Origin of the sequence: Pseudomonas sp. TH49 (genome assembly GCF_016650625.1) — a bacterium.
Taxonomy (GTDB): Bacteria; Pseudomonadota; Gammaproteobacteria; order Pseudomonadales; family Pseudomonadaceae; genus Aquipseudomonas; species Aquipseudomonas fluorescens_H.
The window spans coordinates 453,354-684,039 of the sequence record NZ_JAEKFL010000001.1; the positions used below are offsets into that span (position 1 = coordinate 453,354).

General features: G+C 60.1%; 203 protein-coding genes, 3 tRNA genes and 4 pseudogenes (2 of these 210 only partly in view). 95 read left to right on the top strand and 115 right to left on the bottom strand.

Annotated elements, in window-relative coordinates:
- A protein-coding gene (locus JFU48_RS02235; RefSeq protein WP_047292688.1) for an amino acid ABC transporter substrate-binding protein crosses the window boundary here: on the bottom strand, positions 1 to 355 show its start. It extends 677 nt beyond the left edge of the window; only the first 355 of its 1,032 coding nucleotides appear in the window; it begins with the start codon at positions 353 to 355; its stop codon lies beyond the left edge, outside the window.
- Between the two features lie 468 nt (positions 356 to 823).
- Here JFU48_RS02235 and JFU48_RS02240 point away from each other — a divergent pair, with 468 nt between their 5' ends.
- The 5 genes from JFU48_RS02240 to JFU48_RS02260 all read left to right on the top strand — a co-directional run bounded on the left by JFU48_RS02240 (position 824) and on the right by JFU48_RS02260 (position 6,127).
- Positions 824 to 1,480, top strand: a complete 657-nt coding sequence (locus JFU48_RS02240) for an alpha/beta hydrolase (protein ID WP_003221890.1) — start codon at positions 824 to 826, stop codon at positions 1,478 to 1,480.
- 96 nt (positions 1,481 to 1,576) lie between these two features.
- A complete protein-coding gene (gene rhlB, locus JFU48_RS02245) occupies positions 1,577 to 3,049 on the top strand; it encodes an ATP-dependent RNA helicase RhlB (RefSeq protein WP_003221889.1) in 1,473 nt (490 codons plus the stop codon).
- 137 nt (positions 3,050 to 3,186) lie between these two features.
- Entirely contained in the window at positions 3,187 to 4,131 is a 945-nt protein-coding gene (locus JFU48_RS02250) for an ornithine cyclodeaminase family protein (RefSeq protein WP_201135740.1), read from the top strand.
- 149 nt (positions 4,132 to 4,280) lie between these two features.
- Positions 4,281 to 5,408 carry an NAD(P)/FAD-dependent oxidoreductase gene (locus JFU48_RS02255; RefSeq protein WP_201135741.1) on the top strand — a complete coding sequence of 376 codons (1,128 nt, stop codon included), beginning with the start codon at positions 4,281 to 4,283 and terminating at the stop codon, positions 5,406 to 5,408.
- Between the two features lie 92 nt (positions 5,409 to 5,500).
- On the top strand, positions 5,501 to 6,127 hold the full coding sequence (locus JFU48_RS02260) for a helix-turn-helix transcriptional regulator (RefSeq protein ID WP_003221883.1): 627 nt from the start codon (positions 5,501 to 5,503) through the stop codon (positions 6,125 to 6,127).
- A 99-nt stretch (positions 6,128 to 6,226) separates the two neighbouring features.
- Here the strand turns inward: JFU48_RS02260 and JFU48_RS02265 are convergent, their stop codons facing one another.
- From JFU48_RS02265 to JFU48_RS02290, 6 genes are all read right to left on the bottom strand, one after another.
- Positions 6,227 to 7,003 carry an ABC transporter substrate-binding protein gene (locus JFU48_RS02265; protein ID WP_201135742.1) on the bottom strand — a complete coding sequence of 259 codons (777 nt, stop codon included), beginning with the start codon at positions 7,001 to 7,003 and terminating at the stop codon, positions 6,227 to 6,229.
- Between the two features lie 272 nt (positions 7,004 to 7,275).
- A complete protein-coding gene (gene moaE / locus JFU48_RS02270) occupies positions 7,276 to 7,728 on the bottom strand; it encodes a molybdopterin synthase catalytic subunit MoaE (RefSeq protein ID WP_103484926.1) in 453 nt (150 codons plus the stop codon).
- 3 nt (positions 7,729 to 7,731) lie between these two features.
- The gene (gene moaD / locus JFU48_RS02275; protein WP_003221876.1) at positions 7,732 to 7,974 is read right to left on the bottom strand and encodes a molybdopterin converting factor subunit 1; all 243 of its coding nucleotides are present in this window, start codon (positions 7,972 to 7,974) and stop codon (positions 7,732 to 7,734) included.
- Positions 7,971 to 8,444, bottom strand: a complete 474-nt coding sequence (gene moaC / locus JFU48_RS02280; RefSeq protein ID WP_095138249.1) for a cyclic pyranopterin monophosphate synthase MoaC — start codon at positions 8,442 to 8,444, stop codon at positions 7,971 to 7,973. Before moaC ends, moaD begins: the two co-directional genes overlap by 4 nt.
- A gap of 237 nt (positions 8,445 to 8,681) precedes the next feature.
- Positions 8,682 to 10,076 carry a PhoH family protein gene (locus JFU48_RS02285; protein WP_201135743.1) on the bottom strand — a complete coding sequence of 465 codons (1,395 nt, stop codon included), beginning with the start codon at positions 10,074 to 10,076 and terminating at the stop codon, positions 8,682 to 8,684.
- Positions 10,077 to 10,413: 337 nt separating this feature from the next.
- A complete protein-coding gene (locus JFU48_RS02290; protein WP_446739770.1) occupies positions 10,414 to 11,490 on the bottom strand; it encodes a polysaccharide deacetylase family protein in 1,077 nt (358 codons plus the stop codon).
- A 313-nt stretch (positions 11,491 to 11,803) separates the two neighbouring features.
- Here JFU48_RS02290 and yaaA point away from each other — a divergent pair, with 313 nt between their 5' ends.
- From yaaA to JFU48_RS02355, 13 genes are all read left to right on the top strand, one after another.
- Positions 11,804 to 12,583 (top strand): peroxide stress protein YaaA, encoded by a 780-nt coding sequence (yaaA, locus tag JFU48_RS02295; RefSeq protein ID WP_201135745.1) that lies wholly within the window; start codon positions 11,804 to 11,806, stop codon positions 12,581 to 12,583.
- An 810-nt stretch (positions 12,584 to 13,393) separates the two neighbouring features.
- The gene (locus JFU48_RS02300) at positions 13,394 to 14,710 is read left to right on the top strand and encodes a nucleotide sugar dehydrogenase (protein ID WP_003221866.1); all 1,317 of its coding nucleotides are present in this window, start codon (positions 13,394 to 13,396) and stop codon (positions 14,708 to 14,710) included.
- Positions 14,711 to 14,815: 105 nt separating this feature from the next.
- Entirely contained in the window at positions 14,816 to 16,297 is a 1,482-nt protein-coding gene (gene alg8, locus JFU48_RS02305; RefSeq protein ID WP_207198942.1) for a mannuronan synthase, read from the top strand.
- Positions 16,298 to 16,333: 36 nt separating this feature from the next.
- Entirely contained in the window at positions 16,334 to 17,503 is a 1,170-nt protein-coding gene (locus tag JFU48_RS02310; protein WP_003221862.1) for an alginate biosynthesis protein Alg44, read from the top strand.
- 15 nt (positions 17,504 to 17,518) lie between these two features.
- On the top strand, positions 17,519 to 19,024 hold the full coding sequence (algK, locus tag JFU48_RS02315; RefSeq protein ID WP_201135746.1) for an alginate biosynthesis TPR repeat lipoprotein AlgK: 1,506 nt from the start codon (positions 17,519 to 17,521) through the stop codon (positions 19,022 to 19,024).
- The gene (locus JFU48_RS02320) at positions 19,021 to 20,502 is read left to right on the top strand and encodes an alginate export family protein (protein WP_003221858.1); all 1,482 of its coding nucleotides are present in this window, start codon (positions 19,021 to 19,023) and stop codon (positions 20,500 to 20,502) included. Before algK ends, JFU48_RS02320 begins: the two co-directional genes overlap by 4 nt.
- Before the next feature lie 26 nt (positions 20,503 to 20,528).
- Positions 20,529 to 22,100 (top strand): mannuronan 5-epimerase AlgG, encoded by a 1,572-nt coding sequence (algG, locus tag JFU48_RS02325; protein ID WP_201135747.1) that lies wholly within the window; start codon positions 20,529 to 20,531, stop codon positions 22,098 to 22,100.
- Positions 22,101 to 22,110: 10 nt separating this feature from the next.
- Entirely contained in the window at positions 22,111 to 23,562 is a 1,452-nt protein-coding gene (locus JFU48_RS02330; RefSeq protein ID WP_003221844.1) for an alginate O-acetyltransferase, read from the top strand.
- A gap of 8 nt (positions 23,563 to 23,570) precedes the next feature.
- Positions 23,571 to 24,695: a mannuronate-specific alginate lyase gene (locus JFU48_RS02335; RefSeq protein ID WP_201135748.1), complete on the top strand. Its 1,125-nt coding sequence runs from the start codon at positions 23,571 to 23,573 to the stop codon at positions 24,693 to 24,695.
- Positions 24,696 to 24,889: 194 nt separating this feature from the next.
- Complete coding sequence (locus tag JFU48_RS02340; RefSeq protein ID WP_201135749.1) at positions 24,890 to 26,455, top strand: MBOAT family O-acyltransferase; 1,566 nt, start codon at positions 24,890 to 24,892, stop codon at positions 26,453 to 26,455.
- Between the two features lie 10 nt (positions 26,456 to 26,465).
- Positions 26,466 to 27,638: an alginate O-acetyltransferase gene (locus JFU48_RS02345; protein WP_201135750.1), complete on the top strand. Its 1,173-nt coding sequence runs from the start codon at positions 26,466 to 26,468 to the stop codon at positions 27,636 to 27,638.
- Between the two features lie 15 nt (positions 27,639 to 27,653).
- Positions 27,654 to 28,310, top strand: a complete 657-nt coding sequence (locus JFU48_RS02350) for an alginate O-acetyltransferase AlgF (protein ID WP_003221835.1) — start codon at positions 27,654 to 27,656, stop codon at positions 28,308 to 28,310.
- Between the two features lie 215 nt (positions 28,311 to 28,525).
- Positions 28,526 to 29,977, top strand: a complete 1,452-nt coding sequence (locus JFU48_RS02355; protein ID WP_103486486.1) for a mannose-1-phosphate guanylyltransferase/mannose-6-phosphate isomerase — start codon at positions 28,526 to 28,528, stop codon at positions 29,975 to 29,977.
- A gap of 109 nt (positions 29,978 to 30,086) precedes the next feature.
- Here the strand turns inward: JFU48_RS02355 and JFU48_RS02360 are convergent, their stop codons facing one another.
- A complete protein-coding gene (locus JFU48_RS02360) occupies positions 30,087 to 32,810 on the bottom strand; it encodes an RHS repeat domain-containing protein (RefSeq protein ID WP_201135751.1) in 2,724 nt (907 codons plus the stop codon).
- A 183-nt stretch (positions 32,811 to 32,993) separates the two neighbouring features.
- Here JFU48_RS02360 and JFU48_RS02365 point away from each other — a divergent pair, with 183 nt between their 5' ends.
- From JFU48_RS02365 to JFU48_RS02375, 3 genes are all read left to right on the top strand, one after another.
- A complete protein-coding gene (locus tag JFU48_RS02365) occupies positions 32,994 to 33,458 on the top strand; it encodes a multidrug transporter (protein WP_201135752.1) in 465 nt (154 codons plus the stop codon).
- Positions 33,459 to 33,495: 37 nt separating this feature from the next.
- Positions 33,496 to 34,320 (top strand): SDR family oxidoreductase, encoded by an 825-nt coding sequence (locus tag JFU48_RS02370; RefSeq protein WP_201135753.1) that lies wholly within the window; start codon positions 33,496 to 33,498, stop codon positions 34,318 to 34,320.
- 236 nt (positions 34,321 to 34,556) lie between these two features.
- Positions 34,557 to 35,846, top strand: coding sequence for a hypothetical protein (locus tag JFU48_RS02375; RefSeq protein WP_201135754.1), 1,290 nt, complete (start codon positions 34,557 to 34,559; stop codon positions 35,844 to 35,846).
- A gap of 24 nt (positions 35,847 to 35,870) precedes the next feature.
- Here the strand turns inward: JFU48_RS02375 and JFU48_RS02380 are convergent, their stop codons facing one another.
- Complete coding sequence (locus JFU48_RS02380) at positions 35,871 to 36,779, bottom strand: LysR family transcriptional regulator (protein WP_201135755.1); 909 nt, start codon at positions 36,777 to 36,779, stop codon at positions 35,871 to 35,873.
- A gap of 109 nt (positions 36,780 to 36,888) precedes the next feature.
- On the opposite strand from JFU48_RS02380, the gene JFU48_RS02385 reads away from it, so the two are divergent.
- On the top strand, positions 36,889 to 38,259 hold the full coding sequence (locus JFU48_RS02385; RefSeq protein WP_201135756.1) for an MFS transporter: 1,371 nt from the start codon (positions 36,889 to 36,891) through the stop codon (positions 38,257 to 38,259).
- Positions 38,256 to 38,654 carry a DUF4440 domain-containing protein gene (locus JFU48_RS02390; protein WP_201135757.1) on the top strand — a complete coding sequence of 133 codons (399 nt, stop codon included), beginning with the start codon at positions 38,256 to 38,258 and terminating at the stop codon, positions 38,652 to 38,654. Before JFU48_RS02385 ends, JFU48_RS02390 begins: the two co-directional genes overlap by 4 nt.
- Positions 38,655 to 38,800: 146 nt before the next feature.
- Here the strand turns inward: JFU48_RS02390 and JFU48_RS02395 are convergent, their stop codons facing one another.
- The 4 genes from JFU48_RS02395 to JFU48_RS02410 form a co-directional block, all read right to left on the bottom strand.
- Entirely contained in the window at positions 38,801 to 39,664 is an 864-nt protein-coding gene (locus JFU48_RS02395; RefSeq protein WP_201135758.1) for an efflux RND transporter periplasmic adaptor subunit, read from the bottom strand.
- 10 nt (positions 39,665 to 39,674) lie between these two features.
- A complete protein-coding gene (locus JFU48_RS02400; protein WP_003221811.1) occupies positions 39,675 to 39,875 on the bottom strand; it encodes a DUF1656 domain-containing protein in 201 nt (66 codons plus the stop codon).
- Positions 39,865 to 42,057 (bottom strand): FUSC family protein, encoded by a 2,193-nt coding sequence (locus JFU48_RS02405; protein ID WP_201135759.1) that lies wholly within the window; start codon positions 42,055 to 42,057, stop codon positions 39,865 to 39,867. Before JFU48_RS02405 ends, JFU48_RS02400 begins: the two co-directional genes overlap by 11 nt.
- A 171-nt stretch (positions 42,058 to 42,228) precedes the next feature.
- Complete coding sequence (locus tag JFU48_RS02410) at positions 42,229 to 43,728, bottom strand: efflux transporter outer membrane subunit (protein WP_201135760.1); 1,500 nt, start codon at positions 43,726 to 43,728, stop codon at positions 42,229 to 42,231.
- A 274-nt stretch (positions 43,729 to 44,002) separates the two neighbouring features.
- Here JFU48_RS02410 and JFU48_RS02415 point away from each other — a divergent pair, with 274 nt between their 5' ends.
- On the top strand, positions 44,003 to 44,971 hold the full coding sequence (locus tag JFU48_RS02415; RefSeq protein WP_045122300.1) for a LysR family transcriptional regulator: 969 nt from the start codon (positions 44,003 to 44,005) through the stop codon (positions 44,969 to 44,971).
- 113 nt (positions 44,972 to 45,084) lie between these two features.
- Here JFU48_RS02415 and JFU48_RS02420 read toward each other — a convergent pair whose 3' ends face one another.
- Positions 45,085 to 45,546, bottom strand: a complete 462-nt coding sequence (locus tag JFU48_RS02420; RefSeq protein ID WP_201135761.1) for a hypothetical protein — start codon at positions 45,544 to 45,546, stop codon at positions 45,085 to 45,087.
- 240 nt (positions 45,547 to 45,786) lie between these two features.
- Between JFU48_RS02420 and JFU48_RS30435 the strand changes: the two are divergent.
- The 3 genes and pseudogenes from JFU48_RS30435 to JFU48_RS02430 form a co-directional block, all read left to right on the top strand.
- Positions 45,787 to 45,879, top strand: a pseudogene (locus tag JFU48_RS30435) (DUF6124 family protein); the annotation flags it as partial.
- A 1,072-nt stretch (positions 45,880 to 46,951) separates the two neighbouring features.
- Positions 46,952 to 47,926, top strand: coding sequence for a 2-hydroxyacid dehydrogenase (locus JFU48_RS02425; protein ID WP_103485834.1), 975 nt, complete (start codon positions 46,952 to 46,954; stop codon positions 47,924 to 47,926).
- Positions 47,927 to 48,075: 149 nt separating this feature from the next.
- Positions 48,076 to 48,585: a DUF2165 family protein gene (locus tag JFU48_RS02430; RefSeq protein ID WP_003221807.1), complete on the top strand. Its 510-nt coding sequence runs from the start codon at positions 48,076 to 48,078 to the stop codon at positions 48,583 to 48,585.
- A 24-nt stretch (positions 48,586 to 48,609) separates the two neighbouring features.
- Here the strand turns inward: JFU48_RS02430 and JFU48_RS02435 are convergent, their stop codons facing one another.
- Entirely contained in the window at positions 48,610 to 49,512 is a 903-nt protein-coding gene (locus tag JFU48_RS02435) for a DMT family transporter (protein ID WP_103485833.1), read from the bottom strand.
- Positions 49,513 to 49,754: 242 nt separating this feature from the next.
- Here JFU48_RS02435 and JFU48_RS02440 point away from each other — a divergent pair, with 242 nt between their 5' ends.
- Positions 49,755 to 50,630, top strand: a complete 876-nt coding sequence (locus tag JFU48_RS02440) for a helix-turn-helix domain-containing protein (protein ID WP_201135762.1) — start codon at positions 49,755 to 49,757, stop codon at positions 50,628 to 50,630.
- Between the two features lie 143 nt (positions 50,631 to 50,773).
- On the opposite strand, the gene JFU48_RS02445 is transcribed toward JFU48_RS02440, so the two are convergent.
- The 6 genes from JFU48_RS02445 to JFU48_RS02470 form a co-directional block, all read right to left on the bottom strand.
- Positions 50,774 to 53,203, bottom strand: coding sequence for a TonB-dependent siderophore receptor (locus tag JFU48_RS02445; RefSeq protein WP_201135763.1), 2,430 nt, complete (start codon positions 53,201 to 53,203; stop codon positions 50,774 to 50,776).
- 205 nt (positions 53,204 to 53,408) lie between these two features.
- Entirely contained in the window at positions 53,409 to 54,398 is a 990-nt protein-coding gene (locus tag JFU48_RS02450) for a FecR domain-containing protein (protein WP_201135764.1), read from the bottom strand.
- Positions 54,395 to 54,961, bottom strand: coding sequence for an RNA polymerase sigma factor (locus JFU48_RS02455; RefSeq protein WP_003221797.1), 567 nt, complete (start codon positions 54,959 to 54,961; stop codon positions 54,395 to 54,397). The genes JFU48_RS02450 and JFU48_RS02455 overlap by 4 nt, the downstream gene beginning before the upstream one ends.
- A 1-nt stretch (position 54,962) precedes the next feature.
- Positions 54,963 to 55,289, bottom strand: coding sequence for a DUF3325 domain-containing protein (locus JFU48_RS02460; protein WP_201135765.1), 327 nt, complete (start codon positions 55,287 to 55,289; stop codon positions 54,963 to 54,965).
- A complete protein-coding gene (locus tag JFU48_RS02465; protein WP_201135766.1) occupies positions 55,289 to 56,878 on the bottom strand; it encodes a PepSY-associated TM helix domain-containing protein in 1,590 nt (529 codons plus the stop codon). The genes JFU48_RS02460 and JFU48_RS02465 overlap by 1 nt, the downstream gene beginning before the upstream one ends.
- Positions 56,875 to 57,180 carry a DUF3649 domain-containing protein gene (locus JFU48_RS02470; protein ID WP_007967542.1) on the bottom strand — a complete coding sequence of 102 codons (306 nt, stop codon included), beginning with the start codon at positions 57,178 to 57,180 and terminating at the stop codon, positions 56,875 to 56,877. Before JFU48_RS02470 ends, JFU48_RS02465 begins: the two co-directional genes overlap by 4 nt.
- A gap of 179 nt (positions 57,181 to 57,359) precedes the next feature.
- Between JFU48_RS02470 and JFU48_RS02475 the strand changes: the two genes are divergently transcribed.
- The 3 genes from JFU48_RS02475 (at position 57,360) to fecA (ending at position 61,232) form a co-directional block, all read left to right on the top strand.
- Entirely contained in the window at positions 57,360 to 57,848 is a 489-nt protein-coding gene (locus tag JFU48_RS02475; protein WP_201135767.1) for a sigma-70 family RNA polymerase sigma factor, read from the top strand.
- A complete protein-coding gene (locus tag JFU48_RS02480) occupies positions 57,845 to 58,777 on the top strand; it encodes a DUF4880 domain-containing protein (RefSeq protein WP_201135768.1) in 933 nt (310 codons plus the stop codon). The genes JFU48_RS02475 and JFU48_RS02480 overlap by 4 nt, the downstream gene beginning before the upstream one ends.
- 124 nt (positions 58,778 to 58,901) lie before the next feature.
- Positions 58,902 to 61,232 carry a TonB-dependent Fe(3+) dicitrate receptor FecA gene (gene fecA / locus JFU48_RS02485; RefSeq protein WP_201135769.1) on the top strand — a complete coding sequence of 777 codons (2,331 nt, stop codon included), beginning with the start codon at positions 58,902 to 58,904 and terminating at the stop codon, positions 61,230 to 61,232.
- A 214-nt stretch (positions 61,233 to 61,446) separates the two neighbouring features.
- Here fecA and JFU48_RS02490 read toward each other — a convergent pair whose 3' ends face one another.
- Both JFU48_RS02490 and JFU48_RS02495 read right to left on the bottom strand, forming a co-directional pair.
- Positions 61,447 to 61,851 carry an HPF/RaiA family ribosome-associated protein gene (locus tag JFU48_RS02490; protein ID WP_003221782.1) on the bottom strand — a complete coding sequence of 135 codons (405 nt, stop codon included), beginning with the start codon at positions 61,849 to 61,851 and terminating at the stop codon, positions 61,447 to 61,449.
- Between the two features lie 200 nt (positions 61,852 to 62,051).
- Complete coding sequence (locus tag JFU48_RS02495) at positions 62,052 to 62,999, bottom strand: LysR substrate-binding domain-containing protein (RefSeq protein ID WP_103369604.1); 948 nt, start codon at positions 62,997 to 62,999, stop codon at positions 62,052 to 62,054.
- A 135-nt stretch (positions 63,000 to 63,134) separates the two neighbouring features.
- On the opposite strand from JFU48_RS02495, the gene JFU48_RS02500 reads away from it, so the two are divergent.
- The 3 genes from JFU48_RS02500 (at position 63,135) to JFU48_RS02510 (ending at position 66,536) form a co-directional block, all read left to right on the top strand.
- Complete coding sequence (locus JFU48_RS02500) at positions 63,135 to 64,511, top strand: L-serine ammonia-lyase (RefSeq protein WP_201135770.1); 1,377 nt, start codon at positions 63,135 to 63,137, stop codon at positions 64,509 to 64,511.
- Between the two features lie 86 nt (positions 64,512 to 64,597).
- Entirely contained in the window at positions 64,598 to 65,899 is a 1,302-nt protein-coding gene (locus tag JFU48_RS02505) for an HAAAP family serine/threonine permease (protein WP_003221779.1), read from the top strand.
- A gap of 319 nt (positions 65,900 to 66,218) precedes the next feature.
- Positions 66,219 to 66,536, top strand: a complete 318-nt coding sequence (locus JFU48_RS02510; protein WP_003221777.1) for a DUF3509 domain-containing protein — start codon at positions 66,219 to 66,221, stop codon at positions 66,534 to 66,536.
- On the opposite strand, the gene JFU48_RS02515 is transcribed toward JFU48_RS02510, so the two are convergent.
- Entirely contained in the window at positions 66,533 to 67,033 is a 501-nt protein-coding gene (locus JFU48_RS02515) for a phosphate-starvation-inducible protein PsiE (protein ID WP_003221775.1), read from the bottom strand. The genes JFU48_RS02510 and JFU48_RS02515 overlap by 4 nt on opposite strands.
- Before the next feature lie 326 nt (positions 67,034 to 67,359).
- On the opposite strand from JFU48_RS02515, the pseudogene JFU48_RS02520 reads away from it, so the two are divergent.
- A pseudogene (locus JFU48_RS02520) lies at positions 67,360 to 67,614 on the top strand (YebG family protein); the annotation flags it as partial.
- A 175-nt stretch (positions 67,615 to 67,789) separates the two neighbouring features.
- On the opposite strand, the gene JFU48_RS02525 reads toward JFU48_RS02520, so the two are convergent.
- A complete protein-coding gene (locus JFU48_RS02525; RefSeq protein WP_201135771.1) occupies positions 67,790 to 68,809 on the bottom strand; it encodes a Glu/Leu/Phe/Val dehydrogenase family protein in 1,020 nt (339 codons plus the stop codon).
- A gap of 172 nt (positions 68,810 to 68,981) precedes the next feature.
- On the opposite strand from JFU48_RS02525, the gene JFU48_RS02530 reads away from it, so the two are divergent.
- Positions 68,982 to 69,785: a SirB1 family protein gene (locus JFU48_RS02530; protein WP_103485822.1), complete on the top strand. Its 804-nt coding sequence runs from the start codon at positions 68,982 to 68,984 to the stop codon at positions 69,783 to 69,785.
- Between the two features lie 186 nt (positions 69,786 to 69,971).
- On the opposite strand, the gene JFU48_RS02535 is transcribed toward JFU48_RS02530, so the two are convergent.
- The 4 genes from JFU48_RS02535 to hmgA all read right to left on the bottom strand — a co-directional run bounded on the left by JFU48_RS02535 (position 69,972) and on the right by hmgA (position 74,749).
- Positions 69,972 to 71,342 carry an MFS transporter gene (locus JFU48_RS02535; protein WP_201135772.1) on the bottom strand — a complete coding sequence of 457 codons (1,371 nt, stop codon included), beginning with the start codon at positions 71,340 to 71,342 and terminating at the stop codon, positions 69,972 to 69,974.
- 146 nt (positions 71,343 to 71,488) lie between these two features.
- Entirely contained in the window at positions 71,489 to 72,124 is a 636-nt protein-coding gene (gene maiA / locus JFU48_RS02540; protein WP_201135773.1) for a maleylacetoacetate isomerase, read from the bottom strand.
- Positions 72,125 to 72,136: 12 nt separating this feature from the next.
- Positions 72,137 to 73,441, bottom strand: coding sequence for a fumarylacetoacetase (gene fahA / locus JFU48_RS02545; protein WP_201135774.1), 1,305 nt, complete (start codon positions 73,439 to 73,441; stop codon positions 72,137 to 72,139).
- A 3-nt stretch (positions 73,442 to 73,444) separates the two neighbouring features.
- The gene (hmgA, locus tag JFU48_RS02550; protein ID WP_201135775.1) at positions 73,445 to 74,749 is read right to left on the bottom strand and encodes a homogentisate 1,2-dioxygenase; all 1,305 of its coding nucleotides are present in this window, start codon (positions 74,747 to 74,749) and stop codon (positions 73,445 to 73,447) included.
- A 164-nt stretch (positions 74,750 to 74,913) separates the two neighbouring features.
- Here hmgA and JFU48_RS02555 point away from each other — a divergent pair, with 164 nt between their 5' ends.
- Positions 74,914 to 75,708 (top strand): IclR family transcriptional regulator, encoded by a 795-nt coding sequence (locus JFU48_RS02555; protein ID WP_103521452.1) that lies wholly within the window; start codon positions 74,914 to 74,916, stop codon positions 75,706 to 75,708.
- A gap of 24 nt (positions 75,709 to 75,732) precedes the next feature.
- Here the strand turns inward: JFU48_RS02555 and JFU48_RS02560 are convergent, their stop codons facing one another.
- The 6 genes from JFU48_RS02560 to JFU48_RS02585 form a co-directional block, all read right to left on the bottom strand.
- On the bottom strand, positions 75,733 to 78,138 hold the full coding sequence (locus tag JFU48_RS02560; protein WP_201135776.1) for a dermonecrotic toxin domain-containing protein: 2,406 nt from the start codon (positions 78,136 to 78,138) through the stop codon (positions 75,733 to 75,735).
- Between the two features lie 963 nt (positions 78,139 to 79,101).
- Positions 79,102 to 80,013, bottom strand: a complete 912-nt coding sequence (locus tag JFU48_RS02565; protein ID WP_201135777.1) for an SDR family oxidoreductase — start codon at positions 80,011 to 80,013, stop codon at positions 79,102 to 79,104.
- Positions 80,014 to 80,215: 202 nt separating this feature from the next.
- Positions 80,216 to 81,118 carry an alpha/beta fold hydrolase gene (locus JFU48_RS02570; protein WP_201135778.1) on the bottom strand — a complete coding sequence of 301 codons (903 nt, stop codon included), beginning with the start codon at positions 81,116 to 81,118 and terminating at the stop codon, positions 80,216 to 80,218.
- On the bottom strand, positions 81,118 to 81,900 hold the full coding sequence (locus tag JFU48_RS02575; protein ID WP_201135779.1) for a class II aldolase/adducin family protein: 783 nt from the start codon (positions 81,898 to 81,900) through the stop codon (positions 81,118 to 81,120). The genes JFU48_RS02570 and JFU48_RS02575 overlap by 1 nt, the downstream gene beginning before the upstream one ends.
- Positions 81,901 to 82,031: 131 nt before the next feature.
- Complete coding sequence (locus JFU48_RS02580) at positions 82,032 to 82,718, bottom strand: LrgB family protein (protein WP_201135780.1); 687 nt, start codon at positions 82,716 to 82,718, stop codon at positions 82,032 to 82,034.
- Entirely contained in the window at positions 82,708 to 83,094 is a 387-nt protein-coding gene (locus JFU48_RS02585) for a CidA/LrgA family protein (protein WP_007968058.1), read from the bottom strand. The genes JFU48_RS02580 and JFU48_RS02585 overlap by 11 nt, the downstream gene beginning before the upstream one ends.
- A gap of 94 nt (positions 83,095 to 83,188) precedes the next feature.
- Here JFU48_RS02585 and JFU48_RS02590 point away from each other — a divergent pair, with 94 nt between their 5' ends.
- The gene (locus JFU48_RS02590) at positions 83,189 to 84,076 is read left to right on the top strand and encodes a LysR family transcriptional regulator (protein ID WP_103485810.1); all 888 of its coding nucleotides are present in this window, start codon (positions 83,189 to 83,191) and stop codon (positions 84,074 to 84,076) included.
- Here JFU48_RS02590 and JFU48_RS02595 read toward each other — a convergent pair.
- Entirely contained in the window at positions 84,066 to 84,521 is a 456-nt protein-coding gene (locus JFU48_RS02595) for a flavodoxin (protein ID WP_103521859.1), read from the bottom strand. The genes JFU48_RS02590 and JFU48_RS02595 overlap by 11 nt on opposite strands.
- Before the next feature lie 153 nt (positions 84,522 to 84,674).
- On the opposite strand from JFU48_RS02595, the gene JFU48_RS02600 reads away from it, so the two are divergent.
- A complete protein-coding gene (locus tag JFU48_RS02600; RefSeq protein ID WP_201135781.1) occupies positions 84,675 to 85,151 on the top strand; it encodes a PAS domain-containing protein in 477 nt (158 codons plus the stop codon).
- Between the two features lie 55 nt (positions 85,152 to 85,206).
- On the top strand, positions 85,207 to 85,812 hold the full coding sequence (locus JFU48_RS02605) for a hypothetical protein (protein ID WP_003221742.1): 606 nt from the start codon (positions 85,207 to 85,209) through the stop codon (positions 85,810 to 85,812).
- Positions 85,813 to 85,815: 3 nt separating this feature from the next.
- On the opposite strand, the gene JFU48_RS02610 is transcribed toward JFU48_RS02605, so the two are convergent.
- The gene (locus JFU48_RS02610) at positions 85,816 to 86,775 is read right to left on the bottom strand and encodes a MerR family transcriptional regulator (protein WP_201135782.1); all 960 of its coding nucleotides are present in this window, start codon (positions 86,773 to 86,775) and stop codon (positions 85,816 to 85,818) included.
- 210 nt (positions 86,776 to 86,985) lie between these two features.
- On the opposite strand from JFU48_RS02610, the gene JFU48_RS02615 reads away from it, so the two are divergent.
- From JFU48_RS02615 to JFU48_RS02640, 6 genes are all read left to right on the top strand, one after another.
- Entirely contained in the window at positions 86,986 to 87,555 is a 570-nt protein-coding gene (locus JFU48_RS02615) for an antibiotic biosynthesis monooxygenase (RefSeq protein WP_201135783.1), read from the top strand.
- Positions 87,556 to 87,734: 179 nt separating this feature from the next.
- Positions 87,735 to 88,445, top strand: coding sequence for a dihydromonapterin reductase (gene folM / locus JFU48_RS02620; RefSeq protein ID WP_201135784.1), 711 nt, complete (start codon positions 87,735 to 87,737; stop codon positions 88,443 to 88,445).
- Between the two features lie 21 nt (positions 88,446 to 88,466).
- Positions 88,467 to 89,027, top strand: coding sequence for a GTP cyclohydrolase I FolE (folE, locus tag JFU48_RS02625; RefSeq protein WP_103485805.1), 561 nt, complete (start codon positions 88,467 to 88,469; stop codon positions 89,025 to 89,027).
- Positions 89,028 to 89,399 carry a dihydroneopterin triphosphate 2'-epimerase gene (gene folX, locus JFU48_RS02630; RefSeq protein WP_003221732.1) on the top strand — a complete coding sequence of 124 codons (372 nt, stop codon included), beginning with the start codon at positions 89,028 to 89,030 and terminating at the stop codon, positions 89,397 to 89,399. It abuts the gene before it with no gap.
- A gap of 68 nt (positions 89,400 to 89,467) precedes the next feature.
- Positions 89,468 to 89,764: a DUF1244 domain-containing protein gene (locus JFU48_RS02635; RefSeq protein ID WP_003221730.1), complete on the top strand. Its 297-nt coding sequence runs from the start codon at positions 89,468 to 89,470 to the stop codon at positions 89,762 to 89,764.
- Entirely contained in the window at positions 89,757 to 90,095 is a 339-nt protein-coding gene (locus JFU48_RS02640; protein WP_102900671.1) for a HopJ type III effector protein, read from the top strand. Before JFU48_RS02635 ends, JFU48_RS02640 begins: the two co-directional genes overlap by 8 nt.
- 183 nt (positions 90,096 to 90,278) lie before the next feature.
- Here JFU48_RS02640 and trxB read toward each other — a convergent pair whose 3' ends face one another.
- Positions 90,279 to 91,241, bottom strand: a complete 963-nt coding sequence (gene trxB, locus JFU48_RS02645) for a thioredoxin-disulfide reductase (protein ID WP_003221727.1) — start codon at positions 91,239 to 91,241, stop codon at positions 90,279 to 90,281.
- A gap of 311 nt (positions 91,242 to 91,552) precedes the next feature.
- Here trxB and cysZ point away from each other — a divergent pair, with 311 nt between their 5' ends.
- Positions 91,553 to 92,305: a sulfate transporter CysZ gene (cysZ, locus tag JFU48_RS02650; protein ID WP_007968036.1), complete on the top strand. Its 753-nt coding sequence runs from the start codon at positions 91,553 to 91,555 to the stop codon at positions 92,303 to 92,305.
- Positions 92,306 to 92,359: 54 nt separating this feature from the next.
- A complete protein-coding gene (locus JFU48_RS02655) occupies positions 92,360 to 93,559 on the top strand; it encodes a glycosyltransferase family 4 protein (protein WP_201135785.1) in 1,200 nt (399 codons plus the stop codon).
- Between the two features lie 218 nt (positions 93,560 to 93,777).
- Here JFU48_RS02655 and JFU48_RS02660 read toward each other — a convergent pair whose 3' ends face one another.
- The 3 genes from JFU48_RS02660 to JFU48_RS02670 all read right to left on the bottom strand — a co-directional run bounded on the left by JFU48_RS02660 (position 93,778) and on the right by JFU48_RS02670 (position 96,115).
- The gene (locus JFU48_RS02660; RefSeq protein ID WP_003221722.1) at positions 93,778 to 94,881 is read right to left on the bottom strand and encodes an NADH:flavin oxidoreductase; all 1,104 of its coding nucleotides are present in this window, start codon (positions 94,879 to 94,881) and stop codon (positions 93,778 to 93,780) included.
- Between the two features lie 141 nt (positions 94,882 to 95,022).
- Entirely contained in the window at positions 95,023 to 95,505 is a 483-nt protein-coding gene (locus JFU48_RS02665; RefSeq protein WP_103486179.1) for a glutathione peroxidase, read from the bottom strand.
- Between the two features lie 124 nt (positions 95,506 to 95,629).
- A complete protein-coding gene (locus JFU48_RS02670) occupies positions 95,630 to 96,115 on the bottom strand; it encodes an FKBP-type peptidyl-prolyl cis-trans isomerase (protein ID WP_003221719.1) in 486 nt (161 codons plus the stop codon).
- On the opposite strand from JFU48_RS02670, the gene JFU48_RS02675 reads away from it, so the two are divergent.
- The 3 genes from JFU48_RS02675 to JFU48_RS02685 are packed head-to-tail and all read left to right on the top strand — an operon-like array spanning position 96,084 to position 99,476.
- Complete coding sequence (locus JFU48_RS02675; protein ID WP_080593221.1) at positions 96,084 to 96,410, top strand: DUF3565 domain-containing protein; 327 nt, start codon at positions 96,084 to 96,086, stop codon at positions 96,408 to 96,410. The genes JFU48_RS02670 and JFU48_RS02675 overlap by 32 nt on opposite strands.
- Before the next feature lie 60 nt (positions 96,411 to 96,470).
- Positions 96,471 to 98,570 carry a phosphate acetyltransferase gene (gene pta, locus JFU48_RS02680; RefSeq protein WP_003221718.1) on the top strand — a complete coding sequence of 700 codons (2,100 nt, stop codon included), beginning with the start codon at positions 96,471 to 96,473 and terminating at the stop codon, positions 98,568 to 98,570.
- Complete coding sequence (locus JFU48_RS02685) at positions 98,571 to 99,476, top strand: acyltransferase (RefSeq protein WP_201135786.1); 906 nt, start codon at positions 98,571 to 98,573, stop codon at positions 99,474 to 99,476. It begins immediately after the preceding gene.
- Positions 99,477 to 100,390: 914 nt separating this feature from the next.
- On the opposite strand, the gene cysN is transcribed toward JFU48_RS02685, so the two are convergent.
- From cysN to JFU48_RS02700, 3 genes are all read right to left on the bottom strand, one after another.
- Entirely contained in the window at positions 100,391 to 102,289 is a 1,899-nt protein-coding gene (cysN, locus tag JFU48_RS02690) for a sulfate adenylyltransferase subunit CysN (protein ID WP_003221716.1), read from the bottom strand.
- Positions 102,290 to 102,298: 9 nt separating this feature from the next.
- Positions 102,299 to 103,216 carry a sulfate adenylyltransferase subunit CysD gene (cysD, locus tag JFU48_RS02695; RefSeq protein WP_003221715.1) on the bottom strand — a complete coding sequence of 306 codons (918 nt, stop codon included), beginning with the start codon at positions 103,214 to 103,216 and terminating at the stop codon, positions 102,299 to 102,301.
- A 256-nt stretch (positions 103,217 to 103,472) separates the two neighbouring features.
- The gene (locus JFU48_RS02700) at positions 103,473 to 104,231 is read right to left on the bottom strand and encodes a Nif3-like dinuclear metal center hexameric protein (RefSeq protein ID WP_003221714.1); all 759 of its coding nucleotides are present in this window, start codon (positions 104,229 to 104,231) and stop codon (positions 103,473 to 103,475) included.
- Between the two features lie 103 nt (positions 104,232 to 104,334).
- Between JFU48_RS02700 and algW the strand changes: the two genes are divergently transcribed.
- On the top strand, positions 104,335 to 105,489 hold the full coding sequence (algW, locus tag JFU48_RS02705) for a Do family serine endopeptidase AlgW (RefSeq protein WP_045122296.1): 1,155 nt from the start codon (positions 104,335 to 104,337) through the stop codon (positions 105,487 to 105,489).
- Between the two features lie 123 nt (positions 105,490 to 105,612).
- Here the strand turns inward: algW and hisC are convergent, their stop codons facing one another.
- From hisC to JFU48_RS02755, 10 genes are all read right to left on the bottom strand, one after another.
- Entirely contained in the window at positions 105,613 to 106,665 is a 1,053-nt protein-coding gene (gene hisC, locus JFU48_RS02710) for a histidinol-phosphate transaminase (protein ID WP_201135787.1), read from the bottom strand.
- A gap of 2 nt (positions 106,666 to 106,667) precedes the next feature.
- Positions 106,668 to 108,005, bottom strand: a complete 1,338-nt coding sequence (gene hisD, locus JFU48_RS02715) for a histidinol dehydrogenase (protein ID WP_003221712.1) — start codon at positions 108,003 to 108,005, stop codon at positions 106,668 to 106,670.
- Positions 108,006 to 108,130: 125 nt separating this feature from the next.
- Positions 108,131 to 108,766 (bottom strand): ATP phosphoribosyltransferase, encoded by a 636-nt coding sequence (hisG, locus tag JFU48_RS02720; protein WP_003221711.1) that lies wholly within the window; start codon positions 108,764 to 108,766, stop codon positions 108,131 to 108,133.
- Positions 108,767 to 108,892: 126 nt separating this feature from the next.
- Positions 108,893 to 110,158 (bottom strand): UDP-N-acetylglucosamine 1-carboxyvinyltransferase, encoded by a 1,266-nt coding sequence (murA, locus tag JFU48_RS02725; RefSeq protein ID WP_045122295.1) that lies wholly within the window; start codon positions 110,156 to 110,158, stop codon positions 108,893 to 108,895.
- A 22-nt stretch (positions 110,159 to 110,180) separates the two neighbouring features.
- Positions 110,181 to 110,420 carry a BolA family protein gene (locus JFU48_RS02730; protein ID WP_003221710.1) on the bottom strand — a complete coding sequence of 80 codons (240 nt, stop codon included), beginning with the start codon at positions 110,418 to 110,420 and terminating at the stop codon, positions 110,181 to 110,183.
- 116 nt (positions 110,421 to 110,536) lie between these two features.
- Positions 110,537 to 110,842: an STAS domain-containing protein gene (locus tag JFU48_RS02735; RefSeq protein ID WP_201135788.1), complete on the bottom strand. Its 306-nt coding sequence runs from the start codon at positions 110,840 to 110,842 to the stop codon at positions 110,537 to 110,539.
- Positions 110,839 to 111,492 (bottom strand): MlaC/ttg2D family ABC transporter substrate-binding protein, encoded by a 654-nt coding sequence (locus JFU48_RS02740; protein ID WP_003221707.1) that lies wholly within the window; start codon positions 111,490 to 111,492, stop codon positions 110,839 to 110,841. The genes JFU48_RS02735 and JFU48_RS02740 overlap by 4 nt, the downstream gene beginning before the upstream one ends.
- Positions 111,493 to 111,503: 11 nt before the next feature.
- A complete protein-coding gene (gene mlaD / locus JFU48_RS02745; protein ID WP_007967220.1) occupies positions 111,504 to 111,971 on the bottom strand; it encodes an outer membrane lipid asymmetry maintenance protein MlaD in 468 nt (155 codons plus the stop codon).
- Complete coding sequence (mlaE, locus tag JFU48_RS02750) at positions 111,971 to 112,768, bottom strand: lipid asymmetry maintenance ABC transporter permease subunit MlaE (RefSeq protein ID WP_003221704.1); 798 nt, start codon at positions 112,766 to 112,768, stop codon at positions 111,971 to 111,973. The genes mlaD and mlaE overlap by 1 nt, the downstream gene beginning before the upstream one ends.
- Positions 112,768 to 113,577, bottom strand: a complete 810-nt coding sequence (locus JFU48_RS02755; RefSeq protein WP_003221703.1) for an ATP-binding cassette domain-containing protein — start codon at positions 113,575 to 113,577, stop codon at positions 112,768 to 112,770. The genes mlaE and JFU48_RS02755 overlap by 1 nt, the downstream gene beginning before the upstream one ends.
- A gap of 275 nt (positions 113,578 to 113,852) precedes the next feature.
- Here JFU48_RS02755 and JFU48_RS02760 point away from each other — a divergent pair, with 275 nt between their 5' ends.
- The 10 genes from JFU48_RS02760 to JFU48_RS02805 all read left to right on the top strand — a co-directional run bounded on the left by JFU48_RS02760 (position 113,853) and on the right by JFU48_RS02805 (position 120,882).
- Positions 113,853 to 114,827, top strand: a complete 975-nt coding sequence (locus JFU48_RS02760) for a KpsF/GutQ family sugar-phosphate isomerase (RefSeq protein WP_003221702.1) — start codon at positions 113,853 to 113,855, stop codon at positions 114,825 to 114,827.
- Positions 114,827 to 115,351: a KdsC family phosphatase gene (locus tag JFU48_RS02765; RefSeq protein ID WP_003221699.1), complete on the top strand. Its 525-nt coding sequence runs from the start codon at positions 114,827 to 114,829 to the stop codon at positions 115,349 to 115,351. The genes JFU48_RS02760 and JFU48_RS02765 overlap by 1 nt, the downstream gene beginning before the upstream one ends.
- Before the next feature lie 8 nt (positions 115,352 to 115,359).
- Positions 115,360 to 115,932, top strand: a complete 573-nt coding sequence (lptC, locus tag JFU48_RS02770; protein WP_103485944.1) for an LPS export ABC transporter periplasmic protein LptC — start codon at positions 115,360 to 115,362, stop codon at positions 115,930 to 115,932.
- The gene (gene lptA, locus JFU48_RS02775) at positions 115,919 to 116,467 is read left to right on the top strand and encodes a lipopolysaccharide transport periplasmic protein LptA (protein ID WP_201135789.1); all 549 of its coding nucleotides are present in this window, start codon (positions 115,919 to 115,921) and stop codon (positions 116,465 to 116,467) included. Before lptC ends, lptA begins: the two co-directional genes overlap by 14 nt.
- A complete protein-coding gene (lptB, locus tag JFU48_RS02780; protein ID WP_003221693.1) occupies positions 116,467 to 117,192 on the top strand; it encodes an LPS export ABC transporter ATP-binding protein in 726 nt (241 codons plus the stop codon). Before lptA ends, lptB begins: the two co-directional genes overlap by 1 nt.
- A gap of 186 nt (positions 117,193 to 117,378) precedes the next feature.
- On the top strand, positions 117,379 to 118,872 hold the full coding sequence (locus JFU48_RS02785; protein WP_201135790.1) for an RNA polymerase factor sigma-54: 1,494 nt from the start codon (positions 117,379 to 117,381) through the stop codon (positions 118,870 to 118,872).
- Between the two features lie 73 nt (positions 118,873 to 118,945).
- The gene (gene hpf, locus JFU48_RS02790; protein WP_003221690.1) at positions 118,946 to 119,254 is read left to right on the top strand and encodes a ribosome hibernation-promoting factor, HPF/YfiA family; all 309 of its coding nucleotides are present in this window, start codon (positions 118,946 to 118,948) and stop codon (positions 119,252 to 119,254) included.
- A 12-nt stretch (positions 119,255 to 119,266) separates the two neighbouring features.
- On the top strand, positions 119,267 to 119,731 hold the full coding sequence (gene ptsN, locus JFU48_RS02795; protein WP_201135791.1) for a PTS IIA-like nitrogen regulatory protein PtsN: 465 nt from the start codon (positions 119,267 to 119,269) through the stop codon (positions 119,729 to 119,731).
- 2 nt (positions 119,732 to 119,733) lie between these two features.
- A complete protein-coding gene (rapZ, locus tag JFU48_RS02800) occupies positions 119,734 to 120,591 on the top strand; it encodes an RNase adapter RapZ (protein WP_201135792.1) in 858 nt (285 codons plus the stop codon).
- Between the two features lie 15 nt (positions 120,592 to 120,606).
- Positions 120,607 to 120,882, top strand: a complete 276-nt coding sequence (locus tag JFU48_RS02805; RefSeq protein ID WP_003221684.1) for an HPr family phosphocarrier protein — start codon at positions 120,607 to 120,609, stop codon at positions 120,880 to 120,882.
- A gap of 37 nt (positions 120,883 to 120,919) precedes the next feature.
- Here the strand turns inward: JFU48_RS02805 and JFU48_RS02810 are convergent, their stop codons facing one another.
- The 6 genes from JFU48_RS02810 to pmbA form a co-directional block, all read right to left on the bottom strand.
- A complete protein-coding gene (locus JFU48_RS02810) occupies positions 120,920 to 121,813 on the bottom strand; it encodes a ZIP family metal transporter (protein ID WP_201135793.1) in 894 nt (297 codons plus the stop codon).
- Positions 121,814 to 121,843: 30 nt separating this feature from the next.
- Positions 121,844 to 122,455, bottom strand: coding sequence for a superoxide dismutase (locus JFU48_RS02815; RefSeq protein WP_201135794.1), 612 nt, complete (start codon positions 122,453 to 122,455; stop codon positions 121,844 to 121,846).
- A gap of 1 nt (position 122,456) precedes the next feature.
- A complete protein-coding gene (locus JFU48_RS02820; RefSeq protein ID WP_003221677.1) occupies positions 122,457 to 122,897 on the bottom strand; it encodes a hypothetical protein in 441 nt (146 codons plus the stop codon).
- Between the two features lie 27 nt (positions 122,898 to 122,924).
- On the bottom strand, positions 122,925 to 124,301 hold the full coding sequence (locus JFU48_RS02825) for a class II fumarate hydratase (protein ID WP_201135795.1): 1,377 nt from the start codon (positions 124,299 to 124,301) through the stop codon (positions 122,925 to 122,927).
- Positions 124,282 to 124,689, bottom strand: a complete 408-nt coding sequence (locus JFU48_RS02830) for a FagA protein (RefSeq protein ID WP_103521624.1) — start codon at positions 124,687 to 124,689, stop codon at positions 124,282 to 124,284. The genes JFU48_RS02825 and JFU48_RS02830 overlap by 20 nt, the downstream gene beginning before the upstream one ends.
- 247 nt (positions 124,690 to 124,936) lie before the next feature.
- Positions 124,937 to 126,283, bottom strand: a complete 1,347-nt coding sequence (pmbA, locus tag JFU48_RS02835) for a metalloprotease PmbA (protein ID WP_045122292.1) — start codon at positions 126,281 to 126,283, stop codon at positions 124,937 to 124,939.
- A 108-nt stretch (positions 126,284 to 126,391) separates the two neighbouring features.
- On the opposite strand from pmbA, the gene yjgA reads away from it, so the two are divergent.
- Complete coding sequence (gene yjgA, locus JFU48_RS02840) at positions 126,392 to 126,916, top strand: ribosome biogenesis factor YjgA (protein WP_003221672.1); 525 nt, start codon at positions 126,392 to 126,394, stop codon at positions 126,914 to 126,916.
- A 51-nt stretch (positions 126,917 to 126,967) separates the two neighbouring features.
- Here the strand turns inward: yjgA and tldD are convergent, their stop codons facing one another.
- The 8 genes from tldD to mreB form a co-directional block, all read right to left on the bottom strand.
- Complete coding sequence (tldD, locus tag JFU48_RS02845; protein WP_007961588.1) at positions 126,968 to 128,410, bottom strand: metalloprotease TldD; 1,443 nt, start codon at positions 128,408 to 128,410, stop codon at positions 126,968 to 126,970.
- 4 nt (positions 128,411 to 128,414) lie between these two features.
- Positions 128,415 to 129,275 (bottom strand): carbon-nitrogen hydrolase family protein, encoded by an 861-nt coding sequence (locus tag JFU48_RS02850; RefSeq protein WP_003221670.1) that lies wholly within the window; start codon positions 129,273 to 129,275, stop codon positions 128,415 to 128,417.
- 58 nt (positions 129,276 to 129,333) lie between these two features.
- Entirely contained in the window at positions 129,334 to 133,137 is a 3,804-nt protein-coding gene (locus JFU48_RS02855) for a YhdP family protein (protein ID WP_201135796.1), read from the bottom strand.
- A gap of 75 nt (positions 133,138 to 133,212) precedes the next feature.
- On the bottom strand, positions 133,213 to 134,670 hold the full coding sequence (rng, locus tag JFU48_RS02860) for a ribonuclease G (protein WP_003221665.1): 1,458 nt from the start codon (positions 134,668 to 134,670) through the stop codon (positions 133,213 to 133,215).
- Positions 134,671 to 134,728: 58 nt separating this feature from the next.
- The gene (locus tag JFU48_RS02865; protein WP_201135797.1) at positions 134,729 to 135,325 is read right to left on the bottom strand and encodes a Maf family protein; all 597 of its coding nucleotides are present in this window, start codon (positions 135,323 to 135,325) and stop codon (positions 134,729 to 134,731) included.
- 44 nt (positions 135,326 to 135,369) lie between these two features.
- Positions 135,370 to 135,861 carry a rod shape-determining protein MreD gene (gene mreD, locus JFU48_RS02870; protein ID WP_003221660.1) on the bottom strand — a complete coding sequence of 164 codons (492 nt, stop codon included), beginning with the start codon at positions 135,859 to 135,861 and terminating at the stop codon, positions 135,370 to 135,372.
- Positions 135,861 to 136,985 carry a rod shape-determining protein MreC gene (gene mreC / locus JFU48_RS02875; RefSeq protein ID WP_080593219.1) on the bottom strand — a complete coding sequence of 375 codons (1,125 nt, stop codon included), beginning with the start codon at positions 136,983 to 136,985 and terminating at the stop codon, positions 135,861 to 135,863. The genes mreD and mreC overlap by 1 nt, the downstream gene beginning before the upstream one ends.
- 141 nt (positions 136,986 to 137,126) lie before the next feature.
- Positions 137,127 to 138,164: a rod shape-determining protein MreB gene (gene mreB / locus JFU48_RS02880; RefSeq protein WP_002555108.1), complete on the bottom strand. Its 1,038-nt coding sequence runs from the start codon at positions 138,162 to 138,164 to the stop codon at positions 137,127 to 137,129.
- 211 nt (positions 138,165 to 138,375) lie between these two features.
- Here mreB and gatC point away from each other — a divergent pair, with 211 nt between their 5' ends.
- From gatC to JFU48_RS02910, 6 genes are all read left to right on the top strand, one after another.
- A complete protein-coding gene (gene gatC, locus JFU48_RS02885; protein ID WP_003221657.1) occupies positions 138,376 to 138,663 on the top strand; it encodes an Asp-tRNA(Asn)/Glu-tRNA(Gln) amidotransferase subunit GatC in 288 nt (95 codons plus the stop codon).
- Between the two features lie 16 nt (positions 138,664 to 138,679).
- Positions 138,680 to 140,131, top strand: a complete 1,452-nt coding sequence (gene gatA / locus JFU48_RS02890) for an Asp-tRNA(Asn)/Glu-tRNA(Gln) amidotransferase subunit GatA (protein WP_201135798.1) — start codon at positions 138,680 to 138,682, stop codon at positions 140,129 to 140,131.
- A 10-nt stretch (positions 140,132 to 140,141) separates the two neighbouring features.
- A complete protein-coding gene (gene gatB / locus JFU48_RS02895) occupies positions 140,142 to 141,587 on the top strand; it encodes an Asp-tRNA(Asn)/Glu-tRNA(Gln) amidotransferase subunit GatB (RefSeq protein ID WP_007961565.1) in 1,446 nt (481 codons plus the stop codon).
- Positions 141,588 to 141,816: 229 nt separating this feature from the next.
- The gene (locus JFU48_RS02900; RefSeq protein ID WP_003221651.1) at positions 141,817 to 142,191 is read left to right on the top strand and encodes a septal ring lytic transglycosylase RlpA family protein; all 375 of its coding nucleotides are present in this window, start codon (positions 141,817 to 141,819) and stop codon (positions 142,189 to 142,191) included.
- Positions 142,192 to 142,237: 46 nt separating this feature from the next.
- On the top strand, positions 142,238 to 143,299 hold the full coding sequence (locus JFU48_RS02905; protein WP_201135799.1) for a calcium/sodium antiporter: 1,062 nt from the start codon (positions 142,238 to 142,240) through the stop codon (positions 143,297 to 143,299).
- A complete protein-coding gene (locus tag JFU48_RS02910; protein WP_003221648.1) occupies positions 143,296 to 143,676 on the top strand; it encodes a carboxymuconolactone decarboxylase family protein in 381 nt (126 codons plus the stop codon). The genes JFU48_RS02905 and JFU48_RS02910 overlap by 4 nt, the downstream gene beginning before the upstream one ends.
- A gap of 135 nt (positions 143,677 to 143,811) precedes the next feature.
- Here the strand turns inward: JFU48_RS02910 and JFU48_RS02915 are convergent, their stop codons facing one another.
- From JFU48_RS02915 to kdgD, 5 genes are all read right to left on the bottom strand, one after another.
- Complete coding sequence (locus JFU48_RS02915) at positions 143,812 to 144,753, bottom strand: AEC family transporter (RefSeq protein WP_003221646.1); 942 nt, start codon at positions 144,751 to 144,753, stop codon at positions 143,812 to 143,814.
- Positions 144,754 to 145,012: 259 nt separating this feature from the next.
- Positions 145,013 to 146,566, bottom strand: coding sequence for a galactarate dehydratase (gene garD / locus JFU48_RS02920; protein ID WP_201135800.1), 1,554 nt, complete (start codon positions 146,564 to 146,566; stop codon positions 145,013 to 145,015).
- Positions 146,567 to 146,577: 11 nt separating this feature from the next.
- Complete coding sequence (locus tag JFU48_RS02925; protein ID WP_003221643.1) at positions 146,578 to 147,942, bottom strand: MFS transporter; 1,365 nt, start codon at positions 147,940 to 147,942, stop codon at positions 146,578 to 146,580.
- Between the two features lie 182 nt (positions 147,943 to 148,124).
- Entirely contained in the window at positions 148,125 to 149,570 is a 1,446-nt protein-coding gene (locus tag JFU48_RS02930) for an aldehyde dehydrogenase family protein (RefSeq protein ID WP_201135801.1), read from the bottom strand.
- A gap of 60 nt (positions 149,571 to 149,630) precedes the next feature.
- The gene (kdgD, locus tag JFU48_RS02935) at positions 149,631 to 150,542 is read right to left on the bottom strand and encodes a 5-dehydro-4-deoxyglucarate dehydratase (RefSeq protein ID WP_201135802.1); all 912 of its coding nucleotides are present in this window, start codon (positions 150,540 to 150,542) and stop codon (positions 149,631 to 149,633) included.
- A 237-nt stretch (positions 150,543 to 150,779) separates the two neighbouring features.
- On the opposite strand from kdgD, the gene JFU48_RS02940 reads away from it, so the two are divergent.
- Complete coding sequence (locus JFU48_RS02940; RefSeq protein WP_201135803.1) at positions 150,780 to 152,084, top strand: phospholipase; 1,305 nt, start codon at positions 150,780 to 150,782, stop codon at positions 152,082 to 152,084.
- 11 nt (positions 152,085 to 152,095) lie between these two features.
- A complete protein-coding gene (locus tag JFU48_RS02945) occupies positions 152,096 to 152,284 on the top strand; it encodes a hypothetical protein (RefSeq protein WP_103485928.1) in 189 nt (62 codons plus the stop codon).
- 145 nt (positions 152,285 to 152,429) lie between these two features.
- Here JFU48_RS02945 and JFU48_RS02950 read toward each other — a convergent pair whose 3' ends face one another.
- The 4 genes from JFU48_RS02950 to JFU48_RS02965 all read right to left on the bottom strand — a co-directional run bounded on the left by JFU48_RS02950 (position 152,430) and on the right by JFU48_RS02965 (position 157,007).
- Positions 152,430 to 153,179 (bottom strand): FadR/GntR family transcriptional regulator, encoded by a 750-nt coding sequence (locus JFU48_RS02950; protein WP_041072876.1) that lies wholly within the window; start codon positions 153,177 to 153,179, stop codon positions 152,430 to 152,432.
- 188 nt (positions 153,180 to 153,367) lie between these two features.
- Positions 153,368 to 155,095, bottom strand: coding sequence for an ABC transporter ATP-binding protein/permease (locus tag JFU48_RS02955; RefSeq protein WP_201135804.1), 1,728 nt, complete (start codon positions 155,093 to 155,095; stop codon positions 153,368 to 153,370).
- 96 nt (positions 155,096 to 155,191) lie between these two features.
- The gene (locus tag JFU48_RS02960; protein ID WP_003221630.1) at positions 155,192 to 155,752 is read right to left on the bottom strand and encodes a response regulator transcription factor; all 561 of its coding nucleotides are present in this window, start codon (positions 155,750 to 155,752) and stop codon (positions 155,192 to 155,194) included.
- Positions 155,745 to 157,007 (bottom strand): ATP-binding protein, encoded by a 1,263-nt coding sequence (locus tag JFU48_RS02965; RefSeq protein ID WP_201135805.1) that lies wholly within the window; start codon positions 157,005 to 157,007, stop codon positions 155,745 to 155,747. The genes JFU48_RS02960 and JFU48_RS02965 overlap by 8 nt, the downstream gene beginning before the upstream one ends.
- Positions 157,008 to 157,322: 315 nt before the next feature.
- Between JFU48_RS02965 and JFU48_RS02970 the strand changes: the two genes are divergently transcribed.
- Positions 157,323 to 158,042, top strand: coding sequence for an SIMPL domain-containing protein (locus tag JFU48_RS02970; RefSeq protein ID WP_003221624.1), 720 nt, complete (start codon positions 157,323 to 157,325; stop codon positions 158,040 to 158,042).
- Between the two features lie 171 nt (positions 158,043 to 158,213).
- Here JFU48_RS02970 and JFU48_RS02975 read toward each other — a convergent pair whose 3' ends face one another.
- Positions 158,214 to 158,573 carry a DUF6124 family protein gene (locus JFU48_RS02975; protein ID WP_201135806.1) on the bottom strand — a complete coding sequence of 120 codons (360 nt, stop codon included), beginning with the start codon at positions 158,571 to 158,573 and terminating at the stop codon, positions 158,214 to 158,216.
- A 925-nt stretch (positions 158,574 to 159,498) separates the two neighbouring features.
- Here JFU48_RS02975 and JFU48_RS02980 point away from each other — a divergent pair.
- From JFU48_RS02980 to JFU48_RS03020, 9 genes are all read left to right on the top strand, one after another.
- Positions 159,499 to 161,100 (top strand): ABC transporter substrate-binding protein, encoded by a 1,602-nt coding sequence (locus JFU48_RS02980; protein WP_201135807.1) that lies wholly within the window; start codon positions 159,499 to 159,501, stop codon positions 161,098 to 161,100.
- A gap of 260 nt (positions 161,101 to 161,360) precedes the next feature.
- Positions 161,361 to 162,986 (top strand): ABC transporter substrate-binding protein, encoded by a 1,626-nt coding sequence (locus tag JFU48_RS02985; RefSeq protein ID WP_003221617.1) that lies wholly within the window; start codon positions 161,361 to 161,363, stop codon positions 162,984 to 162,986.
- 301 nt (positions 162,987 to 163,287) lie between these two features.
- On the top strand, positions 163,288 to 164,886 hold the full coding sequence (locus tag JFU48_RS02990; protein WP_201135808.1) for an ABC transporter substrate-binding protein: 1,599 nt from the start codon (positions 163,288 to 163,290) through the stop codon (positions 164,884 to 164,886).
- 175 nt (positions 164,887 to 165,061) lie between these two features.
- Positions 165,062 to 166,483, top strand: coding sequence for an OprD family porin (locus JFU48_RS02995; RefSeq protein ID WP_103485768.1), 1,422 nt, complete (start codon positions 165,062 to 165,064; stop codon positions 166,481 to 166,483).
- Positions 166,484 to 166,561: 78 nt separating this feature from the next.
- Positions 166,562 to 168,157 (top strand): ABC transporter substrate-binding protein, encoded by a 1,596-nt coding sequence (locus JFU48_RS03000; RefSeq protein WP_201135809.1) that lies wholly within the window; start codon positions 166,562 to 166,564, stop codon positions 168,155 to 168,157.
- Positions 168,158 to 168,230: 73 nt separating this feature from the next.
- Positions 168,231 to 169,241, top strand: a complete 1,011-nt coding sequence (locus JFU48_RS03005; RefSeq protein WP_003221609.1) for an ABC transporter permease subunit — start codon at positions 168,231 to 168,233, stop codon at positions 169,239 to 169,241.
- A gap of 10 nt (positions 169,242 to 169,251) precedes the next feature.
- The gene (locus tag JFU48_RS03010) at positions 169,252 to 170,178 is read left to right on the top strand and encodes an ABC transporter permease subunit (protein ID WP_064585947.1); all 927 of its coding nucleotides are present in this window, start codon (positions 169,252 to 169,254) and stop codon (positions 170,176 to 170,178) included.
- A 10-nt stretch (positions 170,179 to 170,188) separates the two neighbouring features.
- The gene (locus JFU48_RS03015) at positions 170,189 to 171,157 is read left to right on the top strand and encodes an ABC transporter ATP-binding protein (protein ID WP_003221606.1); all 969 of its coding nucleotides are present in this window, start codon (positions 170,189 to 170,191) and stop codon (positions 171,155 to 171,157) included.
- Positions 171,157 to 172,137, top strand: a complete 981-nt coding sequence (locus JFU48_RS03020; RefSeq protein ID WP_103485765.1) for a peptide ABC transporter ATP-binding protein — start codon at positions 171,157 to 171,159, stop codon at positions 172,135 to 172,137. The genes JFU48_RS03015 and JFU48_RS03020 overlap by 1 nt, the downstream gene beginning before the upstream one ends.
- A gap of 199 nt (positions 172,138 to 172,336) precedes the next feature.
- On the opposite strand, the gene JFU48_RS03025 is transcribed toward JFU48_RS03020, so the two are convergent.
- The 3 genes and pseudogenes from JFU48_RS03025 to JFU48_RS03035 all read right to left on the bottom strand — a co-directional run bounded on the left by JFU48_RS03025 (position 172,337) and on the right by JFU48_RS03035 (position 176,038).
- Positions 172,337 to 172,591 carry a hypothetical protein gene (locus JFU48_RS03025; RefSeq protein WP_201135810.1) on the bottom strand — a complete coding sequence of 85 codons (255 nt, stop codon included), beginning with the start codon at positions 172,589 to 172,591 and terminating at the stop codon, positions 172,337 to 172,339.
- A gap of 157 nt (positions 172,592 to 172,748) precedes the next feature.
- Positions 172,749 to 173,057 (bottom strand): annotated as a pseudogene (locus JFU48_RS03030) (MFS transporter); the annotation flags it as partial.
- A 1,397-nt stretch (positions 173,058 to 174,454) separates the two neighbouring features.
- The gene (locus JFU48_RS03035; RefSeq protein WP_027610807.1) at positions 174,455 to 176,038 is read right to left on the bottom strand and encodes a peptide chain release factor 3; all 1,584 of its coding nucleotides are present in this window, start codon (positions 176,036 to 176,038) and stop codon (positions 174,455 to 174,457) included.
- Between the two features lie 358 nt (positions 176,039 to 176,396).
- On the opposite strand from JFU48_RS03035, the gene JFU48_RS03040 reads away from it, so the two are divergent.
- The 6 genes from JFU48_RS03040 (at position 176,397) to JFU48_RS03065 (ending at position 182,968) form a co-directional block, all read left to right on the top strand.
- Positions 176,397 to 177,086 carry an ABC transporter permease gene (locus tag JFU48_RS03040; protein ID WP_177327464.1) on the top strand — a complete coding sequence of 230 codons (690 nt, stop codon included), beginning with the start codon at positions 176,397 to 176,399 and terminating at the stop codon, positions 177,084 to 177,086.
- Between the two features lie 21 nt (positions 177,087 to 177,107).
- Positions 177,108 to 178,001 carry a glycine betaine ABC transporter substrate-binding protein gene (locus JFU48_RS03045; protein ID WP_103486524.1) on the top strand — a complete coding sequence of 298 codons (894 nt, stop codon included), beginning with the start codon at positions 177,108 to 177,110 and terminating at the stop codon, positions 177,999 to 178,001.
- A 12-nt stretch (positions 178,002 to 178,013) separates the two neighbouring features.
- Complete coding sequence (locus tag JFU48_RS03050) at positions 178,014 to 178,667, top strand: ABC transporter permease (RefSeq protein ID WP_003221593.1); 654 nt, start codon at positions 178,014 to 178,016, stop codon at positions 178,665 to 178,667.
- Positions 178,664 to 179,821, top strand: coding sequence for an osmoprotectant ABC transporter ATP-binding protein OsmV (locus tag JFU48_RS03055; protein WP_201135812.1), 1,158 nt, complete (start codon positions 178,664 to 178,666; stop codon positions 179,819 to 179,821). Before JFU48_RS03050 ends, JFU48_RS03055 begins: the two co-directional genes overlap by 4 nt.
- 660 nt (positions 179,822 to 180,481) lie before the next feature.
- A complete protein-coding gene (locus JFU48_RS03060) occupies positions 180,482 to 181,645 on the top strand; it encodes a type III PLP-dependent enzyme (RefSeq protein WP_003221589.1) in 1,164 nt (387 codons plus the stop codon).
- Between the two features lie 117 nt (positions 181,646 to 181,762).
- Positions 181,763 to 182,968: an ISL3 family transposase gene (locus JFU48_RS03065; RefSeq protein WP_201135813.1), complete on the top strand. Its 1,206-nt coding sequence runs from the start codon at positions 181,763 to 181,765 to the stop codon at positions 182,966 to 182,968.
- A gap of 35 nt (positions 182,969 to 183,003) precedes the next feature.
- Here JFU48_RS03065 and JFU48_RS03070 read toward each other — a convergent pair whose 3' ends face one another.
- Complete coding sequence (locus tag JFU48_RS03070; RefSeq protein WP_201135814.1) at positions 183,004 to 183,918, bottom strand: hypothetical protein; 915 nt, start codon at positions 183,916 to 183,918, stop codon at positions 183,004 to 183,006.
- Positions 183,919 to 183,933: 15 nt separating this feature from the next.
- Complete coding sequence (locus JFU48_RS03075; RefSeq protein WP_201135815.1) at positions 183,934 to 186,150, bottom strand: alpha-xenorhabdolysin family binary toxin subunit A; 2,217 nt, start codon at positions 186,148 to 186,150, stop codon at positions 183,934 to 183,936.
- A 307-nt stretch (positions 186,151 to 186,457) separates the two neighbouring features.
- Here JFU48_RS03075 and JFU48_RS03080 point away from each other — a divergent pair, with 307 nt between their 5' ends.
- Both JFU48_RS03080 and JFU48_RS03085 read left to right on the top strand, forming a co-directional pair.
- Positions 186,458 to 187,522, top strand: coding sequence for an alpha-xenorhabdolysin family binary toxin subunit A (locus JFU48_RS03080; RefSeq protein WP_201135816.1), 1,065 nt, complete (start codon positions 186,458 to 186,460; stop codon positions 187,520 to 187,522).
- 30 nt (positions 187,523 to 187,552) lie between these two features.
- On the top strand, positions 187,553 to 188,554 hold the full coding sequence (locus JFU48_RS03085) for an alpha-xenorhabdolysin family binary toxin subunit B (RefSeq protein WP_003221584.1): 1,002 nt from the start codon (positions 187,553 to 187,555) through the stop codon (positions 188,552 to 188,554).
- Positions 188,555 to 188,571: 17 nt separating this feature from the next.
- Here the strand turns inward: JFU48_RS03085 and JFU48_RS03090 are convergent, their stop codons facing one another.
- Both JFU48_RS03090 and JFU48_RS03095 read right to left on the bottom strand, forming a co-directional pair.
- Positions 188,572 to 189,348 carry a tetratricopeptide repeat protein gene (locus tag JFU48_RS03090; RefSeq protein WP_201135817.1) on the bottom strand — a complete coding sequence of 259 codons (777 nt, stop codon included), beginning with the start codon at positions 189,346 to 189,348 and terminating at the stop codon, positions 188,572 to 188,574.
- Positions 189,345 to 190,025: a Fe2+-dependent dioxygenase gene (locus JFU48_RS03095; protein WP_103486518.1), complete on the bottom strand. Its 681-nt coding sequence runs from the start codon at positions 190,023 to 190,025 to the stop codon at positions 189,345 to 189,347. The genes JFU48_RS03090 and JFU48_RS03095 overlap by 4 nt, the downstream gene beginning before the upstream one ends.
- Positions 190,026 to 190,232: 207 nt before the next feature.
- Here JFU48_RS03095 and JFU48_RS03100 point away from each other — a divergent pair, with 207 nt between their 5' ends.
- The gene (locus tag JFU48_RS03100; protein WP_201135818.1) at positions 190,233 to 192,491 is read left to right on the top strand and encodes a TonB-dependent receptor; all 2,259 of its coding nucleotides are present in this window, start codon (positions 190,233 to 190,235) and stop codon (positions 192,489 to 192,491) included.
- 252 nt (positions 192,492 to 192,743) lie between these two features.
- Complete coding sequence (locus JFU48_RS03105; protein ID WP_201137047.1) at positions 192,744 to 195,272, top strand: PepSY domain-containing protein; 2,529 nt, start codon at positions 192,744 to 192,746, stop codon at positions 195,270 to 195,272.
- Positions 195,273 to 195,389: 117 nt separating this feature from the next.
- On the opposite strand, the gene JFU48_RS03110 is transcribed toward JFU48_RS03105, so the two are convergent.
- From JFU48_RS03110 to ptsP, 4 genes are all read right to left on the bottom strand, one after another.
- On the bottom strand, positions 195,390 to 196,931 hold the full coding sequence (locus JFU48_RS03110) for an alkaline phosphatase D family protein (RefSeq protein WP_201135819.1): 1,542 nt from the start codon (positions 196,929 to 196,931) through the stop codon (positions 195,390 to 195,392).
- Positions 196,932 to 197,103: 172 nt separating this feature from the next.
- Complete coding sequence (locus JFU48_RS03115) at positions 197,104 to 198,837, bottom strand: PTS fructose-like transporter subunit IIB (RefSeq protein WP_201135820.1); 1,734 nt, start codon at positions 198,835 to 198,837, stop codon at positions 197,104 to 197,106.
- A gap of 11 nt (positions 198,838 to 198,848) precedes the next feature.
- Entirely contained in the window at positions 198,849 to 199,790 is a 942-nt protein-coding gene (gene pfkB / locus JFU48_RS03120; RefSeq protein ID WP_201135821.1) for a 1-phosphofructokinase, read from the bottom strand.
- Entirely contained in the window at positions 199,790 to 202,651 is a 2,862-nt protein-coding gene (ptsP, locus tag JFU48_RS03125) for a phosphoenolpyruvate--protein phosphotransferase (RefSeq protein WP_201135822.1), read from the bottom strand. The genes pfkB and ptsP overlap by 1 nt, the downstream gene beginning before the upstream one ends.
- A gap of 306 nt (positions 202,652 to 202,957) precedes the next feature.
- Here ptsP and cra point away from each other — a divergent pair, with 306 nt between their 5' ends.
- Together cra and JFU48_RS03135 are read left to right on the top strand one after the other, a co-directional pair.
- Positions 202,958 to 203,953, top strand: a complete 996-nt coding sequence (cra, locus tag JFU48_RS03130) for a catabolite repressor/activator (RefSeq protein ID WP_003221573.1) — start codon at positions 202,958 to 202,960, stop codon at positions 203,951 to 203,953.
- A 3-nt stretch (positions 203,954 to 203,956) separates the two neighbouring features.
- Positions 203,957 to 204,733 (top strand): TatD family hydrolase, encoded by a 777-nt coding sequence (locus JFU48_RS03135; protein WP_201135823.1) that lies wholly within the window; start codon positions 203,957 to 203,959, stop codon positions 204,731 to 204,733.
- On the opposite strand, the gene JFU48_RS03140 is transcribed toward JFU48_RS03135, so the two are convergent.
- From JFU48_RS03140 to JFU48_RS03160, 6 genes and pseudogenes are all read right to left on the bottom strand, one after another.
- Positions 204,734 to 205,123 carry a hypothetical protein gene (locus tag JFU48_RS03140; protein WP_201135824.1) on the bottom strand — a complete coding sequence of 130 codons (390 nt, stop codon included), beginning with the start codon at positions 205,121 to 205,123 and terminating at the stop codon, positions 204,734 to 204,736.
- Positions 205,124 to 205,281: 158 nt separating this feature from the next.
- Positions 205,282 to 206,211, bottom strand: a complete 930-nt coding sequence (locus JFU48_RS30440) for a methyl-accepting chemotaxis protein (RefSeq protein ID WP_446739771.1) — start codon at positions 206,209 to 206,211, stop codon at positions 205,282 to 205,284.
- Positions 206,188 to 207,279: pseudogene (locus JFU48_RS30445) on the bottom strand (methyl-accepting chemotaxis protein); the annotation flags it as partial. The gene JFU48_RS30440 and the pseudogene JFU48_RS30445, both read right to left, overlap by 24 nt.
- Positions 207,280 to 207,600: 321 nt before the next feature.
- On the bottom strand, positions 207,601 to 208,440 hold the full coding sequence (ampE, locus tag JFU48_RS03150) for a regulatory signaling modulator protein AmpE (protein WP_103486509.1): 840 nt from the start codon (positions 208,438 to 208,440) through the stop codon (positions 207,601 to 207,603).
- Positions 208,437 to 208,997, bottom strand: coding sequence for a 1,6-anhydro-N-acetylmuramyl-L-alanine amidase AmpD (ampD, locus tag JFU48_RS03155; protein ID WP_201135826.1), 561 nt, complete (start codon positions 208,995 to 208,997; stop codon positions 208,437 to 208,439). The genes ampE and ampD overlap by 4 nt, the downstream gene beginning before the upstream one ends.
- Positions 208,998 to 209,061: 64 nt before the next feature.
- Positions 209,062 to 211,248 carry a DUF1631 domain-containing protein gene (locus JFU48_RS03160; protein WP_201135827.1) on the bottom strand — a complete coding sequence of 729 codons (2,187 nt, stop codon included), beginning with the start codon at positions 211,246 to 211,248 and terminating at the stop codon, positions 209,062 to 209,064.
- A gap of 371 nt (positions 211,249 to 211,619) precedes the next feature.
- Here JFU48_RS03160 and nadC point away from each other — a divergent pair, with 371 nt between their 5' ends.
- On the top strand, positions 211,620 to 212,468 hold the full coding sequence (nadC, locus tag JFU48_RS03165; protein WP_201135828.1) for a carboxylating nicotinate-nucleotide diphosphorylase: 849 nt from the start codon (positions 211,620 to 211,622) through the stop codon (positions 212,466 to 212,468).
- A gap of 51 nt (positions 212,469 to 212,519) precedes the next feature.
- Here the strand turns inward: nadC and JFU48_RS03170 are convergent, their stop codons facing one another.
- The 17 genes from JFU48_RS03170 to rlmE form a co-directional block, all read right to left on the bottom strand.
- Positions 212,520 to 212,819 (bottom strand): DUF6388 family protein, encoded by a 300-nt coding sequence (locus tag JFU48_RS03170; protein ID WP_003221556.1) that lies wholly within the window; start codon positions 212,817 to 212,819, stop codon positions 212,520 to 212,522.
- A 225-nt stretch (positions 212,820 to 213,044) separates the two neighbouring features.
- Positions 213,045 to 213,120, bottom strand: a tRNA-Thr gene (locus tag JFU48_RS03175).
- Between the two features lie 137 nt (positions 213,121 to 213,257).
- Positions 213,258 to 215,363 carry a polyribonucleotide nucleotidyltransferase gene (gene pnp, locus JFU48_RS03180; protein WP_003221554.1) on the bottom strand — a complete coding sequence of 702 codons (2,106 nt, stop codon included), beginning with the start codon at positions 215,361 to 215,363 and terminating at the stop codon, positions 213,258 to 213,260.
- Positions 215,364 to 215,556: 193 nt separating this feature from the next.
- Positions 215,557 to 215,826 carry a 30S ribosomal protein S15 gene (gene rpsO / locus JFU48_RS03185; protein WP_003221553.1) on the bottom strand — a complete coding sequence of 90 codons (270 nt, stop codon included), beginning with the start codon at positions 215,824 to 215,826 and terminating at the stop codon, positions 215,557 to 215,559.
- A 115-nt stretch (positions 215,827 to 215,941) separates the two neighbouring features.
- The gene (truB, locus tag JFU48_RS03190) at positions 215,942 to 216,859 is read right to left on the bottom strand and encodes a tRNA pseudouridine(55) synthase TruB (protein ID WP_024011571.1); all 918 of its coding nucleotides are present in this window, start codon (positions 216,857 to 216,859) and stop codon (positions 215,942 to 215,944) included.
- Between the two features lie 4 nt (positions 216,860 to 216,863).
- Complete coding sequence (gene rbfA / locus JFU48_RS03195) at positions 216,864 to 217,262, bottom strand: 30S ribosome-binding factor RbfA (protein ID WP_003221549.1); 399 nt, start codon at positions 217,260 to 217,262, stop codon at positions 216,864 to 216,866.
- Between the two features lie 160 nt (positions 217,263 to 217,422).
- Entirely contained in the window at positions 217,423 to 219,942 is a 2,520-nt protein-coding gene (infB, locus tag JFU48_RS03200) for a translation initiation factor IF-2 (RefSeq protein WP_003221547.1), read from the bottom strand.
- Between the two features lie 27 nt (positions 219,943 to 219,969).
- Positions 219,970 to 221,451 carry a transcription termination factor NusA gene (nusA, locus tag JFU48_RS03205; protein ID WP_003221546.1) on the bottom strand — a complete coding sequence of 494 codons (1,482 nt, stop codon included), beginning with the start codon at positions 221,449 to 221,451 and terminating at the stop codon, positions 219,970 to 219,972.
- A 47-nt stretch (positions 221,452 to 221,498) separates the two neighbouring features.
- Entirely contained in the window at positions 221,499 to 221,957 is a 459-nt protein-coding gene (gene rimP, locus JFU48_RS03210) for a ribosome maturation factor RimP (RefSeq protein WP_007973115.1), read from the bottom strand.
- Positions 221,958 to 222,095: 138 nt separating this feature from the next.
- A tRNA-Met gene (locus JFU48_RS03215) sits at positions 222,096 to 222,172 on the bottom strand.
- A 97-nt stretch (positions 222,173 to 222,269) separates the two neighbouring features.
- Positions 222,270 to 222,355 (bottom strand) — tRNA-Leu (locus JFU48_RS03220).
- A 22-nt stretch (positions 222,356 to 222,377) separates the two neighbouring features.
- Complete coding sequence (gene secG / locus JFU48_RS03225; RefSeq protein ID WP_045122288.1) at positions 222,378 to 222,764, bottom strand: preprotein translocase subunit SecG; 387 nt, start codon at positions 222,762 to 222,764, stop codon at positions 222,378 to 222,380.
- 4 nt (positions 222,765 to 222,768) lie between these two features.
- The gene (tpiA, locus tag JFU48_RS03230; protein WP_003221542.1) at positions 222,769 to 223,524 is read right to left on the bottom strand and encodes a triose-phosphate isomerase; all 756 of its coding nucleotides are present in this window, start codon (positions 223,522 to 223,524) and stop codon (positions 222,769 to 222,771) included.
- Between the two features lie 65 nt (positions 223,525 to 223,589).
- Positions 223,590 to 224,927 (bottom strand): phosphoglucosamine mutase, encoded by a 1,338-nt coding sequence (gene glmM / locus JFU48_RS03235; protein ID WP_201135829.1) that lies wholly within the window; start codon positions 224,925 to 224,927, stop codon positions 223,590 to 223,592.
- 16 nt (positions 224,928 to 224,943) lie between these two features.
- On the bottom strand, positions 224,944 to 225,795 hold the full coding sequence (folP, locus tag JFU48_RS03240) for a dihydropteroate synthase (protein ID WP_201135830.1): 852 nt from the start codon (positions 225,793 to 225,795) through the stop codon (positions 224,944 to 224,946).
- Between the two features lie 8 nt (positions 225,796 to 225,803).
- Complete coding sequence (gene ftsH / locus JFU48_RS03245) at positions 225,804 to 227,711, bottom strand: ATP-dependent zinc metalloprotease FtsH (protein WP_027610779.1); 1,908 nt, start codon at positions 227,709 to 227,711, stop codon at positions 225,804 to 225,806.
- 202 nt (positions 227,712 to 227,913) lie between these two features.
- Positions 227,914 to 228,543 carry a 23S rRNA (uridine(2552)-2'-O)-methyltransferase RlmE gene (rlmE, locus tag JFU48_RS03250; protein ID WP_003221536.1) on the bottom strand — a complete coding sequence of 210 codons (630 nt, stop codon included), beginning with the start codon at positions 228,541 to 228,543 and terminating at the stop codon, positions 227,914 to 227,916.
- Between the two features lie 101 nt (positions 228,544 to 228,644).
- Between rlmE and JFU48_RS03255 the strand changes: the two genes are divergently transcribed.
- Positions 228,645 to 228,953 carry a YhbY family RNA-binding protein gene (locus JFU48_RS03255; RefSeq protein WP_003221534.1) on the top strand — a complete coding sequence of 103 codons (309 nt, stop codon included), beginning with the start codon at positions 228,645 to 228,647 and terminating at the stop codon, positions 228,951 to 228,953.
- A gap of 9 nt (positions 228,954 to 228,962) precedes the next feature.
- Here JFU48_RS03255 and JFU48_RS03260 read toward each other — a convergent pair whose 3' ends face one another.
- The 3 genes in view from JFU48_RS03260 to carB are tightly spaced (at most 28 nt apart) and all read right to left on the bottom strand, a layout consistent with a single transcriptional unit that may run on beyond the window.
- Complete coding sequence (locus JFU48_RS03260) at positions 228,963 to 229,367, bottom strand: hypothetical protein (RefSeq protein ID WP_003221532.1); 405 nt, start codon at positions 229,365 to 229,367, stop codon at positions 228,963 to 228,965.
- 28 nt (positions 229,368 to 229,395) lie between these two features.
- The gene (gene greA, locus JFU48_RS03265; protein WP_003221530.1) at positions 229,396 to 229,872 is read right to left on the bottom strand and encodes a transcription elongation factor GreA; all 477 of its coding nucleotides are present in this window, start codon (positions 229,870 to 229,872) and stop codon (positions 229,396 to 229,398) included.
- Positions 229,869 to 230,686, bottom strand: partial view of a carbamoyl-phosphate synthase large subunit gene (gene carB / locus JFU48_RS03270; RefSeq protein ID WP_003221526.1) — the 3' end only. Its footprint extends 2,404 nt past the window's final position; only the last 818 of its 3,222 coding nucleotides appear in the window; the start codon falls outside the window, past its right edge; its stop codon occupies positions 229,869 to 229,871. The genes greA and carB overlap by 4 nt, the downstream gene beginning before the upstream one ends.

The window sequence follows — 230,686 nt, forward strand, 5'->3', positions numbered from 1 at the left end:
TCAGGCCCATGCCGGCGTCACGCGAGCTGGTCATGGTGGTGTTGCGCGAGAGCAGGTCGATTTCGCCCGACTGCAGCGCGGTGAAGCGCTCCTTGGCGTTCAACTGGCTGAACTTGACCTTGTTGGCGTCGCCGAATACCGCAGCGGCCACAGCGCGGCAAACGTCAGCGTCGATCCCGAGGATCTTGCCCGAAGCGTCCGGCACCGAGAAACCCGGCAGACCGTCGCTCACGCCACATTGCACGAAACCTTTCTTCTGCACGGCATCCAGGGTTGCACCCGCCTGAGCGAACCCGCTGACGCCGAGTACTGCTGCAGCAGTCACGACCGCCAGAGTGGATTTCAACATCTTCATTCAAACCTCCAGTTTTGCTCTTGTTGTGTCGGAGCTTGAGTCCAGTCGCACCCTTTTGAGGCGTTGTTGACCCGTGTTGGCTTTTTTTGGGGTCAACCGACGTAAGACCTTCGCTATGAGTCTAGTAGGAGAAAATCCACATCATGGACAACTCACTTCTCACCAGTCGGCCGAACGGGCTGTAGCCCTTTCACGTTCGCTTTGCCCGTAGCGGCCATTGGCGAACATCCATCACCGGATTCTTTGCAATCCCGTCGCAAGTCGTACACTGATAGTGTTACCGCAAGGCGTAGGACGCGTCGTACAGATTCCTCCATAGCAAAGCCCGTACCACACCGCTTGCTGAAGCGATTGCGCGACAGGTCAATAGCAAAACTTGTAGCCTTGCGACATCTTCTTAACGGATCGACCGGACGCGCACCTCAATCACGCACTTATTGAGAGCGCCCGCACATTTTTGGAGCAGCCATGACCGAGCCCCTGATTCTTGAACCCGTAAAGCCCGCAGACGCCTGCGTTATCTGGCTGCACGGCCTCGGCGCTGACCGCTATGACTTCCTGCCGGTCGCCGAAGCGCTGCAGGAAAGCCTGCTGACGACCCGCTTCGTCTTGCCGCAAGCGCCGACCCTGCCCGTCACCATCAATGGCGGTTACGCGATGCCGAGCTGGTACGACATAAAGGCCATGAGCCCGGCGCGGGCGATTGATCGTGAGCAACTGGAAGAATCGTCAGATCGCATCGTCAAATTGATCGAAGCGCAGCGCACCCTCGGAATAGACGCTTCGCGGATTTTTCTCGCCGGGTTTTCCCAGGGCGGCGCCGTCGTTCTGCACACCGCTTATATAAAGTGGCAAGGTCCTTTGGGTGGCGTACTTGCCCTCTCCACCTATGCCCCGACCTTTACCGACGAGATGGAGCTGTCAGCCAGTCAGCAGCGCATTCCCGCCCTTTGCTTGCACGGCCAACGCGATGGCGTGGTACTCAACGCCATGGGCCGCAGTGCTTACGAGCATTTAAACAAGCATGGTGTCACCGTGACATGGCAGGAATACCCAATGGAGCACGAAGTGTTACCCGAAGAAATTCGCGACATCGGCGTCTGGCTGAGTGAGCGCCTGCGCTGATTCGGCCGCTTGCCGGACCGCTTTGATCATCCCACTACGCCGCGCCCGTTTCTTGCATTACACTGGCCGGCGTACATTCCTTAACCAATTGATGAGATGACCGTGCTCGAAGCACTCAAGAAAATGTTCGGTAAAAGCGAGGCTGAGCAGCTCGCGCCAGTTCCCAGTGCGCCGTCGCACGCCCCCGGCCCTCGCAGCGATGCGCCCAAGGTTGAACGTCCGGCACCGGTAGCGACACCCGAGCCCGAGCCGCAACCCGCTATCGCCGCCGAACCTGTCCGCGCCGAAGCAGCGAAACCGGCCAGACCGCGCCGCGAACCGAAGCCCAAGGCACCGGTCATTCCCTGGAAACTCGAAGACTTCGTCGTCGAACCCCAGGAAGGCAAAACCCGCTTCCACGATTTCAAACTCGCGCCGGAACTGATGCACGCCATCCAGGATCTGGGCTTTCCATACTGCACGCCGATCCAGGCGCAGGTGCTGGGTTTCACCCTCGCCGGCAAAGACGCCATCGGCCGCGCGCAGACCGGCACCGGCAAGACCGCCGCGTTCCTGATCTCGATCATCACTCAGCTGTTGCAGACGCCACCGCCGAAAGAACGCTACATGGGCGAACCCCGTGCGCTGATCATCGCGCCGACCCGTGAGCTGGTGGTGCAGATCGCCAAGGACGCTGCCGACCTGACCAAGTACACCGGCCTCAACGTGATGACGTTCGTTGGCGGCATGGACTTCGACAAACAGCTCAAGCACCTCGAAGCGCGCCACTGCGACATTCTCGTCGCCACCCCGGGCCGACTGCTCGACTTCAACCAGCGCGGCGACGTGCACCTGGACATGGTCGAAGTGATGGTGCTGGACGAAGCCGACCGCATGCTCGACATGGGTTTCATCCCGCAAGTGCGGCAGATCATTCGCCAGACCCCGCCGAAAAGCGAACGCCAGACCCTGCTGTTCTCCGCGACCTTCACCGAAGACGTGATGAACCTGGCCAAGCAATGGACCACCGATCCGGCGATCGTCGAAATCGAAATCACCAACGTGGCCAACGAAAACGTCGAGCAGCACATCTATGCGGTGGCCGCGGCTGACAAGTACAAACTGCTCTACAACCTGGTCAACGATAACGGCTGGGAGCGCGTGATCGTCTTCGCCAACCGCAAAGATGAAGTGCGCCGCATCGAAGAGCGTCTGGTGCGCGACGGCATCAACGCCGCGCAGCTGTCCGGCGACGTGCCGCAGCACAAGCGCATCAAGACCCTGGAAGGCTTCCGCGAAGGCAAGATCCGCGTGCTGGTGGCCACCGATGTCGCCGGTCGCGGCATCCACATCGACGGCATCAGCCACGTGATCAACTTCACCCTGCCGGAAGTTCCGGACGACTACGTGCACCGCATCGGCCGCACCGGTCGCGCGGGCGCTGACGGCGTGTCGATCAGCTTCGCCGGCGAAGACGACTCCTACCAGTTGCCGTCGATCGAAGAAAAACTCGGTCGCAAGATCAGTTGCGAAACACCGCCGACGCACCTGTTGCGCGCAGTGGAACGCAAGCGTCCGCAGCCGCAGTAAGCGACCTGTAACGCCAAAAGCGCAGCCGGCAACGGACTGCGCTTTTTTTTGTTCGGGGTTTTCAACAGGCGCTTGCGATAGACAACTAAAAGTCCATAATGGACAAATTAGTTTATATCCAGACCGCGGAGCCTGACATGTCCAGTACACCCTACGTGATCGACCACACCCAGGCCCGCGAGCTGCTGGCGCGCATCGACGTGCCGCAGATCCTGTGCAAGCTGTTCCGCGACCTCGCCGCCGGCCACGCCGTGCAACCGGCGCAGCAACTGGTGGAGTTTCCACAGGGCGCCGGCGACTTCATCAATTATCTGGGGGTGCTGGCCGAGGACGGCGTGTACGGGGTCAAGACCTCGCCCTACATCGTCCGCGAGCAAGGGCCACTGGTGACGGCGTGGACGCTGCTGATGTCGATGCACACCGGCCAGCCGTTGCTGTTGTGCGATGCCGGCGAGCTGACCACCGCGCGTACCGCCGCGACCACGGCGGTGGCGGTCGATGCCCTCGCCCCGCTGAATGCCACACGACTGGCGATCATCGGCAGCGGCAAGGTTGCTCAGGCGCATCTGCATTACGTGAAAGGCCTGCGCGACTGGCAGAACATCAGCGTGTATTCGCCGAGCCTGTCTGAGGATGCGCACACCCAGGCACTGCTGAAAGAAATTTTCCCGGGGCTGAAGATTGCCGACAGCCGCGAAACCGCCCTCGACGATGCGGACGTGATCATGCTCTGCACCTCGTCCGCCGGCCCGGTGATCGACCCCGCAGCGTTGGCCAAACCGGCGCTGATCACCTCGATCAGCACCAACGCGCCACGCGCCCATGAGGTGCCGCCGCAGAGCCTGGGCGACATGCAGGTGTACTGCGACTATCGTCTGACCACGCCGGGGTCGGCCGGTGAAATGTTGATCGCCAGTGAACAACATGGCTGGAGCAAGGACTTGATCGTCGGCGACCTCGCCGACCTGCTCAGCGAGAAAGTGCCGCGCCCCGGTTACGACCGTCACGTATTTTTCCGTTCAATCGGCCTGGGCCTGGAAGACATTGCGTTGGCCAATGCGGTTTATCACTTGACCAACTAACACCACAAATCCCCTGTGGGAGCGGGCTTGCTCGCGAAGAGGCCGTGTCAGGCAACGTATTGGCCGAATGACACACCGCCTTCGCGAGCAAGCCCGCTCCCACAGGGAATCAGCCTATTTCCCAATATTGCGAGCCACTGGAGATTTACATGAGCCAGGCAGATTTCATCATCATCGGCGGCGGGATTGCCGGCGCTTCCACCGGGTTCTGGCTGTCGCCCCACGCCAAAGTGATCGTGCTCGAACGTGAATCGCATCCGGCCTACCACTCCACCGGGCGCTCTGCCGCGTTGTACTCCGCGGCCTACGGCACGCCGCAGGTGCGAGCATTGACGCTGGCCAGCCGTGAGTTTTTCGACCATCCGCCGAGCGGCTTCTGCGAGCATCCATTGCTCACGCCGCGCGGTGAAATGACCGTGGATTTCAGCGGTGATGCCGCCGAGCTGCACAACCAGTACCTCAGCGCCAAGGCCACGGTGCCGGAGATGCAACTGCTCAGCGCCGACGAAGCCTGCGCCCGTCTGCCGATTTTGCGTCGGGAAAAAGTCCACGGCGCGATCTACGATCCGACCGCCACCGACATCGACACCGACGCGGTACATCAGGGTTACCTGCGCGGTATCCGCCGCAACAACGGCGAAGTGCACACCGATTGCGAGGTGCTGGGCCTGACACGTGACGCCGCTGGCCTCTGGCAGGTGCAAACCAACGGCCAGACCTTCAGCGCGCCGATCATCATCAACGCCGCCGGCGCCTGGGCCGACAAGATCGGCGCACTGGCTGGCGCGCAAGCGCTGGGCCTGCAACCTAAACGCCGCGCGGCGTTCATTTTCGCCGGCCCCGAGGGCGTGGACATTCATCACTGGCCGATGCTGGTCAGCCTCGACGAATCGTTCTACATGAAGCCCGACGCCGGGATGTTCCTCGGCTCGCCGGCCAACGCCGACCCGGTCGAACCGCATGACGTGCAGCCGGAAGAACTGGACATCGCCATGGGCATCTACCAGATCGAAGAAGCCACGACCCTGACCATCCGCCGTCCGACCCGCACCTGGGCCGGACTGCGCAGCTTCGTCGCCGACGGCGATCTGCTCAGCGGTTTCGATCCACAGGTACCGGGGTTGTTCTGGGTCGCGGCTCAGGGCGGTTACGGCATCCAGACTTCACCGGCCATGGGCCAGGCCAGTGCGGCATTGGTGCGTGGGCAGGCGTTGCCGGAGCATCTGCGTCAGTTCGGCCTGAGCAGCGCCATGCTCTCCCCCTCACGGCTGCGCTGAAGGCCCCTGCGGATGACGCGCCCAACGGATTGCGGCACACTCGCAGCGCCCCCGTACACGGGGGCGCTGACGCCGCCTGGAGCTCCACAATCATGACCGCCCCCGAATTCGATCCGGCCCTGGATAACTTCCGTGCCATCGCCGACGCCATCGCCACGCTGTTCTTTCCCCACGCCGAAGTGGTGCTGCACGACCTGCGCACGCAGAAGGTCGATTACATCGCCAACAACCTGTCCAAGCGCGAGATCGGTGACGATTCGTCGCTTGAAGACATGCTCAGCGAGGAGGTCAGTGAGCGCAACATCGGCCCGTACGAAAAGCTCAATTGGGACGGCCAGAAGATTCGCAGCCTGAGCACCGTGCTGCGCGACCGCGACGAGCGGCCGCTGGCGGTGCTGTGCATCAACCTGAATATTTCGCTGTTCGAGAATGCCAAGGCTGCGCTGGACCTGTTCCTGTCGCCAAGCAAACTGATCCCGCAGCCGGATTCACTGTTCCGCGATGACTGGCAGGAACGCATCAACACCTTCCTCCACGCCTGGCTGCGCGAGCGGCAGCTGAGCCTGAATCTGCTGACCCGCGATCACAAGCGCGAACTGGTACTGGCCCTGCACGCCGAGGGCGCGTTCAAGGGCAAGAGTGCCTCGAATTATGTGGCCAATGTGCTGAACATGGGGCGGGCGACGGTGTACAAGCATTTGAAGGAATTGAAGGGCTGAAGATCTGCATGGCAGTTCCGGCCCCATCGCGAGCAGGCTCACTCCTACAGTTGGAATGCGTTCCCCTGTAGGAGTGAGCCTGCTCGCGATAGCGGACTATCAGTCGCCGTAGATGTCGGACTTGAAGTACTTCTGGGAAATCTTCTGATACTCACCACTCGCACGAATCCCGTCGATGGCCGTGTTCAACTCGCTGACCAACTCGGTATTGCCCTTGCGCACCGCGATCCCCGCGCCCTCGCCCACGTACTTCGGATCCTTCAGCTCCGGTCCGACAAACGCATAACCCTTGCCGCGCGGCATCGACAGGAAATCATTCAACGGAATGGTGTCGGCGAAAATCGCATCGAGCCGCCCGGCCGCCAGGTCCATGTAGATTTCTTCGTTATTGCCGTAGCGTTTGACGTTGATGCCCTTGGGTTCGAACACCTCGGTGGCATAACGGTCGGTGGTGGTGGCGCGCTGCACACCGACGGTCTTGCCCTTGAGGCTGGCGTACTGATCATCGACCGTGGCGCCGTCCTTCATCACCAGTCGCGAGGAAGTGAAGTAGTACTTGTGGGTGAAATCCACCGACTTCTTGCGGTCTTCGTTGATGGTCATCGACGACAAGGCCATGTCGATTTTCTTCACTTTCAGCGAAGGAATCAGACCATCGAACTCACCCTCGACCCACACACACTTGACCTTCATCTGCGCGCACAGGGCGTTGCCGATGTCGTAGTCGAAACCGACGATCTCGCCTTTGTCGGTCTTCGAGGCGAACGGTGGATAAGCGGCTTCGATGCCGATGCGCAGGGTTTTCTCGGCAGCGAATGAGCTGGTGCACGCCAACAGGCTCAGGGCCAGACCGGTGATCAGGGGGAGTTTCTTCATGTTCGTTTTCTCGCGGGTTGTTGTTGGTTTGGCAAGACAGAAGAAAAGAGCTGGAACGGTTTTTTTGTACTTGTAAATCCATACTGGACTTTAACGTACACATCGTCAATCAGGCAGCAGAGATTGATCCGCCTCGCTATCCGATGCGGTGTCATTCAGTCTGGGGCGATGCTGATGGCCTCTTCGCGAGCAAGCCCGCTCCCACATTGGAAATGCGTTCTCCTGTGGGAGCGGGCTTGCTCGCGAAGACGGACTTGAAGGCGCTATAAAAACTACTTCTTCCAGCGATCTGCTGCGGCATGATCACTGTCACGCCCTTCCACCCAGCGCGGGCCATCGCTGGTGGTTTCTTTCTTCCAGAACGGCGCGCGGGTTTTCAGGTAGTCCATGACAAAGGCACAGGCGTCGAACGCCGCCTGGCGATGGGCGCTGGCGGCGCCGACAAACACGATCGGCTCGCCCGGTTCCAGCGCGCCGATGCGGTGCAGCACTTCGAGCTTCAGCAGCGGCCAGCGCTGTTCGGCCTCGACGGCGATTTTGCCAAGGGCTTTTTCGGTCATGCCCGGATAATGTTCAAGGAACATCCCGGCCACATCCAGCCCGTCATTGAAGTCGCGCACGTAGCCGACAAAACTCACCACCGCGCCGACACCGACATTCGCCGCGTGCATCGCGTTGACTTCAGCGCCGGGATCGAACGCCGTGGACTGCACCCGAATCGCCATGCCTCAGCCTCCGGTCACAGTGGGGAAAAACGCCACTTCGTCGCCGTCGCTCACCGGCTCGTCGAGCTGACACAGATCTTCGTTGCGTGCGCACATCAGGTTCTGTTCGCTCAACACCTCGGCGCCCTCGCGTTGCGCGAGCAGCGCACGCACATCGTCGACAGTGGCGAAATCGCCTTCGACCGCGACCGAGTCCACACCCAGCGCTTCACGGTAACGGGCGAAAAATTTCACGGTCAGGTTCATGGCTGCTCCGCCTGGAAATGCCCGCTCTTGCCGCCGACCTTCTCCAGCAGACGCACGCTTTCGATGACCATGCCGCGGTCCACCGCTTTGCACATGTCGTAAATGGTCAGCGCGGCGACGCTGGCAGCGGTCAGCGCTTCCATCTCGACGCCGGTCTGCCCGGACAGTTTGCAGCGGGCGACGATGCGCACGCTGTCGTCACCTTCAGCGCTGAGTTCGACCTTGACCCCGGTCAGCATCAGCGGATGGCACAACGGGATCAGATCGCTGGTTTTCTTCGCTGCCTGAATGCCGGCAATGCGCGCCACGGCAAACACGTCGCCCTTGGGATGGCCGCCGCTGACGATCATCTGCAGGGTTTCAGGGAGCATGCGCACCAGCGCCTGGGCGGTCGCCTCACGGAACGTCACGGCTTTTTCGGTGACGTCGACCATGTTGGCGCGACCTTGGGAATCGAGATGAGTCAGCACGGGATTACTCCTGATCAGGAGCGTGGATTGTAAACCTGCGGGTCAAATTTCCGCATCACTGATTATGAATCCACCACTGTCCCCTGTGGGAGCGGGCTTGCTCGCGAAAGCGGTGTATCAGGCACACATTTGGTGGCTGACACACCGCTTTCGCGAGCAAGCCCGCTCCCACATTGGGTGATGTGTTCATCCATAAAAAACGGGCGGCTTTTAGGCCGCCCGGTTTTGTGTGGAGGGTTACAAATGCGATTCGGCGTATTCGGCCAGAATCGAGCGTGGCACCCCTTGCAGGGTGATGTGCACACCGTTGGGGAAATCCTTGAAGCGTTCGGTCAAGTACGTCAGCCCGGAGCTGGTCGCGGACAGGTAAGGGGTGTCGATCTGTGCCAGGTTGCCCAGGCACACCACTTTGGAACCGGCGCCGGCCCGGGTGATGATGGTTTTCATCTGGTGCGGCGTGAGGTTCTGGCATTCGTCGATCAGGATCAGGCTCTGCTGGAAGCTGCGACCGCGAATGTAGTTGAGCGATTTGAACTGCAACGGCACTTTGCTGAGGATGTAGTCGACGCTGCCATGGGTGTTTTCGTCATCCATGTGCAAGGCTTCGAGGTTGTCGGTGATGGCGCCCAGCCAAGGCTCCATTTTTTCCGCTTCGGTGCCCGGCAGGAAGCCGATTTCCTGGTCCAGGCCCTGCACGCTGCGGGTTGCGATGATCCGGCGATAGCGCTTGCTGACCATGGTCTGCTCGATGGCCGCGGCCAGCGCCAGGATGGTTTTACCGGAACCGGCGGCGCCCGACAGGTTGACCAGGTGAATGTCCGGATCCAGCAACGCATACAGCGCCAGGCTCTGGTAGATGTCACGTGGCTTGAGGCCCCAGGCTTCCTGATGCAGCAGCGGTTCCTGGTGCAGGTCAAGGATCAGCAGTCTGTCTTGCTGGATTTCCTTGATCCAGCCGACAAAGCCTTGTTCGTCAATGATGAACTCGTTGATGTGCACCGCCGGCAGGTTGTCGATCAGTTGTACCTGATGCCAGGTGCGGCCATGATCCTGACGGGTTTCGACCTTGCTCACGCGGTCCCAGAAGGAGCCGGTCATGTTGTGGTAGCCGTTGGGCAGCAGGGACACGTCATCGACCAGTTGGTCGGTGCTGTAGTCCTCGGCCGCGATCCCGCAGGCGCGCGCCTTGAGGCGCATGTTGATATCTTTGGTGACCAGCACCACGGCCTTCTTCGGATCACGGGTGTGCAGGTCGATCAGTTGGTTGATGATTTTGTTGTCGTTCAGATGCTCGGGCAGAATCAGGTTCGACTCGGCCTGTTTGCTCATCAGAATTGACAGCAAGCCCTTCGGCCCGCCCTTGCCGCGCTGAATCGGCACACCCAGCTCAACGTCCTCGGGGGAGGCATCGCCCAGGGTCTTGTCGATCAGCCGGATCGCCTGGCGGCATTCGGCAGCAACGCTGTGATGGCCGCTCTTGAGCTTGTCCAGCTCTTCGAGCACGGTCATCGGGATCGCGACGTGGTGTTCTTCGAAATTCAGCAGGGCATTTGGATCGTGAATCAATACGTTGGTATCGAGTACATAAAGGATTGGCTGGTTGGAAGAAGGGCTACGTCCGTGATCATCCATACTCGGTCACCTTTGTGGGAGCCATTCGACGCAATACCTGGGCGGTGCTGCGCCTCGAAGTGACTGCCGAACTCATCCACGAGGGCCTGGATGAACTGCACACAAAAGGAGTCTTGGAAGACGCCACCTGTGTTGCAGGTTTCGGCGGTCTGTCTTCGTAATACTCCAAAACCCATGACATAAAAAAGCACTTTGACGGTTTTTTTAAGTTTATTTTGCAGAGTGACGAAAAGCCCTTGGCGGACTGTCCAGACCCCGCTAAAGTCGGAAGTCCGCCTGCATCGAATTCTCTAGAAAAATCGCCCCAAGCCCAATGTTTCCGGGCTTTTTCCGTTTGTCAGCGAAACCCGTCCTGACAGTCCTCAAAGCCGATGCCGCTTTGCGCAGTTTGCGTGATCAGCCACGGCAACGCGGTCTTCACCGCATCCTGTTTCATGTTGAAATTGATCACCCCGTGGCGCCACAACAGCATCAGGGTCAGCACCCGCTGCGCGCTCGGCGCGCCCTTGAGCTTGCCTGCACCGTCCTGGGCATCGATATCCCACAGCGCCACTTGCAGGCCCTGATTGCGGAAGAAGCTGCCGGCATCACTGCGGCGCTGACCTTCCGGTGGACGGAACAGCGGTACGTAATTCTCCGGCAACTTGTTCTTTACCAGATCGGCGCTGCGGCGCACCGAGTCCTGCCAGTCCTGCCAGTGGCTGTGGGAGCGGAACTCCCAGCCCTGAACACCGACGCATTGCTTCGAGAACTCCGATTGCAGGTTGCTCACCGAGCGATCGGCCAGCCGCGCCTGCACATCCTTGCCCAACAGAAAGAATGTGCCGCTGAGGTTGGATTTGCGCAGGTAGTCGGCGATCCAGTCGGTGTTATCCGGCTGCAGATTGGCGGCGCTGTCGAAACTCAGCAGAAACAGCCGATCGTGCATCTCGTCGCCGTTGCGCTCGTAGTCGCCGAAGTGATCAACTTCGCTGCTGGTCTGCGGCGACAGCGCAGCCTTGCGCATCAGCTCGTCCAGGTACTGCAGATGGAACAAGCGGCTCGGCTCGGCCCACTTGGTGTAATAGCTGTCATCGCTGACCACAAACTTGGCGGCCTGCTCGCGCAGGGTCGGCAGGTCTTCGACGAGGAAGCAGAACGAGGCGTCCTGATCGCAGCTCTGCTGGGCGAAGTTGTAGTTGGCCAACAGTCGTTCCCAGAGCCGCTGACGCAGGCGGCTGATCGCGTCGACGTTGACCGTACGCAATCCCAGACGCTGGGCCAGCGCGGCCTCGTCCAGCGCTTCGGTGCCGAGCAGGCCACGGGCGAACATGAGGATTTCCGCGCGCGAAGCAACGTCGAACAGCGTCGGGCTGCTCAGTTGTTCGGGCCAGGTGCTGCGATCCAGCGTCGCCACATCACCCGGTGCCGCCATGGCCCCGAAGCTCAACAGCCACGCGGTGAATAAAAGAACAATGCGCAAAGGGGTGTCTCCATAACCAAACCCGCGCGGCACTATAGCTGATCCCGCGCGATTCCCCTCAGCCACTCCGATTCCCTGTGGGAGGGGGCTTGCTCCCGAATGCGGTGTGTCATTCAGCAAATATGGCGACTGACACGGCCTCTTCGGGAGCAAGCCCCCTCCCACAGGGAAATGTGGCGAGCCGTCGATCACCTATGGGCTTGATAGCTGGAGTCAACTCGGCCAACCCCCTAGAATCGCCCCCACGATTAAAGGAGACGACTTCATGCTGATGGTGATTTCCCCCGCCAAGACCCTCGATTACGAAACACCGCCGGCGACCCAGCGCTTCACCCAGCCGCAATACCTCGACCACTCCCAGGAGCTGATCCAGCAACTGCGCGAACTGAGTCCGGCACAGATCAGCGAGCTGATGCACGTGTCCGACAAGATCGGCGGCCTGAATGCCGCGCGTTTCGGCAGCTGGACGCCCGCCTTCACCGCGGAAAACGCCAAGCAGGCCCTGCTCGCGTTCAAGGGTGACGTGTACACCGGCCTCGATGCGCAATCGTTCAGCGAAGCCCAGTTCGACTATGCGCAGAAGCATCTGCGCATGCTCTCCGGCCTCTATGGCCTGTTGCGTCCGCTGGATTTGATGCAACCGTATCGTCTGGAAATGGGCACCAAACTGGCCAATGCCCGTGGCAAGGATCTGTACGCGTTCTGGGGCACGCGCATCAGCGAATGGCTCAACGAAGCGCTGGCCGAACAAGGCGACGACGTGCTGCTGAACCTGGCGTCCAACGAGTACTTCTCGGCAGTCAAGCGCAGCGCCCTGAACGCGCGGATCATCAATACCGAGTTCAAGGATCTGAAGAACGGCCAGTACAAGATCATCAGCTTCTACGCGAAAAAGGCCCGTGGCCTGATGAGCCGTTTCGTGATTCAGGAGCAGATCAACGATCCGGCCGCCCTGAAACAGTTCGATGTGCAGGGTTATCGCTACAGCGCCGAGCAGTCGAAACCGGACAATCTGGTGTTTCTGCGCGACCACGCTCCGGAATAAAGCATGCCCATTGCACGACTCTTTCTATAAAGAGTCGTGCAGCTCGCACGACGTCAAAAATCCCTCGCCACATTTCGCCGTTTTATTGGCGCCATAAAATCGTTTTCCCCAATTCTAATTTTAGTTTCACTCGACAGCCGCACTTTTTTTCAGTAGTGGCACGTAAATTTTTTACGGTAGTGGCACAAAACTATCTAGCTCGATTACGCACCGATTAATAAAGGCCCAAATCGAAAGTGCTATCAAATTGAGACCAGTGCCATCTTTGGCAATATTTCAAAAAATTTCAGATTTCGCGATGAGTGGGTAGGAACTATGTCCAAATGCATAGCTCATACCACCGGTAACGATTCTCACCGAGTTTGTACGAGATAACTTACGCAGAGCGGAGAACCATGTAACCAAGTTGTCACAGCAACTTGCCTAGATGGTTCACTCATCTGATCAACTAACGATGGATAGGTGAAACGCACCATAAACATCCTCTACACGGCCAAGGCTGCGCCCCTGTAAACGTGCTCGCCTGAGCACCCAACCGCTTGATCTACGGGCCTTACGCCCGACATCAGGTGGACTAGACACATGCACAAGCATCTTCCGAAAAGAAGATCAGCTGCATAACAGGGCAAGTCATAACAACTAAGGCCTAGTTGCGCACATCTTGAGTGCACTTATTTAGACACTCGGAACTTAGTATGCCTGCACACGGCATTGTGGCGCCTGTATGCCGCACTTTCGAGTGCACTATGACCGCTGAACACCATTAACTCCGGCCATCTAATGGCTTGATAAAACACAGAGGTAATTGCGATGCGCATCAGCATATTTGGTTTGGGTTACGTTGGCGCAGTGTGTGCCGGTTGCCTGTCTGCACGGGGCCACGACGTGGTTGGCGTCGATGTTGCCAAAGACAAGATCGACATGATCAACGCCGGCAAATCGCCGATTGTTGAACCGGGTCTGGGCGAACTGCTGGCGCAAGGTATCGAGACCGGTCGTCTGCGCGGTACGACCAACTTCGCCGAGGCGATTCGTGACACCGACCTGTCGATGATCTGCGTCGGTACGCCGAGCAAGAAGAACGGCGACCTGGAACTGAACTACATCGAAGCGGTATGCCGCGAGATCGGTTTCGTGCTGCGGGAAAAAACCACCCGCCACACCATCGTGGTGCGCAGCACCGTGCTGCCGGGCACCGTCGCCAACGTGGTGATCCCGATCCTCGAAGACTGCTCGGGCAAAAAGGCCGGCGTCGACTTCGGTGTGGCGGTCAACCCGGAGTTCCTGCGTGAATCCACCGCGATCAAGGACTACGACCTGCCACCGATGACCGTCATCGGCGAGTTCGACAAAGCCTCGGGCGACGTTCTGCAATCGCTGTACGAAGAACTCGACGCGCCGATCATCCGCAAGGACATCGCTGTCGCCGAAATGATCAAGTACACCTGCAACGTCTGGCACGCGACCAAAGTGACCTTCGCCAACGAGATCGGCAACATCGCCAAAGCGGTTGGCGTCGATGGTCGTGAAGTGATGGACGTGGTCTGCCAGGACAAGACCCTCAACCTGTCCCAGTACTACATGCGCCCGGGCTTCGCCTTCGGCGGTTCGTGCCTGCCGAAAGACGTGCGCGCCTTGACCTACCGTGCCGGTTCGCTGGACGTCGAAGCACCGCTGCTCAACTCGCTGATGCGCAGCAACGAATCGCAAGTGCAGAACGCCTTCGACATCGTTGAAAGCCACGACAAACGCAAAGTCGCCCTGCTCGGCCTGAGTTTCAAGGCCGGTACCGATGACCTGCGCGAAAGTCCGCTGGTGGAACTGGCCGAGATGCTGATCGGCAAGGGCTACGACCTGAGCATCTACGACAGCAACGTCGAGTACGCCCGTGTTCACGGCGCGAACAAGGACTACATCGAGTCGAAGATCCCGCACGTGTCCTCCCTGCTCAATTCGGACTTCGATTCGGTGATCGACAACTCCGACGTGATCATCCTCGGCAACCGCGACGAGAAATTCCGCGCGCTGGCTCAGGAAGCACCGCAAGGCAAACAGGTCATCGACCTGGTCGGCTTCATGGCCAAAGCCACCAACGCCGGTACGCGCACCGAAGGTATCTGCTGGTAAGTCAGCCTTCCGGCCGGGGGATTTGACCCCCGGCCGGTTCTTCGCCTGCCTTAACCCCATCGGGCCACCCGACAGGCTCGCCCGAGATAGAGACGGATGCAGATTATGCACAGGCTAAAGCACGGCCTACTTCAGGCCGCCGGTTGGCTGTTTTACCTCAGTTTGTTGTTGGGCCTGGCCTTGATGCTGCCCACGTCCACATTCGACTCCGAGTCGAAGGACTTCATTTTCCTGATTGGCGCCGTGGGTATCTGGCGCTACTCGATGGGTGCAACGCACTTTGTGCGCGGCATGATTTTTCTCTACATCGTCTACCCGCATCTGCGCCGCAAAGTGCGCAAGCTGGGTAAAGCGGCGGACCCGTCGCATGTGTTTCTGATGGTCACCAGCTTCCGTATCGACGCGCTGACCACCGCGCAGGTCTACAGCTCGGTGATCCGCGAAGCGATCGACTGCGAACTGCCGACCACCGTGGTCTGCTCGATCGTCGAAATGTCCGATGAGCTGCTGGTGAAAGCGCTGTGGGCGCGGATGAATCCGCCAGAGCGCGTGAAGCTCGACTTCGTGCGCATTCCCGGCACCGGCAAACGTGATGGCCTGGCCTACGGTTTCCGCGCGATCTCCCGTCACCTGCCAGACGACCGCGCCGTCGTGGCGGTGATCGACGGCGACACCGTGCTCGGCGAAGGCACCGTGCGCAAGACCGTGCCGTGGTTCCAGCTGTTCGGCAACGTCGGCGGCCTGACCACCAACGAGTTCTGCGAAGTGCGCGGCGGCTACATCATGAGCGAATGGCACAAGCTGCGTTTCGCCCAGCGCCACATCAACATGTGCTCGATGGCCCTGTCCAAGCGCGTGCTGACCATGACCGGGCGCATGTCGGTATTCCGCGCCACCGTGGTCACCGATCCGGAGTTCATCGCCGACGTCGAAAGCGACTCGCTGCAACACTGGCGTCTGGGCCGTTTCAAGTTTCTCACCGGCGACGACAAGTCGAGCTGGTTCAGCCTGATGCGCCTGGGTTACGACACCTTTTACGTGCCGGACGCCGCGATCAACACCGTTGAGCACCCGCCGGAAAAGAGCTTCATCAAGGCCAGCCGCAAACTGATGTTCCGATGGTACGGCAACAACCTGCGCCAGAACTCGCGAGCACTGGGCCTGGGTGTGAAACGCCTCGGCGCCTTCACCTCGGTGGTCCTGTTCGACCAGCGCGTATCGATGTGGACGTCCTTGCTCGGCCTGACCGTGGCGATCATTGCCAGCTTCAAGTACGGCGGCGCATTCATCCTCGCCTACCTGCTGTGGATCGGCATCACCCGCCTGATTCTGACCCTGTTGCTGTCGTGCTCCGGTCACCGGATCGGCCCGGCTTACCCGGCGATTCTCTATTACAACCAGATCGTCGGTGCGCTGGTGAAGATCTACGTGTTCTTCCGCCTCGACCAGCAATCCTGGACGCGCCAACCCACTTCCCTGACCCGTGATCTCGCCAGCTTTCAACGTTGGTTCAACACCTGGTCGTCTCGGACCATGACCTTCTCCGCCGGCAGCATTTTCGTCGCCGTGCTGCTGATGATGGTCTGACCGCCCCCTTATTGAATTAACAAGGAAATCGCCCCTATGAATACCGCCGTCAACGCCAACGTAGTGCATGAATCCGAAGCCCAGCGTCAGCACGCCCGCGTAAAAATCCCGGCCAAACTGCGCTTTTTCGGCCACGACCGGACGCCGCTCGAAGCGCGGGTCCTCGACCTGTCCGCCGGTGGTCTGGCGTTCAACGCCGGGCAGATGCCGCTGACCGTGGGTGAGGTGCACAAGGCACGCCTGCAATTCGTCATCGACAACCTCGGCCTGGCCATGGACGTCGAGCTGCAGATCCGCTCCTACGACCGCCAGACAGGCCGCGCCGGTTGCCAGTTCCAGAACCTTGAGCCGCAGGACATTTCCACTCTGCGCCACCTGATCACTTCGCACCTGGCCGGCGACATCGTCAGCATGGGTGAAGTGCTGGCGACCCTGCAGCGCGACAACTTCACCAAGGCGCGCAAGGTCAAGGACGGCGGCAGCGGCATGACCCCGTTCGGGCGTCTGAAAGCCGTGACCTTCAGCGCTGGCATCTTCGCCATTGGCCTGGTGGCGTTCGGTTTCGTCTTCAAGTCGGTGTACGGCATGTACTTCGTCAGCCATGCGCAAGCAGGTCTGGTCAGCGTACCGGGGATGAACATCACCATGCCGCGTGACGGCACCGTGCAGAGCCTGGTCAAGTCCGACGGCGTCGCCGCCAAAGGCGCCCCGCTGGCGACCTTCAGCACCAGCATGCTCGACGTGCTCAAGGGCCATCTGGACGAAGACCAGTTGCAACCGGCCAAAGTTGAAGAACTGTTCGGCAAGCAAATGACCGGCACCCTGACCTCGCCGTGCGATTGCACTGTGGCCCAGCAACTGGTGGCGGACGGTCAGTACGCGAGCAAGGGCGACGTGATCTTCACCCTGGTGCCGCGCAACACCCAGGCCACCGTCGATGCACGCTTCTCCTATCGCCAGTTCGGCGACGTGCGTCCGGGTACGCCTGTGAGCTTCCAGATCGCCGGCGAAGACCAGACCCGCACCGGCAAGATCGTCAGCAGCACCAGCCTGAAAAGCGCCGACCTGTCCTCCGACATCCGCGTGCAGATCCAGCCGGACGAGCCGCTGGACAGCAGCTTCGCCGGCCGCCCGGTGGAAGTGAACAGCGACCGTGGCCCGAACCTGAACTGGCTGATCGACAAAGCCATGGCTGCCGGTCTTTAAGTCGAGGACATGCCTGTGACGATTCCTACTCTTTTGAACACGCCGCAGCCCTTGTGGGAGCGGGCTTGCTCGCGAATGCGGTTCAACATTCAAAATCAGTGTGGGCTGACACACCGCCTTCGCGAGCAAGCCCGCTCCCACATGGGGCCACTATGCGCAGTTGCATTGGCCGTCAGTCTGGCCGGTTGCGCCGGCCTGCCCGACCAGCGTCTGGCCAACGAAGCGCTCAAGCGTGGCGACACCGCCACCGCCGCGCAGAACTACCGTGCACTGGCAGACCTGGGTTACAGCGAAGCGCAAGTCGGCCTCGCCGATATCCAGGTCGACAGCCGCGACCCCGAGCAGATCAAGCAGGCCGAGGCGACCTATCGTGCCGCCGCCGACGTGTCGCCACGGGCCCAGGCCCGCCTCGGTCGCCTGCTGGTGGCCAAACCGGGCTCCACCGAAGCCGAGCACCACGAAGCCGAAAGCCTGCTGAAAAAAGCAGGCGCCAATGGCGAAGGCAATACGTTGATCCCGCTGGCGATGCTCTACCTGCAATACCCGCACAGCTTCCCCAACATCAACGCCCAGCAGCAGATCGATCAGTGGCGCAAATCCGGCTACCCGGAAGCCGGTCTGGCGCAGGTGCTGCTGTATCGCACCCAGGGCACTTACGACCAGCACCTGGATGACGTGGAAAAGATCTGCAAAGCCGCGCTCAACACCACCGACATCTGCTACGTCGAACTGGCCACGGTTTATCAGAAACGTGCCCAACCGGAGCAACAGGCCGAGCTGATCAAGCAGATGCAGGCCGGTTACCGCCGTGGCAGCGTCAGCGCGCAACGCGTCGATTCGGTGGCCCGTGTGCTGGCCGATGCGACCCTCGGCAAGACCGACGAGAAGACCGCGCAGTCGCTGCTCGAACCGATCGCCCCGGGCTACCCGGCATCGTGGGTGACCCTCGCGCAATTGCTGTACGACTTCCCGGAACTGGGCGATGTCGATCAGATGATGCAGTACCTCGACAACGGCCGCGCCGCCGATCAGCCGCGCGCCGAACTGTTGCTGGGCAAGCTCTACTACGAAGGCAAACTGGTGCCGGCCGACGCGAAAGTCGCCGAAGAACACTTCCAGAAAGCCGTCGGCCGCGAAGTCGCCGCCGACTACTACCTCGGCCAGATCTATCGCCGTGGTTACCTGGGCAAGGTCTATCCGCAGAAGGCCCTCGACCACCTGCTGACCGCGGCGCGCAACGGCCAGAACAGCGCCGATTTCGCCATCGCCCAACTGTTTTCCCAAGGCAAGGGCACCAAACCCGACCCGCTCAACGCCTATGTCTTCAGCCAACTGGCCAAGGCGCAGAACACTCCGCAAGCCGATGAACTGGCGACCACCCTCGCAGCGCAATTGCCGCCCGAGCGTCTGGCCGAAGCCCAGCGCCTGCTGCAACAGGAACAGGCCAGCCGTGGCGCACTGAACCAGAACACGCTGCAACTGCACGCCCTGCAAGAAGAAGACGGCGAGGAAGCCCTATGAAGTTGAATCCCTTTGTGAAGGCCGGCATTGGCCTCACGTTCGCGCTGATCTGGTCTTGCCCGACACTGGCCGCGATCACTGAAACCAAGAACTTCGGCCTGGAAGTGAAAATCACCGGCCAGTCCGAAGACGACCGCGACCTCGGCACCGCACCCGGTGGCGACGTCAACGGTGTGGGCCTGGACCTGCGTCCATGGATCTACGGCGAAAGCGGCGCGTGGAGCGCCTACGCCATGGGTCAGGCCGTGACCTCGACCGACATCATCGAAACCGACACCCTGCAGCAAGCCGACGGTGCCGAAACCACCGACAACAGCGACCGCAAAACCAAGAAAAACTACCTGGCGATGCGCGAATTCTGGGTCGGCTACAGCGGCCTGACGCCGTACCCCGGCGAGATGCTCAAGCTCGGTCGCCAGCGCCTGCGCAATGACGACGGCCAATGGCGCGACACCAACATCGAAGCGCTGAACTGGACCTTCGACACCACCCTGTTGCGCGCCAACGTCGGTGTTGCCGAACGCTTCAGCGAATACCGCACCGACCTCAAAGAGCTGGCGCCAAAAGACAAGGATCGCCTGCACGCCTACGCCGATGCCGCTTACCAGTGGACCCCGGGCAACTGGGTCGGCATTCGCGGGCACCACACCCACGATGACGGCAAGCTCGATTACGCCGAACCGGGCGTACCCCGCGACACCCTCGACAAAACCCAGAACGGCGACATCAGCTGGCTCGGCCTGACCGCCGACAGCGACGCCTACAACTGGCGCAACACCAATACCGTCAACTACTGGGGCAGCATCACTGGCATGAGCGGCGACCTCGATTCGGTCAACCCGCTGAACGCCGATGGCAGCCGTCCGGCGCAAGCCAAGCGCAGTGATGACATCAACGGCTGGGCCACCGACCTTGGCGTGCGTCTGCGCCTCGACCCGCAGTGGCAGGTCGGTGCGGCCTACGCCCGCGCCAGCGCCGATTACCAACAGAACGGCCTGGAAAGCAACCGCTCCAACTACACCGGTACCCGCTCGCGCGTGCACCGTTTCGGCGAAGCGTTCCGTGGCGAAATGAACAACATGCAGACCGCCACCCTGTTCGGTTCGTGGATGCTCAACGACCAGTACGACGCCAGCCTGATCTACCACAAGTTCTGGCGCGTGGACGGCAACAAGCCGGTGGGCAGCAACGGCATCAACGCCGTGGAAAACAACACCGACGACGTCACCGGCGCGATCCTCTCCAGCACCTCGCTGCCGCTGCAGGATGGCAACAAGGATCTGGGTCAGGAAATGGATCTGGTGGTGACCAAGTACTTCAAGCAGGGCCTGTTGCCGGCGGCGTTGAGCCAGTCGATCGACGAACCTTCGGCGCTGGTGCGTTTCCGTGGCGGCGTGTTCAAGCCCGGTGATGCCTATGGCAGCCAGGTCGATTCGTACATGCACCGCGCGTTCATCGACGTGATCTGGCGCTTCTGATGCAAACCGCCAAGGGAGTGCCCGACATGCACCATGCAAGGAAAGGCTCGCTCAGCCTGTTGGCCGGCGCCATGCTGCTGGCCTCCGCTGGCGCCTTCGCCACGGTGGAACCGGCCAAGCCTGTGACCACCACCAAAGAGCTGCAACAAGCCAAGACCTACACCGTCAGCAGCGCGCCGACCGAGGCGCTGGAACTGGCCAAGCCGACACTGCCCGACCTGTCCGGCTTCACCGCCGAAGCGGCTGCCGCGAAGATCAATCGCAGCAAACCGGGCAAGATCAGCGTGCGCCGGATGATGCAGGAAGAGGCCCTGAAGGACTTCATCGGCGGCGACAACAAGATGGCCGAGTGGGTGGTGCGTCAGCACGGTATCCCGCAGGCAATCTTCGTCGACGACGGTTACCTGAACCTCAAGGATCTGGCGCAGAAGCTGCCCAAGCAATACTTCAGCGAAACCGCGCCGGGCGTGTACCTGGCGAAGCTGCCGATCGTGGTCGGCCGCAAAGGCATCCTCGAAATCGACGGCCAGACCCAGGAATTGCGTCTGTCGCAAGAGGCCGGTTCGTTCCTGGTCAACGACGGTCAGCTGTTCGTGCGTGACACCAAAGTCACCGGCTGGCGCGAGAAGGACAACGGCCCGGCGACCTTCCGTTCGCCGAAGGAATTCCGTCCGTTCCTGCTGGCCTGGGGCGGCACCGAGACCTATATCGTCAACAGCAAGATGGCCAGTTTCGGCTACGCCAACAGTAAGTCGTACGGGGTGAGTATTTCCCAGTACACGCCGAACATGGCCAAGGTACTCAAGCGTCCCGAGCCGACCGGCTGGATCGTCGGCTCCGAGTTCTCCGACATGTGGTACGGCTTCTACTGCTACGAGACCCGCGACTTCGTGGTCAAGGGCAACACCTACAAGGACAACATCGTCTACGGCATCGACCCACACGACCGTTCCCACGGCCTGATCATTGCCGAGAACACCGTCCACGGCACGAAGAAGAAGCACGGGATCATCATTTCCCGTGAAGTGAACGACAGCTTCATCTTCAACAACAAGAGCTACGACAACCACCTCTCGGGCCTGGTGATCGACCGTAACAGCGTCAACAACATCATCGCCTACAACGAGATCTACAAGAACCACACGGACGGCATCACTCTCTACGAGTCCGCCGACAACCTGCTGTGGGGCAACAAGGTCATCAGCAACAAGCGTCACGGCATCCGCATTCGTAACAGCGTGAACATCCGCCTCTACGAAAACGTCGCCATGGCCAACGGCCTGACCGGCGTCTACGGCCACATCAAGGACCTGACCGACACCGACCGTGACATCAAGCTCGACCCGTTCGACGCGCAAGTCTCGCTGATCGTGGTCGGCGGTGAACTGGCGGCCAACGGCAGCGGCCCGATGGCCATCGACTCGCCATTGAGCGTCGAGCTGTATCGCGTATCGATGCTGGCGCCGACCAAATCCAGCGGCATCAGCTTCAACGGCATCCTCGGCGAGCGCCAGGATGAAATTCTCGACCTGCTGGTGCGCCAGCAGAAAGCCGTGCTGATCGACCCTGTCGAACGCCAGACCGAAATGCGGGACTGAGGATAATTTTATGCACCCACACTTGATCAAATTACTCAGCCTGTCGGCCCTGACCGTGGGCATTCTGGCGGCCAGCAATGCGGCTCGTGCAGACGAGACCGCAGCACCGAAGTTCACCGCCGAACCGTGCTGCAACCTGTGCCCGGCCGCGCATGACGCGAAGAACTACACCACGCGTTATCAGCAGAACTTCACCACGCTGGTGCAGGCGCAGGGCGACTGGTTGTTCCGTACCCAGGAAGATTTGCGCACCGAGTTCAACACCACACCGGCCGGCTACAAACGCCTGCAACAGCTGCACGATGCGTTCAAGGCCAAAGGCGTCGAACTGGTGATCGTCTATCAGCCGACCCGTGGTCTGGTGAACCGCAACAAGCTCAACCCGCAGGAAAAAGCCGCGTTCGATTACGAGAAAGCGCTGGGCAACTACAAGACCATGCTCGGCCGTTTCGCGCAGATGGGTTACGTGGTGCCGGACCTGTCGCCGCTGACCAACGAATCGCTGCCGGACACCCTGCCCGCTCACGATTTCTACTTCCGCGGCGACCAGCACTGGACGCCATACGGCGCTCAGCGCACGGCGAAAATCGTCGCCGAGAAGGTCAAGCAGATCCCGGCCTTCGCCGACATTCCCAAGCGTGAATTCGAGACCAAGCGCACCGGGCGCATGGGCAAGACCGGCACCCTGCACAACATGGCCGGGCAACTGTGCGGCACCAGTTACGCGATCCAGTACATGGACCAGTTCACCACCGAGCCGAAAGGCGAGGCCGGTGACGGCGACCTGTTCGGTGATTCCGGCAACCCGCAAATCACCCTCGTGGGCACCTCGCACAGCGGCAAGAACTACAACTTCGCCGGCTTCCTCGAAGAGGCCATTGGCGCCGATATTCTCAACGTCGCCTTCCCCGGCGGCGGTCTCGAAGGTTCGATGCTGCAGTACCTCGGTAGCGACGAATTCCAGAAGACCCCGCCGAAGATTCTGATCTGGGAATTCTCGCCGCTGTACCGCCTCGACCAGGAGACCATCTACCGCCAGATGATGTCGCTGCTCGATAACGGCTGCGAAGGCAAAGACACGCAAATGTCCGCCAGCACTACGCTCAAGCCCGGCGGCAAACAGGAACTGCTGGTCAACAGCAAAAACCTGAACCTGCAGAACAGCAGTCATCAGGTCGACATCCGCTTCGCCGACACCTCGGTGAAAACCCTGCAAGCCACCCTCTGGTACATGAACGGTCGCCACGAGGACATCAAGATCGAGAAACCGGAAACCTCCGACACCGACGGTCGTTTCGCCTTTGAGCTGCGCACGGACGAAGACTGGGCCTCGCAAAATCTGCTGGCAGTCGAAGTCCAGGGCCCGGAAGCGGGTACCGCGCCGCAAAAAGTCGAAGCGAAAATCTGCAAACGCAACGTATTCCCGGGCGCTGGGCCACAAACCGCTCAGGTCGGGCAATGAGGTCTGCTATGCGAAATCGAACGATCAAACACTTGCTTGCACCATCCCTCCTGACCTTGGCGATGTTCGCCGGGGCCACTCAGGCCGCCGCGCCACTGCGTCCGCCGCAGGGCTACTTCGCCCCTGTGGATAAATTCAAGACCGGCGACAAGAGCGAAGGCTGCGACGCGATGCCCGCGCCGTACACCGGGCCGCTGCAATTTCGCAGCAAATACGAAGGCTCGGACAAGGCCCGCGCAACGCTGAACGTGCAGTCGGAAAAAGCCTTCCGCGACACCACCAAGGACATCACCACGCTGGAGCGCGGCACCGCCAAACGGGTGATGCAGTTCATGCGCGACGGGCGCCCGGAACAGCTCGACTGCACCCTCAACTGGTTGACTGCGTGGGCCAAGGCCGATGCGTTGATGTCGAAAGACTTCAATCACACCGGCAAGTCGATGCGCAAATGGGCGCTGGGCAGCATGGCCTCTTCGTACATTCGCCTGAAGTTCTCCGACTCGCATCCACTGGCCGAACATCAGCAAGAAGCGCAGTTGATCGAGGCGTGGTTCAGCAAGATGGCCGATCAGGTGGTCAGCGATTGGGACAACCTGCCGCTGGAAAAAACCAACAACCACTCGTACTGGGCCGCCTGGTCGGTGATGGCGACCTCGATCGCCACCAACCGTCGCGACCTGTTTGACTGGGCAGTGAAGGAATACAAGGTCGGGGTCAATCAAGTCGACGCCGACGGCTTCCTGCCCAACGAACTCAAGCGCCAGCAACGCGCCCTCGCCTATCACAACTACGCCCTGCCGCCACTGGCGATGATCGCCAGCTTCGCTCAGGTCAACGGGGTCGATCTGCGCCAGGAAAACAACAGCGCGCTGAAGCGTTTGGGTGACCGGGTGCTGGCCGGGGTGAAAGACCCTGACCAATTCGAGAAAAAGAACGGCAAAGAGCAGGACATGACCGACTTGAAAGAGGACATGAAATTCGCCTGGCTCGAACCGTTCTGCACCCTCTACACCTGCCCGCCGGATGTGATCGAGAAGAAGCACGGCATGCAACCGTTCAAGACCTTCCGCCTCGGCGGCGACCTGACCAAGGTCTACGACCCGTCGCATGAGAAGGGCAACAAGGGTTCGTAAGAGTGAATGCAATCCCCTGTGGGAGCGGGCTTGCTCGCGAATGCGGTCTGACATTCAAAAATAATGTCGACTGACACACCGCCTTCGCGAGCAAGCCCGCTCCCACAGTGAAGTGATGTCGCCCCCTGAATTTTCATGGGGGGTTTGGGGGGGCTTTGGCCCTTGACTGTTGGTTCAAACATGGAGAGATCGGGATGGTATTTTCATCCAACGTGTTCCTGTTTCTGTTCTTGCCGATCTTTCTCGGCTTGTACTACTTGAGCGGGCAACGCTATCGCAACCTGTTGCTGCTGATCGCCAGCTACGTGTTCTACGCGTGGTGGCGGGTGGACTTCCTGGCGCTGTTCGCCGGCGTCACCCTGTGGAATTACTGGATCGGCCTGAAAGTCGGTGCTGCCGGCGTGCGTACCAAACCGGCACAGCGCTGGCTGCTGCTCGGCGTGGCAGTCGACCTGTGCATCCTCGGCTACTTCAAATACGCCAACTTCGGCGTGGACAGCATCAACGCGATCATGACCTCGTTCGGTCTGGAGCCGTTCATCCTGACCCACGTGCTGCTGCCGATCGGTATCTCGTTCTACATCTTCGAGTCGATCAGCTACATCATCGACGTGTATCGCGGCGACACCCCGGCCACGCGCAACCTGATCGACTTCGCGGCGTTCGTGGCGATCTTCCCGCACCTGATTGCCGGCCCGGTTCTGCGTTTCCGCGACCTCGCCGACCAGTTCAACAACCGCACGCACACCCTCGACAAGTTCTCCGAGGGCTGCACACGGTTCATGCAGGGTTTCATCAAGAAGGTCTTCATCGCTGACACCCTCGCGGTGGTCGCCGACCACTGCTTCGCCCTGCAAAACCCGACCACCGGTGATGCCTGGCTCGGCGCGCTGGCGTACACCGCGCAGCTGTATTTCGACTTCTCCGGTTACAGCGACATGGCCATCGGTCTGGGCCTGATGATGGGTTTCCGCTTCATGGAAAACTTCAAGCAGCCGTACATCAGCCAGTCGATCACCGAGTTCTGGCGTCGCTGGCACATCAGCCTGTCCACCTGGCTGCGTGACTACCTGTACATCACCCTCGGCGGTAACCGTAAAGGCACGCTGATGACCTACCGCAACCTGTTCCTGACCATGCTCCTCGGTGGTCTGTGGCACGGCGCGAACATCACTTACATCGTCTGGGGCGCCTGGCACGGCATGTGGCTGGCGATCGAAAAAGCGCTCGGCATCAACACCGCGCCGCGCAGCCTCAACCCGATCCGCTGGGCGCTGACCTTCCTGCTGGTGGTGATGGGCTGGGTGATCTTCCGCGCCGAAAACCTGCACGTCGCCGGGCGCATGTACGGCGCGATGTTCAGCTTCAGCGACTGGTCGCTGTCGGAACTCAACCGTGCCAGCCTCACCGGTCTGCAAGTGGCAACCCTGGTGGTGGCGTACGCAACGCTGGCGTTCTTTGGCCTGCGTGATCTGTACACCCACAAGCCTCCGGTCAAAACCAAGCCAGTGGTCAACGTCGAAACCGACGGCCCTGCCACCGCGACCCCGGGCATGATCAAGGCCGCCCCCGGCGAAAACCCGGCGAGCATCCACGAGCCTGGCTACACCGTCGGCGTCGAAGCCCAGGTGCAACCGGCCTACTGGAGCGCGGACTGGTCACGCTACGTGATGCGCGGGCTGATCCTGCTGCTGTTCATCGCCTCGATTCTCAAACTCTCGGCGCAAAGCTTCTCGCCGTTCCTTTACTTCCAGTTCTGAGGGATCTGACATGACCCGCTCATTACGCATCGTCTACATCGCGCTGTTTCTGCTGACCCTGCTGGTGCTCGGTCTGTGGTCGGTCCGCAGCTTCTTCGGCTTCAGCACCAACGCCGATGCGACCGTGCTCAACGGTCGCTGGAGCAAGGCAGTGGAAACCCACTACGACGATCAGTTTCCGATCAAGCGTCTGGGCACCAACCTCTGGGCGGCGCTGGATTTCAAACTGTTCAATGAAGGGCGTCCGGGCGTGGTGCTCGGTCGCGATCAGTGGCTGTACAGCGACGAGGAATTCAACCCGATCGTCAACGAAGAACTCAACCTGCAAGGCAACTACGCGCTGGTCGAAGGCGTGCGCCAGACCCTCAAAGCCAAAGGCGTGAAACTGGTGATGGCGATCGTCCCGGCCAAGGTTCGCCTGTACCCGGAACACCTGGGTGAAGTGAAACCGGCGAGCATCCACGCCAACCTCTATCAGGATTTCCACGCCCGTGTCGCGGCGGACAAGATCCTCGCCCCGGACCTGCTCGGCCCGCTGCAACAGGCCAAGCGGAACGGTCAGCAAGTGTTCCTGCGCACCGACACCCACTGGACCCCGGAAGGCGCCGAGATCGCCGCCAACACCCTGGCGAAAACCATCGCCGCCAAGTTCCCGCTCAGCGGCGAGCCGCAGCGCTTTGTCACCACGCCAGCGGAGAAGGTCACGCACAAGGGCGACCTGCGTCTGTTCCTGCCACTGGATCCGCTGTTTGAAAACCTGATGCCGGCGCAAGAGCCGCTGCAAAAGCGCAACACCGTGGCCGCCGAGCAACCTGCCGGTGACGACGCGCTGTTCGCCAGCAGCGAAGTACCGGTCGCGCTGATCGGCACCAGCTACAGCGCCAACCCTAACTGGAACTTCGTCGGTGCACTGAAACAAGCGCTGCACAGCGACGTCGTCAACTACGCCGAAGACGGCCACGGCCCGATCCTGCCGATGCTCAGCTACCTGAAAAGCGATGACTTCAAGAACAGCCCGCCACAGGTGCTGATCTGGGAGTTTCCTGAACGATATCTGCCTGTGAACAACGAAATCGGCGACGCCGACCCACAGTGGGTCGCAGAGCTCAAACAAGCCGGTGCTCGCCAACAAAACGTAGCTGTAAACACTAAATCCGAGACGCCCGACCGGGCGCAAAACTGAAAGAGAGGTAACACCATGACTTTCACGACTACTCCTCGTCGTCTCGCAAAACGCATTGCACTGGTTGCCGGTCTCAGCGTGCTGTCGGTCCAGGCTTTCGCCGGTGGCGACGCCGCGCTGTACGGCCCGACTGCACCGAAAGGCTCGACCTTCGTGCGGGTCTACAACGCCAGCAACGCCGAAGTCAGCGCCACTGTCGGCAGCACCAATCTGAGCGACGTTGCGCCACTGGCCAGCAGCGACTTCAGCTTCATGCCGGGCGGCGATTACAGCGCCAAGGTCGGCAGCCAGACCTTGCCGGTGAAACTTGCCGGTGACCACTACTACACCCTGGTCAACAACGCTTCCGGCGCGCCGCAACTGATCGAAGAGCCGCCGTTCAAGAACAAGCAGAAATCCCTGGTGCGCGTGCAGAACCTCAGCGACAAGCCGCTGACCCTGAAGACCGCCGACGGCAAGACCGACGTGGTGCCGAACGTGGCGGCCAAGGGCCGTGGCGAACGTGAAATCAACCCGGTGAAAGTCAGCCTGGCGCTGTACGAAGGCGACAAGAAAGTCGGCGACGTGAAACCGGTCGCTCTGGAGCGTGGTGAGGCAGCGGTGCTGTACGTCACCGGTTCCGGCAGCAGCCTGTCGCCAGTCTGGGTGAAACGCCCGGTGTCGACCCGCTAATTATTTTCCAGACTGACCCCGCGCCCACTGTGGGAGCGGGCTTGCTCGCGAAAGCGGTCTGACATTCAACAGCTATGTCGACTGATACACCGCCTTCGGGAGCAAGCCCCCTCCCACCCTGCGACCGGGTTGTCAGTTCGGATACGAGACAAAAACAAGAGTGAAACGACACAGCGTTCGTGCCTCTAACCAATCGATTTTATGGAGTAAACAATATGATTCCGGTGATCTTGTCAGGTGGTAGCGGTTCACGTCTTTGGCCGCTTTCGCGCAAGCAATTCCCTAAACAATTCCTCGCCCTGACCGGTGAACACACACTGTTCCAGCAAACCCTGGAGCGTCTGGTGTTCGAAGGCATGGACACACCCATCGTGGTCTGCAACAAGGATCACCGCTTCATCGTCAACGAACAGTTGGCCAACCGGAACCTCGAATGCCAGCGCATCCTGATGGAGCCGTTCGGCCGCAACACCGCGCCAGCCGTGGCGCTGACCGCGATGATGCTGGTCAACGAAGGGCGTGACGAACTGATGCTGGTGCTGCCGGCCGACCACGTGCTGGAAGACCAGAAAGCCCTGCAACGCGCATTGGCCCTGGCCACCGTCGCCGCCGAAAACGGCGAAATGGTGCTGTTCGGCGTGCCGGCGACCAAACCGGAAACCGGTTACGGCTACATCAAATCCACCGGCGATTCGCTGCTGCCGGAAGGCGTCAGCCGTGTCTCGCACTTCGTCGAAAAACCTGACGTCAAACGCGCCACCGAATACGTCGAATCCGGCGGCTACTACTGGAACAGCGGCATGTTCCTGTTCCGCGCCAGCCGCTTCCTCGAAGAGCTGAAAAAGCACGATCCGGACATCTACGACACCTGCCTGCTGACCCTCGAGCGCAGCCTGCAGGACGCCGACACCGTCACCCTGGACGAAGCCACCTTCGCTTGCTGCCCGGACAATTCCATCGACTACTCCGTCATGGAAAAAACCCAGCGCGCCTGCGTGGTGCCGCTGAGCGCCGGCTGGAGCGATGTCGGTTGCTGGTCGTCGCTGTGGGAAGTCAACGAGAAGGATGCCAACGGCAACGTCAGCAAAGGCGACGTGGTGATCCAGGACAGCAAAAACTGCATGATCCACGGCAACGGCAAACTGGTGTCGGTGATCGGTCTGGAAAACATCGTCGTGGTCGAGACCAAGGACGCGATGATGATCGCGCACAAGGACAAGGTTCAGGGCGTCAAGCAGATGGTCAACACCCTCAACGAGCAGGGCCGTAGCGAAACCCAGAACCATTGCGAGGTCTATCGTCCGTGGGGTTCCTACGACTCGGTGGACATGGGCGGGCGTTTCCAGGTCAAGCACATCTCGGTCAAACCGGGCGCGTGCCTGTCGCTGCAGATGCACCACCACCGCGCCGAGCACTGGATCGTGGTCAGCGGCACCGCCGAAGTGACCTGCGATGACAACGTGTTCCTGCTCTGCGAAAACCAGTCGACCTACATCCCGATCGCCTCGGTGCACCGCCTGCGCAACCCGGGCAAGATCCCGCTGGAAATCATCGAAGTGCAATCGGGCAGCTACCTCGGCGAAGACGATATCGAGCGTTTCGAGGACATCTACGGTCGTTCCACCCCGATCGAACGCGGCGTGTCGGTGAAAACCATCGCGCAGTGATCACCCCGCAATGAGAAGCCCCCGTCCAGCCCGCTGCGTCCCCATCCGCAGTGGGTTGGGCGGGGGCTTTTTTGGCCTGTTCACATTCCTCCAACGCTTGTTCTGATAATTAACGGGGTAACATTCTTGCTTTTATCACGTATCTATGTGCCGTCCCGAATCGTGCGGTGTTATCCATGTAGGACCTTCCTTTTGGAATGTATTGCACGGAAACTACTTTAACTTTGTTATACATTGGAAACGTTACTTCTCCCTCGGATGCATACAACCCCTCAGAAACACCTGCATGTCCAGGTTCCACCTCAAAGTGCCACATTATGGATTTACCGGACACGTAGCCCATGCCTGGGTCTTTGGATGTTGACATTATCAGCTGAGAGCGGATGTTTACATTCAGTATGCTTTCTGTAGCATCGTCTCCGACGCTCTCTACAAACTCGGCAAGCCATGGGTAGCTATTCAATATGGCTGTTGTGTCTCCTCGGAAAAGCTCCTTTACATCCGCACGATGATAACTTGGCCATTCTTCATCTATTTTCCCTAAAACACCCTGAACTTCCAAAGCTTTGTCATTATCGATATTCCTGGCGGGAGGAGTCATATTTCGTCCAACTTCCCGCCATACATCTACAAACTGCTTTATATCGTCAATAGAACTGTAGTGCTCAATATTGAGCTTCTGAAGAGCAATTGTGAATGAAGAATAATAAGGATATTCACCCCCTTGTTGTTTATACAATGCCGGATCTTCTTTAATGACCCATTTTTTAGTGGTCAATGGTCGAGAGGCTGCTCCCGGTAAAGGGGGAGGTATGCCTGAGACAGGTGGCGGCGGGGGGGGCAATGCTGGCGGTCCTGGAGGAACGGATTGCTCTGGAAGCTGCGGCCTGCGTCCATCTGCATCGATCAACGTACCGGGGTTATTTCTGACCATCCGGTACAGGTTCAAACCATCCACTTCCCCCGCCGGGTCCGGACTGCTCCATTTTTGCAACCAGGAGATGTAGTAGCGGTGTCCGTAGTAATCAAGTCCGGTCGCATCACGCTCCTTGCCTGAATAACGGACGAATTTGTAGCTGAGTTCGCCGTTCTGCCAAGCGCTGGTACCGAACGGGTGATACTTCTCCCGACCAATCAACGTACCGTCACCGGCAGTTTCCAGACTAACCGAACCCAAGTGATCGATATGTTGGTATCGCCATCGATTGTTGACTCCCGAAGGCGGCGGGCTCTCCCAATGCTGTACTCGAGCGTTGTCGGTAACGATGATCTGCAACCGTTCGCCGGTACCGTTATCGGTGCGCAACTCCAGCCCGGGCAAATAGCGTACGTCGGCAATCAGGCTTCGGACGCCAGTTCGCAACGAGCGGACCTTGCGTACCCGCTGGCTGCCACCATCGTACAGATAGACCTCATGATCATTGATACCTGAGGCACGCTCCACCGGACAGACCGTTTGCAGTTGATTGCGCAGGTTCCAGTTCAGTACCCGCCCTGACTCCAGCGTCAGCAGGTTGCCTCTGCGGTCGTAGGCAGCTTCGATTTCTGCCTCACCGGGAATGACGTCCACGTAAGGCAAAGAGCGGTTGCTATAACGCGCCGGCTGCAGTTTGCGCCCGTGGCTTTGTGCACCGACATGAATCAGGTTGCACAGGTTGCCGCCGGGATCATATTCGTAAGTCTGTTGATAGTTGCTGACCGCCCCCGGATCGATGCGGCCCATCGATTGCGGGCCACGATTGGCTGCGCCGGACTCCCAACCGGACGCCTTGGTCAACTGGTAAAGACTGTCGTAGACAAAGCGACTGACCGGGTCGATGCGCTGGTTGGCGAAGTAACGGATCGGCAATGACTTGTCTTCGATACTCAGGACATTGCCTACCCGGTCGTATCCATAACTCAAATGTTGCAGCACAAGACCATCAGCGTCTTCAGTCCGCTGAACCAACAGGCGATTGTCTTCGGGGCTATACGTCCGGGTGGTTTGTACACCGTTGCCGGCGGTTTCCTGCGTGACATTGCCTTGCGCGTTGTAGTGGATGTCCCTGACCAGGGTCTGCTCGGGTTCCCCCTTCAACTGCAAGCGGCGCTCGCGCAAGTGGCCATCGACGGTCAGCGCGAATGTATGCCGGTTTTCTCGGGCATCCGTCTGTTCCAGCACATCCCCCAGCGCACCATGGCGCCAGCGCGATGTCGCACCGGCGCCTGGCTCCAGCAGCCGCTGACGATCCGCCTCCGATTTAGGCCAGTCAGGTGCCAACGGATCCTGAGTGAAGTGGCGGGTGTCCTCGGTACATTCGCCGCTAATTGCAAATCGGTTGAACAGTACGCTGCCGGCCGGGTGATCATGACGGATCAGTTGACCGTAATGATTTTGCGCCAGATCGCCGCTGCCGGGATGACCGTAGGTCAATCGCTCGCCGCAACGCCGCGCCTCGCTTGCCCCTTGTTCGAATATCGCAACGGGTCGAAGCAAGGCATCGTACTCAATGTCGCGTCGCGTCTGACGGCTGTCCCAACTGAATACCGTTTGCGTGGCTAGCCCCTTCAACTCGATTTGCGTGCCGGTATCGACACTGTCCGAACGAATCACCGAAGCGCCCAAGGTAAACACTCGTGTCAGATTGGCCGGTGTCAGCGGGTCGCCGACCTGCGACAGCCAAAGCCGCGGATCCCACTGTTTAACCGCATGCCCCGCCGGGTCATGAAGGATGCGGTTGATCCGGGGGTCGACAGGGCCGTCCTCGATAGCTCGACAATAGTCGACCGTGCGAACCAACAAACCGCGCGGGTCGAACACAGACACCCTCGGCGTATTGATGTGCAAGCTCATGAAAAGTCCCTCCCCGTGCGAGCGGCGTTGTTCGAACCTCCGGAATTTGAGCAGGCACAACGCATGTTCAACAACTGTCAGAAATTACAGTCCCGACCAATGGCGTCACGCTTTGCTCGGCGAATATCCATTCCCGCGCCCCTTCGGTAGGATGGTGCTCACGAGTTCAAGGAGCGTTCAAACATGTTCATCGGCGTTTTGCTGGTCATCACCTGGCTGATCCTGTTGTTGCGCTATCCGGCCAAGGCCGTGCCGGTGTCCGTCGCGGCTGCCGTTGGTCTGGGATTGGTCGCGGTCTGGGTGGTGTGGCTGGACAACCGCGAACTCAAGCAACTGGCGCGTCTGGAGATGCGCATTGTCTATGCGCCTGAACAGTGCCCGGCGGATCGACCGCTGCAACTGAAAATGAAAAACGGCAACGATGTGCCGCTGACCGAACTGCGCTGGCGCATTGCAGCCTACGCGCCCGGTGACACGGTCAATCTGGCCGAAAACCAATACACCGCCCCGCGCTATCGCGGTCCCGGCGAACTGCAGGCCGGCGGCGACTGGGAAGACTGCCTGCCCATGCCACCGCTGCGTCCCGGTTATCGCCCGCAAACCCTGGAGTTTCGCGCCGAGCGCTTGCAAGGCAGTTTCTCCGACTGATACCCCCTCCCCCACTTTTTTGCACAAGGAATGCGCCATGCCCGTTGCGTTGATTACCGGTTGCTCCAGCGGCATTGGCCGCGCCCTCGCCGACGCCTTCAAAGCCGCCGGTTACGAAGTCTGGGCTACTGCGCGCAAGAGTGAAGACGTCGCGGCGCTGACCGCCGCCGGGTTCACCGCGATCCCGCTGGACGTCAATGACAGCGTGGCGCTGGCACAACTCGCGGAACGCATCAACCAGCAACACGGCGGCCTCGACGTGCTGATCAACAACGCCGGTTATGGCGCCATGGGGCCGCTGCTCGATGGCGGCGTGCCGGCCATGCAGCGCCAGTTCGAGACCAACGTGTTCTCGATTGTCGGCGTCACTCGCGCACTGTTCCCGATGCTGCGCCGGGCCAAGGGGCTGGTGGTGAACATCGGCAGTGTTTCGGGCGTGCTGGTCACGCCATTCGCCGGCGCCTACTGTGCGTCGAAAGCGGCGGTGCATGCGCTGAGCGATGCCTTGCGCATGGAACTGGCGCCGTTCGGCATTCGCGTGATGGAGGTCCAGCCGGGGGCGATTCAGTCGAGCTTCGCCAAGAATGCCGGGCACGAAGCCGAGCAGTTGATCAACGAGCAGTCGCCGTGGTTTCCGCTGCGAGAGGGGATTCGCGCGCGGGCCAAGGCCTCGCAGGACAAGCCGACCCCGGCTACCGAGTTTGCGGCTGAACTGCTCAAGGCTGTGCAGCGGGACACACCGCCACGCTTGATCCGCATTGGTAACGGCAGTCGGGCGTTGCCGTTGTTGGCGACGTTGTTGCCGAAGGGGTTGCTGGAATCGACGTTGAAGAAGCGGTTCGGGTTGCGCGGGAAGCTTTGATACCGAGCTGGCGGGTGCTCGAACAAATTGACGCATATTTTTTTCGATACCGCACCTGTCAACATTGACAGTGTACAGTTCTCACCCAAAGTCACAGTATTCAGACCAGAAGGAGAATGGTTGTCCGAGCACAATGGCGTCGCTGATCGACCGTGGTCGCTAGAGATCGAGAACTCTTTCAATTGTTCAACGCCATTACAGGGTTGAATCCATGAACGTTTATCGATGGGTGACCTATGAACACTTCGCACAAACAAAAAACTCGGCGGCCCGGTGAAGCAGATCCGGATTTCGGAAAGCATGGCTCCGTATCAATGTACGAGCTCGACTTTCCCGAAAAACTTCAGGGCACACGTCTGATCCATGGACTGGCTCATTCAGATGGCAAAGTAATTATTGGTGCCGACCTTTATGACGCCAAAATCCAGCTTAACGTCTATGCCTTGATACGTTTGAACGACGATGGCCGCCTCGACAAAAAATTTGCCGAACTGGGTTTTCACGTTGGCAGTTTCCTCGATGGCCACTCTTGTGGCGCTGGAAAAGTGACCGTACTAGACGATGGGAAAATACTCTTATTGGGATGGACTCTCTCACCAGACAATGGCTGGGGGGAGTTGGTCGTTGCGCGTTTTCATGAAAATGGCGGTATCGATGAAAGCTTTGGCGAAAAGGGTCGTCGGATCATACCAAACGCTGAGAACAGCAAGTTCGTAGTTACATCGGAGAGCATTCAAGTCAACTCCCAAGGCACCTTGTTCATTACAGCGAACTACGCCAACCCCGATGCTTCGGATCATTACAGCGCAAGTATTTACAGCATCAAAGCCGATGGCTCATGGAACAACGAGTTCAATGGCACGGGTCACCTCAAGTTCACAGTCGATGCTGCGAGCCCGTTTACGGCGGTAAATAGCTGCCTGCTGCAAGGTGACAAACTGCTGATCGCCGGTAACGCGTTGTTGCAAGGGCTGGAAACTGCGTACGTCGCGCGGCTGAATCCGGACGGCAGCCCCGATCGCGGGTTCGGCGACATTCGAACCCCGGGCCTGTTTACCCTACGCGTCAATAATCTGAGCAACCGTTTCAACGACCTGAGTCAAGGACCTGATGGCAGCCTGGCCTGTTTCGGACAGAGTGGCGCCGATTGGGAAACATCGGCCGAGGGACTGTTAAGCATGTTGACGCCCAATGGCACACCGCATCGACTTTTCAATAACGGTGAGCCACTGCTCACACAACTCGATAGCTCGCCCACTGGCATTCGCTGGCGTTGTGGCTACACCCAAGAGGACGGCAAATTAGTAGCGTTGTCAGGTGATCAGAACCCGTACCTGGCCCGTCTCCTGCCTGATGGGAAACCGGATGAGGGCTTCGGAGAGTCTGGTTATGTAGAACTGAAAGATTCAGATGTGGATAAGAAACCTCTCTTCCAGTTAATCAAGGGCTCTGACAATCGCATCCTTCTGTCATTAAACTATGCGCATCTGAGTGGTTTTGGTCGTATCGATGCCTACTTAGGCTGATATTCGGCAGGCAGACAGCGCTATTCAACGCGCTGTCTGCACCAAAGCCGTTACCCCCCAGCCCTTCATGAAATCTATAAACGCCCGCACCTTCAGCGGCAAATGCCGGGTATCCGGATACAGCGCGTAAACACCCTGCTGAGCAAAACGGTAATCGGCCAGCAACCGTACCAGTCGCCCGGCTGCCAGATCCTCCTGAATCAGCCATTGCGGCAAAATCGCCACGCCTTGCCCGGTCAGCGCAAACGCCCTGAGCGTCGCCGAATTGTCGGCGACGATGGCGGTGGTCCCTGGTTTTGGCTGGTAGAAATGCTCGGTCCCGGTCGGGTCGGTCACGGTCATCTCAGGGACTCGGCCGTGGCCCAGCGTCGGCATCGACTCCAGCGTCGCCAGCGTGGCAACCGGCGCGAAGCGCTCGACCAGCTGCGGCGCCGCCACCGCAAACACCTCGAACGTCGACAACTGCACCGCGCGCAGATTGGAGTCGTGCATGCGCCCCAGACGAATCGCCATGTCAAAGCGTTCAGAGATCAGATCGGCATGGGTCGAGGACGTCGACAGATGAATGTTCAGTTGCGGCTGTTGCTGACGGAACACCTCCAGCGCCGGCACCACCTGGGCCAGGGCGAATTCCACGGTGGTGGTGATGCGCAACGTGCCCTTGAGTTGCGAATGCTCGGAGCGCGCTTCCTCAATCGCCAGTCGTGCTTCGTCGAGGGTGCGCAGGCAGCGCCGATAGAAGCGCTCGCCGGCATCGGTCAGGGCCAGTTGCCGGGTGTTGCGGGTGAGCAAGGTGACACCCAGTTCTTCTTCCAGACGCTTGAGATTGAAGCTCACCACCGCCCGGGTCTGGCCCAGAGTATCGGCGGCCGCGGTCAATGAGCCGGCCTCGACCACGGCTTTGAAAGTGTCAAAACGGTCCAGGCTGACCATGTCCCACGCACTCCTTGTCAAAAATATTTTGACAAACTAGCAGGCAAACCAGCGTTTTCCTAACGCCTGAAGCCCCCTAACCTGCACGTCTCATCACAGGGAAGCTGCCATGGCCTATCGCTCGAAAGTCGCGCTGGTGTATCTGTTCGGGTTTGCCCTCGACCTGCTGAACATGTTCGCAGCGAGCATTGCCTACCCGGACATCGCCCGGGAATTACAGGCATCCGTGACGCAACTGGCGTGGATCACCAACGCCTACATGCTCGGGCTGACACTGATCATTCCGCTGAGCGTGTGGCTGGCGGCGCGGCTGGGCGAGCGGCGGCTGATCCTCGGCTCGTTGCTGGTGTTCGGCATCGCCTCCGGTCTGGTGGCCCAGGCCGGGTCGATTGAAAGCCTGATCGGCTGGCGCCTGCTGCAAGGACTCGGTGGCGGCTTGCTGTTGCCAATCGGTCAGGCCTTGGCGTATCGGCAGTATCCAGCGACACAACGCGCGCAACTCACCGGCGTGGTGCTGATGGTCGCGCTGCTGGTGCCGGCCCTGTCGCCGGCGGCGGGCGGCCTGATCGTCGAGGCGTTGTCATGGCGCTGGATTTTCTACCTGAACATGCCCATGGCGCTGCTGGCCTTCGGATTGGGTCTGCTCTGGTTGAAAGCGGATCAGGCCACCCTTGAACGCCCCACGCTGGATCTACTCGGTCTGCTGCTGGCCGTATCAACCCTGAGTCTGTTGTTGATTGCCGTGAGCCTGGCGAGCGCCGCCGCTACCCGTCACCTCGCCGCCGGGGTGCTGCTGCTCGGCGTCCTGACCTTATGGCTGTACCTGCGTGATGGCTGGCACAAACCCGACGCGGTGCTCGACCTGCAACTGATCAACAGTCCGTCGCTGCGCCTGGCGATGCTGATCTACCTGTTCGTGCCCGGGGTGTTTACCGGTACCAACATGATTGCCGTGTTGTACCTGCACGACCTCGGTTTCGGCGCGGCGCAAACCGGTGCGCTGATGCTGTCCTGGGCGGCCGCCTCGGGTGTGGCGATCATGCTCGGCAAACGCAGTTTCAACCGCATCGGCCCCAAGCCGTTGCTGATCGCCGGGATGCTTTTGCAGTGCCTGGGGATTGTCCTGCTGATGCGCGTCGAACAACCCGCCGCTGCGCCGCTGATCATTGCCTATGCCTTGATGGGTCTGGGCGGCAGCCTGTGCAGCGTGACCGCGCAGAGCCTGGCGTTTGTCGGCATCGCGCCGGAAAAAATGGGCCACTCCAGTGCGTTGTGGAACATCAATCGCCAGCTCGGTTTCTGCCTCGGCGCGGCGCTGCTCAGTTCGCTCTTGGGCGCTTTGGGCGGCAACGGTTTCCGCTACTGCTTTCTCGCCGCCGCGCTGCTCACGCTGTTGCCGATGGCTGCCGTGCTGCGTTTCGATGCAAGCAAAGTGCTCGCCCTGCTGAGCTCACCTCCCCTTCAGGAAAAATCCACATGATTGACTACAACGAATATTTTGATGAAGTGATCCAGGCCCACCTGGTCATCGAACGCTGGTTTGCCGTAGAGCAGGATTCGGCGGAACTTGCGCGTTTGCTGAGCCGGTTCTCGGCGGATTTTTCCATGGTCACGCCGCTGGGCCGGGCGCTGGATATCGAAGCCTTGCGCGCATTGTTTCAGTCGGCGGGCGGGAAGAAGACCGGCTTCAGAATCGAGCTCAGTGAGCTGCGCGGGATTGCGCTGCATGCGCATGGCGCGACGCTGAGTTATCGCGAGCAGCAGAGTGATGCGAGCGGGTTGCGCACCGATCGCCGATCGACGGTGGTGTTTGAAAAGACCGAGGCCGGGCGGGTGCTGTGGCGGCATTTGCAGGAGACGTTTTGCCAAGGCTGATGCGATCCCTTTGTGGCGAGGGAGCTCGCTCCCGCTGGGCTGCGCAGCAGCCCCGATACCTGCCCCCAACCCTGTCAGGCACACCGCGCAGTCAGCTTTTACGACTGCTGCGCAGCCGAGCGGGAGCAAGCTCCCTCGCCACAGGTTTACTCTCCTGTGTCCTGCTTCACCACCACCGTGCAGGTAATCCCCGCCGCCAACAACACACCCTCCGGCACTTCATCGATGTGAATGCGCACCGGCACCCGCTGCGCCAGTCGTACCCAGTTGAACGTCGGGTTCACGTCGGCGATCAGCTCGCGGCTTTCCGGGTTGTCGCGGTCGTAGATACCGCGGGAAATACTCTCCACGTGGCCCTTCAAGACTTCGCCGCTCATCAGTTGCATGTCGGCTTTGTCACCCACACGCACGTGCGGCAGCTTGGTCTCTTCGAAGAAGCCGTAGACCCAGAACGAGTTCATGTCGACCACGGCCATTTTCGCTTCGCCGATGCGCGCGTAGTCGCCGCGATGCACGTTGAGGTTGGTCACGTAGCCGTCCACCGCCGCGCGCACTTCGGTGCGTTTCAGGTTGAGTTCGGCGGCTTCCAGTTGGGCTTGCGCGTGTTGATAGTCGGCCTGCGCGGCGTCGGCGATGTTGCTCGCGTCGTCGCGGTTTTCCTTGGAGATCACCAGATTGTCGAGGTCGGCGCGGCGATGCGCGTTGACCTTGCGCATCTCCCACGTCGCCTTGCGCGAAGCCACCAGCGACTGCGCCTGCTTCACCGCGAGACGGTAATGCTCGGGGTCGATCTGCATCAGCAGGTCACCCTTCTTCACCAACTGGTTGTCGCGCACCGGTACGTCGACCACTTCCCCGGTGACGTCGGCGGCGACGTTGATGATGTCCGCCCGTACCCGGCCGTCACGGGTCCACGGGGTATTCATGTAGTGCTCCCACAGGGTCCGGCCGATCCACAGCGCCAGGGCCAGCACCAGCAGGGTCGCGAGCAGGCTGAAAAACTTTTTCATCAGAACGTTCTCAACGGTAGACAGTCAGCGCCATCGCGCCGAACAGACAGGTAAACAGGCTCAGGCGCAGCAGCGCCGGGTGCCAGAAAAAACGGTACAGGTCGAACCCCGAGAGGAACCGGTCGAGCGCCCAGGCCAGCGCCGCAGCGACAAAGAACATCAGGGTCATGGTCGGCATGTACACGCCGTGGAAGGCGATTTCACGAGGCATGGGCAAGTCCTTCGGGCTTGGCGACGGCATAGGCAGCGAGTGGTGATTGCGGGTCGAGCAACGAGGTGCGGATGAAGTGCAGATAGCTCTTCACCCGGCGTAACGCGGACGTGTCGAAGTGCGGCGCGAACGGCTCGTCGGTCGCGGCGACCCGACTGATTGCGTGATCGACCGCCACCAGTGCGCGTTCCAGATTGCTCGGGTTCGGTTGTAGAAACAGTCGCACCAGCGCCCGGCCCATCACGCGAATTGCCTGACGCCACGGCTGCGATTCGGCATAGGCCGGATGCACCGGGAGGATCGCCTGTTCCTTGCGCAACTCGATGATCGCGTGGCCGACTTCGAGCACCACGAACATCCAGCGCAGCAGGTTCTTCTGCACGGTCGGCTGCCCGGCGGCGAGACCATAAGCCTGATGCAGCAAATCGCGGGTACGACTCTCGAAACTCGACGCCAGGCCCTTGAGTTTGCCGCTGATCGCGTAGACAACCTGGCCGCGCAGATCCTGCTCCAGGCGCTTCCACAACCAGCGGCTGTTGGGCGGCAGAATGATTGCGCCAGCAGCGGCGCAGACCAGCATGCCCATGACCATGGCGATGTAGTCGTTGATGAAGGTGTAGGGGTTGTAAATGGTCAGGTTGTCCGGCACCGAACCGGTGCTGAAGAAGATCAACAACCCCAAGCCCACACCTGCATATTGCGGTCGCGAAGCGAGGAACGAGCCGAGCACGATCACTGGCGCGAGCATCACGCACAGCAGCGGAAAACCATCGATCCACGGGAAGATGAAAAACATCTCGACGAAGCCGATCAGCGCTCCGAGAAACGTACCGCAGGCCATTTGAAAAGCCATGCGTTTCGGATTCGGCGTGGCGGCGGACAGGCCCACGGTCGCGGCAGCAATCAGGGTCATGGTCGCACCGCTCGGCCACGCGGTGGCGACCCAATAGCTGCCCAGCACCATCAGGATGAACGAGGCGCGAATCCCCGAGGCCGCCGCGGCCCACCAGTTGGTTTGCGGGGTGAACGGCTCGTCCCAGCGCTCACGCTCGTGGCGGTGATCGGCCAGCGAGGCGTGGGTCTGTGCATAACTGTGCAAGTCATCGACGAAGCGATAGAGCAGTTCGTACGCGGTGTGAAAATCCAGTTGCTCGGCGTCGCTAGGATCAGTCTCCTGAAAGGCTGCACGCAGGCTGCGCACCCGCGCCGGCAGGCCCTCCTTGTACGTCGCAAGTGCCGTCGCCAGGCGTGCGGCGTCCGGACTGGTCAGGGCTCGGCCACTGAAGCCGTCGAGCACTTCGGCCAGATCCTGCAGGCCCGGTCTGATCGCCGCCACCACGTGTTCTTCGTCGTTCACGCGCAAGCGTTCCAGCAACTGATGCAGGGCGTTGAAGCGGGTGGTGATGCCCATGAACTCGCTGTTCAAACGACTGAGGCGCCCGTTGCGCCGACGCATGTGCGGGTCTTCGAAAACGGTCACGCTGCGCAGCCCTTCGAGGCCCACGGCTTCGGCAATGAAACGCACATTGCTCGCTTCGAACGACTCGGCTTTGCTGCGTCCGCGCAGGCCATCGGTGACGAACAACGCGAACACGCCGAAGCGCTGATACAGGGCGTTGCGCATCGCCGCGCTGGCGGTTTGCGGCAGGATCGCGGCGCTGACTACCGTCGAGCAGAGAATCCCCAGCGAGATCTCCAGCACCCGCCAGACGGCGGCCATGAACGCACCGTCCGGATGCGCCAGCGCGGGCAACCCGACCATCGCCGCGGTGTAGCCGGCGAGGACAAAACCGTAGGCGCGAAAGTTACGGCAACGCGCCGCACCCGCCGAGCAGATACCGACCCAGATCGCCAGCGAACCGAGGAACAGTTCGGTGTTCTGCGCGAACAGCGAGATCAGCATAACCATCATCGCCGACCCGGCCAGGGTGCCGAGGAAACGATAGAAACTCTTGGCGAACACATGGCCGCTCTGTGGCTGCATGACGATGAACACGGTGATCATCGCCGTACGCGGCTGCGGCAACTCCAGGCGCATCGCCAGCCACAGTGTGAGGAACGCGGCGAGCAATACCTTGAAGATGTAGACCCAGGTCACGCCATCACTGCGCGCCCAGTCAAACAAACCCCGACGCCATTCCAGGGAGTAGAGCCAGCGTAGAGGTGCGGGCAAGGGAGTCATTTGGTCTTGCTCAATGAATGAAGAAAAAGTCTGTGGATCACGCAATTCCTGTGGCGAGGGAGCTTGCTCCCGCTTGAGTGCGCAGCGCTCACAAGATCTTTGGGGCTGCTGCGCAGCCCAGCGGGAGCAAGCTCCCTCGCCACAGGTTTGCGCATGCCGTCGGGATTGTGTTCACCGCAGGAGGGCCGGGGTTTTCGGGGCTGCTGTTTGCTCGGCAGTGGGCACGTCATTGCCAGCCCCTAGGCCGCCACCCAACGCCGTCACCAACTCCGCATGCGCACTCAACCGCGCCGCCTGCACCTGCTGCTGCACTTGCTGTTGCTTGAACAGCAAGGTCTGCGCATTGAGCACGTTGAGGTAGTCGGTAAGGCCACGCTGATAAGCGATCATCGCGATGTCGTAAGTCTTCTGCGCAGTGGCCACCGACTCGGCGGCGAAGGCTTGCTGCTTGTCCATCGACTCGCGGCGGATCAACTGGTCGGAGATGTTCTTCAGCGCATTGACCAGGGTCTGGTTGTAATGCGCCACGGCGATGTCATAACCGGCGGACGCTTCACCCAACTCGCTGCGCAAACGCCCACCGTCGAAGATCGGCAGCGAGATCGCCGGGCCGACGTTGTAGTTGAGCTTCTTGCCAGTCAAAAACTCCAGCGCCCCGCCACCGGTCGCCATGTAGCCGAGGCTGCCGACCAGATCGACGTTGGGATAGAAACCGGCGTGCGCCACATCGATCCCGCGTGCCTGCGCCGCCACTTGCCAGCGACTGGCAACCACGTCCGGGCGCTGACCGAGCAACTCGGCGGGCAATGCCGACGGCAGTTTCAATGCAGCTCCCAGCGCCAGCGTCGGCCGCTGCAACTGCGCACCCGCGCCTGGGCCTTTGCCCGCCAGCGCGGCGATCTGGTTGCGGCTGAGGGCGATTGCTTCGTCCAACGCATCGAGTTGCCGATGGGTTTCCGGCAGCGGCGTTTCGGCCTGACTGACTTCGAAGTGCGTGCCGATTCCGCCGCTCAGGCGCTTCTGCGCCAGCTCGAGAATCTGCTGTTGCTGCTTGAGCGTCGCGGCGACGATGTCGCGCTGGGCGTAATGCAGCGACAGTTCGATGTAGGCGCGCACGATGTTGTTCTGCAATTCCAGCTGCGCCAGCCGCGCTTCGGCGGCGCTCATGTGCGCCAGATCCACCGCGCGTTCGCTGGCATTGCTTTCGCGGCCCCAGAGGTCGAGGGCATAGCTGAAACCGAGCGCGGCGTTGTTGTCCCAGGTGGTGGTGTTGGACAGCTCGCCCGGGCCGTAGAACGGGTCAGTCGGCCAGTTGTGGCGTTTGAGTGTCGACTCGCCATTGATCTGCAACGACTCGGCGGCCTCGGCGACACCGGCCATGGCCTTGGCCTGCCGCACCCGAGCAGCGGCCATGGCCATGGTCGGACTGCCCTGTAGGGCGAGGTCGATCCAGTGATTGAGTTGCGGGTCGCCGTAGGCTTGCCACCATTGTGCGGTGGGCCAGTTGGCGTCTTTGGCGGCGTGGGCGATGGCGTCGTCAGTGGCCAGTGCATCGGCTTCCAATGCCTTGCTATGCGGGGCAATTCCTTGCGTTGAGATGCAGCCGCTGAGACCCAGGGTAAAAGCCAGAACACTGAGCGGCAAAAGCGCTCTGTTGATGCGACGCGGCACAGCTGCGAATTCCTGAAAAAGGGGAAGAACCGAGGCCCTGTGGAAGCGGGCTTGCTCGCGAAAGCGCTCTGTCAGAAGACGCCGCGTTGAAGATGAAATCGCTTTCGCGAGCAAGCCCGCTCCCACAACGGCGCAATTCTAGGTGGGCACCTTGGTGGCGATAAGCTGGGATTCCTGTGAATCTTTGTTACCGTTAACGAGATAATCCCTTGGTCGGGGGTCTCAGCCCCTGAAACTTCGTGTCACAATTTGCCATCTCCCTTGAGAGCACCCCATGGACACATTGCAAAACATGCGCGCCTTCAGTTGTGTGGCCGAAGCCGGCAGCTTCACCGCCGCCGCCGTGCAACTCGACACCACCACGGCCAACGTCTCGCGCGCGGTCTCCAACCTGGAAGCCCACCTGCAAACCCGCCTGCTCAATCGCACGACCCGGCGCATCGCCCTGACCGAGGCCGGCAAGCGCTACCTGCTGCGCTGCGAGCAGATCCTGGCCTATGTCGAAGAAGCCGAAGCCGAGGCCAGCGAAGCCCACGCCCGCCCCGCCGGCCAGTTGAAAGTGCACACCATGACCGGCATCGGCCAGCACTTCGTGATCGACGCCATCGCCCGCTACCGCAAGACCCACCCCGACGTGACCTTCGACCTGACCATGGCCAACCGTGTGCCGGACCTGCTCGACGAAGGCTACGACGTGTCCATCGTGTTGGCCCGCGAACTACCGGATTCGGGCTTCGTCTCGCAGCGCCTGGGCATCACCTACAGCATCGTCTGCGCCTCCCCGGCCTACGTGAAAGCCAACGGCTGCGCGCAAAAACCCAGCGACCTGCTGAACCACGCCTGCCTGCGTCTGGTGAGCCCGGTGATCCCCCTGGAAAAATGGGCCTTCGACGGCCCCGAAGGCCAGGAAATGGTCACCATCAACAGCTCGCCATTCCTGGTGAACTCCGCCGACGCGATGAAAACCGCAATCATCAGCGGCATGGGCGTCGGCGTCCTGCCGGTCTACGCCGCCATCGAAGGCCTGCGCAACGGCACGCTGGTGCGCGTCATGCCCAACTACCGCTCGCAGGAACTCAACCTGTATGCGATCTACCCGTCGCGGCAATACCTGGATGCGAAGATCAAGACGTGGGTCGAGTATTTGCGCGGGTCGCTGCCAGAGATATTGGCGGCACATCAGGCGGAACTGGCGGCTTATGAATTGAGTGGGAGCCTGGCGGGTGCTCGGGTGGCGACCTGAAACTGGCGCTAGTGCCTCTGTCCAGAACGGAACCTCCACGTCTATTGATCAACGCGGAAGTCCCTCTGGACAATGGCAGTCAGCAAAGCCTGTACTGGGTAAAAACAAATCTGTTACATCTTGACATGCTTAAGACCTGAGACTTTTTTGAATGAACCATTCGCATCCAACCGTGGCTCTGATGGATCGTTTTGAACTTTCAGTTTAAATCCAAGCGCTAACGTACCTTTAACAAGGTCGAAATTCACATCTACAGTTCCACTGTTATAAACAGCCGGATACAGTCTAGATCTTGTCCCCCCCGGGACCTTCTCGCTCAGTATGTAAATAATGCTCATCTCCAATTTCTCATTGTACGGATGCTCCCCATTACGGATATCAGCCTTAAACCGGCACTGCAGGCCCGCGGATCGTTTTGTATCAAAATCCTGCTTTGCAATAACAACCACGACCTCATCATTCGTGATGAAGGCTTCAACCTTTCCATTGAATGGAAAAAGACTATAAACGAGTACATCTGCTGTACCCTCCACGCCCTCTTGTTCTTCTGAAGGTAGAAAAAATTCATTTATCATAAAAAGTTCCTTTATCAACAACTGACCATCGCAAGATTACGAAACAGAAGACTGCCGTAATCAGTCCTTCGTGACACCTGTCAGAATTAACAGGTTTGTATACCTATTAGAAATAAACCGCGAGATGGACAAAGTCTTATTGTTATAAGAACAACTCTCAAGAACTCTGCGCCCGCATCAGGTGGAACTGGCGGCTTATGAATGAGTGGGAGTCTGGTTGGAGTGCGAGTCGCCACCTGACCTCAGCGCCAGACGATACTGGCGATTCAGCAGATCATCATGCTGGCTGAACTGGCAGTGAATCGGGTGCTGGATCATGTGGAAATCACCTAATCTGCGGCACACAACTGAGCCATTGTGGGAGCGGGCTTGCTCGCGAAAGCGTCAGCACATCCAACACTTGCGGTGACTGACACACCGCTTTCGCGAGCAAGCCCGCTCCCACAGTTGGAATGGGTGTGGTCAGGTGGAGAGTGGTCGGCTGTCAGGCCGCCATCGCTGGCAGGCCAGTTCCCACAGTTGGAATGGGTGTGGTCATTTGGAGAGTGGTCGGCTGTCAGGCCGCCATCGCGAGCAGGCTCACTCCTACAGTTGGAATGGGTGTGGTCAATTGGAGAGTGGTCGGCTGATAGGCCGCCATCGCGAGCAGGCTCACTCCTACAGTTGGAATGGGTGTGGTCAATTGGAGAGTGGTCGGCTGATAGGCCGCCATCGCGAGCAGGCTCACCCCTACAGTTGGAATGGGTGTGGTCAGATGGAGAGTGGTCGGCTGTCAGGCCGCCATCGCGAGCAGGCTCACTCCTACAGTTGGAATGGGTGTGGTCAGTTGGAGAGTGGTCGGCTGTCAGGCCGCCATCGCGAGCAAGCCCGCTCCCACAGTTGGAATGGGTGTGGTCAGTTGGAGAGTGGTCGGCTGTCAGGCCGCCATCGCTGGCAAGCCAGCTCCCACAGAAAAGCAAAGCAGTCCAGACAGACCGCATGCTTTTCACCACTCAAATGGCCGAGTGTCAGCTCGCCGAAAGCTCTTGATCTTGCCGTGCCGGCCCCATCGGCAGGCTGAGTGGAGGGATTTATCCGGGGGTGGGAGCGCAGCGACCGTTTGGCGCAGCCAAACACATCGAGAGGAGGTGCAGCGAAGCAAACCGGAGGCGATGCCCCCGGATGAATCCCGCAACGAAGGAACCCGAGCCTAAGCGAGGGCCGAACGCCGGGGCCCAGACTTTTGGTTACTTTGGGGCGTTTGCCAAAGTGACTCGCCGTAAGGGCGAAACCGCCAGCCGCAACCCCCGAAGCAACGGATAAACACCCAAAACCCCAAGAGCATGGTCGGCCCAAAGGCCGCCAAGACAACCCAAAACAGAAATGTTAGCGTGCTTGGCAATCAAGACAGCCGAGCCCAAGCCCGATGAAAAAAACAGTCCTGGCCTTCAGCCGCATCACCCCACCCATGATCGAACGCCTGCAACAAGAATTCGACGTCATCGTCCCCAACCCCAAGAACGGCGACATCAACGCCCAATTCAACGAAGCCCTCCCCCACGCCCACGGCCTGATAGGCGTCGGCCGCAAACTCGGCAAGGCCCAACTCGAAACCGCGACAAAACTGGAAGTGGTCTCAAGCGTGTCGGTCGGCTACGACAACTACGACCTCGCCTACTTCAATGAACGCGGAATCATGCTCACCAACACCCCGGACGTGCTCACCGAAAGCACCGCCGACCTCGCCTTCGCCCTGATCATGAGCAGCGCCCGCCGCGTCGCCGAACTCGACGCCTGGACCAAGGCTGGCCAGTGGCAGGCCAGTGTCGGCGCCCCGCTGTTCGGTTGCGACGTGCACGGCAAGACCCTGGGCATCGTCGGCATGGGCAACATCGGCGCCGCCGTCGCCCGCCGCGGACGCCTGGGCTTCAACATGCCGATCCTCTACAGCGGCAACAGTCGCAAGACTGAGCTGGAACAGCAACTCGGCGCACAGTTTCGCAGCCTCGACCAACTGCTGGCCGAAGCCGACTTCGTCTGCCTGGTAGTACCGCTCAGCGACAAGACCCGCCACCTGATCAGCCACCGCGAACTGGCGCTGATGAAACCGGACGCGATCCTGGTCAACATCTCCCGTGGCCCGGTGGTCGACGAGCCGGCATTGATCGAAGCCCTGCAAAACAACCGCATCCGCGGCGCCGGTCTGGACGTCTACGAGAAAGAACCGCTGGCCGAATCGCCGCTGTTTCAGTTGAAAAACGCAGTGACATTGCCGCACATCGGCTCCGCTACGAATGAAACCCGCGAAGCCATGGCCAATCGCGCAATGGCCAACTTGCGCAGCGCTTTGCTCGGCGAGCGTCCACAGGATCTGGTGAACCCACAGGTCTGGCGCGGTTAAAAAACATCGGGCAAGTATCAAAAGATACTTGCCCGACAAGTTTCTCCCCGCACATGTTTTGAAATTCAACCCTGCACCGAAATAAAAACACCCGCTATAAACTCTCCTGACTTGTCGACTTCTCGATAAATATCATGGAGAACACTCACTTGAACACTCTGACCACGGATAAAATCATCCGCTTCAGCAAAGTCATACTGATGGGCTATATCAGTTTTTTTGGCTTGCTGGTGATGTACAGCAACTTCACTGACTATGCTTCAAACTATGAGTATGTCGGGCATGTTCTGAGCATGGACACTACCCAACACAACCTCAGCATCCGCTATCGCGCGATCACTTCCCCCATGCTTCACCACCGGATCTACTGGCTCATTATCACGCTGGAAGTGACCTACACCGCGTTTTGCCTGTTAGGCACTTATCATCTGTTGAAAAACATAAATGCTTCGAAAGAAAAATTTCACGAAGCAAAGCGGTTTTCAATCATCGGTTTATTGATCGCGCTGTTTATCTACTACTTGTGCCTGCAAGTAATCGGTGTTGAATGGTTTGACATGGATACTTCACAAACCTGGAACGCCAAGGACTGGGCCCGACACATTGTCGACGTCATATTTCCACTGCTGATTTATATCGTCATAAGAGTCGAGCGCTGAAACAGCGCCCGACTCAATTCACCATCAGGCCAACTTTCCCTGAGCCGGCACCTGTATTGCACGAGGTCTGCGGAACACCAGAATGTTCCCGAGCATGACCAACACCAGTCCGACCAGCGCCGGCGCAGTCCATTGATACCCTTCGGCAAACGCCGAGACGTTCAACGCCACCACCGGGAACAGCACCGTGCAATAGGCTGCGCGCTCCGGGCCCATGCGCCCGACCAGCGTCAGGTAGGCGGTGAAGCCAATCACCGAACCCGGGATCACCAGATACAGTAACGCCCCGACGTAACGCGGCGACCAGTCCATGTCGAACGGAATCCCTTTGACCAGGCACCACACCGACAACATCGCCGCCCCGTAAGCCATGCCCCAGGCATTGGTGGTCAACGGTTTCAGACCGGCCTTCTGCTGCAGGCTCGAGAGCATGTTGCCCGCCGAAAAACACAGGGTGCCGCACAGCGCCAGACCAAGCCCGAGCAGCGTTTCAGGGCTGGCGTGATGGCCAGCCAGTTCCGGCCAGAACAGCATCCCCAGACCGAACAGGCCGAGCGCGCCGCCCATCAGCACGTTACGGGCGATGCGCTGACCGAAGAATACCCGTGCATTGAGTGCGTTCCACAAAGTGGCCGTGGAAAACACCACCGCGACCAGTCCGCTGGGAATCCACTGGCTGGCCGTCAGGAAGCACATGAAGTTGACGCAAAACAGGCACAGCCCCTGCGCCACGCAGATCAGATGCCCGCGCCGATTCATCGGTTGCAGTCGCCGACTGAGCAGCAGCAATACGAACAGCACCAACGCAGCGAGGCCGAAGCGATAGACGATGGACACCGGAATCGCCACCACGCCCAGTTGCCATTTCAGGGCAATCCAGGTGGTGCCCCAGATCAGCACGGTCAGCAGATACAGCGAAAGGTTCATGGTGGAACTCCTGAAGATACCGAGCACTGTGTGGCGAGCGTTGAGTGCACAGCACTCATTGATGGGGCCGCTGCGCAGCCCGGCGGGAGCAAGCTCCCTCGCCACAGGGTTGTGTTGAATGGAGATTTCAGGGTGCGGCAGCAAGGGTCGGGGCGCTTGCAGATTCTTGCGCTTTTGTCGCCCGACAGGCTGGCAGCGCGACGTCTACGGAGTAGGATGCAAGGCGTTGGAGAGAACCGAACATGGCCGCTATCGATACCCTGCAAGTCTTTCAAGCCCTCAACCGCTCGCCGAACGCGCGCCTTGTGCACAGCGCCGAGCTCGGTGACGGCTTGTCTGCGGCCCTGTGGACCAACCACCACGACGCCCAGGAATACGAAGCGCCGAGCCATCACACCCTGTCCTGCTACATCGCCGGCGGCACCGGCACTTTTCGTCGCGGGCAACCGGGGCACAAGGGTGGGCCGGACAAGCTGTGCATCCTGCCGGCGGATCACGAATCCGGCTGGGTGATCAATGGTGATATCCGCCTCGCTCACCTGTATTTCAGCGCCGAACAATTTGCCCTCGGTTGCGTGACGCTGCTTGATCGCGAGCCGCGGGAGATGCAACTGCGCGAGCAGACCTTTCTGGAAGATCCGCAGCAGGCGCGACGTTTTCGCCAGTTACTGACGCTGAATTGGGAAGAGCCTGCCGAGCGCGTGCTGACCAGCAGCATTGCCCATGAATTGATCAGCCATACCTTGCTCAGCCAGGTCGGCGCCCGTCAGGGGTTGCGCCTCAAGGGTGGACTGGCGCCGCATCAGCGTCGGCAGTTGGTCGAGTTCATCGACAGTCAGTTGGCCGAGCCGATCAGCCTCGGACAACTGGCCGGATTGTGTGCGCTGTCGGAATACCACTTTGCCCGAATGTTTCGCGTGAGCTTTGGCTTGCCGCCGCATCAGTACGTGCTGGCGCGACGCTTGAGCCGGGCGCGGGAGTTGTTGCGCGGGACGTCGTTGCCGTTGGGGGAGATTGCGTTGGCGTGCGGGTTTGCCAGTGCCAGTCATTTCACCAACCGGTTTCGGCAGGTATTGGGTGGGACGCCGGGGGAATATCGGCAGGCGTTTTTGCGTTAGAGGCGGGATTTTTATTGCCTGTTCGGGCCTCTTCGCGAGCAAGCCCGCTCCCACAAGGTCTGCGGCCGTTCAAGACGTATGTGTCCGACCGGAGAACCTGTGGGAGCGGGCTTGCTCGCGAAGAACGATGACGCGGTTGCGGATCAGAATTCCAACGTGCTCGACAACGAAATCTGCCGCGAATCGCCCATCGACACAAAGAACCGGCTCGCCGCCGAGGTGTAGTAGGTGCGGTCGAACAGGTTCTTCACGTTGAGCTGAAACTTGACCTTCTGCCCTTCAAGCTTGGTGTCGTAAGTGGCGAATGCATCGGCCACGGTGTAGCTCGGCAGGTCGAAATCATTCACCGCGTTGCCCGCGCGTTCGCCGACATACCGCGCCCCGGCGCCAACCCGCAGTTGATCGCCACCGATCACGCTGCCGAAGTCATACACCGCCGACAACGAGCCGCTGTTCTTCGCCACGTTTTGCAGACGATTGCCTTTGTAGTCCGGGTCCTCGGTGACCTCGGCATCGGTGTAGGCATAGGCGCCGATCACGCTCCAACGGTCGGTCAGCTGGCCGGTCAGGTCCAGTTCCAGACCACGGGAACGCACCTCGCCCGCCGCGCTGTAAATAGTGGTCGGGCCTTCAGAATTGGAGACCAGCACGTTGCGCTTCTTGATGTCGAACAGTGCGATATTACCGGTCAAACGTCCCGGCATATCCAGACGCGCACCCAGCTCCCATGACTTGGCTTCCTCCGGCGCGATGCTGCCGTCGAGCACGGTGCTGCTGCCGCTGAGCGGGGCAATGGTCGAGTTGGGTTTGAACGATTCGGTGTAGCTGCCGTAGAACGACAACTCGTCGGTGTAGCGATACACCAGACCGGCGCGCGGTACGAATTTCTGCCCGTTGCTGTCGGTGTTGGCCTTGAACGGCACGCCTTTGCCGGCGTACTGGTCGTATTCCTGGAAGCGCCCGCCGGCGACCAGAATCCACTGGTCATTGAGGTGGATCGAGTCCTGCAGGAACACCGAATCGCTGCGCAGCAGATCGGTCTGCGCACTGTCCGCCGGGCTGACGGTGGTGCCTTCGACTTCGCGACCGTAGACCGGGTTGACGTAGCTGAAGGTGCTCAGGCTTTTCTGGCGGATCAGGTCGGCGCGGTAGATCTTGCGGTACTCGTCGTCGACGCCGAACACCAGGTCATGTTGCATGCCCAACAGGTTGACCTTGCCTTCGAGGCTGGCGGTGGTGAAGCGGTCGGTGCTGATCGCGCCTTGGGTGCCGTCCATGCTGCGGGTCAGCGTGCCTTTTTTGGTGTCGATGGCGGTCACGCGCACCTGGCTGGCGTCGTAGGTTTCGCGGTTCCAGCTGTAGCCGAAGTGGGCTTTCCAGTCGTCGTTGAGTTCGTGGTCGGCCTCGAAGTGGTACAGGTCGGAACGACCTTCCATGTCGTTGAACGGCTCGTCCAGCCGCTCGTTGCGCGAGATGCCCAGCGGATGGTTGGTGCGCGGATCGATCAACGTGCCACGGTCGAACGGCGTGAGAAACTCGCGGTGTTCGTAGGAGAACAGCAGCTTGGTACGCTCGCCATACCAGGCCAGCGATGGCGCGATCAACGTTTCGCGATGGGTGCCGAAGTTGCGCCAGTAATCTTCGTCTTCGTGATCCAGCACCAGGCGATAAGCGAGGCCGGAATCGCCCAGCGCACCGGTACTGTCGAAGCTGCCGCCGCTGCCATTCTTGCCGTCGCCGTAGGTCGAACCGCGCAGGGTCAGCGCATTGTATTGAGTCAGTTCCGGCTTCTTGCTGACCAGATTGACCACACCGCCCGGGTCCTGAATCCCGTACAGCAGTGAGGCCGGGCCCTTGAGCACTTCGACACGATCAACGGTCTCGTTCATCCCGCGACCCTGCACGATCGGCATGCCGTCGCGCATGATCGAGCCGTTGCGGTTGTCGCCAAAGCCGCGAATCATCACCGAATCCTGAGTGCTGCCCAAGGTATTGGCCTGGGTAATGCCGCTGATATTGGCCAGCGCATCGTCGAGATTGCGCGGGGTCTGATCGCGAATGACCTGAGCCGGGATCACGTTGACGGTCTGCGGGATTTCCTGCAGCGAAGCCGAGGAGCGCATCACCGAACTGGTTTGCGGCGGCTGGTAGCTCATCGACTCGTCGCGCATCGAGGTGATGGTGGTGGCGCCGAGATTGAGGGTGCCCGCGATGGGTTGCGGCTCAAGCGCGAAGGTGTGGCTGTCGGTGCGGCGGAAGGTCATGCCGGAGCCACTGAGCAAGCGTTGCAGCGCCTGTTCGGCACTCATCTGGCCGCTGATCGCCGGGGCGTTGAGGCCGTACGGCGCTTCATCGGTGTAGACCACGCTTTGCCCGGTGATACGGCTGAAGTCGCTCAGGGCCTGGGGCAGCGGTTTGGCGCTCAGGGAAAAACTGAACTGCTTTTGCGCCGGGCTGCTGACGGTTTCAGCGGCGAGCGCCACGCTCATCGGCAACAGCGCCAATGCGCAAAAACTCAATGCCGAAACACCCAACCACTGTTTGACCGAACCCGATTTTGCCCTGGACTTCATTGCTCAATGACCTGTGTAGAACCGCAACGGATGCGAATGACTCGCAGTTTCAGTCACTACACGAATGGGCCTGTGGTTTACCTCACCACAATTTCGAAAATATTTTTTGGTGTCTGAAAGAACGCTATCGCGAGCAGGCTCACTCCTACAGGGGGAACGCATTCCAAATGTAGGGGTGAGCCTGCTCGCGATGGCGCCGGCAGCCTCAGCGCAAAATAATCAGATGCCCCAACACCTGATGCTGCTCAAACCCCATCACCCCTTGCAGCGAACTCAACACAGCCTGCGGGTCCTTGCTCGGAAAACTGCCGCTGACCTTGCGCGCCGCCAGCTCATCGTTGAGTACAACGATCCGCCCCGGGTAATAACGCCGCAGATCCTGCACCACATCGGCCAGTGACGCCTTGTAGTAATTCAGCCAGCCCTGGCGCCAGGCCAGTTGCGCTTCGCTGTCCACCGCGTGCAGTTTTTCCGCAGTGCCCAGCCCATAGGCCACTTGCTGGCCGGCCGTCAGAATCTGCTGCGGCGCGTCGCGATCCGCCGTCACGCCAACGCGCCCGGACAGCACCGTGACCTGCGCACCGCGAGGTTGCAGACGCACTTCGAACTGCGTGCCGAGCACTCGCGCCTGGCCTTTTTCGGCCTCGACCACGAACGGCTCGCCGGTATGCGTGACACTGAAAAACCCGGCACCGCGAAGCAACTGCACATGCCGCTCGCCCTGACTGAAATCCACCGCGATGGCGCTGTCGGCATCCAGTGTGACTTGCGATTGATCGGCCAGCGTCACGGTGCGGATCTCGCCCGGCGCCGAAACGTAATCGGCGCCCAGATCATCGACCCAGCGCTGCGGTTGCCAGCCCGTGCCGAGACTGATCATCAGCATCAGACACGCGGCCATCGCCAGCGCGCCCGACCAGCGCACAAGCGCTGAGCGACGCGGGCGATCCATCGCATTGAGGTAACCCTGCAACGCAAACGCATCTTCATCGGCCAGAGTGCGTGCCGGACTTTCGCTTAGCTCCCACAGCACTTGCGCCTGCGCGTAAGCCTCGGCGTGGGCTGGGTCGGCGCGCAGCCACTGGCTGAAGGTCAGTTGATCGCCGCTGCTCGGGCGGTCATGCAGAAGACTCACCCAGGCGAGTGCGGCCTGTTCCTGAGCCGGCGTCGGGACGATGCGGTCGGTGTGATTCACGGTGCTTTCCCTGGCAGACGTGGCGCGGGTTCGCGCAGGCTGGCCTTGCAGGCCTCGAGGGCGCGCATCATATGTTTTTCCACGGCGCTTTGGGACAGGCCCATGGCCTTGGCGATGTCCGCGTACTTGCGACCGTGGATGCGATTGAGCAAAAAGATCTGCCGAGTGCGTTCGGGCAAGGCGCGCAACGCCGCTTCGACATGGCGCAGATCATTGCCTGCTTCGAGCGCAGCTTGCGGTTCGCTGCCGTGGCTGTCCGGCGCGTCCGGTTGCCAGCCCTCATTGACCCGCACCCGCGTACCTTCGCTGCGCAAATGATCGATGGCGATGTTGCCGGCGCAACGCAAAAGATAGGTACTGAGCTCTTCGACCTGCACCAGTGGCCGCCGCCAGAAACGCAGGAACAGATCCTGCACCAGATCTGCCGCCGTGGCCCGGCAGCCGACGCGCCGGTTCACCAGCGCTTCCATCTGCGAGCGCTGCGACAGGAACACCTGGAGAAAATGCGCACGCGCGCCGTGTGGCTCGTCGTCGCGGGATTCCGGAGGATGACCGATCAGCATGTCAGCACTGCGCCCAGGCAGCGACCGGGCTTGCCAGCAGACTCAAAGCGGCCAGCACCAAGGCCAGTTTCGGTCGATATGGCATCAGCAGTACCAACGCCAGCGCACTGCACATCAGTACCGCGAACCAGTCGACCAGACCCAAGCCCCAACCGTTGGCAGCCACGGTGGCCCAGAGTGACAGGCCCAGCATGAGCCAACCGAAGAGTTTCAGCCCCCAACCACGCCGGACTGAAGGTTTGCGCCCCAGCAGTTCGTCGTGATGCCGTGGCATCGACAGGCACAACGCGGTGAATCCGGCATAGCACAGCAGCAACGCCAGCAACATCAGTTCGTCCCCTGCTCGAGCGTGATTGGCCGAGCCCTTTCGCGGGGCGTTTTTTTCACTCGCACACTATGCCCGGCGCGCTGCATCTTCCAGGCGGCCCACATCAGAAACAGACCGGCGCCGAGACAGGTCAGGTCGAAACCGGCCAGCGCCCAGTCACCTTGTGCCAGCGTGACGCCGAGGTGATGCGAAGTGGTCAACGCGTTGAGCAACGGCACCGCGCCGAACAGCAGCGCTGCCAGTGCCAGTTGTTCGACCCAAGCCTTGCGTCCAGGCCTGAGCAGTGCGTGCACCACGCTCAAGCCCCAGGCGATGAAGAAGGCGTTCACCTCCCAATCGGCCCGCTCGCCGAGACTCGGCGGCAACAGACGATTGCTCCAGAAGAACACCGCCACCGCGTTGACCAGTCCCGCCATGCTGGCAATGTTCAGCACTTCGACCAGCCGTAACTCGAACGGCATCACGCCACTTTTTGCGTGTTTGAGCTGACGTTTGCCGAGCCAGATCACCAGCCCGGTGCCGATCATCGCCGTACCGGCCAGGCCGCAGAGGAAGTACAGCCAGCGCAGTACCGGGCCGGCGAACCGGCCGATGTGCAAACCGTAAAAACTCCCGGCAATCGCCATCGGCAGCGGCTTGTCCGCTGTGGCGCCGAGCAACTGCCCGGTCACGCCATTGAAGGTCACATCGCTACCGTACTCGTAGGTGATCTTGTCGGAACTGGCACGGGAAAACTGCACAGAGGCATTGGCATCGCCGGGGTTAGTGACCGTCACCCGTGTCGCGTGGCCGCCGCCCCAGTGCTCACTGGCGCGCGTCATTAGCGCAGCCAGCGGCGGCAAAGTCGCTGGCTGGCCGGCGCGCTCCGGCAACGGCGTTTCTGGAAACACCTCATCATAGAACGCACCGAGGTTGTTGCCGTAAGTCGCCAGAATGCTCGCCGGCATAACCATCGCCATGAAAATCACCAGGCTGCTGTAGGTGATCATCAGGTGGAACGGCAAAACCAGCACACCCACGGCGTTGTGGCCGTCGAGCCAGGTGCGCTGGCCCTTGCGCGGGCGGAAGGTGAAGAAATCCTTGAAGATTTTCTTGTGGGTGATGATGCCGGTGATCAACGCGATGAACATCACCATCGCCGCGCTGGTCGCCAGCCAGCGGCCCCATGGATAGGGCATTTGCAACTGGAAATGGAAACGGTAGAAAAATTCGCCACCCATGCTTTCGCGGGGTTCTACTTCGGCTCCGGTTTGCGCGTCGAGCGTCTTTTCAGTGAACTTGCCGCGCTTGCCAGGGCTGGCCGGAGTGTCTTGCCAACTGACGGAAAGGCCGGGCTCGCGGGCGCTGGGCAGGCCGATCCGCCAGCGTGAAGCATTCGGCGCCCGTTGTTGCAGATAGTTTTGCGCCAGCGTCAGGCTCGCTTCGGCGTTGAGCGGGCGCAACGGGATTTCCGGCTGCATCCAGTGCGTGGTTTCGTCCTTGAAATAGGCCAGTGTCCCGGTCAGGAAAATCGCGAACAGCAGCCAGCCGAACACCAGTCCGGCCCAGGTGTGCAGCCAGGCCATCGACTGGCGAAAGCCCTCTTTCATGCGTAGCCCAAACCACGTGCGGCCCCGGACACCGTCGCCAGAATCACGCTCGGCACCAGCAATCCGACCCACGCCGACCATGCCGTGCGGCAAGCGAAACACCACAGCACCGCAACCAGATAGACCAGAAAGGAAATGGTCATGCCAGTCACTACAGCTTCGGCGCGGCTCAACGGTAACCACATCGTCAGGGCCACGCTGGCCAGCGCCGCGACCAGATAGCCGCCGAACACCGCCGCCAGCACCCGCGAGGTGACGGCCAGACGATAAGACATGGGAAGTGAGGCGAGTTTGCCTTTCATGTTTCGACCCTGAAACGAAAAAACGTCCGACCGACGAGGCCGGACCAACAGGCGAGCAATATTAATGATAAATATTCTCATACGCAAAAGCATCTGATTGCCGGACACCCTCGCCCGCCCCTACAATGCGAACAGTTCTTGTTCTCTAAAGCATCCAACGTGCGCCCGGAGTAATACCCTTGTCGTCCGCCCATCCCGTCGAATCGCTCTACCAAGACCACCACAGCTGGCTCACCGGCTGGTTGCGGCGCAAACTCGGCTGCCCGGACAGCGCGGCGGATCTGGCGCAAGACACGTTCATTCGCGTGCTCAGCGCCCGCGAACCCGCGGTGATCATCGAACCGCGCGCCTTTCTCACCACCCTCGCCAAACGCGTGCTGTTCAATCATTACCGTCGTCAGGATCTGGAACGCGCCTACCTCGACACCCTGGCGCAGATGCCGGAAATGCTCGCGCCATCGGAAGAAGACAAAGCGATCATCCTGCAAACCCTGATCGAACTGGACCAATTGCTCGATGGTTTGCCACGACCGGTCAAACGCACGTTTTTGCTGGCGCAGGTCGATGGCCTGACCTATCCGCAGATTGCCGCCGAGCTGGGCATTTCGGTGGCCACCGTCAAACGTCACCTGCAAAAAGCCGCCCTGCGCTGCTACTTCGCCCTGTGAACCGCGTTCCGGATTTCTCTGCGCAAGTGGCCGAACAGGCCGTGTACTGGCTGATGGAAATGCAGCAAGGCACGCTCTCCCCGCGTCAGCAACAGGCCTGGCAACACTGGCTGGACGCCCACAGCGAACATCGTCGGGCGTGGGAGCACATGCAGCGGGTCAACCAGCGCTTGCGCGGTGTGGCCTCGCCATTGGCGCATGCCGCGTTGAACGGGCCGAAGTCTTCCAGTCGACGCCAGACCCTCAAGTTGCTGCTGCTTCTGGGTGCCGGTTCCGCCGTCACCTGGGGCATGCGCGAGCACAATCCGCTGCCGACGCTGCTCGCCGATTACCGCAGCCCGGTGGGCCAACGCCGCCAGGTTGCACTGGGCCCGGGTAGCCAGTTGCAGCTCAACACAGCCAGTGCGGCGGACGTGGATGGCGCGCAACGACTGATCCGTTTGCTCGAAGGCGAGATCCTGCTCAGCACCGCGCAAGCGTTCGCAGTACGCACGGCGCAAGGTGTGTTGAAAACTAGTGCTGCCCGTATCAACGTTCGACAATTTGCTGATCGCACACAGGTCGCGCTGTTCGAAGGCACGGTCGAACTGACCGCCAACGGACGCGCGCCGATGCAACTGCCGATCGCCCGACAACTGAGTTTCAGTGCCACCTCGATCAGCGAAGCCAAACCACTGGACGCCAACAGCGGCGCCTGGGCCGACGGCATGCTGATCGCCGCTCACATGCGCCTGGGCGACTTCCTTGAAGAGCTCGGCCGCTACCGTCGCGGGCAGTTGCATTGCGCTGCGAAAGTGGCCGACCTGCTGATATCGGGGACTTATCCACTGGACGACAGCGAACGGATTCTTGATCTGCTGCAAATCAGTCTGCCGGTGAAAGTGCGGCGCTTTACCCGCTATTGGGTCAGCGTCGAGGCGCGGGCTTAGAAGCAAAATCAAAAGATCGCAGGCTGCGATCTTTTACTCTCGAAAAATAAATGAGCCGTTTTTCAGATCTGGCGTGACAGAGAAGGAAAGCCCCCTTGATTCAACCTTCTCAGGATCAACCTTCATGCACCCCACTCGCCTCACGCCGCTGGCCCGCAGTCTGCGCAACCTCGTACTGGGCGCCAGCCTGAGCTACAGCGCCCTGCCGGTCATGGCCGCCGAAACCAAGGTTTACCACATCGCCCCGGCGTCGCTGGAAAACGCCCTCAACCAGTTTGGTCGTGAGGCCGGCGTGCTGATTTCCTTCGGCTCACAAATCACCAGCGGCGTGCAAAGCCGTGGCCTCGAAGGCAGCTACAGCGCCGAACAAGGTCTCGATGCGCTGCTCGAAGGCACCGGCCTGCAAGCCCGCGCCGAGGGCAACAATGCCTTCAGCCTGCAACCGGTCGGCGACACTGCGCTGGAGCTGGACACCTCGAAAGTCGTCGGTGACTGGCTCGGTGATGCCGCGCAGGTCAACGTGTTCGAACACCCGGGGGCCCGCGATGTGATCCGCCGCGAAGATTTTGAACGGCAGGGCGCGACTCAGGCGCGCGATGTGCTCAACCGCATCCCCGGGGTCAACGCTCCGGAAAACAACGGTACCGGCAGCCACGACATGGCGCTGAACTTCGGTATTCGCGGCCTCAATCCGCGCCTGGCCGCGCGCTCGACCGTACTGATGGACGGCATTCCCGTACCGTTCGCACCCTACGGCCAACCGCAGTTGTCGTTCGCGCCGATCAGCATGGGCAACATGGATGCCGTGGACGTGGTGCGTGGCGGCGGCGCCGTGCGTTACGGCCCGCAGAACGTCGGCGGCGTGGTCAACTTCGTGACCCGCGCCATTCCCGACGCGCCGACGGTCAAGGGTGGTTTCCAGACGGAAACCAGTCCGTCGTCGAGTCACGATGGCTTCAAGACCAGCGCCAACCTGCTGGCCGGCGGCACCAACGAAAATGGTCTGGGCGGCGCGCTGCTGTACTCCGGCACCCGTGGCGGCGACTGGCGTGAACACAGCGACAGCGAAATCGACGACCTGATCCTCAAGGGCAAATACCAGCTCGACGAGGCCAACAGCTTCAACGCCATGGCCCAGTATTACGAAGGCAAGGCCGATATGCCCGGCGGCCTCAGCGTTGCCGATTACGACGCCGATCCGTATCAGTCGACACGCCTGAAAGATCAGTTCTGGGGCCGTCGCACGATGTTCAACTTTGGCTATCGCTATCAGGAAGATCGCCGCGAATTCACCGCCAACACCTTCTTCACCAAGACGCTTCGCAGCGGCTATCTGGATCAGGGCACATTCCTCTCGCTGTCGCCGCGCGAGTATTGGGTGCGCGGTTTCGAAACCCGTTTCGCCCAAGGCTTCGACCTCGGCCCGACCAGCCACGAAGTCGGCGTCGGCTACCGCTACATCAACGAGGCCGGCCACGAATTGCGCTATCGCACGCCGATCAGCAGCAACCAATACCCGACCACCGACAGCCGCAACGACCGCGACACCCGCGGTGGCACCGAAGCCAATGCATTGTTCGTCGACGATCGCATCGACATCGGTAAGTGGACCATCACTCCGGGCGTGCGCTACGAGATGATCGAATCGCAGCAGACCAACAACCTGACCGACGTCAAATACAAGGGCGACTACAACACCGCGCTGCCGGCATTGAACGTGCTGTACCACCTGACTGACAGCTGGAACCTGTACGCCAACACCGAAGGCTCGTTCGGCAGCGTGCAGTACAGTCAGATGCCCAACCGCGTGAGCAGCGGCGAGGTGAAACCGGAGAAGGCGCGCACCTGGGAACTCGGCACCCGTTATGACAACGGCGCACTGCGCGCGGAGATCGGCGCGTTCCTGATCAACTTCGACAACCAGTACGAAAGCAACCAGACCAACGACTCGGTGATCGCCCGTGGCGAGACCCGTCATCAAGGCATCGAGACCAGCGTCAACTACGCACTGGATGACTTGAGCCCGGCACTGGCGGGTTTCGATGTGTACGCCACTTATGCCTATGTCGACGCGACCATCCGCGAAGACGGACCGAACAAGGGCAATCGCGTGCCGTTCTCCTCGAAACACAAAGGCACGATTGGCGTCGGTTACACCGAGGGGCCGTGGAAACTCAACGTCGACAGCAGCTTCCAGAGCAACCAGTTCGCCGACAACGCCAACACCTCGAAAGAAAGCGCCGACGGCAGCACCGGCAAGATCCCCGGCTACATGCTGTTCAGCAGCCGCGCCGGTTACGACTTCGGCCCGCAGTTGTCGGATCTGAACGTGGCGGTGGGGGTGAAGAACATCTTCAACACCCAGTACTTCACCCGCTCGTTCGATGACAACAACAAGGGCAAGTACGTGGGTGAACCGCGTACGGTGTATGTACAAACGTCTGTGGCTTTCTAAAAAAACTGTGGCGAGGGAGCTTGCTCCCGCTCGGCTGCGAAGCAGACGTAAATCCTGCTAATGCGGTCTGGCTGTTGAACGCCTTTGCAGGTTTTGGGGCCGCTTCGCAGCCCAGCGGGAGCAAGCTCCCTCACCACACTGTTCAGCAGCACAAACAAAAACGGGCCTGCTTGCGCAGGCCCGTTCTCATGGGGTGGCTTGAAAAATCAGCGCATCAACTGTTGATCGCTGCCTGTTCGTTCTCCAGAAACTCTTCTTCCAGCAGTGCGTCATTCGCCTTGCTGAATGGCACGATGGCGGCGCGGGGCTTGCCCCGCAGTTTGCCAAACAGGTGCTCCAGCGCGTGTTCCAGTTTTTCGGCTGCACCATCGATCGCCTGTTCCAGCGAATCGGCTTTATGGGTGACGGAAATCGGTTGATGGCCTTTTGGCCGCGCTTCCAGTTGGCAACGCATGTCATGAGGACCTGGTTTGTCGCCGTTCTCGTCGCTCAGGTGGACTTCGACACGGGTCAGGTCTTCTTCATAACGGTCGAGCGTGCTCTCAATAGTTGTACGTACCCACTCCTCCAGTCGTTTACTGCTTTGAATATGGTTATCGCTGTTGACTTGGATTTGCATAGTTCATCCCTTATTTCAGCTAGCTCGCGAGAGGCCTCGAATTGAATTTCCTGACCTCTTGGTTACAACAATCGGCCCGACCGGCGAACATTTCAACCCCTGAAAAAAGATAAATATTCATTCGCAAAAAAAGCCGGACAACCGGGCAAGTCACTGGTAAGGTCGGGAGTTGGGTTGCCTCGCTACCCCGCAAGATTTGGTCACAATTGCCCGTCATTCAACGGGTGCAAGCTGCGAAAAATCCCCGCCTCCTCCACCAGCCAGTCATGCACCGCGCGCACGCCCGGATGGCTCAACGCCCCCGGTGCATACAGCAACACGTAGCGTTTGTGGTTGGGCACCGACAGGCCGAACGGCACAATCAGCGTCCCGCGCTCCAGCTCATCGTTGAGCAGCGTGCGCCGGGCAATCGCCACACCCATACCCGCGATCGCCGCTTCGATGGTCAGGTGATTGCGATTGAACGTGTGCCCACGCCGTACGTCGGCACCCTCGAACCCAATCGCATTCAGATAGAACTCCCATTCCGCATATTCATAACTGCCGCGCCACGCGGTGATGTCGTGCAACAACGGAAAATGCACCAGATCCACCGGCCCATGCAGCGGCGGACGTCCACGCAACAGGCTCGGCGCGCACACCGGGAAAATCTGTTCGTCGAGCAAGGCTGTGGATAACAGCCCCGGATAGCTGCCGTCATTCAGGTCAATCGCCAGATCAAAGTCGCCCTCATGCAACGGCACGCTGCTGTCCTCGGCCACCAGGCGCAATTGGATGTCCGGATAGCGCTGTTGCAGACGCGGCAAACGCGGGGTCAGCCATTTGCTGAGGAACGATGGAATCGAGCGCACCCGCAGAATCCCGCTGATCATCCCGGCATCCAGACGACGCAATTCAGCATCGATGCTGCCGTAGGCCTCGTTGACCGTGATGGCCAGTCGCTGGCCTTCCGCACTCAACTCGACACCCCGCGCTCGTCGGTGGAACAGGCGAAAACCCAGTCGCTCTTCCAATTGGCGAATCTGCTGGCTGACCGCTCCCGGAGTGATGTGCAGCTCTTCCGCGCAACGGGTGAAGGACAGGTGCCGCGCGGCACAGGAAAACACCTGCAGCCAGACGTAGGTCTGGGCATGCAATTGACGACTCATCGTTTAGTCCTGCTAAAGGCTTTCTTAGGAAGTTTCGTTGGTCACGTAGGACCGAGGTAGGCAGTATCGCCGACATTGCGCTTGTCCTACAAAAAATGGCAGCGATTCCTACTCCATTGCTTGTAAGGGTTTAGCATGGCTATCAGTGTTTTCGATCTATTCAAAGTCGGCATCGGCCCGTCCAGCTCCCACACGGTCGGCCCGATGCGCGCCGCCGCAACCTTCGCCCAGGCGTTGATCGACCAACGGTTGCTCAACGATGTGCGTCGCGTGGAAATCCGCTTGTACGGTTCGCTGTCGGCCACCGGTGTCGGCCACGCCACCGACCGCGCCACGGTCATGGGCCTGATGGGCGAATGGCCGGACAGCATTGATCCGGCGACCATAGACCCACGCATCCAGCAACTGCGCGAAACTGGTCTGCTGTCTCTGGCCGGTCACAGAGAAATTTCCTTCAACTGGCAGCGCGATCTCCTGCTGCTGGACGAAAGCCTGCCCTACCACCCCAACGCCATGTCGCTGACAGCCTTCGGCGAAAGCGCCGAGCTGTTCACGCAGACGTACTACTCGATTGGCGGCGGTTTCATCATCGAAGCCGCGGAAGCCGAGTCCGGTGTGGCACCGGCCGGCGACGTGGTGCTGCCGTACGATTTTTCCAGCGCTGCCGAACTGCTGAGCCTGTGCAAGCAGCACAACTTGCGCGTGTCGGAACTGATGATGGCCAACGAACGCGCCTGGCGCAGCGACGCTGAAATCCGTAACGGCCTGCTGCACATCTGGTCGGTGATGCGCGAGTGCGTTGAACAGGGCCTGCGCCACGAAGGCATCCTGCCCGGTGGGCTGAACGTGCCGCGCCGCGCCGCGAAATTGCACCGCAGCCTGCTGGAAATCGGCAAGCCGAATGTCATCAGTTCGACGCTGTCGGCGATGGAGTGGGTCAACCTGTTCGCCCTTGCCGTCAACGAAGAGAACGCCGCCGGCGGACGCATGGTCACCGCGCCGACCAATGGCGCGGCCGGGATCATTCCGGCGGTGCTGCACTACTACATGAAATTCAATCCGGACGCGTCTGACGATGACGTCGTCGCGTTCTTCATGGGCGCCGCCGCCGTCGGCATTCTGTGTAAGAAAAATGCCTCGATCTCCGGCGCCGAAGTCGGCTGTCAGGGCGAGGTCGGTTCGGCCTGCGCCATGGCCGCGGCAGGCCTCGCTGAAGTGCTCGGCGCGACCCCGGAGCAACTGGAAAACGCCGCTGAAATCGGCCTGGAACACAACCTCGGCCTGACCTGCGACCCGGTCGGCGGCCTGGTGCAGGTGCCGTGCATCGAGCGCAACGCCATCGCCGCCGTGAAGGCGATCAACGCCACGCAAATGGCCCTGCGCGGCGACGGCAAACACTTCATTTCTCTCGACCGGGTGATCCGCACCATGCGCGATACCGGCGCCGACATGCACGACAAATACAAAGAGACTTCACGGGGCGGCCTGGCCGTGAGCTGGGTGGAATGCTGACGCGCATTCACTGAGCGCCCCGGCAGGCCGACACCCGCGGCCTGCCAACCGTGAGCCCGAGCAAAAATAATAACGAGGCAAAAACGATGACCGATGTACGTACACCTGCTGCCGAAAATCCCGCTGTAGATCGCACACGCAACACCGAAATTGCCCACAAGGGCTGGAGCAAATCCGACACCACCTGGATGCTCGGTCTGTACGGCACCGCCATCGGTGCCGGCACCTTGTTCCTGCCGATCAATGCCGGTGTCGGCGGTTTCTGGCCGTTGCTGATTCTGGCGCTGCTGGCGTTCCCGATGACCTTCTTCGCCCACCGCGGCCTGACCCGCTTCGTGCTGTCCGGGCGTTCGGGCGACATCACCGAAGTCGTCGAAGAACACTTCGGCATCGGTGCCGGCAAGCTGATCACCCTGCTGTACTTCTTCGCGATCTTCCCGATTCTGCTGGTGTACAGCGTCGCGCTGACCAACACCCTGAGCAGTTTTCTCGAACACCAATTGCACATCGCCCCGCCACCCCGGGCGATCCTGTCGCTGGCGCTAATCCTCGGCCTGATGGCGATCGTCCGTTGCGGGCAGAACGTGATCGTCAAAGCCATGAGCGTGCTGGTCTATCCGTTCGTCGCCGCGCTGCTGTTGCTCGGCCTCAGCCTGATCCCGAACTGGAACGGTGCGTTCTTCGCCAGTGCCAAGGAGGCGATGCCGCTGTCGACGTTCCTCAAGACGATGTGGCTGGCGATCCCGGTGATGGTGTTCTCGTTCAACCACTCGCCAATCATCTCTGCGTTCGCGGTTGACCAGAAGCAACGCTACGGCGCCGAGGCCGAACGCAAAAGCAGCGGCATCCTCGCCATGGCCCACGGGATGATGGTGGTGACGGTGATGTTCTTCTGCTTCAGCTGCGTGCTGGCGCTGTCGCCGGCGGATCTGGCGGCCGCGAAGGCGCAGAACATTTCGATCCTGTCGTACCTGGCCAACCACTTCCAGACCCCGGTCATTGCCTACGCCGCGCCGCTGATCGCGCTGGTGGCGATCACCAAATCCTTCCTCGGCCACTACATCGGCGCCAGCGAAGGCTTTCAGGGCATGATCGTCAAGAGCCTGCGCGGCCGTGGCAAGGTGATGTCGGCGAGCTGGCTGAACCGTGCGACCGCGCTGTTCATGATCCTCAGTTGCTGGGCCGTTGCGACCTTCAACCCGAGCATTCTGGGCATGATCGAAACCCTCGGCGGACCGGTGATTGCCTGCCTGTTGTTCCTGATGCCGATGTACGCCATCCGCCGCGTGCCAGCCTTGCGCCAGTATTCGGGTCAGGCGTCCAACGTGTTCGTGGTGCTGATCGGCCTGATTGCACTGTCGGCGATCATCTATTCGGTTCTGCCCTGAAACGGGCCACAAATGACAAAGGCGAGCCGTGTGCTCGCCTTTTTTGTGCCGTATCCATTGTCCAACAATTTTCCCGGCACAGCCCTTGCTATGACCTGTGCAGGAGCTGTGTAGGAGCTGTCGAGTGCAACGAGGCTGCGATCTTTTGATCTTCATGACCGAAGTCAAAACAGCGCAGATCAAAAGATCGCAGCCTTCGGCAGCTCCTACACAGAAGCAATTGGCGAAATGGCCACGGAATGGCCGATGGTCCGGTATGGCGAACCAACCCGATCACGGCCGGTCAACAACTGCACGTTCAATCAGGCGGTGACGCATCATGGACAACCCTTTTCAGATCATTACCGATGCCTTCGCGCCGGACTATCAGATCAACCTGAGCATTCAGGGACTGGACGGCAGCATCATGCTGACCCTGTCCAACAACGGCCGGATCGTCGCCAAACGGATGATCAGCGCCGAACAGCGCAACGATCCTGTAAGGCTCAAACGGCTGGTGCAAAGCATTCAGTTCGGCATCGCCATCGAACAGGGCCACAGCGCCATGGCGATCCTTGAAGCGATGACCAGCGGCGACGGGCTGCCCCCGCCACCGCAACAGAGCACCGGCCAGCCTCGGCCGTCGCTGGGACTTTAAAGCTCGCCCTTCTCGATCTCGGGGTGCTCACCGGAACCGGCGCCGAGCTTGCGTTGCGGTTTCTCGATCTTCACCGACGGAAATTGCGACGAAGCGTAACGCACCACCAGGATCGAGAACGCCAGCAGCAGAATGCCGCCGCACAGGTAGATGATGCCCATGTCCGGCGGGTTGTGGTGCGAGACGTTGGAGATCAGCAGGCGGGTCAGCGCAGTGATCGCAACGTAGATCAGGAAGCGCACCGGCATGTGGTTGGTCTTGAAATAAATCCCGACCATCGCCCCCAATTCCAGATAGATGAACAGCAACAGAATGTCATCGATCTTGATGTGGCCTTCTTCGAGCATGCCGAGAAATTCCATCACCGCCGCCCACGCGGTCACCGCACCAATGGCAAACAGCGCCAGGTAGTGGAAGGTCTCGACGAACAGGTTGCCCAGGGACTCGGCCAGTTGATGCACGTTTTGCCGCAGTTTCTCGGCCCAGTTTATTTTCACGATGATGTTCCTTAGCCCGACTCGGGCGGATGATGCGTGTTGGACGTGACGGTTTTCTGCACGTCTTGAGTTACATGCAGAAAAGAGGCCACGCCATCATGGCGAGCCAGCACCAAACCCGCGCCGTGGCGTTTGGTCGCAGACCCGAGCAATTGTGGCAGCGAGCCTGCTCGCGAATGGCTGCACTGCGATCCCACTGACAAATCCCGAATCCGGTCTACATTGAAAAGCCACTACCCAAAGCGCAGGGATTCGCTTATCCTTTCGCTGTATATAAATACAGTAGTCGCTAAGACAACTAAATGTGAAGGCATGTGAGGTGGTGAATGGCCGTCGAAGTGGTATACCGCAGCAGCCGAGATCTGGAGCGCTTGTTCATGGATAAAGCCGAAGCTGACCGTCATGACAAAATGCTCGAACTGGCCGAGATGCTGTCCGAAGTGTTGCAAAAAGCCGTTCCGTCGCTGAACGAGCAGCAGGTTGAAGAAGTCGGGATCTACATGGCGAAGAACCGCGATGTATTTGCCAAGGCCTTCAAGAGCCAGCCTGATGCGCTGTCGGAGCTGATCAATGCACCGGCAGAAGTCGTCGAAAAAGCCGAAGTGGCCGAGCCGGAAGAGGCTCCAGTGAAGCCGGTTAAAGCGGCGAAAGCTGCCAAGTAACAACGTTTGAATCGAAAAGATCGCAGCCTGCGCCAGCTCCTGCATTGGAATACGTTTCCTGTAGGGGCTGGCGCAGGCTGCGATCTTTTGCTTTTCAGCGATACAAGACTTTCTCTGCCAACTCATCCGCTACCCGCGCCGGCGAACGCTTCTCGGCCTGCGCATGGGCGAATACTTCGGTCAGCCGCGAACTGATCTTCGACAGGTGCGCAGTAATCGTCCCCAACTCTTCGCCGCGATGCTTGAGCGAGACATAAATCAACCCGCCCGCGTTGATCACGTAATCCGGTGCATAGAGAATCCCGCGCCGCTCCAGTTGATCGGCCACGTCCAGATGCGTCAGTTGATTGTTGGCCGAGCCAGCCACCGCCGAGCAGCGAAGTTGCGTCACCGTATGGCTGTTGAGCACGCCACCGAGCCCGCACGGCGCAAGGATGTCGCAGGGTGTGCTGAGCAACGCGTCGTTGGCGATCGGATGCGCATTGAGTTGCTCCATCGCCAGTTGCACCTTGCCGTGATCAATGTCGCTGACCAGCAATTCGGCCCCTGCCGCATGCAGCTGCTCGGCCAGTGCATAACCGACGTTGCCCAGACCTTGAATCGCCACGCGCAAACCTTCGAGGTTGTCGCTGCCCAGCCGCGCCATGGCGGTAGCGCGAATTCCGGTGAACACGCCCATCGCCGCATGCGGTGCCGGATCGCCGGCCGAGGTGGTGCTGGTGACATGCTGCGTCTGCTGGGCGATGCAATCCATGTCCGCCACTGAGGTGCCGCTGTCGATGGCGGTGATGTAGCGACCGTCGAGCTGATCGATGCAACGGCCAAACGCTTCGAACAGCGCGGCACGGTTTTCCACATGCGCCGGGCGCACGATCACCGCCACTCCGCCGCCCTGATCGAGCCCGGCCAGTGCCGCCTTGTAGCTCATGCCCTGCGCCAAGCGAATGGCGTCCTCGACCGCGGATTCGTCGGTGGGATAGGCAAGATAACGGCATCCGCCCAGGGCAGGGCCGAGGCGACTGTTATGAATGGCAATGACCGCCTTCAACCCGGTGATCGGGTCAACGCTGAGGTGCAGCGATTCCAGGCGAGTGCTTTGCATGAGAGCGAACATCGGCAGGCTCCCGAATCACTTCTGGTAGACGCCAGTATAGGCTTGCGCCCAAAAATTGCTGAAGCGCACCGGAATAAGCGCCAGCGGCAACGGTGACTTTGCGGCATAACCTGACCGGTACTGGACGAATGGCGCGGACGGGGCTAAAACGAGGCATTCCCCGGAGATTGCAATGAGCCCGCGCCAACGTTTTTTCGAGTGTCTGCACCGTTCACCGCCCGCGCTGTTCGACGCGGCGCTGTGGATGGCTGCCGAGCACGAAAAAGGCCTCGATGTCGAAGCGCTGCAGCAAGACTTCAAGGAGTTGCAGCAGCGCGTCAGCTACGGCTTGCCGATGCTGCCGGTCAGCGAACTGGCGCAGCCATTGCTGCGGCGGATGAATGATCTGGGATTCGCCCAGGATGATTTTCTGCCGCTACGCCCGCAGGTCGCGTTGTTGCACAAAGTGTTGCAGACCCGTCGCGGCCAGCCACTGACCCTGTCCTTGATTGCCTTGGAACTGGCGCGCGGTCTGGAAATCCCGCTGGTCGGGGTGAACTTCCCCGGGCATTTCCTGCTGCGGGTGCCCGGTGCCGATCACCTGCTCGACCCGTGTGGTGGCCGGCGTCTGTATCCCAACGATTGTCGCGAGTTGTTGCAGCGTCAGTACGGCGCGCACCTCAAACTCAAAGCCGATCATCTCGCCACCGCCACCCCGCAGCAGATGCTCCAGCGCCTGTCACGCAATCTGCGTCAGTTGCATCTGGCCCATGAGGATTACATCGCCGCATTGATCGACGCTGAACGCGTACTGGAACTGGGCACCGCCAGCGCTGCCGATTATCTGGCCCGCGCCAGCCTGTACCAACGCCTCGACTGCCCGAACGCCGAGCGCTTCGATCTGGAGCATGCGCTGCTGCTCAGTGACGATCCGGTCCAGCGCCTGCGCCTGACTGAACGGCTTGGGCACCTGCCCCCCAACTCCGTCGTGCACTAAACGCTTTTTGTAGAAGTGAGCCTGCTCGCGAAGCAGGCGCCGCCGATTTTTCTGTCAGACCGCGGTATCCTTCTTCGCGAGCAAGCCCGCTCCCACAGGGTTTGGGGTGATCCATTTCATTTGCATCACACAGATCGCTTGTGGGAGCGTGGCGTGCCCGCGATACAGGCGCCGCCGTTTTTTCTGTCAGGCCGCGTTATCGTTCTTCGCGAGCAAGCCCGCTCCCACAGGGGGTTGTGTGGGGTCCGAGGGTGAGCGCACCTGGATGATCAGCAGTGCCGCGATGACCGCCGGAATCGCGCAGAAGAAGAAAATCTGCGCCACCGGGATGTGCATCGCCAGCAGCATGCTGCCGAACAGCGGCCCGAGGATCGAACCGAAGCGCCCTACTCCCAACGCCCAGCCAGTGCCTGTGGCCCGCACATGGGCCGGGTAGAAGTTACTGGCGAAGGCGTTCAGCGTCAGTTGACCGCCGATGATGCAGAACCCGGCGGCAAACACGCAGGCCACCAGATAGCGTGGATTGTCGTGGTTCAAACCCAGCAGAATCGTGCACAGCGCCGCCCCGGCCAACACCGCGCAAAGCAGGCGCACCTTGCGTTGCAAACGGTCGGCGAACCAGGCCATGCACACCGCGCCCAAGGTGCCGGCGAACAGGAACATCGAGGTCACCAGGTTGGCTTCATTGAGTTTCAGACCGCTTTCCAGCAACAGCGTCGGCAGCCAGCTGATCATGAAATACAGCAGAATCAGGCTGACAAAAAACGTCGCCCAGATCAGCAGGGTCGGGCGCGCATAACCGTTGCGGAACAACTCGACCACCGTCAGTTTGCTGCCCTGCTCGCGCGCGTTCTGTTCGACCGAAGCGGCGGGCGGTTGCCAGTCCGGCAGCATCCGCGCGGTGACTTTACGCAGCCGCGCATAGGGCGCAGGGTCGCGCAGCAGACGCGGCAGCGATTCGGGCAGCATCCACCACAGGAACGGGAACAGCAGCAGCGGCGTGACGCCACCGGCGAGGAACACCGCTTGCCAGCCAAAGCGGTCGATGAAGCCAGCGGCGACAAAACCACCCGCCGCACCGCCAAACGAAAACCCACAAGCGGCCAGTGTCACCATCAATGTGCGCAGACGCGGCGGTGAGTATTCCGACATCAAGGCCATGGCGCTGGGCATCGCCCCGCCCATGCCGATGCCGCAGATGAAGCGCGCGATCATCAGGGTATTCAGCGAATCGGCGAACACCATCAGCACCGTGAGGCTGGCGTAGATCAACACGCAGGCGAGCAGGATTCGCCGCACACCGAAGCGGTCGGCCAGCGGCGTCACCGCAAGAGAACCAAGGGTCAGGCCCAACAGGTTGGCACTGAAAACAGGCCCGAACGCGGCTTTTTCCAGGCCCCAGTCCTGGGCCAGGGCCGGCACCACGTAACCGAGCACCTGGGCATCGTAACCGTCGGTGACCAGCAGCAAGGCGAGCAGGATCAAGAGCAACCACTGATAGCGGGACACAGGACGGGCGTCGAGTGCCGCGCGGAAGCTGGCAATCTGGTTGTGCATCGCAAGGTACCTGTTTTGTTTTTATGATTTTTTAGGTGCAACACGGACTACAGGTGGGAGCGGGCTTGCTCGCGAAAGCGGTGTGTCAGTCAACATCCCCGTAGCTGACACTCCGCTTTCGCGAGCAAGCCCGCTCCCACAGGGTCTTACGGTGTATCCGGCTGGTTGGCCGGATGCGCCTTGATGAACGCCGGATGTTCAGCCGCCAACGCCGCCACCCGCCGAATCCGCGGATAAGCCTCAAGACTCACACCGAACCGCTCCGCCGCATACAACTGCGGGATCAGATAAACATCCGCCACACACGGCCACTCGCCGAAACAGAAACCGCTGTCACCGATCAATTGCTCGACGGTCGCCAGCCCCTGACTGATCCAGTGCGCGATCCATTCCACCACCTGCGGCTCTTCGTGGCCCAACTGGCGCAGGCGATTGAGCACGCTGACGTTATGCAGCGGATGCACATCGCAGCCGATCACCGCCGCCACACCGCGCACATGGGCACGCGCAGCAAGGTCTTCGGGCAGCAGTGGCAACTGTGGATAACGCTCTTCCAGGTACTCGATGATCGCCGGCGACTGAATCAGCAACTCGCCGTCATCGGTGCGCAAGGCCGGCACCCGGCCCTGCGGATTGATCGCCAGATACGCCGCCTGCCGATGCTCGCCCCCGGACGGCGCGATCAGGTTGACCGGCAACGCGGTGTAGTCGAGCCCTTTCAGCGCCAGAGCAATGCGCACCCGGTATGACGAGGTCGAGCGGTAATAGGTGTAGAGATCCATGATCCGCTCCTGTCAGCGCGCCGCCAGCACTTTGCCGCGGCATTCACCGAAGCCGATCGAGGCGAAACCGTCACGGGCGCAGCGCGCACGCAGAATGATTTCGTCGCCGTCCTCAAGGAATTTGCGCACTTCGCCGGAGGCCAGTTCGATCGGCTTTTTACCGCCTTCGGTGATTTCCAGCAGGCTGCCGAACTGACCGCTTTGCGGGCCGGACAAAGTCCCCGAACCGAACAGGTCACCGGCCTGCAACTGGCAGCCGTTGACGCTGTGGTGCGCGACCATTTGCGCGACGGTCCAGTACATGTAGCGGGTGTTGCTCAGAGTCAGGCGATGGGCCGGCAGATTCTGTTCGCGCATGGCTTCGGTGAGCAGCAGCACTTCCAGTTCAATATCGAATGCGCCAGCGTCCTGATCGCGTTTGTCGAACAGGTATGGCAGCGGCTGTGGATCACCTTCCGGGCGCGCAGGTTGTGGGGTGCGGAATGGCTCCAGCGCTTCGGCCGTCACCACCCACGGCGACACACTGGTGATGAAGCTCTTGGAGAGGAACGGGCCGAGCGGCTGGTATTCCCAAGCCTGGATATCGCGGGCCGACCAGTCGTTGAGCAGACAGAAACCGGCGATGTGTTCGGCGGCGTCACCGATGGCAATCGGCTCGCCCATCTCGTTGCCCTGACCGATCCAGATGCCCAGTTCCAATTCATAGTCCAGACGTGCGCAAGGGCCGAAGGTCGGCTCGCTCGCACCGGCCGGCAGGGTCTGGCCTTTCGGACGACGCACGTCGGTGCCGGAGGCGCGCACCGTGGAGGCGCGGCCGTGATAACCGATCGGTACGTATTTGTAGTTTGGCAGCAGCGGGTTGTCCGGACGGAACAGTTTGCCGACGTTCTGCGCGTGCTCGATGCCCACGTAGAAGTCGGTGTAATCGCTGATGCGCGCCGGCAGGTGCAACTGGCAATCGGCAGCCAGTGGCAGCAGTTTTGCGCCTTGGGCTTCGATGGCGCCGCGATGGCTGCTGCCCTCGCTGAACAATTCCAGCAAACGGCTGCGCAAGGCTACGCGGGCTTCGCGACCGAGGTCGAAGAAGGCGTTCAGCAGACCGCCGTGCATGGCTTCGACCGCGCTGCGTGCAGCGCCGTCGAACAACCCGGCTTCGAGCGCCACTTGCAGATCGAAAATGTGCTCGCCGATCGCCACGCCTGCGCGCGGCGCCGCGCCATTGAGGCTGAACACACCCAGCGGCAGGTTCTGCAACGGAAAATCCGCGTGGCCGTTGGCCGAAGCAACCCAACTGCGGGTGATGGAAGTCTGAGTCATGGGTTATCTCCGGGTCGGGTCGAACGTGGCGGGCAGCGTGGCCCAGCAGGCGTCGTAAGTGGATTGCAGTTGCGGGCAGTCGAGGGCGAAGCGGCTTGGGCGCAGCACCTGACTGGTCTCGAACATGAAGGCCATGGTGTTGTCGATCTTCGCAGGCTTGAGGTCGGCGTTGATCGCTTTGGTGCAGGTTTCGCCATCCGGGCCGTGGGCACTCATGCAACTGTGCAGGGACGCACCGCCGGGCACGAAACCTTCAGCCTTGGCGTCGTACTCGCCCTGAATCAGGCCCATGAATTCGTTCATCAGGTTGCGGTGGAACCACGGTGGACGGAAGGTGTTCTCGGCGACCATCCAGCGTGGCGGGAAGATCACGAAGTCGAGGTTGGCCAGACCGTGCACGCTGGTCGGCGAAGTCAGCACGGTGAAGATCGACGGATCCGGGTGATCGAAGCTCACGGTGCCGATGGTATTGAAACGGCGCAGGTCGTATTTGTACGGCACGTTGTTGCCGTGCCAGGCCACCACGTTCAACGGCGAATGATCGAGCTCGGTGCCCCACAACTGGCCGAGGAATTTCTGCACCAGCGTGGTCGGCTGCTGCAGGTTTTCGTAGGCGGCGACCGGGGCGAGGAAGTCCCGCGGATTGGCCAGACCGTTGCTGCCGATCGGCCCCAGATCCGGCAGGCGCAGCGGCGCGCCGTGGTTCTCGGCGACGTACCCGCGCGCTTGCGGATCAAGCAGTTCAACGCGGAATTTCAGGCCACGCGGCAGCACGGCGATTTCCAGCGGCGCGACTTCGAGCACACCGAGTTCGGTGGCAATCCGCAGCCGCCCGAGTTGCGGCACCAGCAGCAGTTCGCCGTCGGCGTTGTAGAACACCCGCTCCATCGAACGGTTGGCGGTGTAGTGATAGATGCTGATGCCGGCAGGTTTTTCCGCCGCCGAATTGGCGACCATGCCGACCAGACCGTCGATGAAATCGGTCGGCTCAGCGGGGATCTGCAGCGGGTTCCAGCGCAGACGATTGGGGGTCACTTCACCCAACGGGCCGCCGGCCAGTTGCCGCTCCAGTTTGACGAACGCCGGGTGATTGGCCGACGGCTGAATGCGATACATCCAGGTGCGCCGGGCTTCACTGCGGGTCATGGTGAATGCGGTGCCGGAGAGCAATTCGGTGTAGAGGCCGTAGGGGGCTTTTTGCGGGGAGTTCTGGCCGATGGGCAAGGCGCCGGGCAACGCTTCACTGCTGAATTCGTTGCCGAAACCGGACTGGTACGCCAGCTCCGACGCGTTTGAATCGAGGTTCATGGAGCCTCCTGAACAGGGAGTCGGCAGTGGCCCATCGCTCTGGCTCAGAGGTTTGCGCACGCCGGGGTTGTTATTATCGTAATTCGATTACGCATAACGTAATTTGCTCGCTATCCAGCGTCAAGCTATAAAGACGCCCATTCGTTTTGGAACCCGGCCGCACCATGGAAAAAACCAGCGACAGTAACGGCAAACAGAAAGTCCGCTCCGCCGAGGTCGGCACCGACATTCTCAAGGCTTTGGCCGAGTTGTCGCCGTCCACCTCGCTGTCGCGTCTGGCCGAACATGTGCAGATGCCGGCCAGCAAGGTGCACCGCTATCTCCAGGCCCTGATCGCCAGCGGCTTCGCCGAGCAAAACGCCGCCACCAACCATTACGGCCTCGGCCGTGAAGCGTTGCGCGTGGGCCTTGCAGCCCTGAACAGTATGGACGTACTCAAAGTCGCCGCCTTGCCCTTGTCCGAGTTGCGCGACGAACTGAACGAAACCTGTTTTCTCGCGGTGTGGGGTAATCAGGGCGCGACCGTGGTGCACATCGAGCCGGCGGTGCGCGCGGTGACGGTGGTGACGCAATTGGGTTCGGTATTACCGCTGCTCAGTTCGTCCACCGGGCTGGTGTTCAGCGCCTACCTGCCACATCGCGAAACCGATGAATTGCGCGAGCAGGAAACCGCCGTCGCCAATCATCCGCTGGCCGATGAAAAAACCTATTCGGACCTGTGCGAACAGATCCGCGCGCGCAGCCTGCATCATGTGCATGGCTTGCTGATGCCCGGTGTGGATGCGCTGTCGGCGCCGGTGTTCAACGCGGTCGGGCAGATCGCCGCCGTGCTCACCATCGTCGGCCCGACTTCGCTGTTCCACGCCGATGAAAACGGCCCGGCTGCCCAGCGTTTGCTGGCGGCAGCGCGAGCCGTCAGTTGGCGAATGGGCTATCAGGCCGACGACCTCCATCCCTGAAGCGCCGCCGGCCATGTCTCGCAATCAGGCGAGGGTGGTTTTGCTGGTGGTGCTCTGCGGGTCATCAAGGATCTCTTGAATCACCTCCAGCAAGCGTTTGGGCAATCGAGTCTGACCGGACGCTTCGGCCACCAGCTTCTCGATCACGTAAGCATCGCCTATCAGCCCGATGACATTCTTCTGCACTTGGGTCACCGACGCCTTGGTGAACCCGGCCTTGCCCAGGGATGCCAACTCGATCAGCGCGTCCTTGAAATGCCCGAGGGCGCGCGCCCGCTCGCCCAACCCATAAGCCTCGAACCCTTGCACCATCGCTTTGGTGAACAGCACGGCCGTGAGGGCGATGCCGACGGGCGCGAACACAATACTGATGGCTCCCGCCGCCGCGACCACTGCGTCGAACAGCAGACCGCCGATGATTTCCTTGAGGCTTCGGGTCTTTTCATCCACATCGGCAATCACCTTGTGCAGAACGCTTTCGTAACACTCGTTGAAGTCGGTGATGTGAATCCTGCCATTGAGCGTTGGGGCCTGCGTGGCTCTGGACGATTCTTCAAGCTCACGCAGATAGCTCCCCACCTGCAGCTGATGCTTCACGTAGAGCCGCTGATGCAGGTAGTCGCCCAGGCCTAGTGTCTTGACCGCACTGACAAACTCGCTGAACGGTCGCAACTCGCGGCCATCCGGAGCATCGGGGGTAAACAGGTATTCGATGACCTGCCCCTGCAGACGCAGCCTGAACACATAGACCCCCACGACCGGCCGCAACAACAGATGCAACTGATGCAGAACACTGTGCCCGACGTTGCCGAAGGCGTCGGCCTGCCGGGTGATCTGTCGCGGATCATTTTCGACGTACAGGTTGACTACCCCGAGCAAGGCCTCAACGTGCGCCTGCGGCAGTTGCCCATTGAACTGTCCCTGCATGATCGCCACCCGCATCCGCCGCTGGAGGATGGCCAGTGCAATGCCTCGCTTGAGCAGCCCCTCGGAATTGGCTGGATTGAGGTCAACGGCGCGTAGCTGACCGATGTATTGTTCCCCCGGACGCAAGGTTCTCGACCAACTTGCGATGTCACGGATGTCCAGCCCAGTGAACGGCGGGTGCCCGTCCAGCAGCACGAAACGCGGGTATAGCGGCTGCCCCGTTTGATCGGCATAAAACGCGACCTCACCCACGATCAACTCATGCAAGGTCATCCTCTGTCGCTCGTCGATCTGCACCTCGATCAGGTCCGGGTCGATGGCAACCTGCTGGCCCCGTTGCAACAAGACTTCTTCTACCCGCGCCTTGATCAGATCACGGCAAAATTTTTCATAGGATGCAAAACCGCACTGGCGTATCTGGATGGTCTGCAGCGCCTTGAGTTCGCAGTTGATCCGGGTGAAGCCCTGACGCAACGTTTCATCCGCAGTGCGGTAGCCGTATGGCGTCTGACCTTCTTCCTGCGATACCCGCCAGGCGCGCTCGTTGAAAACCAGAGGATCGAGCACTGCGGCACCGCCAGAGTGCGCGGGCGCGAGCGTCAGGCCGATCCAGGCATCGCCGCGCTGAGAAGCCTGCTTGAGGTAACCAGTGATTTGCTGGCGATCCAGGGCATGGGACTGCCAGGTCAGATAGTCACGTCCACGCTCGGTGGCCGCCCAGGCCGCTACTTCAAGATTGAGGATTCGGAAGGTGTGTTTCTCATACCAGTCCCGACCGTCGGGCGACCCTGGGGCATACAGCAGCCAGCTATCCTCGCCCGCGCCGCGACTGCCGACGGCCACCAGATCCTTGAGCGCGCGGACGTCCGCACGCAGCTGCAAAGGGGCAATCGTCAGCGCCGCGTCCCCGGCGACGGCTCTTTGAATCCGCTGCAAGTTGGCGTCACTCAAATGTCCCTGACACTTCGCGGCAAAAGCACTCAGCAGCAATTGATCACGGATGAGGCTGTTCAAGGCTGCCAGCACGCCCTGGCGTTCGTACGCCTTGCGCAAGCGGACACCGTATTCGGCGCGAACACTGCTGGTGACGATTTTTTCCAGCCATGGCTGGTTCAGACCCGCGGGCAGTCCGTCCCCGGAAAAGCTGATTCGCCCGCGCATGCCCGGCTCATGCAGGCCTTGCAGCAACAGATCCGTCAACGAGCGCCTGTCCTCCTGAATCACCGTGCGCCCCGCCGCCTGGAATACATAACGGCTGTGAGTGACGATCAAATCGGGATCCAGTGAGTTGCCGAAGTCCTGCTCCAACTCCCGACTCATCAGTGAACGGGCGAAAGCGCGCAAACTTGCGGCGTCCTCCAATTGCCGATCCAGCTCGACCTGGCTATCGACCCACTGCTGTTCCAGCTCGCAGTACTTAAGTTTCTCTTTCGCCCCCACACGGCTCAGCCATGTCGGCGCAGTGCTGTCTTGAGTGGGAATATGTGTGTTCATGACGTTCATTGAAATGCCCTTATGAGAAGTCGATCAGCCAATTCCAAAAATTGGCAACCCAATCTAAATAAGGACAAACCAACTCCCAACCTCACAACCAATACCAAAATCCAGAGAACATGACCGCATATGACACAGCGTTAATGTCGAAACATAAATGTGATTTAACCCACACCGCACTCGACTGACGTCTAGTGCCTCTGCCCGGTATTCGTTATTCAGCCATCCCATTGAATAGATGCGCCAGGATCGACAACTTCACATCGTGCAAAAGAAACAGCATCGCTGCGGCAATATATTGATCAAAATAAGCGTCGGCCCCTCAGTGGTGCCACGACATGAACTGCACGCGGCTGCCCTCTGGCGAAGGGGCAATGCCCTCATTGAGCCCTTGGACTGTTGCATGCCCCGTAACAGTGCATGTCCGGAATCGCTATTTTTCCTTCGGGTCGAACCCCTTATTCTGAGCGGGCTTTCACGGCAGGCGCCGTGAAGCAGGAAGCCTTGGTTGCTGAGCCCCTCGCGCCATCGCTGACCGTTTTCAGATCAATCGAATCTTCGAATTGATCGCCCCGGTGTTCACTGACGTTGATTTGTAGCTCCTTGATCCAACGTCTTACCTTGGCCGCTGCGTTTGCAGCGGCCTTTTTTATGCCTGACAAAAAGCAAGCGTACCCTCCTGAAAGAAAGCTCCGAAAAACCCATCGAACACTTCTTATTGCGTAGAAGCACGCGACCCAGCGATTAAAGAAAATTCCGAAAGCGCACTCAATCAAACAAGCTTTAATTCATGGAGTGTTCAGACTTTGAATTCAGGCCTTGTCGTAACTTGAACGACTCAAGCATCGCCTGGCGACAAGGATCGTATTGCCGACCGTCAAGGCACGGCATGCTGCCAATGGAAAGCCCGGATTCAAACTTTAAAAATAAAAAAACGAGCAAACACTTTGTGCCTGCTCGTTATTTTTCCTGTTAAAGCGAATACTTCTGCAAATTCCCCATCATCTCCTTCAACGCTTCAATATTGTCCTTCGGATGCGCCGCGCCCTCGAAATCGCAGATCTGTTGCCAGTGCGCCGCGACATCTTCCGGGGAGAAGCCGCTGCGGGGATCGAACCCGGCGCCGAGGCTGCGTTCCCAGCGCACCTTGCCCATCCAGCCGCCACCGACTTCAAACAGGCCGGAGGTCTCCTGGCACTGCTCGCTGGCCAGGTACACCACCAGCGGGCTGACCAGTTCCGGTTTGAGCTGTTCGAACACTTGCGGCGGGATCAGGCCTTCGGTCATGCGCGTGCCACCGGTGGGGGCGATGGCGTTGACCAGGATGTTGTTCTTGCGTCCTTCGATGGCCAGGGTACGGGTCAGTCCGTAGAGGCCAAGTTTGGCCATGCCATAGTTGGACTGGCCGAAGTTGCCGTAGATGCCCGAAGTCGAAGCCGTGAAGATCACCCGACCGTAGCTTTGCTCGCGCAGGTGCGGCCAGGCGGCGCGGGTGACTTTGTAGGCGCCTTCGACATGGACGCGATAGACCAGATCCCAGTCGGCGTCGTCCATCTTGTGAAAGGTCTTGTCGCGCAGGATCCCAGCGTTGTTCACCACCACGTCGACACGGCCAAAGACATCGAGGGCGTTTTGCACCAGTTTGTCGCCGTCAGTGACCGAATCGTGGTTGGCCTCGGCGATGCCGCCGGCTTCGCGAATTTCCGCCACCACACGGTCGGCGGCGGAGGCGTTGGCACCTTCACCCTGGGTCGAGCCGCCGAGGTCGTTGACCAGCACTCTGGCGCCGTGCCGGGCGAACAGCAAAGCGTGCGCACGACCGAGGCCACCACCGGCCCCAGTGACGATCACGACTTTATCTTCGAAACGTACGGACTCATTCATCGCAGGAACTCCAGCTGGCCTGAGGGACAATAATCCCGAGTGTCAGGCACGGGGCGTTCGGTCACAACGAACAGGGCTGGGGCTGAATGGTGGGCGATAAGGCTGGGGGATGATGAACAGCAAAATCAAAAGATCGCAGCCTGCGGCAGCTCCTACAGAAGATCGGTGCAGGAGCTGGCGCAGGCTGCGATCTCTTGATCTTTCAGGAACACGCGACCTTGCGCGGCGGCAACTCCAGGCGCTCACGAAACGCCAGATAATGTTTGAGCACCTGCACCGGCGCTTCGATCTGCGGATAGTGGCCGATGCCCGGCAATAGTACGGTGTCGGCATCGGTAATCAGCTTGCGGTAACGCTCGACCATGTGCGCACCGGAGATCGGATCGACTTCGCCATCGATCACTCGCAACGGCACCTCACCACGTTGCATCGCCGACACCCAGCGGTCACGTTGCACCCGACGCTCCGGGATATAGCCGATCAATTTGTGCAGGATGCGCGGGCCGCGATGGGTCTCGATCAGACTCCAGAAATCATCCAGTTCGCTTTCGCTGGGCCGGGTCTGCGGGCCGAAAATCTGCCGAAAACTTTTCACCAATGCATCACGGGTAAACGCACGCCCGATCATCCAGCCCAGCGGACTGAGCAGCAGCTTTTGCATCAACACCGGTCTATGGGTTTCCGGGAACAGGCCGCCATTGAGAAAGACACAACTGGCGACCTCGATACGATTTTCGTAATGCCGGGCGAGCAGTTCCTGGGCAACGCTGTCGCCATAATCGTGGGCCAGCAGGTGCACCGGTTGCTCGACCTGAAGATGCGCCAACAGCGCCTGTTGCAGATCGGCCTGTTCCAGCAGGCTGTAGCTGTGATTCAGCGGTTTGGCCGAATCACCGAAACCGAGCATGTCGCAGGCGATCACTCGGTAACGCTGGGCCAGCGGCTGCCACAGGTAGTGCCAGTCCCAACTGGCCGTCGGGAAACCGTGGATCAGCAGCAGCGGCTCACCCTGCCCCGCCGTCCAGTAACGGATCGACTGGCCGCGAAAGACAAACGTCCGGCTGCGTTTGCGCCAGACACACAGAGGAATCTCGGCAAGAGGCATTAGAGTTTATATCCGGGGTCTTGTTTATCGAGTTTGCGCAGCAGTGCCGGCCAAGCCAGCGCGCCGCCCATGCCTTGAGCACTTTTGGTCACGCCGGCGATCATCGCCTTGGCGCCCGCGAGGATTTGCGGTTCGATGGCGATCAGTTCAGCACCGCCGGTTTGCGCCATGACCTGAATGTCGCAGGCGCGCTGGAAGGTGAACATCATCAGAAAGGTGTCGGCGATGGTGCCGCCACAGGTCAACAGACCATGGTTGTGCAGCATCAGGAAATTGTTATCGCCCAGGTCGGCCTGCAAGCGCGCCTTCTCTTCATGATTCAGCGCCACGCCTTCGTAGGCGTGATAGGCCAGGCTCGACAGCACGAACAGCGACTGCTGGCTGATCGGCAACACACCCTGTCTTTGCGCGGAAACGGCTACACCGGACGCGGTGTGCGTATGCAGCACACAAACCACATCGTGCCGTACCTCGTGCACGGCGCTGTGGATGGTGTAACCGGCGGGATTGATTTCGTAGGGACTGTCCATGAGCTTGTTGCCGGCCTGATCGACTTTGACCAGGCTCGACGCGGTGATCTCATGGAACATCAACCCGAACGGGTTGATCAGGAAGTCTTCGGTGCCCGGGACCTTGGCGGAAATGTGGGTGAAGATCAGGTCATCCCAGCCATGCAGCGCCACCAGTCGATAGCAGGCGGCCAGATCGACCCGGGTCTGCCATTCCGCGGCACTGACCTGGTCTTTGACATTAAGGGACGATTGGACGGGGGCTACGCTCACTGTATGCACCTCTGCGTTCTTATTGTTTTGCACGTCTCAGCAGTCTAGTCAGCTCCCACAATTCACGTAGTTGCATTGCCAGCCAGCTTGATGACTGAGCGGGTCAGCAATGCAAACAGCTTGGATCCATGTCAAAGCAACGACGCCAACAAAGGCGCGGCGAACAGATTGAGCAGCCCGGTCAGCACCATCACCAACCCCGCCACCGAGCCTTCCTCACCGCCCACTTCATGCGCCCGACTGACCCCGGCGCCATGCGCGCCAACCCCAAACAACGCACCACGCGCCAGCGCACTGCGCAGCGGCAACCACTTGAGCAATACACCGCCGAGCATCGCGCCGAACACGCCAGTGAACATCACGAACACCGCGGTGAGCTCGGGCACACCGCCCAGATCCTGCGCCAGCGGCATGGCGAATGGCGTGGTGATCGAGCGCGGCACCAGCGACATCGTGACTGAGGTGTCCAGCGCCAGCGCCATGGCCAGTCCGAACGAGGTGGCGATCGACGCCGCGCTGCCGGCGAGCATACCCAGCAACAGCGCTGACCAGTGCCGTACCAACAAGCGCCGCTGTTGCCAGATCGGCACGGCGAAGGCGACCGTCACCGGCCCGAGCACCAGCATCAACCAATGGGTGTTGCTCGAATATTCGGCATACGCGGTGTGCAGCGGCACGGCGAGCGCCAGCAGCAGTGCCGGCACCAGAATCAGCGGCGACAGCAGATAGCGCCCGGTGCGCCGATAAATCCAGCGACTGAACAGGTACGCCAGCAGAGTGAAGGCGAGCCAGAACATCGGCATCCATTCAAGCTTCATGGGACCGCCTCAGACGCACAGCCAGCTCTACGGTGAACGCGGTCACCAGCATCACCATCAGGGTACTGGCGCCGATCACCAGCAGAATCCGCCAGCCGTCATTGCGTAACAGCGCGCCGTAGTCGAGCAGGCTCATCAGCGCTGGAATAAAGAACAGCAGCATCTCGGCCATCAGCAATCCGGCCCCCAGTTGCAGCGCCGCCGGTTTGACCCAGCCGAACGCGAACGCCAGCAGCAACAAGGCCATGCCGATGACGCCGCCGGGAATCGGCCAGGCCAGCCACGCGGCGATCTGGCAGCCGAGCAGGTAGAGACCGAGCAACACGGCCAGCTCGGCGAATAGACGGGAAAGATACTTGAGGGATGCGGCGTTCATGATGGGCTCCTGACAGGGGCTTATTTTACGAAGCGGCCTGTCATCCCAGAAGCGAATTGTTAGACTCAGCACTATTCCAAAACGGAATCGGATCATGGAATTCAAACAGCTGCGCAGTTTTGTCGAAGTCATGCATCAGGGCGGCTTCACCCAAGCGGCGAAAACCCTGCACATCAGCCAGTCGGCAGTGAGCAAGCAAGTCGCGCAACTGGAGCAGAGCCTCGGCACGCCGTTGCTCGAACGGCTCGGCTCGCAACTGCGCCTGACCGCCGCGGGCAGCGTGGTGCTGCAGCGGGCCGAAGGCATGTTGCGTTTGCGCAATGAGTTGCTGAGTGAGCTGGATGATCTGAGCCAACTGGCGCGCGGCGAATTGCGCCTCGGTCTGCCGCTGCTGGGCAGCGATGCGTTATTCGCCGGACTGTTCGCCGAGTATCGGCGGCGCTATCCGAACATCAGCATTCAATTGCTTGAAGGCGGCAGTCGCAACGTCGAGCAGGCGGTACTCAGCGGCGAACTGGAGTTGGGCGGCAGCCTGTTGCCGAAAGATCCGCAGTTCGACTTTCAGCCGTTCTGCGACGAGAAACTCGATGCGTTGCTGCCGGTGGATCATCCGTTGGCGGCTCGCGGCGAGATTGCTCTTGAGGAGTTGGCCGACACGCCGTTCCTGCTGTACCAGCGCAGTTTCGTGCTCAATGACCGGTTATTGCAGGCCTGCCAGCAAATGGGTTTCACCCCTAAAGAGGGTGGGCGCAGCGGCCAGGCGGACTTTCTCGTGGCACTGGTCGCCGCCGGGCAAGGCGTGGTGCTGCTGCCCAGCGTGGTCGCCCGGGCACTGGAGCGTCCGGGCGTGGTGCGCCTGACGTTGCGCGCGCCGGATTATCTGCGCTGGGACATCGCGTTCATCTGGCGTCAGGGCGCCTATCTGTCGAAAGCCGCGCAGGCCTGGCTGGCCTTGCTGCGCGAGCGCGCGATCAGCCCTTGAGCGTGGCGATCAGTTGCGCCAGCCATGGCTCGGCGTCGGCTTCCGGGGTCACGCTTTCGCTGGCGTCCAGACGCAGCATGTCCTGCACTTCGCGCACGCCCAGCTCGGCGAACAACTCGCGCATCAGTTCGCCGCCGCCGCAGAACGTATCGCCGTAACTGGCATCGCCCAAACCGATCACCGCGCCGGGCAAACCTCGCCAGGCCATCGGCAACTGATCGCGAATGCTCGAATACAACGGCTGAAGGTTATCCGGCAACTCGCCCATGCCGGTAGTCGAGGTCACGGCAAGCAGCGCTTCAGGGCCGAAAGACAGCAGATCCGCCAGGCTGGCACGTGGGTTATAGAAGGTTTCAAAACCGGCGGCTTTCAACAGGTTCTGGGCATGGCGAGCGACTTCTTCGGCAGTGCCGTAGACCGAACCGGAGAGAATGGCGACTTTCATCAAACGGATCCTGAAACGAAAAAAAAGAGCCGCGATAGTACCAGCCCGAAGGATGAAGTTGCGATTGGCTCTCAACGGATACTGATGGCCTATAGACAGCGCCGGTTGATCTTCTAGAATGCGAGCCATCGACAATGCTGAAAGGATTCACAGATGATCAATGCCAGTCTGCTGCAAATGGTGATCAACGCGTCGAACGATGGAATTGTGGTGGCAGAGAAAGAAGGCGAGCAGGACAACATCCTGATCTATGTAAACCCGGCCTTCGAACGCCTGAGCGGCTACACCAGCGAAGAAATCCTCTATCAGGACTGCCGTTTTCTGCAGGCCGGAGACCGCGATCAGGCGAGCCTGGCGCGGATTCGCGAGGTGCTGCGCAACGGTGGATCGTGTCGGGAAACACTGCGCAACTACCGCAAGGACGGCACGCCGTTCTGGAATGAACTGTCACTGTCGACGGTGAAAAACGCGGATGACGGGATGACTTACTTCGTCGGCGTACAGAAGGATGTGACCGTTCAGGTCAAGGCCCAGCAACGTGTGACACAGCTGGAAGCCGAGGTCGCCGCACTGCAGGCGGAGCTGGCAGCGTTGAAAGCGACGAACGGCGCAAACAAAACTGCGAACTAAGTGTCATTAACTACAATCACCAATGACTTTGTAACTATTTCTTTCGAGCCAGGCCATGCAACGCGACGCACTCCTGACCCAGGACGAGCTGGATTTCATCCAGACCATGCAGCATAACCCGCAGCTTAATGTGCGGGATGCGACGTCGAGCCTGTTGGTCAACGGTGGTTCGCAAATCCGCGATCTGCTCACGCGCCTCGCTGCTCACGAACAAGTGACCATCCAGGCCAACTTCGAAAACCAGCAAATGACCTTCCCGCTGCATCTGGTGGAGGACGAATTCCACGCGCTGCATCTGCGTCTCGGTGTACCCAGCATTTACGAAGACGGCCCGATGATCCGGCCATGGCGTCTGACGCTTGAAGAACCGGTGGCACTGGAAAACGCCAAGGGCCAGCCGGGGGCGATGTGGGTTCACGAGGTATCGCACAAAGGCCTGCTGCTGGAGATGCGCAACAAAACCAAACCGCCGAGGCATTTCGCCCTGTGGTTCAGCCCGTCAGGTTATGAGCGGATCTCCCTGCGTGGCAACTTCGAGCGAGAGACCGAACAGGGTTTCTTTGCCTATGAACTCAGCCAGACCGATGCCGACGAAACCGAACGCCTGCGCCAGTTCATCCTGCAGCAACATCGCCTGACCCACCCTGCCCTGCACACCTGAAACTCACGTATCCAGTTTGCCCGCGAGAAACTGCGTCATGCGCTGACGCATTGTCGCCCCTTCGTTGCCCAGACAGCCAATTGAAGAACCCGCCAGGCTGTCCTGCGCCAGATCCGCGGTATCACCGGCCAGCATCACCTGACAATCGAGGCTCAAGGCCAGACGGTTCAACCGTCGCGGCAAATCGGCTGTCGGAGCGTGATTGGAAAACAGCACCAGCGCCTGCGGCTTGATCCGCTCGCACACCAGCGCCAACTCATCGAATGGCTGACCGGTGGTCAGCACCCGCACCCCGGCGTCATTGCCGCTGAGAAACAACGCGGCGACCAGCAACTCGAGCTCCCGGCACTGACCGGCCAGCGCGCTGACGACCACCTTGCGCGGCTGCGTGCCGCGCAGCACGACGATGCGCTGCAAGACCCGCGCCCGCAGAAATCCATCGAAAAACAGCCACTCGCTGGTCTGGCCGAAGGCGTCCTGGCGCTGCAGCATCTGCAGCCACAAAGGCATGAGGATGTCCTGAAACACCACCGGCAACGCGTAGGACGAGAAGATCTGGTTGTAGACCTGATCCAGCGCCCGGTCGTCAAATGAACTGACGGCGAGTTGCACCTGCTGCTGCCACTGCGCGTAATCAGCCTGTACCAGATCATCGGAAATGATATGGGCCAAGGCTTTCAACGGCTCGGTCCTGGCGAGGATCTTGCCGACCTTGCTCACGGCCACGCCGCGATCAATCCAGTCGACAATGCTGCGCACACGCTCGATTTCGGTCATCGAATACAGACGATGCCCGCTTTCGGTGCGCGTTGGTTGAATCAACCCGTAGCGACGCTCCCATGCACGTAGCGTGACGGGATTCACGCCCGTCAGCCGCGAAACCTCACGAATGGGAAACAGCTCTTCACGCTCGAGCGCGACAGAGGCCTGCGAGGCAGGGTGAATGTCCGTTATGACAGGCATTGTCCGATCAATGTCCTTGATGGTTCTTGGATCCCATTCTATATCCGATGCCCCATCAGCGTTCAAGCAATGATCTGCGACGAACGTCTCTGGTTTAATCACGAAAATCAGGAATAATCCTTGCTTGTTGAAAAGCGCAGGCTCCTACCCCCGCCTGCGTATTGCGAAGTTCCTACCCGGAGCGACGCACTCGGAATACGGAGATACATAATGTCTACTTCCCCCGTCACGCTGATGGTTGCGCGTCGCGTCGCCGACGGCCGCTATCAGGACCTGATGGCCTGGCTGCGCGAAGGCGAACAACTGGCCACAGACTTTCCCGGTTACCTGGGTTCCGGCGTGCTCGCTCCGCCACCCGATGACAACGAATTCCAGATCATTTTCCGCTTCGTCGACGAGCAGACCCTGCACGCCTGGGAGCACTCGGCCTCGCGTACCGCGTGGCTGGCCCGTGGCAGCGATCTGTTTGCACACCCCAAAGAGCACCGCGTCAGCGGCATCGAAGGCTGGTTCGGTGCGGCCGGTCAACGGCCACCACGCTGGAAACAGGCCGTGGCGATCTGGCTGGCGTTCTTCCCGGTGTCGCTGCTGTTCAACTTTGTCCTCGGGCCGCTGCTGGGCGAGATGAGCCTGCTGCCGCGGGTGTTGATCAGCACGGCGTGCCTGACGCCGTTGATGGTTTACTTCTTTATCCCGCTGTCGACGCGGTTGCTGGCGAACTGGTTGAACAGTGTTCCAGCACCTCGACTGCCTGTTGAACCAGTGTCTCAAAACCGCTGAGCGCCCATGTGGGAGCGGGCTTGCTCGCGAAAGCGTCGTGTCAGTTGATGTATCCTTGCCTGGCACACCGCCTTCGCGAGCGAGCCCGGCTCCCACAAAAGCACAGCCCCCGTCTTGCGATAGGTGGGCACCCCGCGTCACTGTTATAGTTTTTACTCCCACCGCGACGCGAGCCGTTCATGACCACTTCTTCCGCCCCGATCCTCATCACCGGTGCCGGCCAGCGTGTCGGTCTGCACTGCGCGCAGCGTTTGCTTGAGGACGGCCATCGGGTCATCTTTACCTACCGCAGCGAACGTCCCGGCGTGCAAGCCCTGCAGGATCTGGGCGCTATCGGCGTGTTCGCGGACTTTTCCAGCGAAGCCGCCATCCTTGCCTTCATCGATGAACTGAAGACCCGCACCGATAGCCTGCGCGCTATCGTGCACAACGCTTCCGAATGGCTGGCGGAAACCCCGGGCCGTGAAGCTGAAGCCTTCTCGCGCATGTTCAACTTGCACATGCTCGCGCCATACCTGATCAACCTGCACTGCGCCGACATGCTCAAGCGCTCGACGCCGGCCGACATTATCCACATCAGCGACGATGTCACGCGCAAGGGCAGCAGCAAACACATCGGTTATTGCGCCAGCAAGGCCGGGCTCGACAGCCTGACCCTGTCCTTCGCCGCACGCTATGCGCCGGCGATCAAGGTCAACGGCATCGCGCCAGCCCTGCTATTGTTCAATCCCGACGACGACGCGGCGTACCGCACCAAGGCGCTGGCCAAATCCGCGCTGGGCATCGAGCCCGGCAGCGAAGTGATCTACCAGAGCCTGCGCTATCTGCTCGACAACCCCTATGTCACCGGCACGACCCTGACCGTCAACGGCGGACGTCACGTCAAATAAGTTGCTGCGCGAGGATCTGCCATGACCCGTTCCCTGCCCGAGAATTACCGCGAGATCCTCATCGGCCTCGGCGAAGATCCCGACCGCGAAGGCTTGCTCGACACGCCGCTGCGCGCGGCGAAAGCCATGCAGTATCTGTGTCACGGCTACGAACAGAGTGTGGATAAGATCGTCAATGGCGCGCTGTTCGCTTCCGACAGCGACGAGATGATCATCGTCGCCGACATCGAGCTCTACTCGTTATGCGAACATCACCTGCTGCCCTTCATCGGCAAGGCCCATGTGGCTTATATTCCGACAGGCAAGGTGCTGGGGCTGTCGAAGATCGCGCGGCTGGTGGACATGTTCGCCCGGCGCCTGCAGATTCAGGAAAACCTCACCCGGCAGATTGCCGATGCGGTGCAACAGGTCACCGATGCCGCCGGCGTCGCGGTGGTCATCGAGGCCCGGCACATGTGCATGATGATGCGCGGTGTCGAGAAACAGAATTCGACCATGAACACCTCGGTCATGCTCGGCGCCTTTCGCGAGTCGAGCAACACCCGCCAGGAGTTCCTGCAATTGATTGGACGGAGCAAGTAAATGTCACAACTTCAACCGGGAATGGCGCGCATCCGGGTCAAGGATCTGCGCTTGCGCACCTTTATCGGGATCAACGAGGACGAGATCCTCAACAAGCAGGATGTGCTGATCAACCTCACCATCCAGTACGCCGCGCAGGAAGCGGTGCGCGACAACGACATCGACCACGCGCTGAACTATCGCACCATCACCAAGGCGATCATCGCCCACGTCGAGGGCAATCGCTTTGCGCTGCTCGAACGCCTGACCCAGGAGTTGCTGGACCTGGTGATGACCAATACCGCGGTGCTGTACGCCGAAGTCGAAGTCGACAAGCCGCATGCGCTGCGGTTTGCCGAGTCGGTGTCGATTACGCTCGCCGCCAGCCGCTGAGCATGTCTGGCGCATCGCGCGCCAGACTTTTATCATCCGCGCCACGAATAGACTGCACAGAGCCCATCATGACCGAGCAACAACGCCTCGAACTCGAAGCCGCCGCCTTCCGCCGGCTGGTCGCTCACCTGGACAGCCGCAAGGACGTGCAGAACATCGACCTGATGAACCTCGCCGGGTTCTGCCGCAACTGCCTGTCCAAGTGGTACAAGGCTGCCGCCGATGAGCAGCAGATCGAGGTCAGCCTCGATGACGCACGCGAAGTGGTTTACGGCATGCCTTACGCCGAGTGGAAAGCCCAATATCAGCAAGAAGCCAGCGCCGAGCAACAAGCGGCGTTCGCCAAAGGAAAACCCAATGAGTGATCTGAACACCCTGCGCGCCAGCCTCAAAAGCGGCGAACACGCTTTCGCCGACACCCTGGCGTTCATCGCCGCTGGTTACGACTATCAGCCTCAGGCGTTCAACAACGGTGGCGTGGAAAACGCCGCCGGGCAGAACGAAGGCTCGTGCAAGACCCTGGGCCTGGCACTGCTGGAAGGCCTGAGCGATGAAGAAGCGCTGCTGGCATTCGGTGAACATTACCGTTCGGTGGTGGCGACGCCTGAGGGCAGCGACCACGGCAATATCCGTGCGCTGATCAAGCACGGTCTGGCGGGTGTGAAGTTCACCGCTCAGCCCCTGACTCGCCGCTGATATCAGATCTAACACCATCCCCTGTGGGAGCGGGCTTGCTCGCGAAGGCGCCGTGTCAGGCGACTTTTCTTTGTCTGAAACACCGCTTTCGCGAGCAAGCCCGCTCCCACAGGGCTATGCGATGTAGCGTAAATACGGGCACAAAAAAAACCGGCCGAAGCCGGTTTTTTTTGTGTCTGCGATTTAGAACGAAGCGTTCTGCAGACCGTCCAGGTAACGCTCGGTGTCCAGTGCCGCCATGCAGCCGGCGCCGGCCGAGGTGATGGCCTGACGGTAAACGTGGTCGGCCACGTCACCGGCAGCGAAGATGCCTTCGACGCTGGTTGCAGTCGCGTTGCCGTCACGCCCGCCCTGCACCACCAGGTAACCGTCTTTCAGGGTCAACTGGCCTTCGAACAGCGAAGTGTTCGGAGTGTGGCCGATCGCGATGAATACGCCGTCGACCTTGATTTCGTCGAAGCTGCCGTCGTTGTTCTTCAGACGCGCACCGGTCACGCCCATGTTGTCGCCCAGCACTTCGTCGAGGTTGGCGTTCAACTTGAGGATGATCTTGCCTTCGGCCACACGGGCGTTGAGCTTGTCGATCAGGATCTTTTCGGCGCGGAAGGTTTCGCGACGGTGGATCAGGGTCACGGTGCTGGCGATGTTGGCCAGGTACAGTGCTTCCTCAACAGCGGTGTTGCCGCCGCCGACCACAGCCACTGGCTTGTTGCGGTAGAAGAAACCGTCGCAGGTCGCGCAGGCCGAAACGCCTTTGCCCATGAACGCTTCTTCCGACGGCAGGCCCAGGTAACGAGCGCTGGCACCGGTGGCGATGATCAGGGCGTCGCAGGTGTAAGTCGCGCTGTCGCCGGTCAGGGTGTATGGCTTGGCAGCGAAGTCCACGGCGTTGATGTGATCGAAAACGATCTCGGTTTCAAAACGCTCGGCGTGCTCGCGCATCCGCTCCATCAGCGCCGGACCGGTCAGGCCGTGAACGTCGCCTGGCCAGTTGTCGACTTCGGTAGTGGTGGTCAATTGACCTCCAGCCTGCATGCCGGTGATCAGCAGTGGCTTGAGGTTGGCACGGGCGGCGTAGACCGCGGCGCTGTAACCGGCAGGGCCGGAACCGAGAATAATCACTCGCGAATGACGGACTTCAGACATGACCTGCTCCTGTTGACCGGGCCGAAAGACTGGCGCGGAACGCCGGACTGCCGGCGGGAATAAAAAAGGACTGTGGATAACCTTGGGGAAGGCATGAGCTCGACAGTCCTGTAAAAAGTTGGGTGCAGCGTATCGAGGGGGGCAAGATTAAGGAAATACGGTTTAACAATCCAGCTCATAGGTGGTCTCTATGCGCAGACTCCGACCAGATCGACGTCTTTGTTACAGTGAATGTCGATCGCTCTGCCGCGCTTTCGCACGCAGTGCAAAGCCGGTAAGGTCGGCGCGTTTTCCCTTGCTCGGAGCACCTTATGCCCGCACCTGTTCTGTCCGGCCCGCAATACCTGCGCGAAGGCCTCAAACTGGTTCTCAGCCCCGGCCTGCGCCTGTTCGTGTTGCTGCCACTGGCAATCAACCTGGTGCTGTTCGTCGGATTGATCTATCTGGCCGGCCATCAGTTCAGCCTGTGGGTCGACAGCCTGATGCCATCGCTGCCCGACTGGTTGAGTTTCCTCAGCTATATCCTCTGGCCGCTGTTCGTGGTGCTGGTGGCGTTGATGGTGTTCTTCACTTTCACCATGCTCGCCAACGTGATCGCCGCGCCGTTCAACGGCTTCCTCGCGGAAAAAGTCGAAGTGGTGGTGCGCGGCACCGACGATTTCCCGGCCTTCAGCTGGGGCGAACTGATCGCGATGATCCCGCGTACCCTCGCCCGGGAAATGCGCAAACTCGGCTACTTCCTGCCCCGGGCAATCGGCCTGTTCATCCTCTCGTTCATCCCGGTGGTGAACATCGTCGCCGCGCCGCTGTGGCTGCTGTTCGGCGTGTGGATGATGGCGATCCAGTACATCGACTACCCGGCGGACAACCACAAACTGGGCTGGAACGAAATGCTCGCCTGGCTGCGCCAGAAGCGCTGGCAGAGCATGAGTTTCGGCGGGATCGTCTATCTGGCGCTGCTGATTCCGGTAGTCAACATTCTGATGATGCCGGCGGCGGTGGCCGGGGCGACATTGTTCTGGGTGCGTGAACGGGGTGCGGAGAACCTCGTCACGCAGCGCTAGGCCGCTCCCAGACAGCCAGTCACAAATCCATCATCCGAACGTCACAGGCACGACATGGCCTCAGCCGACACTGAGGTCATGACGACAGCTCTGCATATCACCCTGATCAGCGAAACCTTCCCACCGGAAATCAACGGGGTGGCCAATACCCTTGGCCGCTTGTGCGATGGCTTGCGCGCGCGTGGACATCAGGTGGAGCTGGTGCGCCCGCGTCAGGCGGGCGATCCGCAGCGCGTCGAGGACGATGCCTTGCTGTTGTGCCGGGGCTGGCCATTGCCGGGTTATCCCGGTCTGCAATGGGGTCAGTCGTCGATGCACAAGTTGCTGCGGCGCTGGAAACGCCAGCGCCCGGATGTGCTGTACATCGCCACCGAAGGCCCGCTCGGTTTGTCGGCATTGCGCGCGGCACGGCGTCTGGGGATCTCGGTGGTCAGTGGCTTTCACACCAATTTTCAGCAGTACACCAATCAGTACGGGCTGAGTTTGCTGACGCGCTTGCTCACGCATTATCTGCGCTGGTTTCACAACCGCTCGGCGATGACCCTGGTGCCCAGTGTCAGTCAGCGCCTGGAACTGGAGCGTCGGCATTTCGATCGCCTTGCCCTGCTGTCCCGTGGCGTGGACAGCCAGTTGTTTCACCCGGCCAAGCGCCTGAACGGCTTGCGTGAACAATGGGGTTTGTCCGAGCAGGACATCGCGGTGATTCACGTCGGACGTCTGGCCCCGGAGAAGAACCTCAGCCTGCTCAAGCGCTGCTTCGACACCCTGTGCAGCACTTATCCACAGCGCAATCTGAAGCTGATCGTGGTCGGCGACGGGCCGCAACGTCTGGCGCTGGAAAAGCAAATCCCGCAGGCGATCTTCTGTGGTTCACAACGCGGCGAAGCTTTGGCGGCGCACTATGCGTCCGGCGATATCTTTCTGTTTCCGAGCATGACCGAAACCTTCGGCAACGTGGTACTTGAAGCACTGGCGTCCGGTCTGGGGGTGGTGGCTTACGATCAGGCTGCGGCGGCGCAGCACATCCGTCACGGCTACAACGGCGTGTTGGCGATGCCCGGGGATGAGGAAGCGTTTTGCGATGCGGCGGCGTGGTTATTGGAAGAGGACGAGCGCTTGCGCTGTGTGCGTCTGAATGCGCGGCAGCATGCCAGTCGCCAGGGCTGGGCGGCGATCATCGAGCAGTTTGAAAAGCATTTGCGTGGCGCGTGTGTGCGGGAGCAGGTGTTGCCGAATGCGCAGACATTGCCTTAGATAATCGTCGACTCTGATGCCCTCTTCGCGAGCAAGCCCGCTCCCACATTTGGAATGCATTTCAAAATGTGGGAGCAGGTGGTGCCGAATGCGCAGGCATTGCCTTAGATATCGTCGACTCTGATGCCCTCTTCGCGAGCAAGCCCGCTCCCACACTTGGAATGCATTTCAAAATGTGGGAGCGAGCTTGCTCGCGAAGGGGTCGGTAATGGCGACGCTTAAACCAGGGTCATCAACGCCTCACGGCTGAACGGCAGAATGTCCTGCTCACGCCCTTCACGGACTTTCAGCGCCCAGTCCGGATCCACCAGCAGCGCACGGCCAACCGCCACCAGATCGAATTCGTCGTTGTTCAGACGCTCCAGCAGTTTCTCCAGGCTCGCCGGTTGCGCGACTTTATCGGTGTTGACCATGAACTGCAGGAACTCGCCGTCCAGACCGACGCTGCCCACGGTGATGGTCGGTTTGCCGGTCAGCTTGCGCGTCCAGCCCGCCAGGTTCAGCTCGGAACCATCAAATTCAGGCTCCCAGAAACGCCGCGTCGAGCAGTGGAAAATGTCCACCCCAGCGTCGGCCAACGGCTTGAGGAATTCGCCCAGCGCCTCCGGGGTCTGCACCAGACGCGCGGTGTAATCCTGCTGCTTCCACTGCGAAAAACGGAAGATGATCGGGAAGCCTTCACCGACTGCCGCACGCACCGCTTGAATCAACTCGATGGCGAACCGCGAACGGTTGGCCAGGCTGCCGCCGTATTCATCGGTGCGCTGGTTGCTGCCTTCCCAGAAGAACTGGTCGATCAGATAGCCGTGGGCGCCGTGGATTTCCACGCCGTCCATACCGATGCTTTGCGCATCCTTCGCCGCTTGGGCGAAAGCACCGATCACGTCCTGAATGTCCTGTTTGGTCATGCCGTGCACCACGACCTGGCCATCCTTGAGTTTTTCCGTCGGGCCGTAAGCCGGGACGCTGGCGTCCGGCTCGGTGCCGATGCGGCGCACGCTGCCGACGTGCCACAGTTGCGGAACAATCTTGCCGCCCTCAGCGTGTACCGCATCAACCACCTTCTTCCAGCCGGCCAGTGGCGCTTCGCCGAAGAACTGCGGCACGTTCGGGTAACCGTTGGAAGCCTTATGACCGACGGTGGTGCCTTCGGTGATGATCAGACCAACACCGGCCGCAGCGCGGCGACGGTAGTACTCGATCACTTTGGAATTGGGTACGCCACCTGGGGAAAACGAGCGGGTCATCGGCGCCATGACCACACGGGTCGGCAGTTCGAGGGCACCGAGGTGGAACGGTTTGAACAGGGCTTGAACCGGCATTGGAAGGCTCCACAGGGAATGACTTTATGACGGCGATAATATGAACAGTCCGTGCCTTTGAACAGCACTATTGATCTGAATGATTAAGGGTCAAAAGTCAGGCAAAAAAAATCGCAGCTCGATGGCTGCGATTTTTGTGTTTCAGCCCAGCGCTTTTTCAATCGCGTGGACAATGGTCGGATCATCCGGCGGCGTGCGCGGCGAGAATCGCGCCAATACCCGGCCATCCTTGCCGAGCAGGAATTTCTCGAAGTTCCAGGTGATATCCCCCGGAAACTCTGCGCCCTCGCCCGCCAGCAAGCGGTACAGCTGATGACGATCATGGCCGTTGACTTCAAGCTTGCTCGACAACGGAAACGTCACACCATAGTTCAGGCTGCAGAACTCCTGGATTTGCTGTTCGGTACCTGGCTCCTGACCGGCAAACTGATTGCACGGCAGGCCCAGCACACTGAAGCCTTTGTCTTTGAATTGCTGATAGAGGTTTTCCAGTGCCGCGTACTGTGGGGTCAAGCCGCATTTGGAGGCGACGTTGACCACCAGCACGACTCGGCCCTTGAAAGGCGCCAGCGGTAGCTCCTGACCATCCAGGGCTGTCAACTTAAGGTCGTGAAAAGCACTCATGACGTACTCCAGGGATTCCCGTGTTCTACTCGAAACAGCCACTTGGCGAGGCCACCAAGGACAGCCGCGGACTAAAAAGGCGCCCGCAGGCGCCTCTCCAGTACTCGAAGCTTAGCGCAGAAAATCAGTGGTGATGGCCACCTTCGCCATGGACGTGGCCATGAGCGACTTCTTCCTGGCTGGCATCACGAACGGCAACGACCTTCACTTTGAAGTTCAGGCGCTGACCGGCCAGTGGGTGGTTACCGTCGACGGTGACGTCGTCGCCGTCCAGGTCACGAATGGTCACGATCTGCATCTGGCCGTCCGGCGCCGAAGCGTGGAACTGCATGCCGACTTCCAGCTCGTCAACGCCTTCGAACATGCTGCGGCTCAGGGTGCTGACCAGTTCAGCGGCGTATTCGCCGTAAGCGTCTTCCGGCTCAACGGAAACTTCCAGCTCGTCACCGACAGCTTTGCCTTCCAGAGCTTTTTCCAGGCCCGGGATGATGTTGCCTGCGCCTTGCAGGTAGACCAGCGGAGCGCCGCCGGCGGAGCTGTCGATGACCTCACCAGCGTCGTTGGTCAGGGTATAGTCGATGGAGACAGCCTTATTGGCGGCGATCAGCATGGGGCGAGACCTTTTGCATAAGAATATAGAAAGGCCAAGTTTAGCGAAGCAATCGCGCGAAAGCGAACACAACCCGGACAAACGGGATTCGACGATCACCGGCTTCCATCAGGATGAAGACGGTCACTGGGTGGCCGAGCTTTCCTGTGGCCACACCCAGCACCTGCGTCACCAGCCGCCATGGCAATCGCGGGCCTGGGTTCTTGATCCGGCGCAACGTATTGAAAAAATAGGCCAACCCTTTGCCTGCGGTTGGTGCGCACAAGGCTCGGTTAGCGATAACCTTGGCGACTGAATTGCGGTAGGCGGTCACGTATAGATCGCCACCATTGCCATGCACCCTTAGAGAATCCGCATGCAAACTTTTTTTATCGCGCCCACCGATTTTGGCGTGGGTCTGACCTCCATCAGCCTCGGGCTGGTGCGTACCCTGGAGCGGGCCGGACTGAAAGTCGGCTTCTTCAAACCGATTGCCCAGCCGCATCCGGGCGATACCGGGCCTGAGCGTTCCACCGAACTGGTGGCGCGCACCCACGGCCTGAAACCGCCGCAGCCACTGGGCCTGGCCCACGTCGAGCGGATGCTCGGCGACGGCCAGCTCGATGAGTTGCTCGAAGAAATCATCGCCCTTTATCAGCAAGCCGCCATCGGTAAAGACGTGCTGGTGGTCGAAGGCATGGTACCGACCCGCAGCGCCAGTTACGCCGCGCGGGTCAACCTGCACCTGGCCAAGAGCCTCGATGCCGAGGTGATTCTGGTCTCGGCGCCGGAAAACGAAGTGCTCGCCGAACTCTCCGGCCGCGTCGAATTGCAGGCGCAGCTGTTCGGCGGCCCGAAAGACCCGAAAGTCCTCGGCGTGATCCTCAACAAGGTCAAGACCGATGAAAGCATGGACGCTTTCGCCACACGTCTGAAGGAGCATTCGCCGCTGTTGCGCAGCGGTGATTTCCGTCTGCTCGGCTGCATTCCGTTCCAGCCCGAACTCAACGCACCGCGCACCCGTGACGTCGCCGACCTGATGGGCGCGCAGGTGCTCAACGCCGGCGACTATGAAACCCGGCGCATGACCAAAATCATCATCTGCGCGCGCACCATGCGCAACACCGTGGAGCTGCTCAAACCCGGCGTGCTGGTGGTGACCCCGGGTGACCGCGACGACATCATTCTTGCGGTCAGCCTCGCGGCGTTGAACGGCGTACCGCTGGCCGGGCTGTTGCTGACCAGCGACACCCTGCCCGATCCGCGCATCATGGACTTGTGCCGAGGCGCGTTGCAGGCCGGTCTGCCAGTGTTGTCGGTGAGCACCGGCTCCTACGACACCGCCAACCTGCTCAATGGCCTGAACAAGGAAATCCCCATTGATGACCGCGAGCGCGCGGAGATCATCACCGATTTCGTCGCCAGCCACCTCGACGCCAAGTGGCTGCATCAACGCTGCGGCACGCCGCGGGAAATGCGCCTGTCACCCGCGGTATTCCGCTATCAACTGATTCAACGGGCGCAGTCGGCGAACAAACGTATCGTCCTGCCTGAAGGCAGCGAGCCGCTCACCGTGCAAGCGGCAGCAATCTGCCAGGAGCGCGGCATCGCCCGTTGCGTGTTGCTGGCCAAACCTGAAGATGTCGAGGCGGTGGCCCGCGCGCAAGGTATCGAGTTGCCGCCGGGGCTGGAGATTCTCGATCCGGACCTGATCCGCGAGCGCTACATCGAGCCGATGGTCGCCCTGCGCAAAAGCAAAAGTCTCAACGCACCGATGGCCGAACAGCAACTGGAAGACACCGTGGTGATCGGCACCATGATGCTCGCGCTGGATGAGGTCGACGGTCTGGTCTCGGGCGTGATCAACACCACCGCCAACACCATCCGCCCGGCCCTGCAACTGATCAAGACCGCACCGGGCTGCACGCTGGTGTCGTCGGTGTTCTTCATGCTGTTCCCCGAAGAAGTGCTGGTCTACGGCGACTGCGTGATGAACCCACACCCGAGCGCAACAGAACTGGCCGAGATCGCTCTGCAAAGCGCCGACTCGGCTGCCGCATTCGGCATCACCCCGCGCGTGGCGATGATCAGTTACTCCAGCGGCGAATCGGCCAGCGGCGAAGAAGTCGAGAAAGTCCGCGAAGCCACCCTGCTCGCCCACGAGCAACAGCATTCGCTGCTGATCGACGGCCCGCTGCAATACGACGCCGCTGCCAACGCAGACGTCGCCCGGCAACTGGCACCGAACAGCCAGGTGGCCGGTCGCGCCACGGTGTTCGTGTTCCCCGACCTGAACACCGGCAACACCACCCACAAAGCCGTGCAGCGCAGCGCAGACTGCGTCAGCCTCGGCCCGATGCTGCAAGGCCTGCGCAAACCGGTGAACGACCTGCCGCGCGGCGCGCAGGTCGACGACATCGTCTACACCATCGCCCTGACCGCGATCCAAGCCGCCAACCGACCTATGGATGTGTAAATGCTGGACTTCCTGCCCGCCCCGATTCGCGGCTTGATCGCCGCGCTGCTGTTGGCGCTCAATACGATTCTGCTGTGCTCGTTCCTGTTCTGCGTGGCGCTGATCAAAGTGCTGCCCTTCGACCTCGCCCGCCGCGCCTCACTGTGGCTGATGAGCCACACCCACGAAGCGTGGATCAGCAACAACAAAGCCTGGATGAACCTGGTGCGCCGCACGCGCTGGCACATCAGCGGCCTGCAAGGTCTGGACTACCAACACTCGTACCTGATCACCAGCAACCACCAGAGCTGGGTCGACATCCTGGTGCTGCAATACGTGCTCAACCGCCGGATCCAGCCGCTGAAATTCTTCCTCAAGCAGGAGCTGATCTGGGTCCCGGTGATCGGTCTGGCCTGGTGGGCGCTGGGTTTCCCGTTCATGAAGCGCTACTCCAAGGCCTACCTGGAAAAGCACCCGGAAAAGAAAGGCAAAGACCTCGAAACCACGCGCAAGACCTGCGCGAAATTCCGCAACAACCCGGTGGGGATTTTCAACTTCGTCGAAGGCACACGCTTCACCGAAGGCAAACATGCGCAACAGCAGTCACCGTTCAAATACCTGCTCAAACCCAAGGCCGGCGGCATCGCGTTTGTGCTCGATGCCATGGGCGAACAGTTGGAGTCGATCGTCAACGTGACCATTCACTACCCGGGCGGGCGCCCGGGTTTCTGGGATCTGCTGTGCGGCAACGTGCGCGACGTGGTGGTGCACTTTGAAGAACTGAAAATCCCACCGGCATTCATCGGCAAGAACTACGACCAGGACGGCGAATATCGCCTGCAATTTCAGGGCTGGATCAACCAGCTGTGGCAGGACAAGGATGCGCTGCTGGAACAGATGCACCGAGAATTCGCAGACAAACGCTAATCCCCTGTAGGAGTGAGCCTGCTCGCGATAGCGGTGGATCAGCCACTCCCAATGCTGAATGACACACCGCTATCGCGAGCAGGCTCACTCCTACAGTTGGATCAAGTGTATTCAGTTAGAGATTGGTCGGCTCGCAGGCCGCCATCGCTGGCAAGCCAGCCCCCACATTGGGATTGGGTGCATTCAGTTGGGGATTGATTGGGGGCAGGCCGCTTTCGCGAGCAGGCTCGCTCCTACAGTTTTGGGTTGGGTGCATTCAGTCAGGGATTGGTCGGCTGTCAGGCCGCCATCGCGAGCAGGCTCGCTCCTACAGTTGGATTGGGTGTGTTCAGTTGGGGATTGGTCGGCTGTCAGGCCGCCATCGCTGGCAGGCCAGCTCCCACAAAATCAAGATCAAAAGATCGCAGCCTGCGGCAGCTCCTACAGGGAAGATAAGTACAACCCGTACGCGGCGCATGCCGCCCCACTCCAGGATGAGCGCAAGCTCGGCTGTCGCTCTTGATCTTGATCTTGATCTTGATCCACAGGCGACGTCGGAAGGCTGAGCGGAGGGATTGATCCGGGGGTGGGAGCGCAGCGACCGTTTGGCGCAGCCAAACACAGCGAGAGGAGGTGCAGCGAAGCAAACCGTAGGCGCTGCGCCCGGATCAATCCCGCAGCGAAGGGACCCCGAGCCCCAGCGAGCGGGCCGAACGCAGGAGCAAGCCTTTTTGGTTACTTTTTCGGCGTCTGGAAAAAGTGACCCGCCGTAAGGGCGGACCCCCAAGCCGCCGTTACCACAGCAACGGATATACACCCAAAACCCCAAGAGCATGGTCGGCCCAAAGGCCGCCACCGCCAAAAACCAAATACCCCCTAATAAAAAAGCCCGCCGATGATCACTCATCCACGGGCTCTTCATTTCCAGCTAACGCTTAAATCGCGCCACGCTGACGCAGCAGATCCAGCACTTGCTTAACGCTTTCTTCCAACGACAACGACTGCGTGTCGATCACCAGATCAGCATTCAGCGGCACGTCATACGGGAACGACTCACCCGGAATATTATCGCCACCGGCAGCATACAAGCCCTGCGGATCACGCTCGGCACACACCGCCGGCGAAGCCTGCACATAAACCGTCAGCAGACGCTCCTTACCGATCAGATCCTTGGCCTGTTCACGACCTTCAGCACTCGGCGCAACAAACGCCGCCAGGGTCAACAGACCGGCCTCGTTGAACTGACGCGCCACATGCGCGGCACGCCGCCAGTTCTCGGTGCGGCCAGCACGATCCTGCGGCAGCCCCTTGTTCAGGTCGTGACGCAGATTCTGACCATCCAGCACAAACACCGCACGGCCCATGTCGAACAGCTTGCGCTCGACCGCATAGGCCAGCGTGCTCTTGCCCGCGCCCGAAAGACCGCTGAACAACACGGTAGCCGGCTGCTGGCCGAAGCGCTGGGCACGTTCCTCAGTGGCAACGTGAGCCAGTTTGCCGTGGTGCGAGGCAGTCCCGTGAGCCACTGGCTGAGCGATGATCATGCCGGCGCCGACGGTGCCATTGGTCAGACGATCGATGACGATGAACGCGCCGGTGGTGCGGTTGCTGTCGTAACCGTCGAGGGCGATCGGCGCGTCGAGCGCGATCTTCACCTTGCCGATTTCGTTGAGCTGCAACGCGCTCGCCGGGCCTTCTTCGAGGGTGTTCACGTCGACCTTGTTGACGATGCTGGCGATCGAGCCCGGCACATAACTGGTCGCGCGTTTGATGTCGTATTTCTTGCCCGGCAACATCGGCTCTTCAGCCATCCACACCAGCATCGCTTCGAAGCTGTCGGTGACCGGCGGCACGTTGTCGGCATGCACCAGCAGGTCGCCACGGGAGATGTCGATTTCGTCTTCCATGGTCAGCGTCACCGCTTGACCAGGGCCGGCCTGCTCCAGTTCACCTTCGAAGGTGACGATGGATTTGACGCGACTGCTCTTGCCCGACGGCAGAACCACCACTTCGTCGCCCTTGTGCACGATGCCGCTGGCGAGGGTGCCAGCGAAACCGCGGAAGTTCAGGTTCGGACGGTTGACGTACTGCACCGGGAAACGCAGATCGGTGAAGTTGCGGTCGCCCGCCACTTCCACGGTCTCGAGGATTTCCATCAGCGACTGGCCTTTGTACCAAGGCGAGCGCTCGGACTTGTTCACCACGTTGTCACCCTTGAGGGCAGACATCGGCACGAAGTGCATGCTGGTCGGCTTCATCTTCAAGCCTTCGGCGAACTTCAGGTAGTCGGCCTTGATCGACTCGAACACGCCTTCATCGAAGTCTTTCAGGTCCATCTTGTTGATGGCGACGACGATGTGCTTGATGCCGAGCAACGAGGCGATGAAGCTGTGGCGACGGGTCTGGGTCTGCACGCCGTAACGGGCGTCGACCAGGATGATCGCCAGGTCACAGGTGGACGCACCGGTGGCCATGTTGCGGGTGTACTGCTCATGGCCAGGGGTGTCGGCGATGATGAATTTGCGTTTGGCGGTGGAAAAATAGCGGTAGGCAACATCGATGGTGATGCCCTGTTCACGCTCGGCCTGGAGGCCGTCGACCAGCAATGCCAGGTCGATGTCGTCACCGGTGGTGCCGACTTTCTTCGAATCGCGAGTGATGGCTTCCAGGTGATCTTCGTAGATCATCTTGGAGTCGTGCAGCAGGCGTCCGATCAGGGTGCTCTTGCCGTCATCGACGTTACCGCAGGTCAAAAAGCGCAGCAGCTCTTTACGCTCGTGCTGGCCCAGGTAGGCGAGGATGTCCTCGCTGATCAAATCAGATTGGTGCGACATGACAACCCCTTAGAAATAACCCTGACGTTTCTTGTCTTCCATCGAGCCTGCGCCATCGTGGTCGATGACCCGGCCCTGGCGCTCGGAAGTTCGCGTCAGGAGCATTTCCTGAATGATGTCCGTGAGGGTTTCAGCCTCGGACTCCACCGCGCCCGTCAACGGGTAGCAGCCAAGGGTACGGAAACGCACTTTCTTTTTGACGATGCGTGCCTTGTCCTCGTCGGACAGGTGTTCGAGGATACGGTCGTCGTCGATCATGATCAGCGTGCCGTTCTTCTCGATCACTTCACGCTCGGCGGCGAAGTACAGCGGCACGATCGGGATGCCTTCGAGGTAGATGTACTGCCAGATGTCCAGTTCAGTCCAGTTCGACAACGGGAATACACGAATGGATTCGCCCTTGTTGACCTTGCCGTTGTAGACGTTCCACAGCTCCGGACGCTGGTTCTTCGGGTCCCAGCGATGCTTGCTGTCGCGGAACGAGTACACACGCTCCTTGGCGCGGGACTTCTCTTCATCGCGACGGGCGCCGCCGAACGCTGCGTCGAAACCATGCTTGTCGAGCGCCTGCTTCAGGCCCTCGGTCTTCATGATGTCGGTGTGCTTGGCGCTGCCGTGGGTGAACGGGTTGATGTTCTGCGCCACGCCATCGGGGTTGATGTGAGTGATCAGGTCCAGGCCCAGCTCTTCGACCATCTTGTCGCGGAACTTGTACATCTCCTGGAATTTCCAGCGAGTGTCGACGTGCATCACCGGAAACGGCAGTTTGCCCGGGAAGAACGCCTTGCGTGCCAGATGCAGCATCACGGCGGAGTCTTTACCGATGGAGTACAGCATCACCGGGTTGTCGAACTCGGCGGCCACCTCGCGGATGATGTGGATGCTTTCCGCCTCCAGCTGTTTCAGATGCGTCAGTTTGTCGACCATGGCTACTCACGAAAGCTTTCTTATGAACGGCCAGCGGGCCGTGTTCGAGCGGGGAATCCTAGCACAGCGACCTCTTCTAATCAGGACGCCTACTAGATCGAAAGGGCATATGAATATGCCCACCAGTTCGGCCGTGAAACGCTGTTCCTGTGGGAGCGGGCTTGCTCGCGAAGGCGGAGGATCAGTCAAAATCATTGTTGAATGACACACCGCTTTCGGGAGCAAGCCCCCTCCCACACTGGACAGATGTTTAGTCTCAGATCGGATTCGGGCAGTCGATGAAGATGTGTTCGAGGGCAAAACGCTTCGCCAGATAATCGCCCAGCGCCTGCACGCCATAACGCTCGGTGGCATGGTGGCCGGCGGCGATGAAGCTGATGTCGTTTTCCCGAGCGCTGTGGAAGGTCTGCTCGGAGGCTTCACCGCTGAGGAACAGATCAACACCCGCCGCCACGCCCTGGTCGATATAGCCCTGCCCGCCACCGGTGCACCAGCCAACCCGGCGGATCATCGCACTGCCTTCGACCAGCAGCGGTTCGCGGCCCATGACCTCTTGAACCTTGCGCGCGAAATCACGGGGGGTCATCGGCTCATTCAACGAGCCAACCAGCCCGACAATCTTCAGATTGTCCGGGTCCAGCGGCCCTTCGACGGTGATGTCCAACTGCCGCGCCAGTTGCACGTTGTTGCCGACTTCCGGATGCAGGTCCAGCGGCAGGTGATAGGCGAGCAGACTGATGTCGTGCTTGAGCAGCGTCTTCAGGCGCCGCTGCTTCATGCCGGTGATGCACGGGTTCTCGCCCTTCCAGAAATAGCCGTGATGCACCAGCACCAGATCGGCCTCGGCTTCCACCGCGGCATCGAGCAACGCCTGACTGGCAGTCACGCCGCTGACGATACGCATCACCTGCGGACGGCCTTCGACCTGCAGGCCGTTGGGGCAGTAATCGGCGATTTTCGCACTGCCGAGGTAACGGTCGGCTTCTTCGACCAGGGTGCTGAGGGCGACGGCCATGAAAGACTCCTAAATATCCCGTTCAGAGGCACGCGCGGCCTCGTATAATGCGCGACATTATGGGCGGTCTGACCCCGCCTGCAACTTTTCCAGGACGTGCTTAATGCTCAAGGCGCTGCGTTTTTTCGGCTGGCCGCTGTTGGCCGGTGTGCTTATCGCTCTGTTGATTATTCAACGTTACCCGCAGTGGGTCGGGCTACCCAGCCTCGACGTCAACCTGCAACAGGCCCCGCAAACCACCAGCGTGCAGCAGGGGCCGGTGTCCTATGCGGACGCAGTGGTCATCGCCGCACCGTCGGTGGTCAACCTCTACACCACCAAGGTCATCGCCAAACCGGCGCATCCGCTGTTTGAAGATCCGCAGTTCCGGCGCTTCTTCGGTGACAACTCGCCGAAGCAGAAACGCATGGAATCGAGCCTCGGCTCCGGCGTGATCATGAGCCCGGAAGGCTACATTCTGACCAACAACCACGTGACCACCGGCGCCGACCAGATCGTGGTGGCGCTCAAGGACGGTCGTGAAACCCTCGCCCGCGTCATCGGCAGCGATCCGGAAACCGACCTCGCGGTACTGAAGATCGACTTGAAAAACCTGCCGGCAATCACCGTCGGCCGCTCCGACAGCATTCGCATCGGCGACGTCGCGCTGGCCATCGGCAACCCGTTCGGCGTCGGCCAGACCGTGACCATGGGCATCATCAGCGCCACCGGGCGCAACCAGCTGGGCCTGAACAACTACGAAGACTTCATCCAGACCGACGCGGCGATCAACCCTGGCAACTCCGGCGGCGCACTGGTCGATGCCAACGGCAACCTCACCGGGATCAACACCGCAATCTTCTCCAAGTCCGGCGGCTCGCAGGGCATCGGTTTTGCGATACCGGTGAAACTGGCGATGGAAGTGATGAAGTCGATCATCGAGCACGGTCAGGTGATTCGTGGCTGGCTCGGTATTGAAGTGCAGCCGCTGACCCAGGAACTGGCCGAGTCGTTTGGCCTGTCCGGGCGTCCGGGAATTGTCGTGGCGGGGATCTTCCGCGATGGCCCGGCACAGAAGGCCGGCCTGCAACTGGGTGACGTGATTCTGAGTATCGACGGCGAACCGGCCGGTGATGGCCGCAAGTCAATGAACCAGGTGGCGCGGATCAAGCCGACCGACAAGGTGACCATCCAGGTCATGCGCAACGGCAAGGAACTGAAGCTGACCGCTGAAATCGGCCTGCGTCCGCCGCCGGCGCCGGTCAAAGAAGAAGAGTAAGCCGCCAGTACAAATCAATGTGGGAGCGAGCCTGCTCGCGAAGAGGTCGTCACAATCAACAATGATGTTGAATGACCAACCGTTTTCGCGAGCAGGCTCGCTCCCACAGGTTCAGCAATGCTTTCAGAGGTCGCCGAGGCAGTCGATCAGCGCCTGATTCTGCTCCGGCGTGCCGATCGAAATCCGCAGGAACTGGGCAATCCGCTCCTGCTTGAAGTGACGCACGATCACGCCCTGCTCGCGCAACTTGGCCGCCAGCCCCGCCGCATCGTGTTGCGGGTGACGGGCGAAGATGAAGTTCGCCGCCGACGGCAGCACTTCAAAGCCCTTGGCCTGCAATTGCGCGATCACCCACTCACGACTTTCGATGACCAGACGGCAGGTCTTGTCGAAATACTCGCGATCCTCGAACGCCGCCGCCGCACCGACAATCGCCAGGCGATCCAGCGGATAGGAGTTGAAGCTGTTCTTGATTCGCTCCAGCGCTTCGATCAGATCCGGATGACCCACCGCCAGACCAACGCGCAGCCCTGCCAGCGAGCGCGACTTGGACAGGGTCTGGGTCACCAGCAGGTTCGGGTAACGATCCACCAGGCTGATCGCGGTTTCGCCGCCGAAGTCGATGTACGCCTCATCCACCACAACCACCGAATCCGGGCTGGCCTTGAGGATCTGCTCGACCGCTTCCAGTGCCAGCAGGCAACCGGTCGGTGCGTTCGGATTCGGGAAAATGATCCCGCCGTTCGGTTTGGCGTAGTCCGCCGGGTTGATCTGGAACTGCGCGTCCAGCGGCACGGCATCGAACTGGATGCCGTACAGACCGCAATACACCGGATAGAAGCTGTAGCTGATGTCCGGGAACAGCAGCGGCTGCTCGTGTTGCAGCAGACCGTGGAAGATGTGCGCCAGCACTTCGTCCGAACCGTTGCCGAGGAACACCTGATTGCTCTGCACGCCGTAGTAGTGGGCGACAGCGGTTTTCAGCAGATCGCTGTTCGGGTCCGGGTACAGGCGCAGGTTGTCGTTGAGCTCGGTCTGCATCGCTGCCAGTGCTTTGGGCGACGGGCCGTAGGGGTTTTCGTTGGTATTGAGCTTGACCAGTTTGGTCAGCTTCGGCTGTTCGCCCGGCACATACGGCACCAGATCCTTGACGAACGGGCTCCAGAATTTACTCATGTTCACTCCCCCTGCCCTTGCAGAAAGTCTGCATCTTTAATGCGATATTCGGCGCTGCGTGCGTGCGCGCTGAGGGATTCGCCGCGCGCCAGCACCGAAGCGGTCTTGCCCAGCTCGGAAGCGCCGGCCTCGGAGCAGAAGATGATCGACGAACGTTTCTGGAAGTCGTACACACCCAGTGGCGAGGAGAACCGCGCAGTGCCGGAGGTCGGCAGCACGTGGTTCGGGCCGGCGCAGTAGTCGCCCAGTGCCTCGGAGGTGTGGCGGCCCATGAAGATCGCGCCGGCGTGACGGATCTGCGGCAACCACGCTTGCGGGTCGGCGACCGACAGCTCCAGGTGTTCCGGGGCGATGCGGTTGGCGACTTCGATGGCTTGCGCCATGTCACGCACGTGGATCAGCGCACCACGGCCATTGATCGAGGTTTCGATGATGGTCGCGCGGTCCATGGTCGGCAGCAGTTTGTCGATGCTGGCGGCGACCTTGTCGAGGAACTCGGCGTCCGGGCTGACCAGAATCGCCTGGGCGTCTTCGTCGTGCTCGGCCTGGGAGAACAGGTCCATGGCGATCCAGTCCGGATCGGTCTGGCCATCGCAGACCACGAGAATTTCCGACGGGCCGGCGATCATGTCGATGCCGACCTGACCGAACACGTGACGCTTGGCGGTGGCGACATAGATGTTGCCCGGGCCGACCACCTTGTCCACCTGTGGCACGCTTTCGGTGCCGTAAGCCAACGCGGCAACCGCTTGCGCGCCGCCGATGGTGAACACCCGGTCAACGCCGGCAATGCAGGCCGCCGCCAGCACCAACTCATTGATTTCACCGCGCGGGGTCGGCACGACCATGACCACTTCGGTCACGCCAGCGACCTTGGCCGGAATCGCGTTCATCAACACCGACGACGGGTACGACGCCTTGCCGCCCGGCACATACAGGCCGGCGCGATCCAGCGGCGTGACCTTCTGCCCGAGCACGGTGCCGTCGGCCTCGGTGTAGCTCCAGGAATCCTGTTTCTGTTTTTCGTGATAGCTGCGCACCCGCGCCGCGGCTTTTTCCAGCGCCTCGCGCTGTGCCACGGTGATGCGAGTCAGGGCCAGTTCCAGACGCTCGCGCGGCAGGATCAGGTCAGCCATCGACGCCACTTCGAGGCCGTCGAACTTCTGGGTGAACTCGACCAGAGCCGCGTCACCGCGCTCGCGCACAGCCTTGATGATGTCCAGCACGCGCTGATTGACCGAGTCGTCAGACACACTTTCCCAGCTCAGCAGATGATCCAGATGATGCGCGAAATCCGGGTCAGCAGCGTTGAGTCGGCGAATTGCAGTCGGTGCGGTCATAGCGAGAGCCTCATAGGAATGGCAAAAACTCAGGCGCCCTAACTTAGCAGTCGTTTCCGCTTGGGCACCTGAGATTCTGGCTATGAGGCGGATAGACGGGCGCGACTCAAGGTCGCGCAGGTACATCAGCCGCGGTGTCGCGATTCCACTGCCTTGCGCAGGGTATCGATCAACGCCTGGATTCGGGCGTGTTGCATCTTCATCGAAGCCTTGTTGACCACCAGGCGCGAGCTGATCGTGGCGATCAGTTCCTGGGGTTCCAGGCCATTGGCACGCAGGGTGTTGCCGGTGTCGACCACGTCGATGATCTTGTCGGCCAGACCGATCAACGGCGCCAGTTCCATCGAGCCGTAGAGCTTGATGATGTCGACCTGACGGCCCTGCTCGGCGTAGTAACGCTTGGCGACGTTGACGAACTTGGTCGCCACACGCAGACGGCCCTTGGGCTCGGCCGCGCCGATCTTGCCGGCGGTCATCAGCTTGCACTGGGCAATCTGCAGATCCAGCGGCTCGTACAGGCCCTGGCCGGTGTATTCCATCAACACGTCTTTACCGGCGACGCCGAGGTCGGCCGCGCCATGCTCGACATAGGTCGGCACGTCGGTGGCACGCACGATCAACAGACGTACGTCATCCTGAGTGGTGGGGATGATCAGCTTGCGGCTCTTGTCCGGATTCTCGGTCGGCACGATGCCCGCTTCAGCGAGAAGCGGCAGGGTGTCGTCAAGGATGCGGCCCTTGGACAGTGCGATGGTCAACATGGGAAACGTCAGTCCTTATCAAGGTACTCATGTCCGGTCGCAATCGGCGCCGGACACACATCGAGCCGGATACCGGCTCGACTCGAAACGAATTCAGTGGACACTTCCCTGTGCCCAGTGCAGCTACTAGCCCGGAACGCGACGGATCTTGGCGCCCAGCATCTGCAGTTTTTCTTCGATGCACTCGTAACCACGGTCGATGTGGTAGATGCGGTCGATCAGCGTGTCGCCTTCGGCCACCAGTGCCGAGATCACCAGGCTGGCCGAAGCACGCAGGTCGGTGGCCATCACTGGCGCGCCCTTCAGGACTTCAGTACCGGTGACGATCGCAGTGTTGCCTTCGACCTGGATCTTGGCGCCCATGCGGTGCAGTTCGTAAACGTGCATGAAACGGTTTTCGAAGATCGTCTCGATCACTGCGCCGGTGCCTTCGGCAATGGCGTTGAGCGAGATGAACTGGGCCTGCATGTCGGTCGGGAACGCCGGGTACGGCGCGGTGCGCACGTTGACCGCTTTCGGGCGCTTGCCGTGCATGTTCAGCTCGATCCAGTCTTCACCGCTGGTGACTTCAGCGCCGGCTTCACGGAGCTTTTCCAGAACGGCTTCGAGGATGGTCGGATCGGTGTCCTTGACCTTCACGCGGCCACCGGTGACCGCAGCGGCCACCAGGTAGGTGCCGGTTTCGATACGGTCAGGCATGACCTTGTAGAAGCACGAACCCAGACGCTCGACGCCATCGATGGTGATGGTGTCGGTGCCGGCGCCGGAAACCTTGGCGCCCATGGCGTTGAGGAAGTTCGCCAGGTCAACCACTTCCGGCTCGCGCGCGGCGTTCTGCAGGACGCTGCGGCCCTTGGCCAGGGCAGCTGCCATCATGATGTTTTCGGTACCGGTCACACTGACGGTATCGAAGAAGAAACTTGCGCCGCGCAGGCCGCCTTCAGGCGCCTTGGCCTTGATGTAGCCGCCTTCGACGTCGATCACCGCGCCCATGGCTTCGAGGCCACGGATGTGCAGGTCGACCGGACGCGAACCGATGGCGCAACCGCCAGGCAGGGCGACTTCGGCTTCGCCGAAACGCGCAACCATCGGGCCCAGTACCAGGATCGAGGCACGCATGGTTTTCACCAGTTCGTACGGTGCGATCAGGGTCTTGATGGTGCGTGGATCGATTTCGACGCTGAGTTTCTCGTCGATCACCGGCTCGATGCCCATGCGACCGAACAGCTCGATCATGGTGGTGATGTCGTGCAGGTGCGGCAGGTTGCCAACGGTCACCGGGCCATCGCACAGCAGGGTGGCAGCCAGAATCGGCAGGGCGGAGTTCTTCGCCCCGGAGATACGGATTTCGCCATCAAGACGAACGCCACCGGTAATAATCAATTTATCCATAAGAATCTCGACGCCCTTGGGCTCAGGTGCGCTCGGCCCAGGCCGCGCGGCTGAAAAATTTCATAGTGACCGCATGGATGCTGCCATCGGCGATCCACGGGTTCAAATGGGCATAGATGCTCTGCTGACGCTTGACCGGGCTTAACGCCGCCAGTTCATCGCTAATCACGTTCAGCTGAAAGTTGCAGCCTTCGCCTTCAACTTCCACCTGCGTTCCTGGCAGCTTCCCTTCAAGGAAGCTCTTCACTTCTACGGCCTGCATGCTCAACCTCAATCGGCGCCCTGTGCGCACGGGTCGGACATCATACAAAAAAGCCCCGCGCCTGCGAACCCCGCATTGGCAGGACTCTGACGGGGGGCTTTTTTATCGATGCGGGTTCAGGGGTGCGCCAGCAACTCGGTCAGTTCACTGACCTGAGCGATCTCGCGCATGTCTTCCGGCATCGCGCGGATGCTGACGGCCTTGCCGGCCGCCTGGGCATCGCGCATGAAGCACAGCAGCAAGGACAAGCCGACGCTGCTGGACTTCTTCACTGCCGAGCAATCGATGACCAGCGACGTCGCCTTGCTGGACTTGATCAGCGCCTGGCCTTCCTTGCGCAGGTCGGGACCTGTGCGGTAATCCAGTACTCCGCTGAGCAATAGCTCGTCGACGTCACTCATACGTATTGCCGCCTCACTCATTGCGCTGGCTTCGCGGCAGCTTTGTCGGTTTCTTCCTTGGCCTTGGCCACTTCACCGGCCCAACCATTGATGGTCTTGTCCAGATCGTTGCCATTGCGCTGCATCGCATCGGCGAACTGGTCACGGAACAGCTTGCCAATGTTGATGCCGTTGATGATCACGTTGCGCAGCTTCCACTCGCCGTTGATCTTCTCCAGCGTGTATTGCACTGGATAGATCGCGCCGTTGTTGCCCTTGACGGTCATGCCGACGCTGGTGCGATCGCCGGACTCATCCTTGGCAGGATCAACGGTAATGCCCTGGTTGTTGTACTCAAGCAAAGCGTTGCCATAGAACTGGAACAGACCGCGTTTGAAGTTTTCCTGGAACGTCTGCATCTGCGCAGGCGTGGCCTTGCGCGAATACTTGACGGTCATGATGCTCTTGGAAATGCCCTCGGCATCCACCACGGGACCGACAATGGTGTTCAGCGCCGTGTAAAAGTCCTGCGGATCCTTCTTGTACTTCTCTTTATTGGCCGACAGGTCGGCCAGCATCCGGTTCGTGGTGTCCTGAACCAGATCGTGCGCCGACTGTCCAGGCGCAGCGTTAGCCAGCAGTGGCAGTGTCGCGAGCAACACCAACAGGCCACGTCGCAAGGTAGAGATCATTCAAAAGCTCCTCATTTGGCGTCTTTGCTAACGGTATTGAGCAGGAATTTACCGATCAGGTCTTCCAGTACCAGAGACGACTGCGTGTCGTGGATGGTTCCACCATCCTTCAGACGGGTGTCTTCCCCGCCCACGCTGATACCGATGTACTTCTCGCCCAACAGGCCAGCGGTCAGGATAGACGCTGTGGAGTCGGTCGGCAGGTTGTCGACCTTTTTATCCACTTGCAGGGTTACCCGCCCGGTGAAGCTGTCGCGATCCAGATCGATGGCCGTGACCTTGCCGATGGTCACACCGGCCATGGTCACTTTGGCTCTGACCGTCAAACCGGCGATATTGTCGAAGTAGGCATACAGTTTATAGGTGTCGGTGGTCGAAGTCGGAGACAGGCCACTGACCCGCAGGGCAAGCAGCAACAAGGCCAGGATCCCTGCCAGCAGGAACAGGCCGACACCGATTTCCAGGGTGCGGTTTTGCATCAGAAATCTCCAAACATCAAAGCGGTCAGAATAAAGTCCAGGCCCAGTACCGCCAGCGAGGCGAATACCACGGTCTTGGTGGTGGCGCGACTGATGCCCTCGGAAGTGGGCTCACAGTCATAGCCTTGGAATACGGCGATCCAGGTCACGACGAAGGCGAAAACGATACTTTTGATGACGCCATTGAGCACATCGCTGGTGAAGTTCACGCTGTTCTGCATGTTCGCCCAGTAGGAACCTTCATACACGCCAAGCCAGTCGACAGCCACCCACGAACCGCCCCAGATCCCCACCACGCTGAAAATCATCGCCAGCACCGGCAGGGAAATGAAACCGGCCCACAGACGCGGGGCAATAATGTATTTGAGCGGATCGACACCGATCATTTCCAGGCTGGAAAGCTGCTCGGTGGACTTCATGTTGCCAATTTCCGCGGTCAGCGCCGAACCGGCACGCCCGGCAAACAGCAAGGCCGTCACCACCGGACCCAGTTCACGCAGCAACGTCAGGGCCACCATCTGCCCCACCGCCTGCTCCGAACCGTAGCTCGACAGAATACTGAAGCCCTGCAGCGCCAGCACCATGCCGATGAAAATCCCGGACACGACGATGATCACCAGCGACATCACGCCAACCGAATGCAGCTGCTTGACCAACAGGCCAAAACCGCCGCTGATGCCGCCACGACCGAGCAGGGCGTGGAACAGGAACAGGGTCGCACGACCAAACACCGCAACGGCGTCGATCGCCGCCTCGCCGAAACGGCGTACGCGTTCTATTAATGAAATTCTGCGCATCAGCGCTTCCCCAGAAGATCTGCGCGGTAATCCGTCGCTGGAAAATGATACGGCACCGGGCCATCGGGGTTGCCGGTCATGAACTGGCGAATACGCGGCTCATCCGAATTCATCAACTCGTCCGGCGTGCCCTGCCCCAGCACCTGACCATCACCCACTACATAGATGTAGTCAGCGATGCTCGCGGTTTCGGCCAGATCGTGGGAGACCACGATACTGGTGATCCCCAGCGCATCGTTGAGCAGACGGATCAGGCGTACCAGCACGCCCATGGCGATCGGGTCCTGACCGACGAAAGGCTCGTCGTACATGAGAATCTGCGGATCGAGCGCAATTGCCCGGGCAAGCGCCACGCGACGCTTCATGCCGCCGGACAGTTCGTCGGGCATCAGCTCGATGGCGCCGCGCAGACCGACCGCCTGCAATTTGAGCAGGACGATGTCGCGGATCATTTCATCCGGCAATTGGGTATGAACGCGCAGGGGGAAAGCGACGTTCTCGAAGACATCGAGATCGGTAAACAGCGCGCCGCTCTGAAACAGCACGCCCATGTGCTTGCGCGCATCGAACAGATCACTGCGCGACAGCGTCGGCAGGTTCTGGCCGTTGACCCAGACTTCGCCGCTGGAAGGACGCAACTGTGCCCCCATCAAGCGCAACAAAGTGGTCTTGCCGCACCCGGAAGGTCCCATGATGCCGGTAACCTTGCCACGCGGGATGCGAATATCGACGTTATTGAAAATGCTGCGCGCACCGCGCTTGAAGGAGACTCCCTTCAGCTCGACCGCGTAGGCGTTATCGGCACTCATCTAAACTCCTTGCGATGCAGCCTCTCACTCGGACGCCTGGCTTTCCGCAGAAAGCACATACCTCCCGGGCAGGCCGAACTGGCGGCGAACTATATCACTGCAAAGGCCAAGCGCCCAAGGCCCATGCCCCCCTGTGTTCAGCGATATGACAGGCGCGGCCGCGCTTTTTCAGGGTTTTGGTTACGAGGAATGACAAAGCACAACGAACTTGCGTGAGGCTTTTCAACATAACCGCTATAATCGCCGCCTTTTCATCGGGCTATACGATTTCTGACATGAGCCAATCCAGCGACCTGATTCAATCGGCACAACGCACCATCCGCCTCGAAGTGGAAGCCGTACAAGGCTTGTTGCCCCATATCGACGCCGATTTCGTACGCGCTTGCGAGATGATTCTGGCCAGCAAAGGCCGTGTGGTCGTGGTCGGCATGGGCAAATCCGGGCACGTCGGCAACAAGATTGCCGCGACCCTGGCCAGCACCGGCACTCCGGCATTTTTCGTCCACCCGGCCGAAGCCAGTCATGGCGACATGGGCATGATCACCCGCGACGACGTGATTCTCGCCCTCTCCAACTCCGGCTCGACCAACGAAATCGTCACCTTGCTGCCCCTGATCAAGCGCCTGGGTATCCAGTTGATCAGCCTGACCGGCAATCCCCTGTCGCCGCTGGCCAAGGCTGCCGAAGTCAATCTCAATGTTCACGTCGAGCACGAAGCCTGCCCGCTGAACCTGGCGCCGACTTCCTCGACCACCGCTGCGCTGGTCATGGGCGATGCCCTGGCCGTGGCGCTGCTGGAAGCGCGTGGTTTCACCGCCGAAGATTTTGCTTTTTCCCACCCGGGCGGTGCCCTGGGTCGACGCCTGCTGCTGAAAGTGGAAAACGTCATGCACGCCGGGCAAGAGTTGCCGCAAGTACAACGCGGCACCCTGCTCAAGGACGCGCTCATGGAAATGACCCGCAAGGGTCTGGGGATGACCGTCATCCTTGAAGCCGATGGCAAGCTGGCCGGGATCTTCACCGACGGCGACCTGCGCCGCACCCTGGATCGCAGCATCGACATCCGCAGCGCCACCATCGACCAGGTCATGACCGCACACGGCAAGACCGCACGGCCCGAGATGCTCGCCGCCGAAGCGCTGAAAATCATGGAAGACCACCGAATCAACGCACTGGTGGTCGTGGATGAAGAAGATCGCCCGATTGGCGCCTTCAACCTCTCCGATCTGCTGCGTGCAGGAGTGATGTAATGACAAGCGATCTGCTGCAACGCGGCAAAGCGATCAAACTGGCGGTGTTCGACGTCGACGGCGTCCTCACCGACGGGCGCCTGTACTTCCTTGAAGACGGCAGCGAATTCAAGACGTTCAACACCCTCGACGGCCAAGGCATCAAGATGCTGATGAATGCCGGTGTCGAGACGGCCATCATCAGTGGCCGCAAGACGCCGGTGGTTGAGCGCCGGGCGAAGAACCTCGGCATCCCGCATCTGTTTCAGGGCCGCGAAGACAAATTGGTGGTTCTGGACGGTCTTCTGCAGCAACTGGGCCTAAGCTATGAACAGGTCGCCTACCTCGGTGACGACTTGCCTGACCTGCCGGTGATCCGCCGCGTAGGCCTGGGCATGGCCGTCGCCAATGCTGCCGATTTCGTGCGCGAACACGCCCATGGCGTCACTCGGGCCCGTGGTGGCGAAGGTGCCGCCCGCGAATTCTGCGAATTGATCCTGCGCGCCCAGGGCCGCCTCGATGCGGCCAACGCCGCGTACCTGTGAGCCAAATCATGTTTAGCAAAAAATTTCGCAACTTCCTGCTGTTCGGCTGTATCGCTGCCATGTTTGCAGCGGTCGGCTACTGGAATATCAGTCCGGAACGCTTCCTCGACAAGCCTGCAGCCAAGGCCGAAGACACTGCCATCGACTGGTACGCCACCAATACACACACCTTTCAGTACCTCCCGGACGGCAAGCTGCAATACGAGATGACGTCGGACAAGGCCGAGCACCTGAAAGCGACGGATGTGACGCTTGTCACCAAACCCGACCTGAACATGTTCCGCGGTACCGAGTTTCCGTGGCACGTGACCAGCGAGCGCGGTGAAGTGAATTCGGGCGGCACCGAGGTCGAACTGATCGATTCCGTACGCGTCAAGCGTACTGACGAAAAGAACCGCGACACCTTGATCACCAGCACACGCATGACAGTGTTCCCGCAGCAGCAATATGCGCAGACCGCGCAACCCGTTAGAATCGACGGCGCTGGGGGTGTATCGACTGGCGTGGGAATGAAGGCGTATTTGAAGGAAAGCAGGATACACCTGCTATCTAACGTAAGAGGACAGTATGAGGCTCGTTAAAACCCTCCCTATTTTGCTCAGTCTGGGCGCAGCACTGGGAAGCGTGAGCGCCTGGGCTCTGCCGAACGATCAAGAGCAGCCCATTCGCATTCAGGCCGACGATGCCCAGATGGACGACAAGAATGGCGTTGCCACCTATAAAGGTGACGTGATCATTACCCAAGGCTCGATGAAGGTGACCGGTAATACCGTGACTCTGACTCGCACCCCGACCGGTGATATCGACGTGGTGACCTCAGTCGGCAACCTCGCCTACTTCGAACAGCTGCAGACTGCTGGCGACAAAAAACCTGTGCAGGGCTGGGGCGTGACCATCCAGTATCACGCGCAGCAGAATCGCGTCGTGCTGATCGACAAGGCCAAGGTTGTCGACAAGGACAACAACACCACTCAGGGCGAAAAAATCGTCTATGACACGGTGAAAAAACTGGCCAGCGCCGGCCGCGCTACCGGCAGTAAAGTCACCGAGGCGCGTCCGCGCATCGACATGGTGATCCAGCCGAAGCCGAAAAACGACGAGAAAAAGGCCCAGTAATGGCAACTCTGAAAGCTCAACACCTGGCCAAGGCCTATAAAAGCCGCCAGGTTGTGCGCGACGTCAGCCTGTCGATCGACAGTGGCCAGATCGTTGGCCTGCTCGGCCCGAACGGCGCCGGCAAGACGACCTGCTTCTATATGATCGTCGGCCTGGTGCAGGCCGATCAGGGCCGCGTGTTGATCGATGATCTGGACGTCAGCCATCAGCCGATGCACGGCCGCGCCAAGGCCGGTATCGGCTATCTGCCGCAAGAAGCGTCGATCTTCCGCAAACTGTCGGTGGCCGATAACATCATGGCCATCCTCGAAACCCGCGCGGAACTCGACAAGGCCGGTCGTCGCAAGGAACTGGAAAGCCTGCTGCAGGAATTCCACATCAGCCACATCCGCGACAACCTCGGCATGAGCCTGTCCGGTGGTGAACGCCGCCGGGTGGAAATCGCTCGCGCACTGGCGACCGCACCGAAATTCATCCTGCTCGACGAACCGTTCGCCGGTGTCGACCCGATCTCGGTCGGCGACATCAAGCAGATCATCCACCACCTCAAGGCCAAGGGCATCGGTGTTCTGATCACCGACCACAACGTGCGTGAGACCCTGGATATCTGCGAAACCGCCTACATCGTCAACGACGGTCAACTGATCGCCGAAGGCGATGCTGCGACCATCCTTGCCAACGATCTGGTGAAGGAAGTGTATCTGGGCCACGAGTTCCGCCTGTAAGCACCAAGGCACTTGGCCAGCCTCCGGGTGCTGTATCGATGAAGCAGGCTTTTATACGCTTTTATTGTTACAGCGCTCTAGGCAAACACGACAGTTTCAGGCATATAATTTGCTTAAGTTTGGCGCTTCGGCGCCCTGTAGTGGATGGCGCATGCGCGCCGGCGAATAAGGTGTTAAGCCCCTGCCATGAAACCATCGCTAGTCTTGAGAATGGGCCAGCAGCTGACGATGACACCGCAGCTGCAACAGGCCATCCGCCTGCTCCAATTGTCGACCCTGGACCTGCAACAGGAAATCCAGGAGGCCCTGGAATCCAATCCGATGCTCGAACGCCAGGAAGAAGGCGACGACTTCGACAACTCCGATCCTTTGGCCGACAACGCCGAACAAAAGCCCAACACCGACATTCAGGAACCGTCATACCAGGAAACCGCCCCGACGGTGGACAACCTGGAGGAAGGTGAATGGAACGAGCGCATTCCCAACGAGCTGCCGGTCGACACTGCCTGGGAAGATGTCTACCAGACCAGCGCCAGCAGCCTGCCCAGCGGCGATGACGACGAGTGGGACTTCACCACCCGCACCTCTGCCGGGGAAAGCCTGCAGAGCCATTTGCTCTGGCAATTGAACCTGGCGCCGATGTCCGACACCGACCGCCTGATCGCCGTGACCCTGATCGATTGCATCAACAATCAGGGCTACCTCGACGAAACCCTCGAAGAAATTCTCGACGCCTTTGATCCGGAACTCGACATCGAGCTGGACGAGATCGAAGCCGTCCTGCACCGCATCCAGCAGTTCGAACCCGCCGGCATCGGCGCCCGCAACCTTGGCGAATGCCTGTTGCTGCAACTGCGCCAGCTCCCGGCCAAGACTCCGTGGCTGAACGAAGCCAAGCGTCTGGTCAGCGATTACATCGATCTGCTTGGCAGTCGCGACTACAGCCAGCTGATGCGGCGCATGAAGCTCAAGGAAGACGAGCTGCGTCAGGTCATCGAACTGGTGCAGAGTCTGAATCCGCGCCCGGGCTCGCAGATCGAATCGACTGAAGCCGAGTACGTGGTGCCGGACGTCATTGTGCGCAAGGACAACGAACGCTGGCTGGTCGAGCTGAATCAGGAGTCGGTGCCCCGTCTGCGGGTCAACGCACAGTACGCCGGTTTTGTCCGTCGCGCCGACACCAGCGCCGACAACACTTTCATGCGCAATCAGTTGCAGGAAGCGCGCTGGTTCATCAAGAGCCTGCAAAGCCGCAACGAAACCCTGATGAAAGTGGCGACCCAGATCGTCGAGCATCAGCGCGGTTTCCTGGAGTACGGCGATGAAGCCATGAAGCCGTTGGTCCTGCACGACATCGCCGAGGCGGTTGGTATGCACGAATCGACGATTTCCCGCGTCACTACCCAGAAATTCATGCATACCCCACGGGGCATTTATGAACTGAAATACTTTTTCTCCAGCCACGTCAGCACCTCCGAAGGCGGCGAATGCTCGTCCACGGCGATTCGCGCGATCATCAAGAAACTGGTTGCGGCGGAAAATCAGAAAAAGCCGTTGAGTGACAGCAAGATCGCTGGTTTACTGGAGGCACAAGGCATTCAGGTGGCTCGCCGCACCGTCGCCAAGTACCGCGAATCCCTCGGGATCGCGCCTTCGAGCGAACGCAAGCGGTTGATGTAAGCCACGTTACAGCGTTCCAGTGGCAGGCTCTTCGGCCTGCCGCTTTATGCACTGGCAACGAAGGAGAAGCTGTATGCAAGTCAACATCAGTGGACACCAACTGGAAGTGACCCAACCTCTGCGTTCCTATATCGAGGAAAAACTCCAACGACTGGAGCGCCATTTCGACAAGATCACCAACGTGCAGGTCACGATGTGCGTCGAAAAGCTGAAGCAGAAAATCGAAGCCACCTTGCATATTCCCGGCAGCGAAGTGGTCGCCAACGCAGAAGATACCGACATGTATGCTGCGATCGACGCACTGACCGACAAGCTGGATCGCCAACTCAAAAAGCATAAGGAAAAGACCCAGAGCCTCCTCCAGGGCGCGACAGGTCGTTAACACCCCCAACCCATGATCCGACTTGAAAGTATCCTGACCCCCGGCCGTTCCCTGGTGAACGTGCCGGGCGGCAGTAAAAAGAAAGCCCTCGAACAGATTGCCAACCTGATCGCCCGCGAAGTGCCGGGTCTGGAGATGCAAGATGTCTTCGAGGCGCTGATCGCCCGTGAGAAACTCGGCTCCACCGGTTTCGGCAACGGCATCGCCATTCCCCACTGTCGCCTCAATGGCTGTGAAGCGCCTGTCAGCGCTTTGATGCACCTTGATGCGCCTATCGATTTCGATGCCATCGACGGTGCGCCGGTTGACCTGCTGTTTGTCCTGCTGGTCCCGGAAGCTGCCACCGATGCCCACCTGGAATTACTGCGCCAGATCGCCAGCATGCTCGATCGCAAGGAAGTGCGCGAAAAACTGCGCAGCGCACCGAGTAACGAAGCCTTGTATCAGGTCGTCCTGAGCGAGCAAAACGGGCATTAATCATGCGCTTGATCATCGTCAGCGGCCGCTCCGGCTCGGGTAAAAGCACTGCCCTGGATGTCCTTGAGGACAACGGCTACTACTGCATCGACAACCTGCCGGCCGGTCTGCTGCCGGAGCTGGCCGAACGCGCGCTGATCCACACCGAACTGGCCCAGCCGCTGGTAGCTGTGTCGATTGATGCGCGCAACCTGCCGAGCCACCTGTCGCGTTTCCCCGAGCTGCTGGAAGAAGTCCGCGCCCGGCACATCCAGTGCGATGTGCTGTATCTGGATGCCGACGAAGAAACCCTGCTCAAGCGCTTTTCGGAAACTCGCCGTCGTCACCCGCTGAGCACGGCCAACCGCTCGCTGGCCGAAGCGATCAACGACGAGACCGCCCTGCTCGGGCCGATTGCCGACCTGGCCGACCTCAAGGTCAACACCACCAATCTGAACCTGTACCAGTTGCGCGACACCATCAAGCTACGCCTGCTGAACCAGCCGGAGCCGGGTACGGCCTTCCTGGTCGAGTCGTTCGGCTTCAAGCGCGGCATGCCGGTGGATGCGGATCTGGTGTTCGACGTGCGCTGCCTGCCCAATCCGTACTGGAAGCCTGAATTGCGCGCAAAGTCCGGTCTCGATGCACCGGTCGCCGAATATCTGGCGGCGCAGCCGGAGGTTGAGGAGATGTTTCAAGACATCTACGGCTACCTGAATAAATGGCTGCCGCGTTTTGCCGCGAGCAACCGCGCCTACGTCACCATTGCCATTGGCTGCACCGGCGGGCATCACCGCTCCGTTTACCTGACCGAACGTCTGGGTCAGGCCCTGCAGAAAACCCTGAAGAACGTCCAGGTTCGCCACCGCGACCTCACTTAAAGGATTCACACCGCGATGCCTGCTCTGGAAATCGAAATCATCAATAAGCTGGGCCTGCATGCCCGAGCGTCGGCCAAATTCGTCGGGGTAGCGGGCCAGTTCCCGGATTGCACGATCAGAGTGGGGCGTACACCCGAAACCACGGTCGATGGCAAAAGCATCATGGCGATGATGATGCTGGCCGCCGGCAAAGGCACCAAGATCTATCTGAGTACCGAAGGCCATCAGGAGCAGGAAGCGCTGGATGCGCTGGTGGCGTTGATCAACAACTACTTCGATGAAGGTGGTTGATCCTGCATGGAGGGGGAGCTTGCTCCCTCTCTGCCAATCAGCCCAGCGCCGTATCCATCACCATCATCAGACAGAACCCGATCAGCAAGCCAAGACTGGCCAGCTTGTCATGACCATTGCGTCGCGACTCGGGGATCACTTCATGCGTCACCACCAGCAACATCGCCCCCGCCGCCAGCGCCAGCCCCAACGGCAACAACAGCTCCGCCAGACTGACCAGCCACGCACAGAGCAGCGCAAACACTGGCTCGACCAGCCCTGAAGCCGCCCCGATCAAGAACGCCCTGACCCGCGACATCCCCGCCCCGGCCAGCACCAGCGCAATCACCAATCCTTCTGGCACATCCTGCAAGGCAATGCCCATCGCCAGACTGTCGGCATCCGGCATGCCACCACCTGCAGAGACACCCACCGCCATGCCTTCCGGGATGTTGTGGGCAATGATGGCGAAGACGAACAGCCAGATCCGCGGCGCAATCACCGGGTGCTCGGGGGTACCGACGAGCATTTCCGGTGAGGCGCCGGACAGTTTCAGGTCCACCAGATACAAGCCGAATGCACCGAGCATGATACCGAAGCAGATCAGTCCGCTGGCTGCCCACGGTGTCAGGCCCAGACTTTCGGCGGCACCAATACCCGGCACGATCAGCGAAAACGCAGTCGCTGCCAGCATCACGCCGGCGCCGAAACCCAGCAGCGTATCGCTGAGCATCTGCGGCATGCGCCGGATCACCAACACCGGCACCGCGCCGAGCGCCGTGCCGAGGGCGCAGATCGCCCCACCCTGCAAGGCCCGCGACAGCTTCGGCTGCAGATCCAGCCATTCCAGGCCGTGCGCCGCAAGCAAAGTCATGCCCGCCAGCAGCAACAGCGACCCGACCGCGTAACGAAACATGCGCCCACCGCCAATCGACAGTGTTTCAGTGCCCATAGTCAGCCCTGGATTGTTTTTATAGATGGCTTAAACCAGTGCGGCCTGATAACGCGCGGCGACTTCAGGCCAATTGATCACGTTGTAGAACGCGTTGATGTATTCCGGACGGCGGTTCTGATAACGCAGGTAGTAAGCGTGTTCCCAGACGTCCAGACCGAGAATCGGCGTATTGCCATTCATCAGCGGGCTGTCCTGATTGCCGCTGCTTTCCACGATCAGTTTCTTGTCGGAAGTGACGCTGAGCCAGGCCCAGCCGCTGCCGAAACGGGTCAGTGCGGCTTTGGTGAACGCTTCCTTGAAGCTGTCGAGACCGCCCAGTTGCTCATCGATCGCCTTGGCCAACGCGCCATCTGGCTTACCACCGCCATTGGGCACCATGACTTCCCAGAACAGCGAGTGGTTGGCGTGGCCGCCACCCTGGTTGATCACCGCTGCGCGGAGTTTTTCCGGCAACTGCTGGACGCTGGCGACCAGTTTTTCCACCGGCCACTCGGCGTACTCAGTGCCTTCGACGGCGGCGTTGAGGTTGTTGATGTAGGTCTGGTGGTGCTTGGTGTAGTGAATCTCCATGGTTTGCGCATCAATGTGCGGTTCCAGAGCGTCGTAGGCGTACGGCAAGGCAGGCAAGGTAAAAGCCATTTCAGTGGACTCCATGGTGATGTGAGGCAGGCGCGCGGCGCGCATTGCCGGTATCCGGGTGCAGCAGGCGCTGGGTGCGCGGGTATTCGCCGTGCTCGCTGATGAAATTCAGCAGCTCGACGTAGGTCTTGCTGCTCTGGCGTAGCGCCGCTTCACGCAGGGCCGGACGCAGGCGCTCGTCCTGCATGGTTTGCAACAGCCGCTGATGAATCGCGCAGAGGTACTCGGCGCTCTCCTCCGGCTGATTCAGGCGCAGGTGCAGATCCGCCAGGTTGTGGTGGGAGATGACGCAGGCCGCCACCGCTTCGTCGGCATCGGCCCAGCGCTCGAACAGCACTTGCGCCAGGGCCAGGGCTTGCAGATAAGCTTCACGGGCATCAATCAGCTCGCCCAGCATGAAGCAGCGATTGGCCCGTTCGATCGTGCGTTTCCAGTGCTCCATGGTGAGCCTCCAAAGCGGTTGCGGGGTTTACACGCCGCCGGCGGTGAGTTTCTCGGGGTTGAGCAACTCTTCCAGTTGGCTGCGCGACAGATCGGTGTGTTCCAGCGCGACGTCGATCACCGGACGCCCTTGTTTGTAGGCCTGCTTGGCGATTTCGGCGGCCTTCTGATAGCCGATGATCGGGTTGAGCGCGGTGACCAGAATCGGGTTGCGCGACAGTGCTTCCTTGAGCCGCGACTCATTGACCTTGAAGCTGGCGATGGCCTTGTCGCCGAGCAGACGACTGGCATTGGCCAGCAGTTCGATGCTGCTGAGCAGGTTCTGGGCGATGATCGGCAGCATCACGTTCAGTTCGAAATTGCCCGACTGGCCGGCGATGGTGATCACCGAGTCGTTGCCGATCACTTGCGCGGCAACCATCGCAGTGGCTTCCGGAATCACCGGGTTGACCTTGCCCGGCATGATCGACGAACCCGGTTGCAGCCCTTCGAGCTCGATCTCGCCGAGACCGGCAAGCGGCCCTGAGTTCATCCAGCGCAGGTCGTTGGCGATTTTCATCAGCGACACGGCGATGGCCTTGAGCTGGCCGGAAACGGCGACGGCGGTGTCCTGCGAGCCGATCAGCGCGAACAGATCCTTGCCCGGAGTGAATTGCACATGGGTCAGCTGGCTCAGTTGGCGGCTGAAACGTGCGGCGAACTCAGGATGCGCATTGATCCCGGTACCAACCGCCGTACCGCCCTGTGCCAGCGATTGCAGGCTCGGCAGCAAATCCTGCAGATGACCGATGTTGGCCTTGAGCTGTTGCGCCCAGCCATTGAGCACCTGGCTCATGCGCACCGGCATCGCGTCCATCAAATGGGTGCGACCGGTTTTGACGTGGTAATGCACCTGTTCGGCTTTGTTTTCGATCACCTGCACCAGGTGCAGCAACGCCGGCAACAGCTGTTCGTGCAAAGCCAGGGCAGCGCTGACGTGGATGGTGGTCGGAATGATGTCGTTGCTGCTCTGGCCGCAGTTGACGTGATCGTTCGGGTTGACCGGCTCGTCGAGCAGACGGCTGGCGAGGGTCGCGATCACTTCGTTGGCATTCATGTTGGAGCTGGTGCCGGAGCCGGTCTGGAAGATATCCACCGGAAAATGCTGCATGAAGTCGCCTTCGAGCAGGCCTTGGGCCGCATCGCTGATGGCTTTGCCCTGTGCGGCGCTGATCTGGTTGAGTTCGACGTTGGCCCGGGCGGCAGCGGCTTTGGCGAGGATCAGCGCACGGATGAATTGCCTCGGCATCGGTTGGCCGCTGATCGGGAAGTTATCCACTGCACGCTGGGTCTGCGCGCCGTAGAGAGCGTCCACCGGCACCTGCAGTTCGCCCATGCTGTCGCGCTCAATACGTGTCTTGGTCATCTGAAAATCCTTGCACCAGTTCAATAAGAGGAATCGAAGGAAGCAACTCGCAGGTCGCCAGTTGCCAGGTGTAGCGCTGCCAGCGCTGGAGCCGGCAGTTGCACAGCGACAGGCGCTCCATTTCACGCAGCGGGCGCCAGGCTTGATCGAGACACAGACTGCGCCAGTGCCACGGCAACGCGATGTCGGTGGCTGTGTCGAGCAGCAGACGGAAGGAGGTTTCAGCGATGGTCCACGGGGAAGTCGCCGTACAGCAGGCCAGATAGCGGCCTTCGGCCAGGTAATGTTCGATCAGGCGCGGTTCGTCAGGATCCATTGCGCAACGGATCTGGCGACTCATCCAGCGCCAGCTTTCGAGGTACGGCTGCTCGTGCAAGGCAGAACTCATGATCCGGGACTCGTTCGGAGATGAGATTCATTATTAGATGATAATGAGAACCAAAACAAGAGTGCCTGATTACACAGACTCCATTGTGGGAGCGAGCCTGCTCGCGAAGGCGTCGTGTCAGTCACCGCTGCGGTCGGCTGTTAAATCGCTTTCGCGAGCAGGCTCGCTCCCACAGGGTTTTGTGGCGAGCCAAGAAAAAAGGCGCGCCATCCAATTGGATGGCGCGCCTTTTTTGTGACGGTTGGGCTTAACTGCCCGCGACAGTCATTCGCTCGATCAACACCGAGCCCGTGCGAATATTGCTGCGCAGCTCCAGATCATTCCCGACTGCGACGATCTGCTTGAACATGTCGCGCATATTGCCGGCGATGGTCACTTCCTGCACCGCGAACTGGATTTCGCCGTTTTCGACCCAGAAACCCGCCGCTCCGCGCGAATAATCGCCGGTGACCATGTTCAAGCCATGGCCCATCAATTCGGTAACCAATAAGCCACGGCCCATGCGCTTCAACAGCGCCGCCTGGTCTTCGTCACCGTGAGTGACGAACAGGTTGTGCACGCCACCCGCGTTGGCGGTGCTCGGCATGCCGAGTTTGCGCCCGGAGTACGTGCCGAGGATGTACGACACCAGTTCGCCCTTCTCGACGAACGGCTTAGCGTAAGTGGCCAGACCATCGCCGTCGTAGGACGCACTGCCCATGGCGCGCATCAGGTGCGGACGCTCGTCGATGGTCAGCCATTCCGGAAACAGCTTCTGCCCCAAAGTGCCTTCGAGAAACGACGATTTACGGTACAGGCTGCCGCCGGACACCGCCGACAGGAAACTGCCGAACAACCCGCCCGCCAGCTCGGCGGAAAACAGCACTGGCACTTCGCAGGTCGGCACCGGACGCGCGCCCAGACGGCTCGCGGCGCGTTGCGCGGCACGCTGGCCGATGCTCACCGGATCCGCCAGCAAACTGCCCTGACGGTTCACGTCATACCAGTAATCGCGCTGCATCTGGCCATCGGCTTCGGCGATCATCACGCAGCTCAGGCTGTGCCGGGTCGACGCGTAACCGCCGATGAAACCGTGGCTGTTGCCATACACACGGCAGCCCTGATGCGTGCTGAGGGTAGTGCCGTCGGCGTTCTTGATCCGCGCATCGGCGTCGAACGCGGCCGCTTCACAGATCAGCGCCTTCTCGATGGCCTGCTCGGGGGTGATGTCCCACTCGTGAAACAGATCGAAATCCTGCTGATCCCTGGCCATCAGCGCCGCATCAGCGAGGCCCGATGCTTCGTCTTCAGAGGTGTGTTTGGCGATGGCCAGTGCAGCGGCAACGGTTTCGCGAATCGCGTCAGGGCCGGTGGCGGAAGTGCTGGCCGAGCCTTTGCGCTGGCCAACATACAAGGTGATGCCAAAACCCTGATCGCGATTGAACTCGACCGTCTCGACCTCACGCTGGCGCACCGAAGTCGACAAACCTTGCTCCAGCGACACGGCGACTTCGCAGGCGCTGGCGCCCTGACGCTTGGCTTCGGCGATGATCTGCTCGACCTGTTCCTGCAGTGCCGGCAATGCCTGCGGGCCGACGCTTTGAACTGCACTCATGCTCATCTCCACTCAAATTCTGCTTTCGGCTGGGGTCATCGAGCGACCGGGCCGGACAAGCGGCCCCCGACTGGTTATCATGGCGGCGTTTCTTTGCGGACTGCCACCATGGTTGATTCTTACGACGACTCCCTCGATACGGGAGAAAAAAGCAAATCTCAGGTCAAACGCGAGCTGCATGCTCTGGTTGACCTTGGCGAGCGCCTTACAACACTCAAGCCCGACTTGCAGGCAAAACTGCCATTGACCGACGCTTTGCGCCGGGCCCTGGCCGATGCGCCCAAGCACACCGCGAACATCGCGCGTAAACGGCACCTGCAGTTCATCGGCAAACTGATGCGCGATCAGGACACTGACGCGATTCTGGTACTGCTCGATCAACTCGATGCCTCCACCCGTCAGTACAACGAGCGTTTCCACAACCTCGAACGCTGGCGTGACCGCCTGATCGCCGGTGACGATGCCGTGCTGGAGAAATTCGTCGTCGAGTACCCGGACGCCGATCGCCAACAACTGCGTTCCCTGATCCGTCAGGCTCAGCACGAGGTTGCGCAAAACAAACCTCCTGCTTCCAGCCGCAAGATCTTCAAGTACATCCGTGAGCTGGACGATACGCAACGCGGCCTGCGTTGATAGTCGTCAGCGGGTGGCCGCAATGCGCGCCACCCGAAGCTCCACCTCTTTTTATGCGCCCGTGCCACCCACGGTGATCGCATCGATTTTCAGCGTCGGCTGACCGACACCCACCGGCACCGACTGCCCATCCTTGCCGCACGTGCCCACACCGCTGTCCAGCGCCAGATCGTTACCGACCATCGACACCCGGCTCATCGCCTCGGGACCGTTGCCGATCAACGTCGCGCCCTTGACCGGCGCAGTGATCTTGCCGTCCTCGATCAGGTACGCCTCGCTGGTGGAGAACACGAACTTGCCGCTGGTGATGTCGACCTGACCGCCGCCAAGGTTGGCGCAGTAGATGCCCTTCTTCACCGAAGCGATGATTTCCGCCGGATCGCTCTCGCCGCCCAACATGTAGGTGTTGGTCATGCGCGGCATCGGTAGATGCGCATAAGACTCGCGACGACCGTTACCGGTACGGGCCACGCCCATCAGGCGCGCATTGAGCTTGTCCTGCATGTAGCCCTTGAGCACGCCGTTTTCGATCAGCGTGGTGCACTCGGTCGGGGTGCCTTCGTCGTCGACGCTCAGCGAACCGCGACGACCGCTCAACGTGCCGTCATCGACAATGGTGCAGAGCTTGGAAGCGACCATTTCGCCCATCCGCCCGCTGTAGGCCGAACTGCCCTTGCGGTTGAAGTCGCCTTCCAGACCGTGGCCGACCGCTTCGTGCAGGAGCACGCCGGACCAGCCCGAACCGAGGACGACAGGCAAGGTGCCGGCCGGTGCCGGAATCGCTTCGAGGTTCACCAGGGCCTGACGCAGCGCTTCACGGGCATAACCCATGGCACGGTCTTCGGCGAGGAAATAACGGTAGTCGGTACGCCCGCCGCCGCCATGCCCGCCGCGCTCGCGACGACCATTCTGCTCGACGATCACGCTGACGTTGAAACGCACCAGCGGTCGCACATCAGCGGCCAGGCCTCCGTCGGTGGACGCTACCAGAATCCGCTCCCAGACCCCGGCCATGCTCACGCTGACCTGCTGAATCCGTGGGTCGAGGGCGCGGGTAGCGACGTCGATGCGCTTGAGCAGCTCGACTTTCTCGGCGCGGCTCAACACTTCCAGCGGATTGTCCGGCGCATACAGCTGCGCGACATCCTGAGTACTGAACGCCTGCACCGTGCCGTTCTGCCCGGCACGGGAGATCGAACGCGCGGCACGAGCCGCAGCGCCCAGCGCTTCAAGGGTGATCGCGTTGCTGTAGGCAAAACCGGTCTTCTCACCGGACTGCGCACGAACGCCAACACCCTGATCGAGGTTGAAGCTGCCTTCCTTGACGATGCCGTCTTCCAGCGACCACGACTCGGAGATCTGACCCTGGAAATACAGGTCGGCAGCATCGATGCCCGGGCCTGCCAGATCGCCGAGCACGCCTTGCAGGCTCTCGATCGTCACGCCGCCGGGCGCCAACAGGTGATCACTGACTGAGGACAACAACTCGCTCATAGGTTTACGCCTTAAATTCATGTTCTGAAGCAGGCCGCTGTGCGCCCTGCGAGAAAAACCGCCGATGACTCGTCACCGGCATTCGCGCCCTGATGGACGCTTGTTCATCACTGTCGCGTTCGGCCAACAACACCGCTTCGCCTTGATCCTGATGCGCCAGCACACGGCCCCACGGGTCGACAATCGCCGCATGACCGAAAGTTTCCCGCGGCCCCGGATGGGTTCCGCCCTGCGCTGCCGCCAACACATAACACTGGGTCTCGATGGCCCGGGCGCGAATCAGCACGTCCCAATGCGCCGCACCGGTCACCGCGGTAAAGGCCGATGGAGCGGTGATCAACTCGGCACCGGCGGCGCGCAGTTCACTGTACAGCTCCGGGAAGCGCAAGTCGTAACACACGCTCAGACCGACGCGGCCGACCGGCGTGTCCGCCACCACCACGCCACTGCCATAAGCATAGTCATCGGATTCGCGATACCGCCCGCGATTGTCCGCCACATCGACATCGAACAGGTGCAGCTTGTCATACCGCGCGACGGTTTCACCCTGATCGTTGACCAGCAGCGAACAGGCGTGGGACTTGGCCTGCGGTTGCCCGAGCGGTGGCAACGGCAAGGTACCGGCCACTATCCATAACTTGAGGTCACGGGCGGTCTGTTTCAACCACGGCAGGATCGGCCCTTCGCCGAGCGCTTCGGCGCGGCCGATGTCGGCGATATCGCGACGGCCCATGGCGGCGAAGTTTTCCGGCAGCACCGCCAGCTTCGCGCCGCCGGCCGCGGCCTGTTCGAGCAGGCGTCGAGCCTGCGCCAGATTGGCCAGCACATCACTCTGGCTGACCATTTGAATCACCGCTAAAGACATGGCGCGCTCCGCAACAGGTATGCGGCCATGCTACTCCATAGGCTTGGGATATGGCTGTTCAAAAAGGCTTGTCGAAGGTGATTTTCGGTTCTTTCCACGGGCCCTTGACGGTGTACTTGACGCTGGCGAAGCGTGCCACACGGTCACCGATCAGCTTGTCGATCAGGAACAACGCCCCGCCCACCGCCGGCGCGCCGACAATCAACGCGGCAATCGGCAGGTTGTTGGTCACCGGCAAGGTCACCAGCAATTTCGCATCGACCTGCTCACGCACCAGATCCAGCGTACCGTTGAGTTCCAGATTGCTCGACGGCCCGGTCAGGCGAATCGGCTCGCGAGTGTCATAGACACCGGCGTTGGCCACCAGCAGGCCCTTGACCCGGTCGTAGCTCAGGCCCTTGCCGAACAAGTCGGAGAAATCCAGACGCAGGCGGCGGCCGATGGAGTTGAAGTTGAGCAGACCGAACACCCGCAACGCCTGCGCGCCGCCCTCCACTTCAACGAACTGACCTTTATTGAGCGAGGCATCCAGCGTGCCCGAGAAACGCTTGGTCGCCAGCCATGCCGGCGAACCGGGCCAGCGGCCATCGACGTCCATGTGAAACTCTTCACTGGTCACGCTCGGTGCAAAGCCCCAGCCCTTGAGCACATCGGCGAGGTTCTTGCCGCTGATCCGGCCCTTGAACCAACTGTTGGTCGACCCCGGTGTACCTTCCCAGCCGCCATTACCCTGCAACAGGATGCCCTTGAGGCCCATGTCCATATTGTTCAGGGCAATGCCTTTGGCCGTTGGCCGCACCTTGAGCGACCAGCCGCCCACCAGATCCGGGCCGAGGTACAACTGATTGATGGTGATATCCAGCGCAGGAATCTTCGTCGGGTCGACCGAAACCAGCGGGTCGGGCGAGTTCTCGTCAGCCTGCACCGTCGGATCCGGCGCCGGCAGGCGCACATATTGCAGATTGACCCCAATCGGTGCGCCCTTGGCATCAGGCAGGCTGGCCGAGCCCTTGGCCTGCTGGCTGTCGAGCGACAGATTCCAGGCCCACGGTTTGCGGTTGACCTGCACTGCAGCCTGATCGAGCGTGGTGCCGAAAGCGGTGAGCTTGCCGACCTTGAAGTCGGCACTGTTGAGCAGTTGCTTGGCGCTGCCACCCGGGTCATTGCCGGCGTATTTGCTGACCAGATCCTGCCACGGTGCGACGTCCAGCTCCGACAGCACACCACGAATGCGCAAACCCTTGGCCTCCGGCAGAACCGTATCGCCCGTACCGAGGAACAGCTCGCCGCGGCCATCGGCAAAATTGCTCGGTGGCGCCGCGAAAGTGAAACTGGCCAGCTGATCGTAGCTGACCCAGTAGCGCCGCTCCGGACCTTGCAGGGTCATGCGGAATACCGTGTCCCGGCCCTGCTGGGCCGACATGCCGAACGGTGCCGGCAGATCCACCGCCACACCTTTCATGTTGGAGCTGACCGTCAGCTGGCTGTCGCTGCCGTCGAGGTTGACCTGCAACTGATAGGGAATGGTCCCGGACACCGGCAACGGCTGAGTCACGCCCAGCCAGTCAGTGAGTTTTTTCACCTCGACCTGCCCAGAGGCGGCGACCCGGGTCTTGATCTTGTTGGCGCTGCCATCGGCAAAAATCTGCGCGGTCACTGGCTTGTCAAACGCCTGCGCTGCAATGTTCTGGCCGCTCAGACCCTTGGCGCTATCGAAACGGAAATCGCCTTTGAGCTGGCTCAGTTCAAGCTTCGGCTCCGCCAGTTTCAGGCGCGCATTGGCAGTCTTGAAGTCGACGACAATCTTCGGCTGATCACCCTTTTCCAGCGGAATATCGAGTTTGACCTTGCCCTGCAGATCGCCCTCGCCTTCCCAGCCGGCAAAGGTTTCGCCGGTGCCGATCGGCGCGGTCTGCAGTATTTTCAGTCCGTCGCCCAGCCCACCGGAAAAACCGCCGTCGAGGAACAGATGGGTATGTTGTCCGGCCTGCACATGGGGAATGTTGACGAAGACGTCACTGACCTGCGTGTCGAGCAACTGGCCCTTGTCGGCCACGATGCGCACGCCGCTGTCCTCGATGAACACGTCGCCGCTGACCTTGCTCACATGCGGCCAGCCCGGCTGGAACGCCAGTTCGGCGTCATGCACCTTGAAGAACAGGCTGATACTGCGATCGACATCCTTGGCGTTCTTGTTCAACGAACCCTGGTACTGGAAGAACCCCTGGTCCACGGCACCTTTGAGGATCGCCGTGCGTAACCACTCGTCGAGGGCCGGGCTCAAGACTTCGGGCAGGTACTTGGCGGTGTAACGACCGTCGCCATCGACCAGTCCGACGCGCAGGTCCATGTAGTCTTCCTGGCTATGGTCGAAGTGCAGGCGGATCAGGAAGTCGCCGGCAATCTTGCCCTCTTCGCCCAGCACTTTCAGGTAAGGCGCGATCAGGGTGAAACCGTCTTTGTCGAGTTTCCAGGTCAAGCGGGCGTTGGCCTGAATGTATTGCCATGGCTTGGCGAAGATCGGGTCGAGGTGCAGGACGAAATCCTTGCTGTCCATGCGCAGTTCACCGCCGTCGAGGTTGCCGCTTAGGCTGCCACTGACGTTTCGCGCCGCCGGGGCACCGTGATAGGCATCGAAACCGACATTATCGAGGTTGGCAGCGAAGCCGAATTTCGAGCCGTCGGTGGCGTTCGGACGAAAATCCAGCAGCACGTTGCGCAGTCCGCCCGTCACCTTCAGGTGGTCGACGACCGTGGCGACGCTTTCGGGCAACGGCCCCAGCGCATTGAGCAACGGCGTGAGCGGTGTCAGATCAAGGCGATCGGCCTGCAAGTGCCACAGCTCATCGGCTTTATCGGTGGCCACCGTCTGCTTGAGTTGCACATGAGATTCCCAGCGGGTCTCGCCGACATTCATCGCCAACGAATCGAGGGTAACGAGCGCGCCCTCGTCATCCCGCTGGTAATAACCGTTGAGCGCCAGATTGCTGATCTTGATCGGTTTACGCTCGGCATAAGCGCCGGTCACCTGCGGCGCATTCAAACGCACGGCGGCGCTTTGCAGAGCGCCGTCGTTCCAGTTCACCCACAGCTCGCCGCCGGCCTTGATCTGGGAAAAATTCCACTGCTGGGTCAAACGCTCGGGCAGCCACTTTGACCAATCGCTTTGCGGCAGGCTGACATAACCCTCCAGCGAACTGTCGGGCAATTGAGAGGGGCGAATCCGCGTACGCAGGCTCATCGCCACCGGCTGCCCGTCGGGCAAGGTCAGACGGGCGTCGAGACGCTGACGGCTGCTGCCGGTTTTCAGATTGAGGCCGACGTAGGTAAAGGTCATCGGCGCCTGATCCAGCGGCTGCACGGTCACCTGACTGTCGAGCACCGACAGTTGCTGAATAATCTGCGAGCGATTGAACAATTGTTCAGGATCAAGCGGCTGGTCGTTCTGCACCGGCAGGCCTTCCAGTGCCCAGGTGCCGTCCTGCGCTTGCTTGACGCTGATCTTCAGGCCGTTCAGTTCCAGATGGGCGATGCGTACTTCGCACGCCAGCAAACTGGCCCAGAGATCAGGCACCACGCGCACCCGGTCCAGACGCAAGGCATTGGCGCCGTCACCGACCATCACATCGTGGGCCAGCAGAATCGGCGCGAATCCGCTCCAGTTGCCTTCCAGTTCGCCGATCTGCAATGGCATGCCGAGCGCGGCCGTGGCCTTGTCTTCGATATCGGTGCGGTATTCCGCCACCAGCGGCGTCAGTTCCCGACCGAGGCTGACGTACAACGCCATCAGCACCAGAACCAACGCGCACAGGCCCAGCCCCCAGCGGGTCAGTGCGGCCAAAATGCGTGTCAGACGCTCCATGTCAGTTGGCTCCCATGGCAATAAAACTACTAAAAGCTGAGGCCAGCCGTTGTGGATTAAATGTGCTGCAGGGGTTCAGAGCAGCACCACGTCATATTGTTCCTGGGAATACATGGTTTCGACCTGAAAGCGTATGGTGCGGCCGATGAACCCTTCAAGCTCGGCGACGTTACCGGATTCTTCGTCGAGCAGCCGATCCACCACTTTCTGGTTCGCCAATACCCGATAACCCTCAGCCTGATAGGCCCGGGCTTCACGCAGAATCTCGCGGAAAATCTCGTAACAGATGGTTTCCGGAGTCTTCAACTTGCCACGCCCCTGGCAACTGCTGCACGGCTCGCACAGCACTTGTTCAAGACTTTCGCGGGTGCGCTTGCGGGTCATCTGCACCAGGCCCAACTCGGTGATGCCGATGATGTTGGTCTTGGCGTGATCACGTTCGAGCTGTTTTTCCAGGGTGCGCAGCACCTGACGCTGATGTTCTTCATCTTCCATGTCGATGAAGTCGATGATGATGATCCCGCCCAGATTGCGCAGGCGCATCTGCCGGGCAATCGCGGTGGCCGCTTCGAGGTTGGTCTTGAAGATGGTTTCTTCGAGATTGCGATGACCGACGAACGCGCCGGTGTTGACGTCGATGGTGGTCATGGCTTCCGCCGGATCGACCACCAGATAACCGCCGGACTTGAGCGGCACTTTGCGCTCGAGGGCTTTCTGGATTTCGTCCTCGACGCCATACAGGTCGAAAATCGGCCGCTCGCCCGGATAGTGTTCCAGACGATCGGCGATTTCCGGCATCAGTTCGGCGACGAACTGCGTGGTTTTCTGGAAGGTTTCCCGGGAGTCGATACGGATCTTCTCGATCTTCGGGCTGACCAGGTCGCGCAGGGTGCGCAGGGCCAGACCGAGGTCTTCGTAGATCACGCTCGGCGCACCAATGGTCTTGATCTGCTCGCTGATCTGATCCCACAGACGGCGCAGGTAGCGGATGTCCATGAGAATTTCATCGGCCCCGGCCCCCTCGGCGGCGGTACGCAGGATGAAGCCACCGGCCTCTTTGATCCCTTCCTTGGCCACACAATCGCTGACCACCTGCTTGAGGCGTTCGCGCTCGGCTTCGTCTTCGATTTTCAGAGAAATGCCGACGTGGGCGGTGCGCGGCATGTACACCAGATAACGCGACGGAATCGACAGCTGAGTCGTCAGTCGTGCACCTTTCGACCCGATCGGATCCTTGGTCACCTGCACCACCAGACTCTGGCCTTCGTGCACCAGCGAACTGATGCTTTCCACCGCCGGGCCTTCGCGCAGGGAGATTTCCGAAGCGTGAATGAAGGCCGCACGATCCAGACCGATGTCGACGAATGCCGCCTGCATGCCCGGCAGCACCCGGACAATCTTGCCTTTATAGATGTTGCCGACGATCCCGCGCTTTTGCGTGCGCTCGACGTGGACTTCTTGCAGCACACCGTTTTCGACCACTGCCACGCGCGATTCCATCGGCGTGATGTTGATCAGAATCTCTTCACTCATGGCAGGGTCTCGTTCAGGCATGTTCACGATAATGGCCGCATCTTGATCCATACGACGCTCATTGCGCGTTCAGGTTTTGCCAACAGGGTATGCCGAAATGGCCCAACAGTTCTGCGGTTTCGCAAACCGGCAGCCCGACCACGGCCGAATAGCTGCCATTGAGCCCCGCGACAAACACCGCGCCGAGGCCCTGAATGCCATAACCGCCGGCCTTGTCCCGCGGCTCACCGCTGGCCCAGTAGGCCGCCGCTTCTTCACGGCTGATCGAGCGGAACCGCACCAGACTGCGCACCACTCGCGACTCGCAACGCTGGCCTTCCAGCACCGCGACGGCGGTCAGCACTTCATGCTCCTTGCCGGACAACATCATCAGCATGGCGCATGCGTCGGCTTCGTCCACCGGTTTGCCAAGAATTTTGCCGTCGAGCACCACCGCGGTGTCCGCGCCCAGAACGCAAAACGCCGCGTCGGACACCCGCGTGCGTCGACCGGCCTCGGCCTTGCCACGCGCGAGGCGTTCGACGTAGGCCGAGGGCGATTCTTCGGGAAGCGGGGTTTCATCGATGTCCGCACTGATGGCGGCGAACGGCACGCCGATCTGCGTGAGCAACTCACGCCGACGCGGCGAACCAGAGGCGAGGTAAAGCGGCTTCATCAAGACATCTCCCTTGTCGAGGTGCGGGCACATGCCTGACCGAATCAGTTGATTTTGTAGCGGCGGCGCAATCCACGCAAAGCAAAGCTGACCCAAGGCCAGAGCAAGGCGCTGGTCAAGGCTGGCAGCACCAGCGCCAGAGTTGGCTGGCGGTTGCCGGTCAGGGCACTGAGCCACAATTGAACCAGCTGGGCGAGGCCGAAGATCACCAGGATCACCAGGCATTGCTGCCACATCGGGAACATCCGCAGGCGTTGTTGCAAGGACAGCACCAGGAAGGTGATCAGGGTCAGGATCAAGGCGTTCTGGCCAAGCAGCGTGCCGTACAGCACGTCTTCGGCCAACCCCAGGCAAAACGCCGTGACCATGCCCACGGTTTGCGGCAAGGCCAACGCCCAGAATGCCAGCAGCAGCGCCAGCCAGAGCGGACGCAGGATTTCCATGAATTGCGGCATCGGCGACACGCTGAGCAGCAGACCGATGAGAAATGTCAGCCAGACCATCCAGCCGTTACGGGAAGCAGTAGCCCCAACCATTATTCTTGTCTCCCGGTATTGGCCGGCGCAGTGACCGGCGGTTTCGCCGCCGGACGCGCAGCAGGCTGGGACGCCGGCGGCTTACTCGCTGCCGCAGGCTTGGTCGCAGGCGGTTTGCTCGCTACCGGTTTGGCCGGCGTAGTGCTGGCCGCGGCGGCAGGTGCTGCGGGGGCGGTTGTTGCTGCAGCGGCAGCCGGGCTGTTGACGATTTTCGGCACTGTGGCCGGAAGCACCGGGCCACCGCCCTGCGCATCAAGATTTTCCTGGGCCTGCGCCGCATCGTTGGCGCGCTCTTCGGCGGTGCGGTTGTCGCTGAAGACCAGCAGCAGATAACGGCTGCGGTTCAGCGCAGCGGTCGGCACCGCGCGGACAATCGCGAAAGGCTGGCCTGAATCGTGGATGACTTCCTTGACCGTCGCCACCGGATAACCGGCCGGGAAGCGCTGACCGAGGCCGGAGCTGACCAGCAGGTCGCCTTCCTTGATGTCGGCGGTATCGGCAACGTGCCGCAGTTCCAGGCGTTCCGGATTGCCGGTGCCGCTGGCAATCGCCCGCAGACCGTTACGGTTCACCTGTACAGGAATGCTGTGAGTGGTGTCGGTCAGCAGCAGCACACGGGAGGTGTACGGCATCAACTCGACCACCTGGCCCATCAGACCGCGTGCATCGAGCACCGGCTGACCGAGCACCACGCCATCGCGCTCACCTTTATTGATGATGATGCGATGGGTGAAGGGATTGGGGTCCATGCCGATCAACTCGGCCACTTCGACCTTTTCGTTGACCAGTGCGGAGGAATTGAGCAACTCGCGCAGCCGCACGTTCTGCTCGGTGAGGGCGGCAAGCTTTTGCATGCGGCCCTGCAACAGCAGGTTTTCGGTCTTGAGTTTTTCGTTTTCGGCGACAAGCTCGGTGCGACTGCCGAACTGACTGGCGACCCCTTCCCACAGCCGTCCGGGCAGGTCGGTGATCCAGTAGGCGTCCATCAACACCAGCGACGCTTGTTTGCGCGCGGGTTTGAGCAGGTCGAAGCGGGCATCGACCACCATCAGTGCGACCGACAGCACGGCCAACACCAACAGGCGCACACCCAACGAAGGGCCTTTGGCGAAAAGCGGTTTAATAAGCCGCTCCTCCCAGGCAAATGTTCTGTTTATTCATACGGCATCAAACCGGCCTGGATGAAGACTGACAGAAGATAAACGCCAACAGGCAGCACTGCAAAGTGCTGCCTGTGCGCTCACCCACGTATTGCAACCCAGCGCTTATTCGCTGGAGAGCAGGTCCATGGTGTGCTTGTCCATCATTTCCAATGCACGGCCACCGCCGCGAGCAACACAGGTCAGCGGATCTTCGGCAACGATCACCGGCAGACCGGTTTCCTGAGCCAGCAGCTTGTCGAGGTCACGCAGCAGCGCGCCACCACCGGTCAGCACCAGGCCACGCTCGGCGATGTCGGAAGCCAGTTCCGGCGGCGATTGCTCCAGCGCGCTTTTCACCGCCTGAACGATAGTAGCCAGCGACTCTTGCAGAGCTTCCAGCACTTCGTTGGAGTTCAGGGTGAATGCGCGTGGAACGCCTTCGGCCAGGTTACGACCGCGAACGTCGACTTCGCGCACTTCGCCGCCCGGGTAGGCCGTACCGATTTCCTGCTTGATGCGCTCGGCAGTCGATTCACCGATCAGGCTGCCGTAGTTGCGGCGCACGTAGGTGATGATCGCTTCGTCGAAGCGGTCGCCGCCGACGCGGACGGATTCGGCATAGACCACACCGTTCAGGGAGATCAGCGCGATTTCAGTGGTACCACCACCGATATCGACGACCATCGAACCGCGTGCTTCTTCAACCGGCAGGCCGGCACCGATCGCAGCAGCCATTGGCTCTTCGATCAGGAACACTTCACGGGCACCGGCACCAAGGGCCGATTCACGGATGGCACGACGCTCGACCTGGGTGGATTTGCATGGAACGCAGATCAGCACACGAGGGCTGGGCTGCAGAAAGCTGTTTTCGTGCACCTTGTTGATAAAGTATTGCAGCATCTTTTCGCAGACGCTGAAGTCGGCGATCACGCCGTCCTTCATCGGACGAATGGCAGCAATGTTGCCCGGCGTACGACCGAGCATGCGCTTGGCTTCGGTGCCGACAGCTACGACACTTTTCTGGTTACCGTGTGTCCGAATGGCCACAACCGATGGCTCATTCAGGACGATACCGCGCTCGCGCACGTAAATAAGGGTGTTGGCAGTGCCCAGGTCAATGGAAAGATCGCTGGAAAACATGCCACGCAGTTTCTTGAACATGGGAAAGGGACCCTAGGCAACGCGTGGGTAAAAAAGTGCGGCAAACTCTAACAACGACAGGGATTTTGGGCAAGGCGCCAATATGTTAAATTGGCCGCTTTTCTGTGCACCAAGCCCCACAATCGCGGCCTTATGACCGTAGAAGTGCGGTAGTGTTCCGACAATCTAACACACGGACGCCGTCCGTTCTGTTTTCCACTGGAGAATCCCGATGGCGCTAGAACGCTCCGACGTGGAAAAAATCGCACATCTGGCCTGCCTTGGCCTGAATGATGCCGATCTTCCGCACATTACTTCCGCCCTCAACAGCATTCTCGGGCTGGTCGACGAAATGCAGGCCGTTGATACCGACGGTATCGAGCCTTTGGCCCACCCGCTGGAAGCCAGTCAGCGCCTGCGCGCCGACGTCGTGACCGAGACCAATCACCGCGAGGCCTATCAGTCCATCGCACCAGCGGTCGAAAACGGCCTGTATCTGGTTCCGAAAGTCATCGACTAAAGGGAAAGAGCCTGCAATGCATCAAATGACTCTGGCCGAGATCGCCCGCGGTCTCGCCGATAAAAAGTTTTCTTCCGAAGAGCTGACCAAAGTCCTGCTGGCGCGTATTACCCAGCTCGATCCGCAGCTCAACAGTTTCATCAGCCTCACCGAAGAGCTGGCGCTGGCGCAGGCGAAAGCCGCCGATGCACGCCGGGCCAACGGTGAGAGCGGCGCCCTTCTCGGTGCGCCGATCGCCCACAAGGACCTGTTCTGCACCCAGGGCATCCGCACCAGCTGCGGCTCGAAGATGCTCGACAACTTCAAGGCCCCGTACGATGCCACCGTGGTCGCGAAACTGGCCGCTGCCGGTGCCGTGACTCTGGGCAAGACCAACATGGACGAATTCGCCATGGGTTCGGCCAACGAGTCGAGCTGGTACGGCGCGGTGAAAAACCCGTGGAATCTGGAACACGTGCCGGGCGGTTCGTCCGGTGGTTCGGCAGCGGCAGTTGCCGCTCGTCTGTTGCCGGCAGCCACGGCCACCGACACCGGTGGTTCGATTCGTCAGCCCGCTGCATTCACCAACCTCACCGGCCTGAAACCGACGTACGGTCGTGTTTCGCGCTGGGGAATGATCGCTTACGCCTCCAGCCTCGATCAGGGCGGCCCGTTGGCGCGCACTGCCGAAGACTGCGCGATTTTGTTGCAAGGTATGGCCGGGTTCGACCAGAACGACTCCACCAGCATCGATGAGCCGGTTCCGGATTACTCCGCCAGCCTCAACACTTCGCTGCAGGGCCTGCGCATCGGCGTGCCGAAGGAATACTTCAGCGCCGGTCTCGACCCGCGCATCGCCGACCTGATCCAGAACAGCATCAAAGAGCTGCAGAAGCTCGGTGCCGTGATCAAGGAAATCAGCCTGCCGAACATGCAGCACGCGATTCCTGCGTACTACGTGATCGCCCCGGCCGAAGCTTCCTCGAACCTGTCGCGTTTCGACGGCGTGCGTTTCGGCCATCGCTGCGAGAACCCGGAAAACCTGATCGACCTGTACAAGCGCTCGCGTGGCGAAGGCTTCGGGCCGGAAGTGCAGCGCCGGATCATGGTCGGTGCCTACGCGCTGTCCGCCGGTTACTACGACGCCTACTACCTGAAAGCGCAGAAGATCCGTCGCCTGGTGAAGAACGACTTCATGGCGGCCTTTAATGAAGTCGACATCATCCTCGGCCCGACCACGCCGAACCCGGCCTGGAAGCTCGGCGCGAAGAACAGCGACCCGGTCGCTGCCTATCTGGAAGACGTCTACACCATCACCGCCAACCTCGCGGGCCTGCCGGGCCTGTCGATGCCGGCCGGTTTTGTCGACGGTCTGCCGGTTGGCGTGCAGTTGCTTGCGCCGTATTTCCAGGAAGGCCGTTTGCTCAATGTTGCGCACCAGTATCAGTTGAACACTGACTGGCACACCCGCACCCCAACCGGCTTCTGAGGAGACACACATGCAATGGGAAGTCGTGATCGGGCTGGAGATTCACACTCAGCTCACTACCCGGTCGAAAATCTTTTCCGGTAGTTCCACCCAGTTCGGCTCCGAGCCGAACACCCAGGCCAGCCTGATCGACCTGGGCATGCCCGGCGTATTGCCGGTGCTGAACCAGGAAGCGGTGCGCATGGCGGTGATGTTCGGTCTGGCGATTGACGCCGAGATCGGTCAGCACAACGTGTTCGCCCGCAAAAACTACTTCTACCCGGATCTGCCGAAGGGCTACCAGATCAGCCAGATGGAATTGCCGATCGTCGGCAAGGGCCACCTGGACATCGCGCTGGAAGACGGCACCGTCAAACGTGTCGGCATCACCCGCGCGCACCTGGAAGAAGACGCCGGCAAGAGCCTGCACGAAGAATTCAACGGCGCCACCGGCATCGACCTGAACCGTGCCGGCACGCCGCTGCTGGAAATCGTTTCCGAGCCGGACATGCGCAGCGCCAAGGAAGCCGTGGCGTACGTCAAGGCGATCCATGCGCTGGTGCGTTACCTGGGCATCTGTGACGGCAACATGGCCGAAGGTTCGCTGCGTTGCGACTGCAACGTCTCGGTACGCCCGAAAGGCCAGGTCGAGTTCGGCACCCGCTGCGAGATCAAGAACGTCAACTCGTTCCGCTTCATCGAGAAGGCGATCAACTCCGAGATCCAGCGGCAGATCGAGCTGATCGAAGACGGCGGCAAAGTGATCCAGCAGACCCGTCTGTACGATCCGAACAAGGACGAGACCCGTCCGATGCGCTCCAAAGAGGAAGCCAACGACTATCGTTACTTCCCCGACCCGGACCTGCTGCCGGTGGTCATCGAAGAGTCGTTCCTCGGCGAAGTGCGCGCCACCCTGCCGGAACTGCCACCGCAAAAACGCGAGCGCTTCCAGAGCCAGTTCGGTCTGTCGGCCTACGACGCCAACGTGCTGGCCACCAGCCGTGAGCAAGCGGACTACTTCGAGAAGGTCGCAGCCATCGGCGGCGACGCCAAACTGGCGGCGAACTGGGTCATGGTCGAGTTGGGCAGCCTGCTCAACAAGCAAGGCCTGGACATCGACGAGTCGCCGGTTTCCGCTGAACTGCTGGGCGGCATGCTGCAGCGCATCAAGGACAACACCATCTCCGGCAAGATCGCCAAAGTGGTGTTCGAAGCGATGGCCAACGGCGAAGGCACGGCGGACGAGATCATCGACAAGCGCGGTCTGAAGCAAGTGACCGACAGCGGCGCGATCTCCGCGGTGCTGGACGAAATGCTCGCGGCCAACGCCGAGCAGGTCGAGCAATACCGCGCGGCAGACGAAGCCAAACGAGGCAAGATGTTCGGCTTCTTCGTCGGTCAGGCCATGAAGGCTTCGAAAGGCAAGGCCAACCCGCAGCAAGTGAACGAACTGCTGAAAAGCAAGCTCGAAGGCTGATGCAAATGGGGCCAGACCTGAAGCCTGGCTCCATCCCCTGTGGGAACAATCTATGGCGGGGGGAGTTTTGTGGTGAGGGGATTTATCCCCGATGGGCTGCGAAGCGGCCCCAATTCTTCTGTACCTGGAATTTGGGGGCACTGCGCGCCCCATCGGGGATAAATCCCCTCGCCACAGAAGCTGATCTCCACATTGGGTTGTTTCCACATTTGTTTTGTGGAGCTTTCGAATGAAACGCCTGCTCGGCGCCTGCGCCCTGCTCTCCTTGCTCGCCGGTTGCGCCAGCAACGACATCATCGACCCGCACGGTTACGACCAGACCGGTGTCGCCTCCTACTACGGCGCCCAACACCACGGTAAACGCACCGCCAGCGGCGAAGCGTTCAACCAGCATTCCCTGACCGCCGCCCATCGCCAACTGCCATTCGGTACGCGGGTGAAGGTCACCAACCTGAAAAATGACAAATCCTGCGTGGTGCGCATCAACGACCGCGGACCGCATACCCGTGGCCGTCTGATTGATGTTTCACGCGAAGCCGCCGAACAACTCGGTATGCTCGGCAGCGGTACGGCACGGGTTCGCGTGCAGGCCCTCGACGACTGATGGAGCACCCGCCATTTTCGCGCTAGCCGATTTACCGCTGATCAACGTGATCGAACTGCTCAGTGGCCTGCTACTGCTGATCCTCGGAGCCGAACTGATGGTGCGCGCCGCCGTGCGTCTCGCCGCACGCTTGCATGTGCGACCACTGATCATCGGCCTGACCATCGTCGCCCTCGGCAGCAGTGCTCCGCAGATGGCAGTCAGCCTGCAAGCGACCCTCGCGCACAATCCCGACATCGCCGTCGGCAGCGTGATCGGCAGCAGCATCTTCAACATCCTCGTGACCCTCGGCCTGTCGGCACTGATCATTCCGTTACGGGTTTCGCGACAACTGGTGCGTCTGGATATTCCGCTGATGATCGGCGCCAGTCTGCTGGTGTTCGTCCTCGCCTGGAATGAACAGATCAGCCGCTTCGACGGCGTCCTGCTGCTCGCCGCGCTGGCGTTGTATCTGGGCTTGCTGCTGCGCCAGTCGCGGCACTCGGCGCGCCCGCATTCGGAAGTGCCGCAAACCCCGCAGGCGCCGTGGTTCAGCAGTCTGCTGATGATCGCTGTCGGGCTGGCGCTGCTGGTGTTCGCCGGGCATTTGCTGCTCGGCGCCGCCGTGGCGGTGGCGACCGATCTGGGCTTCTCCGAGCGGGTGATCGGCCTGACCGTGGTCGCGGTCGGCACCTCGCTGCCGGAACTCGCCACCTCACTGATCGCGGCACTGCGCGGGCAACGCGATATCGCCGTGGGCAACGTGATCGGCGCCAACCTGTTCAATCTGCTGGGAGTGCTCGGTATCACCGCACTGATCGCGCCGACACCGTTGTCGGTCTCGCCCAACGCGCTGGATTTCGACTTGCCGGTGATGCTCGGCGTCGCCGCGCTGTGCCTGCCGGTGTTCTATTCCGGCTACCGCGTGACCCGCGCCGAAGGTTTGTTGCTGCTCGGTTTGTACCTGGCTTACGGGCTGCACGTGGTGTCGTTCACCACCGGCATGCCGCTGGCCGGCAAACTGGAAAAGCTGATGCTGTTTTACGTGCTGCCGACGCTGCTGGCGTTCCTGTTGTTCACGTCCGTACGCGCCTGGCGCCGCCAACACCACAAGAGGGATGTGCCATGACCGATTCGCAGAAAACCGGGGTTGAAATCCGCCGTCAGGTAATGGGCGATGCGTTCGTTGATCGCGCGCTGGGCAACGCCACCGAATTTACTCAGCCGTTGCAGGATTTCGTCAATGAGCACGCCTGGGGCGGCGTGTGGAATCGCGAAGGTCTGCCACTGAAAACCCGCAGCCTGATCACCCTCGCCGCGCTGACCGCGTTGAAGTGTCCGCAGGAATTGAAGGGCCACGTGCGGGGTGCGCTGAACAATGGCTGCACGGTCGAGGAGATTCGTGAAGCGTTGCTGCATTGCGCGGTGTACGCCGGGGTGCCGGCGGCGATTGATGCGTTTCGGGCGGCGCAGGAAGTGATCGACAGTTACCAGAAGCCTGAGTGAAAAGACTGACGCCTTCGCGAGCAAGCCCGCTCCCACAGGGATCTTTGGTGTTGTTGAAATCTGATTAACAACACAAAAACCCGTGGGAGCGGGCTTGCTCGCGAAGAGGCCCGCAGGAGCAACCCGAGTCTCAGGCTAGATCCACCCACCCCACTGCAACAGAAAGATCCCGATATTGGTGGTCACCGCCGCCATCAGCGTGGTCATGACAATGATCGCCGCCGCCAGCTCATGATTGCCCTGCGCCGCGCGGGCCATGACGAAACTGGCTGCCGCCGTCGGGCTGCCGAAGTACAGAAACAGAATCCCCAGTTCCGCCCCCCGAAAACCCCACAGCCATGCGCCGAGCGTTGCCAGCAGCGGCAGGCCGATCATTTTCACCAGGCTCGAACTCAGCGCCATGCTGCCGCTCTTGCGCAGCGCCGCCAGTGACAACGTGCCGCCAATGCAGATCAGCGCCAACGGCAAGGTGGTTTGTGCCAGATACTGCCCGGAAGTTTCCAGCCAGCCCGGCAGGCTGATCTTGAACCAGGCAAACGGTGCCGCCGCGATCACGCTGATGATCAACGGATTGCTGAACACGCTTTTGCAGATGCTCCACGGATCGGACTTGATCACCGGGCTGTACACCGCGAGCACGATGGTCGACAGCGTGTTGTAGAACAGGATCACCAGCGCCGCGAGAATCGCCCCGAGGGAAATCCCGTAGTCGCCGTACATGCTCGCCGCCAGCGCCAGACCAATCACCCCGTTGTTACCGCGAAACGCGCCCTGGGTGTAGATGCCGCGATCTTCACGCGGGCACTTGATGATCGCCCAGCCCCAGGCCAGGGCAAAACTCGCCAGCGTGGCGAGCGCAAAATAGATCAGCAGCGCCGGTTGCAGCGCGGCGTGCAGATCCGCATGCAGAATCCCCAGAAACAGCAGCGCCGGCATGCTGACGTTGAACACCAGCGCCGAGGCCGTGTGGATAAAGTTGTCGTTGATCCACTCGATACGCTTGAGCAACACCCCGAGGAACAGCATGGCGAACACCGGCGCGGTGATATTCAGGGTGTCGAGGAAGATTGCCAGCATGCCGGGGGAGCCTTTGGGTGAGCGTCGTCAGGGCTTAATGATAAGCCAAAAGCTTGAAAAGCCCCTCACCCTAACCCTCTCCCGGAGGGAGAGGGGACTGACTGAGGTGTGGTGCGTCATACATCGACCTGCAATACCGAGTCGACTATGGATTCGGCAAAGCATTTTCAGGTCGGTGTATTACTAAAATATTCCCGGATCGGCCCCCTCTCCCTCCGGGAGAGGGTTGGGGTGAGGGTAGCTTTTGCCTCACAAACCATCAGGTAATCGGCGCCGGATTGAACAAGGTGATGTCGTTATGCAGCTTGTGCTTCTCCGCCCAGGTCTGCTGCTTGCCGCTCGCCACATCCAGGTAGTAGTGGAACAACTCCCAGCCCAACTCCTCGATCGACGCGCGCCCGGTGGCGATCCGTCCGGCATCGATGTCGATCAGGTCCGGCCAGCGCTGCGCCAGTTCGGTCCGGGTCGAGACCTTGACCACCGGCGCCATCGCCAGGCCATACGGCGTGCCACGCCCGGTGGTGAACACATGCAGGTTCATCCCCGCTGCCAGTTGCAGCGTGCCGCAGACAAAATCACTCGCCGGCGTCGCGCAGAAGATCAGGCCCTTGCGCTTGAAACGCTCGCCCGGGCCGAGCACGCCGTTGATCGCGCTGCTGCCGGATTTGACGATCGAACCCAAGGACTTCTCGACAATGTTCGACAACCCGCCCTTCTTGTTACCCGGCGTGGTGTTGGCGCTGCGATCCGCTTCGCCCTTGGCCAGATAGCGGTCGTACCAGTCCATCTCGCGCACCAGTTCCTGCGCCACGGTCTTGGTCTCGGCACGGGAGGTCAGCAGATAGATCGCATCGCGCACTTCGGTGACTTCGGAAAACATCACCGTCGCTCCTGCGCGCAGCAACAAGTCCGAGGCATAACCCAGCGCCGGGTTGGCGGTGATTCCGGAGAACGCATCGCTGCCGCCACACTGCATGCCGAGGATCAGCTCCGAGGCCGGCACGGTTTCGCGGCGGCGCTGGTCGAGCTTCTTCAGACGGACTTCAGCCAGCGCCATGATCTGCTCGATCATCTCGGTAAAACCGTGGCTGGAATCCTGCAAGCGATAGAGCCACGGCTCGCTGAGATCCACCGAGGCATCGTCCTCGTGCATCACCTGTCCGGCCTGCAATTTCTCGCAGCCGAGGCTGATCACCAACGCTTCGCCACCCAGGTTCGGGTTGCGCGCCAGATTGCGCACGGTGCGGATCGGGATGTAGGCATCGGTGGCGGTGATCGCCACACCACAACCGTAACTGTGGGTCAGCGCCACCACGTCATCGACGTGCGGGTATTTCGGCAGCAGTTCGTCCTTGATGCGTTTCACCGCGTGATCGAGCACACCGGTCACGCACTGCACGGTGGTGGTGATCCCGAGGATGTTGCGCGTACCGACGGTGCCGTCGGCGTTGCGGTAACCCTCAAAGGTGAAACCTTCCAGCGGGGCCTGCGCGGCCGGTACTTCGGTGGACAGCGGCAGGCTGTCCAGCGGCGGCGCGGTCGGCATGCGCAGTTGATCTTCCTTGACCCAACTGCCGCGTGGAATCGGCTGCAACGCGTAGCCGATGGTCTGACCGTAGCGAATCACCTGACCGCCCTCGGGAATGTCTTCGAGGGTGACCTTGTGGCTCTGCGGCACAAAATCCACGGTCACCAGACCGTCCGGGAATTCGGTGCCGGCCGGTACGCCCTGGTCGTTGACCACAATCACTACGTTGTCCCGCTCGTGCAGGCGGATGTAGCGCGGCGAGTCGGAATGTTCAATCAACTGCATGACGCCGCTCCTCAGGAATGCGCTTGAGACAATTTGCCGGTGATTTCAGAACCACCGTTGGTTGGCGGCTCTTTGAGCACCACACGTTTGATCGGACCGACGATCACCAGGTAGCTGAACACCGCGACCAGTGCGTTGGCGCCGACGAACACCAGTGCCCACTTGAACGAACCGGTGGAGCTGATGATGTAGCCAATCACGATCGGTGTGGTGATCGACGCGATGTTGCCGAACATGTTGAACAAGCCACCACTGAGACCGGCGATCTGTTTCGGCGAAGTGTCGGAGACCACTGCCCAGCCCAGCGCACCCACGCCTTTGCCGAAGAACGCCAGGGCCATGAAGCCGACCACCATCCATTCGATGTCCACGTAATTGCAGGCGACGATGCTGCTCGACACCAGCAGACCGCCGATGATCGGTGCCTTGCGGGCGAAGGTCAGCGAATGCCCTTTGCGCAGCAGGTAATCGGAAATCACCCCGCCGAGCACGCCGCCGATGAAGCCGCAGATCGCCGGCAACGAGGCGATGAAACCCGCCTTGAGAATGGTCATGCCGCGCTCCTGCACCAGGTACACCGGGAACCAGGTCAGGAAGAAATAAGTGATGCCGTTGATGCAGTACTGGCCCAGGTAAACGCCGAGCATCATGCGGTTGGTCAGCAACTGGCGGATGTAATCCCACTTCGGCCCGTCCGACTTTTTGCCTTGCTTCTGATCCATGTCGACCATGCCGCCGTTGTCGGCGATGAACTGCACTTCGGCGTCGTTGGCCATCGGGTGCTGGCGCGGGCTGTGGATAACCTTGAGCCAGATCAGCGAGAAGACAATGCCGAAACCGCCCATGACGATGAACACGTGTTCCCAGCCAAAGGTATAGACAATCCAGCCCATCAGCGGCGCGAACAGCACCGTGGCGAAGTATTGCGCCGAGTTGAAAATCGCCGAAGCGGTGCCACGTTCAGCAGTCGGGAACCACGCTGCGACAATTCGAGCGTTGCCGGGGAATGACGGCGCTTCGGCCAGGCCCACCAGAAAGCGCAGCATGAACAGCGCAACAATCGCCGTGGACATGCCGAACTCACCGACAAAGCCCTGCAACACGGTGAACAGCGACCAGCAGAAGATGCTCAGGGCATAGACTTTTTTCGAGCCGAAGCGATCGAGCAGCCAGCCACCGGGGATCTGCCCGGCCACGTAGGCCCAACCGAAGGCGGAGAAGATATAGCCGAGAGTGACCGCGTCGATGCCGAGGTCTTTTTGCAGGCTGGAACCGGCGATGGCGATGGTCGCGCGGTCGGCGTAGTTGATCGTGGTCACCAGGAACAACATGAGCAGGATCAAATAGCGGACGTGAGTCGGCTTGGACGGTTGCATGTAGATGTACTCCCACTGATTATTTTTATGCGCGGGTGAATCTGTTGTGCTGCATGTATTCCCTGTAGGAGCTGCCGCAGGCTGCGATCTTTTGATCTTGCTTTGAAGATCAGGATCAAAAGATCGCAGCCTTCGGCAGCTCCTACAGGGGTGCGGTGCCAGGGTCGACACCGCATGTTCCTTCAGGAACCGATGTAGCTGGTCTTCACGACCGTGTAGAACTCTTGTGCATAGCGGCCTTGCTCACGTGAGCCATAGGATGATCCCTTACGGCCGCCGAACGGAACGTGGTAATCGACACCGGCGGTCGGCAGGTTGACCATGACCATCCCGGCTTGCGAGTGACGCTTGAAGTGGTTGGCGTACTTCAGCGAGGTGGTGGCGATACCGGCGGACAGGCCGAACTCGGTGTCGTTGGCCATCGCCAGCGCTGCCTCGTAATCGGCCACGCGAACGATGTTGGCCACCGGGCCGAAGATCTCTTCACGGCTGATGCGCATCGACGCTTCGCTGTCGGCAAACAGCGTTGGCGCGAGGAAGTAGCCTTCGGTGTCGCAGGTCACCAGACCACCACCGCTGACCAGACGTGCACCTTCGCTCTGGCCGATGTCGATGTACTTCATGTCCTGTTCCAGCTGCGCCTGGGAAACCACCGGGCCGATGTCGGTGCCGGATTTCAGCGCGTGGCCGACCTTGATCGACTTCATGCGTTCGGCCATCGCCTCGACGAATTTGTCGTGAATCCCGGCGGTGACGATCAAGCGGCTCGACGCCGTGCAACGCTGGCCGGTGGAGTAGAACGCGCTCTGCACCGACAGCTCGACCGCTTGTTTGAGGTCGGCGTCGTCGAGAATGATCTGCGGGTTCTTGCCACCCATTTCCAGCTGCACCTTGGCCTGGCGCGACACGCAATTAACGGCGATCTGCCGACCCACGCCGACCGAACCGGTGAAGCTGATGCCATCGACTTTCGGGCTGTTGACCAGCGCTTCGCCAACCACCCGCCCGCTGCCCATCACCAGGTTGAACACGCCAGCGGGGAAGCCTGCGCGGGAGATGATTTCCGCCAGTGCCCAGGCACAGCCCGGCACCAGGTCCGCCGGTTTCAAGACCACGCAGTTGCCGTAGGCCAACGCCGGGGCGATCTTCCATGCAGGGATGGCAATCGGGAAGTTCCACGGGGTAATCAGGCCGACTACGCCGAGGGCTTCGCGGGTCACTTCGACGTTGACGCCCGGGCGCACCGACGGCACGTAGTCGCCGGACAGCCGCAGACATTCACCGGCGAAAAATTTGAAGATGTTGCCGGCGCGGGTCACTTCGCCGATGGCTTCGGGCAGGGTCTTGCCCTCCTCCCGGGCCAGCAGGGTGCCGAGATCTTCGCGACGGGCGAGGATTTCCGTGCCGACTTTATCCAGCGCATCGTGACGGGCCTGAATACCGGACGTCGACCACGCCGGGAACGCGGCACGGGCGGCATCGATGGCGGCGTGAACCTGAGTCAGGTCAGCCTTGGCGTAGTCGCCGATGGTGTCGCTCAACTCGGACGGATTGATGTTCGCCGAGTAATCGGCACCGGCGACCCATTCACCGTTGATGTAGTTGTCGTAACGCTTGGAATCAGCCACAGAAAATTCTCCTCTCTACGCAAAAGCCGCTGATTGCTCAGCGGCCTTGTGGGTCGGTGTTTATTGCGCGCCTTGCTTGTCGATCAGTGCGGCGAGCATTTCGAATTCTTCGCCGGTCAGGTCGGTCAGCGGCGCCCGTACCGGGCCTGCGTCATAGCCGGCAATCTTGGCCCCGGCCTTGACAATGCTCACGGCGTAACCGGCTTTGCGGTTGCGGATGTCGAGGTACGGCAGGAAGAAGTCGTCGATGATCTTGCCGACGGTGGCGTGATCATCGCGGGCAATCGCGTGGTAGAAATCCATCGCGGTTTTCGGGATGAAGTTGAACACCGCCGACGAGTAAACCGGCACGCCCAGCGCCTTGTAGGCGGCGGCGTAGACTTCAGCGGTCGGCAGGCCGCCGAGGTAGCTGAAGCGATCGCCGAGGCGACGACGGATCGACACCATCAACTCGATATCGCCCAGACCGTCCTTGTAGCCGATCAGGTTCGGGCAGCGTTCGGCCAGACGTTCCAGCAGTGGCGCGGTCAGGCGGCAGACGTTGCGGTTGTAGACCACCACACCGATGTTCACCGATTTGCACACCGCTTCAACGTGGGCGGCAACGCCGTCCTGGCTGGCTTCGGTCAGGTAGTGCGGCAGCAGCAACAGGCCTTTGGCGCCCAGACGCTCGGCTTCCTGGGCGTACTCGATGGCCTGGCGGGTCGAACCGCCGACACCGGCCAGAATCGGCACGCTGGTGGCGCAGGTATCGACCGCGGTCTTGATGATTTCCGAGTATTCGCTGGCTGCCAGGGAGAAGAACTCACCGGTGCCACCGGCGGCGAACAGTGCCGAAGCGCCATACGGGGCCAGCCATTCCAGACGCTTGATGTAGCCGGCGCGGTTGAAATCGCCCTGGGCGTTGAAATCGGTGACCGGGAACGACAACAGACCGGCGGAGAGGATGGACTTCAGTTCTTGTGGATTCATTTTTCGAACACCCTGGGTAGCAACATTTTTTGTGAGTTTTATGATTCAGCCAGCGCTGAAGTTGTAGGTCATCGTACAACTTAAAAGACAACCGTCAACTGCATTTCATCGTTGCCCCACGCTTTTTGTCGGACAAGATCCCTTCTTGACGTAGGAAAAATCTGGTCTAGGCTCGATTAGACTGTATATCCATACAGTTAAAAATAAATCCACAGACGGCATATCAAGGAGCAAGAAATGTCCGGACCGCACCCAAAACCACAGGAAAGACCCAAACCGCTGATCGCTCGTTTCGATGATCTTTTCACGGAAAACGGCATCCACTTCAGCGCCGACAATCCGCATCTGGTGTTGCACATCGCCGACGCCCACAGCGATGTCGAACCGCTAAGCGTCCTGCCCGGCAACACCCTCAAAGGCAAGCCCAAACTGCGCTTCGAAGGTGGCGAACACACGGCCATCGGCGACAACACCCTGCTGCGCCTTGCTGAAAACGCTGAACCGATCCGCGCGCAAAACGTGCCCTTGCACCTGCCCAACGGCCTCGCGCTGACCTACGGTCAGGTGCTGGCGCTGGGCGGTGATTTCTACGGCGTGGTTGATCGACCGATCAACGAAGGTGCGACCCCGGCCGATCGCCTGAACCGGTTCAATGCCGCCTTCGACTCCCTCGCAATACTGCCGGCCTCGCGCGCCGAGGCCACGCAGATTCTCGCGGTCATGCAAAAAGAGATCGACGCGGTTAAACAAGCGATCCAGGACGGTAAACCGGCGCACGAAGCCTACGACGCACTGGGAGATACGTTGTCCGAAGAGTGGAACAAGATCACCGGTGGCGGCAGTTTCGTCTCCGCGCTGATCCCACTCGGGCGTTATCTGAAACTGGCGGCGAACAACGCCGACCACTTCGGCGAATGGGCGAGACTGGCCTATATCGCCGGTCACACCGCCGCCCTGCAAACCGCCATCGCCGCCCGCGCCAGTCAGGATAAACAGCAACTGGAGCGCGCCTACGCGATGAACGCGTTTGCCGACCACTTCCTCACCGACCTGTTCTCATCCGGCCACTTGCGAGTACCGCGCAAGGAGCTTGCCGCGGTGGTGACCCCGAGCGATCTGGGTTCACTGATCACCCGCTTCATGCACGACGAGGACAGCAAATTCGGCCTCAAGGTGGGTAACGCCCATGGCGATCAATGGCGCGCGTACGGCGACAAGCGCTACTTCGAAACCAGCGACGCGGACAACCGCACCCAGGTCAATCTGGCGGTGCAGGCCTCGGCGGATGAGGTGTTTGCCGCTTACTTGAGCGGCACGCTGCCCGCCCCGTCCACATTCGCCGCACTGCAACGCGTGCCCGACCTGACGGCGGTGCTGAATATTTCCAATAACTTCGCACCGCTGTTCCGCGTCGAGGGCGGCAAAGTCTTGCGCCGCAAAGATGTGAACAACCTCAACGACACCGCCACCGTCGACAACTGGTGGGGCTGGAGCACCTACCTGCTGCTCAAGGACTATCACCCGAGCGGCAACGTCATTTAAGGAGAATGGGCATGACGATCAAATTGAAACTGGAACTGGCGTCGGGGCAATCGCTGCAAGGGGCGCCGCTGGAGTTGCTGGCCGATGGCAAGCCGATTGCGCGGGGGGTTGTGGATCAATCAGGCGAGGTGGCGTTTGCTGCCAAGCCGGGTAAAGCGAAACTGGCGGTGAGGGTGGATCGCTCGATATTGCCGCGCTGAATTCACCGGCCCCTTCGCGAGCAAGCCCGCTCCCACAATGGATCTCGGCTGAACTCAAAATCCGGGCTCACCGAAAATCCAGGGTGGGAGCGGGCTTGCTCGCGAAAGCGGTAGATCAATCAACACATGAATCAAACCTGCAAACTCATCCCCGCTGCGCCTGCGCCTCTTCATGGGCCTGGCGCAGTCTCTCACGGCTGTTGGTCAAATGCAGACGCATCGCCGCCCGCGCCGCATCGGCATCCTGGCGGGCAATCGCTTCGTAGATTTCCTCGTGTTCCCGGCTCAGGCGGTTCATGTAGTGCTGCTGATCGTCATGCGCAAGGCGCGCAGAATTCAGCCGCGTACGCGGAATGATGCTGGTGCCCAGGTGGGTCATGATGTCGGTGAAGTAGCGGTTGCCGGTGGACAGGGCGATTTCCAGATGGAAAGCGAAGTCCGAGGCGACGGCATCGCTGGCGTGGGCCACGCTGTCGTTCAGCGCATCGAGGGCGGCGCGCATGGTTGCCAGTTGCTCCGGGCTGCGGCGTTGCGCGGCGAGGCCGGCGGACTCCACTTCCAGGCTGATGCGCAATTCGAGAATCGCCAGCACATCACGCAGGGTGACGACCGTCGCCGGGTCGATGCGAAAACCGCTCGGGCTCGGGGTGTCCAGCACAAAGGTGCCGATGCCATGGCGGGTTTCCACCTGGCCAGCGGCCTGCAAGCGGGAAATCGCCTCACGCACCACGGTGCGGCTGACGCCATGTTCCTGCATGATCGCCGACTCGGTGGGCAGCTTGTCGCCGCGCTTGAGCAGACCGTCGCGGATCTGCTCGGTCAGCACCGTCACCAGCTCCTGGGCGAGGCTGCGGCGCTTGCGCGGGAGGCGTGGGGTGTCGATCGGGTTTTCCATGGTCTACGTCTTGTCTCGAAATTTCGGCTTGGTGGGCATCATAGCGCAGGCGGGTTGTACGATCACTTACCACGCGTAACCCCTGTGGGAGCGGGCTTGCTCGCGAAGGCGGTGTGTCAGGCAACCGATTTGTCGACTGAAAGGACGCCTTCGCGAGCAAGCCCGCTCCCACTGGGGAATGGTGGTGATCAGGCGGTCACGGCCTGCTCCACCAGATGCCCGCTGTCGATGCGCACATGGCGTGGATGGAAGCGTTTGAGGCTGCTGCGGTGGCCGACACTGACGATGCTCAGCCCCGGCAATTGATCGATCAGCGCCTGATACAGCGTCGCTTCATCCTCTTCATCCATCGCCGACGTCGCTTCGTCCATATACAGCCATTGCGGTGCGTACAGCATGGCGCGGGCGAAGGCCAGACGTTGCTGTTCACCCGGCGAGAGCATGCGCTGCCAGTGATTGGCTTCATCCAGACGCGCGACCAGATGCGGCAGACGGCAGATTTCCAGCACCTCGACGTAGCGCTCCGGCGCGTAGGTGTCGCCCGGTTGTGGATAACTCAAGGCCTCGCGCAGGGTGCCGATCGGCAGATACGGCTTCTGCGGCAAAAACAGATAACGCGCCGCCGGCAGGCGGATGTTGCCGTGCCCCGCCGGCCACAAGTGCCCCATCGCCCGCAGCAGGGTCGACTTGCCGCTGCCAGAGCGGCCGCTGAGCATCACCCGGTCACCCGGCTCCACCGTCATGTCGGCATTGGTCAGCAGGTGGCGACCGTCTGCCAGATCCAGACCGAGGTTGTGCACTTTCAACTCACGGCCCTGATTCTGCACGTCGATGGCCGGGGTGCGCTGTTCGTTATCGGTCATAGCCTGACGGAAACTCAGCAGACGATCACAGGTGGCGCGCCAGGACGCGAGGCTCTGGTAAGCGCTGATGAACCAGCTGAAGCTCTCCTGGACGTTGCCGAATGCCGAGCTGATCTGCATCAACTCGCCAAGTTCGATCTTGCCGGCGAGGTAACGCGGCGACGCAACGATAAACGGGAAAATGATCGCAGCCTGGCTGTAACCGGCAGTGAAGAACGTCAGGCGCTTGGACACTTTCATGATGTCCCAGAAGTTGTGCCAGACATTGCCGAAACGGCCGCTCAAGCGACGGTTTTCATTCGGTTCGCCGTTATACAACGCAATGCTTTCGGCATTTTCGCGAATCCGCACCATGGAAAAACGCAGGTCGGCTTCAAAGCGTTGTTGTTGGTTGTTCAGGCCGATCAAGCGACGACCGATCAAGTGCGTCAGCCAGCTGCCCACCACGGCGTAGACCAGCACGCACCAGAACATGTAGCCGGGAATGGTGATGCCATAGACTTCGATGCTGCCCGAAACGCCCCACAGAATGATCGAGAACGACACCAGGCTGACAATATTGCGCAGCAGGCCGATCCCCAGCTCAAGGGTATTGGAGGTGAAGTTGTTGAGGTCTTCGGAAATCCGCTGGTCCGGGTTGTCGGTGTAACCGCCCTGCTCCAGCTGGTAGTAATTCTTGTCGGCGAGCCAACGGGAGAAATGCTTTTCGGTGAGCCAGGCGCGCCAGCGAATCGTCAGCATCTGGGTCAGGTAGAGCCTGTACACGGCGCCGATAATCGCCACGGCCGCAATGCCGCAAAAGTACAGAATCAAGCGCCAGAACGCCGCTTCATCCTTCTTTTGCAGGGCGTTGTAGAAGTCCTTGTACCAGGTGTTGAACCACACCGAGATGCCCACGCTCAGCAGCGAGAGCGCGATCACCGCAATCAGCAGCGTCCAGGCCTTGCCCTTCTCTTCACTGCGCCAGTAAGGCGTGATGATCGCCCACACCTTGCGAAAAAACTGCCCGCGCACAGCATCGTTGACCGCGGAATATTCAGCGTTCTGATTCATGGAAAAGGCTCGATAAAGAAAAGAACAGACACGCACCGATCATAGTTGATCGGTGCGCGTTATCGCGAGAGCTGGCGATGGCCGTTCAGCGCAGGTTCAGCGACGAACCGGGCGCTTCTGCAGTTTGCGCTGCAGGGTGCGGCGGTGCATGCCCAGGGCGCGGGCAGTGGCGGAGATGTTGCCTTCGTGCTCGGTCAGCACACGCTGGATGTGCTCCCATTGCAGGCGGTCAACCGACATCGGGTTTTCCGGCACCAGGCTGTCGAGGTCGGCGTGCTCGGAGAGCAGCGCGGCCAGTACGTCGTCGGCGTCGGCCGGTTTGCACAGGTAGTTGCAGGCGCCGCGCTTGATCGCTTCGACCGCGGTGGCAATGCTCGAATAACCGGTGAGGATCACCACGCGCATTTCCGGGTCCAGCTCCAGCAGCTTGGGCAGCAGCACCAGGCCGGAGTCGCCGTCCATTTTCAGGTCGAGCGCGGCGTAGTCCGGCAGGTCAGCCTGGGCGATGGTCAGGCCTTCTTCGGCGGAACCGGCGGTGCTGACGCGAAAGCCACGGCGGGCCATGGCACGGGCCATCACTCGGGTGAAGGTCGCGTCGTCGTCGACCAGCAGCAAATGCGGCAGTTCTTCACCTTCGACTTGGATTTCGTCACTCATGTTGGTCTCCTCGGGCGCCGTGGGGCAGGCGCAGCTCGGTGAGCGTGCCGCCTTCCTCATGACTATAGAGTTTCACTGAGCCGCCGGCGCGTGTCACGCTGGCCTTGCTCAAAAACAGGCCCAGGCCGAAACCTTTGCCCTTGGTGGTAAAAAACGGTTTGCCGATCTGCTCGGCGATGGCCAGCGGCACACCGGCGCCGTGGTCACGAATGCTGATGGTCACGGTTTCCGCGTCCCAGTCCAGGGTGACCTGGAGATTTTCCGGGCAGGCGTCGGCGGCATTGTTCAGCAGGTTGAGCAGCGCCTGGGCCAGATCCGGCGGCGGCGCCATGCGCGGCACGCTGCCCTGGCCGAGACGCTGGAAACGGTAACTCGCTTCCGGACGCATGAGGTGCCAGCGGTTCAGCGCTTCGTCGAGCCATTGGGTGACGTCCTGCATCTCCACGGCCATACGGCGGTTGGCCTCGGCGGCGCGCACCAATTGTTGCAGGGTCTCTTTGCACAGTTTGACCTGATCCTGCAGCACTTTCAGATCGTCCTGCAACATCGCGTCGGGATGATCCTGCTGCATCTCCTTGAGCAACACGCTCATGGTCGCCAGCGGCGTGCCGAGTTCATGTGCGGCGCCGGCCGCCTGGGTGGCGACGGCCAGCAACTGCTGATCGCGCAGGCCTTCTTCGCGGCGAATCGCCCGCAACTCTTCCTGACGACGCAGCTCTTCAGCCATGCGCGCAGCGAAAAACGTGATGACCGCAGCGGCCAGTGCGAAGCTCAGCCACATGCCGTAGATCTGCAGGTTCTCGCGGGCCACCGGCAGGGTTTCCAGCGGGTAGAAACGCGTGAGCATCACGGTGTACAGCGCCAGCGCGATACCCGACAGAATCACCGAATAACGCCACGGCAGCGTCACCGCCGCGATGGTCAGCGGCACCAGATAATAGGAAACGAACGGGTTGGTCGAACCGCCGGAGAAATACAGCAACGCACTGTGGATCACCAGATCGCAGGCCAGCTGCAGGGCGTATTCGAGTTCAGTCACCGGCCATGAAGTACGCAGGCGCACGGCGGTGAACACACACAGCAGAATCGAGCAGCCAAGGGTCATCGCCAGTTGCACCCACGGCAACGGCAGCAGTTGCAGCCAGTAGGCCAGGCCTACGGAGCCGGCCTGCGCGGCGAGCACCAGGGTGCGGATGAAAGTCAGCCGCCAGAGGTTCTGGCGAGTGGCGGAAGTCAGTTGTACGGGGGCGAGCATGAGCTCTCCTGATGAGCGCTCCAGGCGGATCGCACGGAGTATAACCAAGCCACGGCTTTGAGAGGCGAAAGTGCGGCAAATGACCACATGGCGAAAACATTCTCGGCGGCTATAAGGACGCCTTCGCGAGCAGGCTCGCTCCCACAGGGGAATGCATTTCAAAAGTGGGAGCGAGCCTGCTCGCGAATGGCTGCGCAGCAGTCCGGCCATCTGTATAGAAGTTGTAACTGGGCGAACCGGATCATAAAAGCTAGAGTCTGATGGTTTCACGCAGGCCCCCCGATCCAGCACCTGCGCCCTCATCAAGGAGCTTTCATGCACACATTTCGCCGCAGCGCCGCCCTTCTCGCCCTGACCGTCGGCAGCGTCGCCAGCCTTCCGGCGCTGGCCGCCGATGAGCTGCACTACAACCAGATTTCCCTGCGCGCCGAAGTCAGCCAGGAAGTGGCCCGCGACCTGATGATCGTGACGCTCTACACCGAAGAGCAAAACACCGACCCGGCCAAACTCGCCGCCGACGTCAGCACCACCATGAACAAGGCACTGGCCCAGGCCAAGCAAGTCAAAGACATCACCCTGCGCCAGGGCAGCCGCAACAGCTACCCGATCTACGACACCAAGGGCCAGAAAATCACCGGCTGGCGCGAACGCGCCGAACTGCGCCTGGAAAGCGCCGACTTCGCCGCCCTGTCCAAACTCACCGGCGAACTGCTGACCGACTTGAAAATGGGCGGCATGGACTTCGCCATCGCCGAGCCGACCCGCAAGGCCAGCGAAGACAAGTTGCTGAAAGAAGCCGTCAGCGCCTTCAAGGCCCGCGCGCAACTGGCCACCGATGCACTGGGCGGCAAGGGCTACAAAATCGTCAACCTGAACCTCAACAGCAACGGCTACCCACAACCGTACATGCGCGCCCCAATGATGATGAAAGCCGCCGGCATGGCGGATTCGGCACCGGTGACACCTGAAGTTGAAGCCGGCACCAGCCAGGTCAGCCTGACCGCCGATGGCTCGATTGAAGTGCTGATGCAGTGAGTTGATGTGGGCTGAATGAGAAGCCGGCGATCAGTAAGTGATCGCCGGTTTTTTTGTGCCTGGATTTTGTGGTGAAGGTTCCGCCGCCATCGCGAGCAGGCTCACTCCTACAATTTGGAATGCATTCCCCTGTGGGAGCGAGCCTGCTCGCGAAGAACGATAACGCGGTCGTCAGCCTTGCGGATCCACCCGATCCAGCGCCCGATTCACCGCCAGTTCAGCCAGCATGATGATCTGCTGAATCGCCAGCGCCGTATTGCGCTGCGGGCGACTGAGCTGATCGGCGAAATCACTGGCCATGGTGTTGGCCGAGGCCAGGGATTCACAGGCGTGCGCCAGCAGGCTTTCCGTATCGATGCCCGGGTGGACGAGGAACATCGAACTGGGCGTACACGGTTTTGTGGCTTCGGGGCTGAGGTAGAAATCGAGGGCGCGTTTGATGGCTTCGCGGTTTTTCGCGAGGTCTTCGGCGTGGAGGGCTTCGGAGAGTGGGGTTGTTTCTGGGGGTGGATCGGGGACAGGCTTGGACATGCATTTCACCTATGACGTTGGACCACCTCAAGCCGTTTCTCACACGACGAAGAGGTGGCAGCTATGTGCGGGGTGAGAAACCGGTCATAGGCACCCGGCCAGACAAAAGTCTGCCCGCACAGAGCCGCCATAACGTAATTGCATACAGCGTATTGGCTGGCGGCAATTATGCGGGTATGGGCACTGAATGACTATGAACTGCCGGGTTCTCACGCCCGATCGCTGAGTTTTCAGCGACAGCTCAAGGCTAGAGAGCTGGCGTCCGAGGGACAACCTGAAAACCTTGTGGGAAGGTTCTGGTTATTTGAAACGACTTTAAACAGGCCAAGGTTATTGGGCGACTGGACGGGCCTCTTCGCGAGCAAGCCCGCTCCCACAGTTTGAACCCGGTGTATTCAGGTAGAGATTGGTCGGCTGTCAGGCCGCCATCGCCAGCAGGCTGGCTCCTACAATTTAGCAAGCGCATACCCCATGCGGCGAAGCCGCCCCACTCAACAGGATGAGCGCAAGCTCGGCTGCAGCTCTTGATCTTGATCCACGGGCGACGTCGGAAGGCTGAGTGGAGGGATTGATCCGGGGGTGGGAGCGCAGCGACCGTTTGGCGCAGCCAAACACAGCGAGAGGAGGTGCAGCGAAGCAAACCGTAGGCGCTGCCCCCGGATCGATCCCGCAGCGAAGGGACCCCGAGCCCCAGCGAGCGGGCCGAACGCAGGAGCAAGCCTTTTTGGTTACTTTTTCGGCGTCTGGAAAAAGTGACCCGCCGTAAGGGCGGAACCCCAAGCCGCCATGACCGCAGCAACGGATATGTACCCACAACCCAGATATACCAAGATAGACACCCCAACAAGAAAAACGATATTTCCGAAGCCCCCCAAATCCCCGCTACCCTGAAAAAACAACTACCTCCAATCGACCCGGGGACTCCATGGAAAGATTCACCCTCAAACCACTACTAATCACCCTCGCACTGACAGCCATAGCCCCCATAGCCAACGCAGCCACCACCCTGGTCTACTGCTCCGAAGCCAGCCCCGCAGGCTTCGACCCCAGCCAATACACCAGCGGCACCGACTTCGACGCCTCAGCCGAAACCATCTTCAACCGCCTCACCCAATTCAAACGCGGCGGCACCGAAGTCGAACCCGGCCTGGCGACCAACTGGGACGTAAGCTCGGACGGCCTCCAGTACACCTTCCACCTGCGCCAAAACGTAAAATTCCACACCACCGACTACTTCAAACCCACCCGCGATTTCAACGCCGACGACGTACTGTTCACCTTCCAGCGCCTGCTCGACCCGGACAACGCCTTTCGCAAGGCCTACCCCGCCGAGTCCCCGTACTTCACCGACATGGGCCTGAACACCACGATCAAATCGGTAGAAAAACTCGACGAGCAGACCGTGCGCTTCAACCTCAACAACGTCGACGCCGCGTTCGTGCAAAACCTCGCCATGAGCTTCGCCTCGGTGCAATCGGCCGAATACGCAGCTCAGCTATTAAACGAAGGCAAAGCCGCCGACCTCAACCAGAAACCCGTCGGTACCGGCCCGTTCGTGTTCAAGCGCTACCAGAAAGACTCACAAATCCGCTACGCCGCGAACAAGGCCTACTGGAAACCCGAAGACGTGAAGATCGACAACCTGATCTTCTCGATCACCCCCGACGCCGCCGTACGCCTGCAAAAACTCAAGACCGGCGAATGCCAGGTCAGCGGCTACCCGCGCCCGGCGGACATCGAAGTGATGGAACAAGACCCGAACCTGCGCGTACTGAAGCAGGCCGGTTTCAACCTCGGCTTCCTCGCCTACAACACCACTCACCCACCACTGGATCAGCTCAAGGTGCGGCAGGCGCTGGACATGGCCATCGACAAACCGGCGATCATCAAAGCCGTCTACCAGAGTGCCGGCCAACTGGCGCAGAACGCCTTGCCGCCAGCGCAGTGGTCGTATGACCCGAACATCAAGGACGCGCCGTACGACCCGGTGAAAGCCAAGGCGCTACTCAAAGAAGCCGGGGTTGCACCGGGCACCACCATCAACCTGTGGGCGATGACCGTGCAGCGCGCCTCCAACCCGAACGCGCGGATGTCGGCGCAGATGATCCAGCAGGATTGGGAGAAGATCGGGATCAAGGCCAACATCGTCAGCTATGAATGGGGCGAGTACATCAAGCGCGCGAAAAATGGCGAACACGACGCCATGATCTATGGTTGGACAGGTGACAACGGTGACCCGGACAACTGGCTCGGCGTGCTCTACAGCTGCGCGGCGGTCAAGGGCAGCAACTACGCCAAGTGGTGCGACCCGGCCTACGACAAACTGGTGCAGCAGGCCAAGGTGACCACCGACAAGGCGCAACGGGTAAAACTGTATCAACAGGCGCAACTGATCCTTAAACAGCAGGTGCCGATCACCCCGATTGCCAACTCGACCGTGTTCCAGCCGCTGCGCAAAGAAGTGACCGACTTCAAGATCAGCCCGTTCGGCCTGACGCCCTTCTACGGCGTGGGTATAAATAAGTAACACCGAGCCCCAGAGCGGCGCACACAACGTGACCAGCGCACCGTTTTGGGGCTTCGTTTGCACCGTAAAAAACGCCCGCAAACGGTCAAATGCGTCAACTCTTATACAAATGCGACATTAAGGTACGTTCGTGCCACGCTTTGAGGCCGGCAGTCGCTCTGGATCTTGCATTGGGTATGGCCCCTGCATAAGTATCCGCAGGCACGACTCACGAGGTCGTACCTCAATATTAAAAAATGACAACAAATCATGAGGCCAACATGCTTAAACACGCGGTCATTCCGTTTTTAGTCGGCGCAGGCTTGTTAGCCTCCGCACCATTCGCATCCGCTGCGACTAACCTGGTGTTCTGCTCCGAAGGGAGCCCGGCCGGTTTCGACCCGGGCCAGTACACCACCGGAACCGACTTCGACGCCTCAGCAGAAACCATGTTCAACCGTCTGAGCCAGTTCGAGCGCGGCGGTACCGCTGTTGTTCCTGGCCTGGCCACCAGCTGGGACATTTCCCCGGACGGCCTGACCTACACCTTCCACCTGCGTGAAGGCGTCAAGTTCCACACCACCCCGTATTTCAAGCCGACTCGTGAGTTCAACGCCGACGACGTGCTGTTCACCTTCAATCGCATGATTAACAAGGATGATCCGTTCCGTAAGGCGTACCCGACCGAATTCCCGTACTTCACCGACATGGGGATGGATACCAACATCACCAAGATCGATAAAGTCGACGACCACACCGTCAAGTTCACCCTGAAAGAAGTCGACGCCGCGTTCATCCAGAACATGGCCATGAGCTTCGCCTCGATCCAGTCCGCCGAGTACGCTGCCCAGCTGCTCAAGGAAGGCAAGGCTGCCGACATCAACCAGAAGCCGATCGGCACCGGCCCGTTCGTGTTCAAGAGCTACCAGAAAGACTCCAACATCCGCTACACCGGGAACAAGGACTACTGGAAGCCTGAAGACGTGAAGATCGACAACCTGATCTTCGCCATCACCACCGACCCGTCGGTACGTATCCAGAAGCTGAAAAAGAACGAGTGCCAGGTCACCCTGTTCCCGCGTCCGGCGGATCTCGCGGCGCTCAAGGCCGACAAGACCCTGAAGATGCCTGACCAGGCCGGTTTCAACCTGGGCTACATCGCCTACAACGTGATGGACAAGGTCAAGGGCAGCAACGAGCCTAACCCGCTGGCTGACCTGCGCGTACGTCAGGCGCTGGACATGGCGGTGAACAAACCGCAGATCATCGATTCGGTTTACCAGGGCGCTGGCCAACTGGCCGTCAACGCCATGCCGCCGACCCAGTGGTCCTACGACACCACCATCAAGGACGCCAAGTACGATCCTGAAAAAGCCAAGCAACTGCTCAAGGAAGCTGGCGTCAAGGAAGGTACCGAGATCGTTCTGTGGGCGATGCCGGTTCAGCGTCCGTACAACCCGAACGCCAAGCTGATGGCTGAAATGCTCCAGTCCGACTGGAAGAAGATCGGCCTGAACGTGAAGATCACCAGCTACGAGTGGGGCGAGTACATCAAGCGTTCCAAAGGTGGCGAGAACCAGGCCATGCTGATTGGCTGGAGCGGTGACAATGGTGATCCGGACAACTGGCTGAACGTGCTGTTCGGCTGCGACTCGCTCAACGGCAACAACTTCTCCAAGTGGTGCGACAAGAAGTACGACGGTCTCGTCAAGGATGCCAAACGCACCACCGACCAGGCCAAGCGCACCGAACTGTACAAACAGGCGCAACACGTCCTTAAAGATGCTGTTCCATACACACCTATCGCTCACTCGACGGTGTTCCAACCCATGCGCGCCAACGTGCAGGATTTCAAGATCAGCCCATTCGGCTTGAATTCCTTCTACGGCGTCAGCGTCAGCAATTAAGCCATTGCAACGGCGGCGTTCATGACGTCGCCGTTGCTTTCGCTGCCGGGAAGTCAGGAATTTGCCTACAGCCAATTCCGCTGCGGATGACTGCAGCGGCAGAGGACGCGTCGACTTTTCCTACGAGTTTTCAGGCAATTACGCATTTACTGCCAGACCCACGGCCCCTACCGTCGGGCTCTGACCAGTTTCTGCGTGGGCCACCGGCTTGCTGTACGTACTGGATTGAGCTCAATGCAACCTCAACTTCCCTGGACGGGATCGCGGTGCATTGAACAACACTAAAAAAAGAGGGAGCGTCATGCGCCATACCTTGGTTTTTTCCGCATTGCTGGGCGCCGGCCTGTTGGCCGCCACGTCGGCCAGTTACGCCGCCAGCGACAGTCTGGTGTTCTGCTCCGAGGGCAGCCCGGCGGGTTTCGATACCGCGCAATACACGACGGCAACCGATAACGACGCCGCCGAGCCGCTGTACAACCGTCTGGTCGAGTTCGAAAAAGGCGCGACCAACGTCGTACCGGGTCTGGCAACCAAGTGGGATATTTCCGAGGATGGTCTCAAGTACACCTTTCACCTGCGTGAAGGTGTGAAGTTTCATACAACGCCGTACTTCAAACCGACGCGCGATTTCAACGCCGACGACGTGCTGTTCACGTTTAACCGCATGCTCGATCCCGCGCAGCCATTCCGTAAGGCTTATCCGACCGAGTTCCCGTACTTCAACGGGATGAGCCTGAACAAGAACATCGCCAAGGTCGAAAAGACCGGGCCGCTGACCGTGGAGTTCACGCTCAACAGCGTCGACGCCGCGTTCATCCAGAACATCGCCATGAGCTTCGCTGCCATCCTGTCCGCCGAATACGCCGACAAGCTGCTGGCCGAAGGCAAGCCGAGCGACATCAACCAGAAGCCGGTCGGCACCGGGCCGTTCGTGTTCAAGAGCTATCAGAAAGACTCGAACATCCGTTACACCGGCAACGAGCATTACTGGGATCCGAGCCGGGTCAAGCTGAAGAACCTGATTTTCGCGATCAACACCGACGCCTCGGTACGCGTGCAGAAACTCAAGGCCGGCGAATGCCAGATCACCCTGCATCCGCGCCCGGCTGATGTTGAAGCGCTGAAGAACGATCCAAAACTGCAGCTGATTTCCAAGCCCGGTTTCAACCTCGGCTACATTGCCTACAACGTCCGTCACAAGCCGTTCGACCAGCTCGAAGTGCGGCAGGCGCTGGACATGGCGGTGAATAAACAAGGGATTCTCAACGCCGTTTATCAAGGCGCCGGACAGCTGGCGGTCAACGCCATGCCGCCGACCCAGTGGTCCTACGACGACAGCATCAAGGACGCCGCCTACAACCCGGAAAAAGCCCGCGAGCTGCTCAAGGCTGCCGGCGTCAAGGAAGGCACCGAGATCACCCTGTGGGCGATGCCGGTACAGCGTCCGTACAACCCGAATGCCAAATTGATGGCCGAAATGCTCCAGGCTGACTGGGCCAAGATCGGTCTGAAAGTGAAGATCGTCAGCTACGAATGGGGCGAGTACATCAAGCGCACCAAGAATGGCGAGCACGACGTCAGCCTGATCGGCTGGACCGGCGACAACGGTGACCCGGACAACTGGCTGGGCACCCTGTACAGCTGCGACGCGATTGGCGGCAACAACTACTCCATGTGGTGCGACCCGGCTTACGACAAGCTGATCAAAGAGGCCAAGGTCGTCACCGACCGCGACCAGCGCACCGTGCTCTACAAACAGGCGCAGCAGTTGCTCAAGCAGCAAGTGCCGATCACGCCTGTCGCCCACTCGACGGTCAACCAGCCGTTAAGCGCCAGGGTTGAAGGCTTCAAGGTCAGCCCCTTCGGTCGCAATGTGTTCTCGGGCGTCAGTATCGATTAACCCAACCGATTAGCCGCAACGCTGAGGGGGCTGTCTATCCCCCTCACGCAAGCGCTTTGCCGAAATTCGCCAATCAGGCCTTTTGCAAACGTTTGCGATGTGTGAATGAGTTCTAAACCAATAACCGGCCAACCCAAAAAAGCCGGCATAAAAAGAAAGTAAAGGAGCTTCACCCATGAAACTGAGCAGCACTGCGATACTGGCTTTGGCCATCAGCAGCATTACCGCAACGGCGTATGCGGAACCTGTTAGTCAGGAATTCGTACCGACCACTCTGGCCGGCAGCAGCGCCCAAAGCGAGGCCAAAGGCTTTGTCGATGGACAAAGTCTGGGCGGCACCACGCGTAACTGGTATGCCAACGAACTGAAGCGTCGCGATGACACCTTCAGCTACGTGAAAAACAGTGACAAGAACACTTCGCCCGTGGTCAAAACACCGACCGCACGTCGTATCAACTGGGTTCAAGGCACAATCGTCAACTACACCTCGGGCTTCACCCAAGGCACCGTTGGCGTCAGCACCGAAGTCGCGGCCTACAACGCCATCGCTCTCGACCGTGACCGCAAGGACATCGCCGGCGGTTCCAACCGTACCCTGGCGCACTCCGACGGTGACGCTGTCGACCAGTGGAGCAAACTGGGTCTGGCCAACGTCAAGTTCCGTGTTTCCAACACTACGCTGACCGCAGGCCGCCAGAATTTCAGCACCCCGATCGTCGACGTCATCGGCAACCGTCCGCTGCCTTCGAGCTTCGAAGGTATCAGCCTGCACAGCGAAGAATTCAACAACCTGTCGTTCGACCTGGCCGGTTTCGACCGCGTCTCGCCTCGTACCGAGCAGAGCCTGTCGAAGTTCCGCAGCGAATACGGTGCCAACGGCGCGGAAACCGACAAGGTCTACACCGCCGGCGTCAACTATCAGCCGCTCAAAAGCCTGAAAACCAGCCTCTACGTGGCCAACGTCGAAGACTTCTGGAACCAGTACTACTTCGGCGGCACCCATGAACTGGGTGACAGCCAGGTGCTGAGCCTGACCACCGGTCTGAACTACTACAAGACCGTAGATGAAGGCAAAAAACTGATGGGCAAAATCGACAACGACACCTACTCGCTGTCGTTCGGACTGACCCACCAGGCGCACAGCCTGACCTTCTCGTACCAGCAAGTGAACGGTGACGAGTACTTCGACTACCTGCACGAAACCAACGGCATCTACCTGGCCAACTCCCTGCTGTCGGACTTCAACGGCCCGAACGAGAAATCCTTCCAGATCGCCTACGGCATCAACATGGCCGAATACGGCGTGCCAGGCCTGAAGTTCAACATCTACCAGGCTCGTGGCTGGGGCATCGACGGTACTCACTACACCGGCACCGCCTACACCGATCCGGGCGCCAAGCGCGGCGACCTGAGCCTGATGGACGGCGAAAGCCACTACGAATACGGCATCGGCGCCTCTTACGCCGTGCAGAGTGGCCCTCTGAAGGCCACCGCGATTCGCGCGACTTACACCACTCACCGCGCGAGCGAGCACCAGGCTGACGGCAACATCAACGAGTTCCGTCTCGTGACCACGATTCCATTCAACATCCTGTAAAAACCACCGACCGACGGCTGACTCATGACGAGTCGGCCGTTCGGTTTTTTGTCTTCAACCGATTGCAGAGGGTTATCGATGAAAATGCTTCCCCTACGTGCGGCCGTCGCTGCCGCGTTGTTGAGCGCCGCCATCGGCGTCTCGGCCAAACCCTTGGTGGTCTGCACCGAAGCCAGCCCGGAAGGCTTCGATATGGTCCAGTACACAACTGCAGTCACTGCCGATGCGGTGGCCGAAACGATCTTCAACCGTCTGGCCGACTTCAAGCCCGGCACCACCGAAGTGATCCCGGCGCTCGCCGAGTCCTGGGACATCAGTGACGACGGCCTGACCTACACGTTCCACCTGCGCAAAGGCGTCAAGTTTCACACCACCGAATATTTCAAGCCGACCCGCGACATGAACGCCGACGACGTGGTCTGGAGCTTCCAGCGCCAGCTGGACCCGAATCACCCGTGGCACAAACTGTCGAGCGTGGGCTTCCCGTACTTTGAAAGCATGGGCTTCAAGGAACTGCTCAAAAGCGTAGAGAAAGTCGACGACAACACGGTCAAGTTCACCCTGACCCGCCGCGAAGCGCCGTTCCTGGCCGACATCGCCATGGCGTTCTCCTCGATCTACCCGGCCGAATACGCCGACCAGTTGCTCAAGTCCGGCAAGACCGGCGACCTCAACAACAAGCCTGTGGGCACCGGCCCGTTCATCTTCCAGCGTTACGCCAAGGACGCCCAGGTACGCTTCAAGGCCAACCCGGACTACTTCCGTGGCAAGGCCCCGGCCGACGCGCTGATCCTGGCGATCGCCACCGACAACAACGTGCGTCTGCAGAAACTCAAGGCCAACGAGTGCCAGATCGCGCTGTATCCGAAGCCGGATGACATCCCGAGCATCAAGAAAGACAGCAACCTGAAGGTCGACGAGATGGACGCGATGACCGTCTCGTACATCGCCATGAACACCCAGCACAAATACATCAGCGACGTGCGGGTGCGCAAAGCGATTGATATCGCCTTCGACAAGGAAGCCTACGTCAACGCGCTCTTCGGCAAAGGCAACGCCTCGGTCGCGGTCAACCCGTACCCGCCGACGCTGCTGGGCTACAACCACGACCTGAAGAACCCGCCACGTGACCTCGACAAGGCGCGCGCCCTGCTCAAGGAGGCCGGGGTTCCGGAAGGCACCGTGTTTACCCTGTTTACCCGTAACGGCGGTGGCCCGACCAACCCGAACCCGATGCTCGGCGCGCAGATGATGCAGGCTGACCTGGCGAAAGTCGGGATCAAGATCGACATCCGCGTGATGGAATGGGGCGAGATGCTCAAACGCGCCAAGGCCGGCGAGCACGACATGGTGTCGGCCGGATGGGCGGGCGACAACGGCGACCCGGATAACTTCCTGACGCCTATGCTCAGTTGCGAAGCGGCCAAGAACGGCGAAAACTACGCTCGCTGGTGCAACGAGAAATTCCAGGCACTGCTGGACGAAGCACGGGCTAAAGTAGATCCGGCCGAACGCGCCAAACTCTACGAACAGGCACAGGTGCTGTTTAATCAGGACCAACCGTGGATCAGCATGGCCCACACCCGTATGTTTACCGCAATGCGCAACAACGTAGAGGGTTATCACATCAGCCCTCTCACCACTAATAACTTCGCCACCACCCAGGTGAAGTAGATAAGAAACTCCCGGCCTCCCTGACCCCAGGGTCGCCGGGCACGCCTAACCGGCTGATGAGGTACCACACAAGATGTTTAGTTTTATTGCCCGCCGACTGGGGTTGTTGATCCCCACGTTTTTCGGCATCACCCTGCTGACTTTCGCGTTGATTCGCATGATTCCTGGCGACCCCGTGGAAGTGATGATGGGCGAACGTCGGGTCGACCCCGAAATGCACGCTCAGGCAATGGAACGCCTAGGTCTGAACAAACCGCTGTATGCCCAGTACCTGGACTACATCGGCAAACTGGCCCACGGCGATCTCGGCGAATCCCTGCGTACGCGTGAAAGCGTATGGACCGAGTTCACCTCTCTCTTCCCGGCGACCCTGGAACTGTCCATGGCCGCCCTGCTGTTCGCCGGCATCCTGGGCCTGCTGGCCGGGGTGATTGCGGCCCTCAAGCGAGGATCCCTGTTCGACCACGGGGTGATGGGCATCTCCCTGGCGGGGTATTCGATGCCGATCTTCTGGTGGGGCCTGATCCTGATCATGTTCTTCTCGGTGAGCCTGGGCTGGACCCCGGTCTCCGGACGGATCGACCTGCTCTACGACATCGAGCCGCGCACCGGTTTCATGCTGATCGACACGCTGCTGGCCGATGACATGGGCGCGTTCCTCGATGCGCTGCATCACCTGATCCTGCCGGCCATCGTGCTCGGCACCATTCCGCTGGCGGTGATCGCGCGGATGACCCGTTCGTCGATGCTCGAAGTGCTGCGTGAAGACTACATCCGTACCGCCCGGGCCAAAGGCCTGTCGCCGGCGCGCGTGGTGTTCGTGCACGGCCTGCGCAACGCGCTGATTCCGGTTCTGACCGTGGTCGGTCTGCAAGTCGGCACCCTGCTGGCCGGTGCAGTCCTGACCGAAACCATCTTCTCCTGGCCCGGCATCGGTAAATGGCTGATCGAAGCCATCGGCGCCCGGGACTACCCGGTTGTGCAAAACGGCATCCTGTTAATCGCCTGCCTGGTGATTCTGGTCAACTTCGTAGTGGACATCCTCTACGGCTTTGCCAACCCACGCATCCGTCATCAGCGCTGAGGTCCATACCATGAGCACTCCAACATCCTCAGTAGCCAATGCCGCCCCAAGCGCGGATCAAAGCCTGCTGTACCCGTCGCCGTACAAAGAATTCTGGCAAGCTTTCTCCAAAAACAAGGGCGCGGTTGCCGGCCTGCTGTTCATGCTGCTGGTGATTTTCTGCGCGATCTTCGCGCCGTGGGTCGCGCCGCATAACCCGAGCGAGCAATACCGTGACTTCCTGCTGACGCCACCGGCCTGGCTTGAAGGCGGGCAGATGCAGTTCCTGCTCGGTACCGATGAACTGGGGCGTGACCTGCTGTCGCGCCTGATCCAGGGTTCGCGCCTGTCGCTGCTGATCGGTCTGTCGTCGGTGGTGATGTCGCTGATCCCGGGGATCCTGCTGGGTCTGTTCGCCGGTTTCTTCCCGAAAATGATCGGCCCGACCATCATGCGTCTGATGGACATCATGCTGGCCCTGCCGTCCCTGCTGCTGGCTGTGGCGATCGTCGCCATCCTCGGCCCAGGCCTGATCAACACCGTGATCGCTATCGCTGTGGTGTCCTTGCCGTCCTACGTGCGTCTGACCCGTGCTGCGGTGATGGGCGAACTGAACCGCGACTACGTGACCGCCGCGCGCCTGGCCGGTGCCGGTCTGCCACGCCTGATGTTCATCACCGTGCTGCCCAACTGCATGGCGCCACTGATCGTGCAGGCCACCCTGAGTTTCTCCTCGGCGATTCTCGATGCTGCGGCACTGGGCTTCCTCGGCCTTGGCGTACAACCGCCAACCCCTGAGTGGGGCACCATGCTGGCCTCGGCCCGCGACTACATCGAACGCGCCTGGTGGGTCGTCAGTCTGCCTGGTTTGACCATTTTGCTCAGCGTGCTGGCAATCAACTTGATGGGCGACGGCCTGCGCGATGCGCTGGACCCGAAACTCAAGAACGCCGCCTGAGGAGATTCCCATGTCACTGCTAGAAATCAAGAATCTCAACGTTCGCTTCGGCGACAAGAACGCCGTTCCAGTAGTCGACGGCCTCGACCTGAAAGTCGACAAGGGCGAAGTCCTGGCGATCGTTGGCGAATCGGGTTCGGGTAAATCCGTGACCATGATGGCGCTGATGGGCCTGATCGAGCATCCCGGCATCGTCACCGCCGACTCGCTCAGCTTTGACGGCAAAGACATGCTCAAGCTGAGCAATCGTCAGCGTCGGCAAATCGTCGGCAAAGACCTGGCGATGGTGTTCCAGGACCCGATGACCGCGCTCAACCCGAGCTACACCGTCGGTTTCCAGATCGAAGAAGTGCTGCGCCTGCACCTGAAAATGTCCGGCAAGCAAGCGCGCAAACGTGCCATCGAACTGCTGGAAAAAGTTGAAATCCCGGGCGCCGCCAGCCGTATGGACGCCTACCCGCACCAACTGTCCGGCGGTATGAGTCAGCGCGTGGCGATTGCCATGGCGATTGCCGGCGAGCCAAAACTGCTGATCGCCGATGAGCCGACCACGGCGCTGGACGTAACGATTCAGGCGCAGATCATGGATCTGCTGCTGGCGTTGCAGAAAGAACAGAACATGGGCCTGGTGCTGATCACCCACGACCTCGCGGTCGTGGCTGAAACCGCCCAGCGCGTGTGCGTGATGTACGCCGGCCAGGCGGTTGAAGTCGGTCAGGTGCCGCAACTGTTCGACATCCCGGCGCACCCGTACAGCGAAGCGCTGCTCAAGGCGATTCCCGAGCACAGTCTGGGCGCCTCACGCCTGTCGACCCTGCCGGGTATCGTTCCGGGCCGCTACGACCGTCCGCAGGGTTGCCTGCTGTCGCCGCGCTGCCCGTACGTGCAGGACAGCTGCCGCGCGCAGCGTCCGGCCCTTGATCCGAAAAGCAACAGCCTCGCGCGCTGCTTCTTCCCGCTGAACCAGGAGGTGGCGTAATGGCCGTCGTACTTACCGCCCGCGACCTGACCCGTCACTACGAAGTCTCCCGTGGCCTGTTCAAGGGCCATGCGACCGTGCGCGCGCTCAATGGCGTGTCGTTCGAACTGGAAGCCGGCAAGACCCTCGCCGTGGTGGGCGAATCGGGCTGCGGCAAATCCACCCTCGCCCGTGCCCTGACCCTGATTGAAGAGCCGTCGTCCGGCTCGCTGAAAATCGCCGGTCAGGAAGTCGCCGGCGCCGACAAGGCCCAGCGCAAGCAACTGCGCAAAGACGTGCAGATGGTATTCCAGAGCCCGTATGCGTCGTTGAACCCACGGCAGAAAATCGGTGATCAACTGGCCGAGCCGCTGCTGATCAACACCAACCTGTCGGCCACCGAACGTCGCGAGAAAGTCCAGGCGATGATGAAGCAGGTCGGCTTGCGTCCTGAACATTACCAGCGTTATCCGCACATGTTCTCCGGCGGTCAGCGCCAGCGGATCGCCCTGGCGCGGGCGATGATGCTGCAACCGAAAGTGCTGGTGGCGGATGAACCGACCTCGGCGCTGGACGTGTCGATTCAGGCGCAGGTGCTGAACCTGTTCATGGACCTGCAGCAGGAATTCAACACCGCCTACGTGTTCATCTCGCACAACCTGGCAGTGGTGCGTCACGTCGCTGATTCGGTGCTGGTGATGTACCTCGGCCGACCGGTGGAAATGGGCCCGAAAGAGGACATCTACACCCGTCCTCTGCACCCGTACACCCAAGCCTTGTTGTCGGCGACGCCAACGATCCACCCGGATCCGGACAAGCCGAAAATCAAGATCGTCGGCGAACTGCCCAACCCGCTGAACCCGCCACCGGGCTGCGCATTCCACAAGCGCTGCCCGTACGCGACCGAACGTTGCAGCAGCGAAGAGCCGGCCCTGCGCCAGCTCGACAACCGGCAGGTGGCATGCCACTACGCCGAGCAGTTCCTCGACGGCGCCGCCTGATCACGGCGGACAGAATTGTGGCAGCGGGCTTACTCGCGAACGCGGTGCGACAGTCGAAGATGATGGCGACTGATTCACCGCTTTCGGGAGCAAGCCCCCTCCCACAGGGGATTTGAGTTGTAGTCAAAGGGTTAACCAAACCCCTTCTCCTCCGATTGCGCATCAGTCGGGGAAGAAGGGGTTTTCTTTTGCCGGCGATTTACGACTGGCTGTCGCCGTCATCATCGTCAGTGTCCGGCTCGTCAGTGGTCGAGTCGTCATCGTCCTTGCTGCCGCCCTGGTCCTGATCGCCCGGTTCGGATTCCGACTTGGCCAGCATGACCACACCGGCTAGTCCGTGGGCTGCATTAAAACCTTGTTGTGGCGTGGCGGAACTCGCCCACGCTGCCGTGGTGCCAAGCGTCAACATCACCAAAACCTTAAGCAACAGCACAACGCGTTGAAAAATGCTCATAGCCATTTCCATCCTTTCGTGGTTGAAGCCTGGGGTGCCAATCCGGCGCTGAATGAAATCTAGTTCCGATCAGTCCGGTTCACCAGATAGGACGCTAACGAGACCTCGGAAATGCCCCGGTTTGGCAGATCACTTCTGAATAACCTCTATAACCGAATCAGCTAAGCGAGGCGGCATGCCTGGTGGCGACCAGCGCCTTGGCCTGGGTCAATGAGCGTGTTGCAAGGCAGATCAACGGCAGGGTCAGAAGCGCCAGCGTCGCACTCGAAAGCCATACGCTGTGGCCGCCGAAGCGACCATACAACTGCCCACTGAGTACCGGCGACAGCAATGCAGTGGCGCTCCAGCCCATGAAAAACAGACCAAAATACTGACCGCTTTTGCCACCCTGCGCGTGCCGCATGACCAGCACATTCATCGGCGGCATGAAAAAAGCTTCACCCAATGTCCAGATCACCGTCGACAGAAACACTAACGGTCAGCACGCCGCTTGTCGCGCTCAAGAACATCGAGATCTCAAAATACGGAGTCGTCCTACAGTCTCTGGAGCTGCCGTAGGCTGCGATCTTTTGACTTCGCTTTTTTGAGTCCAAAAGATCGCAGCCTTCGGTCGCTCAGTTCGATTAGAAAATGGTCGGTTGTAAAACCGCCTTCGCGAGCAAGCCCGCTCCCACAGTGGGATTGGGTGTGGTCTGTTGGAGATTGGTCGGCTGTCAGGCCGCCATCGCCAGCAGGCTGACTCCTACAGTGGGATTGGGTGCAGGCAGTTGGAGAATGGTCGGTTGTGAAACCGCCTTCGCGAGCAAGCCCGCTCCCACAGTGGGATTCGGTGTGGTCTGTTGGAGATTGGTCGGCTGTCAGGCCGCCATCGCCAGCAGGCTGGCTCCTACAGTGGGATTGGGTGCAGGCAGTTGGAGAATGGTCGGTTGTGAAACCGCCTTCGCGAGCAAGCCCGCTCCCAAATTGGGATTGGGTGTGGTCTGTTGGACATTGGTCGGCTGTCAGGCCGCCATCGCCAGCAGGCTGGCTCCTACAATGGGATTGGGTGCAGGCAGTTGGAGAATGGTCAGCTGTGAAACCGCTTTCGCGAGCAAGCCCGCTCCCACAGTGGGATTGGGTGTGGTCTGTTGGACATTGGTCGGCTGTCAGGCCGCCATCGCCAGCAGGCTGGCTCCTACAGTGGGATTGGGTGCGGGCAGTTGGAGAATGGTCGGTTGTGAAACCGCCTTCGCGAGCAAGCCCGCTCCCACAGTGAGATTGGGTGTGGTCTGTTGGAGATTGGTCGGCTCGGAGGCCGCCATCGCTGGCAAGCCAGCTCCCACAGTGGGATGGGTGTGGTCTTTTGGAGATTGGTCGGCTGTCAGGCCGCCATCGCCAGCAGGCTGGCTCCTACAGGAAAGCAAAAGCCCAGCGCATGCTCTTCACCACTCAAATGGCCGAGTGTCAGCTCGCCGAAAGCTCTTGATCTTGATCTTGATCTTGATCCACGGGCGACATCGGAAGGCTGAGTGGAGGGATTGATCCGGGGGTGGGAGCGTAGCGACCGTTTGGCGCAGCCAAACACAGCGAGAGGAGGTGCAGCGAAGCAAACCGTAGGCGCTGCCCCCGGATCGGTCCCGGAGCGAAGGAACCCCGAGCCCCAGCGAGCGGGCCGAACGCAGGAGCAAGCCTTTTTGGTTACTTTTTCGGCGTCTGGAAAAAGTGACCCGCCGTAAGGGCGGACCCCTAATCCGCCATCACCGAAAAAACGGATATACACCCAAACCACCCGAAGCCTGGTCGGCCCGAAGGCCGCCAAGACAAAGCCCAAAAAAAGCCCCCAAGGCATACACCTCAGGGGCTCCAGACAACTCAGCTCAACGCTTAGTGATGCTCACGCGTCGCACGGAATTTCACATCCGGCCACCGCTCTTCCATCAACGCCAGGTTAACCCGCGTCGGCGCCAGGTAGGTCAGGTGCCCACCGCCATCCAATGCCAGGTTCTCCACAGCCTTGTTGGAAAACTCCTCAAGCTTCTTCTTGTCGCTGCATTCAATCCAGCGCGCGGAATACACAGTGATCGGCTCATAAGAGCACTCAACCTTGTATTCCTCCTTCAAGCGGCTCGCGACCACATCAAACTGCAGCACACCCACGGCGCCAAGAATGATGTCGTTGCTGCGCTCCGGGAAGAACACCTGAGTCGCGCCCTCTTCAGCCAGCTGTTGCAGGCCCTGACGCAACTGCTTGGACTTCAACGGATCACGCAAACGCACACGACGGAACAGTTCCGGGGCGAAGTGCGGGATGCCGGTGAAACCGAGGACTTCGCCTTCGCTGAAGGTGTCGCCGATCTGGATGGTGCCGTGGTTATGCAGACCGATGATGTCGCCGGCGTACGCCTCTTCCAGCTGTTCACGCTCGGAGGAGAAAAACGTCAGGGCGTCGCCGATGCGCACGTCCTTGCCGGTACGCACGTGGCGCATCTTCATGCCTTTCTCGTACTTGCCGGAGCAGATACGCATGAAGGCGATGCGGTCACGGTGTTTCGGGTCCATGTTCGCCTGGATCTTGAAGATGAAGCCCGAGAACTTCTCTTCCACCGGCTCCACAGTACGCTCGTTGGCGACACGGGCCAGCGGACGCGGGGCCCAGTCAACTACGGCGTCGAGCACGTGGTCGACCCCGAAGTTGCCCAATGCAGTACCGAAGAACACCGGGGTCAGTTGACCGTCGAGGAACTCCTGCTGGTTGAACTCGTGGCAAGCGCCCTGCACCAATTCCAGCTGTTCGAGGAAGCGATCGTACTCGTCGCCCAGGTGCGCGCGCGCCTCGTCGGAGTCGAGTTTCTCGATGATCTTGGTTTCGGTGCGTTCGTGACCGTGACCGGCGGTGTAGACAATGATGTAGTCGTCGGCCAGGTGATAAACGCCCTTGAAGTCGCGGTAGCAACCGATCGGCCAGGTGATCGGCGCAGCCTTGATCTTGAGGACCGCTTCGATCTCGTCGAGCAGTTCGATCGGGTCGCGGATGTCGCGGTCGAGTTTGTTGATGAAGCTGACGATCGGCGTGTCACGCAGACGGCAGACGTCCATCAGCGCGATGGTCCGTGGCTCAACGCCTTTACCGCCGTCGAGCACCATCAGCGCCGAGTCGACCGCCGTCAGGGTGCGGTAGGTGTCTTCGGAGAAGTCTTCGTGGCCCGGGGTGTCGAGCAGGTTGATCATGTGTTCGCGATACGGGAACTGCATGACCGACGTGGTAATGGAAATACCCCGTTGCTTCTCCATCTCCATCCAGTCGGATGTCGCATGGCGATCGGATTTACGGGATTTCACCGTGCCGGCCACTGCAATCGCCTTGCCCATCAACAGGAGCTTTTCGGTGATCGTGGTTTTACCGGCATCGGGGTGGGAAATAATGGCGAAAGTGCGGCGTTTCGCGACTTCGGCGGCCTGGTTGGTCATGGGAAATCGCCTGGCGGTGATTCAAAAAAGGGCCGCGATTATAGCCCAACTCGATGCAATAACCGAACCGTTGAGCACATTAAGGGTGGCCAAATGCTGCCCCGGATGGGAACCTTTTAAAGCACGGAGACGTCCATCCCCTGTTACGACATTTCGTCAGGGGCTGAAAAATCAGCAAGTTAGCTTGACGAGGCTGCGCTCATGGCTCGCTTTCAGACCGCTTGTTGCCGGTGCTGAGGGAGCTGCTTCTCGCGAACGTTTATTCCCGGCAGCCAGGCATGGCATGCCACTCGGGACTGCGTTCGCCGACTACAAGAAAAGGAGTCCGCCTGTGGCTATCCGCTATGGCAAAGGGCTGATGGGAGGTGCGGTGGTTATCGCGCTCCTGGCCCTGCTGGTCCACTGGATCGGCATCAACACGATCGAACACTACCGCGACGATTTGTTGTTTTACCTGCAAGCTCATCTGATTCTCGTCCTCGCTTCAATGCTGGCCGCCCTTGTCGTGGGCATCCCCGCCGGTATCTTCCTCAGTCGCCCGACCATGGTCGGCCGCGCTGAACGCTTCATGCAGATCTTCAATATCGGCAACACCGTGCCACCGCTGGCCGTACTGGCGATTGCCCTGGGGATTCTCGGCATCGGCAGTGGCCCGGCAATCTTCGCTTTGTTCCTCGCCTCTCTGTTGCCGATTGTGCGCAACACCTACGAAGGCCTGAAAAACGTCCAGGGTTCGCTGAAAGAAGCCGCCGTCGGCATCGGCATGACCCCGCGCCAGGTGCTGTGGAAAGTTGAATTGCCCAACGCCGTGCCGATCATCATCGGTGGCGTGCGCGTGGCACTGGCGATCAACGTCGGCACCGCGCCGCTGGCCTTCCTGATCGGCGCCAACAGCCTCGGCAGCCTGATCTTTCCCGGCATCGCCCTGAACAATCAGCCGCAACTGCTGCTCGGCGCCGCGTGCACCGCGCTGCTGGCCCTGCTGCTCGATGGCGTGGTCACCCTCGCCAGCCGTCTCTGGCTGGAACGCGGTTTGCGCCCGTCTTAAGGCTCTTGCGAAGGAATATTTATGAAACGATTTAGCTTGATCTTGAGCTGCCTCCTGCTGTTTGCAGGATTGGCCCAAGCCGCCGAAAAACCGGTAATTCGCCTCGGCGCCCGGGTGTTCACCGAGCAGACCCTGCTCGCGGAAATCACCGCGCAATACCTGCGCAGCAAAGGTTACGACGCGCAGATCACCGGCGGTCTGGGCAGCAACCTCGCCCGCAGCGCTCACGAAAGCGGGCAACTGGACATGCTCTGGGAATACACCGGCGTGTCGCTGGTGGCCTACAACCATGTCACCGAAAAACTCGACAGCGAACAGTCCTACGCCCGGGTCAAAGAACTCGACGCGAAAAAAGGCCTGGTCTGGCTGACCCCGTCGAAATTCAGCAACACCTACGCCCTCGCCCTGCCGAAAAAAGTCGCCGAGGAGTACCCGCAGATCAACACCATCAGCGACCTGAACAAGGTGTTGCGCGATGAAGCCAAGACTAATCATCTGGTGGCGCTGGACACCGAGTTCGCCAACCGCTCCGACGGTCTCGACGGCATGGTCAAGCTCTACGACATGAACCTCACCCGTAAGAACATCCGGCAGATGGACGCGGGGCTGGTCTACACCGCGCTGCGCAACGGCCAGGTGTTTGCCGGTCTGGTCTACACCACCGACGGCCGCCTGAATGCCTTCGGCCTGAAGTTGCTGGAAGACGACAAGCACTACTTCCCCGACTACACCGCCGCGCCGGTGGTGCGTCAGGCCTACCTTGATGCACACCCGCAACTGGCCGAGCAACTCAAGCCGCTGGCAGAACTGTTCGATGACGAAACCATGCGCCAGCTCAACGCGCGGGTCGACGTCGATCACGAAAGCCCATCGAAAGTGGCCGCCGACTTTCTGCGCCAGCACCCACTCAATTAAGGAGGAAAAGTCATGGAATTTCTGAACGCCTTTTCCCACCTCGACTGGCAGCAGGTGATGCACCTGACCTGGCAGCACATCACCCTGGTTGGCATCGCGGTAACGCTGGCGATTTTCATTGGTGTGCCGCTGGGCATTCTGATGACGCGCTTCCCGAGCCTCGCCGGTCCCTTGCAGGCCAGCGCCACAGTGCTGCTGACCGTGCCGTCGATTGCGCTGTTCGGCCTGCTGCTGCCGTTCTACTCCAAGTTCGGCCAGGGCCTCGGGCCGATGCCAGCGATCACCGCGGTGTTCCTTTATTCGCTGCTGCCGATCATGCGTAACACCTACCTCGCCCTGACCGGCGTCGAGCCGGGCATCCGTGAAGCCGCACGCGGCATCGGCATGACCTTCGGCCAGCGCCTGCGCATGGTTGAGTTGCCGATTGCGGTGCCGGTGATCCTCGCCGGGGTGCGCACCGCGGTGGTGATGAACATCGGTGTGATGACCATCGCCGCGACCATCGGCGCCGGTGGCCTGGGCGTGCTGATCCTCGCCTCCATCAGCCGCAGCGACATGTCGATGCTGATCGTCGGCGCGCTGCTGGTCAGTCTTCTGGCGATCTTCGCCGACCTTCTCCTGCAGTGGCTGCAACGTACGCTGACTCCAAAAGGACTCCTCAAATGATCGAACTTCAAAACCTCAGCAAGACCTTCCAGAGCAACGGCAAAGATGTCAAAGCCGTGGACTCGGTGAGCCTGACCGTCAATGAAGGCGAAATCTGTGTGTTCCTCGGGCCATCGGGTTGCGGCAAAAGCACCACGCTGAAAATGATCAACCGCCTGATCAAGCCGACCTCGGGCAAGATCCTGATCAACGGCGAAGACACCACCGACCTCGACGAAGTGACCCTGCGCCGCAACATCGGCTACGTGATCCAGCAGATCGGCCTGTTCCCCAACATGACCATCGAAGAGAACATCGTCGTGGTGCCGAAACTGCTCGACTGGGACAAACAGAAATGCCACGACCGCGCCCGCGAACTGATGAGCATGATCAAACTGGAACCCAAACAGTATCTGCACCGCTATCCGCGTGAACTGTCCGGTGGCCAGCAACAGCGCATCGGTGTGATCCGCGCATTGGCCGCCGATGCGCCGCTGTTGCTGATGGACGAACCGTTCGGTGCGGTCGACCCGATCAACCGCGAGATGATCCAGAACGAGTTCTTCGAGATGCAGCGGGCGCTGAACAAGACCGTGATCATGGTCAGCCACGACATCGACGAAGCGATCAAACTCGGCGACAAAATCGCGATTTTCCGCGCCGGCAAACTGCTGCAGATCGACCATCCGGACACCCTGCTCGCGCACCCGGCAGACGATTTTGTCAGCAACTTCGTTGGCCAGGACAGCACCCTCAAGCGTCTGCTGCTGGTGAAGGCTGAAGACGCAGCCGACAACGCGCCATCGGTCAGTCCGGAAACCCCGGTGGCCGATGCGCTGGAATTGATGGACGAGCATGACCGCCGCTACGTGGTGGTCACCTGTGCCGAGAACAAGGCGCTGGGTTACGTCCGTCGTCGCGACCTGCACCGCCAGACCGGCACCTGCGCGCAGTATCTGCGCGAGTTCAACGCCACCGCGGCGTACGACGAACATCTGCGCATCCTGTTGTCGCGCATGTACGAGTTCAACCGTTCGTGGCTGCCGGTGATGGATGCCGAGCGGGTGTTCCTGGGAGAGGTGACGCAGGAGTCGATTGCGGCTTACCTGAGCTCGGGGCGTTCCCGTGGGATGAAGACCAATATCGTCTCGCCGGCTGAGGCCGTGGTTGCCTGATCGATTAAAAGGTCGCACACCGAACCTGTGGCGAGGGAGCTTGCTCCCGCTGGGTCGCGCAGCGGCCCCTCTTTTCAAAAAAAGCGGGGGACTGCTTCGCAGTCCAGCGGGAGCAAGCTCCCTCGCCACAGGTTTTTTGTGTATTCAAAGACTGGAAAAGAATATCAACACCGAGGTGTGTTCTGGTACTGCAAAACCTTCCGTCACACCGATCAAAATCCCTCTCAACCCGCCCTCTCGCCGCCAACGTCGCCGATGTTGCGCCTATCGCACTTACCCACGACTTAGCCGACAAAAGCATCGAACGTGCAGGTATTTTTAACACATGAAAATTCTCGGGGAACATCTGTCCGTCATCTCGGTCGGCTACAAAGAGTGATATCCGCGACGTACGTCAGAAGCGTGCAGAAACGCGACATTTTTAGTTGATCTCAGGCCCCTCACGCCCTAAAGTTCGCGCCGAACGTCCATGCTGGAAACGATCCATCCGGCTCAAGTACTGACGACGAGACAGCAAGGCCAAGGGAAAAAAGCTGCATTTCCCATGGCCTTTTTGCTTTCGGCGACATGCCTTGGGAAGTAGGCGAACCAAAGTGGGGATACGGAGGGCGTTCATTTGCACCCATTGATTAACTTAGTTTGCCAGTAGGAGTTCCCAGCATGTCGATCCAGGTCGAAGACTATTTCGCGCGCGAAACCTTTCAGAAAATGAAGGCGTTCGCCGACAAACAGGAAACCCCGTTCGTGGTGATCGACACCGCGATGATCAGCCAGGCCTACGATGACCTGCGCGCCGGTTTCGAATTCGCCAAGGTCTACTACGCGGTCAAGGCCAACCCGGCTGTCGAGATCATCGACCTGCTCAAAGAGAAAGGCTCGAGCTTCGACATCGCCTCCATCTATGAGCTGGACAAAGTGCTGAGCCGTGGCGTCAGCCCGGACCAGATCAGCTACGGCAACACCATCAAGAAATCCAAGGACATTCGCTACTTCTTCGAGAAGGGCGTGCGCCTGTACGCCACCGACTCCGAAGCCGACCTGCGCAACATCGCCAAGGCCGCGCCGGGTTCGAAAGTCTATGTGCGTATCCTCACCGAAGGCTCGACCACCGCTGACTGGCCACTGTCGCGCAAGTTCGGCTGCCAGACCGACATGGCCATGGACCTGCTGATCCTCGCCCGTGACCTGGGCCTGGTGCCGTACGGCATCTCGTTCCACGTGGGTTCGCAACAGCGCGACATCAGTGTCTGGGACGCGGCGATCGCCAAGGTCAAAGTGATCTTCGAACGCCTGAAAGAAGAAGACGGCATTCATCTGAAGCTGATCAACATGGGCGGCGGCTTCCCGGCCAACTACATCACCCGTACCAATAGCCTGGAAACCTACGCCGAAGAAATCATCCGCTTCCTCAAGGAAGACTTCGGTGACGATCTGCCGGAAATCATTCTGGAACCGGGCCGTTCACTGATTGCCAACGCCGGTATTCTGGTCAGCGAAGTGGTACTGGTTGCACGTAAATCCCGCACCGCCGTCGAGCGTTGGGTTTACACCGATGTCGGCAAGTTCTCCGGCCTGATCGAAACCATGGACGAAGCGATCAAGTTCCCGATCTGGACCGAGAAGAAAGGCGAGATGGAAGAAGTGGTCATCGCCGGCCCAACCTGCGACAGCGCCGACATCATGTACGAAAACTACAAGTACGGTCTGCCGCTGAACCTGGCCATCGGTGATCGTCTGTACTGGCTGTCGACCGGTGCGTACACCACCAGTTACAGCGCCGTCGAATTCAACGGCTTCCCGCCGCTGAAATCGTTCTACGTGTAATCGACACCTCAGAGTAAAAAAGGTTCTTCACGGAATCCCGGGAAACACAGAAACAAGAACGCCGATTTGATTGATGATGTTCGTGCGAGCAAACACATCTAACAAACCGGCGTTCTTATGCGCGATATTAATACTTTCCTTCCTTTTTGGGAGGGCTTTTCTGTTGTCACGATCAAGCCTGATGGCGACGCGCTTCAGATCGACCTGATTCCCCACGCCACCCGATTCCCTTCCTGTAGCGGCTGCCAAAAAACCTGTTCAACCACGCATGAGTATTGCGAGCGAACCGTCCGCGATTTACCGATTCTCGGCCGTGCGGTGCGCCTCAGCGTGTTGCTCAGGCGTGTTGTCTGTCGTGACTGTGGTAAACGTATGGAGGCCGTCAGTTGGCTGGACCGCTATGCCCGCATGACGCGGCGTTTGGCCGAGGCGGTCATTCAGGCCTGCGAACGCCTCCCCACACTGCATGTGGCTCAACTGTTCGGGTTGCATTGGGACACCGTTCGGTTGCTGGAGCGTCGAGCCTTGCAAGCGGCGTTGAGCGTTTTGCCAAAGGCGCAACCGCGACGTCTGGTGATGGACGAATTCGCCCTGTTCAAAGGTCATCGTTACGCCAGCGTGGTGCTGGATGCGGATACACGCCGCGTGCTGTGGATCGGTGAAGGCCGCAGCCGAGCAGCGGTCAGGCCTTTCTTCGAAGAATTGGGGCCAGAGGGTTGCGCTCGCATCGAAGCGGTGGCGATGGACATGAACACCGCTTTTGACCTGGAGGTTCGTCAGCACTGTCCCAACGCGCGAGTGGTCTACGACCTCTTCCATGTGGTGGCCAAATATGGCCGAGAGGTGATTGATCGGGTTCGCGTCGACGAGGCTAACCGGTTGCGTCACGACAAGCCGGCCCGCAAGGTTATCAAGCAGGCGCGATGGCTGTTGCTGCGCAATCCGCAGAACTTGAAAACGCCGGAACAACAGGTCCGCCTGGAGGATCTGCTGGCGGCCAACCAAGCGTTGATGACGGTCTATTTGATGAAGGCTGAACTCAAAACACTCTGGACTCCGAGTACTGCCTGGGGTTGGCGAGCGGCCTGGAAGCAATGGCTGCGCCATGCGCATGAAAGCGAAATTCCAGCTCTGATCCAGTTCGCCACACGGCTAAAGGGTTACTGGCGGGGCATCGTGAGCCGGGTTCGCTGGCCGATGCACACCGGTCAGTTGGAAGGAATAAACAATCGAATAAAGGTCATCAAGCGGATGGCGTACGGTTACCGGGATAGCGAATTCTTTTTCATGAAGATCAAGAGCGTCTTTCCCGGTAATCCGTGAAGAACCGTAAAAAAGGCCCATTGAATGGGCCTTTTTTATTTTTTCAGCCAGTTTTCGAAGTGCGTCAACATCTGCAAAATCTCATCAGCGCCCTCCAGAGCCGATTCGATCTTGAAATTCAGCAGCCCCATGGTGGTCATATTTTCGGTTTGTGTGAGGGCAGTGCCCAAGCCTCTCGCACGCTCAGATACGTTTCTGAGGAACACGCCCATCTGAATATTCAGCGGTACGAACTCATTGAAGAGTTTAGCGATATCGGCCTGAAACTCGGCAGCCCTGATCGTGGGGTCTGAAGAAGAGTAAGCAATGTCCCAGGGAGGCGTTGTCGCAGAATTCCTGAACAACTCTTGCGCGACAGTCGGTTGTGGATGACAGGCACACGACTGCCAACCCATTATCTTGATAAATGCCGCGTTCAATCCAAATGATGCCTCGCCCAGCATGTCAATCTGGCCCTCAATCGGATTGATTACTCCGCTCAAGCTCCAGAAACAATTACCCAACTGGTGAACCAATCCTCTGGGGCTGGTCGGTGGAGACCGTCCCCAGTCCGTCGAGCGATACAGACTGTAACTTGTTACGTCAACCTGACTGACAGGTGCGCGTTTCGATGTTCTCTGTGTTATTTCCAAAGATTCACGTCCAAACGTATCCAGGTCACTCAAATACCGACTGGTCAAACTCCGCAGGTCTCTAATTCGCTCCCAGCTACCTTGCAGATATTGTTCATAAAAGTTAACGCGGTTCAGGCGCGTATCCCAGGACAGGTCTGCGCGTTGATGACCACTTTTTCGTCGCGCCTCAAATACAACTGGCGTGCTGTCGTAGGTCGGTATCAACAGACCCAGCCAACGGGTATAGCGATTCAGCACCTCGCGCTGCGGCGCCGAAAACTCATAACTCACTGAATTCATATTTCCTGTGCAGGAAGTGGGCGAGGGTTCGCCCACTTCCTCACCTCCTTGTTATTGGGAAATTGATTTCAGAACGTTAACGGCTTCGGCAATCCGGGCAATTGCAGAGTCTGCGCGGCCGTCCACCGGCATCGAAGTGTCCTGGGTAAACTCAGTAGAGAGCAGATCAAAGTAGTTGATCAGGCTGGCAAACTCATTGGCGTACTTCGAACGTTCGTCGTCCTGCTCGTCCAGCGTAGTGACCAGTTCGATACGCCCAACAATCCGAGTGCCATCGTTGAGGTGCCTGCGCAACTGAGCGCGCATTTCAGCTGCTTTGTCGCTGAGTCGACGGTACGCAGCCAGCATGTTGAGATAAGAAATCGCCTCACCAATACCAGAAATCAATTTTTTCAGGGTATCAATAGCTAACATGGCGATTTGAACTTGCGGAGGCGCCAGACCCAACGCCTTCAGATTTTCAAGCGATAACTGGGCTTCCTGGCCAATTTTTTCGATACCCGCCTTGGTGATCAGATCAATTGCATCGGAAATAGACTTTATCTCAGCAGTGAAGGCTGCAATTTTCTCTTCGGATTGGGTCTTGAGTTCCTCGTTACTGACACGCTCTTCTTCCAGCTTGACGATCCACTCCGCCGACGCCTTGCGGTCATAGACTGCGCCAATGCTCTTGTGGATATTTTTCAAGTCTCGAGTTTGCGCAGAGACTTTAGCGAAAATATCTTTCAGCTCCACCTCCATGTCCTCGCGCACCTCTTCCGCATCCTCCGGAGAACTCAATTCTTCCTGATAGGATTTTAAATTCCTCTCGGACAGCACCAGACTGATGCTTAGTCTCTGCGCCTTGTCGCGCAATTCAAAAGTTGCCTTGTTCAACGCCAGTGCCACACCGTTCATGGCCCCGACAGTGCCGGGCATGTAATCGAATTGCTCAAAGAGCATTTGCGCAGTAGTGTTCAGTTGCTGCACGGACGCATTGTGTTCGCGCAGCTTTTGCATATTGAACGCTGGTTCTGCAGCATTGATCGAAAAATTTTGCATTGCAGCTCTACTCCGAATCGCGACATTATTGTTTTGGTATTCTTTATCGGCTTCCGCAAACACCGCCAACAACTGATCGGCCTTGGATTGTATTTGCTCCCACGGAGCGATGATTTGAATTATCTGATTCTTGAAAGCGCGCAACGTCACGGACTCGTCGATTTCATTGACTTTATTAATAGAGGCAATGACATAATCACCGAGCGCGTTCCAAACCAGCATGAGGTTTTGCGTTGCTACATCGGCCTCGATCGCAACATAACTAAGGTTTTGCAGATCATCACGAACTTTATTCAGCGAACTCAGCGTCTGGTTCTTGCTGGCCATTTTTTGATTATCGGCCTGCTGCAGTTGCTTCAACGCATTACGTTCACGGCGTATTTTTTCAGCTTTGACACCTTGATAGATAGCCATGACCAGTCCACCAATGTTAAGACCCGCCGCATCTCTGATCGCATCTTGAACCAACTTTTCATATTGTTTGTTCAGCTTATCAATCTCAGCGGAACGCTGATCCATTTGACCTTGCAACTCTTTGATATCGGACGCGTACGTATTCCTGGAAACGAACTCCAGTCGCAGCTTGATTTCCGGCAGAACAGACTCTCGCATATCGGTGCCGAAACGATCCAGTTCCCCGCGTACGTGTTCGGCTTTTTGATGACAAAGCCTGATTGCTGACAGCAAGTCATTCAAATAACTTCGAATATCGGCGATATCGCCAGGCGCAAGATCAAGATCTGGCAGCCCAGGCATTTGCCGTTGAAGTTTCAGGTATTGTTCAACAGTAGTAATATCATGCTCTTCCAGATATTTAGAAGCCTTGAGATCGTTATACACTTCAACAATGGCATCACCCGTTCCGATGATGCTGCCAGCAAATATCTTCAGATCATTTCCCGTCAGCATTATTTTCTCGCGCAGAGGCGACCAGCGTCGCGCATGCTGATAGGTCGTGGTAAAAGTTCGCAAAAAATCCCGAGCAGTGCGTCCCACACCACCGTCATCACCGGAGCCATAGTTAAGATAGGCAATGACGTCGTCCAATTGAATCGGCAGGGACAAACCTAGCGCCTCATACCTCCTCAAATTGTTTATTTGCTCTTTGGTCACATGGAGACCGGTGTCCCGGTTGTATTCTTCGCCCTCACCCAACGAAGCGTTCACAAAAAGCAATGGGGCTTTTGCGGCGGCCCCAACCATCTTGTCATTTAAATTCTGTTCCATCGGAGACTCCTTGTCTTCTTCGGATATTAATATTGATTATTCACTTACAGCGTTGGCGCGCTCATCCGGAGCGCAATCAAATCAACGCCACGCCTCAACTTAGATCGACAAAAGCAGCGCATGCAACCAATCAAATATTAAAATTGAATACACAAACATCGTCTTGCGACTGACAACCAGCCACCCATGCAAAAAATTACAAAAAACGACAAATCATAACCAACAACAAGTCACAATCAATACATGTACTCAACAGCAAATCCGGATTTAACCTAAGGACTCAAACAACACTTCAAAGGAATTGAAAGTGCAACCCATCTCAAAACCGCTCATCACCAAAGATGACATTCGAAAAATAAAAAACTACATTTCCGCCGCCAAGGCATTGCCGCGCGATATCGAAGATGTCGAAAGGCAATTGAAAACAAAACGCACCGGCATCATCGGTCTGGAGTTAACCGACATTGTCGAACTCAATCACACGATGATTAACAATGCCAATTCCTGGACAGATATCGAATATTCGATGAGGCACGTGGCCGGCAGCCTCGCTACCTTCTCGGAAGACCTGGAAAGTTTCGGTCAGGACATTATCGACGCGATCGTGACCATGCCGGGCTACATCAACTTCATTGGCACTATCAACTCGCTGAGTGAAGAAGAGATAAACAGTCTGCCGCCGCTGGAAATCGGTCGGGAAGAAAAGAACCGATTCGGTTCCATCCAGGAATCACTGGCGTTCATTGCACGGTCGATCGAGGACAAAAAGCTCAGCAGCCGGGACATCAATGAGCGCCTGAAATACTTCAAGGCGGAGCTCAACGACAAGGTCGCCGTCAGAATTGGCGAAAAACTGAAACTGGCCGGCGATGCGCAAATCAACCGACAGCTTACCGAGTTGAATGCCGCCATTGATCTTGCCGAGCAGCGTATTGCCGAGAAGACCAGAGAGTCCAATGCTGATTTTTTCGACTACATCTTCGGCACCATCGTGGTTTACACCGGTGGCGGACCCGCCTGGCATCGGCACGTCAACCTGGAGCAGGCAATCCACTTGCGTCCGCTGATCGAGCAACGAGATTTGCTGGCCGAGCAGGTCAAGCAAAAAAACATTCTTGCCGGCACGCTCATGGAGTTTCAGTCGAGCTTGAGCAGTATGTCGATCTATGTCGAGGGCGCCGTCAATAGCACCTCACAACTTGAGCAGCTGTGGAGCGAAATTACTCAGTACATCAACGCCTCGCAAAACACAGTAATGGGCATGCATGAATTCCTGACCCTCAGAACTTTTGTCGCGAGTTTCAAGGTTGTTCTCAAGAACTGGAAAACCGTCCAGAACAACTCGAACCTGCTTATCAGCGCTTTCGACTAACGCCATCCATCCAAGCGAGAATAATTTCCCATGACAACCATTGCTTACGCCCTGCCCGATCTTGGCCGCCTTAACGAAAGCCGCGAGGCGATTCGTTACCAGGCGATCATCGGCTCCGCCAATCTGTACATCAAAGCCCTGAGCGATGAATTGCTCAGCTTGAATACCGCCGTCAGCGATCTGGATCTCGCGGCTGCCAACGCCATCACCACGGCAATCTCTGTACTGGAGACAGACGAACTGAGCGAGAACCTGCAGGCCCTGGCCAGCCTCGGCGAGGCTGAATCCACCCCTCAGGCTGCAAACGCACGCAAGCTTTATTCGCAGGCTGTTACAGGACTGATCAGGCTGTGTATCGATCAAATGACCACGCTGCACTTGTCACTGCACAACGGTGTATTCGGTGTGCAGAGCATCGCCATCAGCAACAACCGTTTCCGACTCGAGGAACTGGCCACCGCCAAAGTCGATCTGGACCGTGAATACACCGCCGAGAAAATCCCGCTGGCTCAATTGAAAGACGATGAGGCGGTTCTGAATCTGGCCATTGCGGAGTTTGAAAAACTGACAGTCATCGACCGAATCAAACCGCTGTTCGAGCAACTCAAGGCGATGTTCAGCGGCAAACCCAAAAGCCCCGAAGCCCTGGCGCTGGAAGCTGGACTGCTCGTCGCCACCAAGTTTCTTGACGAAGGCAACGAGTTGATCAAATACAAGGACCTGCTCAGAGCGCGACAGATCCTGCAGACGCGCCTCGACCAGCGCGAGGAGCGTGTGGCCTCGCTGGCCAAACAGCTGCGGGACAACGATGACAAGAGCCGTCAGTTGACTGACACTCAGAAGGTCCTGCCCCACCGGCAAACCTATGTCAGCGAAACCGGTAAATTGACCGAAGCGCTGTCAGCGTTTCTCAGTGCTGTCACTGCTTCGCCCAACGACAATATCCTGCTGCGCGGCGAGCGAGTGCTCGAGCACAGCCAGGCCCTGCGCAATTATCTGTATCCGCTGCAGGGACGCTGGTTGCGTGGCTGATTGATCGCGCCTGCCTTTCACGCCTGATGAAGGGCAGCCGCTCCGCCAGCGAGGACCGACAGACGCTGACGGTACGCCTCGCCCATGGCGCGTATCTGCGGATGCGCGGAGGTCAGCAGCGACTCGCTGCTGACCTGTAAGAATTTCACGTTGCCGATCACCAGGGCTTTCTCAAGCCATTGCAATGCGTCATCGAGGCGCCCTGCTTCTGTCAGGATCGCGGCATGACTGAACTGCCCACGAAAATCCCCGGCCTCGGCCGAACGTCGATACCAGTCGTGCGCTGCTGCCGGATCGGCCTGGCAGGCCATACCCTCTTCCAGATAACGTCCCAGCAGGTTCATCGATTTGGCGTGGCCGGCTTCGGCGGCGCGCTGATACAGCGCCAGCGCCTGAGCATGATCCACCGCCACACCACGCCCGGTCGCGAGCAGATTGGCCAGGTTGTACATCGCCCAGTCCAGGCCGGCATCCGCGGCCATTCGATAATGCTGCGCGGCAACCGCAGCATCCGCCACACAGCCCCAACCATGCTCATGGCAGCGACCGAGCATGTTGCGCGCCATTAAATGCCCCTGGCCGGCAGCGATAGCAAACCAGCGCAGCGCCAACGGTTGATCCTGAGCGATGCCACGGCCGTCGAGCAGGATCTGCCCGAGCAATGCCTGCGCTTCGACAATGCCCTGACCGGCCGCGAGCAGAATCGCCTGCGCGGCACGGGCCGGACTTTCTTCGAGCATGGCGCTGAGCTGTGCACCGTCGAGCACTTCCTCGCGCCGCAGTTGAAAACTCATACCTCGACCCAGCGCCGCAGCAGATTGTGATAGGTGCCGGTGAGGCGGATCAGCGACGGGTGATCGGGCATGTCTTGAGTCAGTTGCTGGATCGCCCCGTCCATCTCGAACAGCAAGGCGCGCTGGCTGTCTTCGCGCACCAGACTTTGCGTCCAGAAGAACGACGCATAACGCGTACCGCGCGTGACGGCATTGACCTTGTGCAGGCTGGTGCCGGGGTACAGCACCATGTCGCCGGCAGGCAGTTTCACCCGCTGGGTGCCGAAGGTGTCCTGGATCTCCAGCTCGCCACCGTCGTAGTCCTCGGGTTCGCTGAAAAACAGCGTGGCCGACAGGTCGGTGCGCACCCGTTCGATGCTGCCCTTGGGCTGGCGTACAGCGTTGTCGATGTGAAAATCGAAACTGCCGCCCGCCGTGTAGCAATTGAGTAACGGCGGGAATACTTTGTGCGGCAGCGCGGCAGACATGAACAGTGGGTTTTTCCACAGCCGTTCGAGCATCGCCGCACCGACTTCCTTGGCCAGTGGATGACCTTCAGGCAGTTGCAGATTGTGCTTGGCCTTGGCCGACTGATAACCGGCGGTGATCTTGCCATCGGCCCAGTCAGCCTGCTCCAGCGCCTCGCGGATGCGCTGCACTTCGTCTTTGGCGAACAGGCCGGGAATGTGCAGCAGCATGACGAACGTACCTGATGGCAAAGGGGTGCCAATGGTATTGATTCTTATTGGCTGTGTAAAACCCGCACGACGGATGAATCGGCAAAAACCGTAAGGCCAAATTGTAAAGAATGTAAATTCGTCGCGAATAACAATATTTCGCAATTGATACGAATACCTGTTTACCCTATATTCCGCCGCCTCAAATCCTTGGGGAGGGGAATAAAAATGTCACGTCAACACGCACAATTGCCGGTCAGTTCACCACGTCTGCTGGCGTCGGCCATTGGTGTCGCCATTACTGCCGGCTCCGCTGGGCACATGGTATTTGCAGCCCAGCAAACCGATGAAAAAGCCTCTGGCAATGCGATTGCACTGGATGCCACCAGCGTTGTTGGCGAGCAGCAGGACACCTCCTACAAAACCGATGCATCGCAATCGAAGAAATACACTGCACCGCTGCGCGAAACGCCAAAAAGCGTGACCGTCATCCCGCAGCAGGTTATCCGTGACACCGGCGCCACCAGCCTGGTCGACGCGCTGCGTACGACGCCCGGCATCACCTTCGGTGCCGGCGAAGGCGGCAACCCGGCCGGTGACCGCCCAATCATTCGTGGCTTCAATGCCGAAAGCGACGTGTTCATCGACGGCATGCGCGACCCGGCCTCGCAAAGTCGCGAAATCTTCGACGTGGAATCGGTCGAAGTCAGCAAGGGCCCAGGCTCGGCCTTCACCGGCGCCGGCTCCACCGGTGGCAGCCTGAACCTGGTGAGCAAGACCGCCAAACTGGGCAGTTTCTACAACGGTGGTTTCACCTGGGGTTCAGACCAGACCAAACGCACCACGCTCGACCTGAACCAGCAGATGACCGACACCTCGGCCTTCCGCCTGAACCTGATGAAGCATGAAGCCAACGTTGCCGGACGTGATGGCGTGGACGTCAGCCGCTGGGGCGTGGCGCCGACCTTCTCGTTCGGCCTGGGTACCGACACTCGGGTAATCGTCGGTTACTATCACAACGAAACCGACGACATTCCGGACTACGGCATCCCGCTGACCTCCAGTTCGAATCGCAGCAAATACCACGTCGACAAACCGGCCAACGTCAACCGCGACAACTTCTACGGCCTCACCAGCCGTGACTATCGCCAGACCAGCGACGACAGCGGCACCTTCAAGATCGAACACGACCTGAACGATGACCTGACCGTCTCCAACAGCTTCCGCATGTCGCGCTCGACCTTGGACTACATCGTCAGCAACCCGGACGACAGCAAGGGTAACGTGGCCAACGGCAGCGTCTATCGTGGCGCCAAGAGCCGCAACTCGACGTCCAGCGGCTGGGTCAACCAGACCGACCTGAGCGCCAAATTCAACACGGCCGGCATCGAACACAGTCTGGTCACCGGTCTGGAGTTCTCCTATCAGGACACCCACAACCGGCCGTACGTCCTGACCTCGTCCGCCAGTGGCACCACGTGCAACGCTGCGCTGTTCCGCTCCGGCGACTGCACCAACCTGTACAAGCCCACCCCTGGGGATAACTGGGCGGGCAAAATCACTGACAGTGCCGCATACACCGATACCGACACCAAAACCGCAGCGGCCTACGTGTTCGACACCCTGAAGTTCAACGAGCAATGGTCGTTGAACCTGGGCCTGCGCTACGACAACTATCAGACCGAATCCAGCGGTTACAGTACCGGCGGGCGCGGCGCGGTGGCGGGCAACTTCTCCCGCGAGAACACCAGCGACCTGCTCAACTACCAGATCGGCGTGGTCTACAACCCGCTGCCTAATGGCAGTGTCTACGCGGCCTACTCCACCTCCAGCAACCCGGCCGGCGAAACCAGCGGCAACGGCAGCCTGGAACTGGCGGCGAACAACAGCGACCTGGACCCGGAAAAAAACCGCAACTACGAGATCGGCACCAAGTGGGACTTCTTCGGTGACGACCTGTCGCTGACCGCTGCGCTGTTCCGCACCGAGAAAACCAACGCACGCATCGACGATCCGGACGGCGCCACCACCCAGGTGCTCGACGGCGAGCAGGTCGTCAATGGTCTGGAACTGACCTACAGCGGCAAGCTGACACGCAACTGGAAAGTCTTCGGCGGCTATACCTACATGGACAGCGAAGTGGTCAAGACCACGCTCGCCGCCGACAAAGGCAACCACATGCCGAGCACACCGCGAAACAACTTCACGCTGTGGTCGACCTATGACCTGATCCCGGAAAAACTGACCATTGGCGGCGGCGCCACCTTCGTCGACTCGCAGTTCGGCAACGTCGCCAACTCGGTGGAGATCCCGTCCTACTGGCGCTACGACGCCATGGCCAGCTATGCCCTGACCAAGAACGTCGACCTGCAACTCAACGTGCAGAACCTGACCGACAAGCGTTATTTCGACCAGGTGTTCCAGACCCACTACGCCCACGTGGCGGCGGGTCGGACAGCATTGCTGAGTGCCAACTTCCACTTCTGACCAACGCTGTAAATGTGGAAGAACCTTTAGGAGTGAGCCTGCTCGCGATGAGGTCGTGTCTGCCAGCGAATGGATTGACTGATCCACCGCTATCGCGAGCAGGCTCACTCCTACAAAGGTATGCGCCGCAAGATCATGGCCCCGTTCATTCCATTGAACGGGGCCTTTGTGCGTAAAGAAGAACGCTTCTCGACAACCCACGGCATAATGCGCGCCGTGATGACAATTTTTCGAACGGACAAGGCGAGCGACGTGTTGAAGAAAACCCTGTTCCAGTTGCACTGGTTTTTCGGCATCACTGCCGGGCTGGTGCTGGCCCTGATGGGCATTACCGGTGCCGCCTATTCGTTCCAGGACGAAATCCTGCGGGCGCTGAACCCGTCGGTGTTGCAGGTGGAAAAACAGGTCGCCGGCGTCCTGCCTCCAGTCGACCTGGTGGAACACATCGAAGCGACTTCCGGCAAGAAAGTCTCGATGCTCTGGGTCGAGACCGACAGCGGCAACGCCGCGCGCGTCTACTTCACTCCGCCCAAAGGCGAACGTCGTGGCGAGATGCGCTACTTCGATCCCTACACCGGCGAGTTCATGGGCGACGCGGTTGGCCAGGACTTCTTCGGCCTGATGCTGCAGCTGCACCGTTTCCTCGCCATGGGCGATACCGGACGCAACATCACCGGCGCCTGCACCCTGATCCTGTTGTTCTTCTGCCTGTCCGGGCTGTACCTGCGCTGGCCGCGACAGTGGAACAGCTGGCGCGTGTGGCTGACCCTCGACTGGAAGAAAAAGGGCCGCAGCTTCAACTGGGACCTGCACTCGGTCGCGGGCACCTGGTGTTTGCTGGTGTATCTGCTGCTGGCGTTGACCGGGTTGTCGTGGTCCTACGAGTGGTACAACAAAGGCCTGACCAAACTGCTTTCCGACGCGCCGCAAAACGAGCGCGTGCGCGGTGGTCGCGGCCCGGCGCCGGAAGGTCCGGCACCGACCGCCGATTACGCGGCGATGTGGAGCAGCATCTACAGCGCCGCCGGCCCGGGCCTGTCGGCCTACAACATCCGCATGCCGCCAGTGGCCGGGCAACCGGCGACCGTGTTCTATCTGCTCGACAGCTCGCCGCATGATCGCGCGCTGAACCAGATCACCCTCGACCCGGCCACCGGCGTGGTCAAACGCGTCGATCGCTACGCCGACAAGAGCTTCAAGGCGCAGCTGTTGACCAGCATTTACGCGCTGCACGTCGGCAGCTATTTCGGCCTCGTCGGACGGATCATCATCACCCTCGCCGCCGTGTGCATGCCGCTGTTTTTCATCACTGGCTGGCTGCTGTATCTGGATCGCCGACGCAAGAAAAAGCAGATTCAGGACGCGCGCAAAGGTCTTGAACAACCGACCGGCAATGCCCCTGGATGGCTGATCGGTTTTGCCAGCCAAAGTGGTTTTGCCGAACAACTGGCGTGGCAGACCGCCGGGCAATTGCAGGCCGCCGGGTTACCGGTGAAGGTGCAGCCGCTGGCGAATGTCAGCGCAGAGGATCTGCGCGAATCGAACCACGCGCTGTTCGTGGTCAGCACCTTCGGCGACGGCGAAGCACCGGACAGCGCGCGCGGTTTCGAGCGCAAAGTGCTGCGCAACGCCGCGCACATCGATGGCCTGAACTACGCGGTGCTGGGACTCGGCGACCGTCAGTATGCGCACTTCTGCGGCTTCGCCCGGCGCCTGCATCAGTGGCTCGGCGAACATGGCGGCAAGACCCTGTTCGCCCCGGTCGAAGTCGACAACGGCGATCCGTACGCCCTGCGTCACTGGCAGACTCAACTTGGCCTGATCACTGGTCAAGCGCCGGTCGACACCTGGCAAGCGCCGAGCTACGACAACTGGACACTGCTGCGCCGCGACCTGATGAACCCCGACAGCAGCGGTTCGCCGGTGTACCTGTTGGGCCTGAAGGCGCCGAGCACCAGCAGCTGGCTGGCCGGCGATCTGGTGGAAGTGTTGCCGCGCAACTGTGCGTGGGCGATCGAGCATTTCCTCGACGGCCTCGGCATTCGTGGCGAAACACCCGTGAAGATCAACGGCCTCGAAGAACCGCTGGAAGTCGCCCTCGCCAGCCGCCAGTTGCCGGAACATCGCGCGCATCTGGTCGGCCTGCATGCGCAGGCGCTGGTGGATGCGATGGTGCCGCTGGCGATGCGCGAATACTCGATCGCCTCGATTGCCGCCGACGGCGTGCTGGAACTGATCGTGCGTCAGGAACAACACAGCGACGGCAGCCTCGGCATCGGCTCCGGCTGGCTGACCGAACATGCGCCCGTGGGCGGCAGCATCAGCCTGCGCGTGCGGCGCAACAGCGGGTTCCATCTGCCGAATGAACCGCTGCCGATGATTCTGCTGGGCAACGGCACCGGCCTCGCCGGGTTGCGCAGCCTGCTCAAGGCACGCATCGCCGACGGTCAGCAGCGTCACTGGCTGCTGTTTGGCGAGCGCAATCGCCAACATGATTTCCTCTGCCGGGCGGAGCTGGAAGAGTGGTTGATCAATGGCGATCTGGCGCGCCTGGACCTGGCGTTTTCACGGGATCAGGCGCAAAAGATTTACGTCCAGGATCGCCTGCGCGAATCCGCTGACGAGCTGAAAAAGTGGCTGGCTGACGGTGCGGTGATCTACATCTGCGGCAGCCTGCAGGGTATGGCCTCTGGCGTCGATCAAGTGCTCAACGACGTGTTGGGTGCAGCCGAAGTCGAGCGCCTGATCGAACAGGGCCGTTACCGCCGCGACGTGTACTGACACCCATCATTCCCCTGTGGGAGCGGGCTTGCTCGCGAAGGCACCGTGCCAGTCGATATCAACTTCGCTGACACACCGTCTTCGCGAGCAAGCCCGCTCCCACAGGTTCCGCAGCGTCTAGACGGGCTGCAGCTTCTGCTCAAACACCGCCACCCCATTCAAATCCCGCAACACCACACTCATCTCCCCGCTCTGCCCTTCGATATTCACCTCGCCAAAGAACTGAAACCCGGCAAACGGTGAAGCGTTCTGCGTCGGCGGGGCCTTCTGGAATACCACTTCCGGGCCGAAGGTCTTGTCCAGCGGATTAGGCCCGAAGCTCCCGGCATTCAGCGGCCCGGCGACAAACTCCCAGAACGGCTCGAAATCCTGAAACGCCGCGCGCTCCGGGTGATAGTGATGCGCCGCGCAGTAATGCACGTCCGCGGTCAGAAACACGAAATTGCGCACCTGTTGCGCACGCAGGAAACCCAGCAACTCGGCGACTTCCAGCTCACGTCCTTGCGCCGGGCCGGGATCGCCGTTGGCCACCGCCTCCCAGCGCGCCACGCCCGGGCTGACTTCACCGTCGGGCACACCGAGGCCGATCGGCATGTCGGCGGCGATCACCTTCCACTGCGCCTTGGAGTGCTTCAAGCCGCGCTTGAGCCAATCCAGCTGCTCACGCCCCAGAAACGGCTTGGCCGCGCCGAGGTTGTCGTCGTTGGCCCCGCGATAACTGCGCATGTCGAGTACGAACACGTCGAGGATCGGCCCGTAGCTGAGCTTGCGATAGATCCGTCCGCCGCCATCGGCCGCCTGCAAACGCATCGGCGAATATTCCAGCCAGGCCTTGCGCGCACGGCCGACCAGGGTGTGGATATCTTTTTCCTGATAGCGCTCGTCGAGTTGCTTGCCCGGCGACCAGTTATTGACCACTTCGTGGTCGTCCCACTGCCAGATCTGCGGGACTTCGGCGTTGAAGCGGCGGATGTTTTCGTCCATCAGGTTGTAGCGATAGTTGCCGCGATAATCGTCGAGGGTCTGCGCGACTTTGCTCTTGGCTTCGGTGGTGAGGTTGCGCCAGATCCGCCCGCCTTCGGTGGTCAGTTGCGCCGGCACCGGGCCGTCGGCGTAGATGGTGTCGCCGCTGTGGATAAAGAAGTCCGGCAAGCGCAGACGCATGGATTCGTAGATGCGCATGCCGCCGATGTCCGGGTTGATGCCGAAGCCTTGGCCGACGGTGTCACCGCTCCACACAAAACGGATATTGCGCCGCGCCGTCGGTGCGCTGCGCAGGTGGCCGAGCCACGGCTCGCTGGCGACGCCGGTTTGTGCGTCCTTGAAATACACCCGATAGAAAATCGCCTGATCGGCGGGCAGCCCGGTGAGTTCGACCCGGGCGGTGAAGTCGGTGCGCGCATCGGCCAGTGCCGAGACTACACGGCGCGGGTGGCGAAACTGGCTGCGAGTGTCCCACTCGACCACCATCCGCGCCGGGCGGTCGCTGCGGCTCCAGATCATCGCGCGGTCGCCCTGCAGGTCGCCGGACTGCACGCCGTCGGTGAGTTGTGGCCGATCCTTGACCGACGCGATCACTGCCGGCGCCAGCCCGGGCATCAGCAGCCCGGCGCCGACCACTTGCATGACCCGACGGCGCCCAAGGTTGAAATCGCTCATGCTGTTCTCCCTGAAAAAAGGAAAACTTAAGCACGCGATGATGAATCCGGCATGACAACACATCCCCCCTGTGGGAGCGGGCTTGCTCGCGAAAGCGGTGTGTCAGTTAAAGAAATATCGACTGACACGAAGCCTTCGCGAGCAAGCCCGCTCCCACAGAGGTGTTGCAGTGTCAGGCGTTGACGGGTTCGACCGCCAGTTCCGCGGCTTCCGGACGCTTGACCGTTGCGTAAACCACCGCCGTCAACAGACTCCCCGCGACAATCGCCAGCAGATACAGCAACGCATGATTGATCGCATTCGGGATCGCCAGCACAAACAAGCCACCGTGCGGCGCCATCAGTTTGCAGCCGAAGTACATCGACAACGCGCCAGTCAACGCACCACCGGCGATGCTCGCCGGAATCACTCGCAGCGGGTCTTTCGCGGCAAACGGAATCGCCCCTTCGGAGATGAAGCACAGCCCCAGCACCAGCGCCGCTTTACCGGCCTCGCGCTCGGTCTGGGCGAACTTGCGGCGGGCGATGAAGGTGGCGATGCCCAGCCCGATTGGCGGCACCATGCCGGCGGCCATGGTCGCGGCCATCGGGGCATAACTCTGCGACGCTAGCAGCCCGACCGAGAACGCATACGCGGCTTTGTTGATCGGCCCACCGAGGTCGACGCACATCATGCCGCCGAGCAATACACCGAGCAGGATCGCGTTGGTGGTGCCCATGCTGTCGAGAAAATGCGTCAGCGCCGCAAGCATGCCGGCAACCGGTTTACCGACCACGTAGATCATCACCAGCCCGGTGAACAGGCTGGCGAACAACGGAATGATCAGAATCGGTTTCAGCGCTTCAAGACTTTGCGGCAACGCGACATAGCGACTGATGGCCTTGGCCGCATAACCGGCGATGAAACCGGCGACGATCCCGCCGATGAATCCTGCGCCCAAGGTGCTGGCGAGCAAGCCACCAATCATCCCCGGCGCCAGGCCCGGGCGGTCGGCGATCGAGTAGGCGATGTAACCGGCGAGCAGCGGCACCATCAGCTTGAACGCGGTCTCACCGCCGATCTGCATCAGCGCCGCCGCCAGCGTGCCCTCTTCCTTGAACGCGGTGATGCCGAACACGAACGACAAGGCGATCATCAGACCACCGGCCACCACCATCGGCAGCATGAACGAGACACCGGTCAGCAGGTGTTTGTAGACCCCGGTTTTCTCTTGTTTGGCCGGCGCCTTGCCGTCGCTCGCAGTGCTCTCCACCTGAGCTTCGGCGAGGGCTTTTTTCAGGGTCGCTTCGGACTGCTTCAAAGCAATCCCGGTGCCGCAGCGGTAGATTTTCTTGCCGGCAAAACGCTCGGTGGCGACTTCGATGTCCGCCGCCAGCAACACCACGTCAGCCTCGGCAATCGCCGTCGCGCTGAGCGGGGTTTTCGCGCCGACCGAGCCTTGGGTTTCGACGTGCAATTCATAGCCCAGACGCTTGGCCGTTTGCTGCAACGCTTCGGCCGCCATGAAGGTGTGGGCGACGCCGGTCGGGCACGCGGTGATGGCGACGATGCGCGGCGCACGTGGCGCAGCGGCAACCGGGGCGGCATCGCTGGCGACATAAACTTCAGCCTCCTCAGCCCCTCGACGCAACACCGCTTCGACATCTTGCAGGGCTTGCGCCGGAGCGATGCGGAACACGCGCTTGCCGACGAAACGGCGCATGTCGATGTCACCGGTGACCACCAGCAACACCCACTCCGCCGCTTCAATGGTGGCGGCCGACAATTCGCGCTCCGGGTGCGCCGCATCGACCACTTCAACGCTGGTGCTCCAGCCCTGACGCTGGGCCGCTGCATCGAGTAGGCGGGCGCACAGCACACTGGTGACCATGCCGTTCGGGCAGGCCGTGACAATGGCTAGTTTCATGACAAACCCTCTTATTGTTCTGTCAGGGGACGCACGCGTACGCCCTGTTCGAGCTGCGCCAGTTGCGCCGCATCGTTGATGCCGAAACCGATCTGCGTCACCGCCATCGCGGCAATCGCCGTGGCCGTGCGCAGGGTCTGCTCGGGAGTATCGGCACTGAGCAGACCGTGCAGCATGCCGGCCAGCAACGAGTCACCGGCACCCACCGTACTGGCGACCGTGACCTTCGGCGGCGTGGCATGCAGCGCCGAGCCGACGCTGAACCAGTTCACCCCGTCGGCACCGTGGGAAATCACCACGTGCTCGATACCTTTGGCGTGCAGGCACGCCGCAGCCTGAGCTTCGGCGGCGTGCGAGACCACATCGCAATCGAGCGCATCGGCGAGTTCTTCGGTGTTCGGCTTGATCAGCCACGGGCGCGCTTCAATCGCCGCACGCAAGGCTTCACCGCTGCTGTCGAGGGCGACTTTCAGACCGAGACCGTTCAGACGTTCGATCAGTTCGCGCAACCACTGCGCGCTGACGCCACGCGGCAGACTGCCGGCGACCACCACCGCGTCATGCCCCGGGGCGATCTGCAGCAGACGCTCGAGCAACGCCTGCTGCGCCGCCGCGTCGACCACCGGCCCCGGGCCGTTGATGTCGGTGATGCGCCCGTCGTGCTCGGCGACCTTGATGTTGCTGCGCGTCTCCCCCGGCACGCGGATGAACGCGTCGACAAAGCCGCGCTTGGCGAACAACGTCTCGAAGGCTTGCAGATTGTCTTCGCCGAGAAAGCCGCTGACCGTCAGTTGATGCCCGAGGTCTGCGAGGACCTGAGCGACGTTCACGCCTTTGCCGGCGGCGTGGGTGTGCATCTCGTCGCTGCGGTTGACCTGACCGGCCTCCAGGCGTGACAACTCGACCGTGAGGTCCAGCGCCGGGTTAAGGGTCAGGGTGAGAATCTTGGCCATTACAGGGCCTCCACTAATGCACGCACTTCGTTCGCGCTGCCCACGGTGAGGGCTTGTTGAGCAAGGGTTTGCGCCTGGGTCAGGCTGAGTTCGCGGATGCGCGCCTTAACCTCGGCGATGCTGCGCCCGGACACGCTCAGTTCATCGACGCCGAGGCCGACCAGCACCGGCACCGCCAGCGGATCCGCCGCCAGTTCGCCGCACACGCCGACCCATTTGCCATGGGCATGCGCGGCGCGCACGGTGATGTCGATCAACTGCAGCACCGCCGGGTGCAGGCCGTCGGCCTGGGCCGAGAGGGTCGGGTGACCCCGGTCGATGGCCAGGGTGTATTGCGTCAGGTCGTTGGTGCCGACGCTGAAGAAGTCGACTTCCTTGGCCAGCACCGGCGCCAGCAATGCGGCGGACGGTACTTCAATCATGATCCCCAGTTGCAGATCGGCAACCGGGATTTCCAGGCGCAGGCGCTCGGTCATGTCGCGGGCTTGGCGCCACTCTTCGACGCTGCCGACCATCGGGAACATGATCCGCAATGGACGGTTATCCGCCGAACGCAGCAAGGCGCGCAATTGCGCTTCCATGATCTGCGGACGCTGCAACGTGAGGCGAATGCCGCGCACACCGAGGAACGGGTTTTCTTCCTTGGCGATCGGCCAATATGGCAGCGGTTTGTCGCCGCCGACATCCAGCGTGCGCACTACCAGCGGCCGTCCGGCGAGGCCATCGAGAACGCGGCGGTATTCGGCTTCTTGAGTGGCTTCGTCCGGCGCTTGCGGGTGGGCCATGAAAATCAGTTCGGTGCGCAGCAGACCAATGCCTTCGGCGCCCTGCTCGACCGCAGCGCTGACCCCGGCGCTTTCACCGATGTTGGCGAACACTTCCACGGCGTGGCCGTCAGTGGTGTGTGCCGGTTGATGGCGTTGTTCGGCGGCAGCCTTGAGACGTTGTTCGCGGGTATCGCGTTCTTCGGCGGCGCGTTGCAGGGTCGCGGCATCGGCGTCGACGTGCAGGCGACCGCGCTGGCCGTCGAGCAGCAACGGCGTGCCCGGTTCCAGCAGCAGCACCGCTGCGCCCGCACCGACCAGCGCTGGAATTCCGAGAGCACGGGCGACGATTGCACTGTGCGCGGTGGCGCCGCCGCGCGCGGTGAGAATCCCTGCAACTCGAGCCGGATCGAGCCGCGCCACGTCGGATGGGCCGACTTCGTCCATCACCAGAATGTACGGCTGCTCCGGCTCGTTCGGCGTCTGCACACCGCAAAGTTGCGCCAGCACCCGGCGCCCGATGTCACGCAGGTCCGCCGCCCGCTCGGCGAGCAACGCGTCCTGCAGCGATTCCTGTTGTTTGGCCGCCGCTTCAATCACCGCCATCCACGCCGCTTCGGCGCTTTCGCCTTGTTTGAGGCGGGTGTCGACTTCGTCGGTCAATTCCGGGTCGTCGAGCATTTCCTGGTGAGTGATGAAAATCTCGCGGATGGCCTTGGCTTTGCTGCGTTCGATCAGGCCCTGGATGTCTCTGCGCACATCGCTCAGCGCTTGCTTGAGACGCTCGCGCTCAATGGCCGCAGACTCGCCGCGCAACGGGTAATCGATAGCCTGCTGCACCTGAATGTGCGCCGGGCCGATGGCGATACCCGGCGCGGCAGGGATCGCCTGCAACTGCGCACCGGACGCCGGGGCGATCAGCACTTCGGCGATATCGGCGATGACTTCGCGTTGCTGACTCACGGCCGGCAGCGGTTCGACTTCTTCACCGAGGCCTTCTTCGATAGCGGCCAGCAGCGCCGGCAAGGCATCGGCGGCGATGCTCGGCTCGGCGATCAACTCCAGCACCTGACCACGACGGGCGCCGAGACTCAGCAGCTTGCTCAGGCTTTTTACCGACACGGCGCTGTCCGCACCGTCGACGATGCGCACGCGGATTTCACCGTCGAAACTCTTCGCCAGTTGCGCAAGAATCTTCGCCGGACGTGCATGCAAACCGTGGGCGTTGGCCAGGGCAATACGCGCGCTCGGCCAATCGGCGGGCAGTTCGCCGCCGAGCACTTCGAGGACTTTGCGGCTGCTGGTGGCGCGGCCCAATTCATGACCGCGTCCTTCGATCAGCAACGCACACAAACGTTCGAGCAGCGCCTGATGCGCCTCACCCAGACTGGCCAGACAGAACAGACCGCTGAGCGGCTGCCCGAGGTAGCGCATCGGTTTGTCCGGGGTGACGAAGGCCAGGCCCGGACGCTTCACGGTTTGCTCGCTATGCAGCCACCACAGGCCGTCACCCAGCGGCAGCGCTTCGACTTGCTGCAACACACCGGCAAAACCGTTGCTCACACAATCGGCCTGACGCAACAGACGCGCGCCACGCCAGACCAGTTCTTCGAAATCGTCAGCCGACACGCCGAGGCCGATCATCTGCGCATCCAGCGCCAACTCCTGTGGCGCGCCTTGCAGCAGTTTCAGCAGCGCTTCCGGCGAGCTGGCGCGACGCAGGGCCTGACCCAGATCGGTCTCGCCGAGGGCGCGGGTCAGCAGTTGCAGCAGGCGCAGGTGTTCGTCGGATTTGGCCGCGATGCCGATCGCCAGATAAACGATCTGGCCATCGCCCCAATCCACGCCCTCGGGAAACTGCATCAGCCGCACGCCGGTGGCGAATACCTGATCGCGGGTCTCCGGGGTGCCGTGGGGGATGGCGATACCCTGGCCGAGAAAGGTCGAGCCCTGGGCTTCCCGGGCCTGCAATCCAGCGAGGTAGCCATCGGCGACCAGGCCATCGGCCACCAGATGATGGGCAAGCAATTGCAGGGCGGCGGGTTTATCCACAGCCGATTGGCCCATGGATATCTGCTCTATAGTGAGCTCGAGCATGCGATCTCCTTTTTGGCACATGGATGCGCCAGGATATTGTTTTGAATGGTCACAGCTTAGGCGCTGGTCAGCCTGCTTTTCAGCGGCAGTTTTGGCGGTTTCACGGCAGAACCGGCCAAAAGCGTCTAAAACGTAGAAAATACGCCTGCTGAAACGTTTAATCTAGATTGATCGGCACGTTACTCGATAATGTCTCATCCTTGAAGTCCAACTTGTCGGATGCGCTGCGACAATAGTCGTCTGCCCGAATCGGGTAGGATTGGCGAAAATGTTGCGGCAAGCTCGAAAAAACAAGGAAATCCCGGGTTGAAACTCAGTGATATCGCGCGGTTGGCCGGAGTGTCCGTGACCACCGCCAGCTACGTCATCAACGGCAAGGCCGAACAGCAACGCATCAGCAGCGCCACGGTCGAGCGCGTGCGTGCGGTCGTCGAAGAGCACGGCTTCACCCCCAACCCACAAGCGGCCGGGCTGCGCAGTCGGCACACGCGCACGTTGGGCTTTATTCTGCCGGATCTGGAAAACCCCAGTTACGCGCGGATCGCCAAACTGCTGGAGCAAGGTGCGCGGGCGCGTGGCTATCAGTTGCTGATCGCCAGCTCCGACGATGCGCCGGACAGCGAGCGCCAGTTGCTGCAACTGTTCCGCGCCCGCCGCTGCGATGCGCTGATCGTCGCCAGTTGTCTGCCGGCCGGTGACGACAGCTACCGCCAGTTGCAGGCCAAGGGCTTGCCGATCATCGCCATCGACCGGGTCATGGAACCCGAGCACTTCTGCTCGGTGATCAGTGACGACCGCGAAGCCAGCCTGCACCTGACCCAGAGCCTGCTCGATCCGCAACCAAAACAGATCGTGCTGCTCGGTGCGCGTCCGGAGCTGAGCATCAGCCAGGAACGTGCGGCCGGCTTCAAGCAGGCCTTGGTCGACTTCAAAGGCGAAGTGCTGATCGAGCACGCCGAGTCCTTCAGCCGTGAATGCGGCAAGCAATTGATGGAAGAACTCCTGCAACGTCTGGGGCATTTGCCGGATGCGCTGGTGACCACGTCCTACGTGCTGTTGCAGGGCGTGTTCGATGCGCTGCATGACTTCCCGCTCAAATCCCGCCCGCTGCGCCTGGGCACCTTCGGTGATACGCAGTTGCTGGACTTCCTGCCGCTGCCGGTCAACGCCATGGCCCAGCAGCACCAGTTGATCGCCGACAAGGCGCTGGAACTGGCGCTGGCCGCCGTCGAGCAATCGCAATACAAGCCTGGCGTGCAGGCCATCGCCCGTACCTTCAAGCAGCGTATTCACCGGGACTGAGCCGTGGAGCTGATCGACAGCCACACCCACCTCGACTTCCCCGACTTCGACGCCGATCGCTCGGCGTTGCTCGCCGAAAGCCGCGCCCTCGGGGTGCGGCGGATGGTGGTGCTGGGGGTTTATCAGGGTAACTGGCAGCGGGTGTGGGATCTGGTACAGCGCGATGCCGACCTGTACGCAGCATTCGGTCTGCATCCGGTGTATCTCGATCAGCATCAACCCGAAGATTTACGCACGCTCGGTGACTGGCTGACGCGGCTGCGCGGCCATCGACAACTGTGTGCGGTGGGCGAGATCGGTCTGGATTACTTCATCGAAACCCTCGACCGTGAACGTCAGCAGGCGCTGTTCGAGGCGCAACTGCAACTGGCAGCGGACTTCGAACTGCCGGCGCTGATCCACGTGCGCCGCAGCCACGCAGCCGTAATCGCCACGCTCAAACGCTTCAAGCTCAAACGCGCCGGGATCATCCACGCCTTCGCCGGCAGTCGTGAAGAAGCTCGGGAATACATCAAACTCGGTTTCAAACTGGGTCTGGGCGGCGCGCCGACCTGGCCGCAGGCGCTGCGCATGCATCGGGTACTGGCGGATCTGCCGCTGGAGTCAATCGTGCTGGAAACCGACTCCCCGGACATGGCGCCGGCGATGTTTCCCGGAGTACGCAATACCCCTGCGCACTTGCCGGCAATCTGTGCGGCGCTCGCCGAGTTGATGAATATCAGTTCAGAACAACTGGCTGCCGCCAGCACCGCCAACAGCTGCGAAGTGTTCGGCTGGTAATCAGTCGCCGTGGGCCTTGGCCGCCTCGAGGATCAGGGTCATGTGCTGGCGATGATGAACAAAACGCAGCAGCGCGAAGTACACGAAAAGCACGATCAGTGATGCATTCAACTGTTCCGTCACGTTGAGCAGGCCGATCCATTCCATGACCAACGCCACCAGCAGCGCGGTGCACACCGTGACTGACGCGCTGAAGCGCAGCAATCCGAGAGAGTCGAGAGATTTGAAGCGTTTGATCTGCACCGGACAGCGCAACTCCAGGGTTTTCTGGCAGTGATTGCAGGTAAACGGTTCATTGATTGCGATGGCATTGAGTTGCCAGGGTTTAAGCACCTGCGTGGTCTGGCAATGAGCACAACGGCCCTGGATTCCCAGGGTTGCAACGGACATGAGCGGCCTCCTCGACGCAATCAGCGGAACTCGGATACTGGCCCATTAATGACGAAAAGCCAGCCGCCGAAAGAAAACAGGAATTGGCTTACAAGCGTAAGCATCAAAGCATTACAAAATGTTCTGACATTACCGCCCTCGTAGGCATTCGCGCTCGATCAGACGCGGAACGCGCTGATCAGCTGTTTCAGTTCCACCACCTGCGCCGACAACGCTCGGCTGGCGTCTTCGGTCTGGTGCGCACCCTGGGCCGTGCGCTCGCCGGCGCGATTGATCTCGACGATGTTCTGGTCGATGTCATGGGCCACCGCAGTCTGTTGCTCCACGGCGGCGGCGATCTGCTGGTTCTGATCGACGATCATGCCTACCGCACCGAGGATGTTTTCCAGCGCCTGCTGGACCTTTTTCGACTGCCCGACCGTGCCGTTGGCCATCTGATGGCTAATGCCCATGGCCTTCACCGCAGCGCCCACGCCGCCATGCAGCTTGCTGATCATCTGCTCGATTTCTTCGGTCGATTGCTGGGTGCGCTTGGCCAACGTTCGCACTTCGTCCGCAACCACCGCGAAGCCACGGCCCTGCTCTCCGGCGCGGGCCGCTTCGATGGCGGCGTTGAGTGCCAGCAGATTGGTCTGTTCGGCGATGCTCTTGATCACTTCCAGGACGCGACTGATCGACTGGCTGTCGCTGGCTAGCTGGTTGATCACCAGCACCGATTGATCGATCTCGCTGGCCAGCGCGGCAATGCTGCCCTGCTGCGACGCTACCAGTGTGCGACCGCTGACGGTTTCGTCGTTGACGCTGTGCGCGCTGCTCACCGCTGCCGCCGCGCTGCGTGCAACTTCCAGCGAGGTCGCCGACATCTGGTTCATTGCGGTCGCCACTTGCTCGATCTGCGTGCGCTGCCCGGCCACCGCCTGATTGCTTTGCGCAGACACGTTTTCCACCTGTCCGGCCTGACGCTCGACCTCTGCCACGGTGTGCCCGACCCGCTCGATCAGGTCGTGGATCTTCCTCACGGTGCCGTTGAACACCTCACCCAACTCGCCCAGTTCATCACGGCTGTTGGCCTTGAAATTGACCGTCATGTCACCGGCCGCGACCTTGTCCATCATCGCGCCCAGGCGCTTGAGCGTGGTGCGGGTCGAGGCGTAGAACCCGCCGTAGAGATAGAAAATCAGCACGAACACCACCGACAGCGCCACCGCCTGCAACACCATGTGCGTGCGATTTTGCGCCAGACGTTGCTGCAATTGCGTATCGAGGAATTTCAGGGTCGCTTCGTTGAGCTGGTAGGTCTGGTTCATCAGCCCGGTGACTTGGTCATAAAACGTCAGCCAAGGCGTATCAAGGGTCTCGGCCACCACGACTTTCGCTTCAAACAGCTCGCTGGCCTGCTTGAGCGAGGTTTTGCTGCTGTCGGCCGGCGCGCTGAGGCTGGCGCGCGCGGCTTTGCTGGAGTCGAGGGCATCGGCCAGTTTCAGCGCGTATTCGGCCTGGAGCTTTTCGATCTGCGCCAGCAACTCGTCGAAACGGGCACTCGACGAACTGTTGAGAAAGCCCTGCCCCAACGAATACGAACCGATGGCCCGACCTTCGCCCAAGGTCTGGGTCACGGCCGGGGTGATGTTGGTGAGCAACTCGCTGAGCTGGCGGATGTCGCTCTGGTTGTCGCGGCTCAGACCAGCCTGACTGGCGATGATCTGGCTGAAAATCTGCGCGTTGCCGAGCAGCTTGCCGATCATTGCGCTTTTGCTTTGCAGGGAGCTTTCCGCCTGTTGAGCCTTGAACGCGCTGATCATTTCATCGCGTTTGCCGTCGAACACCTTGATCTGCTGAGGATCGTCGGTCATCGCCTGCAGACCTTGCAGGCGCGCCAGCACGGTTTGCTCTAGGCTGCCGATCTGCGACTCAAGATTGTCGGCCTTGCCGGACTGACCGAGGGTGACGTTGATCTGCACCAGATTGTTCAGGGTTTCCAGATCCCGGCGCAGGGTCAGGCTGCTGCCCAGCAGGTCGAGGCTCTGCAATTCGACCCGGGTGCCCTGGAATTCGCGAAAGGAATCGCGCACCAGATAGAAATTGGTCACCAGCATCGGCACCAGGAACAGCACGCTGATCAGGCTGAACTTCATGCCGAAGCTCAGGCGATTCATCAACGAGACGGCGGGATAGAGCAAGCTCTTCACTGGAAGTCTCCCTTGGCTTTTCTTGTTTTTATTGGCAGGCGCGGGGCGACAGCAGATAGCCACTATCGGGCGCTGTCTCTGTATAGCTCAAATCGAGGGGAGGTTTTGTAACTTAAGGTTAACGACTATCTGGGGCAGATCGCTGACCCTGTGGCGAGGGAGCTTGCTCCCGCTCGGCTGCGCAGCAGACGCAGATCGCTTGGACGCGTTGTTTATGATGAACAGCGAGGGCGGCTTCGCCACCCAGCGGGAGCAAGCTCCCTCGCCACAATTAACTTCACCGAGGGCTCAGTGAATCAACACTGTCCACAAGGCAAACCCGGCATACCACAACACCGCCGCGCGCAGCAGCAGTTCCCACAGGCAATCGAGGGTGTTGATGCCTTCAGGCCCGACCACCGGCGGCGGGATCTCGCCGGCTGCCAGCCCGACCTTGTTGATCAGTTGTGCGGCGCTGATGTTCCAGTTCAGCAGTTCATGCAACATCACCCGGCTGACCGCAACAAAGTTGCCGACCAGGGCAAAACTGGCGGCGAGCAAGCGCACCGGCACCCAGTCGAAGGCATGACGTAACTGGCCGGCACGTTCGGCGAGCGCCGGGTTCTGGCTGTTTTCTTCAGCCAATGCGAGCAAGCGATAAGCCAGCGCCGCCACCGGACCTAGCACGAAGTACCAAAAAATCACCGCGAAGAAACTTTGATACGCCTGCCACAACAGATGGCCCTGTACCTGATCCAGCAATTGCTCACCGCTGTCGGCACAGATATCCAGATCCCGCTTGGCCACATGCGCGGCGGCTTGCAGGTCTTCGCGACGCCAGGCGTCACGAAACGGCCCGAGGCCGCCGAGCAGATCACCGCGCCCCAGCGCGTAAATCACCACCAGCAAATGCACCGGCAGCGCCAGCAAGCCGTAAGCGACGGGTTCCAGTACCACCAGCAACAAGGCGAGCAGCGCCACCGGCAGCAACACCAGAATTGTCAGCACCAGCCATGGCCGCTTGGCCAGGCGCTCACTGGCTTCGAGTTTGTGCAGTTCGCGGATCCATCCGCCATCGCGTTGAACCCGATGGCGCAGGGCCGAGAATTTCTCGATCCAGACCGCCAGCAGTAACACCAGAAAACTCATTGTCCTTCCTCTTGTGCCAGGGCTGCGCGGTAACGCGCCCAGTCGAATGCCGGGCCAGGATCGGTCTTGCGCCCGGGTGCGATGTCGCTGTGCCCGCAGATACGGGCGCCGGTGATAGCCGGAAATGCTGTTTGCAGCTGACGTGTCAGCGTGATCAACGCCTGATACTGCGCATCGGTAAAGGGCAGATCATCAGTGCCTTCGAGTTCGATGCCCACGGAAAAATCGTTACAGGTATCACGGCCTTCGAACATCGACACGCCAGCATGCCACGCCCGCTCAAGACAGGAGACAAACTGGGTGACGGTGCCGTCACGTTCAATCAGAAAATGCGCCGAGACGCGCAGGTCAGCAATCCCTGCAAAATAGGGATGCTCGGTGACATCCAGACGATTCTGGAAAAATTCCTGCACCTTGCCGGTGGCGAACTGCGCTGGCGGCAGGCTGATGTTGTGAATGACCAACAGAGAAATTTCGCCCGCAGGGCGTTCATTGAAGTTGGGCGATGGGCAGACCTGCACCCCGTGACACCACCCGCTAGCGGGATCCAACTGCATACCGATTCCTTCAACGCCGACTGTGTTGGCGCCCAGTATGCCGTGATCGGCCCCCGGCGCGCGATCACTTGCCGCGATTGAGTCGCCGCAGATTGCCGAGCACCGACTCCAGCGCCCGATCGAACAGCAAGGTGTCATCCAGCGCCCGCACCGCGCCACGGCGAAACTCAAGGGCCAGGTCGACGCGGCTGCGCTCCAGCACTTTCATCCCGGTACGGTCGACAAACACGTATTTGCCGGTGGCTTCGATGATCGCTGCCAGCTTGCAGCGCAGGCTGTGCTCGTCGTCTTCCTGGAACGCGACCCAGTTGCCCAGGCGCAGTTGCTCCACCTGACGCAGCCCGGGGTCGTCATGCGCAAGGCCGCTGACGTTCAGGCCGACCGCGCCCTCATCGGCGCTGCGCAGGGTAATGTGCTGCGACACTTCAACCAGCGCCGGTGCATCCGCCGGCGGCTGCTCGGTTGCAGGTTCAAGCACCCGCACATGCAGCGCTTCCAGCTCGCTGAAAAATTCGCTGGTGGCGAACGGATCAAACGCCGAGCTGCTCAGGCCGTCACGCAGTGATTTGAGCAAACCGGGCACCAGCGCCAACAATTGCAGACCGGCGTCCGCTTCGTCGTGACGCTGCACGCTCCAGATCAATTGCTCCATGGTCTGCACATCGGCCTGCCACTCAGCCGAGTGATCGCCATGCTTGAGACAGGTCAGCAGCAGCACCTTGCTCCAGGCATCGCGCACAAACGTCACCACCGACGGCGGCAGGACTTTACCCAGCAGCGCCATATTCAACGCCTGCTCGACCCGTTGCCGCGCCAGTTCGGTTTTCGCCCGGCCCTCTTCGGCATCGCGCAAACGCTGCTCCAGCAACTCGCTGCGCCGCCGCTCATCGCTGGTGAAGGCGAGGAAGTCGGCGAGCAATTCGGAGAAAATCGCCGGATCGTCGACGAAGTCACTCAGCAGGCGCTGCACCACTTGTTCGATGCGCAGATACAGGCTGTCGCGGGCCTCGCCATTGCAGTCGCCCCACCCCATGGCGGCATCGGCGATTTCGTTGAGTAGGCGCCGCGCCGGATGGCTGCTGCGACTGAAGAAGCTTTTGTCGAGTACCGCCACCTTGAGCATCGGGATCTGCAAACGCGCGATCAGCGCCTTGAGCGAATCCGGCAGGTTACGGTCTTCAAGGATGCATTCGAAGACCATGGCGATCAGGTTGATCACGTCTTCATCGGCGCCGTCGACGATGCGCGATTTACCGCTCCTGACGCTGACCCGCGTCAGCAACTGTTCAAGCTGATTGCGCAGATCGAAATCGTCTTGCGCCGCCAGCGCCGGGACGTATTGCTGCAAGTGCGAAAGCAGGCGCAGCAGATCGCGGGTGGTAATCGGTTGCGCGGCAGCACTCGGCTCCAGGGTCGGCGCGACGCTGCCGCGCACATGTAAAAGTAACTCCTGCAACGCCGCAAAGACTTCCTGCACGCCTTCGTCGGCGGGCTCGGGTTCGGCACCTTCTTCATTGTTGATACTGGCCGTCGCGCGCTCGATTGCGCGCCGCGCCGGTGCTGGCTTCAACTCAGGCAAGACGCCGGTGGCAATCAGCAATTGATTGGCTTCGGCGTACAGTTGCTCGGTATCGGCCAGCACGTAGCGTTCGAACAGTTTGAGCAGGATCAGTTTGACCTTGATCTCCACGCCCAGGTTACGTCCGGCCTGCAGGAAAAACTCGCAGAGCATCGCCGGGCCGAGCGGGTTGTGCTGGTTGTCGAAATCCTTGCCCAGCAACACGTTGAGCCGCGCGGTCAGTTGATCGAGGGCAAAGCCGTCACGCTTGAGCACGCGGCCGACCATGGTCTCGACCGCCACACTGCGCTCCATGTCATCGGTACGCGGTGCCGAATCCTCGAACATCAGCGTGCCGGGCAATGTGGGTGGTGCGGCGTCGTATTGAATCAGCGCGACAAAGGCTTCGAAGAATTGCTCGAGAAAACCGCGCTCGATGTTTTTGCGCTTGAGGCGCAGGTCGCGCATGGCTTCGAAAAAGATGTTCTGTTCGACATCGTTGCGCGCCCGGTCGGCCATCTCGAACAGGGTGTCGTCGGCGTTATCGAACAACTCCTGCAAACCATGGCGCAGTTGCTGGGCCGCCTTGTCGCGGACCTGAAGCAGAATCACAGGCAGGCGGGCGAGCGGCGAATGATTCGCCTGATCGGTAGCAGCCTTGTGCAAAGGCACTACATTCCCGTCGTTGCGCATCCAAGCCTCCTGAAACGGTGATTCCACTGGTCAGTTTTACCGCGCAATTCCCTGTGGGAGCGGGCTTGCTCGCGAAAGCGGTGTGTCGTTCGCCAAAACTGTCACTGACAAACCGCTTTCGCGAGCAAACACGCTCCCACATCGACGTCAAAGCTATGACGTCAAATGCAAGGCGGATTATCTTGCAAAACTTGTCCCCGGCGCTATAGCCGTCAGGGTTTCCCCTATGCCTGCAACACCTTTCAGTGACCACGAAAATCGGGCTTTGCTCAAAGAAAATCGACCAGATGCAGTCAGGCTCGCGAGTTCTCGCCTTGGGTTGGCTCTCGCCATGCCCCTATAATCGGCGTACTTAGTCTGTGGAGCCCGTTATGCCGAATCTACGTCTCGCCGATTTGACCGCCGAAATCGAAGCCAACGTGCGCCGTGCGTTGCTCGAAGATGTCGGCAGCGGCGACATCACCGCGCAACTGATCCCGGCCGAACGTCTGGCCAAAGCCACCATCATCACTCGCGACGAAGCAGTTATCTGCGGTACGGCGTGGGTCGATACGGTGTTTCGCCAGCTCGATCCGCGGGTCGCGGTGCACTGGCAAGTGCGGGACGGCGAACGGGTCAAACCCAATCAGCCGCTGTTTCATCTGGAAGGCCCGGCCCGTTCGTTGCTGACGGGTGAGCGCAGTGCGCTGAACTTCCTGCAACTGCTGTCCGGCGTGGCGACGCGCGCGCAGTACCTGACGGACTTCGTGGCGCAGACCCAGGTCAAGCTGCTGGATACTCGCAAGACCCTGCCAGGCCTGCGTCTGGCGCAGAAATACGCCGTGACCTGCGGCGGTTGCCACAACCACCGCATCGGCCTCTACGACGCGTTCCTGATCAAGGAAAACCACATCGCCGCCAGCGGCGGCATCGCGCAGGCCATCGCCGCCGCGCACAAGATCGCGCCGGGCAAGCCGGTGGAGGTCGAAGTGGAGAGCCTGGAGGAACTGAAGGAAGCGCTGACAGCCGGCGCCGATATCATCATGCTCGATGAACTGAGCCTGGACGACATGCGCGAAGCCGTACGCCTGAACGGCGGCAAGGCCAAACTGGAAGCCAGCGGCGGCATCAACGAAAGCACGCTGCTGCCGATTGCCGAGACCGGCGTGGATTACATCTCGATCGGGGCGATGACCAAGGACGTGAAGGCGGTGGATCTGTCGATGCGTCTGAGCCTCTGAGGCCGTCGCGCAATAAAAAACGCCAGCCTGGTTGAGGCTGGCGTTTTTGTTTCAGACCACCAGATTGTTCATCTCGCAGTACTCGTCCCACTCGACGCCCAACACTTCGGCCGCCTCCTTGTGCAGCTCCAGACGCTTGGCCTCGAACTCTTCAGGGGTGCTGGTGTACTTGAGCGTCAACTCCCACGGCTGCAAACCCTGAGCTTCGGCTTCGTCTTCGAATGCCCACTGGATCTGGTCTTTCTGATCATCAGGACTCAGGTCCTTGATCTCTTCTTTCAGATCCGGCACGTCCAGAATGTATTTTTCCAGCGCTTGTTCGTGACGTTGCTCTTGAGTTAATTCGGTCATGGCGTTCTCGCTGATCGTAAGAATGGAGGATGGATCTGGATCATCAAGGATCTCTCTGACGCGGATTGTCCGGCCTTCGGAACCATTCGGGATCATCTGAAAACTGCTGGGCGATGCTCATGCAGGCATCGAATATAGGACGTTTGCATGACGAATTACACGGCTCTTTACATCTCTCCCACAAAAACTTTGACCTGGAAGACATAAACCGGGGGACTGAGGGGATGGTGCCCGAGACAGGAATCGAACCTGCGACCTTCGCGTTACGAGTGCGCTGCTCTACCGGCTGAGCTACACGGGCGGTGGGCTAAACCTAGCACCGGTCTCGGGTTGCGGCAAATTTGGCGTTGTCTCTACTGATATCATTTGTGGCAGACAAAAAAATGCCCCGCCGTTTTCACGGCGGGGCATTTTTATTGCGCTAAAGCTGTGGGGCGATTAAACGCCCGAAGCCTTGGCTGCTGCCACGTCTTTGATGGACAGCTTGATACGGCCGCGGTTGTCCACGTCCAGTACCAGCACTTCCACTTCCTGGCCTTCTTTCAGGATGTCGGTGACTTTCTCTACGCGAGCGTCGCTCAGCATCGAGATGTGCACCAGACCGTCCTTGCCCGGCAGGATGTTGACGAATGCGCCGAAGTCGACGATGCGCTCAACCTTGCCGACGTAGATCTTGCCGATTTCAGCTTCTGCAGTGATGCTCAGAACGCGCTGACGAGCAGCTTCTGCGGCATCCTTGGTTTCGCCGAAGATCTTGATCGAACCGTCGTCTTCGATGTCGATCGAAGCCTTGGTTTCTTCGCAGATCGCACGGATGGTCGCGCCACCTTTACCGATAACGTCACGGATCTTGTCGGTGTCGATCTTCATCGCGATCATGGTCGGAGCGTTGGCCGACAGTTCGGTACGCGACTGGCCAATGATCTGGTTCATCTGGCCGAGGATGTTCAGGCGCGCTTCCAGGGCTTGGCCCAGAGCGATTTCCATGATCTCTTCGGTGATGCCCTTGATCTTGATGTCCATCTGCAGCGCAGTAACACCTTTGGCGGTACCGGCTACTTTGAAGTCCATGTCGCCCAGGTGGTCTTCGTCACCCAGGATGTCGGTCAGGACGGCGAACTTCTCGCCTTCTTTAACCAGACCCATGGCGATACCGGCAACCGGCGCCTTCATTGGAACGCCAGCGTCCATCAGGGCCAGGGAAGCGCCGCAAACGGAAGCCATCGAGCTCGAACCGTTGGATTCGGTGATTTCCGAAACCACACGGATGGTGTACGGGAACACGTCGGCGGCTGGCAGCATGGCCGAAACCGAACGACGGGCCAGACGGCCGTGACCGATTTCACGACGACCAGCACCACCCATGCGACCACACTCGCCCACCGAGAACGGAGGGAAGTTGTAGTGCAGCATGAACGGGTCTTTCTTCTCGCCTTCCAGGGTGTCCAGCAGCTGTGCGTCACGGGCAGTACCCAGGGTCGCAACGACCAGAGCCTGGGTCTCGCCACGGGTGAACAGCGCCGAACCGTGAGTCTTCGGCAGAACGCCGACTTCGATGTTCAGCGGACGTACGGTGCGGGTGTCGCGGCCGTCGATACGTGGCTTGCCGTTAACGATGTTTTCGCGAACGGTGCGGTATTCGATTTCGCCGAAAGCCGCTTTGACGTCAGCAGCCGAAGGCTGGCCTTCTTCGCCGGACAGCTTGGCCACAACCTGGTCTTTCAGCTCGCCCAGACGGGCGTAGCGGTCAGCCTTGACGGTGATGGTGTAAGCCTGGGAGATCGCTTCGCCGAACTCGGCACGGATCGCGCCCAGCAGTTCGGTGGCTTCTGGCGCCGGAGCCCAGGTCCAGGTTGGCTTGGCGGCTTCAGCGGCCAGTTCTTTGACGGCGTTGATCACCACCTGGAACTCGTCGTGAGCGAACAGTACCGCGCCCAGCATCTGGTCTTCGGTCAGCTCTTTGGCTTCCGATTCAACCATCAGCACGGCGTCCGCGGTACCGGCAACGACCATGTCCAGGCTCGAAGCAGCTTGCTGCTCGTAGGTCGGGTTCAGCAGGTAGCCGGTGCTTTCGTGGAACGCTACGCGAGCGGCGCCGATCGGGCCGTCGAACGGAATGCCCGAGATGGCCAGGGCAGCCGAGGTACCGATCATCGCAGCGATGTCCGGATCGGTCTTCTTGCTGGTGGAAACGACGGTGCAGACAACCTGCACTTCGTTCATGAAGCCTTCTGGGAACAGCGGACGGATCGGACGGTCGATCAGTCGGGAAGTCAGGGTTTCTTTCTCGGAAGGACGGCCTTCGCGCTTGAAGAAACCGCCAGGGATCTTACCGGCAGCGTAAGTTTTTTCCTGGTAGTGAACGGACAGAGGGAAGAAGCCCTTGCCTGGATCGGCTTGCTTGGCACCGACGACGGTCACCAATACGCTGACGTCGTCGTCAACGGTGACCAATACTGCGCCGGAGGCCTGACGGGCGATACGGCCAGTCTCGAGGGTAACGGTCGACTGACCGAACTGGAATTTTTTGATTACCGGGTTCACGGTGTCCTACCTTCTTTGTGGCTCTTGGGGGAACTGGTTTCTTGCGAAATTCTTGGGCAATGTCGGGAATCGGCCCGCTGACTGTCCGGGTAAAACGGTAGTGCAGATAAAACTTGAGGCTGGGAGCCTGCCAGCCACCAGCGGAAAACCGCTGATGCCTGACAGACAACCAACCTCATAGCGCAATCGCTGATTAGCGACGCAGACCCAGGCGGCCGATCAGAGCGCTGTAACGGCTCAGATCTTTGCCTTTCAGGTAGTCCAGCAGCTTGCGACGCTGGTTTACCATGCGGATCAGACCACGACGGGAGTGGTGGTCTTTACCGTTGGCCTTGAAGTGACCTTGCAGTTTGTTGATGTTGGCGGTCAGCAGTGCAACTTGCACTTCTGGCGAACCAGTATCACCAACAGCTTGCTGGTAGTCGGCAACGATTTGAGCTTTTTCTTGAACGTCGAGAGCCATGAGGCAATCCTTTTATCAGGAAACCGTTTCAAAAACAGTTTCAACAGGCCAGGGACAAATCCCTGTATCTATAAATGAGTAGTGACCGTGCCTGTTAACAGCCACACTCGTTCGGTCATTCTGACCGAATCAGTCGACGCGGCGCGATGCGCCCGTCTTCGCTCACTTCACCGATACCGATGAAGCGACCATTGTGATCCTGTACCCGTACCATGCCGAACTTCGGAGCATCCGGGGCGCGTACCGGCTGGCCGTTGAGCCAGTAGAACGCACTCGCTTCGGAGAAGTGCAGCAGCGGCCAATCCTGCAGGCCGCTGTCCGATGGCATCAGGAAGCGGTCGACCGCTTCGTTGCCGCCTTCGGCATGTACCGCTTCCAGCTCTTCGAGGGTCACGGTCTGCGCCAGGGTGAAAGGCCCGGCCTGGGTACGACGCAGTTCCGCGACGTACGCACCACAACCGAGTTGCTCACCGATATCCTCCACCAGGGTGCGGATATAGGTGCCCTTGCTGCAATCCACCGCAAGACGCGCAGTATCGCCTTCGAAGGCCAGCAATTCCAAGCGCGCAATAGTAACAGAACGCGGTTCGCGCTCCACTACTTCGCCTGCACGGGCCAGCTTGTACAGCGGCTGACCGTCACGCTTGAGTGCCGAGTACATCGGCGGTATCTGACTGATTTGCCCACGAAATTTCGGCAGAACCGCTTCGACATCGGCGCGACCAACGGTCACCGGACGCTCCTGCAAAACCTCACCCTCGGCGTCCGCCGTGGTGGTGGTCTTGCCCAGTTGCGCCAGGGTTTCGTAACCCTTGTCGGAATCGAGCAGGTATTGCGAAAACTTCGTTGCCTCGCCAAAGCACAGCGGCAAGACACCGGTGGCCAGCGGGTCGAGACTGCCGGTGTGACCGGCCTTCTCGGCGTTGAGCAACCAGCGAACCTTCTGCAACGCGGCGTTGGAGGTGAACCCCAGCGGCTTGTCGAGCAGGATGATACCGCTGACGTTACGACGGATACGTTTGACCTGAGCCACCGAATTACTCCTTGGTGTCTTCAGGTGCAGCGGCCAGGTGCTGATTGTCCTCAGCCACGGCGCGCTCGATCAGGGCCGACAGATGCGCGCCACGCACGACGCTTTCGTCGTAGTGGAAGTGCAATTGCGGCACGCTGCGCAGCTTCATTTCACGGGCCAGTTGCATGCGCAGGAAACCTGCGGCAGCGTTGAGCACCTTGATGCTTTGCGCGATGTCTTCGGCGTTGTCCTGCCCCATCACGGTGATGAAGATCTTCGCGTGACCGACGTCACGGCTGACTTCAACAGCGGTAATGGTGACCAGGCCGACGCGCGGGTCTTTGACTTCACGACGGATCAGCTGGGCCAGCTCACGCTGCATCTGATCGCCGATACGTTGGGTACGGCTGTATTCTTTTGCCATGATTTTGTTACCTGTTACTGCCCCGCGGTGAAACCCGCAAGGTCTGAAAGCGGCAAACGCCCGGCCTGACAAAAGCCAGACCGGGCGTTGCGTTTAGAGTCCTGACGCCGTGGCGCGCATCTGCATGCGGCGGCTCGGCGTGGCCCTTGAAGTGCGCGAGTCAGAGGCTGCGAGCAACCTGAACCTTCTCGAAGACTTCGATCTTGTCACCGACTTTGACGTCGTTGTAGCTCTTCACGCCGATACCGCATTCCATGCCGGCACGTACCTCGGAAGCGTCATCCTTGAAGCGGCGCAGGGATTCCAGCTCGCCTTCGAAGATAACGATGTCTTCACGCAGTACACGGATCGGACGGTTACGGTGCACAACACCTTCGATCACCATGCAACCAGCGATCGCGCCAAACTTCGGCGAACGGAATACGTCGCGCACTTCGGCCACGCCCAGGATGTTCTCGCGAACATCGCTGCCGAGCATGCCGGTCAGGGCTTTCTTGACGTCTTCGATGATGTCGTAGATCACGTTGTAGTAACGCATGTCCAGACCTTCCTGCTCGACGATCTTCCGTGCGCCAGCATCAGCACGCACGTTGAAGCCGAACAGTACAGCGTTGGAAGCCAGTGCCAGGTTGGCGTCGGACTCGGTGATACCACCGACACCGCCACCGACTACGCGCACTTGCACTTCGTCATTGCCCAGGCCGTTCAGAGCGCCCTGCAAAGCTTCCAGCGAACCACGGACGTCGGATTTGAGGACGATGTTGAGCGTCTTCTTCTCTTCCTGACCCATGTTTTCGAAGATGTTTTCCAGCTTGCCGGCGTGAGCGCGAGCCAGTTTGACTTCGCGGAACTTGCCTTGACGGAACAGAGCCACTTCACGGGCTTTCTTCTCGTCAGCAACCACGCTCATCTCGTCGCCAGCGTCTGGTGTACCGTCAAGACCCAGGATCTCGACCGGAATGGCCGGACCTGCTTCCTTGATCGGCTTGCCGTTCTCGTCGAGCATGGCGCGCACGCGGCCATAGTTCGAGCCGACCAGCACCATGTCGCCTTGACGCAGCGTACCGTCCTGAACCAGCACGGTGGCCACCGGGCCACGGCCCTTGTCCAGACGCGATTCAACGACAACACCACGGCCAGGAGCCGATGGAGTGGCGGTCAGTTCGAGAACTTCGGCCTGCAGCAGAACGGCTTCGAGCAGTTCGTCAACGCCGGTACCCATTTTCGCCGAAACCGGTACGAATGGAGTGTCGCCGCCCCACTCTTCGGAAGTCACGCCGTGAACCGACAGTTCGCTGCGGATGCGATCGAGGTCGGCACCTGGCTTGTCGATCTTGTTCACCGCAACCACCAGAGGAACGCCAGCCGCCTGAGCATGCTGAACAGCCTCGATGGTTTGCGGCATCACGCCGTCGTCCGCCGCCACCACCAGGATCACGATGTCGGTCGCCTTGGCACCACGGGCACGCATTGCGGTAAACGCAGCGTGACCCGGGGTGTCGAGGAACGTCACCATGCCACGGTCGGTTTCAACGTGGTATGCACCGATGTGCTGGGTAATGCCGCCGGCTTCGCCCGCTGCAACCTTGGCACGACGGATGTAGTCGAGCAGGGAAGTCTTACCGTGGTCAACGTGGCCCATTACGGTCACGACCGGTGCACGGGAAACCGCCTCACCTTCAAACTTCAGGGACTCGGCCAGGGAGTCTTCCAGGGCGGTGTCGCTGACCAGGGTCACTTTGTGGCCCAGTTCTTCAGCAACCAGTTGAGCAGTTTCCTGATCGAGTACCTGGTTGATGGTCGCTGGAGTGCCCAGTTTGAACATGAACTTGATGATTTCAGCAGCCTTGACCGACATCTGCTGGGCGAGATCGCCAACAGTGATGGTCTCGCCGATCTTCACTTCACGCACGACAGGACCGGTAGGGTTCTGGAAACCGTGAGCGTTGCGTTTCTTCAGCTTGGCCTTGCCGCGACCACCACGACGGAAGCCATCGCTTTCTTCGTCGGTAGTGCGTGGCGCCACACGTGGAGCCGGCGCTTTTTCTTTGACCGATGCGCGATGCGGAGCGTTTTTGCGCTCGCCATCGCCACCACCGCCGCGACGATTGTTATCGTCGGCACGTGGCTTGTCCGGACGACGCTGTTCGTCACGCTTGCGAGTGTCGGCAGCTGGCGCAGCAGCAACCGGCGCGGCTTCGCGCACGGGTTCGGCTACTGGCGCAGGTGCAGCAACAGCTTCGGCAGACGCGGACGGCGCAGCAGCAGGCTGGCGACGCGCTTCTTCTTCAGCGCGCTGCTTGGCTTCTTCTTCAGCCTTCTGACGGGCAGCATTTTCTACTGCGCGACGCTCATCCAGTTCACGCTTGCGCTCGGCTTCGATTTCTTCCGGGCTACGCTGTACGAAAACTTTCTTCTTGCGAACTTCTACGCTGATGCTCTTGCTACCAGCCACACGCAGGGTGCTGGTGGTTTTACGCTGCAGCGTGATCTTGCGTGGTTCTTCCACTTTCGCCTTGTGACTGCTCTTCAAGTGAGTCAGCAGGGATTGCTTCTCACTGTCAGTCACATGTTCTTCGGCGGCGGTGTGCGGCAGACCTGCCTCACGCATCTGCTGCAACAGGCGCTCTACCGGTGTTTTGACCTCATCGGCCAGTTGTTTCACCGTGACTTGCGTCATGCACTTCTCTCCTCAGGCCGCGCCTAATTACTCGAACCAGTGGGCTCGGGCGGCCATGATCAACTTGCCGGCACGATCATCGTCAATGCCGTCGATGTCGAGCAGGTCGTCAATAGACTGCTCGGCCAGGTCTTCGCGGGTAATTACGCCGCGCACCGCCAGTTCCATCGCCAAATCCTTGTCCATACCCTCAAGCGAGAGCAGGTCTTCGGCCGGATGGGCGTCTGCCAGCTTTTCCTCAGTAGCGATGGCTTTGGTCAACAAACGATCCTTGGCACGAGCGCGAAGCTCGTTGACGATATCTTCGTCAAAGCCGTCGATGTTGAGCATTTCTTCCAACGGTACGTAGGCAATCTCTTCCAGGCTGGTGAAGCCTTCATCTACCAGCACCTGAGCCAGTTCTTCGTCGACTTCCAGCTCGTCGATGAAGTTGCGCAGGATGTCGCCGGTTTCTGCTTGCTGCTTAGCCTGGATGTCCGATTCGGTCATCACGTTCAGGGTCCAGCCAGTCAACTGGCTCGCCAGACGCACGTTCTGACCACCCCGACCGATGGCCTGAGCCAGATTGTCTGCGCCAACGGCGATGTCCATTGCATGGGCATCTTCGTCAACGATAATCGCCGCCACTTCTGCCGGCGACATGGCATTGATCACGAACTGCGCCGGGTTATCGTCCCACAGGACGATATCGACACGCTCGCCACCCAACTCGCCCGACACGGCCTGGACGCGCGAACCGCGCATACCGATGCACGCGCCCTGCGGGTCGATGCGTTTGTCCTTGGAACGGACAGCGATCTTGGCACGCGAACCCGGATCACGGGACGCTGCCATTACTTCGATCAGGCCTTCAGCGATTTCCGGCACTTCGATGCGGAACAACTCGATCAGCATTTCCGGCGCGGTGCGCGACAGGATCAGCTGCGGGCCGCGGTTCTCGGTGCGGATTTCCTTGAGCAGTGCACGCAGACGCACACCGACACGGAAGGTTTCGCGAGAAATGATGTCTTCACGGGCCAGCAACGCTTCGGCGTTGTTGCCCAGATCGACGATCACGTTGTCGCGGGTGACTTTCTTCACGGTACCGGAGATGATTTCTCCCAGGCGCTCGCGATAGGCGTCGACCACTTGAGCGCGCTCGGCTTCACGCACTTTCTGCACAATGACTTGCTTGGCAGTCTGTGCAGCAATGCGGCCGAACTCGATGGATTCGATCTTTTCTTCGACGACGTCGCCGACCTTGGCGCCCGGATGCGTTTCGGCAACCTTGCTTGGCCAGGTTTCGATCGCAGGATCGTCGAGATCATTCTCTTCGACGACTGTCCAGCGACGGAAAGTCTCATAGGAACCGGTGTGGCGATTGATCTCCACACGCAGGTCAACTTCGTCTTCAAAACGCTTTTTGGTAGCAGTGGCCAGAGCCAGCTCCAGCGCTTCAAAAATCACGCTTGCCGGTACGCCCTTTTCATTGGATACCGACTCAACAACCAGCAGTACTTCTTTGCTCATCGTACGCCTCGCCTTTCGCAAGCCATTGGATCCGCGGGATCCGCGTCTCAGTCAAAACTGGGAATAATGTTGGCCTTGTCGATCATATCGATCGGCAACAGGAACTCATGGTCTTCTACCTGCACCACGACGTCCTGTTCTTCTACACCGCGCAGAAGGCCCTGAAAGTTGCGTCGACCTTCGAAAGGCGAGCGCAGCTTGATCTTCACTTGTTCACCGGCAAATTTTGCAAACTGCTCAAGAGTGAACAGTGGGCGTTCCATGCCAGGCGAGGAAACTTCGAGGGTGTATTCAACGGAGATCGGATCTTCAACATCCAGGACACCGCTGATCTGACGGCTGACAATGGCGCAATCGTCCACCAGCACGCCACCCTCTTTATCGATATAAACACGCAACATCGAGTGACGACCTTGAGCCGAAAACTCGATACCCCAGCATTCATAGCCTAGGGCCACGACCACCGGGGCCAACAAGGCCTGCAACTCTTCTAGCTTGCTCGACACCTGAACCCCCTCGTGCATGTAAATGCATGCGCTGCAAAATAAAAAAATGGGCGAAACGCCCATCCTTGAAACGCCGTCGAACAGCGGCGCAGAAAGTGTCCAGCTAACAAAAAGCCCCTGAAAAGGGGCTCCTTAAACTGGTTGCGGGGGCCGGATTTGAACCGACGACCTTCGGGTTATGAGCCCGACGAGCTACCAGACTGCTCCACCCCGCGACAAAGCTGGGGCGGAAGTATACGACCGATCCCTTATAGGGTCAATGTAACCTTCCACCTGCAAGAAAGCCCGCAACAGCGGGCTCTCCTGACTAATTGGTACCGAGAAGGGGACTCGAACCCCTACACCCTATGGGCACAACCACCTCAAGGTTGCGTGTCTACCAATTCCACCACCTCGGCAAAACTACGTTTGAAACCCTTCTTACTTCTGCTCTTGAGCTGGAGGTACGTCAGTCGCTGGAGTAGCCGACTTTTGCTCTTGAAGCACCGGAACATCATCAGAAGCCGGTTTTTGTTGCTTAGGTACTTCCAACACTGCTGGATCTGGCAAACCTGCTTGAGTCAGCTGATGAGCTTTCTCTTTAGCAAAGTAACCTAACCCCAGGCTGGTTATGAAGAAACCGGCGGCAAGTATAGCAGTAAACTTACTAAGAAAGGTAGAGGAACCTTGGCTTCCGAACACAGTATTTGAAGCACCTGCTCCGAAAGACGCGCCAGCGTCCGCACCCTTACCCTGCTGCAGCAAAACCAGAGCAACTACGCCCAATGCACCCAGCAGATGAAAAACGACTACGACTGTTTCCAGCATTTTTTCAGTTTCCCGCGGCGCGACAAATCGCACCGAACTCATCTGCATTCAGGGAAGCTCCACCAATGAGCCCCCCATCGATATCCGGCATGCCGAACAGTTCGACCGCATTGGCCGCCTTCACGCTGCCGCCGTATAGAAGCCGCACACCTCGTGCGACTTCAGAATTCTCTGCCGCCAACTGCTCGCGAATGGCTTTATGCACATCCTGAGCCTGTTGCGGCGTTGCAGTCAGTCCGGTACCAATGGCCCAGACAGGCTCGTAAGCAATAACTGCATTGGCAAAGGCACCCACACCCAGCTCCTCGATGATGCTGCCCAGCTGACGCCCGACAACCTCAAGAGTTTTTCCGGCTTCGCGCTGCTCGAGGGTTTCCCCTACACACAACACCGGAATCAAGCCACATGCCTGTGCCGCTGCGAACTTGCGATTCAGCATCCCGTCTCGCTCGCCCATTATCTGGCGGCGTTCGGAGTGCCCGACAAGCACCAGGGAACAACCTGCATCCACCAACTGACTCGGTGCAATTTCACCGGTCAATGCACCTTGCATGGATTCCACCGCAGAATTCTGCGCACCGACCGAAATCGATTTGCCTTTCAAACCATCAATCACTTGATTGATATGCAAGCAAGGCGGGAACACCGCGACATCAACACCGCTTGGCAAGGCCAGATGACGAAGGCCGTTGATCAGCTCAGCGACGCTGGCGCGGGTACCGTGCATCTTCCAGTTACCAGCTACCATAGGGCGACGCATGCTGTACCTCGTCGGTCAAAGTGGGCGCAGATGTTACCCAACACAATCATGGCTGGCAAGCCGAATCAGGCAGAAACTTCACTTACCAGTTTTGCCAGTTCTTCGGCATAGCTACGAACCTGAGTTTCATCCTCGCCTTCGACCATCACACGCACCAGCGGCTCTGTGCCGGACTTGCGCAGAAGCACACGACCTCGACCCGCCATCGCCTGGGTTACGCGCGCACTGGCTTCCTTGACAGCCGGATGCTCAAGCGGGCTTTCGCCACCACCGAAACGCACATTGATCAGCACCTGAGGGCACTTGCGCAAGACCTGACGCGTTTGCGCAAGACCTTCATTGCGGGCTTTCAATGCCATCAACACCTGCAACGCCGCAATGATCGCATCACCTGTTGTGGTGTGATTGAAGCAGACGATGTGGCCCGAATTCTCACCACCTACCAGCCAGTTGCGCTCCAGCAGCTCGGCGATCACATAGCGATCACCGACATTCGCTCGAATGAACGGAATCGAGAGATCCGCCAACGCGAGCTCAAGACCCAGGTTGCTCATCAGAGTACCGACCACGCCACCCTGCAACTTGCCACGCTCGTGCAGATCGCGCGCAATAATGAACAGCAGCTCGTCACCATCGACGATGGCGCCAGTGTGATCGACCATCAACACCCGATCACCGTCGCCATCGAAGGCGATACCCAGATCAGCGTGCTCAGCCAATACAGCAGCCTGCAACGGCCCCATATGGGTCGAACCGCAATTTTCATTGATGTTCAGACCATTGGGCTGAGCCGAAAGCACGACCACTTCAGCACCCAACTCACGGAATACACTTGGAGCAACCTTGTAGGTCGCACCATGTGCGCAGTCGATCACGATCTTCAAACCGGAAAAACTGGTACCGCTCGGCACGCTGCTTTTGCAGAATTCGATGTAGCGACCCGAAGCATCGTTGATCCGCGACACCTTGCCAATCTTGCTCGACTCGACCACGGTCATCGGGGTGTCGAGCAGTTCTTCGATCATAAGCTCCAGTTCATCAGGCAGCTTCGTGCCCTTGCCGGAGAAGAACTTGATACCGTTATCGTCATGCGGGTTGTGCGAAGCGCTGATCACGATCCCGGCTTCGGCCTGGAAAGTACGCGACAGGTAGGCGATAGCCGGCGTCGGCATCGGCCCCAGCAGCATCACATCGGCACCCGCCGACGTCAGACCTGCTTCAAGCGCCGACTCGAACATGTAGCCGGAAATTCGCGTGTCCTTGCCGACCAGCACCTTGCAGGTGCCCATCTTGCGAAAGGCCATGCCAGCCGCCCAGCCGAGCTTGAGCATGAAGTCCGGAGTGATCGGATATTCACCGACACGACCACGAATACCGTCAGTACCAAAGTATTTCTTGCTCATAAGTGCTCCATCATTCTTATTCGGCTGATTCCACGGCCGCGAGCATGCGCACCACGTCTACCGTTTCCGCCACATCATGGACGCGCAAGATACGCGCACCCTTCACCGACGCCAGTGCCGCGAGTGCCAGACCACCATGCAGACGCTCGCCCACCGGACGATTCAGCGCCTGACCAATCATGCTTTTGCGTGAGACACCGACCAATAGCGGACGCCCAAGCGCATGCAGGGCTTCCATATGCTTGAACAAGCTTAGATTGTGCTGCAGGGTTTTGGCGAAACCGAAACCGGGATCAAGAATGATCCGCTCGGCAGGAATACCCGCCGCCGCACATTGAGCCATGCGCTCGGTCAGAAACTCACCCACTTCCCGGGTAACGTCCCGATAGTGCGGATTGTCCTGCATGTCACCTGGCTCACCGAGCATGTGCATCAGACATACCGGCAACCCGGTCGCCGCAGCGGCATCCAGCGCACCATCACGGCGCAGCGAGCGCACGTCATTGATCAACCCGGCACCGAGCCGCGCAGTTTCGCGCATCACTGCAGGTGTCGAAGTATCAACCGAGATCACCACATCCAGCTCGCGATTGATCAGCTCCACGATCGGAGCTACGCGCTCCAGCTCTTCCAGCGGCGAAACCGCTCGAGCGCCGGGCCGGGTCGACTCACCGCCGACATCAATCAGCGTCGCGCCAGCAGCCACCATGGCTTCGGCGTGACGCAAGGCCACGTCGAGCTGACTGTAGCGGCCGCCATCGGAAAAGGAATCGGGAGTGACATTGAGAATGCCCATGACATGCGTCCGGGCCAAATCAAGAACCCGGTTGCCGCAAGGCAACCGGGTCAGGGACTGTGCAGAAGTCATTTCAAACCTTAAACGTCAGCAGCCGGACCGCCGATCGGTGTTTCCGGACGCTCATCCTGGATCACTGGAGGCGGAGGCGTACCGGTGCCACCTGTCCAGTCACGCGGTTCACGAGGAGTACGACCCGCCATGATGTCGTCGATCTGCTCGGCATCGATGGTTTCGTATTTCATCAGCGCATCGGCCATGGCATCCAGCTTGTCACGGTTGTCCGTGAGGATCTGCTTGGCCGTGCCGTAGCACTGATCGATGATGCTACGCACTTCGGAGTCGATCAGCTTGGCGGTCTCACCGGAGAAGCTGGCATTCTGACCGCCACCACCGCGACCGAGGAACACTTCGCCCTCTTCTTCGGCGTACATCAGCGGACCGAGTTTTTCCGACAAGCCCCACTTGGTCACCATGTTCCGCGCAATCTGACTGGCACGCATGATGTCGTTGGAAGCGCCGGTGGTCACACCGTCGAAACCAAGAGTCATTTCTTCGGCGATACGGCCGCCGTACAGCGAGCAGATCTGACTGATCAGCGCACGCTTGGACAGACTGTAGCGATCTTCTTCCGGCAGGAACATGGTCACACCCAGCGCACGACCACGCGGAATGATCGAGACCTTGTAGACCGGGTCATGCTCAGGCACGACGCGACCAACAATGGCGTGGCCAGCTTCGTGATAAGCGGTGTTCTGTTTTTCTTTCTCGGACATGACCATCGATTTGCGCTCGGCGCCCATCATGATCTTGTCTTTGGCCAGTTCGAACTCTTTCATTTCAACGATGCGCTTGCCGCTGCGTGCAGCGAACAGCGAAGCCTCGTTGACCAGGTTGGCCAGGTCCGCACCGGAGAAGCCCGGGGTACCGCGTGCGATAACGGCCGGAGCAACGTCGTCGCCCATTGGCACTTTGCGCATGTGAACCTTGAGGATCTGCTCGCGACCACGGATATCCGGCAAACCTACAACCACCTGACGGTCGAAACGGCCCGGACGCAGCAGCGCAGGGTCGAGTACGTCAGGACGGTTGGTCGCCGCAATCACGATGATGCCGTCATTCATTTCGAAGCCATCCATCTCCACCAGTAACTGGTTGAGAGTCTGCTCGCGCTCGTCGTGACCACCGCCCATGCCGGCGCCACGGTGGCGACCGACGGCGTCGATTTCGTCGATGAAGATGATGCACGGTGCGTGCTTCTTGGCCTGCTCGAACATGTCACGAACGCGGCTTGCGCCGACACCCACGAACATTTCAACGAAGTCGGAACCGGAAATAGTGAAGAACGGTACCTTCGCTTCGCCGGCAATCGCCTTGGCCAGCAAGGTTTTACCGGTACCCGGAGGACCGACCATCAGCACACCGCGAGGAATACGACCGCCCAGACGCTGGAACTTGCCCGGATCACGCAGGAACTCAACCAGCTCGCCGACTTCTTCCTTGGCTTCGTCGCAACCCGCAACGTCAGCCAAGGTGGTTTTCACCTGATCTTCGGAGAGCAGGCGCGCCTTGCTCTTGCCGAAGCTCATCGGTCCACCCTTGCCCCCGGCGCCACCCTGCATCTGGCGCATGAAGAACATGAACACCGCAATGATCACCAGGATCGGGAAGCTGGCCACCAGGAGTTGAGTCCAGATGCTTTGCTGTTCAGGCTGCTTGCCTTCAACCACAACGTGATTGTCGACCAGGTCGCCAATCAGACCATTGTCCTGGATCGCCGGACGAATGGTCTTGAAGCTGTCACCATCGTTGCGTTTGCCGGTAATCACATAGCCGTCGACGGCTACGCGCTCGACCTTGCCATCCTTGACCTGCTGGATGAAGTCGGAATAGTTGAGGGTCTGCGGCTCGTTAGGGCTGGAGAAGTTGTTCATCACCGTCACGAGGACTGCCGCGATGATCAACCACAGGATCAGATTCTTTGCCATATCGTTCAATTAACTACCCTCTGAAGCAAGCTCCGCTACTGGCGCGCGCTTCGCATGATATTCACCGGCCTAACTTACTACATTACCTACAACTCTGGCAGGCGCCGTCTGTAACCCTTTGTGAAACACTTTCTACACAATATTCGCTTATGCACGCGGGGCAAAATACGAAAAACCTATCACCCCGGCCAAAAAACTCGTTTTACTCGTTGCCGCCGCGGTAGCCCCAAGCCAGCATATATTGCTCGCGGGAGCTGCCACGGGACGAATCCGGCTTGATCATCTGGATCTTGTCGAATTTCTTGCGAGCATCCTTCAGGTAAACATCGAAACCTTCGCCCTGAAAAATCTTGATCACGAAATTACCGCCCGGCTTGAGTATCCGCTCCGCCAGATCAAGCGCCAGCTCACAAAGGAACATGGCTTTGGGCATGTCTACTTCAGGCGTACCACTCATATTGGGGGCCATATCGGAAATCACAAGGTCCACCTGCGAATTACCCACGGCTTCAAGGATCCGCGCGAGCACTTCGTCCTCGGTGAAGTCACCCTGGATGAAAGTCACGTCCGGGATGCTGTCCATTTCCAGAATGTCCGACGCAATCAGACGGCCCTGACCGCCGATCAACCGGCTGGTGACCTGCGACCAGCCGCCGGGCGCCGCGCCCAGGTCGACAACGCTCATGCCGGAACGGATCAGCTTGTATTTCTCCTGGATCTCCAGAAGCTTGTAACTCGCACGCGAGCGGTAGCCATCCTTCTGCGCCTGCTTCACATAAGGATCGTTGACATGTCGTTTCAGCCAACCAAGGCTTGTCTTGGAACGCGCCATTGGGCACCTCGATAATAAGGGTCGTGATTAATTGGGCGGATCCACGAACCCTCGGGTAAAATGGCCGCCATTTTACAGAATCCAGACGAAAGGGTCAGATTATGCCGCTCACTCCAGAGCAGAAGAAACAGTACAAATCCATTGGCCACCATCTGAAACCAGTTTTGACTGTGGCTGACAACGGTTTGACTGAAGGTGTGTTAGCCGAACTCGAACGCGCATTGGCGGATCATGAGCTGATCAAGATCAAGCTCAACATCCTCGACCGCGAGTCGCGCCTGGCGCACATTGCAGAACTGTGCAAGGTCGGCAAAGCGGACCTGGTTCAGGTCATCGGCAAGATGGCACTGGTTTATCGCAAGAACTTCAGCGTCAACAAGCAGCTGTCGAACGTTCATCGCTTCAAGTGATGACAAGGGTCAAGGGTGTGCTTCGCGCACCCTCCCACTCCATCCCGGAACCGGTTGCAACACCAGCACCAGACCGGAAAAGCCCAACACCAGAAAACTGAACTCCTGCCAGCGCTGCGCTTGCGGCCAGCCGACACGCACGGCGACGAACATCGCACACGCATACAACGCCATCAGCAACACCTGTCCACGAAAGTCCCGCCATAGACTGGCAAGGCCCTCGGCCTGTACCAGCACCAAAGCCTGAAAGATCACGCATGCGGCGGCAAAACTCACCACCGGCACTTCGAACGCATCGGCAATCTCATCGATCAGCAATGGTGCCAGGCCAATCTTGCCCAACACCGCTCGCAAACCGAGATGAATCAGCCAGAAGCCGCCGACCCACAACATCTGGGTCAGCTGCCAGAGCATGGCGCCCGCATGTAGCGGGCGCCTGCTTTCAGATGTGACGGACTTCGACAATCTCGTACTCGATAACGCCGCTTGGCGTTTTCACTGCGACCACATCGCCCTCTTCCTTGCCGATCAAGGCGCGGGCCAGAGGCGAGCCAACCGAAATCTTGCCGAGTTTGAAGTCAGCCTCATCCTCACCGACGATGTGGTAAGTGACACTCTCATCCGTCTCGACGTTGGCGATCTCGACGGTAGTACCGAAGATCACTTTGCCGGTGTGCGGAATGGTCGTGACATCAATGATGACCTGATTCTGGATCCGGCCTTCAATGTCACGGATCCGCGCCTCGACCATGCCTTGCTGTTCGCGGGCGGCATGGTATTCAGCGTTTTCCTTCAGGTCACCCAACTCGCGAGCCGTACCGATGTCCTGGCTGAGTTTCGGACGAACGACCTTGGTCAGATGAGCGTGTTCTTCTTCCAGGGCTTTCGCGCCCTGGACGGTCATTGGGTATTTGATCATGCCTTCAATCCTGCGTGTAAATCCTGCAAGCGGCGCACGGTCTTCTCGGGACCGAACTTCAGCGCTTCACAGATAGCCTCGCCCGCAGCAATGGTGGTGGTGCAGTAAATCTTGTGCTGCAGGGCATTACGACGAATGGAGTAGGAATCAGCGATCGACTGACGGCCTTCGGTGGTGTTGATGATCAGGGTGACTTCGTCATTCTTGATCATGTCGACCACGTGCGGACGACCCTCGGTCACCTTGTTCACACGGCGCACTTTCAGGCCTGCGGCTTCGATCAGCTTGGCAGTACCGGCAGTGGCGACCACTTCGAAGCCCAAGTTGATCAGATCACGGGCCACGCCTGCAACCAGCGGCTTGTCATCGTCACGCACGCTGATGAACGCGGTACCGCCGGTCGGCAGCACTTCGCTCGCGCCCATCTGGGCCTTGGCGAATGCTTCACCGAAGGTGTCGCCGACGCCCATCACTTCACCGGTGGACTTCATCTCCGGGCCGAGGATCGGGTCAACGCCAGGGAATTTGGCGAACGGGAACACCGCCTCTTTCACGCTATAGAAGTTCGGGATGATTTCCTTGGTGAAGCCGATTTCCTTCAGGGTCTTACCGGCCATGACGCGAGCCGCGATCATTGCCAGGGAAACACCGATGCACTTGGACACGAACGGTACGGTACGCGAAGCGCGCGGGTTGACTTCGATGACGTAGATGTCTTCGCCCTGCAGCGCCAGTTGCACGTTCATCAGGCCGACAACGCCCAGTTCCAGGGCCATTTTCTTGACCTGTTCGCGCATCTCGTCCTGGATGTGCG

Excerpts from the sequence above, each read along its gene's own strand:
- glmM (WP_201135829.1), bottom strand. The coding sequence starts at position 224,927 with ATGAGCAAGAAATACTTTGGTACTGACGGTATTCGTGGTCGTGTCGGT.
- JFU48_RS02585 (WP_007968058.1), bottom strand. The coding sequence starts at position 83,094 with ATGAACGCCGCATCCCTCAAGTATCTTTCCCGTCTATTCGCCGAGCTG.
- JFU48_RS03015 (WP_003221606.1), top strand. The coding sequence starts at position 170,189 with ATGTCACTGCTAGAAATCAAGAATCTCAACGTTCGCTTCGGCGACAAG.
- JFU48_RS02350 (WP_003221835.1), top strand. The coding sequence starts at position 27,654 with ATGACTTTCACGACTACTCCTCGTCGTCTCGCAAAACGCATTGCACTG.
- moaE (WP_103484926.1), bottom strand. The coding sequence starts at position 7,728 with ATGGCGATTCGGGTGCAGTCCACGGCGTTCGATCCCGGCGCTGAAGTC.
- ptsN (WP_201135791.1), top strand. The coding sequence starts at position 119,267 with ATGATCCGACTTGAAAGTATCCTGACCCCCGGCCGTTCCCTGGTGAAC.
- JFU48_RS02255 (WP_201135741.1), top strand. The coding sequence starts at position 4,281 with ATGAGCCAGGCAGATTTCATCATCATCGGCGGCGGGATTGCCGGCGCT.
- JFU48_RS03000 (WP_201135809.1), top strand. The coding sequence starts at position 166,562 with ATGAAAATGCTTCCCCTACGTGCGGCCGTCGCTGCCGCGTTGTTGAGC.
- nusA (WP_003221546.1), bottom strand. The coding sequence starts at position 221,451 with ATGAGCAAAGAAGTACTGCTGGTTGTTGAGTCGGTATCCAATGAAAAG.
- JFU48_RS02615 (WP_201135783.1), top strand. The coding sequence starts at position 86,986 with ATGTCTACTTCCCCCGTCACGCTGATGGTTGCGCGTCGCGTCGCCGAC.
- JFU48_RS02975 (WP_201135806.1), bottom strand. The coding sequence starts at position 158,573 with ATGTCCAAGCCTGTCCCCGATCCACCCCCAGAAACAACCCCACTCTCC.
- folX (WP_003221732.1), top strand. The coding sequence starts at position 89,028 with ATGTCACAACTTCAACCGGGAATGGCGCGCATCCGGGTCAAGGATCTG.
- JFU48_RS02985 (WP_003221617.1), top strand. The coding sequence starts at position 161,361 with ATGCTTAAACACGCGGTCATTCCGTTTTTAGTCGGCGCAGGCTTGTTA.
- JFU48_RS02565 (WP_201135777.1), bottom strand. The coding sequence starts at position 80,013 with ATGAATGAGTCCGTACGTTTCGAAGATAAAGTCGTGATCGTCACTGGG.
- JFU48_RS02640 (WP_102900671.1), top strand. The coding sequence starts at position 89,757 with ATGAGTGATCTGAACACCCTGCGCGCCAGCCTCAAAAGCGGCGAACAC.
- mlaE (WP_003221704.1), bottom strand. The coding sequence starts at position 112,768 with ATGCGCAGAATTTCATTAATAGAACGCGTACGCCGTTTCGGCGAGGCG.
- JFU48_RS03005 (WP_003221609.1), top strand. The coding sequence starts at position 168,231 with ATGTTTAGTTTTATTGCCCGCCGACTGGGGTTGTTGATCCCCACGTTT.
- JFU48_RS02765 (WP_003221699.1), top strand. The coding sequence starts at position 114,827 with ATGACAAGCGATCTGCTGCAACGCGGCAAAGCGATCAAACTGGCGGTG.
- JFU48_RS02635 (WP_003221730.1), top strand. The coding sequence starts at position 89,468 with ATGACCGAGCAACAACGCCTCGAACTCGAAGCCGCCGCCTTCCGCCGG.
- JFU48_RS30440 (WP_446739771.1), bottom strand. The coding sequence starts at position 206,211 with ATGACGGTCAATTTCAAGGCCAACAGCCGTGATGAACTGGGCGAGTTG.
- JFU48_RS02310 (WP_003221862.1), top strand. The coding sequence starts at position 16,334 with ATGAATACCGCCGTCAACGCCAACGTAGTGCATGAATCCGAAGCCCAG.
- JFU48_RS02865 (WP_201135797.1), bottom strand. The coding sequence starts at position 135,325 with ATGAAGCCGCTTTACCTCGCCTCTGGTTCGCCGCGTCGGCGTGAGTTG.
- JFU48_RS02465 (WP_201135766.1), bottom strand. The coding sequence starts at position 56,878 with ATGAAAGAGGGCTTTCGCCAGTCGATGGCCTGGCTGCACACCTGGGCC.
- fahA (WP_201135774.1), bottom strand. The coding sequence starts at position 73,441 with ATGACTCAGACTTCCATCACCCGCAGTTGGGTTGCTTCGGCCAACGGC.
- JFU48_RS03090 (WP_201135817.1), bottom strand. The coding sequence starts at position 189,348 with ATGAGTTTTCAACTGCGGCGCGAGGAAGTGCTCGACGGTGCACAGCTC.
- JFU48_RS02510 (WP_003221777.1), top strand. The coding sequence starts at position 66,219 with ATGGACAACCCTTTTCAGATCATTACCGATGCCTTCGCGCCGGACTAT.
- JFU48_RS03115 (WP_201135820.1), bottom strand. The coding sequence starts at position 198,837 with ATGAAACTAGCCATTGTCACGGCCTGCCCGAACGGCATGGTCACCAGT.
- JFU48_RS02395 (WP_201135758.1), bottom strand. The coding sequence starts at position 39,664 with ATGAAAAAGTTTTTCAGCCTGCTCGCGACCCTGCTGGTGCTGGCCCTG.
- mreD (WP_003221660.1), bottom strand. The coding sequence starts at position 135,861 with ATGGTTGGGGCTACTGCTTCCCGTAACGGCTGGATGGTCTGGCTGACA.
- tpiA (WP_003221542.1), bottom strand. The coding sequence starts at position 223,524 with ATGCGTCGCCCTATGGTAGCTGGTAACTGGAAGATGCACGGTACCCGC.
- nadC (WP_201135828.1), top strand. The coding sequence starts at position 211,620 with ATGCCGAATCTACGTCTCGCCGATTTGACCGCCGAAATCGAAGCCAAC.
- JFU48_RS02390 (WP_201135757.1), top strand. The coding sequence starts at position 38,256 with ATGATTGACTACAACGAATATTTTGATGAAGTGATCCAGGCCCACCTG.
- ampD (WP_201135826.1), bottom strand. The coding sequence starts at position 208,997 with ATGCAGTTGGATCCCGCTAGCGGGTGGTGTCACGGGGTGCAGGTCTGC.
- JFU48_RS02495 (WP_103369604.1), bottom strand. The coding sequence starts at position 62,999 with ATGAGTCGTCAATTGCATGCCCAGACCTACGTCTGGCTGCAGGTGTTT.
- JFU48_RS03025 (WP_201135810.1), bottom strand. The coding sequence starts at position 172,591 with ATGAGCATTTTTCAACGCGTTGTGCTGTTGCTTAAGGTTTTGGTGATG.
- JFU48_RS02505 (WP_003221779.1), top strand. The coding sequence starts at position 64,598 with ATGACCGATGTACGTACACCTGCTGCCGAAAATCCCGCTGTAGATCGC.
- mreB (WP_002555108.1), bottom strand. The coding sequence starts at position 138,164 with ATGTTCAAGAAACTGCGTGGCATGTTTTCCAGCGATCTTTCCATTGAC.
- algG (WP_201135747.1), top strand. The coding sequence starts at position 20,529 with ATGCACCATGCAAGGAAAGGCTCGCTCAGCCTGTTGGCCGGCGCCATG.
- JFU48_RS02675 (WP_080593221.1), top strand. The coding sequence starts at position 96,084 with ATGGAGACAGCCTTATTGGCGGCGATCAGCATGGGGCGAGACCTTTTG.
- JFU48_RS02265 (WP_201135742.1), bottom strand. The coding sequence starts at position 7,003 with ATGAAGAAACTCCCCCTGATCACCGGTCTGGCCCTGAGCCTGTTGGCG.
- lptC (WP_103485944.1), top strand. The coding sequence starts at position 115,360 with ATGTTTAGCAAAAAATTTCGCAACTTCCTGCTGTTCGGCTGTATCGCT.
- JFU48_RS02980 (WP_201135807.1), top strand. The coding sequence starts at position 159,499 with ATGGAAAGATTCACCCTCAAACCACTACTAATCACCCTCGCACTGACA.
- JFU48_RS02260 (WP_003221883.1), top strand. The coding sequence starts at position 5,501 with ATGACCGCCCCCGAATTCGATCCGGCCCTGGATAACTTCCGTGCCATC.
- JFU48_RS02945 (WP_103485928.1), top strand. The coding sequence starts at position 152,096 with ATGACGATCAAATTGAAACTGGAACTGGCGTCGGGGCAATCGCTGCAA.
- JFU48_RS02960 (WP_003221630.1), bottom strand. The coding sequence starts at position 155,752 with ATGAGTGACGAAATCCAAGTCGAAGGTGAAGAACTGCCGCATTTGCTG.
- folM (WP_201135784.1), top strand. The coding sequence starts at position 87,735 with ATGACCACTTCTTCCGCCCCGATCCTCATCACCGGTGCCGGCCAGCGT.
- hisG (WP_003221711.1), bottom strand. The coding sequence starts at position 108,766 with ATGTTGACCATCGCACTGTCCAAGGGCCGCATCCTTGACGACACCCTG.
- JFU48_RS02400 (WP_003221811.1), bottom strand. The coding sequence starts at position 39,875 with ATGCCTCGTGAAATCGCCTTCCACGGCGTGTACATGCCGACCATGACC.
- hmgA (WP_201135775.1), bottom strand. The coding sequence starts at position 74,749 with ATGAACCTCGATTCAAACGCGTCGGAGCTGGCGTACCAGTCCGGTTTC.
- JFU48_RS02700 (WP_003221714.1), bottom strand. The coding sequence starts at position 104,231 with ATGGCCGTCGCCCTCAGCACCCTGGTCGAAGAAGCCGACCGTTACCTC.
- JFU48_RS02590 (WP_103485810.1), top strand. The coding sequence starts at position 83,189 with ATGGAATTCAAACAGCTGCGCAGTTTTGTCGAAGTCATGCATCAGGGC.
- alg8 (WP_207198942.1), top strand. The coding sequence starts at position 14,816 with ATGCACAGGCTAAAGCACGGCCTACTTCAGGCCGCCGGTTGGCTGTTT.
- JFU48_RS02420 (WP_201135761.1), bottom strand. The coding sequence starts at position 45,546 with ATGATAAATGAATTTTTTCTACCTTCAGAAGAACAAGAGGGCGTGGAG.
- JFU48_RS02555 (WP_103521452.1), top strand. The coding sequence starts at position 74,914 with ATGGAAAAAACCAGCGACAGTAACGGCAAACAGAAAGTCCGCTCCGCC.
- JFU48_RS02440 (WP_201135762.1), top strand. The coding sequence starts at position 49,755 with ATGGCCGCTATCGATACCCTGCAAGTCTTTCAAGCCCTCAACCGCTCG.
- JFU48_RS02250 (WP_201135740.1), top strand. The coding sequence starts at position 3,187 with ATGTCCAGTACACCCTACGTGATCGACCACACCCAGGCCCGCGAGCTG.
- JFU48_RS03050 (WP_003221593.1), top strand. The coding sequence starts at position 178,014 with ATGGAATTTCTGAACGCCTTTTCCCACCTCGACTGGCAGCAGGTGATG.
- JFU48_RS02445 (WP_201135763.1), bottom strand. The coding sequence starts at position 53,203 with ATGAAGTCCAGGGCAAAATCGGGTTCGGTCAAACAGTGGTTGGGTGTT.
- JFU48_RS03160 (WP_201135827.1), bottom strand. The coding sequence starts at position 211,248 with ATGCGCAACGACGGGAATGTAGTGCCTTTGCACAAGGCTGCTACCGAT.
- rbfA (WP_003221549.1), bottom strand. The coding sequence starts at position 217,262 with ATGGCAAAAGAATACAGCCGTACCCAACGTATCGGCGATCAGATGCAG.
- JFU48_RS02600 (WP_201135781.1), top strand. The coding sequence starts at position 84,675 with ATGATCAATGCCAGTCTGCTGCAAATGGTGATCAACGCGTCGAACGAT.
- rng (WP_003221665.1), bottom strand. The coding sequence starts at position 134,670 with ATGAGTGAAGAGATTCTGATCAACATCACGCCGATGGAATCGCGCGTG.
- JFU48_RS02810 (WP_201135793.1), bottom strand. The coding sequence starts at position 121,813 with ATGGGCACTGAAACACTGTCGATTGGCGGTGGGCGCATGTTTCGTTAC.
- JFU48_RS03060 (WP_003221589.1), top strand. The coding sequence starts at position 180,482 with ATGTCGATCCAGGTCGAAGACTATTTCGCGCGCGAAACCTTTCAGAAA.
- JFU48_RS02850 (WP_003221670.1), bottom strand. The coding sequence starts at position 129,275 with ATGTCTTTAGCGGTGATTCAAATGGTCAGCCAGAGTGATGTGCTGGCC.
- greA (WP_003221530.1), bottom strand. The coding sequence starts at position 229,872 with ATGATCAAATACCCAATGACCGTCCAGGGCGCGAAAGCCCTGGAAGAA.
- gatB (WP_007961565.1), top strand. The coding sequence starts at position 140,142 with ATGCAATGGGAAGTCGTGATCGGGCTGGAGATTCACACTCAGCTCACT.
- JFU48_RS02950 (WP_041072876.1), bottom strand. The coding sequence starts at position 153,179 with ATGGAAAACCCGATCGACACCCCACGCCTCCCGCGCAAGCGCCGCAGC.
- JFU48_RS02285 (WP_201135743.1), bottom strand. The coding sequence starts at position 10,076 with ATGGATGATCACGGACGTAGCCCTTCTTCCAACCAGCCAATCCTTTAT.
- lptA (WP_201135789.1), top strand. The coding sequence starts at position 115,919 with ATGAGGCTCGTTAAAACCCTCCCTATTTTGCTCAGTCTGGGCGCAGCA.
- cysN (WP_003221716.1), bottom strand. The coding sequence starts at position 102,289 with ATGTCGCACCAATCTGATTTGATCAGCGAGGACATCCTCGCCTACCTG.
- JFU48_RS02940 (WP_201135803.1), top strand. The coding sequence starts at position 150,780 with ATGTCCGGACCGCACCCAAAACCACAGGAAAGACCCAAACCGCTGATC.
- JFU48_RS02685 (WP_201135786.1), top strand. The coding sequence starts at position 98,571 with ATGCTGGACTTCCTGCCCGCCCCGATTCGCGGCTTGATCGCCGCGCTG.
- pta (WP_003221718.1), top strand. The coding sequence starts at position 96,471 with ATGCAAACTTTTTTTATCGCGCCCACCGATTTTGGCGTGGGTCTGACC.
- JFU48_RS02825 (WP_201135795.1), bottom strand. The coding sequence starts at position 124,301 with ATGACCAAGACACGTATTGAGCGCGACAGCATGGGCGAACTGCAGGTG.
- infB (WP_003221547.1), bottom strand. The coding sequence starts at position 219,942 with ATGACGCAAGTCACGGTGAAACAACTGGCCGATGAGGTCAAAACACCG.
- JFU48_RS02815 (WP_201135794.1), bottom strand. The coding sequence starts at position 122,455 with ATGGCTTTTACCTTGCCTGCCTTGCCGTACGCCTACGACGCTCTGGAA.
- fecA (WP_201135769.1), top strand. The coding sequence starts at position 58,902 with ATGCACCCCACTCGCCTCACGCCGCTGGCCCGCAGTCTGCGCAACCTC.
- JFU48_RS02965 (WP_201135805.1), bottom strand. The coding sequence starts at position 157,007 with ATGCTCGCCCCCGTACAACTGACTTCCGCCACTCGCCAGAACCTCTGG.
- JFU48_RS03055 (WP_201135812.1), top strand. The coding sequence starts at position 178,664 with ATGATCGAACTTCAAAACCTCAGCAAGACCTTCCAGAGCAACGGCAAA.
- folP (WP_201135830.1), bottom strand. The coding sequence starts at position 225,795 with ATGACTTCTGCACAGTCCCTGACCCGGTTGCCTTGCGGCAACCGGGTT.
- JFU48_RS02755 (WP_003221703.1), bottom strand. The coding sequence starts at position 113,577 with ATGAGTGCCGATAACGCCTACGCGGTCGAGCTGAAGGGAGTCTCCTTC.
- JFU48_RS03100 (WP_201135818.1), top strand. The coding sequence starts at position 190,233 with ATGTCACGTCAACACGCACAATTGCCGGTCAGTTCACCACGTCTGCTG.
- JFU48_RS02610 (WP_201135782.1), bottom strand. The coding sequence starts at position 86,775 with ATGCCTGTCATAACGGACATTCACCCTGCCTCGCAGGCCTCTGTCGCG.
- trxB (WP_003221727.1), bottom strand. The coding sequence starts at position 91,241 with ATGTCTGAAGTCCGTCATTCGCGAGTGATTATTCTCGGTTCCGGCCCT.
- JFU48_RS02460 (WP_201135765.1), bottom strand. The coding sequence starts at position 55,289 with ATGTTGCTGGCGTTGCTGCTGTGCTATGCCGGATTCACCGCGTTGTGC.
- hisD (WP_003221712.1), bottom strand. The coding sequence starts at position 108,005 with ATGACCGCACCGACTGCAATTCGCCGACTCAACGCTGCTGACCCGGAT.
- JFU48_RS03140 (WP_201135824.1), bottom strand. The coding sequence starts at position 205,123 with ATGTCCGTTGCAACCCTGGGAATCCAGGGCCGTTGTGCTCATTGCCAG.
- JFU48_RS02415 (WP_045122300.1), top strand. The coding sequence starts at position 44,003 with ATGGACACATTGCAAAACATGCGCGCCTTCAGTTGTGTGGCCGAAGCC.
- rapZ (WP_201135792.1), top strand. The coding sequence starts at position 119,734 with ATGCGCTTGATCATCGTCAGCGGCCGCTCCGGCTCGGGTAAAAGCACT.
- JFU48_RS02605 (WP_003221742.1), top strand. The coding sequence starts at position 85,207 with ATGCAACGCGACGCACTCCTGACCCAGGACGAGCTGGATTTCATCCAG.
- JFU48_RS02580 (WP_201135780.1), bottom strand. The coding sequence starts at position 82,718 with ATGAAGCTTGAATGGATGCCGATGTTCTGGCTCGCCTTCACTCTGCTG.
- JFU48_RS02595 (WP_103521859.1), bottom strand. The coding sequence starts at position 84,521 with ATGAAAGTCGCCATTCTCTCCGGTTCGGTCTACGGCACTGCCGAAGAA.
- JFU48_RS02490 (WP_003221782.1), bottom strand. The coding sequence starts at position 61,851 with ATGCAAATCCAAGTCAACAGCGATAACCATATTCAAAGCAGTAAACGA.
- JFU48_RS02360 (WP_201135751.1), bottom strand. The coding sequence starts at position 32,810 with ATGAGCTTGCACATCAATACGCCGAGGGTGTCTGTGTTCGACCCGCGC.
- gatC (WP_003221657.1), top strand. The coding sequence starts at position 138,376 with ATGGCGCTAGAACGCTCCGACGTGGAAAAAATCGCACATCTGGCCTGC.
- JFU48_RS02455 (WP_003221797.1), bottom strand. The coding sequence starts at position 54,961 with ATGCTGATCGGTCATCCTCCGGAATCCCGCGACGACGAGCCACACGGC.
- rhlB (WP_003221889.1), top strand. The coding sequence starts at position 1,577 with ATGACCGTGCTCGAAGCACTCAAGAAAATGTTCGGTAAAAGCGAGGCT.
- JFU48_RS02320 (WP_003221858.1), top strand. The coding sequence starts at position 19,021 with ATGAAGTTGAATCCCTTTGTGAAGGCCGGCATTGGCCTCACGTTCGCG.
- JFU48_RS02995 (WP_103485768.1), top strand. The coding sequence starts at position 165,062 with ATGAAACTGAGCAGCACTGCGATACTGGCTTTGGCCATCAGCAGCATT.
- JFU48_RS02375 (WP_201135754.1), top strand. The coding sequence starts at position 34,557 with ATGAACACTTCGCACAAACAAAAAACTCGGCGGCCCGGTGAAGCAGAT.
- JFU48_RS02855 (WP_201135796.1), bottom strand. The coding sequence starts at position 133,137 with ATGGAGCGTCTGACACGCATTTTGGCCGCACTGACCCGCTGGGGGCTG.
- ampE (WP_103486509.1), bottom strand. The coding sequence starts at position 208,440 with ATGAGTTTTCTGGTGTTACTGCTGGCGGTCTGGATCGAGAAATTCTCG.
- JFU48_RS02425 (WP_103485834.1), top strand. The coding sequence starts at position 46,952 with ATGAAAAAAACAGTCCTGGCCTTCAGCCGCATCACCCCACCCATGATC.
- JFU48_RS02990 (WP_201135808.1), top strand. The coding sequence starts at position 163,288 with ATGCGCCATACCTTGGTTTTTTCCGCATTGCTGGGCGCCGGCCTGTTG.
- JFU48_RS02525 (WP_201135771.1), bottom strand. The coding sequence starts at position 68,809 with ATGTTCGCTCTCATGCAAAGCACTCGCCTGGAATCGCTGCACCTCAGC.
- JFU48_RS02665 (WP_103486179.1), bottom strand. The coding sequence starts at position 95,505 with ATGAGTGCTTTTCACGACCTTAAGTTGACAGCCCTGGATGGTCAGGAG.
- folE (WP_103485805.1), top strand. The coding sequence starts at position 88,467 with ATGACCCGTTCCCTGCCCGAGAATTACCGCGAGATCCTCATCGGCCTC.
- JFU48_RS02500 (WP_201135770.1), top strand. The coding sequence starts at position 63,135 with ATGGCTATCAGTGTTTTCGATCTATTCAAAGTCGGCATCGGCCCGTCC.
- JFU48_RS02915 (WP_003221646.1), bottom strand. The coding sequence starts at position 144,753 with ATGCTGGCAATCTTCCTCGACACCCTGAATATCACCGCGCCGGTGTTC.
- JFU48_RS02735 (WP_201135788.1), bottom strand. The coding sequence starts at position 110,842 with ATGAGTGAGGCGGCAATACGTATGAGTGACGTCGACGAGCTATTGCTC.
- JFU48_RS02670 (WP_003221719.1), bottom strand. The coding sequence starts at position 96,115 with ATGCTGATCGCCGCCAATAAGGCTGTCTCCATCGACTATACCCTGACC.
- JFU48_RS02530 (WP_103485822.1), top strand. The coding sequence starts at position 68,982 with ATGAGCCCGCGCCAACGTTTTTTCGAGTGTCTGCACCGTTCACCGCCC.
- algW (WP_045122296.1), top strand. The coding sequence starts at position 104,335 with ATGCTCAAGGCGCTGCGTTTTTTCGGCTGGCCGCTGTTGGCCGGTGTG.
- kdgD (WP_201135802.1), bottom strand. The coding sequence starts at position 150,542 with ATGAATCCACAAGAACTGAAGTCCATCCTCTCCGCCGGTCTGTTGTCG.
- JFU48_RS03110 (WP_201135819.1), bottom strand. The coding sequence starts at position 196,931 with ATGAGCGATTTCAACCTTGGGCGCCGTCGGGTCATGCAAGTGGTCGGC.
- yaaA (WP_201135745.1), top strand. The coding sequence starts at position 11,804 with ATGCTGATGGTGATTTCCCCCGCCAAGACCCTCGATTACGAAACACCG.
- JFU48_RS02900 (WP_003221651.1), top strand. The coding sequence starts at position 141,817 with ATGAAACGCCTGCTCGGCGCCTGCGCCCTGCTCTCCTTGCTCGCCGGT.
- JFU48_RS02830 (WP_103521624.1), bottom strand. The coding sequence starts at position 124,689 with ATGAGTTCTGCCTTGCACGAGCAGCCGTACCTCGAAAGCTGGCGCTGG.
- JFU48_RS02925 (WP_003221643.1), bottom strand. The coding sequence starts at position 147,942 with ATGCAACCGTCCAAGCCGACTCACGTCCGCTATTTGATCCTGCTCATG.
- JFU48_RS02355 (WP_103486486.1), top strand. The coding sequence starts at position 28,526 with ATGATTCCGGTGATCTTGTCAGGTGGTAGCGGTTCACGTCTTTGGCCG.
- JFU48_RS02385 (WP_201135756.1), top strand. The coding sequence starts at position 36,889 with ATGGCCTATCGCTCGAAAGTCGCGCTGGTGTATCTGTTCGGGTTTGCC.
- JFU48_RS03170 (WP_003221556.1), bottom strand. The coding sequence starts at position 212,819 with ATGACCGAATTAACTCAAGAGCAACGTCACGAACAAGCGCTGGAAAAA.
- JFU48_RS02760 (WP_003221702.1), top strand. The coding sequence starts at position 113,853 with ATGAGCCAATCCAGCGACCTGATTCAATCGGCACAACGCACCATCCGC.
- moaD (WP_003221876.1), bottom strand. The coding sequence starts at position 7,974 with ATGAACCTGACCGTGAAATTTTTCGCCCGTTACCGTGAAGCGCTGGGT.
- JFU48_RS03010 (WP_064585947.1), top strand. The coding sequence starts at position 169,252 with ATGAGCACTCCAACATCCTCAGTAGCCAATGCCGCCCCAAGCGCGGAT.
- murA (WP_045122295.1), bottom strand. The coding sequence starts at position 110,158 with ATGGATAAATTGATTATTACCGGTGGCGTTCGTCTTGATGGCGAAATC.
- JFU48_RS03075 (WP_201135815.1), bottom strand. The coding sequence starts at position 186,150 with ATGGAACAGAATTTAAATGACAAGATGGTTGGGGCCGCCGCAAAAGCC.
- JFU48_RS02240 (WP_003221890.1), top strand. The coding sequence starts at position 824 with ATGACCGAGCCCCTGATTCTTGAACCCGTAAAGCCCGCAGACGCCTGC.
- JFU48_RS02435 (WP_103485833.1), bottom strand. The coding sequence starts at position 49,512 with ATGAACCTTTCGCTGTATCTGCTGACCGTGCTGATCTGGGGCACCACC.
- mlaD (WP_007967220.1), bottom strand. The coding sequence starts at position 111,971 with ATGCAAAACCGCACCCTGGAAATCGGTGTCGGCCTGTTCCTGCTGGCA.
- JFU48_RS02370 (WP_201135753.1), top strand. The coding sequence starts at position 33,496 with ATGCCCGTTGCGTTGATTACCGGTTGCTCCAGCGGCATTGGCCGCGCC.
- ftsH (WP_027610779.1), bottom strand. The coding sequence starts at position 227,711 with ATGGCAAAGAATCTGATCCTGTGGTTGATCATCGCGGCAGTCCTCGTG.
- JFU48_RS02340 (WP_201135749.1), top strand. The coding sequence starts at position 24,890 with ATGGTATTTTCATCCAACGTGTTCCTGTTTCTGTTCTTGCCGATCTTT.
- JFU48_RS03095 (WP_103486518.1), bottom strand. The coding sequence starts at position 190,025 with ATGCTGCTGCACATTCCCGGCCTGTTCGCCAAAGACGAAGTGCAGCGC.
- JFU48_RS02330 (WP_003221844.1), top strand. The coding sequence starts at position 22,111 with ATGCACCCACACTTGATCAAATTACTCAGCCTGTCGGCCCTGACCGTG.
- JFU48_RS02290 (WP_446739770.1), bottom strand. The coding sequence starts at position 11,490 with ATGGCGGCACCGGGTGATGTGGCGACGCTGGATCGCAGCACCTGGCCC.
- JFU48_RS03035 (WP_027610807.1), bottom strand. The coding sequence starts at position 176,038 with ATGACCAACCAGGCCGCCGAAGTCGCGAAACGCCGCACTTTCGCCATT.
- cysZ (WP_007968036.1), top strand. The coding sequence starts at position 91,553 with ATGCCCGCACCTGTTCTGTCCGGCCCGCAATACCTGCGCGAAGGCCTC.
- tldD (WP_007961588.1), bottom strand. The coding sequence starts at position 128,410 with ATGAGCGAGTTGTTGTCCTCAGTCAGTGATCACCTGTTGGCGCCCGGC.
- JFU48_RS02345 (WP_201135750.1), top strand. The coding sequence starts at position 26,466 with ATGACCCGCTCATTACGCATCGTCTACATCGCGCTGTTTCTGCTGACC.
- JFU48_RS02405 (WP_201135759.1), bottom strand. The coding sequence starts at position 42,057 with ATGACTCCCTTGCCCGCACCTCTACGCTGGCTCTACTCCCTGGAATGG.
- JFU48_RS02820 (WP_003221677.1), bottom strand. The coding sequence starts at position 122,897 with ATGGAGCACTGGAAACGCACGATCGAACGGGCCAATCGCTGCTTCATG.
- garD (WP_201135800.1), bottom strand. The coding sequence starts at position 146,566 with ATGCAGTTGATTGAACATTCCGACTCGCCGCGCTACATCCGCCTGCAC.
- hisC (WP_201135787.1), bottom strand. The coding sequence starts at position 106,665 with ATGAGTAAATTCTGGAGCCCGTTCGTCAAGGATCTGGTGCCGTATGTG.
- lptB (WP_003221693.1), top strand. The coding sequence starts at position 116,467 with ATGGCAACTCTGAAAGCTCAACACCTGGCCAAGGCCTATAAAAGCCGC.
- JFU48_RS02740 (WP_003221707.1), bottom strand. The coding sequence starts at position 111,492 with ATGATCTCTACCTTGCGACGTGGCCTGTTGGTGTTGCTCGCGACACTG.
- JFU48_RS02970 (WP_003221624.1), top strand. The coding sequence starts at position 157,323 with ATGCACACATTTCGCCGCAGCGCCGCCCTTCTCGCCCTGACCGTCGGC.
- JFU48_RS02365 (WP_201135752.1), top strand. The coding sequence starts at position 32,994 with ATGTTCATCGGCGTTTTGCTGGTCATCACCTGGCTGATCCTGTTGTTG.
- JFU48_RS02655 (WP_201135785.1), top strand. The coding sequence starts at position 92,360 with ATGGCCTCAGCCGACACTGAGGTCATGACGACAGCTCTGCATATCACC.
- rpsO (WP_003221553.1), bottom strand. The coding sequence starts at position 215,826 with ATGGCTCTCGACGTTCAAGAAAAAGCTCAAATCGTTGCCGACTACCAG.
- rlmE (WP_003221536.1), bottom strand. The coding sequence starts at position 228,543 with ATGGCGCGTTCCAAGACAAGCCTTGGTTGGCTGAAACGACATGTCAAC.
- JFU48_RS02955 (WP_201135804.1), bottom strand. The coding sequence starts at position 155,095 with ATGAATCAGAACGCTGAATATTCCGCGGTCAACGATGCTGTGCGCGGG.
- ptsP (WP_201135822.1), bottom strand. The coding sequence starts at position 202,651 with ATGCTCGAGCTCACTATAGAGCAGATATCCATGGGCCAATCGGCTGTG.
- JFU48_RS02380 (WP_201135755.1), bottom strand. The coding sequence starts at position 36,779 with ATGGTCAGCCTGGACCGTTTTGACACTTTCAAAGCCGTGGTCGAGGCC.
- JFU48_RS03260 (WP_003221532.1), bottom strand. The coding sequence starts at position 229,367 with ATGCTCTGGCAGCTGACCCAGATGTTGTGGGTCGGCGGCTTCTGGCTG.
- hpf (WP_003221690.1), top strand. The coding sequence starts at position 118,946 with ATGCAAGTCAACATCAGTGGACACCAACTGGAAGTGACCCAACCTCTG.
- JFU48_RS02660 (WP_003221722.1), bottom strand. The coding sequence starts at position 94,881 with ATGCCGGTTCAAGCCCTGTTCAAACCGTTCCACCTCGGTGCCCTCGAA.
- JFU48_RS02335 (WP_201135748.1), top strand. The coding sequence starts at position 23,571 with ATGCGAAATCGAACGATCAAACACTTGCTTGCACCATCCCTCCTGACC.
- JFU48_RS03045 (WP_103486524.1), top strand. The coding sequence starts at position 177,108 with ATGAAACGATTTAGCTTGATCTTGAGCTGCCTCCTGCTGTTTGCAGGA.
- JFU48_RS02560 (WP_201135776.1), bottom strand. The coding sequence starts at position 78,138 with ATGAACGTCATGAACACACATATTCCCACTCAAGACAGCACTGCGCCG.
- JFU48_RS03085 (WP_003221584.1), top strand. The coding sequence starts at position 187,553 with ATGACAACCATTGCTTACGCCCTGCCCGATCTTGGCCGCCTTAACGAA.
- JFU48_RS03255 (WP_003221534.1), top strand. The coding sequence starts at position 228,645 with ATGCCGCTCACTCCAGAGCAGAAGAAACAGTACAAATCCATTGGCCAC.
- JFU48_RS02785 (WP_201135790.1), top strand. The coding sequence starts at position 117,379 with ATGAAACCATCGCTAGTCTTGAGAATGGGCCAGCAGCTGACGATGACA.
- cysD (WP_003221715.1), bottom strand. The coding sequence starts at position 103,216 with ATGGTCGACAAACTGACGCATCTGAAACAGCTGGAGGCGGAAAGCATC.
- pmbA (WP_045122292.1), bottom strand. The coding sequence starts at position 126,283 with ATGAGTGCAGTTCAAAGCGTCGGCCCGCAGGCATTGCCGGCACTGCAG.
- pfkB (WP_201135821.1), bottom strand. The coding sequence starts at position 199,790 with ATGGCCAAGATTCTCACCCTGACCCTTAACCCGGCGCTGGACCTCACG.
- yjgA (WP_003221672.1), top strand. The coding sequence starts at position 126,392 with ATGGTTGATTCTTACGACGACTCCCTCGATACGGGAGAAAAAAGCAAA.
- JFU48_RS02300 (WP_003221866.1), top strand. The coding sequence starts at position 13,394 with ATGCGCATCAGCATATTTGGTTTGGGTTACGTTGGCGCAGTGTGTGCC.
- JFU48_RS02805 (WP_003221684.1), top strand. The coding sequence starts at position 120,607 with ATGCCTGCTCTGGAAATCGAAATCATCAATAAGCTGGGCCTGCATGCC.
- JFU48_RS03020 (WP_103485765.1), top strand. The coding sequence starts at position 171,157 with ATGGCCGTCGTACTTACCGCCCGCGACCTGACCCGTCACTACGAAGTC.
- maiA (WP_201135773.1), bottom strand. The coding sequence starts at position 72,124 with ATGGATCTCTACACCTATTACCGCTCGACCTCGTCATACCGGGTGCGC.
- JFU48_RS02730 (WP_003221710.1), bottom strand. The coding sequence starts at position 110,420 with ATGCAGGCCGTAGAAGTGAAGAGCTTCCTTGAAGGGAAGCTGCCAGGA.
- JFU48_RS02570 (WP_201135778.1), bottom strand. The coding sequence starts at position 81,118 with ATGCCTCTTGCCGAGATTCCTCTGTGTGTCTGGCGCAAACGCAGCCGG.
- JFU48_RS03065 (WP_201135813.1), top strand. The coding sequence starts at position 181,763 with ATGCGCGATATTAATACTTTCCTTCCTTTTTGGGAGGGCTTTTCTGTT.
- gatA (WP_201135798.1), top strand. The coding sequence starts at position 138,680 with ATGCATCAAATGACTCTGGCCGAGATCGCCCGCGGTCTCGCCGATAAA.
- JFU48_RS02470 (WP_007967542.1), bottom strand. The coding sequence starts at position 57,180 with ATGAAAGGCAAACTCGCCTCACTTCCCATGTCTTATCGTCTGGCCGTC.
- JFU48_RS02910 (WP_003221648.1), top strand. The coding sequence starts at position 143,296 with ATGACCGATTCGCAGAAAACCGGGGTTGAAATCCGCCGTCAGGTAATG.
- secG (WP_045122288.1), bottom strand. The coding sequence starts at position 222,764 with ATGCTGGAAACAGTCGTAGTCGTTTTTCATCTGCTGGGTGCATTGGGC.
- JFU48_RS02535 (WP_201135772.1), bottom strand. The coding sequence starts at position 71,342 with ATGCACAACCAGATTGCCAGCTTCCGCGCGGCACTCGACGCCCGTCCT.
- JFU48_RS03040 (WP_177327464.1), top strand. The coding sequence starts at position 176,397 with ATGGGAGGTGCGGTGGTTATCGCGCTCCTGGCCCTGCTGGTCCACTGG.